This window comes from Streptomyces sp. 71268 (assembly GCF_029392895.1).
Classification (GTDB): Bacteria; Actinomycetota; Actinomycetes; order Streptomycetales; family Streptomycetaceae; genus Streptomyces.
The window spans coordinates 1,334,120-1,564,805 of the sequence record NZ_CP114200.1 but is presented as its reverse complement, the minus strand read 5'-3'; the positions used below and the strand labels follow the sequence as shown (position 1 = coordinate 1,564,805).

The following is a 230,686-nucleotide window of genomic DNA, read 5'->3' as shown; positions in this document are numbered from 1 at the left end:
ACCGCCAAGGGCGCCAAGGCCAAGCTGGTCTCGCACACGCTCGCCGAACTGGACGCCGCCAAGGCCAGGCTCGACCGCGCCGCGGTCAAGAACAGCTCGGTCGACGCCCCCTACTGGTCGGTGGACGTGCGTACCAACGCCGTCGTGGTGAACGCGGTCAAGCCGGCCGCCGCCCAGAAGCTGATCTCCGCCAGCGGTGTCGCCCGCGACCTGGTGCGCGTCGAGCGCATCTCCGAGAGCCCGCGCCCGCTGTACGACATCCGTGGCGGCGACGCGTACTACATGGGCAGCGGCGGCCGCTGCTCGGTCGGCTTCGCGGTCACCCGTGGCACCACGCAGGGCTTCGCGACCGCGGGCCACTGCGGCCGGGCCGGCACCACCACCACCGGCTTCAACCAGGTCAGCCAGGGCTCCTTCCAGGCGTCCACCTTCCCCGGCCGGGACACGGCCTGGGTCGCGACCAACAGCAACTGGACGGCGACGCCGTACGTGGCGAGCCAGGGCCAGAACGTGAAGGTCGCCGGCTCGACGCAGTCGGCCGTCGGCGCCTCGATCTGCCGCTCGGGTTCCACCACCGGCTGGCACTGCGGCACGATCACGCGGCACAACACCAGCGTCACCTACCCCGAGGGCACCATCAGCGGCGTGACCGAGACGACGGTCTGCGCCGAGCCCGGTGACTCCGGCGGCTCGTACATCTCCGGCAGCCAGGCCCAGGGCGTCACCTCCGGTGGCTCCGGCAACTGCCGCAGCGGTGGCACCACCTTCCACCAGCCCATCAACCCGCTGATCCAGGGCTACGGGCTCACCCTGAAGACCGACGACGGCGGTGGCCCCGGCCCCGGCCCCGGCCCGGGTGAGGGCACCTGGGCGGCCGGCACCACGTACAACACCGGCGACCAGGTCACCTACAACGGTTCCACCTACCGCTGCCTCCAGCCGCACCAGGCCCAGCCCGGCTGGGACCCGGTGAACGCCCCGGCGCTGTGGCAGCTCGTCTGAACCACGCACGACGGCGACCGGCTTGACGCGGTCCGGGTGACCGGACCCGCGAGCTGACCGGCCGAACGGCGCCCGCACGGGCGCCCCGGCCCCAGACCATCGCCGAGGGAGAAACGGGCGGTGCGGGACAGAGGGGTCCCGCACCGCCCGGTCCCTTTCCCACCGTTCACCTCCCGGTGGCGCACTTCCCGGCGGCCGGCCCTGTCACCACGACGGGGCCGGCCGCCGTTCGGCTCCCTCGTCAACGCACCCGCTCACCCCTCGCCCCGACGCCGGTGACGCTGGTAGCGGTCGCCTCCGGGGTGAAGGCGTGGCGGAAGGTGAAGGCGTGCGGCGCGGGGCCGTGTTCGTGCAGGTGCTCCAGCCGGGAGACCCCGTCCCGCCAGGTGGGTGTCGCGCCGTCGGGGACCCACCAGAACACGTAACCCGGGTGCGTTGACCGCTCGAACCAGTCGTGACGCCTGTTCAGTGCCGCCCGGTGCGGGCCGGTGTAGATGGCGTCGAACGCGAGGCGCAGGCCGGTCCAGAGCGAGAGGGAGGCGGCCAGGGCGAGGGTCTCCGCCGTCCGGCCCCTGTCGTACCAGGCCGGTACGGCGAACTCGCCCCACGCGCCCCAGTCCAGGTCGAAGTGCCCACCCCGCTCACCGTCGGCCGCTTCGGCGTGAGCGAGGTATCCGGGGTGCTGGCTGATCGTCCGGTAGACGGCTTCGCCGCTGTCGAGGAACTCGCCGGTGAGGGGCGCGGGGTCGGTGAGCGGCGACCTCAGGACGCCGAACGTGTACAGAGCGAGCTGGGGCATGCGTCTCCCTGGTTCGGGGCGGCTGGTGGGGACCCGCTCGGTGGCTCGCGCACGGAGCGAGGGTGTGCGGGGCATGCCCACGCACCCCGTCACAAGGGGCGCGTGGCCCGCGGGAACTCCCCGCGCGGCCGTGGCCGACCGCCGGGGACCAGGTGAAGGTAGCCGCCCTCGCGGCCCCTGTCGAAGTTGCGTTTTCCCCGCCCAGATGGCCTCCGGAACCGGCCACGAGGGGGGTCGGGTGCGGTGCCGGAAGTGGCCAACTGGCGTGCTCAGTCGAGTAGTTCGTACGCCGGCAGGGTGAGGAAGTCAGCGTAGTCCGCGTCCAGCGCCACCTGGAGCAGCAGGTCGTGCGCCCGCTGCCAGGCGCCGGCCGCGAAGGCCGACTCGCCCACCTCGGCGCGGACGGCCGCCAGCTCGTCGGCGGCGACCGAGCGCACCAACTCGGCGGTGACCAGAGCGCCGTCCTCCAGCACCACCCCCGCGTTGACCCACTGCCAGAGCTGTGAGCGGGAGATCTCGGCGGTGGCCGCGTCCTCCATCAAGTTGAAGATGGCCACGGCGCCCAGACCGCGCAGCCACGCCTCGATGTACCTGAGTCCCACCCGCACCGCGTTGACCAGCCCCGCGCGCGTCGGGCGCGCCTCCAGCGAGTCGACGGCCAGCAGGTCGGCCGCGCTCACCGCGACATCCTCGCGCAACCGGTGCTTCTGGTGCGGGCGCGTTCCCAGCACCCGGTCGAAGGCGGCCCTGGCGATCGGCACCAGGTCCGGGTGGGCCACCCAGGAGCCGTCGTAACCGTCGCGGGCCTCCCGGTCCTTGTCGGCCCGCACCTTCTCGAAGGCGACCGCGTTGGCCTCGGCGTCGCGGCGCGAGGGGATGAAGGCCGCCATGCCGCCGATCGCGTGCGCGCCGCGCTTGTGGCAGGTGCGGACCAGGAGTTCGGTGTACGCGCGCATGAAGGGCGCCGTCATCGTGATCGCGTTCCGGTCGGGCAGCACGAACCTCGGCCCGCCGTCCCGGAAGTTCTTCACGATCGAGAACAGGTAGTCCCAGCGGCCCGCGTTCAACCCCGAGGCGTGCTCGCGCAGCTCGTAGAGGATCTCCTCCATCTCGTACGCCGCCGTGATGGTCTCGATCAGCACGGTGGCCCGCACGGTGCCGCGCGCCAGGCCCAACTGCTCCTGAGCGAAGACGAACACCTCGTTCCACAGCCGCGCCTCGTGGTGCGACTCGGTCTTGGGGAGGTAGAAGTACGGGCCCCGGCCCCGCTCGGCGAGGTGGCGCGCGTTGTGGAAGAAGTACAGGCCGAAGTCGACCAGGGCGCCGGGGACGGCGCGCCCGCCCACCCGCAGGTGTCGCTCGTCCAGGTGCCAGCCGCGCGGGCGTACGACGACGGTCGCCAACTCCGCGTCCGGGCGCAGGGCGTACGACTTGCCCTCGGGGCTGGTGAAGTCGATGCGCCGGGTGAAGGCGTCGCGCAGGTTGAGCTGGCCGCCGATCACGTTCTCCCAGGTGGGCGCCGAGGCGTCCTCGAAGTCGGCGAGCCAGACGCGGGCGCCGGAGTTGAGCGCGTTGACGGTCATCTTCCGGTCGGTCGGACCGGTGATCTCCACGCGCCGGTCCTGGAGCGCGGCGGGCGCCGGGGCGACCTGCCAGTCGCCCGCGCGGATGGCCTCGGTCTCCGGCAGGAAGTCGAGCGTGCCGGTACGGGAGATCTGCGCGCGGCGTGCGGCGCGTCGCGCCAGCAGTCCGTCGCGGCGCGGCGTGAACCGCTCGTGCAGCGCGCCGATGAAGGCGAGCGCCGCGTCGGTGAGGATCTCGTCGTGACGGTCGGGGCGTCGCGCGGGGTCGTCGGCGACCGTGACGGTGACGGCCGGCGGGGGCTGGCCTGGTACGGACATGAGGGCTCACTCTCCTTCGACGGGGCGCCCACGGCCGGGCCGCTCTCGGGCCCGGGCGGGGCCAACGGGGCGGCCGGCGGGGCACGGTGGGCGGACGAGGGCGCGGCGGGCGGTGGCGGGGTGCCGCCGTGGAGCGACGGTGGCCCGGTGGGTGGTGGTGCCTCGGCGGTGGTCTTGGAGCGGCGGCACGACGGCGATGTTACTTCTGGTTGATGGAGAATAGTTTTCTCATGGCGGAAGTTCAATGGGGTCTGGTGTGGGGGCTGGTGTGCGGTCCGGTGTTCAGCGGATGCCGCTCCGTCACCCGCGTCCGTCCGGCGCCGCCCACGCGCCCGACGGGCCGACCGCCCCGCGCCGGTGCCCGGGCGAATGGCACGGGTTGTGACGAGTGCGTGGCGTGCTGGGGGATCGCCGTCGATGATGGCTCATATGACGGGACGACAGCGGGCGTTGGCCTGGGGTGGTGTGACGGCCGGGGCGTTGCTGGCCATCGGGTTGGTCGCGCTCGTGGCGATCGCCGACCTGGACACGGCGGGCCAGGCGGCGGGCATCGTGGGCACGATCGTCGGCCTGGCCGGGCTGGGCGTCTCGGTGTACGCGCTGCGGCGGCCCGCCGCACCGGCTCCGCCCGGCCCGTCCGGTCCCACCGCGCCCGTGGGCCCCGCTGTCACGGCGAGCGCGCACCGGTCCGTCGCGGTCGGCAGGAGCGTCTCCGGCACCGTGTCCACCGGCGACGGCCCCGCCCCGACACCGGCCCACCCCCGGAACGCAGCCGCGCCCACCGCCCCGCCCACCGTGCCGCCCGTGCCGCCCGCCACCGTGCACGCCCCGGGGGATCGTTCGGTGGCCATCGGCGGGGACGTCTCCGGGATCGTGTCCACCGGCGACGCCACCACCATCGGCCCGGCCACCGGCACCACCGCAGACCCGAGCGCCGGCCCGCACACCAGCCCCGGCGCCGGCGTCCACCCCGGCGACAGCGACCGCTGATGCGCCGATGGTCCAGCCGGCCGAGCGAGCCGGCACCCCCGACGAGCCCGCCCCCGACCGCCACCCCGGCCCCGCCCGCGCCGACGGACCCGCCCCAGCTCCCCACGGCAGCCCAGGGACCGGGCCGTTGAGCTGCACGAGCACAACCTCGCCGCCCGCTCGCGCGTGCTGGGCGAGGCCGACCCCGCGACGCTGACCTCCCGCGCCAACCTCGCCGAGGCGTACCGCGCGGCGGGCGACACCGCGCGCGCCCTGCCCCTGTTCGAGCGGACCCTCACCGACGCCCAGCGCGTGCTCGCCCCGGACCACGCCCTGGTCGCCTCGGTACGCCACGCCCTGACCGCACTGCGCGGCCAGCCCCCGGCCCGCGACGCCCACTGACGCCCCGTGGCCCACCCCGCGCGGCGTCGGTCGGCCACCGCGCGGAGTGGGCGCCGATGCCGGCGAGCCGCCGACACGGCCTGTTCGGAAGAAGGTCGGCCCTCCGTCGGCCGTCAGCCGTCGGGGTCGAGCAGCCGCAGGTCGGCCGGGGTGTCGATGTCCGCGCAGGAGGCGATGTCGGCGCACTCCACGAGCGTCAGCTCGGCCGCGTGCGCCCGCAGGAAGTCCCGCGCCCCACGGTCGCCGTGGGCGAGCGCGGCCACCCGGGCCCAGTGTTCCCGGGCGAACAACACGGGGTGCCCGCGCCGCCCCCCGTACGCCGCGGCCACCAGACCCGCGCCCGCCCGGTGCGCGCGCACCACCCGCGCCACCGCCTCCGCGCCCACGCCCGGCTGGTCGACGAGGAGCAAGAGGACCGCCGAGGCGCCCGAGCCTGACGGCCCGTCCGGTCCATCCGGTCGGTCCGGTCCATCCGGCTCGTCCGGCCCGTCCGGTCCGAGCGCGCCACGCGTGGCGTCGCGCACCGACGCCAGCCCGGCGCGCAGCGAGGAGCCCATACCCGTGGCCCAGTCGGGGTTGTCGATCACGACGCAGCCCGCGAGGTCGGCCAGCTCGCGCACCCGCTCCGCCGCCGCACCGAGCACCACGTGCACCGCGGGCGCGCAGCCACCCGCCCGCGCCGCGCGCACCGCGCGCTCCACCAGCGGCCGACCCCCGTGGTCGAGCAGCGCCTTGGGCCGACCGCCGAGCCGCCGGCCGCCGCCCGCGGCGAGCACCAGCCCGACGACGGCCGGCCCCTCCCCGACGCTCGTCGCCTGACCCGCTGCCTTCGCCAGTGGTGGTGCCGGTGTGATCGGTGAGGTCGCTGCCATGGCCCCTGTCCTACCGCACCACGCGCCCGGGGCGCGCTGGCGCACCGGCCAACCGGAACGCGCCCCCCCGCCCGCGCCCCGGCCCCCACCGGGCGGGCCCACCGCACCGCGTACCGGGCCCGAAGGCTCGGTTAAGGTCGGGGCGTGCGGTGCTGAAACGGGGAGGACGAAGGTGGCGGAGGTCTTCAAGGCGCTGGGGGAGAAGGACCCGCGCCAGATCGCGGGCTACCGGCTCGCCGCCAAGCTCGGCTCGGGCGGCATGGGCAAGGTCTACCTTTCGTACACGCCGGCCGGCCGCCCGGTCGCGATCAAGGTGGTGCGGCCCGACCTGAGCGAGGACCCGGAGTTCCGGGACAGGTTCCGCCGCGAGGTGGCGGCGGCCAGGCGGGTGCACGGCCTGTACACGGCGCCGGTCATCGACGCGGAGACCGAGGGCGACACACCCTGGCTGGCCACCGCGTACGTGCCGGGCCCCTCGCTGCAGTCGGTGATCACCGACCACGGCCCGTTGCCCGTGCCCACCGTGTTGCTGCTGATCGCCGGGATGGCCGAGGCGCTCGCCGCCGTCCACGAGGCGGGCATCGTGCACCGCGACTTCAAGCCGTCGAACGTGCTGCTCGCGGCCGACGGCCCGCGCGTCATCGACTTCGGCATCTCGCGCGCCGCGGACGCCAGCTCGCTCACCGGCAGCGGCATGACCATCGGCACCCCGGCCTTCATGGCGCCCGAACAGGCCGAGGCCACCGAGATCACGCCGGCCACCGACATCTTCGCGCTCGGCCAGGTGGCTTGCTTCGCGGCATCCGGTGCCCCGGCCTTCGGCGACGGCACCCCGCACGGCGTCCTCTACCGGGTCGTCCACAAGGAGCCCGATCTCAGCGGCGTGCCCGAGGAGTTGCGCGAGCTGATCGGCCGCTGTCTGGCCAAGGAGGCGGCCGACCGGCCGACCCCGGCGGAGGTCATCGCCATGTGCCGGGCCGCGTCCCCCGGCGCCGAGCTGCGCCGCCCGGAGGACTGGCTGCCCACCGTGGTCGCCGCCGACCTCGGCCAGCGGAGCGCGAGCCCCGCGCCGGCCGGTGTCTCCCCGCACGACGAGACGCTGGCCCGGGCCCGCGACGCCGACGCGAGCGGGCACCAGGGCGCGGCGGACGGCGCGGCGGCGCCCGCCCGTGGCGCGTTCGACCCGGCACGGCGCGGGCCGACCACCGGCCATCCGAACACCCCCGACCCCAGCGCCCTCGACCCCAGCACCCCGGAGCCCAACGCGGCCGACCCCGGCACCTCCGGAGCCGCCGCGTCCCCCGGGCGGGCCGGCCAGCGCGTGGCCGCGCTGGTGGCCGCCGCCGTGCTGGTCGTGGGAGCGGGCGCCGGCGCCGCGTACTACCTCGGCAAGGACGACGACGGGGACAGCTCAGCGCGGCGCGCAGGCGAGTCGAGCGCCCCCCGCACGCCCGACGGCGAGCCGAAGGGCGAGCCGTCGCGCGACGCGTCGGACCCGGCGGGCCGGGGCCCGGGGGACGGGCCGTCCGGCAGCGGGGACCGCGAGGGCGCGGAGCCGACCGGCGTGCCCAGCGGCCCGGGCAGCCAGTTGCCCGGCGGGATCAGCCCCAAGGGCGTCGACTACGACGACGTGTCGCTGCCCGACGGCTACCACCTCACCCTGGCCACCGACCCGCTGCGGCCCGACGACTCCCCGGCCACCGCCGCCGACTTCGGCTACCGCAACCCCGCCGCACCCGGCAGCGGCGGCGGCAGCGTGCGCGCCGGTGACGGCGGAAAACTGGTGCTGCTGCGGGCCGACGAGTACGGCTCCGCCACCTCCTGCCGGGACACCACCCGCTTCACCGCCGAGATCGGCCTCGGCCAGCTCGCCCCGGGCTCCCGGGTCTGCGTGCTGGCCGCCTCCGGCGACCTGGCCCTCGTCACGTACCAGGGAGCGGCGCCACAGGGCGATCCGAGCGACTACATCAGCCTCGACGTGACGGTGTGGCGGGCCGGTTCGCCGCGTACGTGAAGGAGTCAAGGTGACTGCGTCAGCGGCGGTGGCGCGGGTGGCGACTTCCGATAGGGTCACCGCTGTCACATGCAAGCCTGAGGGGCAGCCCTGATGGGGCCGGGGGACGAGACGTCATGAACAGTGTGGATTCCGCGGGGGTTTTCAAGCCACTTGAGGGCGATGACCCAACGACGGTCGCGGGTTACCGACTGAGCGCGAAGCTGGGTTCCGGGGGGATGGGCAAGGTCTACCTCTCGTACACCCTCGGCGGTCGGGCCGTGGCCATCAAGGTGATCCGGCCCGAGTTCAGCGAGGACGCCGAGTTCCGCCGCCGCTTCCGGCAAGAGGTGAAGGCGGCCCAGCGGGTGCAGGGCCTGTACACCGCGCCGGTCATCGACAGCGACCCCGACGGCCCCACCCCCTGGCTGGCGACCGCGTACGTGCCGGGCCCCTCGCTCGCCGAGTCGGTGGCCCAGCACGGCAAGCTCCCGGTCTCCACGGTGCTCTTCCTCGTCGCGGGCATAGCCGAGGCGCTCCAGGTCATCCACGGCGCGGGCATCGTGCACCGCGACCTGAAGCCGTCCAACGTGCTGCTCGCCGACGACGGCCCGCGCGTCATCGACTTCGGCATCGCGCGCGCCGCCGACGCCACCTCGCTCACCAGCAGCGGTGTCACGGTCGGCACCCCGACCTTCATGGCGCCCGAACAGGCCGCCGGCCGCGAGGTCACCCCGGCCACCGACATCTTCGCGCTCGGCCAGGTCGCGGCGTACGCGGCGATCGGCACCCCGGCCTTCGGTGAGGGCACCTCGCACGGCGTGCTGTACCGCATCGTGCACGAGGAGCCGGACCTGACCGGGCTGCCCGCGGAGCTTTCCGACCTGGTCGGCCGCTGCCTGCGCAAGGACCCGGCCGCCAGGCCCGCGCTCGCCGAGATCCTCCAGTTGTGCCAACAGGCGTCGCCGCACACCCAGTTGCGCCGGTCCGAGGACTGGTTGCCGGGCGCCGTAGCGGCGGACATCACCGGCCGGGTGCCGGCGCCGGCACCCCGCCAGGTCCCGGCGCCGCCCCAGGTCGCGCCGGCGGCGGCCGCCCCCGCGCCCGCCGCGCCGCCCGTACCGCCCGCCCCGCAGCAGGCCCCGAGCCCCGCCTATCCGGCGCACGCGCCCCAGACCCCCGCCGCGCCCCCGGCCGCGCCACCCGCCCAACCGCCCACGCCCGCCCAGCCGCCGGCCGCCGCCCCGGCCGCCGCTACGGCCCAGCCCACCGCCGCACCCGCACCCGCTCCGCAGGCCACCCCGACGCCGACACCCGCGCACACCCCGCCCCCGGTCCAGGCGGCGAACCCGGCCTACACGCCGAACCCGGCCCAGCCGGCGAACCCGGTCCAGACGCCACCGCCGGTCGCGGCGCAGCACCAGTACGGCTACCCGCAGGGCCAGGGGGCCGCCGTGCCGCCGCAGCAGTACGGCTATCCGCAGCAGCAGGCCGGCGCGCACCAGGCGTACGGCTACCCGCAGTCGGGCGACGCGGCGGGCCAGGGCGGGTACGGGCCGCCCGCGTTCTCCACCACCGCCCTGCACACCCCGGCGACCGGGTCGGACGGCGCGGGCCCGGGCTCGACCGGCACCACCGTGCTCGGCTCGCCCGAGGGCGGCGGCGCGGGGCCGCGCAAGCGCGGCCGGGGCAAGCTCGTGGCTCTGGGCGTGACGGTCCTGCTGGTCTTCGCCGCTGCGGGCGGGGTGACCACGTACGTTCTCCTCAAGGACGACGACAAGAAGTCCCACCAGGCCGAGAAGAAGGAGCCTTCCAAGGCCGCGGAGACGCGCACGCAGGCGCCCACCACCGACGAGCCGTCCACCGAGCCGAGCGACGAGCCCTCGGAAACCCCCTCCGAGACGGTACCCACCGTCGTCCCCGACCCCGAGCCGGTGACGAAGAACGGCATCAACCTGCCGGAGGGCTACCACCTGTTCTTCGCCTCCGACCCCATCGAGCCCGAGAACGGCAGCACCGACAGCGACATCGCCTACCGGAACACCTTCGGCGACCGGGAGCTCAGCACGTCGTCGCCGGACACCAAGCTGGTGCTGCTGAACAACGCGCAGGAGGGCACGCTCGAAACCTGCCGCGCCGAAACCCGGTTCGCCACCTCGATCGGCTTCGACCGACTCTCCAAGGGCTCCCGCATCTGCGTGCGCACCGGCTCCGGCCACATCGGCCTGGTGACCTTCAACGGCCTCGCGCCCGAGTCCGACCCGAGCGACTACGTCAAGCTCGACGTCACGGTGTGGCGCAACGCGCTCGACGTGGCGGTCGAGAACGACTCCTGACCGCCCGCCGCCGACCGCCCCCCACCGCCCGCCCCCCGACCGCCCGCCCCGACCGCCTGCCCCCGGCCGTTTTGGCCGGCTTTGCCGACCGGTTTTCGCCCTGTGTGTAGCGCAGCGTGCGGAGAGTGGCGTTAACTGTGCCGCGTCCTTCGCGTGTACGGGGGCGCGGAGGGTCGCGGGCGGACGCATGAGATGGGGAGGCGGTCAGTGTTGCCAGGCGACGAGGCAAGGAACGGTCGGCCATCCGACGTCTTGGCCATGGAGGGCCCCGTGGCCGTCAAGCACCGACGGCCCGCCGACACCGGAAGAGACGACCCCAAGGCGACGGAGCTGGGGCGCGCGGTCTCCCGGTTGCGGTGTGAACTGGCCGCCTACCCGGTCGAGTTGTCGGACCGTACGGTGGCCGACGAGGAGCTGACCGCCCTGGACGCGATGGTGCGCGAGGGGCGGGCCGAGGTGCCGGAGCTGCGGCGCTCGCTGCTGCTGATAGCGAGTTCGCTGGGCTCGGTGAGCCGGCTCGGGCCATCGGTGACGGCGGTGCGCGCGGCGATCGACCAGTTCGGCGACGCGCCGCACAGGTGACCGTGCCCCGGTAGGCCCCGGCCCCCCGGCGGGCGACGACGGTTCGGCGGGTGGGCTCAGGCGGGCCCGGTGGCGGCGAGGGTCCGCGACAGGTCCCGCGCGACCTCCTTGAGGAGCGGGACGATCCGCTCCTTCGCCGCGTCCGTGACCCGGCCGGCCGGGCCCGAGATGGAGATGGCCGCGGCGGTGGGGGAGTCGGGCACGGTGACGGCCAGGCAGCGCACGCCGATCTCCTGCTCGTTGTCGTCCACCGCGTACCCCGTGCTGCGCACCGTCTCCAGGGCGGACACGAACGCGTCCGGCGTCGTGATGGTCTTCTCGGTTGCCGCGGGCATGCCCGTGCGCGCGAGCAGGGCCCGCACCTCGTCGTCCGGCACGGGGGCGAGCAGCGCCTTGCCCACGCCCGTGGAGTGCGGCAACACCCGGCGGCCGACCTCGGTGAACATCCGCATCGAGTGCCGGGAGGGCACCTGCGCGACGTAGACCACCTCGTCCCCGTCCAGCAGCGCCATGTTGGCCGTCTCGCCGGTCTCCTCCACGAGCCGCGCCAGGTGCGGCCGGGCCCAGGTGCCGAGCAGCCGGGACGCGCTCTCGCCCAGCCGGATCAGCCGCGGGCCCAGCGAGTAGCGGCGGTTGGGCTGCTGGCGTACGTAACCGGTGGCGACCAGGGTGCGCATCAGCCGGTGGATGGTGGGCAGCGGCAGCCCGCTGCTGGTGGCCAACTCGCTCAGCCCGACCTCGCCGCCGGCGTCGGCCATGCGCTCCAACAGGTCGAAGGCGCGCTCAAGCGACTGGACGCCACCCGAGCTGGCGGTGGAGGCGGTGTGGGACCGGGCGGACGTCGACACGTCGGCTTCCTTTCGGGGCGGAGGTGATCGGCCGGAGCGCCAGGTGGCCCGCTGGCCGACCGGCCATCGGCAGCCTACCCGGCACCGAAGTTCCGCACCGAGCCGTCCACATGCTGCGATCGCCGGTAGCGACGGGTTTGTCCGCATCACCGGCGGGCGTGCCGGGGCATCGCGCGGTGCTACGCGGGCTTCTGACGTACGGAATCCCGGTTCCGTCCTGCGAAGGGGCGTGGTTCGTCTACGGGGTCAGGGGCGGTGCCGTACGAGCCCTTGACGCCGGCGCGGGGTCGCGTGAACACTCCTTCAACAGAACGTTGAAGATCGGTGCGACGCGCGGTGTGACAGCGAGCGGCGAGGGGGCAACGTGTCCGAAGCGTCCGGTGCGGCGGTGTCGTCCGGTGGGGCGGTGTCGTCCGGGGAGGCAGCGGCGACGGGGAGTGGCCGAACGGGGAGCGGACGAACGGGGGGCGTCGTCGCCACCCCGAGCGGTACCCCGTACGAGAGCGGCGCGGAGCCGCCCGCCCGGGCCCGGGTCGACCTCGTGCTGCGCTCGACGCGCGTCGTGACCCCGACCGGCGTCCGACCCGCTACCGTGCACGTGGCCGACGGGCGGATAGCCGAGGTGCTCCCGCACACCACGCCGGCCCCGGCCGGCGCGCGGCAGGTGGAGTTGGGGAACGACGCGCTGCTGCCGGGCCTGGTGGACACCCACGTACACGTCAACGACCCGGGGCGTACCCACTGGGAGGGCTTCGCGTCCGCCACCAGGGCGGCGGCGGCCGGCGGCGTCACCACCCTCGTCGACATGCCGCTCAACAGCGTCCCGCCCACCACCACCGTGCCCCACCTGGCCCGCAAGCGGGCCGTCGCCGGCCCCAAGGTCCTGGTGGACGTGGGCTTCTGGGGCGGCGCCGTGCCCGACAACCTGGCCGAACTGCGCGCCCTGCACGAGGCCGGCGTCTTCGGCTTCAAGAGCTTCCTCTCGCCGTCGGGCGTGGACGAGTTCGCGCACCTGACCCGGGCCCAGCTCACCGCCGTACTGGACGAGTTGGCCGCCCTCGACGGGTTGCTGCTCGTGCACGCGGAGGACCCGCACCACCTCGCGAGCGCCCCGCCCGCCAGCGGCCCGCGCTACGCCGACTTCCTCGCCTCGCGGCCACGGTCCGTCGAGGGCGAGGCCATCGCCGCGCTGATCGAGGCGGCCCGGGGCAGCGGCGGCCGGGTGCACCTGTTGCACCTCTCGTCCGGCGAGGCGCTGCCGATGATCGCGGCGGCGCGCGCCGCCGGCGTCCGGATCAGCGTCGAGACCTGCCCGCACTTCCTGACCCTGACGGCGGAGGAAGTGCCCGACGGCGCGACGGAGTTCAAGTGCTGCCCGCCCATCAGGGAGGCCGCCAACCAGCACCTGTTGTGGCAGGGTCTGCGCGAGGGCGTCATCGACTGCGTGGTCTCCGACCACTCGCCGAGCACCCCGGAGCTGAAGACGGGCGACTTCGGCACCGCCTGGGGCGGCATCTCCTCACTCCAACTGGGCCTGCCCGCCGTCTGGAGCGCCGCCCGGGCGCGCGGCCACGACCTGGCGGACGTCGCCCGCTGGATGTCGACGGCCCCGGCCGCGCTCGCCGGGCTCACCGCCAAGGGCGCCATCGCGCCGGGCCGGGACGCGGACTTCGCGGTCCTCGCGCCGGAGGAGACGTTCACCGTGGACGCTGCCCGACTGCACCACCGCAACCGGGTCACGGCGTACGCGGGCCGGACGCTGCACGGCGTCGTACGGTCCACCTGGCTGCGCGGCACGCGGATCGCCCGGGACGGTCAGCCGTCCGCACCCGCTGGCGGCCGGCTGCTCACCCGCCACTGACCGCTCCCCGCGCCGCCGACCGGCGCGGGGAGCGGGCGGCCGCCACACGGCCGGCGGCGGCTACTTCGCGCCCAGGTGGAACAGGAGGAAGAGGAAGGCCGCGAAGATGTGCACGCCCACCAGGTAGAAGGTGACGCGGATGGTGAGCCCCCAGGGCGCGCGGTCCTCCTCGTTCATGGCCGCTCGGTCCGCCTTCTTGGCCGCCGCCTGGCCGGACTCGACGGGCTCGGGCCGCACGGGGGGTTCGGGCGCGCTGGCCGCCGCGTCGCCGGGCCCACTCACGGCGCCGGTCTCGGGCGCGGCGGGTCCGGCCCCGGCCGGGCGGTCCGTGGGCGGCTGCGCTGACCTCGGGTTCTCGGCGTGCGGCGTACGGTCGCTCATGCTCGACCAGTCCTTCCGATGGCGCGGTGGTCGCGGTCGCCCAGGCACAGCTCGGCGGCGCCGCTCTGTAGCAGGGTGTGCACGAACAGCAGCTCCGCACCGCCGGGCGACTCGGCGGCGATGCGGTGCGGGGTGATCGAGTCGAAGTGGGCCGCGTCTCCCGCGTCGAGCCGGTGCACGGCGTCGCCCAGCGCGAGCCGCAGCGGGCCCCGCAGCACGTAGAGCCACTCCTCGCCGGGGTGCACCCGCACCAGCTCGTCCTGCGCCCCGCCGTACGGGACGTGCACGCGCAGCGCCTGCATCGCCCGGCCCGAGCCGCCCGCGCGCCAGTACGTCCAGCCGCCCGCGGGCGACGCCTCCATCCGGTCGGCCCGCACGATCGGGTCCTGCTCCGCCGGGACCTCGCCGAGCAGGTCGGATACCGTGATGCCATACGTACGGGCCAGCGCGAGCAGCATCGGCAGCGAGGGCTGGCGGCGTCCGGTCTCCAGCCGCGACAGGTGGGCGGGGGACAGGCCGGCGCGCTGGGCGGCCGACTCCAACGTCAGCCCGGAGCGCCGTCGCAGGTCGCGCAGTCGGGGCGCGACCGACGGCAGCTCCGCGACGGACTCGTCGGGGGGCGTGGTCATACGTCCGGTATAGCCGGGTCGTGCCTCAGGGGCAAAAGTTTTGCCTCACAGGCAAAAACGTGCACCGCGATGGGAGGCCCCGCGCGGGTCCCGTGAACTCCTGGGAAACATCGCCCAGTTGTCGTTGACATGTCACGGTCTACGCGCGTCATGCTAACTCCATGAGGATTCCCCCACGCATCGCGCGCATCGGCGCCCTCGGCGCCCTCGCCACGACCCTTCTCATCGGTGGCCCGGCCGTCGCGGCCACCCCGGCAGTCGACACCGCGAGCCCCGCCGCGTCGGCGACCTTCTCCCGCCTCGCCGTCGGCGACATCTGCTACTCGGACCTGCCCTCTCAGGCCCACGACACCCTGCGGCTGATCGACAAGGGCGGCCCGTACCCCTACCCGCAGGACGGCACCGTCTTCCAGAACCGCGAGGGGCTGCTGCCCCAGCACCCGCGGGGCTACTACCACGAGTACACCGTGAAGACCCCCGGCTCCTCCGACCGTGGCGCCCGCCGCATCGTGACGGGTGACAGCCACCAGGAGGACTACTACACCGCCGACCACTACCGGTCCTTCGACCTGGTCGACTACGGCTGCTGACGCGGCCAGCGGCCCGCCAGCCCGCGGGCCCGTGACCGGAGCGGCGGTCGGCGCCCCCACCCCCGACCGCCGCTTCTCCCGTTCACCCCGGCTCCCCGCCGGCGCGCCGAGGTCGGGCCGGACGGACGGCCGGCGGAAGGTGGCCGCCGCGCCGGCGGGGATCCGGTGGGGCCACCCCCCATGCGTGGTCATCCCGTATGGCGTCGAGCGAGGCCAATGACTCGTCGGTGGCCGACCGGTCGCGGTCGTAGCCGAACCGACGGGTGTTCAGACCGGCCGCCGTCACCCCGTGGTCCAGCGCCCACGGGCCGGCCGCCCGCTGCCGGGCGCCAATGACCGTCGGGCGCCGATGACCGTCGGGGCGGTCGGCCCCGTACGGCGGCTCCTCCCGCGCCGTCAGACCGCTCAGCGGCTCCCGACCGTCGTGTCGGCGCGCACCGCGGGCGCCCGCCGGGCGTACGAGGTACGCGGCGTAGCGCGCGCGTTCCGGGCGCGCGACCTCCCGCGCGCGGGGCGCCCGTTGTGCTTCCTCCGGCCCGGCGCCGACCCCGTCCCGCCCCACCCTCACCGCCGAACAGTTCGGTCAGCGGGCGCTGGCTACCCGGCCGCCGGCAGCCTCGTCCGTCGGTCGCGCCGGCTGTGTCACCCGGCCGTCGCCGCCTAAGGGCCGGGCCACGGCGGGCGATCGGGCCCACGACCATGGCGGCAGTGGGGCGCGCGGGGTGAGTGGGGCGGACGATGGGGGTACGGGGCGCAGATGAATGCTCCCAATCGAGCTGAGTGCGCCCCCGCGGACTCGGATGCCAGTGCCAACCGATAGCGTTTCGGTAGAAACGCGTTCGAGGGGGCGGAAGGACGTAAGGAGGAGGCATCGGTGACATATGGCCCGGGGACGTCCGGCCCCGAGGTGGTCACGTGCGGTGAGGCCATGCTGCTGATGCTGGCCGAGCCTGGCGTACCGCTGGACCGGGCGACCCACTTCCGTCGCTCCATCGCGGGGGCCGAGTCCAACGTGGCGGTCGGCCTCGCCCGACTCGGGCACCACGTGCGCTGGCTGGGCCGCCTCGGGGCGGACGCGCCCGGCGCCGCCGTCCTCGGCGAGCTGCGGGCGGACGGCGTGGACGTCAGTCAGGTGGGCGTGGACGAACACGCCCCCACCGGCCTGCTGCTGCGGGACTGTCACCCCTCCCGCGCCATCGACGTGCAGTACTTCCGCGCGGGTTCGGCCGCCGCGCACCTGGAGCCGGCGCACATACCGCCCGCCGCGCTCGACGGGGTGCGGCTGCTGCACCTGTCGGGCATCACGCCGATGCTCTCGCCGACCGCGGCCGACGCCACGCGTCGCCTGATCGAACTGGCCCGGGCCGCGGGCGCGCTGGTCTCCTTCGACCCCAACGTGCGCCGCAAGCTCGGCGGCGCCGCCCAGTGGGCGCAGATCGTGGGGCCCCTGCTGGCCGAAGCCGACCTGCTCCTCGCGGGCACGGACGAACTGGAGCTGCTGACCGCGCGGCCGGCCGACGAGGCCGCCGCCGACCTGGTCAAGGAGGGTGCGCGCGCGGTCGTGATCAAGCGCGCGGACCACTCGGCGACCGCGTACACCGGCGCCGGCCGCTGGGACCAGAGCCCGTTCGCGGTCCCGGTGGTGGACCCGGTCGGCGCGGGCGACGCCTTCGCCGCCGGATACCTCTCCGGCTGGCTGCGCGGCCTGCCCGAGCAGGCGGCGCTCGCCGAGGCGGCCTGCGTCGCGGCGCTGGCCATCCAGTCCCCGACGGACACGGCCGGGTTGCCGAGCCCGGCCGTGCGGGACCGGGCGCTGGCGGCCTACACGGAGGGGATCGACGCCGTGCACCGTTGACCACCCAGCGCGCGGGCCTGCGCGAGGTCGCGACGGGCGCGGCGGGCGAAGAACGCGCCGTGAAGAACGCGCCGCGCCACTTGCGAACGATCACCGTTCCTCGCACGTTGGGTTCGTTGGTGCCTCGTGTCGGGCCCACGGGCGAGCGAGTGGGCGCGTACCGGGCCCCGTCGCACCATGGTCCCGCCAGCGGGACACAAGACCGGCGCAGGACGATGCGAGATCTCCGCGAGCGGCGCACGTGCCGCCGACGGCGACGCGCTCCCCGGCCCGGCCCTGTGGCCCGTCCGAAGCTCCCGCACCCCGCCCCACCACGGCGCCCCGCGCCAACCCGCCCCGCCCGCCATCCCTACCCGTCGCTGCCACCCCCCCCGCATCCTGTCCTCTGTCCCCTGTCTCTGTCCTCACCCGACCGCACGTGAAGAAGGGCGGCGAACTGCCGTGTACCGCTGGGAGATCACCCGGGCCGCGCTCGAACAGCGGGTCTTCGCCATCATCCGTACCGAGAGCTACGACCAGGCCGCGGCGACGGCCGACACGCTCCTCTCGGCCGGCATCACCAGCATGGAGATCTCGCTGACCACGCCCTTCGCGCTGGAGGCCATCACCACCCTCACCCGCGAGGTGGGCGCCGACGCGGTGATCGGCGCGGGCACCGTGCTGGACGCCCAGGCGGCGCGGATGGCCGTGGAGGCGGGGGCCACCTACCTGGTCTCGCCGAGCCTGGACGCCGAGGTCATCCGTACCGGCCACCGGTACGGGCTGCCCGTCTTCCCCGGCGTCGCCACGCCCACCGAGATGGTGCGCGCGCTGGAGCTGGGCGCGGACGCGCTCAAGCTCTTCCCCGCCTCGGCGTACGGGCCGCGCTGGCTGAAGGACGTGTGCGCCGCGCTGCCGCAGGCGCCGGTGCTGCCCACCGGCGGGGTGACCCTGGAGGACGCCCCGGAGTGGATCGCCGCCGGCGCGGTGGCCGTCGGCATGGGCACGGCGCTGGCCCAGGGCGACCGGGACGTGGTGGCCAAGCGGGCCGCGGACCTGCTGGCGCGGCTGGCGGACGCGCGGGAGTGATCTCGCCGGGTCGCGCACGGGCCGGCTGGGTCCGGTCCGCGTGCGGTGAAGCCCGGCCCGCGCGCGGCGACGGTCCGGGCGCGCGGCCGGCCCCGTCTCCCCGTGGCCGCACGGCGGGCCACGCCTCGTCCACCCGGGGTGGCGTACGCCCGTCGCCCGGGCCGCGCCTGACGCGCGCACGCCGGCTCTCCCCCTGGCACTCGCCCGTCGCCGGAACCGCGTGGGGCGGCCCCGACCCCGCCTTACCTCGCCGGATCGCGCTTTGTCCGGACAATCAGACTTCACGACTTTCCGTCAACTGTCGCTGCGGATACCCTCGGCCCGTGGCGAAGCAAGGAGACGCGACGGGCGGGCTGCGTTCGGCGGCGGCCGTCCAGTTCAGCGTGGACCGTGGCAGTCCGGTCCCGCTGTACTTCCAGTTGGCCCAGCAGCTCGAGGCCGCCATCGAGCAGGGCGAACTCGCGCCGGGCAGCCTGCTGGGCAACGAGATCGACCTCGCCGGCCGGCTCGGCCTCTCCCGCCCCACGGTGCGCCAGGCCATCCAGTCGCTGGTCGACAAGGGACTCCTGGTGCGCCGCCGTGGCGTGGGCACCCAGGTCGTGCACAGCCAGGTCAAGCGCCCGCTGGAGCTGAGCAGTCTCTACGACGACCTGGAGGCCGCGGGCCAGCGGCCCGCCACCCGGGTCCTGCGACACGCCGTCCAGCCCGCCACCGCCCAGGTCGCCGCGGCCCTCGGCCTCCCCGAGGGGGCGGACGTGGTGCTGGTGGAACGGCTGCGCCTCGCGCACGGCGAACCCATGGCCCACCTGCGCAACCACCTGCCGACCGGGCTGCTGGCGCTGGAGAGCGCGGCGCTGGAGGAGACCGGGCTCTACCGGCTGCTGCGCGGGGCCGGCATCACGCTGCACAGCGCCCGGCAGACGGTCGGCGCCCGCGCGGCCACCGCCGACGAGGCGGAGCGGCTCGCCGAGTCCGTGGGCGCGCCGCTGCTCACCATGGAGCGGACCACCTTCGACGACACCGGGCGCGCGATCGAGTTCGGCTCGCACACCTACCGGGCCTCGCGCTACGCCTTCGAGTTCCAGCTCCTGGTCCGCCCCTGAGTCGGTCGGCCCGCGACCCCGGGCCGGATTCGTCCCGGGTGTCGTCCGGCCGGCCGTACCGCGTACGCTGACCCGCCGCGCCCGGGCGCGGGCCGGTCCGGTGAAGATCCCTTCGTCAGAATGTTCTGACAAAGCATTGACGGTGGGTGGCGCGCGCCGCTACAACTCCTCCAACCGCTCGCACGCGGCCGGAAGGAGCCGGGGGAAGTCGGGAGCGAGGCGGCCGTCTCGCGGCACGCCCCAGGCGGCGCGGGGCGGCGCGTACGCCGCGCGCGGGACCCGCTGGAGCCGCGCCCAGCAGCGGTGACGGATACTTGGGCGGCCGGGGCGGGTGAACGGTACCCGGCCGCACCGTGACATTCAGTGGAGAAGGGCAAGTCCTCGTGGCAAGGGTTCGGACAGGGGTACGCGCCGTGAGCGCCGTGCTGGCAGCGGTGGTCGGCGCGACCCTTGCGGGATGCAGCAGTACGGGCGGCAAGCGCGCGGAGGAGCGGGCGGCCAAGTCCGCACACGGGCGCGCGGCGGTCGACACGCCGCGCTGGACCGTCGCGATGGTCACGCACTCGGGCGACGGGGACTCCTTCTGGGACATCGTCCGCAGCGGCGCCAAGCAGGCGGCGGTCAAGGACAACATCAAGCTCCTCTACGCGCACAGCGACGAGGGCCAGCAGCAGAGCGAGCAGGTGCAGAGCTACATCGACCAGAAGGTCGACGGGCTCATCGTCACGCTCGCCAAGCCCGACGCCATGAAGGCCGTCGTCGCCAAGGCCCGCAAGGCCGGCATCCCGGTGATCACGGTGAACTCCGGATCGGCCGAGTCCAAGGCGTTCGGCGCCCTCAGCCACATCGGCCAGGACGAGACCATCGCCGGCGAGGCGGTCGGCGACGAGCTGACCAAGCGCGGCCGGAAGAAGGCCCTGTGCGTCCTGCACGAGCAGGGCAACGTCGGCCACGAGCAGCGCTGCGACGGCGCCCGCAAGACCTTCAAGGGCAAGCTGGAGAACCTCTACGTCGAGGGCACCAACATGCCCGACGTCCTCTCCGCCATCGAGGCCAAGCTCCAGTCCGGTGACTACGACGCGGTCGTGACGCTCGGCGCGCCCTTCGCCGACACCGCCGTCAAGGCCAAGAAACAGGCCGGCAGCGACGCGGAGATCAACACCTTCGACCTCAGCAAGCAGGTCGCCCAGGGGCTCGCCAACGGTGACCTCGGCTTCGCCGTGGACCAGCAGCCCTACCTCCAGGGCTACCAGGCCGTCGACCTGCTGTGGCTGTACAAGTACAACGCCGACGTGCTCGGCGGCGGCCAGCCGGTGCTGACCGGCCCGCAGATCGTCACCAAGGACGAGGCGGACGAGCTGGCCGAGTACGCGGATCGGGGCACCCGGTGAGTAGCTCCCTGGCCCGCCCCACGACCCCGGCCGACCCGCCAGAACCGGACGAACGGCTGCTGCACCGCTCCACGCTCCGCCGCCTGCTCGGTCGCCCCGAGCTGGGCGCGGTGGTCGGCGCGGTGGCCGTCTTCGTCTTCTTCTCGGTCGTCGCCAACAGCTTCCTCCAGCTCTCCAGCCTCTCCACGGTGCTGTACGCGTCCTCGACCATCGGCATCATGGCGGTGCCGGTGGCGCTGCTGATGATCGGCGGCGAGTTCGACCTCTCCACCGGCGTCGCGGTCACCACCTCCGCGCTGGTCTCGTCCATGTTCAGCTACCAAATGACGGCCAACGTGTGGGTCGGCGTCGGGGTGTCCCTGCTGACGAGCCTGGCGATCGGCTTCTTCAACGGCATCGTCCTGGTCCGTACGGGACTGCCGAGCTTCATCATCACGCTGGCCACGTTCCTCATGCTGACCGGCATGAACCTCGGCTTCACCAAGCTGATCAGCGGCAAGGTCTCGACCAAGACCATCGGGGACATGGAGGGCTTCGAGTCCGCCCGTAAGGTATTCGCCTCGCAGCACACCATCGGCGACGTGAACATCAAAATCACCATCGTGTGGTGGCTGGCCCTGGTCGCCCTGGCCACCTGGATCCTGCTGCGCACCCGGGCGGGCAACTGGATCTTCGCCGCCGGCGGCAACGCGCACGCGGCCCGCGCGGTCGGCGTGCCGGTCGCCCGCACCAAGATCGCCCTGTACATGGGCACCGGCTTCGGTGCCTGGGTGCTCGGGCAGCACCTGCTGTTCTCGTTCGACACCGTGCAGTCCGGCGAGGGTGTGGGCAACGAACTGCTCTACATCATCGCGGCCGTCATCGGCGGCTGCCTGATGACCGGCGGTTACGGCTCGGCGATCGGCGCCGCCGTGGGCGCGCTGATCTTCGGCATGACGAACAAGGGCATCGTGTACGCGCAGTGGGACGCCGACTGGTTCAAGTTCTTCCTCGGCGCGATGCTCCTCCTGGCCACCCTGCTGAACGCGTGGGTGCGCAAGCGGGCGGAGGCGAGCAAGTGAGCGAGCGCGAGCAGCAGCCGCAGGGCCCGGGCGAGGGCGTGCCGGCCAACCCGGCGCCGCGACCGGCGAGCACCGGCGCGAGCGCGGCCACCGGGGCGAGCGCGGCCACCGGCGCCGCCGCCGAGGGCGCCGACGCCGCCGAGGCGCCGCTGGTCGAGCTGAGCGACGTCAGCAAGTACTACGGCAACGTCAAGGCGCTTGAGGGCGTCTCGCTTGAGGTGCGGGCCGGCGAGATCAGTTGCGTGCTGGGCGACAACGGCGCGGGCAAGTCCACCCTCATCAAGATCATCTCCGGGCTGCACCAGCACGACGCCGGCACCTTCCGCATCGACGGCCAGACGGCGCGGCTCGGCTCCCCGCGCGAGGCGCTCGACCGGGGCATCGCCACCGTCTACCAGGACCTGGCCGTGGTGCCGCTGATGCCGGTGTGGCGCAACTTCTTCCTCGGCTCCGAGCCGACGAAGGGCCGTGGCCCGCTGCGTCGCCTGGACACCGCGACCATGCGCGAGACGACCCGCACCGAGCTGCGGCGGATGGGCATCGACCTGCGCGACGTGGACCAGCCGATCGGCACCCTCTCCGGCGGCGAGCGGCAGTGCGTGGCGATCGCGCGGGCCGTCTACTTCGGCGCCAAGGTCCTCGTCCTGGACGAGCCGACCGCGGCGCTCGGCGTCAAGCAGTCCGGCGTCGTCCTCAAGTACGTCGCCGCGGCCCGCGACGCCGGCCTCGGCGTGGTCCTCATCACGCACAACCCGCACCACGCGTACCTGGTCGGCGACCGCTTCGTCCTCCTCAAGCGGGGCACGATGGCGGGCAGCCACGCCAAGTCGGAGATCACCCTGGACGAGCTGACCCGGCAGATGGCCGGCGGCAGCGAGCTGGAGGAGCTGAGCCACGAACTGGCCCGCGCCAGCACGCCCACCCTGCGCCCGGGCCGACCCACGGCCGAGTGACCCGCCGCCGAGTCATCGACCGCCGAGCGATCACCGCCGAGTGACCCACCGGCACGGCCGGGCCGACCGGGCCCGGCCGCGCCGACGGCGTCGACGACACCGCCGGCCCCGGTGCCGGCGACGGCCCCCGTCAGCCGGCGTGCGCCAGCGGGTGCGCCGGTTTCGCGGCCCGGGTCAGGTAACCTCGCCGCTCGCCGCGTCCTTCGTGGTGCGCCACCGCGGAAGTGGTCGAGCGACGTTCGACGGTCAACAGGGGCATCCAGCGCGTACCGCCCCGCCCGGCCGAGGACCGCCGCTCCGCCATGCGCCGCGTAGCGCGAGTGAGGCACAATCGCCACGGCGGGTCACGCCCGTCACGCCCGACCGCACGCCCGAGGCCGTTGGCCTCCCACGACACCCGCAGGGACGACGACTCTTGCGCGCACGAACCCGCAGCGACCGAACCCGCGGCGATCGAAGCCACGCACCACGCGGAGCTGCCGCCGCCCCCCACACCGGCGAGAGGGACGGCCGATGAGCCTGTACCGCGAGCGAGTGCACCGAGGCTCCGCCCGGGCCACCGTGCTGCGCACCGTAGGCACCCGCGAGCGCCGCTCACACCTGACCGCGCCCCGGGTGCCCACCGTGGGCATCGACATTGGGGGGACCAAGGTCGCGGCGGGCGTCGTGGACGCCGACGGCAACATACTGGAGCGGCTCCGTACCGAGACCCCGGACAAGTCCAAGAGCCCCAAGGTCGTCGAGGACACCATCGTCGAGCTGGTGCTCGACCTGTCCGACCGGCACGACGTGCACGCGGTGGGCATCGGCGCGGCCGGCTGGGTGGACGCCGACCGCTCCCGGGTGCTGTTCGCGCCCCACCTGGCCTGGCGCGACGAGCCGCTGCGGGACCGACTCGCCGGGCGGCTCGCGGTGCCGGTCATGGTCGACAACGACGCCAACACCGCCGCCTGGGCGGAGTGGCGGTTCGGCGCCGGGCGCGGCGAGGACCACCTGGTGATGATCACGCTCGGCACCGGCATCGGCGGCGCGATCCTGGAGGACGGCCAGGTCAAGCGCGGCAAGTACGGCGTCGCCGGCGAGTTCGGCCACATGCAGGTGGTGCCCGCGGGCCACCGCTGCCCGTGCGGCAACCGTGGCTGCTGGGAGCAGTACAGCTCGGGCAACGCGCTGGTCCGCGAGGCCAGGGAGCTGGCGGCGGCGGACTCGCCGGTGGCGTACGGGATCATCGACCGGGTCGGCGGCAACGTCCAGGAGATCACCGGTCCGATCATCACCGAGCTGGCCCGCGACGGCGACGCCATGTGTGTGGAACTCCTGCAGGACATCGGCCAGTGGCTCGGCGTGGGCATCGCCAACCTCGCCGCCGCGCTCGACCCGTCCTGCTTCGTCATCGGGGGCGGCGTAAGCGCCGCCGACGATCTCCTCATCGGGCCGGCCAGGGACGCGTTCCGGCGTACGCTCACCGGTCGTGGGTACCGGCCCGAGGCCCGCATCATCAAGGCCCAGCTCGGCAACGAGGCGGGGTTGGTCGGCGCGGCCGACCTGGCCCGCCTCGTCGCCCGCAGGTTCCGGCGCGCCAACCGGCGCCGGGTCGAGCGGTACGAGCGCTACGCACAGGCAGGACGGCGATGAGTCAGCAGTCCCAGACGAGCGAGACCAGGCAGGGCAGGCGTTCCTGGCGGCGCAAGGTGACCCTGTTCCTGTTGATCGCCATCCCGGCCGGGTACATGGCCATCTCGGCGCAGAAGAGCCGGGGCAGCGGCGAGGACAAGCAGGAGAACGCGGCGGCCACCGGGCTGACCCACAGTTGGCCGAGCAAGGTACAGCGGCGGATCTACGACACGCCCATCCCCTCGTACTCCGTTGACGTCGCCTTCTACGAGACCAACTCGTGGAAGCGGAGCCAGATGTACGTCCAGTTCGTCACCAACCCCAAGGGGCTGGACAAGTTCCTCGGCCGGCTCGGCGCCGACCGCGACGTGCTCAACGACGGCCGGATCACCATCGACGCCAAGACGGCGGGCGTCGTCGGCTGGAAACTGGACGCCGACGGGAAGTGGGCCGGCGGCGTCATCGACCAGAAGGACCCCGAGCCGACGCTCGACATCACGGTCGACCTCGACAACCCGGACCACCCGAAGGTGTACGTGGTCTCCACCGTCACGCCCTGACGGCTCGGACGCCGCGCGCCCGCCGGGGCCGGCCCCGACGGGCGCGCGGGCCCCGACGGGCGCGGGGGCGGCCCCGGCACCCGCGCGCGGTGCTACGCCACGATGACCGGCTCCGCCGAACCGGACCGCATGACGTGGTCGATGTGGATCTGGCCGGCGATGAACCGCCCGTTGTCGACGCAGGCCGAGATGGCCACCGAGGCCAGCGAGTCGCCGTTCGGGAGGCCGGCGTAGTACAGCCCGGGGACCGCTCCGACGAGGCCCTTCTCCTGGCGGGGCGCCCCGTGTTCGTCGAGCACCTCGGCCGGCAGGATGCGGTAGTCGGGCCCGAACCCGGTGCACCAGACGATGGCCGTGATGCCGTGCTCCGCCAGGTCGAGGCGGGGCCCGAAGTCGGCGATGTGGTCCCGCCGGACCTCCGGCGCGGGCCGTTGCTCCGGCACCACGAACCCCCGCCGGCTGATGCCCGCGTCGATGGCGTCGATGACCTGCCGGTACGCGCGGGCCGACTCTTCCACCGTGGCCAGCACGTTGTCGGCCAACAGCAGCGTGTGACGCTCGGCCCCGTGCGTTGACCCGACGAGGACGACGCCCTTGGCCGCCAGCGTGCCGAGGTTCAGGTCGCCCTCGCCACTGGTCACGGCGGTCACCGGCAACCCGGGCAGCACCGCCGACCCACCCGTGTTCCGGGTGACGAAGTCCTCGTAGAGGCCGAAGGCGAACATCCACTCGTGGATGCCACGACCGCGATAACGGTGCGGCCACGCGCGGTGCCGGCCGACAGAGAGGAAGACGCGGCGTCCGGCGTCCGCGAGTTCGTCGGCGATCTGCTGGCCGCTGATGCCCGCGCCCACCACCAGGACGGCACCGTCCGGCAGCGAGGCGGGGTTGCGGTAGTGGCGCGAATGCGTCTGGTGCACGCACGGATCGATGGCGGCGGCAACGTCCGGGACGCGCGGGGCCGCGTAACCGCCCACGGCCGCCACGAGGTTGCGGGACTCGATGACGCCGCCGGTGTCGAGGTGGGTCCGGAAGCGCACGTCGTCACCGGCGGCGACCCCCGGCGGGCATTCGACCTTGTGGACCGGCGTGTGCTGGCGTACGCACAGCTTTCGCTCGGCTGCGTAGCGACGCAGGTGTCCGGCCAGTTCCGGGCCGGACAGCGAGGCGTGCGGGTCGTCGCTCACGAACTCCCAACCGGGGAACCGTATCGAGCGAACACCGCTCCCCACGAGCAGGCTGTCCCACCGTTCGTGCGCCCACGCCTGGCCGATCTCGCCCCGTTCCAGGACGACCGCCTCGCGACCGACGTCCTGTAAGGACGCGGCCACCGCGCACCCTTGCTGGCCGGCGCCGATGATGACGGTCTCCGCGTACTCGACTGCTTCCATGGCTGAACCTCTCTGTCGCGGAATGCGCGGCGACGCGCCCGCACGCCCTGGCGTGCTTCGGCCGTGCCGGTGGTGTGGGCGCGTGACCGTGCGCACGACCGCGTGACGGGTGTGTGGTGATGTGTGGTGAGGGCTGTGTCGAGTGCCGCGTGCGGGACGCGCCGGGCGCGGCGGGCCCGCTCGACAACGACCACTAAGGCTTGCCTTACTTAGATCTTGTCTGGTGAAGCCGACTTGATGTCAACTGGACCGGTGACGAAGAGTGCGGTCTCCATCGGGGACGCGGCGGCCCTGTACGAACTCGCGCCCTCCACCGTGCGCTGGTGGGAGCGGCAGGGGGTGCTGTCCCCACCCGCCCGCGACGGCGGCCGACGGCGCTACCGCGAACGCGACCTGCGTCGCCTGGGCGTCGCCTATCTGTGCCGCGTGGTGGGGCGGCTGCCGCTGGACCGGACCGCCGTCGTCACCTCGGGAAAGGCCACGCTCAGCGGCTGGCAGCGCGTCGTCAGCGAGCAGATCGACCTGCTGGACCAGGAGGTCGAGCGGTTGCGGGCCGCCCGCGACTACCTGCGCCACCTGCTGAGCTGCGAGAGCGACGACATGGCCCAGTGCCCCGTACTGGACGGCGAGTTGAGCCGGAACACCCCCGTCGGGCGCGGCCTCGGTGGCGACCTCGTCGCCGCCGCCCGCGCGGCCGGTAGCGGTGAGCGGCCAGCGCGCTCCCGTCGCCCGGCGCGTGACGAAAGCCCGTCGGACCAGCCCGCGTGTGACGAAAAGGCGGCCCGCTGCGCCGGCTGCCGGGCACCCGTCGCCCAGTCCCCGCGCGGCCGGCCCCGCGCCTACTGCTCCCGGGCCTGCCAGCAACGCGCGTACCGCGCCCGCCGCGACGCGCGGAGCTGACGCGCCCGCGCACCACAGGGGCCGGGCCCACCGGGGGCTCGGCCGGGCACGCGAAACGCCCGCCGCGCGGTGCGATGGCAACCGCGGGGCGGGCGTTCCGGTGGTCGAAGCCGCGGGACACGGGCCGGGGCTACCCCCCCGGGCCCGCACCCCGCCCGGTCTCAGCTCTGTTCGAAGGGGTGGGCGAGGGTCCGCTCGGCGCCGCCGCGCGTGAAGAACCCGGCTGCCGCGCACTCCGGCTTGCGGTCGGCCTGGTCCCGGAAGAGGCGGACGAAGGACGCGCCGAACCCCAGCCGCGGGTACGCCGCCACGAGCGCCCGCGTGAACTCGGGGTCGTACTCCTCCAGGCCCGTCCCGGTCACGTCCGCGCTGGTCCCCTCCTGCAACAGCCGGCTCTCCACGTCCACTTCCGGCGCCACCTCGTCGCGCATGTGGAGCACGATCACCTCGGCCGCCCGGTCGCGACGCTCGGTCGGCCAGCCGAGACCGGCCGTGAAGACCCGGGCCACATGGCCACCAGCCTCCTCGAACGCGATCGTGTGGCTGTCGAAGGGCGCCGTGAGCCCCAGGTCGTGCAGCAGTGCCGAGACGTAGAGCAGCTCGCTGTCGAAGTCGAGCCCGCGCGCCTGCGCCCAGGCCGCACCGAAGAAGTACGACCGCACGGAGTGGTGGTACAGCGCATCATCCGCGTACTCCGTACAGACCAGCCGCGCCGCCTCCGCCGCCTGACCCGTTGGTACGCGCAACCCCGCAACCTCGTTCAGCACCCGCCGACCCCTCACTCGCGCCGCGCGCACGCGCCGCGCGTCGTCTCCGTACGTCGTTCCGTGCGGCCCAGCCTAACCAGGACCGAACTCCCGTCCCAGGGAGCCTTCTCGGCCACACCCGCACCGGGCGCGAGCGGTGGAGGCGCGGCCGGGCCGTCATCCCCGGCGGTTGAGTACGCCGATGAGCGTGGCCAGGTCGGCGGCGCCTACCGGGTCGTCCGCGTAGCGGGTGGTCTGGAGGGGCCCGACTTCGGGAAGGACGACGCCCTCCCGGGCCAGCACGTGGACCAGGGTCAGCAGGGCCGCGCGGGCGTTGCCGTCGGTGAAGGGGTGGAAGAACGCCACGTCGAGATAGGCCCGGGCCGCGCGGGCCGCCAACGGGAGCCGCGGGTCGCCGGCCCCGCGCAGGCAGGCGGCGAAGGCCGCCTCGGTGCGCGGGCCAAGGGCGTAGCGCTCACGGCCGGCCTTCGCGTGGGCGTCGGCCGTACGGAACGGCGCCCGCGCCTGGCCCAGGACCTCGCACTGCCAGGCGGCCAGGCGGGCGAACTCCAGTGGGGCGCGGCGCGCGGCGTCGGCACTGGCCAGCGCGTGGGCGGCGAGCAGCCGCTCGGCACGGACGGGGTCGCGCCGGCGCACCGGCCCCCGGCACCAGGCCCGGAACCCGTCACGCGCGGGGAGCGCCGGTCGCAGGGCCGGTGCCAGGTGCCAGGCGGCGGCCCGGCGTACGCGCAGCCAGACCGCGAGGCTGTCAGGGGCGGTCATGAAGCTCCTCCAAGGCCGCCCGCTCCCGGTGGTCCTGGTAGGGGGCGTGGCCGGTGAGGTCGACCGCCAGGTCCTCACCCACGGACTCGACCAGCGCCCGCCCGGGGTCGACCCAGCTCTGGAACCGCCCGCCGATCGCCGCCTTCACCGCCTGTTCGGCCTCGGCCTGGCTCATGCCCGTGCTGCTGAGGAACCACTGGAGCACCCGCGTGGCCTGGCCGTGCCAGCCGCCCTCCGCGCCCGAGTCCAGCGCGAGCGTCACGAGCCGGACGCAGGCCCGCTCCAGGTGCCAGCTCCGGTCCTCGGGGGCCGCGTCCGGCGGCGGATCCAACTCCGCGAACAGCCGAGCCAACCGCTCCAGCCACTCCCGCCACTCCAACAGCGCGGCCACGGCGCGGGCGGCGGTCTCGTCGGGGGTGGTCACCGAACTCGCCCCGGTGACCCAGGCGCCGATGGGCCCGCCGTACCGGTAGCACCAGTTCCACCCCTGGGCCCAGTTCCCGTAGCGCTCCCGGATGAGCGCGTCCAACTGGCTCTCGCACCAGTGCTCGCCCTGCCACCAGCCAGCCATGCCGGAGAGCACGGGCGGCACCCACTCGCGCAGCAGCGCGCACAGCCGGGCCTCCTCCTCGGCGTCCCAGTCGAACGGGTGGCGGGCCGGATCGAGGCCGTCCCAGTTCCCCAGGCTGCCGAGCGGGGCGGGCGGCACGCGGTTCTCCGGCAGGGGGAGGGTGTCTCGGTTGTACGTCAGCGCTGGCCCACTCTCTGCGATGCGATCGGCCCACAGTCTCGGCCTCTCGGACGCGGCCCGGCGAACGGTTTTCCGAACCGGCGCCGCGCCGCGCCGGGCACCTGGCCCGGAGGCCTTGGGCAGAGCCGGTCCGTCGTAGCGGGAGGGAATGAGAGCGGCGAGGCGAGGGGCCGGCCGTGTGAGGCGCGTTAGGGACGAGCGGGCCCGACGGGTGAGCAAGACACCCCCGCACCCCCGCACACCCGCACCCCCCGCACACCCGCACCCCCGCACACCCGCACCCCCGCACACCCGCACCCCCGCACACCCGCACCCCCGCACACCCGCGCTCCCGCACGCCTCGCGGCCGGTGCGGTGAGTGCGCTCGCGCGCGGAGGTCAACAGTTCCTGCCTTTTGTCTAAGGGATTCCACAGAATGCGCCCGCCGGAGGGTTTCTGATGGGCTGTCGGGTGGACGGCGAAGCTAGCATCGAGATCGAGCCAGCCGGTGTAGCCGCCGACGACCTCGATGCATGGCTCGTGAATCGATGGAGGAGTCTTGGTCGACGTCCTGCGCCCCCCTGTTTCGCTGCCCACCAAGCGGAGCTGCCCCTTCGATCCTCCGGATGGCTACACCCCCCTGCGCGAGCAGGAGCGGATAACGCGCATGAGTTATCCGGACGGCACGCCAGGGTGGCTCATCACCCGGCATGCCGAAGCCAAGGAACTGCTCACCCACAAAAGCTTCAGCGCCCGCCAGGAAGGAATAATCTCCCCCGTCCCCACGGAGCTGGCGTACGAAGGCCCTGCCGATCCGGGCGCTTTCGCGAAGACGGACGACCCGGTCCACAGCAGGTATCGGAAGCTGGTCACCGGCTTTTTCACGGTCCGGCGCACGCGTCAACTCACCCCCATGATCGAGCGCATCGTGCACGAGCAGCTCGACGATCTGGAAGAGGCAGGACCGGGCGCCGACCTGGTGGAGGTCTTCACCGATTCCGTTCCCTCCCGGGTGATGTGCGAGATGATCGGCGTCCCCGAATCGGAGCGGAAGAGCCTCCAGCGTCATGTGGAGACACTCGGCCGGCTCTCCACCACCGTTCCCGAGGCGCTCGCCGCCGTGTCCGGGATGAGCGGGTTCCTGGCCCGCTTCGTTCCCAGCCGGATCAACGACCCCAGGGACGACATCCTCGGGGACCTCATCCGTGGTGGGCAGCTCACCGAGCGCGAACTCATGGGCATGACCGCCACGTTGATCACCGGGGCCTTCGACACCACGGGCAATATGCTCGCCATGGGCGTCTACACCCTGCTTGAGCACCCCGACCAACTGGCCAGGCTCCAGGAGGACCCGGAGCTGATGGGGGCCGCCGTCGAAGAGCTCCTCCGCTTCCTCACCATCTCCCACCTCGGGGCCAGCCGGTGGGCGCTCGAAGACGTCGAGTTCGCCGGTCAGACCATCAAGAAGGGCGAGGTGGTCACGGTCGCCCTCCCCGCCGTCAACCGTGACCCCGAGCGCTACGAGAACCCCGACCAACTGGACATCGGCCGCACGGACCACGGGCACCTGGGGCTCGGCCACGGCGTCCACCAGTGTCTCGGCCAGCATCTCGCCCGCACGATCCTGCGCGTCGGCTACGAGGCCCTGTTCGACAGGTTCCCCACGCTGCGACTGGCCGTACCGGCCGACGAGGTCCCGATGCGGGACGACTGCGTGCACTACGGACCCAGGTCGCTCCGCGTCACCTGGGACGACTGATCGAGACGTACGAGCGGTGAACGCGACGGACGGCGGGACGTTCTCCCGCCGTCCGCCACCGTCATGCAAGAGGGCCACAAGACGTGGACATGTCGGCCCACCTCGGACACACAAGGTAGGACTGAGACCCGATGAGGATCACCGCCGACCGTGAGGCGTGCTGTTCGGCGGGCCAGTGCGCGCTGATCGCGCCTGACCTGTTCGACCAGAGCGACGAGGACGGCTCCGTCGTCCTGCTCGACGCGCGACCCGACGCCGAACAGCTCGACGTTCTGCGCGAGGTCGTATCCCGTTGCCCCACCGGTGCGATCAGCCTCGAAGAAGACCCCGGCGCGTGAGAACAGGGCCCGAGATTTCGAGGGCACGAATGCCGGCGGAGAACGCGACCGTGGTACGGGTCACACGGCTGGTGAAGCGCCGCTGAAACCAAAACCCCGGTAGTCACGTCCGGGGCGTCAATCATGCCTGAGTGGGTTTCTAGGGTTTCCCTTACGAAACCAGAGCTAGTGTGGCCGATGTCCGTCTGGCAATGCGTGTTCTCACAACTTTCAGGGCCGTTGCGCTCTTCCGGCGAACGACGCGTCAAGTGTGGAGTTTCTGATGCCTGCTGCATCCAACCAGAACAAAGCCGTTGAAGCGCTGCGCAAGTCGTTCAAGGAAATCGAGCGGCTCCGGCGTCAGAATCGCCAGCTGATCAGTTCGGCCACTGAGCCCATTGCCATTATCGGTATGGCCTGCCGGTTTCCGGGTGGGGTGAATTCCCCCGAGGCGCTGTGGCGTCTGGTCGCCGACGGATCGGACGCCATCTCGCCCTTCCCGACAAACCGTGGCTGGGACGTCGAGGGAATCTACAACCCGGACCCGGAAAACCCGGGCACCAGTTACGTTCGCGAGGGCGGCTTCCTCCACGACGCGGACCAGTTCGACTCCGCTTTCTTCGGCATCTCGCCCCGCGAGGCGCTGGCCATGGACCCGCAGCAGCGGCTGCTCCTTGAGACGTCGTGGGAGGTCATGGAGCGGGCGGGCATCGACCCGGCGTCGTTGCGTGGCAGCCAGACAGGCGTCTTCACCGGCGCCATGCACACCACGTACGCCTCCGAGGCCGCACAGATCCCGGACGAGATCGAGCCGTACCTCCACAACGGCGCCACCACCAGCATCGCCTCGGGGCGCGTCTCCTACACCTTCGGTTTCGAGGGCCCCGCGCTGACGGTGGACACCGCCTGCTCGTCGGCGCTGGTCGCCCTGCATCTGGCCGCGCAGGCGCTGCGGCAGGGCGAGTGCTCCATGGCGCTGGTCGGCGGTGCGACGGTCATGGTGAGCCCCAAGGGCTTCGTCACCTTCAGCCGCCAGCGCGGACTGGCCGCCGACGGGCGGTGCAAGGCGTTCGCCGACGCCGCTGACGGCACCACGTGGTCCGAGGGCGTCGGCGTGCTGCTGGTGGAGCGGCTGTCCGACGCGCGGCGCAACGGGCACCAGGTCCTGGCGGTGGTGCGCGGCTCCGCCGTGAACCAGGATGGCGCGAGCAACGGCCTGACGGCCCCCAACGGCCCCTCCCAGCGCCGCGTGATCCGGCAGGCCCTGGAAAACTGCGAGCTGACCCCCGGCCAGATCGACGCGGTCGAGGCGCACGGTACGGGTACCACGCTGGGTGACCCGATCGAGGCGCAGGCGCTGTTGGCCACGTACGGCCAGGAGCGCCCGGAAGGCCGGCCGTTGTGGCTGGGTTCGCTGAAGTCGAACCTCGGTCACACGCAGGCCGCCGCCGGTGTGGCCGGCGTCATCAAGATGGTGATGGCGATGCGGCACGGCGTACTGCCGAAGACGCTGCATGTGGACGAGCCGTCGAGCCACGTGGACTGGTCCGAGGGCGAGATCGAGCTGCTGACCGAGTCCAGGCCGTGGCCCGAGACGGGCGAGCCCCGCAGGGTCGGTGTGTCCTCGTTCGGTGTGAGCGGGACGAACGCGCACGTAATCCTGGAGCAGGCGCCGGAGGCCGAGGCGGCCGAGGGCGAGGTTGTCGAGGAGCCTGCCGACGGCGGCATCGCGGGCCCGGTGGCCTGGGTGGTGTCGGGCAAGAACGACACCGCGTTGCGTGCGCAGGCCGGCCGGTTGCGGGAGTACGTGGCGGAGCGCTCCGAGCTGAGCGCCGCCGATGTCGCGCTCTCCCTGGCGACGACCAGGTTCGCTTTCGAGCAGCGCGTCGTGGTGACCGGCACCAGCCGTGAGCAGCTCATCGAGCGCCTGGAGGCGGTAGCCGAGGGGACGAAGCTCCCCGGTGTGGTCTGGGGGGACGGCGCCGAAACGCCTGGTCGTTCGGTGTTCGTGTTCCCGGGTCAGGGCGCCCAGTGGGTGGGTATGGCGGTGGGGTTGTTGGATGCCTCGCCGGTGTTCGCTGAGGCGGTGGGTGAGTGTGAGGCGGCGTTGTCGGCGTATGTGGACTGGTCGCTGACAGACGTGCTGCGTGGCGCTGAGGGCGCTCCCGGGTTTGACCGGGTGGATGTCGTTCAGCCGGTGTTGTTCGCGGTGATGGTGTCGTTGGCGAAGTTGTGGCGTTCGGTGGGTGTGGAGCCGGATGCGGTGATGGGTCACAGCCAGGGTGAGATCGCGGCAGCCTGTGTGGCGGGTGCGCTGTCGCTGGAGGACGCCGCCAAGGTGGTGGCGTTGCGGTCGCAGGCCATCGCGGGTGGTCTGGCGGGTCGTGGTGGCATGGTGTCGGTCGGGCTGCCGGTCGACCAGGCGCGGGAGCGTCTCGCTCGGTGGGACGGTGCGGTTTCGGTCGCTGCGGTCAACGGCCCGGGCTCGGTGGTGGTCTCGGGTGATCCGGGTGCGTTGGATGAACTGGTCGCCGAGCTTGAGGGTGAGGAGGTGCGGGTTCGTCGGGTGCCGGTGGACTACGCCTCGCACTCGGCGCACGTGGAGTCGATCCGTGAGGAGTTGCTGAAGGTTCTGGCGGATCTGGAGCCGCGCTCGTCGCAGGTGCCGTTCTACTCGACGGTGTCGGGTGAGTTGGTGGACACGGCGGGTCTGGACGCGGAGTACTGGTACCGCAACCTGCGCCAGACGGTCGAGTTGGAGGCCACGACTCGCCTTCTGCTCGATGAGGGCCACACCGTGTTCGTCGAGGTGAGTCCGCATCCGGTGTTGACCCTGCCGGTGCAGCAGACGGTGGAGGCCGCTGACGCCCAGGCCGTGGTTGTGGGGACCTTGCGCCGTGACGAGGGCGGGGCCGAGCGGTTCCTGACCTCCGCCGCTGAGCTGTATGTCAGCGGGGCCAGCGTTGATTGGCGGAAGGTGTTCGCCGGACACGGTGGCCGGCAGGTCGATCTGCCGACGTACGCCTTCCAGCGGGAGCGCTTCTGGCTTGATGCCCCCGCGGGTGTGGGTGATGTGGGTTCGGTGGGATTGGGTTCGCTGGGGCACCCGTTGCTGGGTGCGGTGGTGTCGTTGGCCAGTGGTGACGGCGTGCTGTTGAGCGGGCGGTTGTCGTTGGCCACGCATGAATGGCTGGCGGATCACGCCGTCCACGGGGTCGTGTTGCTGCCCGGAACGGCGTTCGTGGAGCTGGCGGTACTGGCGGGCGATCAGGTCGGCTGTGGTCGCGTTGAGGAACTGATCCTTGAGGCGCCGCTGATCCTGCCCGAGCACGGTGGGGTGCACCTTCAGGTTGAGGTGGGGGAGGCGGACGCCTCCGGCTTCCGTGAGGTGAGTGTGTTCTCGCGGGAGGAGGCGGAGAGCGAGGGCGCCGCCTGGACGCGGCATGCCCACGGCCTGCTGGGTTCGGCTGTGCCCGGTTCCGAGGCTCGGTTCGACTTTGGTGTGTGGCCCCCGGTGGGGGCTGAGTTGGTTGATGTGTCGGGTGAGTACGCGCGGGCTGCGGAGAACGGACTGGAGTACGGGTCGGTTTTCCAGGGGTTGAGGCGTGCGTGGCGGCGTGATGGTGAGGTGTTCGCGGAGGTCGAGCTCCCGGAGGGTGAGCGGGAGCGGGCGGGCCGGTTCGGTCTGCACCCGGCCTTGTTCGACGCGGCGTTGCACGCGATGGGTGTGAACGAGGGCTTCGCAGGCGGTTCGGGGAGCTCGCTGCCGTTTTCCTGGCGTGGGTTCGTTCTGGAGGCGGTGGGTGCGACGTCGTTGCGGGTGCGGTTGGCGTCGGCGGGTGAGGGTTCGGGTGCGGTGTCGGTGTGGGTGGGGGATGAGTCGGGGCATGCGGTGGCGTCGGTCGAGTCGCTGGTGCTGCGGCCGGTTGACGCTGACCAGTTGAGTGCGGTGGGCGGGGCGGCGCGCGACGCGCTGTTCCAGGTGGAGTGGGTGGACGCGCCCGGCGCTGTGGTGGCGGGTGGGGTGGTGTCGGGGGCTGAGGTTGTGCGGGTGGTTCCTGGTGATGCGGGGTCGGGGTCGGGTTCGGGTGTGGTGGGTGAGGTGTATGGGCGGGTTCTTGAGGTGTTGGAGCGGGTGCAGGCGTGGGTGGGGGATGAGGGTGTTGTGGGTGAGCGGTTGGTGGCGGTGACGCGGGGTGCTGTCGATGCGGGTGATGGTGTGGTGGATGTGGCGGGGGCTGCGGTGTGGGGTTTGGTGCGGTCTGCGCAGTCGGAGAATCCTGGGCGTTTGGTGTTGGTGGACACCGATGACCTGGAGGGTGTGGAGGGTGTTCTTCCTGGGGTGTTGGCCTTGGGGGAGGAGCAGGTGGTGGTGCGGTCGGGTGTGGTGCGGGTGCCGCGTTTGGGTCGGGTGGTGTCTTCGGGTGAGGTCCCGGAGTCGGGGTCGGGGGTGTTCGGTTCTGGTGCGGTGTTGGTGACGGGTGGCACGGGTGTGCTGGGCGGTTTGGTCGCTCGGCATCTGGTGGCCCGGCACGGGGTGGGCAGGTTGGTGTTGCTCTCTCGTCGTGGTGTGGAGGCTGAGGGTGCGGCGGGGTTGCGGGAGGAGTTGGAGGCCGCGGGCGCTGAGGTGGTGATCGCGGCGTGTGATGCTGCCGATCGCGAGGCATTGACTGGGACGCTGGCCGGGTTGCCGGCTGGTTTTGCGTTGAGTGGTGTGGTGCATGCGGCGGGTGTGTTGGATGACGGGTTGCTGACGTCACTGACGCGTGAGCGGGTTGAGTTGGTGTTGCGGGCGAAGGTGGATGCGGCGTGGAACCTGCATGAGCTGACGGCCGGGATGGACCTGTCGGCGTTCGTGTTGTTCTCGTCGGCGGCTGGCGTGCTGGGTAGTGCGGGGCAGAGCAACTACGCGGCGGCGAACGTGTTCCTGGATGGGCTCGCGTCGTGGCGGCGGGCTCGGGGGTTGCCGGGTGTGTCGATGGCGTGGGGCCTGTGGGCCGAGGCCAGCGGCATGACCGGACACCTCGGCGAGGACGACGTCCAGCGGATATCCCGCTCGGGCCTGGTGCCGCTGGCCACGGACGAGGGGCTTGAGCTGTTCGACGCGGCTCTGGTCTCGGATGCGGTCGTTCCCGTTCTCTTCCGGCTGGACATCCCGGCGCTGCGCGCCCAGGGCGCCGAACTCCCCGCCCTGTTCCGTAACGTCGTGCCGGGAATGACGGTCCGGCGCGTCGTGGGCGCCGGAGCATCGGACGTGGACGACATCGCCACCCGCCTGCGGCGTCGACTGGCCGGCATGCCCGAGGCCGATCAGGAGCAGTTCCTGCTCGACGAGCTGATCCGCGTCCAGGCGGCCGCCGCCCTGGGACACGCGAAGTCGGACACGGTCGGGGCGGGACGGCCCTTCAAGGAACTGGGCTTCGACTCGCTCACCGCCGTGGAACTGCGGAACCGTCTGAGCGCGGAGACGGGTCTGCGCCTGCCGGCCACGCTCGTCTTCGACTACCCGAACCCGACCGTACTGGCGGGCTACCTGCGCTCGGAGATCCTCGGGGCGCAGGAGACGGCCATCGCGGCGCCGGCCGCGGGCGGGTCCGCCAACACCCTGGCACACACGGACGACGACCCGATCGCGATCGTCGCCATGAGCTGCCGGTTCCCCGGTGGGGTGCGGACGCCCGAGGAGTTCTGGAACCTGGTGATGGCTGGTACCGACGCCATCGCCCCGCTCCCGTCCAACCGAGGCTGGGACCTGGAGACGACGTACGACCCGGACCCCGCACGCGAGGGCACGTACTACGCCCGCAACGGTGGCTTCCTCTACGACGCGGACCAGTTCGACCCGGCGTTCTTCGGGATCTCGCCGCGTGAGGCACTCTCGATGGACCCGCAGCAGCGGCTGCTCCTTGAGACCTCGTGGGAGGCGTTCGAGCGGGCCGGTATCGACCCCGAGTCGGCGAAGGGAAGCCGGACCGGAGTCTTCGTCGGCGTCGTGTACAACGACTACGGCACCCGGCTCCAAGGGAACGCCCCCGAAGGCTTCGAGGGTTACCTCGGCACCGGCAGCGCGGGCAGCGTGGCCTCGGGCCGCATCTCGTACACCCTGGGCCTGGAAGGGCCCGCGGTGACGGTGGACACCGCGTGCTCGTCGTCGCTGGTCGCGCTGCACCTCGCGGTCCAGGCGCTGCGTCAGGGCGAGTGCGACCTGGCGCTCGCCGGTGGCGCGACGGTGATGTCCACACAGGCCGGGCTGGTGGACTTCAGCCGTCAGCGCGCGCTGTCCGCCGACGGCAAGTGCAAGGCGTTCAGCAACAGCGCAGACGGATTCGGATTCGCCGAAGGCGTCGGGCTGCTGCTCGTCGAGCGGCTCTCGGACGCCCGGCGCAACGGCCACGAGGTGCTGGCCCTCGTCCGGGGCTCGGCGGTCAACCAGGATGGTGCCTCCAACGGCCTGACCGCCCCGAACGGACCGTCGCAGCAGCGGGTGATCCGCGCGGCACTCAAGACCGCCCGCCTGTCGGGCGCCGATGTGGACGCGGTCGAGGCGCACGGTACGGGTACGTCGCTGGGTGACCCGATCGAGGCACAGGCGCTGCTGGCCACCTACGGCCAGGACCGGCCCGTGGACCAGCCGCTCTGGCTCGGTTCGGTGAAGTCGAACATCGGCCATTCGCAGGCGGCGGCCGGTGTGGCTGGTGTCATCAAGATGGTGATGGCGATGCGGCACGGCGTGTTGCCGAAGTCGCTGCACGCCGATGAGCCTTCCCAACACGTGGACTGGTCAGCGGGCGACATCGCGCTGCTGGCCGAGGCCAGGCCGTGGCCCGAGTCGGGCCACCCGCGCCGCGCCGGCGTCTCGTCCTTCGGTGTGAGCGGGACGAACGCGCACGCGATCCTGGAGCAGGCGCCGGAGGTCGAGGGGGCCGAGGAGTCGGAGGCGCCTGGGGCCGGGGTCGTCGATGGTCCGGTGGCGTGGGTGGTGTCGGGCCGTAGCGCGGCCGGGTTGCGGGCGCAGGCTGGTCGGTTGCGGGAGTTCGTGGCTGAGCGTCCCGAGCTGGACGCGGCTGATGTGGCGTTGTCGTTGGTGAGGTCGCGTTCGGTGTTCGAGCACCGTGGTGTGGTGACGGGTGTTGGTCGTGAGGAGTTGTTGGCGCGGTTGGGTGCGTTGGCCGGGGATGAGGTGGTCTCGGGTGTGACGCGTGGTGTGGCTGATGTGCGTGGTCGTTCGGTGTTCGTGTTCCCGGGTCAGGGGGCGCAGTGGGTGGGTATGGCGGTGGGGTTGTTGGATGCCTCGCCGGTGTTCGCGGAGGCGGTGGCCGAGTGTGAGGCGGCGTTGTCGGCTCATGTGGACTGGTCGCTGACGGACGTACTGCGTGGCGCTGAGGGCGCTCCCGGTTTCGATCGGGTGGATGTGGTGCAGCCGGTGTTGTTCGCGGTGATGGTGTCGCTGGCCAAGCTGTGGCGTTCGGTGGGTGTGGAGCCGGACGCTGTGATGGGTCACAGTCAGGGTGAGATCGCGGCGGCGTGTGTGGCCGGTGCGTTGTCACTGGGGGACGCCGCGAAGGTGGTGGCGTTGCGGTCGCAGGCGATCGCCGCCGGTCTGGCGGGTCGTGGCGGGATGGTGTCGGTGGGGTTGCCGGTCGACCAGGTCAAGGAGCGTATCGCCGCCTGGGACGGTGCGATATCGGTCGCCGCGGTCAACGGTCCCGGCTCGGTCGTGGTCTCCGGTGATCCGGGTGCGCTGGACGAGATGGTCGCCCAGCTTGAGGGTGAGGAGGTGCGGGTCCGTCGGGTGCCGGTGGACTACGCCTCGCACTCGGCCCATGTGGAGTCCATCCGTGAGGAGTTGCTGAAGGTCCTGGCGGACCTGGAGCCGCGCTCGTCGCAGGTGCCGTTCTACTCGACGGTGTCGGGTGAGTTGGTGGACACGGCGGGTCTGGACGCGGAGTACTGGTACCGGAACCTGCGTCAGACGGTGGAGCTGGAGGCCACGACTCGCCTTCTGCTCGATGAGGGTCACACCGTGTTTGTCGAGGTGAGTCCGCATCCGGTGTTGACGCTTCCGGTGCAGCAGACGGTGGAGGCCGCTGACACCCAGGCCGTGGTCGTGGGCACGCTGCGCCGTGACGAGGGCGGCTTGGAGCGGTTCCTGACCTCGGTCGCCGAGCTGCATGTCAACGGTGCCGACGTCGACTGGCGGAAGGTGTTCGCCGGACACGGTGGCCGGCAGGTCGACCTGCCGACGTACGCCTTCCAGCGTCAGCGCTACTGGCTGGACGCCGTCTCGGCTGCTGAGGCGGTGGCCGCCGGTGACGGCTTGAGCGCGGATGCGGTGGACGCGCGTTTCTGGGAAGCGGTAGAGCGCGAGGACCTGGAGGCGCTGGCGCGGACGTTGGAGGTGGAGGACGAGGAGGGGCAGTCGTCGTTGACGGCGCTGCTTCCGGCGCTCTCGTCCTGGCGCCGTCAGCGGCGTGAGCAGAACACGGTGGACAGTTGGCGTTACAAGGTGGTCTGGAAGCCCCTGGCGTCCGCCACCGGTGCCACTCTCTCGGGCACCTGGCTCGTCGTCCTTCCCGCGTCGTACGCCGATGACGCCCTCGTGTCCGCCACGGTGAGGGGGCTGGAGGCGAACGGGGCCGCTGTCGTCCGCGTGATGCTGGACGCGTCGGGCAACGACCGCGAGGTGGTTGCGGAGCGACTGCGGGCAGCACTCGACGCGGCGGCGGTGGAGCCGTCGGGCGTGGCGGGTGTGCTTTCGCTGCTGGCGTTGGACGAGGCGGAGCACGCGTCTGTTGAGGGTGTTCCGGCTGGGCTCGCAGCGGTGGTGGGGCTGGTTCAGGGGTTGGGTGATGTGGGTGTGGTGGCGTCGTTGTGGTGTGGCACCCGGGGCGCGGTGTCGGTGGGTCGCTCTGACCGGTTGGTGAGTCCGGTGCAGGCGATGGTGTGGGGGCTGGGCCGGATCGTGGGGGTGGAGTACCCGCAGCGTTGGGGTGGGCTTGTCGATCTGCCCGAGACGCTCGACGAGCGTGCTGTGTCGCGTCTGGTCGGGGTGTTGGCGGGTGTGGAGGGTGAGGACCAGCTCGCGGTACGTGGTTCGGGTGTGTTCGCCAAGCGTTTGGTACGCGCTTCCGCGCCCCAGGCCGTGGACATTGAGGGGTGGCGGCCGAGTGGGTCGGTGTTGGTGACCGGTGGTACGGGTGCGCTCGGTGGTCATGTGGCTCGTTGGTTGGCGCGTACGGGTGCTGAGCACCTGGTGTTGACCAGTCGTCGCGGGTTGGGGGCTTCGGGTGCCGCTGAGTTGAAGGCGGAGCTGGAGGGCCTGGGGACTCGCGTGACCGTGGCCGCGTGTGATGTGGCCGACCGCGAGGCGTTGGCGGCGGTGTTGGACGGCATCCCCGAGGAGTTGCCGCTGACGGCTGTGGTGCATACGGCGGGTGTGTTGGATGACGGTGTGGTGGATGCCCTGTCGGTGGAGCGGGCGGCTGGGGTGTTGCGTCCGAAGGTGGTCGCGGCGCGGAACCTGCACGAGTTGACGGCCGGGTTGGATCTGTCGGCCTTCGTGTTGTTCTCCTCGGCGGCGGGCACGTTGGGTGGTCCGGGGCAGGGGAGTTACGCGGCGGGTAACGCGTATCTGGACGCGTTGGCGGCGCAGCGGCGCGCGGACGGTCTTCCGGCGACGTCCATCGCCTGGGGCGCCTGGGCCGGAAGCGGGTTGGCGGTCGACGGGGGGCACGAGGAGCAGATGAGCCGCTCGGGGATGCTGGCCATGCCCCCCGAGCTGGCGATCTCGGCACTGCACCAGGCGTTGGACCACGACGAGACGTTCCTCGCCGTCGCGGACATCGACTGGACGCGGTTCGAGGCGGACTCTTCCGCCACCCCCCTCTTCCGCGAGTTGCGCGGCGCGCGGACCACGGCCACGGGGCAGCAGTCCGCGCCGGGCAGTGCCGACCACGGGCGGGCGGAACTTCGCGACCGGCTGGCGGCTCTGCCCCGGGAGAAGCGCGAAGCCGCGCTGCGCGACCTGGTGCGTGCCCAGGCCGCCGATGTCCTCGCTCACGACAGCGCGGACGCGGTCGCCTCGGACCGTGCCTTCCGCGACCTCGGGTTCGACTCGCTGACCGCCGTCGAACTGCGCAACCGGATCGGCACGGCGACCGGGCTGCGGCTGCCGGTCAGTCTGGTCTTCGACTACCCCACGCCCACGGTGCTGGCCGGGTTCCTGAACGGCGAGATGTTCGGTACCGAGGATGACGGCGCCGCCGAGATCACGCCGACCCGGTCGGACTCGTACGACGAGCCCATCGCGATCGTGGCGATGAGCTGCCGCTTCCCGGGCGGCGTGCGGACCCCTGAGCAGTTGTGGGACCTGGTGAACGCCGGAGTCGACACGATCTCCGGATTCCCCGACGACCGTGGCTGGGACCTGGAGGGTCTCTACGACCCCGACCCCGACAAGCCGGGCAAGACCTACGCGCTCACCGGCGGCTTCCTGGACGACATCGCCGACTTCGACCCGGACTTCTTCGGTATCTCACCGCGTGAGGCCCTGGCCATGGATCCCCAGCAGCGGCTGTTGCTTGAGACGTCCTGGGAGGCGTTCGAGCGCGCCGGCATCGACCCGGCGGCGTTGCGCGGCAGCCAGGCGGGTGTCTTCGTCGGCTCGAACTACCAGGACTACAGCGGCCGGGCCATCAGCGCGCCGGACGGTGTGCAGGGCTATCTCGGCCTCGGCAGCGCGTCCAGCGTCTCCTCCGGCCGTATCTCCTACACCTTCGGCTTCGAGGGCCCGGCTGTCACGGTGGACACCGCGTGCTCGTCGTCGCTGGTGGCCCTGCACCTGGCCTGCCAGTCGCTGCGGCAGGGCGAGTGCGACATGGCGCTGGCCGGCGGTGTGACGATCATGGCCACGCCGGGCACGTTCGTCGAGTTCAGTGCCCAGCGCGTGCTGTCGCCGGACGGACGCTGCAAGGCGTTCTCCGCCGAGGCCGATGGCACCGGCTGGTCCGAGGGCGTGGGCATGCTGCTCGTGGAGCGGCTGTCGGACGCCCGGCGCCGTGGCCACCGGGTGCTGGCCGTCGTCCGGGGTTCGGCGATCAACCAGGACGGCGCCTCCAACGGCCTCACCGCGCCCAACGGCCCGTCGCAGCAGCGTGTGATCGGCAAGGCCCTGGAGAACGCGGGGCTTTCGGCCGCCGATGTGGACGCGGTCGAGGCGCACGGTACGGGTACGTCGCTGGGCGACCCGATCGAGGCGCAGGCGCTGCTGGCCACGTACGGCCGGGGACGGCCCGCGGACCAGCCGCTGTGGTTGGGTTCCATCAAGTCGAACATCGGTCACACGCAGGCCGCGGCCGGTGTCGCGGGCGTCATCAAGATGGTGATGGCCATGCGCGAGGGCGTCCTGCCCAAGACCCTCCACGCGGACGAGCCGTCGCCGCACGTCGACTGGGCCAGCGGCGCCGTGTCGCTGCTGAACGAGGCGACCGCGTGGCCGGAGACGGGCCGCCCGCGCCGGGCGGCCGTGTCGTCCTTCGGGATCAGCGGCACCAACGCGCACACGATCATCGAGGCGGCCGACCCCGTCGAGCCACCGTCGCCGGAGACGGGCGGCGACGCCGCCGGCTCGCCGGCCGGCACCACGGTGGTTCCCTGGCTGCTGTCCGGCAACAGCCCCGACGCGCTGAGCGCTCAGGCCGGGCGACTGCGCGAGTTCGACGGTGTGCGCACCGCGGACGCCGCTGACGTCGTCGACATCGGCTATTCGCTGGCGACCACCCGTTCCGCCCTGCCCTACCGCGCCGCCGTGGTCGCGGAGGACCCGGCGCAGTTCCGCTCCGGGCTCGAAGCGCTGGCCGAGGGCGGGAACGCGGCCACGTTGATCCAGGGCTTGGCACGGGCCGAGCACAAGACGGCGTTCCTGTTCTCGGGCCAGGGCGCACAACGGCTGGGCATGGGCCGGGAGCTGTACGACGCGTTCCCGGTGTTCGCCCAGGCGCTGGACGAGGTGTGCTCGTACCTCGACACGCTGCTGGATCGCCCGCTGGCCGAGGTGGTGTTCGCGGCCGAGGGCAGTGTCGATGCCGAACTGTTGAACCAGACGGCGTTCACGCAGCCCGCGCTCTTCGCCGTCGAAGTGGCGCTCTACCGGCTCCTGGAGCACTGGGGCGTCACCCCGGACGTGCTGATCGGCCACTCCATCGGTGAGATCGCCGCCGCCCACGTGGCCGGGGTGTTCTCCCTGGAGGACGCGTGCGCCCTGGTGGCCGCCCGTGGTCGGCTGATGCAGGCGCTGCCCGAGGGCGGCGCGATGGTGGCCGTCCAGGCGCCCGAGGAGGAGGTCACCGCGTCGCTGGCCGGTCGTGAGGCCGAGGTGAGCATCGCGGCCGTCAACGGCCCCACGGCCGTGGTCATCGCGGGCGACGAGCCCGCCGTACTGGAGATCGCCGGGAAGTGGGAGAAGGAGGGGCGTAAGACCCGCCGGCTGCGGGTCAGCCACGCCTTCCACTCACCCCGTATGGACGGTGTGCTCGGTGACTTCCGGAAGGTCGTCGAGGGGCTGTCGTTCGCCCCGCCGACCATCGCCCTGGTCTCCAACGTCACCGGTGCCCCGGCCGAGGTGGACGAGGTGTGCTCGCCGGAGTACTGGGTGCGCCACGTGCGCGAGGCCGTACGGTTCGCGGACGGGGTACGGACCCTGGAGAACCTGGGCGTGACCTCGTTCGTCGAGGTGGGCCCGGACGGTGTGCTCACCGCGATGGCGCAGGACTGCCTGACGGCCGCGGAACCCGACGGCGCGGTCGCTCCCGCCCTCGTAGCCGTGCTGCGCAAGGACCGCCCCGAGCTTCAGTCGCTGACCAGGGCGCTGGCCGAACTCCACGTCCACGGCACCACGGTGAAGTGGGACGCGGTGTTCGCCGGGCACGCCGCCCGGCGGGTGGAGCTGCCCACCTACGCGTTCCAGCGGCAGCGCTACTGGCTCGACGCCGCGCCGACCGCCAGTGGCGATGTGACATCGGCCGGCCTGGACTCGCCCGACCATCCGCTCCTCGGCGCCGCCGTCGCCCTGGCCGAGACCGACACCTACCTGTTCACCGGCCGCCTGTCGGTCGCCACCCAGCCGTGGCTGGCCGACCACGCCTTCGCGGACACCGTCCTCTTCCCCGGCACGGCCTTCGTGGAACTGGCCCTGCGCGCGGCCGAGCAGGTGGGCTACGAGCGGGTCGAGGAACTGACCATCGAGACGCCGTTGGTCCTGCCCGCGCGCGGCGCGGTCCAGATCCAGCTCGCCGTGGGTGCGCCCGACGAGTCCGGAGCCCGCTCGCTCAACCTGTATTCCAGGGCCGAGGGCGCCCAGCCGGACGACCCCTGGACACGTCATACGACCGGCCTGCTCAGCAGGGACCCGTCCAGTACGGCACCGGGGCCCGTGGCCGCCGACTTCGCCGTGTGGCCGCCCGCGGGGGCGCAGGCCATCGACGTGACGGACCTCTACGACCGGTTCGTCGACGTCGGCTTCGCCTACGGCCCGGCCTTCCAGGGGCTGCGCGCCGCCTGGCGCCGTGGCGACGAGATCTTCGCCGAGGTCGACCTGCCCGAAGCGCAGGAGGGCGAGGCCGCGCGCTACGGCCTCCACCCGGCGCTCCTCGACGCGTCCTTGCACACCGTGGCGTTCAAGCCGTCCGGCAGCGACGGCAGCACCCTCCCGTTCTCGTGGAACGGCGTGACCCTCCACGCGAGCGGCGCGACCGCGCTGCGCGTACGGCTGGCGAGCGTCGGCGAGGACACGGTCTCCCTGCACGTCACCGACGTCTCGGGCGCGCTCGTCGCCTCGGTCGACTCCCTCGTACTGCGACCCGTGGCCCCGGAGCAGGTCAACTCCGCCCAGCCGCACGAGTCGCTGTACCGGGTCGACTGGGTGCCGACCGCCCCGGAGACGAGCGATGTGACCACCGGGCGCTGGGCGCTCGTCGGACCCGACCAGGCCGGGTTGACCGGCGTACTCGGATCGGCCGACGTCACCCTCGACACCTACCCGGACCTCGCCGCCCTGGCCGAGGCCATCGACGCGGGCGCGACCACGCCCGACGTCGTACTCGCGGCCAACCTCTCCCGCACCGGCCGGACGCGGGAACTGGCACCGGCGGTACGGGAAGCCGGCCACCACGCCCTCGACCTGCTCAAGAGCTGGCTGGCCGACAACCGCCTGGGCGCCTCCCGGCTGGTCTTCCTCACCCAGGGGGCCATCGCCGCGGGTGACGACACCGATGTGGCCGACCCCGCCAGTGCGGCCGTCTGGGGCCTGGTGCGCTCGGCCCAGTCCGAGAACCCCGGCCGGTTCGTCCTGGCCGACCTCGACGACCAGGAAGGCTCGCGCCTGGCCCTCCCCGCGGCGCTCACCACCGACGAACCGCAGTTCGTGGTCCGCGGCGGCACGGTCCTGGTCGGCAGGCTGGCCCGGGTGGCGGTGCGCGACAACGCGTCCGAGCAGGACGGCGCGCGGTCGGACACGACCGGCCCCACCTGGGACCCGCGGGGCACCGTCCTGGTCACCGGGGCCGCGTCCGGCCTCGGCGGCCTCGTCGCCCAGCACCTCGTCAGCGAGCACGGCGTCCGCCACCTCGTACTGGTCAGCCGCCGCGGCCTCGCCGCGGACGGCGCGGCCGAACTGCGGACGCGGCTCACGGACCTCGGTGCCCACGCCGTGGTCGCCGCCTGCGACACCGCCGAGCGCGACTCCCTCGCCGCGCTCCTGGCCTCCCTGTCGGACGAACACCCGCTCACCGCCGTGGTGCACACCGCCGGAGTGCTGGACGACGGCGTCGTCGAGGCGCTCACCCCCGAGCGGGTCGACCGCGTGCTGCGGCCCAAGGTGGACGCGGTGCTCAACCTGCACGAGCTGACCGCCGGCCTCGACCTGTCCGCGTTCGTGCTCTTCTCCTCGCTCTCCGGGACCCTCGGCGGCACCGGCCAGGCCAACTACGCGGCCGCCAACGCCTTCCTGGACGCCTTCGCCCACCGGCGCCGGGCCGAGGGCCTGCCCGCCCAGTCGCTCGCCTGGGGCCTGTGGGAGGAGCGCAGCGGCATGACCGGCAAGCTCGACGAGGCCCACATGCGGCGCCTGGCCCGCGAAGGCGTGACCCCGATGTCCTCCGCGGAGGCCCTGGCCCTGTTCGACACCGCTTGCGGCATCGACGCGGCCACCCTGGTCCCGGCACGGCTCAACGCCGCGGCGTGGCGAGCCCAGGACGGGCCGATCCCCGCGCTGCTGCGGGGCATCATCCGGACCACGGCTCGGCGCGGGCCCGCGAGGACACCCGCGGGCGGTTCCGGAACCGGCTCCGCCGACCTGCGTCGCCGTATCAGCTCGCTGAAGCCCGCCGCCCGGCAGCAGGAACTCCTGGAACTGGTGACCGGGCACGCGGCCATGGCGCTGGGCCACGACAGCCCGCGCATGATCGCCCCCGACCGTGGCTTCCTCGAACTCGGCTTCGACTCGCTGACCGCGGTCGGACTGCGCAACCAGCTCGGTACGGTGACCGGCCTCCGGCTCCCCGCCACCCTGCTGTTCGACTACACGACGTCCAGGGCACTGGCCGGATACCTGGCACAGGAACTCGTGACGGAAGAGCCGGACGCGTCGCTGGTGCTGCCGGTCCTGTCGGAGCTGGAGAAGCTGGAGACCTCGATCGCCGAAGTGGTGGCGGACGAAGCCGCCACGGCACGCCTCACCTCCCGCCTGCAACAGGTCCTCGCGAAGCTGACCGCGAAGCAGCGGGTGGAGACGGCGAACGGTGAGGTCGCCGCCGACGCGTTCGAGTCGGCGACCGACGACGAGATCTTCGACTTCCTCGACGAGGAACTCGCGTGACGCGGACGCCCCCGCCCCCGGAAGTGACCGGCCGAAGGCTTTCCACCCCTGTCCGGGGTGCTCAGAGGAGTGACCAGAAACGGTGAGCGAGACCAAGCTGCGCGACTACCTCAAGCGCGCGACGGCCAGCCTGCACGAAACTCGTCAAGAGCTGAAGGAACTCAAGGACAGGGACCGGGAACCCATCGCCATCGTCGGCATGGGATGCAGGTATCCCGGAGGGGTGGAGTCGCCCGAAGACCTGTGGGAGCTGGTCGCCTCGGGCACCGACGCGATCTCCACCTTCCCCGTGGACCGGGGGTGGGACGAGGACCTGTACGACCCCGACCCGGAGAAGCCAGGCAAGAGCTACACGCGTGAGGGCGGGTTCCTGCACGACGCGAACGGCTTCGACGCCTCCTTCTTCGGCATGAGCCCGCGTGAGGCGCTGGCGACCGACCCGCAGCAGCGGCTGCTCCTCGAGACCTCGTGGGAGGCGCTTGAGCGGGCGGGCATCGACCCGGCCTCCGTGCGTGGCAGCCGAACCGGCGTGTTCGTCGGCGTGATGTACAACGACTACGGCTCCCGCGTCCAGGCCATACCGGAGGGCCTCGAAGGCCATCTCGGCAACGGCAGCGCCGGCAGCGTCGCCTCCGGCCGCATCTCGTACACCTTCGGCTTCGAAGGCCCCGCCGTGACCGTGGACACCGCGTGCTCCTCGTCGCTCGTGGCGCTCCAACTGGCCGTCCAGGCGCTCCGCAAGGGCGACTGCTCGCTCGCGCTCGCCGGTGGCGTGGCCATGATGGCCACCCCGGGGGTGTTCGTCGAGTTCAGCCGGTTGCGCGGACTCGCCGTGGACGGGCGCTGCAAGTCGTTCTCCAACGACGCCGACGGCACCGGATGGTCCGAGGGCGCCGGTGTGCTGCTGCTGGAGCGGCTGTCCGACGCGCGGCGCAACGGGCACCAGGTGCTGGCCGTGGTACGGGGCGCCGCCGTGAACCAGGACGGGGCGAGCAGCCGGCTCACCGCGCCCAACGGCCCCTCGCAGCAGCGGGTGATCCGCGACGCGCTGCGCGACGCCGGCCTGTCCGCGGCCGACGTGGACGCGGTGGAGGCCCACGGCACCGGAACACCGCTGGGTGACCCGATCGAGGCGCAGGCGCTGCTGGCCACCTACGGCAAGGAGCGCTCCGGAGCCGACCGGCCGTTGTGGCTGGGTTCGTTCAAGTCGAACGTGGGACACACCCAGGCGGCCGCGGGTGTGGGTGGCGTCATCAAGATGGTGATGGCCATGCGCCACGGCGTGCTGCCCAGGACCCTGCACGTGGACGAGCCGTCGGAGCATGTGGACTGGTCGGCGGGGGCGGTGTCGCTGCTGACCGAGCCGACCCCGTGGCCGGAGACGGGCGAGCCCCGCAGGGTCGGTGTGTCCTCGTTCGGTGTGAGCGGGACGAACGCGCACGTGATCCTGGAGCAGGCGCCGGAGGCCGAGGCGGCCGAGGGCGAGGTTGTCGAGGAGCCTGCCGACGGCGGCATCGCGGGCCCGGTGGCCTGGGTGGTGTCGGGCAAGAACGACACCGCGTTGCGTGCGCAGGCCGGCCGGTTGCGGGAGTACGTGGCGGAGCGCTCCGAGCTGAGCGCCGCCGACGTGGCGCGATCGCTGGTCATGACTCGTTCGGTGCTGGAGCACCGCGCGGTGCTGGTGGGCCGGGACCGCGACGAGTTGCTGGCCGGCCTGGACGCCGTCACCGAGAAGTCCGCTCGTCCGGGCGTGGTCGTGGGCGAGAGCGCGCCTCTCGGTCGTTCGGTGTTTGTGTTCCCGGGTCAGGGGGCGCAGTGGGTGGGTATGGCGGTGGGGTTGTTGGATGCCTCGCCGGTGTTCGCTGAGGCGGTGGGTGAGTGTGAGGCGGCGTTGTCTGCTCATGTGGACTGGTCGTTGACGGGTGTGTTGCGTGGTGTTGAGGGTGCGCCTGGTTTTGACCGGGTGGATGTGGTGCAGCCGGTGTTGTTCGCGGTGATGGTGTCGTTGGCGAAGTTGTGGCGTTCGGTGGGTGTGGTGCCGGATGCGGTGATGGGTCACAGTCAGGGTGAGATCGCGGCGGCGTGTGTGGCGGGTGCGTTGTCGTTGGAGGATGCCGCGAAGGTGGTGGCGTTGCGGTCGCAGGCGATCGCGGGTGGTCTGGCGGGTCGTGGCGGCATGGTGTCGGTGGGGCTTTCGGTCGACCAGGCGCGGGAGCGTCTCGCTCGGTGGGATGGTGCGATATCGGTCGCTGCGGTCAACGGCCCGGGCTCGGTGGTGGTCTCGGGTGATCCGGGTGCGTTGGATGAACTGGTCGCCGAGCTTGAGGGTGAGGAGGTGCGGGTTCGTCGGGTGCCGGTGGACTACGCCTCGCACTCGGCGCACGTGGAGTCCATCCGTGAGGAGTTGCTGAAGGTTCTGGCGGACCTGAAGCCCCGTACCTCGCAGGTGCCGTTCTACTCGACGGTCTCCGGTGAATTGGTGGACACGGCGGGTCTGGACGCGGAGTACTGGTACCGGAACCTGCGTCAGACGGTCGAGCTGGAGGTAACGACTCGCCTTCTGCTCGATGAGGGCCACACCGTGTTTGTCGAGGTGAGTCCGCATCCGGTGTTGACGCTTCCGGTTCAGCAGACGGTGGAGGCCGCTGACGCCCAGGCCGTGGTCGTGGGCACCCTGCGCCGCGATGAGGGTGGCCCGGAGCGGTTCCTGACCTCCGCCGCCGAGGTGTTCGTGAACGGTGCCGAGGTGGACTGGGCCACCGTGTTGGAGGGTCGGGGTGGTCGACAGGTCGACCTGCCGACGTACGCCTTCCAGCGGGAGCGGTACTGGCTCGACGTACCCGCGGGTGTGGGTGATGTGGGTTCGGTGGGGTTGGGTTCGTTGGGGCATCCGTTGCTGGGTGCGGTGGTGTCGTTGGCCAGCGGCGGCGGGGTACTGCTGAGCGGGCGGTTGTCGTTGGCCACGCATGAGTGGCTGGCGGATCACGCCGTCCACGGGGTCGTGTTGCTGCCCGGGACGGCGTTTGTCGAGCTTGTGGGGCAGGCCGGGGACCAGGTCGGCTGTGGCCGGATCGATGAACTCGTCCTTGAGGCGCCGCTGATCCTGCCCGAGCACGGTGGGGTGCGGCTCCAGGTCGAGGCGGGGGAGGCGGACGCCTCCGGCTTCCGCGAGGTGAGTGTGTTCTCGCGGGAGGAGGCAGCGGGCGAGGACGCGCCGTGGACGTGCCATGCCCGTGGCGTGCTCGCGCCGACGGCAGCTACCGACGCGGCTTCCTACGACTTTGGTGTGTGGCCCCCGGTGGGGGCTGAGTTGGTTGACGTGTCGGGTGAGTACGCGCGGGCTGCGGAGAACGGACTGGAGTACGGGCCGGTTTTCCAGGGGTTGAGGCGTGCGTGGCGGCGTGATGGTGAGGTGTTCGCGGAGGTTGGGCTTGTCGAGGGTGAGTGGGAGCGGGCCGGTCGGTTCGGCTTGCACCCGGCGTTGTTCGACGCGGCGTTGCATGCGATGGGTGTGAGTGAGGGTTTGGCGGGTGCTGAGGGGAGTTTGTTGCCGTTCTCGTGGCGTGGGTTTGCTTTGGAGGCGGTGGGTGCGACGTCGTTGCGGGTGCGGTTGGCGTCGGCGGGTGAGGGTTCGGGTGCGGTGTCGGTGTGGGTGGGGGATGAGTCGGGGCATGCGGTGGCGTCGGTCGAGTCGCTGGTGTTGCGGCCGGTTGTCGCTGACCAGTTGAGTGCGGTGGGTGGGGCGGTGCGGGATGCGTTGTTCCGGGTGGAGTGGGTGGACGCGCCCGGGGTTGTGGTGGCGGGTGAGGTGGCGTCGGGGACTGAGGTTGTGCGGGTGGTTTCTGGTGATGCGGGGTCGGGGTCGGGTTCGGGTGTGGTGGGTGAGGTGTATGGGCGGGTTCTTGGGGTGTTGGAGCGGGTGCAGGCGTGGGTGGGGGATGAGGGCGCGGGTGTTGCGGGTGAGCGGTTGGTGGTGGTGACGCGGGGCGCTGTCGACGCGGGTGGTGGTGTGGTGGATGTGGCGGGGGCTGCGGTGTGGGGTTTGGTGCGGTCTGCGCAGTCGGAGAATCCTGGGCGTTTGGTGTTGGTGGACACCGATGATGTGGAGGGTGTGGAGGGTCTGCTTCCTGGGGTGTTGGCCTTGGGGGAGGAGCAGGTGGTGGTGCGGTCGGGTGTGGTGCGGGTGCCGCGTTTGGGTCGGGTGGTGTCTTCGGGTGAGGTGTCGGAGTCGGGGTCGGGGGTGTTCGGTTCTGGTGCGGTGTTGGTGACGGGTGGCACGGGTGTGCTGGGCGGTTTGGTGGCCCGGCATCTGGTGGCCCGGCACGGGGTGGGCAGGTTGGTGTTGCTCTCTCGTCGTGGTGTGGAGGCTGAGGGTGCGGCGGGGTTGCGGGAGGAGTTGGAGGCCGCGGGCGCTGAGGTGGTGATCGCGGCGTGTGATGCTGCCGATCGTGAGGCGCTGGCTGGGGTGTTGGTCGGGTTGCCGGCTGGTTTTGCGTTGAGTGGTGTGGTGCACGCGGCGGGTGTGCTGGATGACGGGTTGTTGACGTCACTGACGCGTGAGCGGGTTGAGTTGGTGTTGCGGGCGAAGGTGGATGCGGCGTGGAACCTGCATGAGCTGACGGCCGGGATGGACCTGTCGGCGTTCGTGTTGTTCTCGTCGGCGGCTGGCGTGCTGGGCAGTCCGGGCCAGGGAAGTTACGCGGCGGCGAACGTGTTCCTGGATGGGCTCGCGTCATGGCGGCGGGCTCGGGGGTTGCCGAGCGTGTCGATGGCGTGGGGCCTGTGGGCCGAGGCCAGCGGGATGACCGGACACCTCGGCGACAGGGACCTGCGCCGCGTGTCGCGCTCCGGCCTGGTGCCGCTCTCCTCGCAGGAGGGGCTTGAGCTGTTCGACGCGGCTCTGGTCTCGGATGAGATCGTGCCGGTTCCGGTGCGGCTGGACGTCCCGGCGCTGCGCGCCCAGGGCGCCGAACTCTCCGCCATCTTCCGCAACGTCGTACCGGCCGCGACAGCGCGCCGTGTCGTGCGATCGGAGCAGGACGAGAGCCTGCCCAACGAACTGCGCCGGCGCCTTGAAGGCCTGCCGCGGACATCGCAGGACCAGATGTTGCTGGAGCTGGTCCGCGTGCAGACCGCGGCCGCTCTCGGACACGCCACCGCCGAGACGGTCAACACACGACGGCCGTTCAAGGAACTCGGCTTCGACTCGCTGATGGGGGTCGATCTCAGGAATCGACTCACCGCTGAGACCGGTCTGCGGCTGCCCGCCACGCTGGTCTTCGACTACCCGACGCCGATGGCACTCGTCGGCCACATCCGTGACGAGATCCTGGGCGCAGACAGCGCTGCCTCCTCGGCGGGCGCGGCGGCGGTGGCCGTGCCGGGGACGCCGGTGGACAGCGATCCCATCGTGATCGTGAGCATGAGCTGCCGGTTCCCGGGCGGGGTGCGGACCCCCGAAGAACTGTGGCAGTTGGTCATGGCGGGCACGGATGCGATGTCCGAGTTCCCGTCCGACCGTGGGTGGGACCTTGAGCGCCTGTACGACCCGGACCCCGACCGGGAGGGCACGTACTACGCCCAGAACGGTGGGTTCCTCTACGACGCGCACCAGTTCGACCCCGCCTTCTTCGACATGAGTCCGCGCGAGGCGCTGGCGACCGACCCGCAGCAGCGGCTGCTCCTCGAGACCGCGTGGGAGGCGTTCGAGCGGGCCGGTATCGACCCCACGACCAAGCGGGGCAGCCGGTCCGGTGTGTTCGTGGGCGTGATGTACAACGACTACGGCACTCGGCTGCGGCAGGTTCCCGAGGGCTTCGAGGGGTCTCTCGGCAGCGGAAGCGCCGGAAGCGTGGCGTCCGGTCGTATCTCGTACACGCTTGGCCTTGAGGGGCCGGCGGTGACGGTTGACACGGCGTGTTCGTCGTCGCTGGTCGCCCTGCACCTGGCCGCGCAGGCACTGCGCCAGGGTGAATGCGATCTCGCGCTCGCCGGTGGCGTCTCGGTGATGTCGTCGCCCGGCGCGTTCGTGGAGTTCAGCCGGCAGCGTGGGCTGGCCCCCGACGGTCGCTGCAAGCCCTTCGCGGACGCGGCGGACGGCACGGGCTGGTCCGAGGGCGTGGGCATGCTGCTCTTGGAACGGCTGTCGGATGCCAGGCGCAACGGCCACCAGGTGCTGGGTGTCGTGCGGGGTTCGGCGGTCAACCAGGACGGTGCCAGCAACGGCCTTACGGCGCCGAACGGGCCGTCGCAGCAGAGGGTAATCCGCCAGGCGCTGGCCAGCGCGGGGCTGTCGGCGGCCGAGGTGGACGCGGTCGAGGCGCACGGTACGGGTACCACGCTGGGTGACCCGATCGAGGCGCAGGCGCTGCTGGCCACCTACGGCCAGGACCGGCCCGAGGATCGTCCACTGTTGCTGGGCGCGCTGAAGTCGAACATCGGGCACACCCAGGCGGCCGCGGGTGTGGCCGGGGTCATCAAGATGGTGATGGCGATGCGGCATGGTGTGCTGCCGCGGTCGTTGCATGTGGATGAGCCGTCGCGGCAGGTGGACTGGTCGGCGGGTGAGGTGCGGCTGCTGACGGAGGCAACGGAGTGGCCTGAGACCGGGCGTCCGCGTCGGGCCGGTGTCTCGGCCTTCGGTGTGAGCGGGACCAACGCTCACACCATCATCGAGCAGGCTCCGGCGGTCGATGAGGTTGAGGACGAGGCCGGGGAGGGTCCGGCTTCCGAGGTCGACAGTGGTGTGGTCACGTGGTTGCTGTCGGCTCGTGGTGCGGACGCGTTGCGGGGGCAGGCGGCGCGGCTCAGGGCGTTCCTGTTGGAGCGGGCCGAGTGGAGTGCGCTGGATGTCGGTCACTCGTTGGTGGCGACGCGGTCGATGTTCGAGCACCGTGCGGTGGTGTCGGGCGCGAGTCGTACGGAGCTCCTCGCCGGTCTCGATGCGGTCGCATCCGGCGAAGCCGCCCCGGGGCTGGTTCAGGGCGTCGCGAACACGTCCGGTCTGCGGGCGTTCCTGTTCTCGGGTCAGGGCGCGCAGCGGCTCGGCATGGGCCGGGAGTTGTATGAGGCGTACCCGGTGTTCGCACAGGCGCTGGACGAGGTGTGTGCGCACCTCGATGTGCTGCTGGATCGTCCGCTGAAGGATGTGGTGTTCGCGGCGGAGGGCAGTGCGGATGCCGAGCTGCTGGATCAGACGGCGTTCACGCAGCCCGCGCTGTTCGCGGTCGAGGTGGCGTTGTTCCGGCTCCTGGAGCACTGGGGTGTCACCCCGGACGTGCTCATCGGCCACTCGGTGGGCGAGGTCACCGCCGCGCACGTGGCCGGCGTCTTCTCGCTTAAGGACGCGTGCACGCTGGTCGCGGCCCGTGGCCGGCTGATGCAGGCGCTGCCCGAAGGTGGCGCCATGGTGGCCGTCCAGGCGTCCGAGGAGGAGATCGTCGGATCGCTGGCCGGTCGTGAGGCCGAGGTGAGCGTCGCGGCCGTCAACGGTCCTACGGCCGTGGTCATCGCGGGTGACGAGGCCGGCGTACTGGAGATCGCCGGCCAGTGGTCGGAGCAGGGCCGCAAGACCCGCCGCCTGCGCGTCAGCCATGCCTTCCACTCGCCGCGCATGGACGCGATGCTCGGCGACTTCCGCAAGATCGTCGAGGGGGTGTCGTTCGCTCCACCGTCCATCGCGTTGGTCTCCAACGTGACCGGTGAGCCAGCGGGCGCGGACGATGTGTGCTCGGCGGAGTACTGGGTGCGCCACGTGCGGCAGGCCGTACGGTTCGCCGACGGGGTGCGGGCCCTGGAGAAGCTCGGGGTGACCTCGTTCCTGGAGGTGGGCCCCGACGGTGTGCTCACCGCGATGACGCAGGACTGCCTGACGACGGACGCCGGTTCGACCTCGGTCGTGGCACCTGTGCTGCGCAGGGACCGCCCGGAGGTTCAGGCGCTGACGGCGGCGCTGGCCGAACTCCACGTACACGGTGTCGAGGTGGGTTGGGAGCAGGTCTTCGCCGGGCGCGGTGCGCGGACGGTGGAGCTGCCGACGTACGCCTTCCAGCGGCAGCGCTACTGGCTGGAGGACCCGACGGAGGCTTCGGCCGGCTCCGTGCCGGGTGGTTCCGCCGGGGTGGACAGCGTCGACGCGCGGTTCTGGGACGCGGTGGAGCGCGAGGACCTGGAGGCGCTGGCGGAGGCGCTGGACGTCGACGGGAGCGGATCGCTGGGCGAGTTGCTGCCCGCGCTGTCCTCCTACCGCCGTCAGCGGCGCGACCAGGCCACCGTCGACGGCTGGTGCTACCGGGTCTCCTGGAAGCCGGTCCCGGAGGCCGCGGTGGGGACGCTGTCGGGCACCTGGCTGCTGGTGGTGCCCGCCGGGCTCGCGGACAGCGAGCTGACCGTCACGGTCACACAGGGGTTGGAGAAGTCCGGCGCCCGTGTCGTACCGGTGGCGGTGGACGCGAGCGCGGACCGCGACGATCTCGCCCGGGCACTGCTGGCCGCGGTTGACGGCGAGTCCGATGTCCGGGTGCTGTCGCTGCTCGCGTTGGACGAGGAGCCGATGGCCGGGCAACCGGTGGCCGCAGGACTCGCGTTGACTCTGTGGCTGGTGCAGACCGTGGCGGGGTTGGGCGTGCGCGCTCGGCTGTGGTGTGCCACGCGGGGTGCGGTGTCGGTGGGCCGTTCCGACCGGCTCGCCAGCGCCACACAGGCGCAGGTGTGGGGCCTCGGCGGAGTCGCGGCGCTTGAACAACCGCAGCGTTGGGGCGGGCTTGTCGATCTGCCCGGGACGCTCGACGAGCGCGCCGTGTCGCGTCTGGTCGGGGTGTTGGCGGGTGTGGAGGGTGAGGATCAGGTCGCGGTACGTGGTTCGGGTGTGTTCGCCAAGCGTTTGGTACGCGCTTCCGCGCCCCAGGCGGTGGGTGGTGGGGAGTGGCGGCCGAGTGGGTCGGTGTTGGTGACCGGTGGTACGGGTGCGCTGGGTGGTCATGTGGCTCGTTGGTTGGCGCGTACGAGTGCTGAGCATCTGGTGTTGACCAGTCGTCGCGGGTTGGGGGCTTCGGGTGCCGTCGAGCTGAAGGCGGAGCTGGAGGGCCTGGGTGCCCGGGTGACGGTGGCGGCGTGTGACGCGGCCGACCGTGAGGCCTTGGCGGCGGTGCTGGACGCGATTCCGAACGAGTTCCCACTGACGGCCGTGGTGCACACGGCGGGTGTGCTGGATGACGGTGTGGTGGACGCCCTGACGGTGGAGCGGACGGCCGGGGTGTTGCGTCCGAAGGTGGACGCCACCCGGAACCTGCACGAACTGACCGCCGGGATGGCCCTGTCGGCCTTCGTGTTGTTCTCCTCGGCGGCGGGCACGTTGGGTGGTCCGGGTCAGGGGAGTTACGCGGCGGGCAACGCGTATCTGGACGCGTTGGCGTTGCAGCGCCGGGCGGACGGTCTTCCGGCGACCTCCATCGCCTGGGGCGCCTGGGCCGGAAGCGGTATGGCGGTCGACGGGGAGCTCGAAGAGCAGATGCGGCGGGGCGGCATGGCCCCGATGAACCCGGACCTGGCCATCTCCGCCCTTCAGCGTGCTCTGGACCTGGACGAAGCCTTCCTCCTCGTGGCCGATGCCGCCTGGGAGCGGCTCGCGGGCGAACTGGGAGCGGACCGGACGACAGCGTTGCTGAGCGAGCTGACACAGCCGCAGCGGCCGACGGCGTCGCTGACGCCTTCCGACCCGGCGGCGACCGAGTCCGCGGCGAACGAGCTGCGCACCAGCCTGGAGGCGCTGCCCTCGGGGAAGCGCCAGCGCCAGCTACGCAAGTTGGTGCGCCAGCACGTCGCCGCGGTCCTGGCGCACACGGCCCCGGACGCCATCGAGAACGACCGCTCCTTCACCGAGCTGGGCTTTGACTCGCTGACGGCCGTACAGCTACGCAACCGGCTGGGCGCGATCACCGGCCTGGAGCTGCCGACCACCCTGGCATTCGACTACCCGAACCTCATCGCCCTGGCCGAGCACCTGGAAGCGGGCATGTTCCCGCAAGGTGTTGGGGCCGAGGGCAACGACTCGGAAGAGGACCGGATACGCGAGGCGTTGGTTTCCATTCCGCTCGCGCGTTTCCGTGAAGCCGGACTCATGGACACCCTGCTCGAACTCGCTCGGATACCGGAGAGCGGTTCTGAGTCGGCGCCGCAGGAAGAACCGAGTAGCGCGGTCGACACGATGGATGTCGATGACCTCGTCCAGAGGGCTCTGGGCGGCGCTGACCTTTGATGTTGTTGGAAGTGTGGAGCTACTGATGGCTACGTCCTCCGAAAAAGTTGTCGAAGCGCTGCGCGCCTCCCTCCGGGAAAACGACCGCCTCAAGCTACAGAACCAGCGTCTGGTCGCGGCCTCGAAAGAGCCCATCGCCATCGTCGGTATGAGCTGTCGCTTCCCCGGGGGCGTGCGCACCCCCGAGCAGCTCTGGCAACTCGTCGTGGATGGCGTGGATGCCATCTCCGAGTTCCCGACCGATCGCGGTTGGGAGAACGAGACGCTGTACCACCCCGACCCAGACAACCCGGGGACGAGTTACACCCGTGAGGGTGGCTTCCTCTACGACGCCGACGAGTTCGACCCGCAGTTCTTCGGGATGTCTCCGCGCGAGGCGCTGGCGACCGATCCGCAGCAGCGGCTGCTGCTGGAAGCCTCGTGGGAGGCGTTCGAGCGGACCGGTATCGACCCCGTCTCCCTGCGCAACAGGCCGGTCGGGGTGTTCGTCGGCACGAGTGGCCTGGACTACGCGACCCATCTCTACGAGGTGGGAGGCGAACTTGAGGGCTATCTGACGGGCAGCGCGGCCAGCGTGGTGTCGGGCCGTATCTCCTACACCTTCGGTCTCGAAGGGCCCGCGGTGACCGTGGACACGGCGTGTTCGTCGTCGCTGGTCGCCCTCCACATGGCCATACAGGCGCTGCGCCAGGGCGAGTGTGAACTTGCCTTGGCCGGTGGCGTGTCGGTCATGTCGTCGCCCGGTTCGTTCATCGAGTTCAGCCGGCAGCGCGGCCTGGCGGTCGACGGCCGCTGCAAGCCGTTCGCGGAGGCGGCGGACGGTACGGGTTGGTCCGAGGGCGTGGGCCTGCTGCTCGTGGAGCGGCTGTCCGATGCGCGGAAGAACGGCCACCCGGTGCTGGCCGTCGTGCGCGGCTCAGCCGTCAACCAGGACGGCGCTTCCAACGGCCTCACGGCTCCCAACGGTCCGTCCCAGCAGCGGGTAATCCGCCAGGCGTTGGCCAGCGCGGGACTGTCGGCGGCTGATGTGGATGCGGTGGAGGCGCACGGTACGGGTACGACGTTGGGTGACCCGATCGAGGCGCAGGCGTTGTTGGCCACCTACGGTCAGGGGCGGCCTGGGGAGCGGCCGCTGTGGTTGGGGGCCATCAAGTCGAACATCGGGCACACGCAGGCCGCCGCTGGTGTCGCGGGCGTCATCAAGATGGTGATGGCGATGCGTGAGGGTGTGTTGCCGAAGGTTCTGCATGTGGATGAGCCGTCGCGGCAGGTGGATTGGTCGGCGGGTGAGGTGCGGTTGCTGACGGAGGCCACCGCGTGGCCGGAGACCGGCCGTCCGCGTCGGGCGGGCATCTCCTCGTTCGGGCTCAGCGGAACCAACGCTCACACCATCATCGAGCAGGCACCGGAGGCCGACCTCGATGAGCGACAGGAGGCGACCGCGCCCCAGGTCGACGTGGCGAAGCCGCCCGCCGTCTTGCCGTGGCTGGTGTCCGGTAGGAGCGCCGAGGGGCTCAGCGCCCAGGCGAGTCAACTCCATGCCCACATGAGTGCGCATCCGGAGTTGTCGCCGACCGACGTGGCCTTCTCCCTGGCCACGACCCGTTCGACTTTCGAGCACCGCGCGGCCGTGGTCGCCGAGGATCGTGACGGCCTCCTCCGCGCTCTGGAGACCCTGGCCAACGGCGAGAACGCGGCCCAGGTCGTCCAGGGTGTGGCACGGACCGATGACACCCTCGCGTTCCTGTTCTCGGGCCAGGGCGCGCAACGCCTGGGTATGGGCCGGGAGTTGTACGAGTCGTCCCCGGTGTTCGCCCGTGCCTTGGATGAGGTGTGCGCGTATCTGGACGTCGTCCTTGACCGTCCTCTGAAGGATGTGGTGTTCGCGGCGGAGGGCAGCGCGGATGCCGAGCTGCTGGATCAGACGGCGTTCACACAGCCCGCGCTGTTCGCGGTCGAGGTGGCGTTGTTCCGGCTGCTTGAGCACTGGGGTGTGACACCGGATGTGGTGATGGGCCACTCGGTGGGTGAGATCGCTGCCGCGCATGTGGCGGGGGTGTTCTCCCTGGAGGACGCGTGCACGCTGATCGCGGCGCGTGGTCGGTTGATGCAGGCGCTGCCGGAGGGCGGCGCGATGGCCGCCATCGAGGCGTCCGAGGAGGAGGTCGCGGGGTCGCTGGGCGGTCGTGAGGCCGAGGTGAGCGTCGCGGCGGTCAACGGTCCGACAGCCGTCGTGATCGCGGGCGACGAGGCCGCGGTGTTGGAGATCGCCGGCCAGTGGTCGGAGCAGGGCCGCAAGACCAGCCGCCTGCGGGTCAGCCACGCCTTCCACTCGCCGCGCATGGACGCGATGCTGGACGACTTCCGCCGCGTCGTGGGAGCCCTGTCGTTCGCCTCGCCCTCCATCGATCTCGTCTCCAACGTCACCGGCAAGCCGGCGGACGCGGAAGTGTGCTCGCCGGAGTACTGGGTGCGCCACGTCCGGGAGGCGGTGCGGTTCGCGGACGGCGTCCGGACGCTCGACGCGCAGGGCGTGACCACCTTCCTTGAGGTGGGCCCCGACGGTGTGCTCTCGGCGATGGCACAGGACTGCCTGGCGGAGCGGGCCGAGTCCGGTTCGGCGCCCGTGGTCGTGCCGGTGCTGCGCAAGGACCGCTCGGAGGCCGTCGCCCTGACCACGGCGCTGGCTCGGCTGCACGTCCACGGCTCCGTTGTCGACTGGCGGCCGGCGTTCGACGGTCTCCAGGCTCGCAGGGTCGACCTGCCGACATACCCGTTCCAGCGTCAGCGCTACTGGATCGAGAAGTCCGCCGACGGATCATCCGGCGTTGACGCCGGCATCCGGGACGAGGTGGACGCGTGGTTCTGGCAGGCCGTGGAGCGCGAGGATCTCGAAGCGCTCGCCAAGACGCTCGACTTTGATGACGAAGCGACGCTGGGCGCGGTTCTGCCCGCGCTCTCGGCGTACCGACGCAGCAGCCGTGACCAGTCGACCATCGATGGTTGGCGTTATCGGGTGTCGTGGAAGCCGGTTGGGGATGTGGTCGGTGGGTCGTTGTCGGGGACGTGGCTGGTGGTGGTCCCGGGGGCGCGTGTTGAGGATGAGTTGGTGGCGGGGGTTGTTTCGGGGCTTGAGCGGCATGGTGCGGGTGTGGTGTCGCTGGTGGTGGATGAGGGGGACCTTGAGCCCGGTGTGTTGAGCGGACGGTTGCGTGAGGTTCTGGGGGTTGTGCCGGAGTTGGGTGGTGTGGTGTCGCTGCTCGCTCTGGATGAGGGGTCGTGCCCGGGGTATCCGGGGCTGTCTGTTGGTTTTGCTTCGACGTTGACGTTGGTGCAGGCGTTGGTGGAGGTGGGTGCTGGGGGTTTGTTGTGGTGTGTGTCGCGGGGTGCGGTGTCGGTGGGGCGTTCGGATCGGTTGGCGAGTGTTGTGCAGTCGCAGGTGTGGGGTCTGGGGCGGGTGGTGGGGTTGGAGCACTCGGGGCTGTGGGGTGGTCTGGTGGATCTGCCAGAGGTGTTGGATGAGCGTGCGGTCGCGCGGTTGGTGGGTGTGCTGTCCGGTGAGGGCGGTGAGGACCAGGTCGCGGTGCGTGGTTCTGGTGTGTTCGTGCGTCGTCTGGCTCGGTCGGCGGCGCCTGTTGCTGAGGTATCGCCGTGGCGGGTGGGTGGCACGGTGTTGGTGACCGGTGGTACGGGTGCGTTGGGTGGTCGGGTGGCCCGCTGGCTGGTGGATAGCGGTGCCGAGCATCTGGTGTTGACCAGTCGTCGTGGTCTTGAGGCGCCGGGTGCGTCCGAGCTGAAGGCTGAGCTTGAGGGTCTGGGTGCCCGGGTGACCGTGGCGGCGTGTGATGTGTCTGATCGGGACGCGTTGGCTGGGGTGTTGGCGGCGGTTCCGGAGGAGTTCCCGTTGCGGGCCGTCTTCCACGCGGCTGGTGTGGAACAGGTGACGGAGCTTGTGGATGTGGGGTTGGCGGACGCGGCGTCGGTGGTGGCGGGCAAGGTGGCCGGTGCTGTCAACCTGGACGCGTTGTTGGGTGATCGTGAGTTGGACGCGTTCGTGGTGTTCTCCTCGATCGCGGGTGTGTGGGGTAGTGGTGGTCAGGCTGCTTACGGTGCTGCCAACGCTTATCTGGATGCGTTGGTGGAGGACCGTCGGGGTCGGGGTCTTGCTGGTACGGCTGTGGCGTGGGGGCCGTGGGCGGAAGGTGGCATGGCGGCCGGTGACAGTGGCGACCAGTTGGCTCGTCGTGGTCTGTCCGCGATGGCGCCCGACTTGGCTCTTGTGGCGTTGCGTGGGGCGGTCGCGGGTGATGAGGGTGTGGTGACGGTCGCTGATGTGGACTGGGGGCGGTTCGCGCCGTTGTTCACGTTGGAGCGGCCGAGCCCGTTGCTCGGCGACCTGCCCGAGGTCCGGCGGGCACTCGACGCCGCGAGCGCGTCCGGCCAGGCCGGCGACGCGTCGACCGGACTGCGGGAGCGTCTGGCGGGTCTGACCGAGGCGGAGATTGATCGGGCTCTGTTGGACCTGGTGCGTGGTCAGGCTGCCGCGGTGCTTGGTTTCGCGGGTGCGGAGGTGGTTGAGCCGGGGCGGGCGTTCAAGGAGCTGGGTTTTGACTCGCTGACCGCGGTGGAGTTCCGTAACCGGTTGAACGCGGAGACGGGGTTGGTGTTGCCGGCCACGTTGGTCTTCGACTTCCCGAGTTCTGCGGTGTTGGCCGCTCATCTGCGTGCCGAGGTGTTGGGTACGCGGGATGCGGTGGCGCTGCCTTCGGCGGTGGCGGCATCGGTTGACGATGACCCGATCGCGATCGTCGGGATGAGCTGCCGTTTCCCGGGCGGTGTGGGGAGCCCCGAGGACTTGTGGCGGCTGGTGGCCGGTGGTGGTGACGCCATCTCCGACTTCCCGTCCAACCGTGGGTGGGACGTAGAGGGGATGTACGACCCGGACCCCGAGCGTCTGGGCACGTTCTACGCCCGTGAAGGTGGCTTCCTGCACGACGGGGGCGAGTTCGACGCGGGCTTCTTCGGGATCTCGCCACGTGAGGCCCTCGCCATGGACCCGCAGCAGCGGCTGCTGCTTGAGACGTCCTGGGAGGCGTTCGAGCGCGCCGGTATCGCTCCCACCTCCGTGCGCGGCCACCAGATCGGCGTGTTCGTCGGCGCCGCGACCTCGGGCTACGGAGTCGGCCACGACGGCACGGCCGGGGAGTTGGAAGGGCAGATCCTGACCGGCAACGCGACCTCGGTCGTCTCCGGTCGTATCTCGTACACGCTGGGGCTTGAGGGGCCGGCGTTGACGGTGGACACGGCGTGTTCGTCGTCGCTGGTGGCCCTGCACCAGGCCGCGCAGGCGCTGCGCCAGGGCGAGTGCGAGATGGCGCTCGCCGGTGGCGTGACGGTGATGGCCACACCCGGAGCGTTCGTGGAGTTCAGCCGCCAGCGTGGGCTGGCCCCCGACGGTCGCTGCAAGCCGTTCGCGGACGCGGCGGATGGTACGGGTTGGTCCGAGGGTGTGGGCATGCTGCTGGTGGAGCGGCTGTCCGACGCCCGGCGCAACGGGCACCAGGTGCTGGCGATCGTGCGCGGCTCGGCGGTCAACCAGGACGGTGCCAGTAACGGTCTGACCGCGCCGAACGGCCCGTCGCAGCAGCGGGTGATCCGTCAGGCTCTGGCCAACGCCGGGGTGTCGGCGGCCGAGGTGGACGCGGTCGAGGCGCACGGTACGGGTACGACGTTGGGTGACCCGATCGAGGCGCAGGCACTGCTGGCCACCTACGGCCAGGAGCGGCCGGAGGGCCGTCCGCTGTGGCTGGGTTCGCTCAAGTCGAACCTCGGCCACACGCAGGCCGCGGCCGGGGTGGGCGGCATCATCAAGATGGTGATGGCGATGCGGCATGGCGTGCTGCCGCAGACCCTTCACGTGGATGAGCCGTCGAGCCAGGTGGACTGGTCGGCGGGTGAGGTGCGACTGCTGACCGAGGCCACCGAGTGGCCCGAGACCGGGCGTCCGCGTCGGGCCGGTGTGTCCGCCTTCGGCGTGAGTGGCACCAACGCCCACACCATCATCGAGCAGGCCCCGCCGGTCGAGGAGGACGCACAGCCCGCCCCGGCGGCCCCGGTCGAGGATCACGGTGTCGTGCCCTGGGCGCTGTCCGCCAAGAGCGCGGAGGCTCTGCGCGCCCAGGCCGAGCGGCTCCGGTCGTATCTGGTCGAGCGTGCGGAGCTGGGCGCGCTGGATGTGGGTTACTCGCTCGTGGCGACCCGCGCGGTGCATGAACACCGCGCGGTGATCCTGGGTGCCAACCGCGCGGAGTTGTTGCGCGGCGTCGAGGCTGTCGCGGCCGGCGAAGTGACCCCCGGAGCGGTTGAGGGTGTCGCGAACGCGTCGGGTGTGACGGCGTTCCTGTTCTCGGGTCAGGGTGCGCAGCGGCTCGGCATGGGCCGAGAGTTGTACGAGACGTACCCGGTGTTCGCCCAGGCGCTGGACGAGGTGTGCGCGCATCTCGATGTGCTGCTGGATCGTCCGCTGAAGGATGTGGTGTTCGCGGCGGAGGGCAGTGCGGATGCCGAGCTGCTGGATCAGACGGCGTTCACGCAGCCCGCGCTCTTCGCGGTCGAGGTGGCGTTGTTCCGGCTCCTTGAGCACTGGGGCGTCACCCCAGACGTGCTGATCGGCCATTCCATCGGCGAGATCGCCGCCGCGCATGTGGCCGGGGTGTTCTCGCTTGAGGACGCGTGCACGCTGGTCGCCGCACGTGGCCGGCTGATGCAGGCGCTGCCCGCAGGCGGCGCCATGGTCGCCATCGAGGCGTCCGAGGAGGAGGTCGTCGGGTCGCTTGCCGGTCGTGAGGCCGAGGTGAGCGTCGCGGCCGTCAATGGCCCGACGGCCGTGGTGATCGCCGGTGATGAGGCCGCCGTACTGGAGATCGTCGGCCAGTGGTCGGAGCAGGGCCGCAAGACCAGCCGTCTGCGGGTCAGCCACGCCTTCCACTCGCCCCGCATGGACGCGATGCTCGGCGACTTCCGCAAGGTCGTCGAGGGGCTGTCCTTCCAGGCGCCGTCGATCGCGCTGGTGTCGAACGTGACGGGTGAGGCGGCGGGCGCCGACGATGTGTGCTCGGCGGAGTACTGGGTGCGTCACGTGCGCGAGGCCGTACGGTTCGCGGACGGGGTGCGGGCGCTGGAGAAGCTGGGCGTGACCCGCTTCGTCGAGGTCGGCCCCGACGGTGTGCTGTCCGCCATGGCACGCGACTGTCTGCGGGCGGACGCGGGTTCGGCGCCGATCGTGGCACCTGTGCTGCGCAAGGACCGCCCGGAGGTTCAGGCGCTGACGGCGGCGCTGGCCGAACTCCACGTACACGGTGTCGAGGTGGGCTGGGAGCAGGTCTTCGCCGGGCGCGGTGCGCGGACGGTGGAGCTGCCGACGTACGCCTTCCAGCGTCAGCGCTACTGGCTGGAGGACCGTGCGCAGGCTTCGAGCGGTTCCGCCGTGGACTCGGTCGACGCGCGGTTCTGGGATGCGGTGGAGCGTGAGGACCTGGAGGCGCTGGCGGAGGCGCTGGACGTCGAGGGGAGCGGTTCGCTGGGCGAGTTGCTGCCCGCGCTGTCCTCGTACCGCCGTCAGCGGCGCGACCAGGCCACGGTCGACGGCTGGCGCTACCGGGTCACCTGGAAGCCGGTGCCGGATGCGGTGGCGGCGACGCTGTCGGGCACCTGGCTGCTGGCGGTGCCCGCCGGGCTCGCGGACAGCGAGCCGACCGTCGCGATCACGCAAGGGCTGGCGAAGCACGGCGCGCGCGTCGTACCGGTACCGGTCGAGGGCGACGCGGACCGCGACGGGCTCGCCGAGTTGCTGCTCGGTGCGCTCGGCGGCGAGCCCGACGCGAACGTGCTGTCGTTGCTCGCGTTGGACGAGGAGCCGATGACCGGGCAGCCGGTGGTCGCCACCGGACTCGCGCTGACGTTGCGGCTGGTGCAGGCCGCGGCCGGGTTGGACGTGGGCCTTCGGCTGTGGTGTGCCTCGCGGGGCGCGGTGTCGGTGGGGCGTTCCGACCGGCTCGCGAGCGCCGCGCAGGCGCAGGTGTGGGGCCTGGGCCGGGTGGCTGCGCTGGAGCATCCGCAGGTCTGGGGCGGGCTCGTCGATCTGCCCGAGACGCTGGACGAGCGCGCCGTGGCGCGGCTGGCCGGTGTGCTGTCCGGGCGGGACGGCGAGGACGAGACGGCGATCCGGGGCTCTGGTGTGTTCGGCCGGCGGCTGGTGCGTACGGCGTCGACGGGTGGCCAGGCATGGCGGCCGAGTGGCTCGGTGCTGATCACCGGTGGTACGGGTGCGCTGGGCGCGCATGTGGCGCGCTGGGCGGTGCGTGAGGGTGCCGAGCACGTGGTGCTCACCAGCCGTCGCGGCCTCGCGGCGGAGGGCGCCGCTGAGCTGAGGGCGGAGCTGGAAGGGCTCGGCGCCGCCGTGTCGGTGGTGGCCTGCGACGCCTCCGACAGGGATGCGCTGGTCGAGGTGCTGGCGGGGATTCCCGAGCGCTTCCCGCTGCGCGGTGTGGTGCACGCGGCCGGCGTGCTGGATGACGGGGTCCTGGACGGGCTGACCGTCGAGCAGCTCGCCGGGGTGCTGGGGGCGAAGGTCGAGGGCGCGCGGCTGCTGCACGAGCTGACGGCCGACCTGGAACTGGACGCGTTCGTGCTGTTCTCGTCGTTCGCCGGTGTGGTGGGCGGCACCGGACAGGGTGCCTACGCGGCGGCGAACGCGTATCTGGACGCGCTGGCCGTGGCGCGCCGTGGTGCCGGGCTGGCCGGTACGGCGGTGGCCTGGGGGCCGTGGGCCGAATCCGGTATGGCCGCGAGCGGCCGCGCGGGGGAGCGGGTGCGCGGTGGCGCGGTGTCCGCGATGGCCCCGGCGCTGGCGGTCTCCGCGCTGAGCTGGGCCGTCGGCCAAGACGAGGCGTCGCTCGTCGTCGCGGACGTCGACTGGGAGCGGCTCGCCCCGGCGCTGGCAGCCGCGCACGGCGGCACCCTCGTCAGCGACATACCCGAGGCGCACGAGCACCTGGCCACGGACGACGACGGCGCCGGCACGTCAGCGGCAACCTTCGGCGGGAAGCTCGCCGGGCTGTCGGCGGCCGAACGCAACGAAGCCGTGCTGGAGCTGGTCCGTGGCCACGCGGCCTCGGTGCTCGGCCACACCTCGGCGGACTCGATCGAACCCGGCCGCGCCTTCCGTGACCTCGGGTTCGACTCCCTCACGGCGGTCGAGCTGCGCAACCGGCTGGACCTCGCGACCGGCCTGCGCCTGCCGGCGACGCTCGTCTTCGACTACCCGACGGCCGCCGAACTGGCCGACTACCTGGACGCCGAGGCGTTCGGCACGGCCCGGCCGGCCCTCGACACGACCCAGCCGAACGCGGCGGCCGTGGACGACGACCCGATCGCGATCGTCGCGATGAGCTGCCACTTCCCCGGAGACGTCCACACGCCGGAGGACCTGTGGCGACTGGTGGCCGAGGGCACCGACGCCATCTCCGCATTCCCCACCGACCGCGGTTGGGACCTCGACGCGCTGTACGACCCCGACCCCGAGCGGCTCGGCACGTCCTACGCCCGCGAGGGCGGCTTCCTCTACGACGCCCCGCGATTCGACGCCAGGTTCTTCGGGATCTCGCCGCGTGAGGCCCTTGCCATGGACCCGCAGCAGCGGCTGCTCCTTGAGACCTCGTGGGAGGCGTTCGAGCGCGCCGGTATCGCCCCCGAGTCGCTGAGAGGCGCCCGGGCGGGTGTGTTCGTCGGGACGAACGGCCAGGACTACGCCGGACTGTGGGTGGACTCCCAGGGTGACCTCGAAGGCCACCTGGGCACGGGCAGTGCGGCCAGCGTGGTGTCGGGCCGTATCTCCTACACCTTCGGTCTCGAAGGGCCCGCGGTGACGGTGGACACGGCGTGTTCGTCGTCGCTGGTCGCCCTCCACATGGCCATACAGGCGCTGCGCCAGGGCGAGTGCGACCTGGCCCTTGCCGGTGGTGTGTCGGTGATGTCGACACCGGGTGCCTTCGTGGAGTTCAGCCGGCAGCGTGGGCTGGCGGTCGATGGCCGGTGCAAGCCGTTCGCGGAGGCGGCGGACGGTACGGGTTGGTCCGAGGGTGTGGGTCTGCTGCTCGTGGAGCGGCTGTCCGATGCGCGGAAGAACGGCCATCCGGTGCTGGCGGTCGTGCGTGGTTCGGCGGTCAACCAGGACGGTGCCAGCAATGGTCTGACGGCGCCGAACGGTCCGTCGCAGCAGCGGGTGATCCGGCAGGCGCTGGCGAGTGCCCGTCTGTCGGCGGCCGAGGTGGATGCGGTGGAGGCGCACGGTACGGGTACGACGTTGGGTGACCCGATTGAGGCGCAGGCGTTGTTGGCCACCTACGGTCAGGGGCGTCCCGAGGAGCGGCCGCTGTGGTTGGGGGCCATCAAGTCGAACATCGGTCACACACAGGCCGCGGCCGGTGTCGCGGGCATCATCAAGATGGTCATGGCGATGCGCGAGGGTGTGTTGCCGAAGGTCCTGCATGTGGATGAGCCGTCGAGCCAGGTGGATTGGTCGGCGGGTGAGGTGCGGTTGCTGACGGAGGCCACCGCGTGGCCGGAGACCGGCCGTCCGCGCCGGGCGGGCATCTCCTCGTTCGGGCTCAGCGGGACCAACGCCCACACCATCATCGAGCAGGCACCGGAGGCCGGGCAGTCCCCGGCTTCGGACACAGTGGCTCCTGCTTCCACCCCGGCCTCCGCTTCCGCGACCGATGACTCGTCGGCGGTGGTGCCGTGGCTGCTCTCGGCCAAGAGCCGGGAGGCGTTGCGGGCACAGGCCGGGCGGCTCGCCGCGCATGTGGCGGCCCGGGGCGACCTCGGTGTGCTGGACGTGGGGCATTCGCTGGCGGCCAGGTCGGTGTTCGAGCACCGCGCCGTGCTGCTCGGCGAGGACCGGGCAACCCTGCTGCGTGGTCTCGAGGCCGTGGCCGGGGGCGGAATCGCTTCCGGTGTGGTCCAGGGGCAGGCGGTGTCGGGCGGTAAGACGGCGTTCCTGTTCTCCGGTCAGGGTGCGCAGCGTCTGGGCATGGGGCGGGAGCTGTACGACGCCTTCCCGGTGTTCGCCCGTGCCTTGGACGAGGTGTGCGCGTATCTGGACGTACTCCTTGACCGTCCGCTGAAGGACGTGGTGTTCGCGGCGGAAGGCAGCGCGGATGCCGAGCTGCTGGACCGTACGGCGTTCACGCAGCCCGCGCTCTTCGCCATCGAGGTGGCGCTGTTCCGGCTGCTTGAGCACTGGGACGTGACCCCGGACGTGGTGATGGGCCACTCCATCGGCGAGATCGCCGCCGCGCATGTGGCCGGGGTCTTCTCGCTCCAGGACGCGTGCACGCTGGTCGCCGCGCGTGGCCGGTTGATGCAGGCCCTGCCGGAGGGCGGCGCGATGGTCGCCATCCAGGCGTCCGAGGAGGAGATCGCCGGATCACTCGCCGGCCGCGAGCACGAGGTGAGCATCGCGGCGGTCAACGGACCGACGGCCGTGGTGATCGCCGGACGTACGCAAGCGGTCCAGGAGGTGGCGGACAGCTGGACGGCGATGGGGAAAAAGACTAGGGGATTGCGGGTCTCACATGCGTTTCACTCTTACCTCATGGACAGTATGTTGGACGAGTTCGGCCAAGTAGTCCGTGAGATCCCTTTTGCGTCACCGACCGTGGCGCTGGTCTCCAACGTGACTGGCAGGCTGGCCTCGGAGGGGGAGGCGTGTTCTCCGGACTATTGGGTCCGGCATGTGCGTGAGGCGGTTCGGTTCGCGGATGGGGTTCGTTCGCTTGAGGCGTTGGGCGTGACAAGGTTCTTGGAAGTCGGTCCGGACGGTGTGCTCACCGCCATGGCCCAGGAATGCCTCGCGGCGAAAGCCGAGGAGTCCTCGGTGGCGGTTCTGGTCCCGGTGTTGCGTAAGGAGCGACCCGAAGCAGGGTCTTTGATGGCGGCGCTTGCCGAACTGCACACGCACGGTGCCACGGTGGGCTGGGAGTCGGTATTCGCCGGACACGGTGCCGGCAAGGTGGAACTGCCCACGTACGCGTTTCAGCGTGAACGGTTCTGGCCTGAGGTGTCCGCGTCCGGCGTCGGCCGCGATTCCGGTTCGACGGCCGCGGATTCGGTGGACGCGCGGTTCTGGGAAGCGGTCGAGCGCGAGGATCTCGAAGCGCTCGCCGAGGCTCTCGACGTCGATCGCGACGCGCCGCTGAGCACGGTCATGCCCGCGCTGTCCGCGTATCACCGGAGCAACCGCGAGCAATCCACGATCGATGGTTGGCGTTATCGGGTGTCGTGGAAGCCGGTTGGGGATGCGGTGGGTGGTTCGTTGTCGGGCACGTGGCTGGTGGTGGTCCCGGGGTCGCGTGTTGAGGACGATGCGGTAGCGGGGATTGTTTCGGGGCTTGAGCGGCATGGCGCGGGTGTGGTCTCGCTGGTGGTGGACGAGGGGGACCTCGAGCCCGGCGTGTTGAGCGGGCGGTTGCGTGAAGCCCTGCTTTCCGCTCCGGATCTGAGCGGTGTGGTCTCGCTGCTCGCTCTGGATGAGGGGTCGTGCCCGGGGTATCCGGGGTTGTCTGCTGGTTTTGCCTCCACGTTGGTGTTGGTTCAGGCGTTGGTGGAGGTGGGTGCTGGGGGTTTGTTGTGGTGTGTGTCGCGGGGTGCGGTGTCGGTGGGGCGTTCGGATCGGTTGGCGAGTGCTGTGCAGTCGCAGGTGTGGGGTCTGGGTCGGGTGGTGGGGTTGGAGCACTCGGGGCTGTGGGGTGGTCTGGTCGATCTGCCCGAGGTGTTGGACGAGCGTGCGGTCGCGCGGCTGGTGGGCGTGCTGTCGGGTGAGGGCGGCGAGGACCAGGTCGCGGTGCGTGGTTCTGGTGTGTTCGTACGTCGTCTGGCTCGGTCGGCGGCGCCTGTTGCCGAGGTATCGCCGTGGCGGGTGCGTGGCACGGTGTTGGTGACTGGTGGTACGGGTGCGTTGGGTGGCCGGGTGGCTCGTTGGCTGGTGGGCAACGGTGCTGAGCATCTGGTGTTGACCAGTCGTCGTGGTCTTGAGGCGCCGGGTGCGCGCGAGCTGCGTGAGGAGCTTGAGGCCCTGGGTGCCCGGGTGACCGTGGCGGCGTGTGATGTGTCTGATCGGGATGCGTTGGCTGGGGTGTTGGCGGTGGTTCCGGAGGAGTTCCCGTTGCGGGCCGTCTTCCACGCGGCAGGTGTGGAACAGGCAGCCGAACTTGCGGGCATGGGGTTGGCGGATGCTGCCGCTGTGATCTCCGGCAAGGCGGCCGGTGCCGAACATCTGGACGCGTTGTTGGGTGATCGTGAGGTGGACGCGTTCGTGGTGTTCTCCTCGATCGCGGGTGTGTGGGGCAGCGGTGGTCAGGCTGCTTACGGTGCGGCCAACGCCTACCTGGACGCGTTGGTGGAGGACCGTCGGGGTCGGGGTCTTGCTGGTACGGCTGTGGCCTGGGGGCCGTGGGCGGAAGGCGGCATGGCGGCCGGTGACAGTGGCGACCAGCTGGCCCGCCGTGGTCTGTCCGCGATGGCGCCCGAGCTGGCTCTCGCGGCGTTGCGTGGGGCGGTCGCGGGTGATGAGGGTGTGCTGACGGTCGCTGATGTGGACTGGGGGCGGTTCGCGCCGTTGTTCACGTTGGAGCGGCCCAGCCCGTTGCTCGGTGACCTGCCCGAGGTCGTGTCGGCCCTGGAGCAGGCCCGTGCCGCCGAGGAGAGCCACGCCGAGGGCGGATCGGCACTGCGGGAAAGGCTCCTCGCACTGGCTCCGGGCGAGCGGCAACGCGCCGTGCTCGACCTGGTACGCGGTCACGCGGCGGCGGTTCTCGGATTCGCCGGTATGGAAGGCGTGGAATCCGACCGAGCCTTCAAGGAACTGGGATTCGACTCGCTCACCGCGGTGGAGTTCCGTAACCGGCTGAACGCGGACACCGGATTGCGACTGCCCACCACGCTGGTATTCGACTACCCCAACGCAAAGGCTCTGGCAGAGCACGTACGAGAAGGCGTACTGCCCGACGAAGGGGCATCCGTCTCTCCGCTGATCGCGGATCTGGAAAAACTAGAGGCATCACTTTCCACGGCGGAACCGGACGATGCCGGGCGAACGGCCATCGCGGCTCGACTCCAAGTACTCCTCGCCAGGCTGAATGGCGACGAGGGCGGAGCGAAGAACGCCGAGAGTATTACGCAGCGGCTTGACGAGGCGTCCGACGACGATCTCTTCGATTTCATCGAGAACGAGCTCAGCTAAAACGCGAGCGCCGAGGTGCAGTTCTCTGGCCTCCTTTCATTCTTCAGTCTTCTTTGACTCGTAACAGGCAAGGGTTTCATGGTGAACGAAGATAGGCTTCGGGACTACCTCAAGCGGGTAACGGCTGATCTGCACCAAGCGCGCCAACGCCTGCGCGAGCTGGAGGCAGGAGAGCAGGAACCCATCGCGATCGTGGCGATGAGCTGCCGTTTCCCGGGCGGTGTGGGGAGCCCCGAGGATTTGTGGCAACTGGTGGCCGGTGGTGGTGACGCCATCTCCGACTTCCCGTCCAATCGTGGGTGGGACGTGGAGGGGATGTACGACCCGGACCCCGAGAGTTCGGGGACGTTCTACTCCCGTGAGGGTGGCTTCCTCCACGACGCGGACGAGTTCGACGCGGGCTTCTTCGGGATCTCGCCGCGTGAGGCCCTCGCCATGGACCCGCAGCAGCGGCTGCTGCTGGAAACTTCGTGGGAGGTCTTCGAGCGGGCGGGCATCGCTCCCGGGTCGGTGAAGGGCCGGCGTGGCGGTGTGTTCGTGGGAGCCGCCACCTCGGGCTACGGGGCGGACGTCGTCGGTTTCCCCGAGGAGATCGAGGGCCACCTGCTGACCGGTACGGCGACTTCGGTCGTGTCGGGCCGTATCTCGTACACGCTCGGTCTTGAGGGGCCGGCGGTGACGGTGGACACGGCGTGTTCGTCGTCGCTGGTCGCCCTGCACCTGGCCGTGCAGGCGCTGCGCCAGGGCGAGTGTGACCTCGCCCTTGCCGGTGGTGCCACGGTGATGTCCACACCGGGCGCCTTCGTGGAGTTCAGCCGGCAGCGTGGCCTGGCCCCCGACGGCCGCTGCAAGCCGTACGCGGACGCGGCGGACGGCACGGGTTGGTCCGAGGGTGTCGGCATGCTGCTGGTGGAGCGGCTGTCGGACGCGCGCAAGAACGGCCACCCGGTGCTCGCGGTCGTGCGCGGCTCGGCCGTCAACCAGGACGGCGCGTCCAACGGCCTGACGGCTCCCAACGGCCCGTCCCAGCAGCGGGTCATCCGGGACGCGCTGGCCAGCGCCCGCCTGACGGCCGCCGACGTGGACGCGGTGGAGGGCCACGGCACGGGTACGTCCCTGGGTGACCCGATCGAGGCGCAGGCGCTGTTGGCCACCTACGGTCAGGAGCGCCCGGAGGGTCGTCCGCTGTTGCTGGGTTCGCTGAAGTCGAACCTGGGTCACACGCAGGCGGCCGCGGGTGTGGCGGGTGTCATCAAGATGGTGATGGCGATGCGGCATGGTGTGCTGCCGCAGTCGCTGCATGTGGATGAGCCGTCGCGGCAGGTGGACTGGTCGGCTGGCGAGGTGCGGCTGCTGACCGAGGCCACGGAGTGGCCTGAGACCGGCCGTCCGCGTCGGGCCGGTGTGTCCGCCTTCGGTGTGAGTGGCACCAACGCCCACACCATCATCGAGCAGGCTCCGGCGGTCGATGAGGTTGAGGACGAGGCCGGGGAGGGTCCGGCTTCCGAGGTCGACAGTGGTGTGGTCACGTGGTTGCTGTCGGCTCGTGGTGCGGACGCGTTGCGGGGGCAGGCGGCGCGGCTCAGGGCGTTCCTGTTGGAGCGGGCCGAGTGGAATGCGGCGGATGTCGGTCATTCGTTGGTGGCGACGCGGTCGATGTTCGAGCACCGTGCGGTGGTGTCGGGCGCGAGTCGTACGGAACTCCTCGCCGGTCTCGATGCGGTCGCGTCCGGCGAATCCGCCCCGGGGCTGGTTCAGGGCGTGGCCGGGGCGGCCGTCAAGACGGCGTTCCTGTTCTCGGGTCAGGGTGCGCAACGCCTGGGTATGGGCCGGGAGTTGTACGAGACGTACCCGGTGTTCGCCCGTGCCTTGGAGGAGGTGTGTGCGCATCTGGACGTCGTCCTTGACCGTCCGCTGAAGGATGTGGTGTTCGCGGCGGAGGGCAGCGCGGACGCCGAACTCCTGGATCAGACGGCGTTCACGCAACCCGCGCTGTTCGCGGTCGAGGTGGCGCTCTACCGGCTCCTTGAGCACTGGGGCGTCACCCCGGACGTGGTGATGGGCCACTCCGTCGGCGAGATCGCTGCCGCGTACGTGGCCGGGGTGTTCTCCGTTGAGGACGCGTGCACGCTGGTCGCGGCCCGTGGACGACTCATGCAGGCGCTGCCCGCAGGCGGCGCCATGGTCGCCATCGAGGCGTCCGAGGAAGAGGTCGTCGGGTCGCTGGCCGGTCGTGAGGCCGAGGTGAGCGTCGCGGCGGTCAACGGTCCGACGGCCGTGGTGATCGCGGGTGACGAGGCCGCCGTCCTGGAGATCGCCGGGCAGTGGTCGGAGCAGGGCCGCAAGACCAACCGCCTGCGGGTCAGCCATGCCTTCCACTCGCCGCGCATGGACGCGATGCTGGACGACTTCCGCCGCGTCGCGCGGGGCCTGACCTTCCAGGCTCCCACCCTGGCCCTGGTCTCCAACGTCACCGGAGAGCCGGTCGGGGCCGACGATGTCCGTTCCCCCGACTACTGGGTGCGGCACGTGCGCGCGGCCGTGCGTTTCGCCGACGGCGTTCGCTCGCTCCAGGCCCAGGGCGTCACCGCGTACATCGAGGTGGGCCCCGACGGCGTGCTCTCGGCGATGGCGCGGGACTGCCTGGCGGGCGAGGCGGCCCCGGCCGTGGTGCCGGCCCTGCGCAAGGGCCGCCCGGAGGTCCAGGCGCTGACGGCGGCGCTGACCGAGGCCCATGTCCACGGCGTGACGGTCGGCTGGGAGCAGGTCTTCGCCGGGCGCGGTGCGCGGACGGTGGAGCTGCCGACGTACGCCTTCCAGCGGCAGCGCTACTGGCTGGAGGGCACGGGCGGAGCCTCGGGTGCCTCCGCCGCCGTGGACTCGGTGGACGCGCGGTTCTGGGACGCGGTGGAGCGTGAGGACCTGGAGGCGCTGGCGGAGGCGCTGGACATCGAGGGGAGCGGATCGCTGGGCGAGTTGCTGCCCGCGCTGTCCTCGTACCGCCGCCAGCGGCGCGACCGGGCCACGGTCGACGGCTGGCGCTACCGGATCTCGTGGAAGCCGGTCTCGGAGACCACGGCCACACTGTCGGGTACCTGGGTCGTGGTCGTTCCCGCGTCCGGTGTCGCCGACGCGTTCGCGGACTCGGTGTCCGCCGCACTCCAGCGGCACGGCGCCGATGTCGTTCGCCTGGTGGCGGACGAGGCTGATCTCGCCCCCGGCGCGCTGGCCGGTCGACTGCGTGACATCGCCACCGAGCCGTCCGGGCTCGGCGGTGTGCTGTCCCTGCTGGGGGTGGACGAGCGGCCCTGCACCGAGCACCCGGTGGTCTCGCGCGGCCTCGCGCTGACCTTGGCGCTGGTGCGCGCCCTGGCCGAGGCGGACATCCGCGCCCGGCTGTGGTGCGCCACCCGGGGCGCCGTGTCGGTGGGCCGTTCCGACCAGCTCACCAGCGCCGTTCAGGCGGAGATCTGGGGTCTGGGCCGGGTGGCCGCCCTGGAACACCCCCGGCTCTGGGGCGGTCTGGTCGACCTGCCCGAGACCGTGGACGAGCGCGCCGCCGCGCGACTGGCCTGGGTACTGTCCGCCGGAGACGGCGAGGACCAGGTGGCGGTGCGCGGCTCCGGAGCGTACGCCCGGCGCCTGACCCGCGTCACGGTCGGCAACGGGTCGGCGGAGCGCGTGTGGCGCCCCCGGGGCTCGGTGCTGATCACCGGTGGTACCGGCGCCCTGGGCGCCCAGGTGGCGCGCTGGGCCGCCCGCGAGGGCGCGGAGCACCTGGTGCTGACGAGCCGTCGAGGCCCGTCGGCCGACGGCGTTTCCGAGCTCACCGCCGAACTTGAGGCGCTCGGCGCCGAGGTGACCGTGGTGGCCTGTGACGCCGCCGACCGGGACGCCCTGGCCGAGGTGCTGGCCGCCGTACCGGAGCGGCATCCGCTGACCGCCGTCGTGCACGCGGCGGGCATCCTGGACGACGGTGTGCTCGACGGCCTGACCGTCGGCCAACTCGCCGGGACCCTGGCCGCGAAGGCCGAGGGCGCGCGCCACCTGCACGAGCTGACCGCAAAGCTGCCGCTCGACGCGTTCGTGCTGTTCTCCTCGTTCGCCGGCGTCGTCGGCGGCGCCGGCCAGGCCGCCTACGCGGCGGCCAACGCCTACCTCGACGCGCTGGCACAGCACCGCCGGGCCCAGGGCCTGGCCGCCACCTCGGTCGCCTGGGGCCCGTGGGCCGAGAGCGGGATGGCCGCGAGCGGCCGGGCCGGGGAGCGGGCACGCGGCGGGCCGCTGCCGCCCATGACCCCCTCGCTGGCCCTGGACGCGCTGGGCTGGGCCGCCGGCCACGACGAGGCCGCGCTGGTCGTGGCCGACATCGACTGGACCGGCATGGCCTCCATGCTGAGCGCCGGCCCCAGCGCCCTCGTCAGCGACATCCCCGAGGCGCGCGAGCTGCTGACCGCCACGGCCGGGACCGTCGGCCGGGCCGGACCGGGCCACGACCTGCGCGGACAACTGGCCGGACAGTCGGACGAGGAACAGCGCCTCCTCCTGCTGGACCTCATCCGCACCCACGCGGCCTCGGCACTCGGCCACTTCTCGGCGGACTCCGTCGAGCCGGGCCGCGCCTTCCGGGACCTCGGGTTCGACTCCCTCACGGCCATCGAGCTGCGTAACCGACTCGACCTGGCCACCGGCCTGAGCCTGCCCGCCACCCTGATCTTCGACTACCCGACCGCCGAAGTGCTCGCCGACCACCTACGGCGGGAACTGGGCGGAGCCCATGTCGAGGCTGCCACCTCGGCGGTCTCGCACCGCGTGCGGCCCGATGACGACGACCCCATCGCGATCGTGGCGATGAGCTGCCGCTTCCCCGGAGGCGTGGAGAACCCGCGGGACCTGTGGCGACTCCTGGCCGACGGCGGCGACGGCATCTCCGCGTTCCCCGGCGACCGGGGCTGGGACGTCGAGGGCATGTACCACCCGGACCCCGAGCACCCGGGCACGTTCTACGCCCGCGAGGGCGGCTTCCTCTACGGCGCGCCCCAGTTCGACCCCACCTTCTTTGGGATCTCGCCGCGCGAGGCGCTGGCCATGGACCCGCAGCAGCGGCTGCTCCTTGAGACGTCCTGGGAGGCGTTCGAGTACGGGGGCGTCAAACCGGCCGCGCTCCGTGGCAGCCGTACCGGTGTGTTCGTCGGCACCAACGGCCAGGACTACTCCACGATCATGCTCGACGCCGTCGAGGACTTCGGTGGCCACGTGGGTACGGGCAGCGCGGCCAGCGTGGTGTCCGGGCGCATCTCCTACACCTTCGGCCTTGAGGGGCCCGCGGTGACGGTGGACACGGCGTGTTCGTCGTCGCTGGTCGCGCTCCACCTCGCGGTGCAGGCGCTGCGCCAGGGCGAGTGCGACCTCGCCCTCGCCGGTGGCGTGTCGGTCATGTCGACCCCCGGCGCCTTCGTGGAGTTCAGCCGCCAGCGCGGCCTGGCCCCCGACGGCCGCTGCAAGCCGTTCGCGGAGGGCGCGGACGGTACGGGCTGGTCCGAGGGTGTCGGCATGCTGCTCGTGGAGCGGCTGTCGGACGCGCGCAGGAACGGCCACCCCGTGCTGGCTGTGGTCCGTGGCAGCGCCATCAACCAGGACGGCGCGAGCAACGGCCTCACGGCGCCCAACGGCCCGTCGCAGCAGCGGGTGATCCGCCAGGCGCTGGCCAGTGCCGGACTGTCGCCCGCCGAGGTGGACGCGGTCGAGGCGCACGGCACGGGTACCACGCTGGGTGACCCGATCGAGGCGCAGGCGCTGCTGGCCACCTACGGCCAGGAACGCCCGGACGGCCGCCCGCTGATGCTGGGTGCCATCAAGTCCAACATCGGGCACACCCAGGCCGCCGCGGGCGTGGCCGGTGTCATCAAGATGGTGCTGGCGATGCGGCACGGCGTACTGCCGAAGACGCTGCACGTGGACGAGCCGTCGAGCCAGGTGGACTGGTCGGCGGGTGAGGTGCGGCTGCTGACGGAGGCCGCCGCGTGGCCCGAGACCGGCCGCCCGCGTCGGGCGGGCATCTCCTCGTTCGGGCTCAGCGGGACCAACGCCCACACCATCATCGAGCAGGCCCCCGAGCTGGAAGAGGCCGTGCCCTCGGAAGCGGCCGGACCCGAGACCCGGGTGTCGACGGACGTGGTGCCGTGGCTGGTCTCCGGGAAGAGCCGGGAGGCGCTGCGGGCGCAGGCTGAGCGGCTGTACGAGGACGTGGCGGCCCACGAGGACGTCAGCGCGCTGGACGTCGGCCACACGCTGGCGGGCAGGTCGGTCTTCGAGCACCGTGCCGTGCTGGTCGGCGGGGACCGGGAGACCCTGCTGCGCGGCCTGCGGGCCGTCGCGGAGGGCGGCATCGCCTCCGGAGTCGTCCAGGGGCAGGCCGCGACGGGTGGCAGGACGGCGTTCCTGTTCTCGGGCCAAGGCGCGCAACGCCTGGGCATGGGACGGGAGTTGTACGACGCCTTCCCGGTGTTCGCCCGTGCCTTGGACGAGGTGTGCGCGCACCTGGACGTCGTGCTTGACCGTCCTCTGAAGGACGTGGTGTTCGCGGCGGAGGGCAGCGCCGATGCCGGGTTGCTGGACCGTACGGAATTCACGCAGCCCGCACTGTTCGCGGTCGAGGTGGCGTTGTTCCGGCTCCTTGAGCACTGGGGGATCACCCCGGATGTGGTGATCGGCCACTCGGTGGGTGAGATCGCTGCCGCGCATGTGGCGGGGGTGTTCTCGCTTGAGGACGCGTGCACGCTGATCGCGGCGCGTGGTCGGTTGATGCAGGCGCTGCCGGAGGGCGGCGCGATGGTGGCCGTCCAGGCGTCCGAGGAGGAGATCGCGGCGTCGCTGGCCGGTCGTGAGGCCGAGGTGAGCGTCGCGGCGGTCAACGGCCCGACGGCCGTGGTGATCGCGGGCGACGAGGCCGCCGTACTGGAGATCGCCGGCCAGTGGTCGGAGCGGGGCCGCAAGACCAGCCGTCTGCGGGTCAGCCACGCCTTCCACTCGCCGCGTATGGACGCGATGCTGGACGACTTCCGTGACGTGGTCACCGGTCTGTCCTTCCAGGCGCCGGCCATCGCCCTGGTCTCGAACCTGACGGGCGAGACGGCGGGCGCCGACGAGGTGGGCTCGCCGGAGTACTGGGTGCGCCATGTCCGGGAGGCGGTGCGGTTCGCGGACGGCGTGCGGGCGCTCAGCACCCAGGGCGTCACCAGGTTCCTGGAGGTCGGCCCCGACGGGGTGCTGTCCGCGATGGCGCGGGACTGCCTGACGCCGGACGAGGCAGCGGCCTCGGCCGTGGTGCCGGTCCTGCGCAAGGACCGCCCCGAGGCCCAGGCGCTGACGACGGCGCTGGCCGAACTCCACGTCCACGGCGACTCGGTGGACTGGGAGTCCGTCTTCGCCGGGCGCGGTGCGCGCATGGTCGAGCTGCCGACGTACGCCTTCCAGCGTGAGCGGTACTGGCCCGAGGTGTCCCTCTCCCTGAACGGCCTGGGCGCACAGGGCGCCGCCGACTCGGTGGACGCGCGGTTCTGGGAAGCGGTCGAGCGCGAGGATCTCGAAGCGCTCGCCGGGGCGCTCGACGTCGACGGCGAGACGCCGCTGAGCGCGGTGCTGCCCGCGCTGTCCACGTACCACCGCAACCGGCGTGACCGGTCCACGATCGACAACTGGCGCTACCGCGTGGCCTGGAAGCCCGTATCGGACGTGGCAGGTGGGTCGCTCGCCGGGACGTGGCTGGTGGTGGTTCCGGCGTCGCGTGCCGAGGACGAGTTGGTGACGGAGGCCGTCGCCGGGCTCCGGCGCCACGGCGCCGACGTGGTGCCGCTGGTGGCGGACGAGCGCGATCTCGACGCCGGGGCGCTGGGGGAGCGGCTGCGCGCGGCGGTCGCCGACGCGCCCGCTGTGGGTGGCGTGTTGTCGCTGCTCGCCCTGGACGAGGAGCCGTGCTCCGGGCACCCCGAGCTGCCCAGCGGTCTCGCCCTGACGCTGACCCTGGTGCGGGCCATGGCGGACACGGGCATCGAGGTCTCGCTGTGGTGCGGTACGCGGGGCGCGGTCTCGGTGGGCCGATCCGAGCGGCTCAGCCGTCCGACGCAGGCGATGGTGTGGGCGCTGGGCCGGGCGGCCGCGCTGGAGCTGCCGGAGCTGTGGGGCGGTCTGGTCGACCTGCCCGAGGTACTGGACGAGCGTGCGGTCGCGCGGCTGGTGGGTGTGCTGTCCGGTGAGGGCGGCGAGGACCAGGTCGCGGTGCGTGGTTCTGGTGTGTTCGTGCGTCGTCTGGCTCGGTCGGCGGCGCCTGTTGCTGAGGCGGCGCCGTGGCGGGCGCGTGGCACGGTACTGGTGACCGGTGGTACGGGTGCGCTGGGTGGCCGGGTGGCCCACTGGCTGGTGAATAGCGGCGCCGAGCACCTGGTGTTGACCAGTCGTCGTGGTCTTGAGGCGCCGGGTGCGCCCGAGCTGCGTGAGGAGCTTGAGGCCCTGGGCGCCCGGGTGACCGTGGCGGCCTGTGACGTGGCCGACCGCGAGCAGTTGGCCGCGGTGCTGGATGCCGTGCCCGAGGAGTACCCGCTGACGGCGGTGGTGCATGCCGCGGGTGCCAACGCGGCGGGGCCGCTGGCCGAGACGACGGTGGCCGACGCCGCCGCCGTGATCTCCGGCAAGGTGGCCGGCGCCGTCAATCTGGACGCGCTGCTGGGCGATCGTGAGTTGGACGCGTTCGTGGTGTTCTCCTCGATCGCGGGTGTGTGGGGTAGTGGTGGTCAGGCTGCTTATGGTGCGGCCAATGCCTACCTGGACGCGTTGGTGGAGGACCGTCGGGGTCGGGGTCTTGCTGGTACGGCTGTGGCGTGGGGGCCGTGGGCGGAAGGTGGCATGGCGGCCGGTGACAGTGGCGACCAGTTGGCCCGCCGTGGCTTGTTCGCGATGGCGCCCGATCTGGCTCTCGCGGCGTTGCGTGGGGCGGTCGCGGGTGATGAGGGTGTGCTGACGGTCGTCGATGTGGACTGGGAGCGGTTCGCGCCCGCGTTCACGATGGGGCGGACCAGTCCTCTCCTCGGTGACCTGCCCGAGGTCGTGTCGGCCCTGGAGCAGGCCCGTGCCGCAGAGGAGAGCCACGCCGAGGGCGGCTCGGCACTGCGGGCGCGTCTGGCGGGTCTGACCGAGGCGGAGGTCGATCGGGCTCTGTTGGATCTGGTGCGTGGTCAGGCCGCCGCGGTTCTTGGTTTCGCGGGTGCGGAGGTGGTTGAGCCGGGTCGGGCGTTCAAGGAGCTGGGTTTTGACTCGCTGACCGCGGTGGAGTTCCGTAACCGGTTGAACGCGGAGACGGGGTTGGTGTTGCCGGCCACGTTGGTCTTCGACTTCCCGAGTTCTGTGGTGTTGGCCGCCCATCTGCGTGCCGAGGTGTTGGGTACGCGGGACGCGGTGGCGCTGCCTTCGGCGGTGACGGCCCCGGTTGACGATGACCCGATCGCGATCGTCGGGATGAGCTGCCGTTTCCCGGGTGGCGTCGGAAGCCCCGAGGATCTGTGGAACCTCGTCGCGGCCGGTACGGACGCCATCACGGACTTCCCCTCCGACCGGGGCTGGGATGTCGACGGGATGTACGACCCCGACCCTGAGCGCCTGGGCACGTTCTACGCCCGCGAGGGCGGGTTCCTCGACGGGGCGGGCGAGTTCGATGCGGCCTTCTTCGGGATATCGCCGCGTGAGGCCCTTGCCATGGACCCGCAGCAGCGGCTGCTGCTTGAGACGTCCTGGGAGGCGTTCGAGCGCGCCGGCATCGACCCGGCGTCCGTGCGCGGCCACCAGATCGGCGTCTACGTCGGCGCCGCGACCTCCGGCTACGGCACGGGACTGCACGAGATCCCCGAGGGGCTCGAAGGGCAGTTGCTGACCGGCAGCGCCACCTCGGTCGTCTCCGGTCGTATCTCCTACACGCTTGGTCTTGAGGGGCCGGCGTTGACGGTGGACACGGCGTGCTCGTCGTCGCTGGTGGCTCTGCACCAGGCCGCGCAGGCGCTGCGCCAGGGTGAGTGCGACATGGCGCTCGCCGGTGGTGTCACCGTGATGACCAACCCGGCCGCCTTCGTCGAGTTCAGCCGCCAGCGCGGCTTGGCCCCCGACGGTCGCTGCAAGCCGTTCGCGGACGTGGCGGACGGCACGGGTTGGTCCGAGGGTGTGGGCATGCTGCTCGTGGAGCGGCTGTCCGACGCCCGACGCAACGGGCACCAGGTGCTGGCGATCGTGCGCGGCTCGGCCGTCAACCAGGACGGCGCCAGCAACGGTCTGACCGCGCCGAACGGCCCGTCACAGCAACGGGTGATCCGCCAGGCCCTCGCCAACGCCGGGGTCTCGGCCGCCGACGTCCAGGTGGTGGAGGCGCACGGCACCGGTACGACGCTGGGCGACCCGATCGAGGCGCAGGCGCTGTTGGCCACGTACGGCCAGGAGCGCCCGGAGAACCTGCCGCTGTGGCTGGGTTCGCTCAAGTCGAACCTCGGCCACACGCAGGCGGCCGCCGGTGTCGCCGGGGTCATCAAGATGGTGATGGCGATGCGGCATGGCGTGCTGCCGCAGACCCTTCACGTGGATGAGCCGTCGAGCCAGGTGGACTGGTCGGCGGGTGAGGTGCGACTGCTGACCGAGGCCACCCAGTGGCCCGAGACCGGGAATCCGCGCCGGGCCGGTGTCTCCGCCTTCGGCGTGAGCGGCACCAACGCCCACACCATCATCGAGCAGGCCCCGCCGGTCGAGGACGAGGCACAGGCCGTCCCGGCCCCCGCCGACGACCACGGCCTGGCCCCCTGGGCGCTCTCCGCCCGGAGCCCGGAAGCCCTGCGCGCCCAGGCCGAGCGGCTGCGGACCCACCTGATCGACGGGGCCGAGCACAGCGTTCTGGACATCGCCGAATCGCTGGTCGCCACGCGATCGGTGTTCGAGCACCGGGCGGTGCTGCTGGGCACCGAACGCGAGACGTTGCTGCGTGGTCTGGAGACCCTCGCCGCGGGCGACGACGCCCCCGGCCTCGTTCAGGGGCAGGCCGCAGGGGGCGGCAAGACCGCGTTCCTGTTCACGGGCCAGGGTGCACAACGCCTCGGTATGGGCCGGGAGTTGTACGAGACGTATCCGGTGTTCGCTCGCGCCTTGGATGAGGTGTGTGCGCACCTGGACGTCGTGCTTGACCGTCCGCTGAAGGACGTGGTGTTCGCGGCGGAGGACAGCGTCGACGCAGAACTGCTGGATCGGACCGCGTTCACGCAGCCCGCGCTGTTCGCGGTCGAGGTGGCGTTGTTCCGGCTCCTTGAGCACTGGGGCGTCACCCCGGACGTGCTCATCGGCCACTCCGTCGGCGAGATTGCCGCCGCGCATGTGGCGGGGGTGTTCTCCCTGGAGGACGCGTGCACGCTGGTCGCCGCGCGTGGCCGGCTGATGCAGGCCCTGCCGGACGGTGGGGCGATGGTCGCCATCGAGGCGTCCGAGAAGGAGATCGTCGGGTCGCTCGCTGGCCGTGAGGCCGAGGTGAGCGTCGCGGCGGTCAACGGTCCGACGGCCGTGGTCATCGCGGGCGACGAGGCCGCCGTACTGGAGATCGCGGGCCAGTGGTCGGAGCGAGGTCGTAAGACCCGCCGGCTGCGCGTCAGCCACGCCTTCCACTCGCCCCGCATGGACGCGATGCTGGACGACTTCCGCGCGGTCGCGCGGACGCTCGCCTACAACAGCCCGTCCGTCGCGTTCATCTCGAACGTCACGGGTGAGCAGGCCGGCGCCGACGAGGTGTGCTCGCCGGAGTACTGGGTGCGCCACGTGCGGGAGACCGTCCGCTTCCGCGACGGGGTGCGGGCCCTCGAAGCACAGGGCGTCACCGCGTACGTCGAGGTCGGCCCCGACGGCGTGCTGTCGGCCATGGCCCAGGACTGCCTGACCCAACCGGCCGACGACATCGCGGCCGAGGACACACCGGCGCCCCTGCTGGTGCCGGTGCTGCGCAAGGACCGTTCCGAGACACAGGCGCTCGTCGCGGCCCTCGCCGAGATCCACGTGCACGGCGAGACCGTCGACTGGCGTGCCTTCTTCGCGGGACGCGGCGCCCGCCGCGTGGACCTTCCCACCTACGCGTTCCAGCACCAGCGTTACTGGCTGGAGGCCGGAACCTCGGCGGGTGACGCCTCGGCCTTCGGCCTCGACCCCGCCGACCACCCGCTGCTCGGCGGAGCCGTCCCCCTCGCGGGCGCCGACGGCCTGTTGTTCACCGGAACTCTCTCGCTGCACACCCAGCCCTGGCTGGCGGACCACGTCCTGCGCGGCGAGGCGGTCCTGGCGACCACGGCCCTCGTCGAACTGGCCGTTCGCGCCGGTGACGAGGTCGGCCTCGGCCACGTGGAGGAACTCGTCGTCCAGGCGCCGCTGGCCGTCCCCCGAGGGGGCGGCGTCCAGATCCAGCTCGTACTCGGTGAGGAGGACGAGACCGGCACCCGTTCGCTGGAGGTGTACTCCCGGGTCGGTGAGGACGCGGACCAGGACGCGGGCGAGTGGATCTGCCACGCCAGTGGTGTGCTCGCGCCGGAGCAGGATGACGCCACGGCCGCCGGGGCGGCGGCGGGCTTCGCCGCATGGCCCCCGCCCGGCGCCGAGCGCGTCGAGGTGGACGGCCTGTACGAGTCGCTCGCCGGCGACGGCCTCGTCTACGGCCCCACCTTCCGCGGCCTGCGCGCGGTGTGGCAGCGCGGCGACGAGGTGTTCGCCGAGGTCAGCCTCGCTGAGGAGTCCGTCGCGGACGCCGAGCGGTTCGGGTTGCACCCGGCCCTTCTGGACGCGGCGCTGCAACCGCTCGGCCTCGGCGTGCTGGACGGTGTGGGGCGCGGACGCGTCCTGTTCAGCCTCGCCGGGATATCGCTGTACGCGGCCGGCGCCTCCGCGCTGCGCGTCAGGCTCGCCCGTACGGGTCCGGAGACCCTCTCCCTGACCGCGGTCGATGGAGCCGGTGACATCGTGCTCGCCGCCGACGCGCTGACCCTGCGTCAGGTCGCGGCGGAGGAGCCGGAGACCACCCAGGCGGTCGACGCGGCCGGGACCCTGCCCGAGCCGGCCACCTCGCCCGAGCCGGCCACCTCGCCCGAGCCGGTCACCTCGATCGAGCCCGTCGCCTCGCCCGAGCCGGTCGCCGAGATCCTGGCGGAGGAGACCTCCTCCGCCAGGCCGTCGCGCCGCCGCAGGACCGCACGGCGCTCCGCCAAGCGGGCCGGAACGGAATCGGGTCCGCTCGCCGCGCTGCGGGAGCGGTTGGCCGGGCTCTCCGAGCCCGAGCAGGACCGGATGCTGCTCGAAGTGATCCGTACGCACGTCGCGGCGGTACTCGGACACGCCTCGGCCGGCGCCGTCCAGGGCTCGCAGGCGTTCAAGGACCTCGGCTTCAGCTCGCTGACCGCCGTCGAGTTCCGCAACCGGGTGAGCAAGGCCATCGGTCTGCGGCTACCGGCGACGGCCGTGTTCGACTACCCGACCCCCGCCGAACTCGCCAAGTTCGCCCGTGCCGAGGTTCTGGGCGCGGAGACCGGCGCGGTGCGACCGGTGCCGGTCGCGGTGGCGGGCAGCGACGATCCGATCGTGATCGTGGGAATGAGCTGCCGCTACCCCGGAGAGGTGGCCACCCCGGAGGACCTGTGGAACCTGGTCGCCGAAGGCCGGGACGGCATCTCCCCCTTCCCGACCGATCGTGGCTGGGACGTGGAGAACCTCTACGACCCGGACCCGGACGAGCCGGGCAAGTGCTACACGCGGGAAGGCGGCTTCCTGCACGGCGCCAGCCAGTTCGACCCGGCGTTCTTCGGGATCTCGCCGCGTGAGGCGCTCTCGATGGACCCGCAGCACCGGCTGCTCCTCGAGACCTCGTGGGAGGCGCTGGAGCGGGCCGGCATCGACCCGGTCTCCGCGAAGGGCAGCCAGACCGGTGTCTACGCGGGCGTGACCTACCAGGACTACGGCGGCGTCCTCGCCGGGTCCCAGGACAACGTCGAGGGTTACATCGGCACCGGCGTCTCGCCCAGCGTGCTCTCCGGCCGCATCTCCTACACCCTGGGCCTGGAAGGGCCCGCGGTGACGGTGGACACGGCGTGTTCGTCGTCGCTGGTCGCCCTGCACCTCGCGTGGCAGGCGCTGCGCCAGGGCGAGTGCGACCTGGCACTCGCCGGTGGTGTCACGGTGATGTCCACACCGATGTCGCTGATCGAGTTCAGCCGCCAGCGCGCGCTCGCCTCCGACGGCCGCAGCAAGCCGTTCTCGGCCGCCGCGGACGGCGCGAGCTGGGCCGAGGGCGTCGGCATGCTGGTCCTCGAACGACTCTCGGACGCCCGCCGCAACGGACACCCCGTCCTCGCCGTGGTGCGGGGCAGCGCGGTGAACCAGGACGGCGCGAGCAACGGCCTCACGGCACCCAACGGCCCCTCGCAGCAGCGGGTCATCCGGCAGGCGCTGGCCAACGCCCGCCTGTCGGCCGCCGAGATCGACGCCGTCGAGGCGCACGGTACGGGTACGTCGCTGGGTGACCCGATCGAGGCGCAGGCGCTGCTGGCCACCTACGGCCAGGAGCGCCCCGAGGGCCAGCCGCTGTGGCTGGGCGCCATCAAGTCCAACATCGGACACTCGCAGGCCGCCGCCGGCGTCGGTGGCGTCATCAAGATGGTGATGGCGATGCGGCACGGCGTACTGCCGAAGTCGCTGCACATCGACGAGCCGTCGCCGATGGTGGACTGGACGGCAGGCGACGTCGAGCTGCTGGCCGAGGCCAGGCCGTGGCCGGAGACGGGGCATCCGCGTCGCGCGGGTGTGTCGGCGTTCGGCATGAGCGGCACGAACGTGCACACCATCCTGGAGCAGGCCCCCGAGGCCGAGACGGTCGAGGAGACCGAGCCCGTCGGGACCGGCACCGTCGACGGCCCGGTGGCGTGGGTCGTCTCCGGCAAGAGCGGTGACGCGCTGCGGGACCAGGCCGACAGGCTGCGGGAGTTCGTGACCGAGCGCCCCGAGCTGAGCGCCGCCGACGTGGCACTCTCCCTGGCGACGACCAGGTCCGCGTTCCAGTACCGGGGCGCGGTGACCGGGACCGGCCGCGAGCAGCTCATCGAGCGCCTGGAGGCGATGGCCGAGGGCGCGAGGACGCCGGGTGTGGTCCGCGCGAACGCCATCGAGGCACCTGGCCGTTCGGTGTTCGTGTTCCCGGGTCAGGGGGCGCAGTGGGTGGGTATGGCGGTGGGGTTGTTGGACTCCTCGCCGGTGTTCGCGGAGGCGGTGGCCGAGTGTGAGGCGGCGTTGTCGGCTCATGTGGACTGGTCGTTGACGGGTGTGCTGCGTGGTGTTGAGGGTGCTCCTGGTTTCGACCGGGTGGATGTGGTGCAGCCGGTGTTGTTCGCGGTGATGGTGTCGCTGGCCAAGCTGTGGCGTTCGGTGGGTGTGGAGCCGGATGCGGTGATGGGTCACAGCCAGGGTGAGATCGCGGCGGCCTGTGTGGCGGGTGCGTTGTCACTGGAGGACGCGGCCAAGGTCGTGACGTTGCGGTCGCAGGCGATCGCCGCCGGTCTGGCGGGTCGTGGCGGCATGGTGTCGGTCGGGTTGCCGGTCGACCAGGTCAAGGAGCGCATCACCGCCTGGGACGGTGCGATATCGGTCGCCGCGGTCAACGGTCCCGGCTCGGTCGTCGTCTCGGGTGATCCCGGTGCGCTGGACGAGATGGTCGCCCAGCTTGAGGGCGAGGAGGTGCGGGTCCGTCGGGTTCCGGTGGACTACGCCTCGCACTCGGCCCATGTGGAGTCGATCCGTGAGGAGTTGCTGAAGGTTCTGGCGGACCTGAAGCCCCGTACCTCGCAGGTGCCGTTCTACTCGACGGTCTCCGGTGAGTTGGTGGACACCGCCGCTCTGGACGCGGAGTACTGGTACCGGAACCTGCGCCAGACCGTCGAGCTGGAGGCCACGACTCGTACTCTGCTGGGCGCCGGGCATGGTGTGTTCGTCGAGGTGAGTCCGCATCCGGTGTTGACGCTTCCCGTTCAGCAGACGGTGGAGGCCGCTGACGCCCAGGCCGTGGTCGTCGGCACACTGCGCCGCGACGAGGGCGGCCCGGAGCGGTTCCTGACCTCGGTCGCCGAGCTGCATGTCAACGGTGCCGACGTCGACTGGCGGAAGGTGTTCGCCGGACACGGTGGCCGGCAGGTCGACCTGCCGACGTACGCCTTCCAGCGCCAGCGGTACTGGCCGCAGCCGGGCGAGGACGGCGGGTTCGGCAGCGGCCCCGTCTCCGAGGCCGACTCGGTGGACGCCCGGTTCTGGGAGGCCGTCGAGCGCGAGGACCTCGAAGGGCTCGCGCAGACGTTGGAGCTGGACGGGGAGGCCCCGCTGAGCGCGGTGCTGCCCGCCCTGTCCTCGTACCGGCGAGGCAGGCGTGACCGCTCCACGGTCGACAACTGGCGCTACCGGATCAACTGGAAGCCCCTCATCGACCAGCCGTTGTCCGGTTCCGGGCAGGGGCAGGGCGCCCCGATCACCGGCACCTGGATGATCGTCGTCCCGCCGGTCGACGCCGCCCGCGAACTGGCGGAGCGCGTCGCGCGGGAGGTGGAGCGCCACGGTGCCCGCGTGGTGCGGGTCGACCTGGACGCGACGGAGCCGGAGCGGTCCTCGCTGACCGGACTCCTGCGGGCCGCGGCCCCCGGCACGTCCGCCACGGACGGCTCCGAGCAGGAGGGGACGCTCGCGATTGACGGAGTGCTCTCCCTGCTCGCGCTCGACGAGGAGGCGCTCGCCGGACACCCGGGCGTTCCGCGCGGTTTCGCCGGCACGGTGGCCCTGGTCCAGGCGCTCGCCGACATCGACATCGACGTGCCGTTGTGGCTCGCCACCACCGGTGCCGTGTCCGTGGGCCGCTCCGACCGGGTCGGCAGCGTCAAGCAGTCCCTGGTGTGGGGTCTGGGCCGGGTGGTCGGCCTGGAGTACGCACAGCGCTGGGGCGGTCTCGTCGACCTGCCCGAGTCGCCGGACGCGCTCGACGAGCGGGCCCTTGACCGTCTGGTCGGCCTGATCGGACAGTCCGGTGACGAGGACCAGGTGGCGGTGCGCGCCTCCGGGGTCTTCGCGCGGAGGCTGGTCCGGGCGCCCTTGGGTGACGCCCGGCCGGCCCGCGCCTGGCAGCCGCGCGGCAGTGTTCTGATCACCGGTGGTACGGGTGCTCTCGGTGGCCGGCTGGCCCGCTGGCTGGCCCGTGGCGGCGCCGAGCACCTGGTGCTCACCAGCCGCCGTGGCCCGGACGCCCCCGGCGCGGCCGAGCTGCGGGACGAGCTGACCGCCCTGGGCGCGCGGGTCACCGTCGCCGCCTGTGACGCCGCCGACCGTGACGCGCTGCGGGAGCTCCTGGACGGGCTGCCCGCGGAGTACCCGCTGACCGGGGTGGTGCACGCGGCCGGTGTGCTGGACGACGGCCTCGTCGACACCCTCACCGTCCCCAGGACGCAGGGGGTCTTCCGGCCCAAGGTGGACGCCGCGGTGAACCTCCACGAGCTGACCCGGGACCTGGACCTGTCCGCGTTCATCCTCTTCTCCTCCTACGCCGGCACCGTCGGTGGTGCCGGTCAGGGCAGCTACGCCGCCGCGAACGCCTTCCTCGACGCCCTGGCGCAGCAGCGCCGGGCCCAGGGGCTGGCCGCGACCTCGGTGGCGTGGGGTGCCTGGGGCGGCGGCGGTCTGGTCGACGACGCCACCGCGGCCCAGCTCAAGCGGCGCGGTATGCCGCCGCTGGTGCCCGAACTGGCCGTCGAGGCCCTTCAGCAGGCGCTCGACCACGACGAGGTGGACATCACCGTCGCCGACGTGGACTGGGAGCGTTACGCCCCCGGGTTCGCCTCGGCCCGGCCGCGTCCGCTGCTCAACGAGCTGCCGGAGGTGCGGCGGGCCCTCGAGGAGGCGGAGGCCGAGCTGGGCGCGGCCCTCACCGGGCTGGCCGTACGCCTCGAAGGGTTGTCGGCCGCCGAGCGCGAGGCGGAGGTCCTCGACCTCGTCCGGAGCCACGCCGCCGAGGTGATCGGTTACCCGAACGCCGACGCGGTGGAGCCGGAGCGTGCCTTCAGGGACATCGGGTTCGACTCGCTGACCGCCGTGGAGCTGCGCAACGGGCTCAGCGCGGCGGCCGGTGTGAACCTTCCGATCACCATGGCCTTCGACTACCCGACGCCCACGGCGCTGGCCCGGTTCATCCTCGGCGAGGTGCTGGGCACCGTGCCCGCGCCGGTCGACGAGTCGCCGGTGGTGACGGGCACGGTCGTGGCCGACGACCCGATCGCGATCGTGTCGATGAGCTGCCGCTTCCCCGGCGGGGTGCGCACCCCGGAGGACCTGTGGCGACTGGTCTCCGAGGGCAGCGACGTGATCAGCGCGTACCCGACCAACCGCGGCTGGGACCTGGACGACCTGTACGACCCGGACCCGGAGAACACGGGCACCAGCTACGCCAGCGGCGGCGGTTTCGTGTACGACGCCGACGAGTTCGACCCGGCGTTCTTCGGGATCGCCCCCCGCGAGGCGCTGACCATCGACCCGCAGCAGCGGCTGCTGCTCGAGACGTCCTGGGAGGCGTTCGAGCGGGCGGGCATCGACCCGACGTCGCTCAAGGGGAGCCGGACCGGCGTCTTCGCGGGAAGCAACGGCCAGGACTACATCGGCCTGCTGCTGACCGCCCCGGGCGGCCCCGACGGCTACCTCGGAACCGGCAACGCGGGCAGCGTCGTGTCGGGCCGCGTCTCCTACACCTTCGGCCTCGAAGGGCCGGCCGTCACGGTGGACACGGCGTGCTCCTCGTCCCTGGTGGCGCTGCACATGGCCGTGCAGTCGCTGCGCCAGGGGGAGTGCTCCATGGCGCTGGCCGGCGGTGTCACGATCATGTCCACCCCGGGCTCGTTCGTGGACTTCAGCCGCCAGAAGGGGCTGTCGTCGGACGGGCGCTGCAAGGCGTTCGCGGCCTCGGCCGACGGCACGGGCTGGGGCGAGGGTGTCGGCGTGCTGCTGCTTGAGCGGCTGTCGGACGCACGGCGCAACGGCCACCCGGTCATGGCGATCGTGCGCGGCTCCGCCGTCAACCAGGACGGCGCCAGCAACGGTCTGACGGCGCCCAACGGGCCGTCGCAGCAGCGGGTGATCCGGCAGGCGCTGGCCAGCGCCGACCTCGCCGCCCACCAGGTGCACGCGGTCGAGGCACACGGCACCGGCACCCGGCTGGGTGACCCGATCGAGGCGCAGGCGCTGTTGGCCACCTACGGCCAGGGACGGCCCGAGGACCAGCCGCTGTGGCTGGGCTCGATCAAGTCCAACATCGGTCACACGCAGGCCGCGGCCGGTGTCGCGGGGGTCATCAAGATGGTGATGGCCATGCGCGAGGGCGTGCTGCCCAGGACCCTGCACGTGGACGAGCCCACACCACACGTGGACTGGACGGCCGGTGAGGTCCGGCTGCTGACCGCGCCGACCACGTGGCCGGAGGACGGCGAGCCGCGGCGGGCGGGCATCTCCTCGTTCGGCATCAGCGGTACCAACGCCCACACCATCATCGAGCAGGCCCCGGAACCCGAGGAGCCGGAGGCGGTGTCGCGGGCCGGCACGGACGGCCTCCCGGCCGGTTCGCGCACGCTCCCCTGGACGATCAGCGGCAAGGGTGCCGCGGCGCTGCGCGCGCAGGCGCGCGGCCTGCGCGACCACCTGGCGGACCACCCCGAACTCGACCTGGCAGACGTGGGCTACTCGCTCGCGGTCTCCCGGTCCGTCTTCGACCACCGCGCCGTCCTGCTGAACGGCGACCGGGACGCGCTGCTGAGCGGTCTCGACGCCATCGCCTCGGGCGCCACGGCCCCCGGGGTCGTCCAGGGATCGGTGGGCACGGCCGGGAAGACGGCGTTCCTGTTCTCGGGCCAGGGTGCGCAACGCCTCGGCATGGGTCGGGAGTTGTACGACGCGTACCCGGTGTTCGCCCGCGCGTTGGATGAGGTGTGCGCGCATCTGGACGTCGTCCTCGACCGTCCGCTACGAGAGGTGGTGTTCGCGGCGGAGGACAGCGCCGATGCGGGGTTGCTGGACCGTACGGAGTACACGCAGCCCGCGCTGTTCGCCGTCGAGGTGGCGCTCTACCGGCTCCTGGAGCACTGGGGGATCACCCCGGACGTGCTCATCGGCCACTCGGTGGGCGAGGTCACCGCCGCGCATGTGGCGGGGGTGTTCTCGCTGGAGGACGCGTGCGCGCTGATCGCGGCGCGCGGTCGCTTGATGCAGGCGCTGCCGGAAGGCGGCGCGATGGTGGCCGTCCAGGCGTCCGAGGAGGAGATCTCCGGATCGCTTGCCGGTCGTGAGGCCGAGGTGAGCGTCGCGGCCGTCAACGGTCCGACGGCCGTGGTGATCGCGGGCGACGAGGCCGCCGTCCTGGAGATCGCCGAGGACTGGGCCGAACAGGGCCGCAAGACCCGCCGGCTGCGCGTCAGCCACGCCTTCCACTCGCCGCGTATGGACGCGATGCTGGACGACTTCCGCGAGGTCGTCGAGGGGCTGACCTTCCAGGCACCGTCGATCTCCCTGGTCTCCAACCTCACGGGAGCGTCGGCGGGCGCGGAACAGGTGTGCCAGCCGGAGTACTGGGTGCGCCACGTGCGCGAGGCCGTACGGTTCGCCGACGGGGTACGGGCCCTGGAGAAGCTCGGGGTGACCTCGTTCCTGGAGGTGGGCCCCGACGGTGTGCTCACCGCGATGGCGCAGGACTGCCTGCCGGCCGACGAGGCCGGGGGCGCGCGCGTCCTCGTCCCCGTACTGCGCAAGAACCGCCCCGAGACCCAGTCGCTGACCACGGCGCTGGCTGAACTCCACGTCCACGGCACCACCGTGAACTGGTCCACGGCGTTCGCCGGACACGACGTCCGGCGGGTGGAGCTGCCCACCTACGCGTTCCAGCGGCAGCGCTACTGGCCGAAGGCCGGCGGCCCCATGACCGGGGACGTCGCCTCCGTCGGACTCAGCTCCCCCAACCACCCGCTGCTGGGCGCCGGGGTCGAGCTCGCGGGCAGCGACGGGTTCCTGTTCACCAGCAGGCTGTCGGTGCAGAGCCAGCCCTGGCTGGCCGACCACGCGATCGCGGGCGCGGCCCTGTTCCCGGGGACCGGATTCCTCGAACTGGCCATCCGCGCGGCCGACCAGGTCGGCTGCGGCCGGGTCGAGGAGGTCACCCTGGCCACCCCGATGGTCCTGCCCGAGAACGAACAGGTCCAGGTGCAGCTGTGGGTGGATGACGCGGACGAGACGGGCCACCGCTCGATCGGCCTCTACTCCCGTCCGGCCGATGCCTCCCCGGGCGAGCCGTGGACGCGGCACGCGGCCGGCGCGCTGGCCCCTGCCGGCCCCGAGCCGACGTTCGACCTGGGCGTATGGCCCCCGGCGAACGCGGAAGCGCTGGACATCAGCGACTTCTACGAGCGCTTTGCCGCCTCCGGCTTCGCCTACGGCCCGGTGTTCCAGGGCCTGCGGGCCGCCTGGCGCGCCGGCGACGACGTCTACGTCGAGGTCAGCCTCGGCGAGGAGCACGCGTCACTGGCGGCCGACTTCGGCCTCCACCCGGCGCTGCTGGACGCCGCCGTGCAGGCGGTGACCTTCGTCGCCCTGGAGGACGTCGGGCTCTCCCGGCTCCCGTTCTCCTGGAGCGGGGTGTCGCTCCACGCCGGTGGCGCGTCCACGCTGCGGGTGCGCCTCACCCAACTGGGGCCGGACTCCATCTCCCTCGCGGTGGCCGACGGAACAGGCCGCCCCGTGGCGTCGATCGAGTCCCTGGTGCTGCGCCCGGTGTCCGTGGACCACATCGACACGGCCAGGACGTCGGCGTTCCGCGACTCGCTGTTCACGCTGGACTGGACCCCCGTGCCGGCCGTCTCCCCGGCGGACGCGGCCACGGTCACCTGGGCCGTGGTGGGCACCGACCACTACGGGCTGGCCGCCGGCGCGATCGCCGGAGCCCAGGTGACCGCCTACGCCGACCTCGACGCCCTGGGCGCCGCGATCGACGAGGGTGCCGCCACCCCGGAGGCCGTTCTGGTCTCCTACGCGCCGGGCCTCGACGACGAGGCGGCGCAGGGCAGGGCCAAGAGCAAGGCGAAGGGCAGGGGCAAGGCCAAGCGGGGCCTGGAGCCCGTGGACGCCATCCACGCGGTGACGCACCACACGCTCGGCATGATCCAGGGCTGGCTCGGCGACCGCCGGTTCGACTCCTCCCGGCTGGTCTTCGTGACCTCGGGCGCCATGGCACCCGAGGACCGCGACGAGACCCCGGACCTGATCCACGCCCCGCTGTGGGGCATGGTGCGGTCCGCGCAGTCGGAGAACCCGAACTGCTTCGTCCTGGTCGACCTCGACGAGGACGAGGCGTCCAGGGCGGCACTGCCCGCCGTGCTCGCCACCGACGAGCCGCAGGCCGTGGTCCGCGAGGGCACGGTGCTCGGCCAGCGCATGGCCCGGATCTCCTCGGGTACCGCGCTGCTGCCGCCCGCCGGGGTGCGGGACTGGCGGCTGGACATGCACGCCAAGGGGACCCTGGAGAACCTTGCGCTACTGCCCAGCCCGGACGCCGCGGAGGAACTCGGCGCGACCGAGATCAGGGTGGCGGTGCGCGCCGCGGGCCTGAACTTCCGCGACGTGCTCAACGCCCTGGGCATGTACCCCGGGGAGGCCGGGCCGCTCGGCGGCGAGGGTGCCGGCGTGGTGACCGAGGTCGGCTCCGCGGTGCACGACCTCGTCCCCGGTGACAAGGTGATGGGCATCTTCAGCGGGTCGTTCGGCCCGTTCGCCATCACCGACCGGCGCGTCGTCGCCCGGGTCCCGGAGAGCTGGACGTTCGAGCAGGCGGCCTCCACCCCGATCGTGTTCCTGACGGCCTACTACGCCATGGTGGACCTGGCCGGCCTGAAGGCGGGCGAGACGGTGCTCGTGCACTCCGCCGCGGGCGGCGTGGGCATGGCCACGCTCCAGCTGGCACGCCACCTCGGCGCCGAGGTCTTCGGTACCGCGAGCGAGGGCAAGTGGGACACCCTGCGGTCGCTGGGTCTGGACGACGAGCACATCGCCTCGTCCCGGACGCTGGACTTCGAGAAGCGCTTCCTCGAAGCCACCGACGGGCGCGGCGTGGACGTGGTGCTCGACTCGCTGGCGCGGGAGTTCGTGGACGCGGGCCTGCGGCTGCTGCCGAGCGGCGGCCGGTTCCTGGAGATGGGCAAGACCGACATCCGGATCCCGGAAGAGGTGGCCGCCGAGTACCCCGGCGTCTCCTACCAGGCGTTCGACCTGATCGAGGCGGGCCCCGACCGCATCAACGAGATGTGGAACGACCTGATCTCGCTCTTCGAGCAAGGGGTACTGCGACCGCTGCCGGTGCGCACCTGGGACGTCCGCAGGGCACCCGACGCGTTCCGCTTCCTCAGCCAGGCACGCCACACCGGCAAGGTGGCGCTGACGATGCCGAGGGCGCTGGACGGCCGGGGGACGGTGTTGATCACCGGTGGTACGGGTGGTCTGGGTGCGTTGTTGGCTCGTCATCTGGTGGTGGAGCACGGTGTGCGTTCTTTGGTGTTGACGAGTCGTCGTGGTGTGGACGCGCCGGGTGCGGCGGAGTTGGTGGCGGAGTTGGCTGGGCTTGGTGCCCAGGCGCGGGTGGTGGCGTGTGATGTGGCTGATCGTGCCGCGGTGGAGGGTGTGTTGGCTGGGATCGGGTCTGAGTACCCGTTGTCGGCTGTGGTGCACGCGGCGGGTGTGCTGGATGACGGTGTGGTGGAGTCGTTGACGCCGGAGCGGGTGGACAAGGTGTTGCGTCCGAAGGTGGACGCGGCGCTGCTCCTGCACGAGCTGACGCGCGACCTCGACCTCTCCGCGTTCATCCTGTTCTCCTCCGTCTCCGGAACCTTCGGCGGCGCGGGCCAGGCCAACTACGCGGCGGGCAACGCCTTCATGGACGCCCTCGCCCAGCACCGCAGGGCCGCGGGCCTCGCGGCGGCCTCCCTCGTATGGGGGCCGTGGACGCAGGACGGCGGCATGACCACCGAACTGGCCGACGCCGACGTCACCCGGATGACCAGGACCGGCATGGTCGCCCTCACCCCCGAGGCCGGCCTCGCGCTGTTCGACGCGACCCGCGATCTCGACGGTGCCGTCCTGGTGCCCATGACGATGGACATGTCGTCGGTGGGCGAGCCGGTACCCGCGCTCCTGCGCGGACTGGTGCGCGCACCCGCGCGCCGGACCGCGGAGTCGGCGGCCACGAGCAGCACGGTCGATCCGGCCGCCGCGCTCAAGCAGCACCTGGCCGGGAAGTCCGAGACGGAACGCGAGCGCGTCCTGGTGGACCTGGTGTGCGACCAGGTGGCCGTCGTCCTCGGTTACGCGTCGGGGCAGGCGATCGAACCCGGACACGCCTTCAAGGACCTGGGCTTCGACTCCCTGTCGGCCGTCGAGCTGCGCAACCGGCTCAACGCGATCACCGGAACGCGGCTGCCGGCGACCCTGGTGTTCGACTACCCGACCCCGGCGTCGCTCGCACGGTTCCTGCGCGAGGAGGTCGTCCCCGCCGACGAGCCCGCGACCGAGCACGTCTTCGGAGAACTCGACCAACTGGAATCCACCCTGTCGGCGCTCGCGTCCGACAGCAAGACGCACGCCCAGGTCATGGCGCGGCTCCAGGGGATGGTGGCGAAGTGGTCCACCGGCGGTACCGGCCAGGTACCCGGCGCCGTGACAGCGGTGGACGACGACGACCTGGACGACAGCAGCGAGATCGAATCGGCCACCGCCGACGACATCTTCAAACTCATCGATGACGAATTCGGAATGTCCTGACGTGGCGAGCTGGAACTCACAGAGTGTTTCAAGGGGCTGGGGATAGTGGCGGACGACGAAAAACTCCTTGACTACCTCAAGAAGGTGACGGCTGACCTGCGTCAGGCTCGTCGGCGACTTCGAAAGGTGGAGGAGCGTGACCGGGAGCCCATCGCCATCGTGGCGATGAGCTGCCGGTACCCCGGGGGCGTGCGGACTCCGGAGGAGCTGTGGCGGCTCGTCGCCGAGGGCGGCGACGGCATCACCGAGTTCCCGCCCGACCGGGGCTGGGACGTCGACGGCTTCTTCGACCCCGACGCGGAGCGGTCCGGGACCTTCTCCGTCCGCGAGGGCGGGTTCCTGGACGCCCCCGGCGACTTCGACCCCGGCTTCTTCTCCATGAGCCCGCGCGAGGCCCTGGCCACCGACCCGCAGCAGCGGCTGCTCCTCGAGACCGCGTGGGAGGCGTTCGAGCGCGCCGGGATCGACCCGACGTCGGTGCGGGGCAGCCAGGGCGGTGTCTTCGTCGGCGCCTCGTCCTCCGGCTACGGCGCCGGGGTCAGCGAGATGCCCGAAGGCGTCGAGGGGCTGCTGCTCGCGGGCAACGCCACCTCCGTGGTGTCCGGCCGGGTGGCCTACACCCTGGGCCTGGAAGGGCCCGCGGTGACGGTGGACACCGCTTGCTCGTCGTCGCTGGTCGCCCTGCACCTCGCTTGCCAGGCGCTCCGCCAGGAGGAGTGCTCACTGGCCCTGGCGGGCGGCGTCGCGGTCATGTTCACCCCCAGCATGTTCGTGGAGTTCAGCCGACAGGGCGGGCTCGCTCCCGACGGCCGGTGCAAGGCGTTCGGCGCGGGCGCCGACGGCACCGGCTGGGCCGAGGGCGTGGGCCTGCTCCTCCTGGAGCGGCTCTCGGACGCCCGGCGCAACGGACACCCCGTGCTGGCCGTGGTGCGGGGCAGCGCGGTGAACCAGGACGGCGCCAGCAACGGCCTCACGGCGCCCAACGGCCCCTCGCAGCGGCGGGTGATCCGCCAGGCACTGCGGAACGCGGGCTTGACGCCGGCCGACGTGGACGCGGTCGAGGCGCACGGTACGGGCACCGCGCTGGGTGACCCGATCGAGGCACAGGCGCTGCTGGCCACCTACGGTCAGGAGCGGGCCGAGGGGCGGCCGCTGTGGCTGGGCTCGCTGAAGTCCAACATCGGCCACTCCCAGGCCGCCGCCGGCGTCGGTGGGGTCATCAAGATGGTGATGGCCATGCGCGAGGGCCTGCTGCCCAAGACCCTCCACGCGGACGAGCCGTCCCCCCAGGTGGACTGGTCCGAGGGCGACATCCGGCTGCTCACCGAGGCCACTGCCTGGCCCGAGACCGAGCAGCCCCGGCGGGCAGGCGTGTCCTCGTTCGGCATCAGCGGGACGAACGCGCACGCGATCCTGGAGCAGGCGCCGGAGGTCGAGGGGGCCGAGGCGGCGGAGCAGCCCGCGGCCGGGGTCGTCGATGGTCCGGTGGCGTGGGTGGTGTCGGGCCGTAGCGCGGCCGGGTTGCGGGCGCAGGCTGGTCGGTTGCGGGAGTTCGTGGCCGAGCGTCCCGAACTGGACGCGGCTGATGTGGCGTTGTCGTTGGTGAGGTCGCGTTCGGTGTTCGAGCACCGTGGGGTGGTGACGGGTGCTGGTCGCGAGGAGTTGTTGGCGCGGTTGGGTGCGTTGGCCGGGGACGAGGTGGTCTCGGGTGTGACGCGTGGTGTGGCCGATGTGCGTGGTCGTTCGGTGTTCGTGTTCCCGGGTCAGGGGGCGCAGTGGGTGGGTATGGCGGTGGGGTTGTTGGATGCCTCGCCGGTGTTCGCTGAGGCGGTGGCCGAGTGTGAGGCGGCGTTGTCTGCTCATGTGGACTGGTCGTTGACGGATGTGCTGCGTGGTGTTGAGGGTGCGCCTGGTTTTGACCGGGTGGATGTGGTGCAGCCGGTGTTGTTCGCGGTGATGGTGTCGCTGGCCAAGTTGTGGCGTTCGGTGGGTGTGGAGCCGGACGCTGTGATGGGTCACAGTCAGGGTGAGATCGCGGCGGCGTGTGTGGCCGGTGCGTTGTCACTGGGGGACGCCGCGAAGGTGGTGGCGTTGCGGTCGCAGGCGATAGCCGCCGGTCTGGCGGGTCGTGGCGGGATGGTGTCGGTGGGGTTGCCGGTCGACCAGGTCAAGGAGCGCATCGCCGCCTGGGACGGTGCGATATCGGTCGCTGCGGTCAACGGTCCCGGCTCGGTCGTGGTCTCCGGTGATCCGGGTGCGCTGGACGAGATGGTCGCCCAGCTTGAGGGCGAGGAGGTGCGGGTCCGTCGGGTGCCGGTGGACTACGCCTCGCACTCCGCCCACGTGGAGTCCATCCGCGAGGAGTTGCTCAAGGTCCTGGCGGACCTGAAGCCCCGTACCTCGCAGGTGCCGTTCTACTCGACGGTCTCCGGTGAGCTGGTGGACACGGCGGGTCTGGACGCCGAGTACTGGTACCGGAACCTGCGCCAGACGGTCGAGTTGGAGGCCACGACTCGTACGCTGCTGGGCGCCGGGCATGGTGTGTTCGTTGAGGTGAGTCCGCATCCGGTGTTGACGCTTCCCGTTCAGCAGACGGTGGAGGCCGCTGACGCCCAGGCCGTGGTCGTGGGCACCCTGCGCCGCGACGAGGGCGGCCTGGAGCGGTTCCTGACCTCCGCCGCCGAGGTGTTCGCGCGTGGCACCAAGGTCGACTGGGCCCGCACCCTGGAGGGCCGCCGCGCCCGCCGGGTCGAGCTGCCGACGTACGCCTTCCAGCGCGAGCGTTACTGGCTCGACGGGTTCGGCCTGCCGCCCGGCGGAGGCGTGGCCGATGGTGCCGGCTCCGTCGACGAGCGGTTCTGGGACGTGGTGCGGCGCCAGGACCTGGAGTCGCTGGCCGGGACGCTGGCGGTCGACAGCGAGGCGCCGCTGAGCGCCGTGCTGCCCGCCCTGTCCGCGTACCACCGCGACAACCGCGACCGGTCCACGGTCGACGGCTGGCGCTACCGGGTCACGTGGAAGCCGCTCTCCGACGCCGCCGACGGCTCGCTGTCGGGGACGTGGCTCGTGGTGGTTCCGGCCTCCCTCGCCGAGGACGAACTGGTCTCGGGCGTTGTCGCCGGACTCGAACGGCATGGCGCGAGCGCCGTCCCGGTCGTCGTGGACGAGCGGGACCTCGACGCGGACGTGCTGGCGGAGCGGCTGCGCGCGGTGGCCGCCGATGCGCCCGAGCTGGGCGGCGTGCTGTCGCTGCTCGCCCTGGACGAGCGGCCCTGCCCCGACCATCCGGCGCTGACCGGCGGCTACGCGCTGACCCTGGTGCTGCTGCGGGCCCTGGTCGAGGCCGAGCTTCCGGCCCGGCTGTGGTGCGGTACGCGCGGCGCCGTCTCGGTGGGCCGTTCCGACCGGCTCACCAGCCCGGCGCAGGCGATGGTCTGGGCGCTGGGCCGGGTGGCCGGCCTGGAACTGCCGCCCCTGTGGGGCGGTCTGGTCGACCTGCCCGAGTCTCTGGACCCGCGCGGTGCGGAACGGCTGGCCGGTGTGCTGGCCGCCGAGGGCGGCGAGGACCAGGTCGCGGTGCGCGGCTCCGGCGTCTTCGTACGCCGCCTGGCGCGCTCTGCCGCGTCCGCCGGCGAGGGGACCTCGTGGCGGGCGCGCGGCACCGTGCTGGTGACCGGTGGCACGGGCGGGCTCGGCGGGCAGGTGGCTCGCTGGCTGGTCCGTAGTGGCGCCGAGCACCTGGTGCTGACCAGCCGGCGCGGTCTGGACGCCGAGGGCGCCGCCGAGTTGAAGGCGGAGCTGGAGGGCATGGGCGCCGGGGTGACGGTGGCCGCGTGCGACGCGGCCGACCGCGACGCGCTCGCCGCCGTCCTGGACGCCGTACCGGAGCACCGACCGCTCACCGCGGTGGTGCACGCGGCGGGTGTCACGCTCGCGGCCCCCCTGTTGGAGACGGACCTCGCCGACGCCGCGACGGTCGTGTCCGGCAAGGTGGCGGGCGCCGTCAACCTGGACGAGCTGCTCGGCGACCGTGAGCTCGACGCGTTCGTGGTCTTCTCCTCCATCTCCGGCGTGTGGGGCGGCGGCAGCCAGGGCGTCTACGGCTCCGGGAACGCCTTCCTGGACGCACTGGTCGAGCGCCGCCGCGCGCGGGGTCTCGCGGGCACCGCCGTCTCCTGGGGCCCGTGGGCCGAAGACGGCATGGCCACCCGGGACGGCGCGGGGGAGCAGTTGGCGCGGCGCGGACTGCCCGCGATGGCGCCCCAGTTGGCGATCTCCGCTCTGGAACGCGCGGTGGCGGATGACGACGGTGTGATCACGGTCGTCGACGTGGACTGGGAGCGGTTCGCGCCCTCCTTCACCGCGGTCCGGCCCAGCCCGTTCCTGAGCGACCTCGACGAGGTCCGGGCACTGGAGACGAAGGGGGGCGACGGCGAGAGCGCCGACGCCGCCGGGGCCCAGTTGCGCGAACGGCTGAAGCCGCTCACCGAGGGCGAGCGGGACCGGGTGCTGCTCGACCTGGTACGCGGGCACGCCGCCTCCGTACTCGGCTACTCCTCCGCCGAGACGGTCGAGCCGAACCGGGCCTTCCGCGACCTGGGATTCGACTCGCTGACCGCGGTCGACCTGCGCAACCGGCTGGCCGCCGAGACCGGTCTCGTCCTGCCCGCCACGCTGGTCTTCGACTACCCCAGCGCCGGCGTGCTCGCGGCGCACCTGCGCACCGAGGTACTGGGCGCCACGTCCCCGGCGCCGGCCACCGGCCCCATGGGCCCCGCGGGCGCCGGTGCGGACGACGAGCCCATCGCGATCGTCTCCATGAGCTGCCGCCTGCCCGGTGGGGTGCGGAGCCCGGAGGACCTGTGGCAGTTGATCGACGGCGGCGGTGACGCCATCTCGTCGTTCCCGACGGACCGAGGCTGGGACCTGTCGGGCATGTACGACCCCGACCCGGACCGGCCGGGCACGTTCTACGCCCGCGAGGGCGGGTTCCTCTACGACGCGGGCGAGTTCGACCCCGGCTTCTTCGGGATCTCGCCCCGCGAGGCCCTGGCGACCGACCCGCAGCAGCGCCTTCTCCTGGAGACCTCCTGGGAGGCGTTCGAGCGGGCGGGCATCAACCCCGCTTCGGTGCGGGGCAGCCGGACCGGTGTGTTCGTCGGCTTCTCGGGCTCCGGGTACGGCACCAACCTGGAGACGGTGCCCGAGGACGTCGAGGGCCACCTGCTGACCGGCAACGCCGGCAGCGTCGTCTCCGGCCGCCTCGCCTACACCTACGGCCTGGAAGGCCCCGCCATCACGGTGGACACCGCCTGCTCCTCGTCGCTGGTGGCCCTGCACCTGGCCTGCCAGTCGCTGCGGCAGGGCGAGTGCGACATGGCGTTGGTCGGCGGTGTGGCGGTGATGGCCACCCCGATGGCGTTCGTCGAGTTCAGCCGGCAGGGCGGGCTCGCGCCCGACGGCCGCTGCAAGCCCTTCGCGGACGCGGCGGACGGCACGGGCTGGTCCGAGGGCGCCGACGTGCTGCTCGTGGAGCGGCTGTCGGACGCGCGGCGCAACGGCCACCAGGTGCTGGGCGTCGTGCGGGGTTCGGCGGTCAACCAGGACGGCGCCAGCAACGGTCTGACGGCGCCGAACGGCCCGTCGCAGCAGCGGGTCATCCGTCAGGCGCTGGCCAGCGCGGGACTGTCGCCCGCCGAGGTGGACGCGGTCGAGGCGCACGGCACCGGCACGTCGTTGGGTGACCCGATCGAGGCTCAGGCGCTGCTGGCCACCTACGGCCAGGAGCGCCCCGAGGGTCGTCCGCTGCTGCTGGGCGCGCTGAAGTCGAACATCGGTCACACTCAGGCCGCCTCCGGCCTCGCCGGGGTCATCAAGATGGTGTTGGCGATGCGGCACGGCGTACTGCCGAAGACGCTGCACGTGGACGAGCCGTCGAGCCAGGTGGACTGGTCGGCGGGTGAGGTACGGCTGCTGACCGAGGCCACCGAGTGGCCCGAGAGCGGGAATCCGCGCCGGGCCGGCGTGTCCGCCTTCGGTGTGAGCGGGACCAACGCCCACACCATCATCGAGCAGGCCCCCTCGGACACCGAGGACACCCGGCCGGCCGAGGTGGCGTCCCCCGACGACCGTGGCGCGGCGCCCTGGACGCTTTCCGCCCGGAGCGCGGACGGGCTGCGGGCCCAGGCGCGGCGGCTGCGGGCACAGCTGATCGCACAACCGGAGCTGAGCCTGAGGGACGTTGGCTACTCCCTGGTCGCCACCCGTGCGGTGTTCGAGCACCGTGCCGTACTGACCGGCGCGGACCGCGCGGAGCTGCTGCGCGGCCTTGAGGCCGTCGCCACCGCCGAGGACGCCCCCGGCGTCGTACGCTCGGTCGCGACCCCGACGGGGGCCACGGCGTTCCTCTTCTCGGGTCAGGGTGCGCAACGCCTGGGCATGGGCCGGGAGTTGTACGAGGCGTACCCGGTGTTCGCCCGCGCCTTGGACGAGGTGTGCGCGCACCTGGACGTCGTGCTTGACCGTCCGCTGAAGGACGTGGTGTTCGCGGCGGAGGGCAGTGCGGACGCCGAACTGCTGGATCAGACGGCGTTCACGCAGCCCGCGCTGTTCGCGGTCGAGGTGGCGTTGTTCCGGCTCCTTGAGCACTGGGGCGTCAGGCCGGACGTGCTCATCGGCCACTCCGTCGGCGAGATTGCCGCCGCGCATGTGGCCGGGGTGTTCTCTCTTGAGGACGCGTGCACGTTGGTCGCGGCGCGTGGCCGGCTGATGCAGGCCCTGCCGGACGGTGGGGCGATGGTCGCCATCGAGGCGTCCGAGGAGGAGGTCGCGGAGTCGCTCGCCGGTCGTGAGGCCGAGGTGAGCATGGCCGCGGTCAACGGCCCGAACGCCGTGGTCGTCGCCGGTGACGAGGGCGCGGCGCTGGAGATCGCCGAACAGTGGGCCGAGCGGGGTCGCAAGACCCGTCGGCTGCGGGTCAGCCACGCGTTCCACTCTCCGCGCATGGACGCCATGTTGGAGGACTTCCGCAAGGTGGTCGAGGAGCTGTCGTTCGCCCCGCCGACCATCGCCCTGGTGTCCAACGTGACGGGCAAGTCGGCGGGCGCCGACGAGGTGTGCTCGCCGGAGTACTGGGTGCGCCACGCGCGGGAGGCCGTGCGCTTCCTGGACGGGCTGCGCTCCCTGGAGAACGCGGGCGTGACCAGGTTCCTTGAGGTCGGCCCCGACGGAGTGCTCGCGGCGATGGCCCGGGAGTGCCTGACGGCGGAGGAGGCCGCGGCCCCCGTCGTGGTGCCCGCGCTGCGCAAGGACCGCGCCGAGGTCCAGGCGCTGACGACGGCGCTGGCCGAACTCCACGTCAACGGCGCCACCGTCGACTGGGAGGCCCTGTTCGCCGGCCAGGACGTCCGGCGGGTCGAGCTGCCGACGTACGCGTTCCAGCGGCAGCGGTACTGGCTGGACGCCCCCGAGGGCGGCGCCCTCGACACCTCCGCCTCCGCGGACTCGGTCGACGCCCGGTTCTGGGACGCGGTCGAGCGCGAGGACCTGGAGGCGCTGACCGCCGCGCTGCACGTGGACGGAGACGCCTCGCTGACCGAGGTGCTCCCCGCCCTGTCGTCGTACCGCAAGGGCCACCGCGAGCGGTCCACGGTGGACGGCTGGCGCTACCAGATCGCGTGGAACGCGGTGTCCGAGCTGGCGGAGCGGGCGCCGACCGGCACCTGGTTGGTCATGGTCCCCCAGCCGTACGCCGACGACGCGCTGGTCACCTCCGCGGTGTCCACGCTCGAGCGGCAGGGCGCGGGCGTGGCCCGGATCGTGCTCGACGGCGCGGCGGACATCGACCGCGCGGCGGTCGCCGAGCGGCTGCGCACCGCGATCGAGGGCGCGTCCGACGGGGTCGTCGGCGGGGTGCTCTCCCTGCTGGCCCTGGACGAGGACCCCTGCGTCGGCCACACGGTGGTGCCGCGAGGGCTCGCGCTGAACCTCGTCGCTCTCCAGGCACTCGTGGACGCCGGTGTCGAAGCCCCGCTGTGGGTGGCGACCCGGGGCGCCGTGTCGGTGACCGAGTCCGACACGCTGCGCAGCGCCGCCCAGGCGCAGGTCTGGGGCCTTGGCCGGGTCGCCGGACTGGAGCACCCCAAGCTCTGGGGCGGCCTGGTGGACCTCCCGGAGACGCTGGACGAGCGCGCCGCGAACCGGCTGTCCGGTGTGCTGGGCGGCGGAGCCGGCGAGTTCGAGGACCAGGTGGCGGTGCGCACGTCCGGCGTGTTCACCCGGCGCCTGGTACGGGCCGCCGCGCCGCGGACCACGGCCCGGCCGTGGAACGCGCGCGGCTCGGTGCTGGTGACCGGCGGCACCGGGGGAGTGGGAGGCCAGGTGGCCCGGTGGCTGGCGAGCGCCGGCGCCGAACACCTGGTGCTGACCAGCCGGCGTGGCCTGGACGCCCCCGGCGCGGCCGAACTGCGCGACGAACTCACCGCCCTGGGCACCGAGGTGACCGTCGCGGCCTGTGACATCGCCGACCGCGACGCCCTGGCCGCCGTACTGGCCGCCATCCCCGAGCGGTACCCGCTGCACGCCGTCGTGCACGCGGCGGGCGTCCTGGACGACGGCGTCCTGGACTCGATGTCGGTGGAGCGGGTGGCCGGCGTGCTGCGTCCCAAGGTGGAGGGGGCCCGCCACCTGCACGAACTCACCCAGGGTCTCGACCTGTCCGCGTTCGTGCTGTTCTCCTCGCTCGCCGGGGCGATCGGCGGGGCCGGCCAGGGAAGTTACGCGGCGGCCAACGCCTACCTCGACGCCCTGGCGCAGCAGCGCCGGGCCCAGGGTCTCGCCGCCACATCGGTGGCCTGGGGCCCGTGGGCCGAGGCCGGCATGGCGGTCGACGGGGCGCTGGAGGACCGGCTGCGGCGCGGCGGCATGGCCGCGATGACGCCGGAGCTGGCGGTCAAGGCACTCCAACAGGCCCTCGACCTCCAGGAGACGCACCTGGCCGTCGCCGACCTGGACTGGGAGCGGTTCGTCCCGTCCTACACCGCCGTACGGGCCAGCAGGCTGCTGGACGAGATGCCCGAGGCGCGGCGGGTCCTGGAGGCCGCGACCGCGGGCGGTACCGGCGCGCGGTTCGAGACCGGCGGTTCGGAACTGCGTGAGCGGCTCGCCGGACTGCCGGAGGTGGAACAGGAACGCGTGCTGCTCGACCTGGTCACCACCCAGGTGGCCGTCGTGCTCGGCTTCCCCTCGGTGGAGTCGGTCGAGTCCCAGCGGGCCTTCCGGGAACTCGGCTTCGACTCGCTGACCGCCGTCGAGCTGCGGAACCGGCTCGACGCGGCGACGGGCCTGCGCCTGCCCGCGACGATCGTCTTCGACCACCCGACGCCCGTGGCGCTCGCCCGGCGACTGCGCACCGACGTCGTCGAGGACGGGGTCTCGGCGGCCACACCGATCCTCGACGAGCTGGACCGGATCGAAGCGGCGATGGCCACGATCTCCGCCGACGACGTGGACCGGCCACGGATCACCACGCGCCTGCAGACGCTCCTCCTGAAGTGGGGCGAGGCGGAGCAGGAGTCGCCCACCTCGGGCAAGAAGGCGGTGCCGGACAAGATCCAGTCGGCGACGTCGGACGAGATCTTCGACTTCATCGACAAGGAGCTCGGGCTCTCCTGAGCGGGCGCGGTCGGTTCCAGAGGGTCGTTCCTTACTACTTCCATGGGTGACATAACAATGAACGAAGAGAAGCTTCTCGACTACCTCAAGCGGGTGACGGCGGATCTCCAGCAGACCCGCCAGCGCCTGCTGGAGGCCGAGTCGGCGGACCAGGAACCGATCGCGATCGTCGCCATGAGCTGCCGGTTCCCCGGCGGGGTGAGCTCTCCCGAAGACCTGTGGCGCGTGGTGGCGGACGGTACCGACACGATCGCGGAATTCCCCATGGACCGGGGCTGGGACATCGACGCCCTCTACGACGAGGACCCGGACCGTCCCGGCACCAGCTACACGACCGAGGGCGGCTTCCTGGAGAACGCCGACCGGTTCGACCCGGCGTTCTTCGGGATATCCCCGCGTGAGGCGCTGTCGATGGACCCCCAGCAGCGGCTGCTGCTTGAGACGTCCTGGGAGGCGTTCGAGCGCGCGGGCATCGACCCGATGTCCCTGCGGGGCAGCCGTACCGGTGTGTTCGTCGGCACCAACGGCCAGGACTACTCCATGCTCACGCTCGGCGCGGCCGAGACCCTGGAGGACGTCGAGGGCCACTCGGGCACCGGCAACGCGGCGAGCATCGTCTCCGGCCGGATCTCCTACACCATGGGCCTTGAGGGCCCCGCGCTCTCCGTGGACACGGCCTGTTCGTCCTCCCTCGTGGCCCTGCACCTCGCCGTTCAGGCGCTGCGCCAGCGCGAGTGCGCACTCGCGCTGGCCGGTGGTGTCACGGTGATGTCCACCCCGTCGGCGTTCGTCCAGTTCAGCCGGCAGCGAGGCCTCGCCGCTGACGGCCGGTGCAAGCCGTTCGGCGCCGCGGCCGACGGCACGGGCTGGGGCGAGGGCGTCGGCATGCTGCTCGTGGAGCGGCTGTCCGACGCCCAGCGCAACGGCCATCAGGTGCTGGCCGTCGTCCGGGGCTCGGCCATCAACCAGGACGGCGCGTCCAACGGACTCACCGCGCCCAACGGCATCTCGCAGCAGCGGGTCATCCGGCAGGCGCTGACCAGCGCCCGCCTGTCGGCCGCCGACGTGGACGCGGTCGAGGCGCACGGTACGGGTACCTCGCTGGGTGACCCGATCGAGGCCCAAGCGCTGATGGCCACGTACGGCCAGGACCGGCCCGCGGACCAGCCGCTGTGGCTGGGAAGCATCAAGTCCAACATCGGGCACACGCAGGCCGCCGCCGGTGTCGCGGGTGTCATCAAGATGGTGATGGCCATGCGCGAGGGCGTCCTGCCCAAGACCCTCCACGCGGACGAGCCATCCCCGCACATCGACTGGACCGGCGGCGCCGTCTCCCTGCTGAACGACTCGACCCCGTGGCCGGACCGGGAGCACCCGCGCCGCGCCGCGGTGTCCTCGTTCGGCATGAGCGGCACCAACGTGCACACCATCCTGGAGCAGGCCCCCGAGGCCGATCCGGCGGAGACCGACGAGACCGGCACCGAGGCCGCCGGCGGTCCGGTGGCGTGGCCGGTGTCGGGCCGTAGCGCGGAGGCGCTGCGGGAGCAGGCCGGCCGACTGCGTGAATTCCTCGCGGAACGCCCGGAGTTGAACGTGGCGGACGTGGCCCACTCGCTGGCCACGACCCGGTCCGCCTTCGAGCACCGGGCCGTGGTGGTGACCGGAGCCGGCCGTGAGGCGCTCCTGGAAGGCCTTGAGGCGATCGCCGAGGACGCCGCCACGCCGAACGGAGTGGTACGCGGGAGGACCGGCGACGCCGGTCGTTCGGTGTTCGTGTTCCCGGGTCAGGGGGCGCAGTGGGTGGGTATGGCGGTGGGGTTGTTGGATTCCTCGCCGGTGTTCGCGGAGGCGGTGGGTGAGTGTGAGGCGGCGTTGTCGGCTCATGTGGACTGGTCGCTGACGGACGTGCTGCGTGGTGCTGAGGGCGCTCCTGGGTTTGACCGGGTGGATGTGGTGCAGCCGGTGTTGTTCGCGGTGATGGTGTCGCTGGCCAAGCTGTGGCGTTCGATGGGTGTGGTGCCGGACGCGGTCATGGGCCACAGCCAGGGTGAGATCGCGGCTGCCTGTGTGGCCGGTGCGTTGTCGTTGGAGGACGCCGCGAAGGTGGTGGCGTTGCGGTCGCAGGCGATCGCGGGTGGTCTGGCGGGTCGTGGCGGGATGGTGTCGGTCGGGTTGCCGGTCGACCAGGCGCGGGAGCGTATCGCTCGGTGGGGTGGCGCTGTCTCGGTCGCTGCGGTCAACGGTCCCGGCTCGGTGGTGGTCTCCGGTGATCCGGGTGCGTTGGATGAACTGGTCGCCGAGCTTGAGGGCGAGGAGGTGCGGGTTCGTCGGGTGCCGGTGGACTACGCCTCGCACTCGGCCCATGTGGAGTCCATCCGCGAGGAGTTGCTGAAGGTCCTGGCGGACCTGAAGCCCCGTACGTCTGAGGTGCCGTTCTACTCGACGGTGTCGGGTGAATTGGTGGACACGGCGGGTCTGGATGCCGAGTACTGGTTCCGGAACCTGCGCCAGACGGTCGAGCTGGAGGCCACGACCCGCCTTCTGCTCGATGACGGTCACACCGTGTTCGTCGAGGTGAGCCCGCATCCGGTGTTGACGCTTCCGGTTCAGCAGACGGTGGAGGCCGCTGACGCCCAGGCCGTGGTCGTGGGCACACTGCGCCGCGACGAGGGCGGGGCCGAGCGGTTCCTGACCTCCGCCGCCGAGGTGTTCGTGCGCGGAGTCACGGTCGACTGGACCGCCCTGCTCGGGGGCCGGAGCACCCGCCGGGTGGAACTGCCGACCTACGCCTTCCAGCGTCAGCGGTACTGGCTGGATGTGTCGGCCTGGGACATGTCGGCCACCGCCGGCGCCCTGGGCGCGGACGCCGTGGACGCCCGTTTCTGGGAAGCCGTCGAGCGCGAGGACCTGGAGGCGCTGGTCCGCACGCTGGAGGTGGAGGGTGAGGAGGCGCAGTCGTCGCTGACGGCGCTGCTTCCCGCCCTGTCGTCCTGGCGTCGTCAGCGGCGTGAGCAGAACACGGTGGACAGTTGGCGCTACAAGGTGGTCTGGAAGCCCCTGGCGTCCGCCACCGGCGCCACCCTCTCGGGCACCTGGCTCGTCGTCCTTCCCGCGTCGCACGCCGATGACGCCCTCGTGTCCGCCACGGTGAACGGGCTGGAGGCCAACGGGGCCGCTGTCGTCCGCGTGGTACTGGACGCGTCGGGCAACGACCGCGAGGCGGTCGCGGAGCGGCTGCGGGCGGCACTCGACGCGGCGGCGGTGGAGCCGTCGGGCGTGGCGGGTGTGTTCTCGCTGCTGGCGTTGGACGAGTCGGGGCACGGGGCGTTCGCGGGTGTTCCCGCTGGGTTCGCCGCGTCGGTGGGGCTGGTCCAGGGGCTCGGCGACGCGGGGGTCACGGCCCCGCTGTGGTGCGGTACCCGGGGCGCGGTGTCGGTGGGCCGTTCCGACCGGCTGGTGAGCCCGTTGCAGTCGCTGGCGTGGGGCCTGGGCCGGATCGTGGGGGTGGAGTACCCCCAGCGCTGGGGTGGCGCGGTCGATCTGCCCGAGACCGTGGACAGCCGTGCGGCGGCCCGTCTGGTCGGGGTGCTGGCGGGTGCGGAGGGCGAGGACCAGGTCGCGGTGCGCGGCTCCGGTGTGTACGCCAAGCGCATGGTGCGGGCCACGGCCGCCGAGGACGTGGAGGGCCGAGGGTCCTGGCAGAGCCGGGGTTCGGTGTTGGTGACCGGTGGTACGGGTGCGCTCGGTGGTCATGTGGCTCGTTGGTTGGCGCGTACGGGTGCTGAGCACCTGGTGTTGACCAGTCGTCGTGGGTTGGAGGCCGAGGGTGCCGTCGAGCTGAAGGCGGAGCTTGAGGGTCTGGGTGCCCGGGTGACGGTGGCGGCGTGTGACGCGGCCGACCGTGAGGCCTTGGCGGCGGTGCTGGACGCGATCCCGAGCGAGTTCCCGCTGACTGCCGTGGTGCACACGGCCGGTGTGCTGGACGACGGTGTGGTGGACGCCCTGACGGTGGAGCGGGCGGCCGGGGTGTTGCGTCCGAAGGTGGACGCCACCCGGAACCTGCACGAACTGACCGCCGGGATGGACCTGTCGGCCTTCGTGCTCTTCTCCTCCGGCGCCGCCACCCTGGGCGGCCCGGGGCAGGGCAGCTATGCGGCGGGCAACTCCTACCTCGACGCGCTGGCGTTGCAGCGCCGGGCGGACGGCCTTCCGGCCACGTCCATCGCCTGGGGCGCCTGGGCCGGTGGTGGCCTCGGCTCCGGCGAGGTCGGCGAGCGGATGGACCGTTCCGGCGTGGTCGGGATGGCGCCCGAGCTGGCGATCTCCGGAATGCAGCAGGCGCTTGAACTGGACGAGACGTTCCTGGTCATCGCCGAGATCGACTGGGACCGCTTCCAGCCGGAGTTCGCCGGCTCACGTCCCAACGCGCTGTTCCGCGAGGTGCCCGAGCTGAACCGCCCCGCTGCCACCGCCGGCGCGGACGCGGGCGGCGGCGACGACGAGATCTCCGCGCTGCGCCGGGAGATGGCGGAGCTGTCCCCCGCCGAGCAGCCCAAGTTCCTCCAGGAGCTGGTGCGCAACCAGGCCGCCGACGTCCTCGGCTACGACAGCGCCGACGCGGTGGATGCCGACCGCGCCTTCCGCGACCTCGGCTTCGACTCGCTGACCGCCGTCGAGCTGCGCAACCGCCTCGGCGTGGTCACCGGTCTCCGGCTGCCGGTCACCTGCGTCTTCGACTACCCGACCGCCACCGTCCTGGCCCGGTACCTGCACACCGAGATGTTCGGTGAGCAGCCTGCCGCCGGGGCCGCCGCCGCGCCCAAGCGGCCGGAGGCGCTCGACAAGGCCGTCGCCACCGACGAGCCGATCGCCATCATTGGCATGAGCTGCCGGTTCCCCGGCGGGGTGCGTACCCCCGAGGCGCTGTGGGACCTGCTGATGTCCGAGGGCGACGTGATCTCCGGGTTCCCCGAGGACCGCGACTGGGACATCGACAGCCTCTACGACCCGGACCCCGAGAAGGCCGGCACCAGCTACGTCCGGGCGGGCGGCTTCCTCGACGAGGTCGGCCACTTCGACCCGGCGTTCTTCGGGATCTCGCCGCGCGAGGCGATGGCGATCGACCCGCAGCAGCGGCTGCTGCTTGAGACGTCCTGGGAGGCGTTCGAGCGCGCCGGCATCGACCCCGTGGCGCTGCGCGGCAGCCAGACCGGAGTCTTCGTCGGCTCCAACTACCACGACTACGGTTCACGCATCCTGCGGGACGCCGAAGGCGTGGAGGGATACCTCGGCCTCGGCAGCGCCCCCAGCGTCTCCTCCGGCCGCATCTCCTACACCTTCGGCTTCGAGGGCCCGGCCGTCACGGTGGACACCGCGTGTTCGTCGTCGCTGGTGGCCCTGCACCTGGCCTGCCAGTCGCTGCGCCAGGGGGAGTCCTCCGTGGCGCTGGCCGGGGGTGTGACGATCATGGCCACGCCGGGCACGTTCGTCGAGTTCAGCGCCCAGCGCGTGCTGTCGTTTGACGGCCGCTGCAAGGCGTTCGCGGCATCGGCCGACGGCACCGGCTGGTCCGAGGGCGTGGGCATGCTGCTCGTGGAGCGGCTGTCCGACGCTCAGCGCAACGGCCACCGGGTGCTGGCCGTCGTCCGGGGTTCGGCCATCAACCAGGACGGCGCGTCCAACGGCCTCACCGCGCCCAACGGCCCGTCGCAGCAGCGGCTGATCGAGCAGACGCTGGCCGGCGCCCGGCTGGCCTCGGCCGATGTGGACGTGGTCGAGGCCCATGGCACCGGCACGCCCCTCGGCGACCCGATCGAGGCGCAGGCACTGCTGGCCACCTACGGCCAGGGCCGCCCCGAGGGCCGGCCGTTGCTGCTGGGCGCCATCAAGTCGAACATCGGTCACACGCAGGCTGCGGCCGGTGTCGCGGGCGTCATCAAGATGGTGATGGCCATGCGGGAGGGCGTGCTGCCCAAGACCCTGCACGTGGACGAGGCGACACCGCACGTGGACTGGTCGGCGGGCGACGTCGAGCTGCTGACCGAGACGGTGCCCTGGCCGGAGACGGACCACCCGCGCCGGGCGGCGGTGTCCGCCTTCGGTGTGAGCGGCACCAACGCACACGCGATCATCGAGCAGGCGCCGGCCGCCGACGAGCCGGAGGCGCCGCGGGCCACGGCCGCCCCGGGCGCCACCGGGCTCCCGGTGCCGTGGGTCCTCTCCGGCAGGACCGACGCCGCCCTGCGGGGCCAGGCCGAGCGGCTGCGGGACCACCTCGCGACCCTCACCGAAGAGCTCGCGCCCACGGTGGACGTCGGCTACTCCCTGGCCACGACCCGCTCGCTCTTCGACCAGCGAGCCGTCCTGCTGGGCGAGGACCGCGCGGACCTGCTGCGCGCCCTCGCCGCCCTCGCGAAGGGCGAGACCACGCCCGGCGTCGTGCGGGGCACGGCGGGAGCGGCCGGCAAGACGGCGTTCCTGTTCTCGGGCCAGGGTGCGCAACGACTCGGCATGGGACGGGAGTTGTACGAGGCGTTCCCGGTGTTCGCCGACGCGTGGGACGAGGTGTGCGCGCACCTGGACGTGCTGCTCGACCGCCCGCTGCGGGAGGTGGTGTTCGCGGCGGAGGGCAGCGCGGAGGCCGAACTGCTGGACTGTACGGCGTTCACGCAGCCCGCGCTGTTCGCCGTCGAGGTGGCGTTGTTCCGGCTCCTTGAGCACTGGGGCGTCAGGCCGCACGTGGTGATCGGGCATTCCGTCGGTGAGATCGCCGCCGCGCATGTGGCGGGCGTGTTCTCGCTTGAGGACGCGTGCGCCCTGGTGGCCGCGCGTGGCCGACTGATGCAGGCGCTGCCGGAGGGCGGCGCGATGGTGGCCATCGAGGCGTCCGAGGAGGAGGTCGTCGGATCGCTGGCCGGTCGTGAGGCCGAGGTGAGCGTCGCGGCGGTCAACGGTCCGACGGCCGTGGTCATCGCTGGTGACGAGGCCGCGGCGCTGGAGATCGCCGGCCAGTGGGCCGAGCGGGGTCGCAAGACCCGTCGGCTGCGGGTCAGCCACGCGTTCCACTCCCCGCGCATGGATGCCATGCTGGGCGACTTCCGCGAGGTCGTCGAAGGGCTGGCCTTCGCCCCACCGACCCTCGCGCTGGTCTCCAACGTGACGGGTCGGCCGGCCGGCGCGGACGAGGTGTGCTCGCCGGAGTACTGGGTGCGCCATGTGCGCGAGGCCGTACGGTTCGCGGACGGGGTGCGGGCGCTGGAAGAGCTGGGCGTGACCCGGTTCGTCGAGGTCGGCCCCGACGGCGTGCTCACCGCGATGGCGCGGGACTGCGTGGCGGATCGCCCCGAGGGCACCGCCGAGCCGGTCCTGGTGCCGGTGCTGCGCAAGGAGCGCCCAGAGGCACGGGCGCTGACGACGGCGCTGGCCGAACTCCACGTGGGCGGCGTCGCGGTGGACTGGGAGCGGATCTTCGCCAGGCGCGACGCCCGCAGGGTGGAGCTGCCCACCTACGCCTTCCAGCGGGAGCGCTACTGGCTGGAGGCCCTGACCTCGTTCGCCAGCGACGTGACCGCCGTGGGGCTCGTCCCGCCGACGCACCCGCTGCTGGGCGCCGCCGTCGAACTGCCCGACGCGGACGGCTTCCTGTTCACCAGCCGCCTCTCGCCGCAGACCGACCAGTGGCTCGTCGACCACATGGTGCAGGACACGATCCTGCTGCCCGGCACCGCCTTCCTCGAACTGGCCCTGCACGTCGCCGACCAGGTGGGCTGCGACCGGGTCGAGGAGCTGACCCTCACGGCGCCGCTGGCACTGCCCGAGCGGGGCGCGGTCCACCTGCAACTGGCGGTGGGCGGACCGGACGAGAACGGCACGCGCTCGCTGAACGTGTACTCCCGGCCCGAGGACTCCACCATGGAGCAGCCGTGGACACAGCACGCCTCGGGTCTGCTCGCGCGGAGCGGCGCACAGGACGACACCGGCGCGGCCGACCTCGCCGTATGGCCCCCGGAGGGCGCCGAACGGATCGACATCGAGGACGTCTACGCCCGGATGGCCGCGGGCGGCTTCGCCTACGGCCCGGTCTTCCAGGGACTGCGATCGGTGTGGGTCCGTGGGGACGAGGTCTTCGCCGAGGTGCGGCTGCCCGAGGAGAACGTGTCGGACGCGGAGCGGTTCGGACTGCACCCGGCCCTGCTCGACGCGGCGGTCCAGGCCGTCATGTTCGTGCCGCAGGAGGAGGCGGGGCTGGCCAGGCTTCCGTTCTCCTGGACCGGCGTGTCGCTGCGGGCCACCGGTGCCTCGGAACTGAGGGTGCGCCTCAGCTCGCTCGGGCCCGACTCGATCGCCCTCGCGGTGGCCGACACCAGCGGCCGGGCCGTGGCTACCGTCGACTCCCTGGTGCTGCGGCTGGTGGCGGAGGGGCAGATCCAGTCGGCCGGCTCAGCGCCGGCCGGGCACGACTCGCTCTTCCGGCTGGACTGGACCCCCGTACCCGTCGGCGCGCCGGCTCCGGCCTCCGAGGGGACGTGGGCCGTGCTGGGCACGGACGACCTGGGGGTGCGCTCCGGTCTGGAGGGCGCGGGCGCCGACGTGGTGTCGTACGCGGACCTGACCGCGCTGCGCGAGGCGGTCGACTCCGGGGCCACGCCGCCGGACGTCGTCATGGTGGCGGGCGCCGCGGAGGCGGCCGGCATCGACGACGGGGCGGATCTGGCGGGACGGGTACGGGGTGCCACCTACCGCGCGCTGGAACTGGTGCGGACGTGGGTCACCGACGAGCGGTTCGGCGACTCCTACCTGGTGTTCGTGACCCGTGGCGCGATGGGCGCCCGGTCCTCCGACGAGGTGCGCACCCCGGCCGAGGCCGCCGTGTGGGGCCTGCTGCGCTCCGCGCAGACCGAGCACCCGGGGAAGTTCCTGCTGGTGGACCTGGACCCGGAGGACCACGGCGACGTGTCCCCGGCGCTACGGGCGGCGCTGACCGCCGAGGAGCCGCAGGTGGCCGTGCGGGACGGACGGGTGCTCGCGGCGCGTCTCGCCCGGGTGGTCCCGGCCGAGGAGCTGCCCGAACCGGGTACCCCGCCGTTCGACGGCCGGGGGACGGTGTTGATCACCGGTGGTACGGGTGGTCTGGGTGCGTTGTTGGCTCGTCATCTGGTGGTGGAGCACGGTGTGCGTTCTTTGGTGTTGACGAGTCGTCGTGGTGTGGACGCGCCGGGTGCGGTGGAGTTGGTGGCGGAGTTGGCTGGGCTTGGTGCCCAGGCGCGGGTGGTGGCGTGTGATGTGGCTGACCGTGTCGCGGTGGAGGGTGTGTTGGCTGGGATCGGGTCTGAGTACCCGTTGTCGGCTGTGGTGCACGCGGCGGGTGTGCTGGATGACGGTGTGGTGGAGTCGTTGACGCCGGAGCGGGTGGATCGGGTGTTGCGTCCGAAGGTGGACGCGGCGTTGCACCTGCACGAGCTGACCCGCGACCTCGACCTCTCCGCGTTCGTGGTGTTCTCCTCGGCCTCCTCCAACTTCGGTGGCGGCGGCCAGGCCAACTACGCCGCGGCCAACGCCTTCCTGGACGCCCTGGCGCACCAGCGGCGCGGGCTCGGCCTCCCCGCGGTCTCCCTGGCCTGGGGCATGTGGGAGCAGCGCAGCGAGATGACCGGGGACCTCGGCGAGGCCGACCTCCAGCGCATCGCGCGAGCCGGACTGAACGCGCTCAGCTCGCGAGAGGGCCTCGCGCTGTTCGACGACGCGCTTCGGACCGACGAGACGGTGCTCGTACCGACCCACGTGGACCTCGCCGCCCTGCGCGCCCAGGCCCACACCGGCGACATCCCCGCGCTCCTGCGCGGCCTGGTGCGCGTTCCCCGGCGCCGGGCCGTTGCGGCGGAGACCACGCACGCCGGCACCGGGTCGCTGCGGGACCGCCTGGCTGGTCTCGCCCCGGCCGACCAACACCGGGCGCTGCTGGACCTGGTACGGGTCCAGGTGGCCACCGTCCTCGGCCACGGCTCGCCGGAGGCGGTGGAGCCCGACATGGCCTTCAAGGACATGGGCTTCGACTCGCTGACCACGGTGGAACTGCGCAACCGGCTCAACACGGAGACCGGGCTGCGGCTGTCGGCGGTGCTGGTCTTCGACCACCCGACCCCCACGGCGCTGGTGGACCACCTGCGGGAGGAGCTCCTGCCGGACGGCGACACGGGCGAGCCCCTGGTCTTCGCCGAGCTGGACAGGCTGGAGCCCCTGCTCTCGCACGTGTTGGACGACGGCGAGGCGCGCACGAAGGTGGCCGGGCGGCTGCGGGAGCTCCTGGAGAAGCTGGTCGAGGCCTCCGACGACTCCGGCTCCGCCGAGGTGGTCGAACGGATCGGATCGTCGTCCAACGACGAGCTGTTCGCCTTCATCGACAACGAACTCGGGCTGTCCTGAACCCGCGTCCAGCGCCCTGACCCCCCTGACTTTAAGTTCAAAGAAAGTGACGGCACACAGTGAGCGAGACCAAGCTCCGCGACTACCTCAACAGGGTGACGACCGACCTGCACCGCACCCGGCAGCGCCTCCAGGAGGTGGAGGCGAAGCAGCGTGAGCCCATCGCGATCGTCGCGATGAGCTGCCGCTTCCCCGGTGGGATCAGCTCTCCCGAGGAGCTGTGGAACATGGTCGCGGAGGGCGCCGACGGGCTCTCACCGTTCCCGAAGGACCGCGGCTGGCACGAGGAGGTCTACAACCCGGACCCCGACAGCCAGGGCACGAGCTATGTGAACGAGGGCGGTTTCCTGCACGACGCCGCGCAGTTCGACCCCGTGTTCTTCGGCATATCCCCACGCGAGGCGCTGGCCATGGACCCCCAGCAGCGGCTGCTGCTTGAGGCGTCGTGGGAGGTCCTGGAGCGGGCGGGCATCGACCCGCTGTCCGTCAAGGGCACCACCGGCGGCGTGTTCATGGGCGCCGCCTTCCAGGGGTACGGAGCGGCCGGCCCGATCGAGGCCGAAGAGGTCGAGGGCCATCTGATGACGGGCCAGACGCCCGCCGTCACCTCCGGCCGGGTCTCCTACGTCCTCGGCCTCGAAGGCCCCGCGGTGACGGTGGACACGGCGTGTTCGTCGTCCCTGGTGACGCTGCACCTGGCCGCGCAGGCGCTGCGCCAGGGCGAGTGCGACTTCGCCCTGGCCGGCGGCATCACCGTGATGGCCGGCCCCGGGACGTTCACCGAGTTCAGCCGTCAGCGGGGGCTCGCCTCCGACGGCCGCTGCAAGCCCTTCGCGGCCGCCGCGGACGGCACCAACTGGGCCGAGGGCGTCGGCGTGCTGCTCGTGGAGCGGCTGTCCGACGCCCGCCGACTTGGCCACCCCGTGCTGGCGGTGGTGCGCGGCTCCGCGGTGAACCAGGACGGCGCCAGCAACGGCCTGACGGCCCCCAACGGCCCGTCGCAGCGCAGGGTGATCCGGCAGGCGCTCGACAGCGCGGGACTCACCCCGAACGACGTCGACGTGGTGGAGGCGCACGGTACGGGCACCACGCTGGGTGACCCGATCGAGGCACAGGCGCTGCTGGCCACCTACGGCCAGGGACGGCCCGAGGGCCAGCCGCTGTGGCTGGGGTCCATCAAGTCGAACATCGGTCACGCGCAGGCGGCGGCGGGTGTCGCGGGCGTCATCAAGATGGTCATGGCGATGCGGCACGGCGTCCTGCCGAAGACGCTGCACGTGGACGAGCCGACTCCGCACGTGGACTGGTCGGCGGGGGCCGTGGAACTGCTGACCGAGGCACGGCCCTGGCCGGAGACGGGCCGGCCTCGCCGGGCGGCGATCTCCTCCTTCGCGATCAGCGGCACCAACGCGCACACCGTCATCGAGCAGGCCCCCGAAGCCGAGGAGCCGGGGCCGGCCACTCCAGGGGAGGGCTCGGAAGCCGAGGCACCCGCGACGCTCGCCACCCCCGTCGTGCCGTGGCTCGTCTCCGGCAAGGGCGAGGCCGCGCTGCGGGCACAGGCCGAGCGGCTGCACGCCCGTCTGACGGCCCAGGGCTCCGCCCAGGACGACGGACTCGCGGCCGCGTCGGTGGCGGACATCGGCTACTCCCTGGCCGTGTCCCGGTCGGCGTTCGAGCACCGCGCGGCGGTGATCGGCGACGACCGCGAGAGCCTGCTGCGGGGCCTGTTGGCCGTGGCCCAGGGCGAGGCGACCCCGGGTGTGGTCAGGGGGCAGGCGGCGAAGGGCCGCAGGACCGCCTTCGTGTTCCCGGGTCAGGGGGCGCAGTGGGTGGGCATGGCGGTGGGGTTGTTGGACTCCTCACCGGTGTTCGCGGAGGCGGTGGCCGAGTGTGAGGCGGCGTTGTCGGCTCATGTGGACTGGTCGCTGACAGACGTGCTGCGTGGTGTTGAGGGCGCTCCCGGTTTCGACCGGGTGGACGTGGTGCAGCCGGTGTTGTTCGCGGTGATGGTGTCGTTGGCGAAGTTGTGGCGTTCGGTGGGTGTGGAGCCGGATGCGGTGATGGGTCACAGCCAGGGTGAGATCGCGGCAGCCTGTGTGGCCGGTGCGTTGTCACTGGAGGACGCCGCCAAGGTGGTGGCGTTGCGGTCGCGGGCCATCGCGGGTGGCCTGGCGGGTCGTGGTGGCATGGTGTCGGTGGGGCTGCCGGTCGACCAGGTCAAGGAGCGCATCACCGCCTGGGACGGTGCGATATCGGTCGCCGCGGTCAACGGTCCCGGCTCGGTCGTCGTCTCCGGCGATCCGGGTGCGCTGGACGAGATGGTGGCCCAGCTTGAGGGTGAGGAGGTCCGGGTTCGCCGGGTGCCGGTGGACTACGCCTCGCACTCCGTCCACGTGGAGTCCATCCGCGAGGAGTTGCTGAAGGTCCTGGCGGACCTGGAGCCCCGTACCTCGCAGGTCCCGTTCTACTCGACGGTCTCCGGCGAAGTGGTGGACACCGCCGGCCTGGACGCCGAGTACTGGTACCGGAACCTGCGCCAGACCGTGGAGCTGGAGGCCACCACCCGCACCCTGCTCAAGGACGGCCTCACGGTGCTCGTCGAGGTGAGCCCGCACCCGGTGCTCACCCTCCCCGTACAGCAGACGGTGGAGGCCGCCGAGGCGCGGGCGGTGGTCGTGGGCACGCTGCGGCGCGACGAGGGCGGGGCCGAGCGGTTCCTGACCTCGGCCGCCGAGCTTCACACCAGCGGGGTCGTCGTCGACTGGGAGAAGGTGTTCCAGGGGCGTGACGCCCGCCGGGTGGAGCTGCCGACCTACGCCTTCCAACGCCAGCGCTACTGGCTCGACGCGACGGCGGCCGTCGGCGACGCGGGCTCGGTGGGCCTCGGACCGGTGTGGCACCCCCTGCTGGGTGCCGTGGTCTCGCTGGCCGGTGGCGGCGGGGTGCTGCTCAGCGGGCGGCTGTCGTTGGCCACGCACGCCTGGCTCGCCGACCACTCGGTGGAAGGCGTGGCGCTGGTGCCCGGTACGGCCTTCATGGAGATGGCCGTACAGGCGGGGGACCAGGTGGGGTGCGCCCGGGTCGAGGAGCTGGTGATCGAGGCGCCCCTGGTGATGCCCGAGCGCGGCGGGGTGCAGATCCAGGTCGAGGTGGGGGACGTCGACGCCGCGGGCCACCGCGAGGTGAGCGTCTACTCGCGGATCGAGTCCGACGAGGACCGGGCCGACCTCGGGAACCCGTGGGTGCGGCACGCACGCGGTGTGCTCACCCCGCCCGGCCCGGCGGCCTCCTTCGACTTCAAGAAGTGGCCGCCCTCCGGGGCCAAGCCCGTCGACATCTCCGGCGGGTACGAGCACGCCGCCGAGCACGGGCTGCGCTATGGCCCCGCGTTCCAGGGGCTGCGGCGCGCCTGGCGGCGCGGCGACGCGGTCTTCGCCGACGTGGAACTGCCCGAGGAGCAGCTCGGCGTCGCGAAGTACTTCGGCCTGCACCCGGCCCTGTTCGACGCGGCTCTCCACGCGATCGGCGTGAGCAAGGCGATGCGTGGAGGCGATGACGCGCCGAGCGCGGGCACTCTGCTGCCGTTCTCCTGGCGGGGCTTCTCCCTCGAAGCCGTCGGCGCGGGAACCCTCAGGGTCCGGATGGTCCCCGACGGGCGGCAGGCGGTGTCCCTGGCGATAGCCGACACGTCGGGCCGCCCGGTGGCCTCGGTGGACTCCCTCGTCCTGCGGCCGATCCAGGCCCAGGCGTTGCGGAACGCGGGCCGGAGGGACGGTGACGCGCTGTTCCGCGTGGAGTGGACGGCGGACGCGGTCAAGCCCACCGAGAGCGTGGTGCCGGGCTGGTCGGCGGTGCTGGGCGACGACCTCCTCGGCGTGGGCGCCGCGCTGGAGATGTCGGGCGTCACCGTCGACGTGTACACGGACCCGGTGGCGCTCGGCGACGCCGTGTCGTCGGGCACGCTCATGCCCGGCATGGTGGTGCTGCCGGTGGCCCCGGGCGGCGCGACCGTGGTGGACGAGGTGCACACGCGGGTCGCCGAGGCGCTGGAGACCGTCCAGTCGTGGCTGGCGGACGAGCGGTTCGCGGCGACCCGGCTGGTGCTGGTGACGCGCGGCGCCGTGGACACCGGTGACGGTGTGACGGATCTGGCGGGCGCGGCCGTGTGGGGACTGGTGCGCTCGGCGCAGTCGGAGAACCCCGGCCGGGTGGTGCTGGTCGACACCGACGACGTCGAGAAGTCGGCGGGGCTTCTCGCGGGTGTGATGGCCTCCGGTGAGGCGCAGGTGGTGGTGCGCTCCGGTGAGGTCCGCGTGCCGCGCCTGGCCCGGTCGCTGCCCTCGGGCGACGCCAACGAGTCGACGACGTTCGGCTCCGGCGCGGTGCTGGTGACCGGCGGCACGGGTGTGCTGGGCGGTCTGGTGGCCCGGCACCTGGTGACCCGGCACGGCGTCGGGAGGCTGGTGCTGCTGTCCCGCCGTGGGGCGGAGGCGGACGGCGCGGCCGAGTTGCGGGCCGAGCTGGAGGCCGCGGGCGCCGAGGTGGCGGTCGTGGCGTGTGACGCCTCGGACCGTGAGGCGCTCGCCGCGGTGTTGTCGGGCCTGCCCGAGGAGTTCGCGCTGAGCGCCGTGGTGCACGCGACCGGGGTGCTGGACGACGGGCTGTTCGCGTCCATGACGCGCGAGCGGGTCGAGCCGGTGCTGCGGGCGAAGGTGGACGCCGCGTGGAACCTGCACGAGCTGACCTCGGGCATGGACCTGTCGGCCTTCGTGCTCTTCTCGTCGGCCGCCGGTGTGTTCGGCTCGGCGGGACAGAGCAACTACGCCGCGGCCAACGTGTTCCTGGACGGCCTCGCGTCCTGGCGGCGGGCTCAGGGGCTGCCGGGTGTCTCGCTGGCGTGGGGCCTGTGGGAACAGGCCAGCGGCATGACCGGCCACCTCGGCCAGGAGGACCTGCGCCGGGTGTCGCGTTCGGGTCTGGTGCCGCTCTCCTCCAAGGAGGGCCTGGAGCTGTTCGACGAGGGCGTCACCTCCGGCCAGGCCGTGGTGGTCCCCACCCGGCTGGACCTGGGCGCGCTGCGCGCCCAGGGCGCCGCGATGCCCGCCGTGTTCCGCGCCATCGTCCCGCAGCCCGCCCTCCGGCGTACGGCACGGGCGGCCGAGTCCGAGACCGGCGACCAGTCCACCGAGTTGCGCCAGCGACTGGCCGGACTGTCGGAGAGCGAGACCGAGGAGGCGCTGCTCGAACTGGTGCGTACGCTCGCCGCCGCGGTGCTCGGGTACTCCTCGCCCGAGGAGGTCGACACCAGCCACGAGTTCATGGAGATGGGCTTCAACTCCCTCACGGCGGTGGAGTTCCGGAACCAGCTCGCCTCCGTCACCGGCCTGCGGCTGGAGACCACGGTGGTCTTCGACCATCCGCGCCCCCTGGAGCTGGTGTCCTACCTGCGCCCCCGGCTCGCGGCCGGGATCGCCGCCGCTCCCGCCGACCGCCAGACCCAGCCGCCAGCGGCCCAGGCCGCCACGCCGACGCCCGCGACCGCGCCCCCGGCGTCGCAGGCGGACGCGCCCGACACCCTCGGCTCCCTGTTCCGGGAGGCGGCGGCGCAGGGCAAGACCAAGGTCGGCATGGATCTGCTGGTGAACGCCGCGCGGCTGCGTCCCACCTTCGAGGACCCGGCCGACTTCGAGGGGACCATCAGGCCCGTACGGCTCTCCCGGGGTGCCGAACGCCCCCGGCTGATGTGCTGCTCCTCCTACATGGCGCTGGGCGGCGTCCACCAGTACGCGCAGCTCGCCGCCCCGTTCCGGGGCAACCGGGACGTCGCGGCCCTGCCCGCCGTGGGGTTCGTCCAGGGCGAGAGCCTCCCGGCCACCCCGGAGGCGCTGTTCCGCCTCCAGGCGCGGATCGTCGCGGAGTACGCCGACGGCGCCCCGGTCGTCCTGGTCGGTTCGTCGGCCGGCGGCATAGTCGCCCACTCGGTGGCCGCCGCCCTGGAGAGCCAGGGCACGCCGCCCGCGGGAGTCGTCCTGCTGGACACCTACCTGCCGGACAGCGCGAGCATCGGCCAGTTCGAGAACGCCATGCTCGACGAGATGTACGAGCGGGACGCCCTCGTCTCCATGGAGGGTGTCCGGATGTCCGCCATGGGCTGGTACCTGCACCTGTTCGAGGGGTGGAAGCCGCCGGAGAGCGCGGTTCCCAGCCTCCTGGTCCGCGCGGCGGAACCGATGGGCGAGGTGGACGCGGACGCGGCGGGCTGGCAGTCGGACTGGCCGGCCGACTCCGTGATCGACGTGCCCGGAACCCACTTCACGATGATGGAAAAGCAGGCGGGTACCACCGCACAGGCCATCGAGGACTGGGTGGCCAACCTCTAGCACCCCACGCGCCCGCCCGCACCGACGAGTCGCGGGCGGGCGCCCCACGCCGAGGCCGAGGCCGGCCCGGCCCCACAGCTTTGACGCAGGGTTTTACCCAAGGCAGGAGTTAGGTGAGCACCATGTTGAACGGGTCCAGTGACTCGGGAGATTCCATCGCGCAGGCTGGACCGCACCGCGACGAGAGCCCTGAAGCGCCCTCACTCGGTCCGGACTTCCACGAACTGCCGGACCTCGAACAGCGCAGGGTCCTGTTCGACCTGGTACGCGCACACGTCGCCGCGGCGCTGCGGTCCGACTCCCCGCGCACGCTCGACGCGGACAGCTCGTTCCTCGACCTGGGGCTGGACTCGCTCGCGGCGGTCAACCTGCACCGGGGGCTGGTCGCCGCCACCGGGCTCCCCCTTGAGGTGTCGCTCGCCTTCGAGTACCCGACGCCCAGCCAGCTCGTGGACCACCTCCACCGGAAGATGTCCCCCGTGGCCACGGACGACACCGCTCCCGCGCGTGCCGTCGTGGGCTCGGACGACCCCATCGCCATCGTCGGGATGAGCTGCCGTTTCCCCGGCGGCATCAACAGCCCCGAGGACCTGTGGAAGGTCGTCTCCGAGGGCGTGGACGCCATCACGCCCTTCCCCACCGACCGTGGCTGGGACCTGGAGGCGCTCTACAGCCCGGACCCGGACCGCCCCGGCACCAGCTACGCGACCGAGGGCGGGTTCATCCACGACGCGGCCGAGTTCGACGCGGAGTTCTTCGGCATATCGCCGCGCGAGGCCCTTGCCATGGACCCGCAGCAGCGGCTGCTCCTCGAGACGAGCTGGGAGGTCTTCGAGCGGGCCGGAATCGACGTGACCAAGCTGCGGGGGAGCCGCACCGCCGTCTTCACCGGCGCTGAGCACCACGACTACGGGCCCCACCTGCAGAGCACCAAGAGCGGCCTCGAGGGCTACGCGCTGACCGGCATCGCGGGCAGCGTCGCCTCCGGGCGCATCTCCTACACCTTCGGCTTCGAGGGCCCGGCGTGGACCGTGGACACCGCGTGCTCCTCGTCGCTGGTCTCCCTGCACCAGGCGGCGCAGTCGCTGCGCCAGGGCGAGTGCGATCTGGCGCTCGCCACCGGCGTCGCCACCATGCCGACCCCCGGTGACTTCATCCTCTTCAGCCGCCAGCGCGGACTCTCCTCCAACGGGCGCTGCAAGGCGTTCGGCGCCGAGGCCGACGGCACGTCCTGGGCCGAGGGCGTCGGCGTCCTCCTGGTGGAGCGGCTCTCGGACGCCCGGCGCAACGGCCACGAGGTGCTGGCGATCGTGCGGGGTTCCGCCGTCAACCAGGACGGCGCCAGCAACGGCCTGACGGCCCCCAACGGGCGCTCCCAGCAGCGCGTCATCCGGCAGGCGCTGGCCAACGCCGAGCTGACCGCGGACCAGATCGACGTGATCGAGGCGCACGGCACCGGAACCTCGCTCGGTGACCCCATCGAGGCGCAGGCGCTGATCGCCACCTACGGCGCGAGCCGCCCGGAGGGGCAGCCGGTGTGGCTGGGCTCCCTCAAGTCGAACATCGGCCACACCCAGGCGGCGGCCGGTGTGGGCGCCGTCATCAAGATGGTGATGGCCATGCGCCACGGCATCCTGCCGAAGACGCTGCACGTGGAGGTGCCGACCCCGCACGTGGACTGGGCGTCGGGCGGCGTGGCGCTGCTCGCCGAGCAGCGCGCCTGGCCGGAGACCGGGCGGCCGTTCCGGGCCGGTATCTCCTCGTTCGGCATGAGCGGTACCAACGCGCACGCCATCATCGAGCAGGCCCCGCCGCACGAGCCGGCCCCCGCCACGGACGCCGACGCCGACGCGGAGACGGCCTCCCAGCCCGTGTCCTGGCTGGTGTCCGCCAGGAGCGAGGAGGCGCTGCGGGCACAGGCCGCGCGGCTGCGCGAGCACGTGGTGCGCCACCCCGACGCGCGGCCGGTCGACGTCGGATGGTCGTCCGCCGTGACACGGGCCGCGCTCGAACACCGTGGCGTGGTGGTGGCGTCCGACCGGGATGGGCTGCTGCGCGGCCTCGCGGCGCTCGCCGAGCAGACCGACGCGCCGGGCCTGGTGCGGGGCAGGTCCACGGCGCAGCGGGTGGCGTTCCTGTTCACCGGCCAGGGCGCCCAGCGGCTGGGCATGGGCCGTGAACTCTACGAGACCTACCCGCTCTTCGCCGACGTGTTCGACGAGGCGTGCGACTACCTGGAGGTGCGCCTCGGGGCCTCCGTGCTCGACGTGGTCTTCGGCCCCGAGGACGACGCCGCCGCGACCGCTGACGAGCTCAACCAGACGATGTTCACCCAGGCCGGGCTGTTCGCCTTCGAGGTGGCCCTGTTCCGCCTGCTGGAGTCCTGGGGCGTGCGCCCCGACTTCCTGATGGGGCACTCGGTGGGCGAGATCGCCGCGGCCCACGTCGCCGGGGTGCTGTCCCTGGAGGACGCGTGCGCCCTGGTGGCGGCCCGTGGACGGCTGATGCAGGAACTGCCCGAGGGCGGCGCCATGGTGGCCGTCCAGGCGTCGGAGCGTGAGGTTGCCGAGAGCCTGGAGGGCCGCGAGGACCAGGTGTCGCTGGCGGCGCTCAACGGCCCCACCTCGGTGGTGCTCTCCGGTGACGAGGACGCGGTACTCGAAGTCGCCGGCCACTGGGAGGCCCAGGGCCGCAAGACCAAGCGGCTGCGGGTCAGCCACGCGTTCCACTCCCCCCGGATGGACGCCATGCTGGCGGAGTTCGGCCAGATCGCCGCCTGCCTGCCGTACTCGGCCCCGGCCATCCCGGTCATCTCCAACGTCACCGGCGATGTCGCGGGCGCCGAACTGGCCACCCCCGAGTACTGGGTCCGCCACGTGCGGGAAGCGGTCCGCTTCGACGACGGCATGCGCCGCCTCGCCGACCTGGGCGTGACGACGTGCGTGGAGCTGGGCCCCGACGCCGTGCTGACCGCGATGGGCCAGGACTGCCTGGACGCCGTCGACGCCGACGTGGCCCTCGTGCCCCTGGCCCGCTCCGGGCGCGCCGAGGCCCAGACGCTGGCTGAGGCGGTCGCCACCCTGTACGCGAACGGCGTCGGCGTGGACTGGGAGGCGGTGTACTCCGGGCGCGGCGCGCGCCGCGTCGCCCTGCCGACCTACGCCTTCCAGCACAAGCGGTACTGGCTCGAGGCGGGCGGCGCCGTGACCGGCGACGCCCGCAGCGTCGGCCTCGGCAGGGTGGACCACCCGCTGCTCGGCGGCCTCACCGAACTGGCCGAGGGCGACCGTACGGTGCTCACCGGACGCCTGTCGCTGCAGACCCACCCGTGGCTCGCCGACCACGCCGTGGCCGGCGGAGTGCTCTTCCCCGGCACCGGATTCGTGGAACTCGGCCTGCTCGCGGGCGTCGAGACCGGGGCGGGACGGCTCGGCGAACTCACCCTGGAGACCCCGCTCCTCCTGCCGGAGCAGGGCGGCGTCCGCGTCCAGCTCGTGGTCGGCCCCGCCGACGAGTCCGGCTCGCGACCGCTGGGCGTGTACTCGCGCTCCGACAGCGACGAGCCGGGGGAGGAGTGGGTACGCCACGCCCAGGGCGTCCTGGAGACGGACAGCGGCGCCGAGGTCACCGACAGCCTGCCGCAGTGGCCCCTCCCGGGCGCCGAAGAGGTGCCGATGGAGGGCTTCTACGAGGGCCTGGCCCAGGCCGGTTACGGATACGGGCCGGTCTTCCAGGGCCTGGAGGCGGTCTGGCGGTTGGACGGTGACGTCTACGCCGAGGTGGCGCTGCCGGACTCGGCCGCCCAGGACGCCGGACGGTTCGGCCTGCACCCCGCCCTGCTCGACGCCGCGTTGCACGCCATGGAGATGGGCGACTTCGGCGGCGAGAGCGGACGCGTGACCCTGCCGTTCTCCTTCACCGGGGTGAGCCTGCACGCGGTGGGCGCCGGACGGGTGCGGGTGCGGCTGCGCCCGCGGGGCAAGGACACGGTCGAGCTGCTGGTGACCGACGCCACGGGCGCGCCCGTCGCCTTCGTGGAGACGCTGGTGGTGCGGGAGGTGGCGGCCGAGCGGTTCGCTTCCGGGCCGCGCTCCGCCGGCGGCGACGGAACGCTCTTCCGGGCCAACTGGGACGTGCTCGCCGCCCGCGGCGACGGGGCCGAGGCCGGTGTGTCCACGGCCGTGGTCGGCGCCGACCGGGCGCGGGTGGCCGAACTGCTCGCCGCCTCCGGTGTCGAGCACGCCGAGTACACCGGAGTGGACGCGCTCGTCACCGCCCTCGACGAGGGTGCCCAGGTGCCCGACGTGGTCTGGGCCTGGTGCGGCGCGGACGCGGAGGTCGACGACCTCGCCGACGCCGCCCGCAAGGCCACCCACCGGGCGCTGGCCCTGGTGCAGTCCTGGCTGGCCGAGGACCGGTTCGACGGCACCAGGCTGGTCGTGGTGACCCGCGACGCGGTCGCCGCGGGACCCGGCGACGGTGTCGCCGGACTGTCCAACGCCGCCGTGTGGGGCCTGGTGCGCTCGGCGGCCACCGAGAACCCGGGCCGGTTCCTGCTGGTGGACCTCGACCGCCACGCCGAGTCGGCCGACGCGGCCGCCGGTGTGGTGACCACCGCGCTGGCGGCGGGCGAACACGAGGTGGCGGTCCGCACCGGCCAGGGGCTGGTCCCCCGACTGGCCAGGAACGCCTCCGGACGGGTGCTCGAAGCCCCCGCCGGCACCTCGGCGTGGAAGCTCGGCACCACGGGCGGCGGCACCCTGGACAACCTCTCGCTGCTGCCCGACCCCGTGGCCGAGGCGCCGCTGGCCCCCGGGTACGTCCGGGTCGCGGTGCGTGCCGCCGGTCTGAACTTCCGTGACGCGCTGATCGCCATCGGCATGTACCCCGAGGACGACGCCACCATGGGCGGCGAGGGCGCCGGCGTGGTCCTGGAGGTCGGCCCGGGCGTGACCGACCTGGCCCCCGGAGACCGGGTCATGGGCATGATCAACGCCTCGTTCGGGCCCGTCGCGGTCGCCGACCGGCGGCAGCTCGTCCGCATGCCGCGCGGCTGGACGTTCGCGCAGGGCGCCTCCGTACCGGTGATCTTCCTGACGGCCTACATCGGCCTGGTGGAACTCGGCAAGCTGCGGGCGGGCGAGTCCATCCTGGTGCACACCGCCACCGGCGGCGTGGGCATGGCGGCCGTACAGCTCGCACGCCACCTCGGCGCCGAGGTGTACGCCACGGCCAGCCCCGGCAAGTGGGACACCCTGCGGGCGATGGGGTTCGACGAGAAGCACATCGCCTCCTCCCGTGACCTGGACTTCGAGCCGCGCTTCATGGAGGCGACCGGCGGCCGGGGCGTGGACATGGTGCTGGACTCGCTCGCCCGCGAGTTCGTCGACGCCTCCCTGCGGCTGATGCCCAGGGGCGGGCGGTTCCTGGAGATGGGCAAGATCGACGTACGCGACCCCGAGGTCGTCGCCCAGGACCACCCCGGGGTGGAGTACACGGCGTACGACCTGGTCGCGGCCGACTACGACTGGGTCCAGCGGATGCTGGTCGAGCTGGTCGAGCTCTTCGACAGCGGCGCGCTGCACCCGATCCCGGTGACGGCGTGGGACGTGCGGCGGGCCCCGGACGCGGTGCGGTACATCAGCCAGGCCCGGCACATCGGCAAGAACGTGTTCACCATGCCCCAGGCCCTCGACCCCGAGGGCACGGTCCTGGTCACCGGCGGCACCGGCGGCCTGGGCCGCGAGGTGGCACGCCACCTGGTGGCCGAACGCGGGGTGCGCAACCTGGTGCTGGTCTCCCGGCGCGGGCCGGACGCGGAGGGCGCCGTCGACCTCGCGGCCGAACTCACCGAGGCGGGCGCCTCGGTGACGCTGGCGGCCTGTGACGTGGCCGACCGCGCCTCGCTGGAGCGGGTGCTGTCCGGCATCCCCGCCGACCACCCGCTGACCGCGGTCGTGCACGCGGCGGGCGTACTCGACGACGGTGTCATCGACACGCTGTCGCCGAAGCGGATCGACGCGGTCTTCGAGCCGAAGGTCGACGCGGCGTGGAACCTGCACGAGCTGACCCGGGAGACGGACCTGGCGGAGTTCGTCATGTTCTCCTCCGTCGCCGGTGTGTTCGGCAGCCCGGGACAGGGCAACTACGCCGCCGCCAACTCGTTCCTGGACGCGCTCGCCACCCACCGGCGCGCCCTCGGCCTCCCGGCGGTCTCGCTGGCCTGGGGCCCGTGGGAGCAGGCCGGCGGCATGACCGGCACCCTCAGCCAGGCGGACATGGTGCGCATGGCGCGCGAGGGCATGGCGCCCCTGTCCATGGCGGGCGGTCTGCGGCTGCTGGACGCCGGGGCCACGAGCGAGGACGCCCTGCTCGTGCCGATGCGGCTGGAGACCTCCGCGCTCAGCGGCGGCCAGAGCGACATCCCCGCCCTGCTGCGCGGCGTGGTCCGGGTGCGGAGCAAGGCGGCGGCCGGCGGGAAGGCGACCGCCCCCGAATCGGCCAAGGTACGACTGGCCGGCCTGACCGGAGCCGAGCTGGAGCGGGCGCTGCTCGACCTGGTGCGCGGCAGCGCGGCCATGGTGCTCGGGCACAGCGGCGCCCAGTCCATCGAGCCCGACCGCTCCTTCCAGAACCTCGGCTTCGACTCGCTGGCGGGCGTGGAGTTCCGTAACCGACTGAACTCGGCCACCGGGCTCCGCCTCCCCTCCACGCTGATCTTCGACAACCCCACGCCCGCGGCGCTCGCCGAGTACCTGCGCGGCCGGGTGGTGACGGACGGCCCGGCCGAGCCGGACGTCGATCCGGAAGAGGCCAGGATCCGCGCCCTGCTGACGTCGATCCCGCTGGAGCGGCTGCGCCGCGCGGGCCTGCTCGACACGCTCACCGAGCTGGCGAGCGGCAAGGACCAGACCGAGAAGGACACCGGGGAGAAGGAGACGGACTCCATCGACGCGATGGACGACGACGACCTGATCGACATGATGCTCGGCGACCTCGACAGCTGACGACCCGCGAGTCCCCCCGGAGACCTCCGGGGGGACTCGCGGTCCCGGCCCACGGCTCGCGGAGGGTCGCCGTCGTGGGGCCCACCCCAAGAGACCGCAAGAAGAAGAAAGGCTCAGTGAAACCCGATGACCGCAAAGGTCTTTGCGACGGAAGCGGTGCATTCGCTTCCCGAGTTCGAGCAGAGGGCCCTGACCATCGCCGAAGCGCTCCGCGACCGCGGGGTCGGTGACGGCAGCCGGGTCATGCTCAAGGCCGGCAACTCCGCCGGCTTCGTCGGGGTCCTCCTCGCTCTGATGCACACCGGCGCGTCGATCGTCATGGTCGACCACCAGGAACGGCCGGACGCCACCCAGCGCATCTGCGACCTGGCCGGGGTCAAGGTCTGCGTGGTCGACGACGACACGCCGATGCCCGCGAACAGCCCGGCCCAGGTCACCGTCTACGAACTGCTCGCGGCGTCCATGGAGTACACCCCCGCCGAGCCGCGGCTCTCCCTCGACGCCTGGTGCGAGCTGCCCGACGGCCTGATCATGTGGTCCTCCGGCTCCACCGGGGAGCCCAAGGGCGTCGTCAAGACCGGGGCGAAGTTCCTGAAGAACCTGGAGCGCAACGCCCAGCAGGTGGGCCACCGCCCCGACGACGTCCTGCTGCCGCTGCTGCCCTTCTCCCACCAGTACGGGCTGTCCATGGTGCTCATCGCCTGGCTGGTCAAGTGCTCGCTGGTCATCGCGCCCTACCGGCGGCTGGACCGGGCGATGATCATGGCGGGCACCTGCGGGGCCACCGTGGTCGACGCCACCCCGGCCAGCTACCGCAGCATGCTCAACATGATCGGCCGCAAGCCCGCGCTGGCGGACGCGCTGTCCGGTGTCCGGATGTTCTGCAGCGGGGCGGCCCCGCTGGACCCGGGCCTGGTCGCCGACTACGTCAGCCGGTTCGGCCTGCCCCTGCTGGACAGCTACGGCAGCACCGAGGCCGGGAACGTGGCCTTCGCCACCGAGGACAACGCGGTCGCCTGCGGACGGGCCGTCGAGGGCCTGAAGCTGCGGATCGTCGACGACGAGGGCGCCGTCCTGGCCTCCGGCGAGGTCGGGGAGATCCAGGTCCACTCGCCCGACCTGATGGAGGGCTACCTGGCGGAGGACGGCACGGTCACCCCCGTCGACCCCACCAGGACCGACTGGTACCCCACCGGCGACTTCGGCTACCTGGACGGCGGGGACAACCTCTTCGTCCTCGGCCGGAAGTCCGCGGCGCACCGCAACGGCCACACGCTCTACCCCGACATCATCGAGCACAAGCTGGCCGCGGCCGGCTGCCTGGTCAAGGTCGTCCCGATCCCCGACGAACAGCGCGGCTGTCAGCTCGTCTTCTTCGTGGAGGACGAGCAGCAGCGCGAGCCACGGCACTGGCGGGAGCCGATCACCTCCGTGCTGCCCGACGTTGAGCACCCCAACCGCGTACACGTCCTGGAGCGATTCCCCCTGAACCGCAACGGCAAGCCCGACAAACGACAGCTCGAGCAGCTCGCTCTCGACCTGGCACCGCGAGCGAAGGCATGACCGAGCAGCGGGCCACAGAGGCGCAGACCACGAAGGCGCGAGCCGCCGAGCAGCAGGCCGCCGAGCCGCAGGCCACCGAGGCGCGGACGTCCGATCCGGAGACCAGCCGTACGGCCATGGTCTTCCCCGGGATGGGACCCTTCCGCTTCACCGACGTGGGCGAGTTCCTGCTGACCAACCCCCACGCCCGGCGCCGGCTCGCGATCGCCGACGAGGTGGTGGGGTACTCCGTGTTCGACCGGTACCGCCAGTCGGACGCCGACGAGGAGGAGCAGTACAGCGCGCACACCCAGATCGCCTTCCTGACGGTCTGCCTCGCCCTCGCCGACTGGGCGGAGGAGACGCTGGGGGAGCGGCCCGAGCTGTGCGCCGGACCGAGCTTCGGCCAGCGGGCCGCGGTGACCTACGCGGGGTCCCTGCCGTTCGAGGAGACCGTGCGACTCACCGCCGAGCTGGCGCGCTGCGAGGAGGAGTACTTCCGGCAGGAGCACCGTGACGCGGTCACGCACTGTGTGATCCACACCCCCGAGGAGCGGCTCCAGGAGGCGCTGGCCGAACTGGACGCCGAGGGGGAGTGGCACGACGTCTCCGGCTACATCGACCAGGGTTTCTACCTCGTGTCCCTGCGCGAGCCGGTGCTCGACCGGTTCAAGAAGCGGATCGGCGAGCTGGGCGGTTACAACATGTACACCATGTGGCCGCCCGTGCACGCCCCGGCGTTCGGCGCGCTGCGTCGCAAGGCGGAGGAGGAGGTCCTCGCCACCTTCGAGGTGGCCGACCCCAAGCTGCCGATCGTCGCCGACCAGAACGGCGAGCTGCTGACCGGCGCGGACGGGGTACGCACCATGCTGCTCGACACCTTCGACCACCCGATCCGCTGGCCGGACATGGTGGAGACGATGCGGGAGCAAGGCATCACCAGGGTCTGCGTCGCGGGCCCGGACAACCTCTTCGGCCGGGTGAACCGCACCGTGGACAACTTCGAGGTCGTGGCCATCGACGCCCGCAAGGCGATGCGCCCGCGGGTCCGGCAGCGGAGCGCCCGCCGGGCGAGGCGGTGATCGTGGGCGCTGCCCCCGGGCAGCGCCCACCGTGCCGCCGAGCGTCGCGGACGTCGCGCCTGGGCGATCGTCCCCCGGGTACCCGATTCCCCCCTGGCGCCACTCACGTGCGCGCGTACGGGGGCGGGCGGGTGGGCCGTGCGCCGGCCCTGGCTGGTCGGTGCCGGGCGGCCGTGACCAGCAATTCCCTAGAGTCCTCCGTCCTCGCTGGTCTGTGCCCCGCGCGCCGTGCTGGGCTATGGATCGCACACCCACCACAGGGAGAAGCCATGTGTGATGCGCGAGGTTCGGGTCTGCTACCACGGGGGAGGGCCGGTCGGCCCGGCGCGGGCCCCGGCGTGGCGAGGGGATAGGCCCGACATGCTCCTCACCACCCCCTACGAGAACGGCCCGTCGAGCCCTCCCATCACCATGCTCGGCCCCGACTTCCCCTTCGCGTACGACGACTGGCTGAGCCACCCGGCGGGCCTGGGCGCCGTCCCGGCCGACGCCGTGGGAACCGAGGTCGCGATCGTCGGCGGCGGGATGGCCGGGCTGGTCGCCGCGTACGAACTGATGCGGATGGGACTGCGGCCGGTCCTCCACGAGGCGGAACGCCTGGGCGGCCGGATGCGCTCCGCCAGCTTCGACGGGTTCCCGGACGAGGTGGCCGAGTTGGGGGCCATGCGGTTCCCGCTCTCGGCCACCGCGCTGTTCCACTACGTCCGCGCGCTGGGCCTGCGCACCACGCCGTTCCCCAACCCGCTCAGCCCCTGCACCCCCATGACGGTGCTGGACATCGGCGGCGCCAGCCACTGGGCCCGGACCGAGGCGGACCTGCCGCCCGTCTACCGGGAGGTCGCTGACGCCTGGGACAAGACGTTGCGCGAGCGGGCCGACATCTGGGTCATGCAGGAGGCGATCCGCACCCGGGACACGGCCACGATCAAGGCGCTGTGGAACCGCCTCGTGCCGCTCCTGGACGACCAGTCCTTCTACGGCTTCCTCAGCACCACGCCCGCCTTCGCCTCCTTCCGGCTCCGTGAGCTCTTCGGACAGGTCGGCTTCGGCACCGGCGGCTGGGACACCGACTTCCCCAACTCGATGCTGGAGATCCTGCGCGTCATATACACCGAGGCCGACGTCGACCAGCAGATCATCGAGGGCGGCTGCGAACAGGTGCCGCTGGGCCTGTGGCGGCACGCCCCCGAGGGCCTCGCGCACTGGCCGGCTGGTACGTCGCTCGCCACGCTCCACGAGGACCGGCCCCGGCCCGCCGTCACCGCGCTGCGCCGCGCGGGGGACCGTATCGCGGTCACCGACGCCGACGGGCAGACGCGCGACTACCGGGCGGTGGTCTTCACCGGGCAGCACCGGCTGCTGAACAGCCGGGTCGCCTGCGACGACGCGCTGCTGCCCGGGCCGGTCCGGTCGGCGATCGAGCGCACCCACTACATGGGTTCCTCCAAACTGTTCGCGCTCACCGACCGGCCGTTCTGGCTGGACGTCGACGCCGCCACCGGGCGGGACGTGATGGGCATGACGCTCACCGACAGGCTGCCGCGTTCGGTGTACCTCTTCGGCCGGGGACCCGACCGCCCCGGAGTGATGTGCCTGTCCTACACCTGGAACGACGACTCGCAGCGGGTCGCCGCGCTGTCCGCCGAGGAGCGGTTGGAGATCGTCCTGCGCTCGCTCGGCGAGATCTATCCGGACGTGGACATCCGGTCGCACATCATCGCGCCGCCGGTGGCCGTCAGTTGGGAGAACGCACCCTGGTTCACCGGAGCCTTCAAGGCCAACCTGCCGGGCCACTACCGCTACCAGCGCCGCCTGTTCACCCACTTCATGCAGGGTGAGCTGCCCGAGCACCAGCGGGGCTTCTTCCTGGCCGGCGACGACGTCTCCTGGACCGGCGGCTTCGCGGAGGGAGCGGTCACCACGGCGCTGAACGCCGTGTGGGGGGTCGTACGCCATCTCGGCGGCGGCTGCCACCCGGCCAACCCCGGCCCGGGGGACGCGTTCGCCGAACTCGCGCCCCTGGAACTGGACGAGCCCTGACCCGAGGGCACCACGGAGAACGCGAGGAAGACCCGAGGGACACGAACAACACGAACAACACCTGGAAGCGGTCCCGTGCGCCGGTGCGCACGGGACCGCTTCCAGGTGGCAGATCCCTCAGCCGAGCCGTGGCGTGCGCGGGAAGGTCAGTGTGCTCCGTCGGCCGCGAACAGGGCCTTGTGCAGCGGCGACCGGCGGAACGCCGATCCGCCGTAGAGCGACTCGGCCGTGACCGGGACGCGCCGTCCGTCGGCGTGCCGTACGGTTCCGGCGAACCGGTACTCCGGGTGGACCCCGTCGGCACTCAGCTCGCACGAGACCTCCAGCTCGATGACGTCGCCCGGGACGAGGGAGATCTGCTCGCCGGCCAGCAGCGGTACGTACACCGGCAGCCAGTTGGTCTGGGTCGCGAGCGTGTCGAGGTGCTCGCCACCGCGCCGGCCCTGCAGGTCCAGCCAGAGCAGCAGCCCGTCCACCCTGCCCGGCCGGGTCGCGGTCAGCCGCAGCTCGCCGCTCTGCCGGAACTCGCCGTCGTTGAACCGCAGATCCTCGACATCCCCGGTGGTCGAGCGGATCGCCTCGTACCCGATCCCGCCGACGCACATCCGCAGGTCGAAGAAGCTGTCGGCCGCGCGGAAGACCGACTGCACGTACGGCACCACGCTCTCCGACACGCCGGGGCCCTCGGGCATCAGGTCGGCGAGGCAGACCGTCGCGGCCAGCGTACGGACCCGGTGCGGCACCACCTGGGCGCCCGGCGACAGGAGCCGCTCCCGGGCGTCCTCGATCACCCGGGCCATGCCTTCGGAGCCGCCGATACAGCCCACCACCTCGGCGACGCACAGGTCCGCCCGCTCCGCGAGCGTCACCTCGGTCGATAACCCCGGCACGACGCTGATCCGGCCCGGCGCCCGGTCCCGGGCCAGTTTCTCCGCACGGCGGGCGCTGTCGGCCAGGCTCTCGATGGCGACGACGCGGTCCGCGCCGGCGTCCGCGGCACACAGCGACCAGAACAGATCGGGCCCGCAACCGATCTCCAGCACCCTGGCGCCAGGCGCCTGCCGGGCGATGGCTTCCCGGAACACCTCGTTCCGGGGTTCGTCGGCGAGCATGGCCTGATAGACGAACGCGTCGTATATCGGGTATTCGCCAATTGACGGAAACAGGTGGGGTCGATCCGGGTCCAGCTCAGGCCCGGTGACTCTCACCCGCGCCTCGCGATCACCGACCACCAGAGTTGCCCATTCGCTGCCCATTCGAAGCCTTTCCTTGGCCGTATTCCGCCCGGTCGCGTCGCGGGTGGAGGTCATATCCATGATGGGCTTCCGAAAATGGCCGGCCAAGGGCGTGGAATGGCTCCTGAGTAAAGCCCTAGACTTCGCGGTTTCGCTGGCGGGCGCGTGCGTCGTCGGTATCCGGTCGCTCGCCGAGGCGGGCCAGCCGCTCCGTGGGTGCGCAGCGCGCCGGCACGCCCCAATTCGGGATCGAATAAAAGGCGATAATCGGCCAGCCAAGCAGCCGTTCCACGCCAGCGCGTCCCTGCCCCAACCGGGCCAGGGACGCTCGAGTACCGACGTAGCCCTCCCGCCCCACGAGCGGGAACGGTCGCCTGGCGGCGTGTCAGCGCTACGCGTATCCGCTCGGGGTTACGGCCAGGGGGCGGCTGCGGGCAATCAGGGCCGAGTCGCCATATCGGTCGTACGCGCGGGCGGAGTGGCGTCCATGAAAGTCAGCGGGAACACCTCGTCGGAATCCGCGTAACGGTGGAACCGGTGGACCCAGGACGGCTCCTGGAGGGCGCGGACCTGGGCGCGGGGCAGTGCCATGTGGACGTCGCGGGCGCTGCCCTCGGCGGCCGGGGTCGGCGCGATGTGCACGGTCCAGGGGACCACCATGGAGGTGAAGTCGTACCAGAAGGGGGTGCCCTGCCCGAAGTCGATGTCGTAGAAGGGCAGCTTCGACCAGTTGTTGATCGCGATCGTGCTGTCGAACGAGTCCAGGGCCATCGTGGTCATGACCCGCTTGATGCGCCCCGCCTCGCGTTCGGCGCGGAGGAACGCCACTTCCTCGCGGATTCTGTGCTCCGTGTTCTCGGCGTGGGACGCGCGGACCGTCGCGGCGACCTCGCCGAGGGGGCGGGAGCGCAGTTCGGCCGCGGTCATCCCGGGCCGGGTGTTGGTGACGGCGTTGCCCCAGTAGTCGTCCGGTACGTCCCCACCGGCGAACGAACGGAAGTCGGCGATGAGGCCGAGCCTTTCCTCGCTCGTGTCGGGGCGGTCGCGCAGCGCGCCGAGGACCTTCCAGAGATGGGCGGTCAGCGCGTCGTTGGTCGACACCCACCGCTCCGTGCCGGCGAGGTCGGCCGTCGCGGTGGCCTTGATGGTGGCCAGTTCGTCCGCTGTGAAGCGGGTGGTCACCGTCGTCACGCCGCCGAGGCTGCCGCGCAGGATGCGGCCCATGAAGGCGGCCTTCCGGCCTCGCTCCATGACCGTGAGATGGGCGCCGCCCGTGCGGGCGTCACCCGTGGCCGACGCGGCGAGCGCGTCGATGACTCCACGGTCGTGACTGGGCCCGCGGTACCCGAGGCCCCGGTGCTCCCGCGCCCAGCACTCCAGGAAGCTCATGAAGCTGGACCCGTCGGCCACCGCGTGGTTCATCGTGAGGCCCAGAATGCTGCCCCCGCCTCTCATATGGGTGAGCTTCACCGTGAAAAGCGGCGTACCGCGGTCAACCACCCAGAACGGCATGGCGTGACTGAGATGGCGCTCCAGCCCCTTCTTCGCCGTGTGGCGGGGCCCGTGGTCCGGCATGGGCGCGGACGCGTGTGCCTCGACGAAGCGCACACCGGCGTCGTCGCAGAGCACGCTGAGACCGCCGTCGGAATCCCTCTTCATGCGGCCGGCAAGGATCGGGAAGTCGCGCAATGTCCTGCCGAGGGAGGCGCGGAGCGCCTCGCCGTCGAGAGTCTCCCGGTAGAAAAAGACACGGGGCGTATAGATCGTGCCTATGAGCATGTCGTAAACGCTCAGCCGTATGCGTTCACCGCTCGCCTCTCCAGCACGTACGGTGAACGTTCGCTTGGCGCGGCTCGCGGTGGGGGGTGTCGTCATATTCGCACGCTCTTTCGTCTAGGCCGAACGCGCTGTCACGTCAACGCGTCGACGCGTTGACCCTAACGTTCGATCGTGAGCGATCCCGTGGAATGGAAGCAGGTTTAGGGAACCCCCCACTTCCCTGGAATTCGATACTCCCCGGAGGGCGTGGGCGTGTTACGGGGCCTCCGGCGGACCACGCGGTGGAGCCACGCGGCAGACCACGCGGACCGCCCGCCGAGCCGACAGGACAGATCCTGTGCACCGTGTGGTGTTCGCGTCGCTGTTGGGCGGATCTTGGAAGGTTTCGAGGTGGTTCACGCCGAGTCCCGTACGTGCCACCACACTCGATGCTGCGACCCGAACCACCCCGAGGGCGGTGACCACCGTGGAGCCAGGTGCCGGCCTGCCTGGTGGTGGGGGCGAGTCCGGCGAGTGGGGGTGCCCCTGCTCGAAGAGTCCGGGGGAGCGCGCCGGGCGTCGCGCGCCGTGGGGACCCGTCAGCGGCCCTCCAGGCCCACCCCGGCGATATGACATCTCGTGACAGATGAGAGGGTCGGGCAGGTGAGTGAGACACCGAAGAACACCCTGCAATACCGGTTTGACGGGCCAGAAGAGGCCCCGGTCCTGATCCTCGGTCCCTCACTGGGTACCACATGGCACATGTGGGACCGCCAGGTCCCCGAGCTGAGCCGCCGCTGGCGAGTGCTGCGGTACGACCTGCCGGGGCACGGCGGGGCCCCCGCGCACCCGGCCTCGGCCATCGGCGACCTCGCGGACCGGCTCGTCGCCACACTCGACCAGTTGGGCATCGACCAGTTCAGCTACGCGGGCTGTGCCATCGGCGGCGCCATCGGGGCCGACCTGGCGCTCAGACATCCGCACCGCGTCGCCTCGCTCGCGCTGGTCTCCTCGTCACCGCGGTTCGGCACCGCCGACGCCTGGCGCCAGCGCGGCGTCGTCATCCGTACCAACGGGCTCGACCCCATCGCCCGTACGGCGCCCGAGCGCTGGTTCACCGCCGGCTTCGCCACCGCGCAGCCCGCCATCGTCGAGTGGTCCGTGCAGATGGTGCGCACCACCGATCCCGGCTGCTACATCGCCGCCTGCGAGGCGCTGGCCACGTTCGACATCCGCTCCCAGCTCGGCCACATCGGCGTGCCCACCCTGGTCCTCGTCGGCGCCGACGACCAGGTGGCGCCGCCCGCCGACGCCCGGGTGCTGGTCGCCGGCATCCCCGACGCGCGGCTCGCCCTGGTCCCCGGAACCGCCCACCTGGCCCCCGTCGAGCAGCCGTCCGCCGTCACCGACCTGCTCGTACGACACTTCGCCAGCATCGGCCACCCCACCCACACCACGGGCATGACCGCGATCACCGCGGCGGCGCCCAAGCCGGTGCTCGCGCCCCCGCCCGCTCCCGCCGCCGCCCCCGTGGCGCCGATCGCCGAGATAGCCCCCGCGGGGCAGCCCGCCCAGGTGCCCACGGGGGAGCCGGACCACCGGGCACGGGGCACGAAGGTGCGCCGCGAGGTGCTCGGCGACGCCTACGTGGACGCGGCCGAGGCCGTCGCGGACGAGTTCAGCGCGGACTTCCAGGACTTCGTCACCCGCTACGCCTGGGGCGAGGTGTGGACCCGCCCGGCGCTCGACCGGCACGCGCGCAGCGTCGTCACCCTCACCGCGCTCACCGCGGGCGGCCACCTCGACGACCTCGCCCTGCACACCCGGGCCGCGCTCCGCAACGGCCTGACCCCCGCCGAGATCAGGGAAGTGCTGATGCACACCGCGGTCTACTGCGGGGTGCCCGCGGCGAACGCCGCGTTCGTCGTGGCGCAGCGGGTCATCCAGGAGGAGACCCGCCCCGAGGGGTAGCGGGACAGCGAGATATCGGGGTAGCGGGGTGGCGGAGTAGTGGCCGGCGGCCGTTCCGGCGCCGTTCCGCCCGCCGGCCAGCCGCTGGCATCGGCTGGTGCGGGCGGCGCGGCCGGAGCGCGGGGCGCCGTGCCGTGGACGCGCCGGGCGCGCGCGTAACCTGGCGCGCGAACCACGACGTGCGGCGCTCGGCGGCGACACCAGGGCGGCGCGCGGGACGCGGACAGCGGCGGCACGGCGCGACACGCGCGAAGCAGCGCGAGGAGGAGCGGTAGGTCATGCGGCTCACCAAGCAGGGGCACTCCTGCGTCCGGCTGGAGAAGGACGACCGGACGCTGGTCATCGACCCCGGGGCGTTCAGTGAGCGGGACGCGGCGCTCGGCGCCGAGGCGATCCTGGTCACCCACGAACACCCGGACCACTTCGACGAGGAGCGGCTGCGGGTCGCGCTGGAGGCGAACCCCGCCGCCGAGGTGTGGACCCTGCGCAGCGTCGCGGAGCGGATCTCGGCCGCCTTCCCGGGCCGGGTGCACACCGTCGGCGAGGGCGACACCTTCCGCGCGGCCGGCTTCGACGTCGAGGTGCACGGCCAACTGCACGCCGTGATCCACCCGGACATCCCGCGCATCACCAACGTCGGGTACGTCCTGGACGGCGCGGTCTTCCACCCGGGCGACGCGCTGACCGTGCCGGGCCGGCCGGTGGAGACCCTGCTGCTGCCCGTGCAGGCGCCGTGGAACAAGGTCGGCGAGATCATCGACTACGTGCGCGCGGTGCGCCCAACCCGCGCCATCGACGTCCACGACGGGCTCCTCACCGACCTGGCCCGCCCCGTCTACGACCGGATGCTGGGCCCGGACGGGCCGGGCGTCGCCGACGCCGACCACGGCCGACTCGCCCCGGGGCAGAGCCTGGACCTGTGAGCCCGGGCCCGGACCTGAACCTGGACCTGTGAGCCGGGCCCGCGCGGCGCGGGCCGGCGCGCGGCCACCGGCGCGGGGCTCGGGGCGCGGGGCCCCGGGCGCCGCCGGCTCGCGGCCGGTTGTCAGTGCCGGGCGGTAGGTTTACGTACATGCGCATCGCGACCTGGAACGTCAACTCGATCACCGCCCGCCTCCCGCGGCTGCTGGCCTGGCTGGAGAGCACCGGCACGGATGTGCTGTGCATACAGGAGACCAAGTGCTCCGCCGAGCAGTTCCCCTACAACGAGCTGCGGGAGCTGGGGTACGAGGTGGCGGTCAACGCCACGGGCCGGTGGAACGGGGTGGCGCTGGCCTCCCGCGTCGGCATGAGCGACGTGGTCGTCGGCCTGCCCGGCGGCCCGGACTACGAGGGGGCGCAGGAGCCCCGCGCGGTCTCGGCGACCTGTGGTCCGGTGCGCGTCTGGTCGGTGTACGTGCCCAACGGGCGCGAGATCGACCACGACCACTACGCGTACAAGCTCCGCTGGTTCGAGGCGCTGGGCGCGGCGGTCACCGAGGACGCGGCCGGCCCGCGACCGTTCGCCGTGCTCGGGGACTTCAACGTGGCCCCCACCGACGAGGACGTCTGGGACACCGCGCCCTTCGAGGGCGCCACGCACGTCACCCCGGCCGAGCGCGCGGCGCTGGCCGCGCTGCGCGAGGTGGGCCTGTCCGACGTGGTGCCCCGGCCGCTGAAGTACGACCGCCCGTACACGTACTGGGACTACCGCCAGCTCAGCTTCCCGAAGAACAAGGGCATGCGGATCGACCTGGTCTACGGCAACGCGCCGTTCGCGAAGGCGGTCACCGACGCGTACGTGGACCGTGAGGAGCGCAAGGGCAAGGGCGCCTCCGACCACGCCCCCGTAGTGGTGGACCTGGACGTCTGAGCCGGGCGGTGGCGTCGGAGACCGGGCGAAGCCGCGCGCGGGGGCGCTGACCGGGCCCCATCAGGGGCTCAGTAGCCGCAGGTCGACGGAGTCGCCGAGGGCGCGCAGGCCCGCGTCGCCCGGGTGCAGGTGGTCGCCGCTGTCGTAGGCGGGCAGCAGGCGCTCCGGTCGGTCCGGGTCGCGCAGTACGGCGTCGAAGTCCAACACGGCGTCGAAGGTCCCGTCGTGCTCGCGGACGAAGGCGTTGACGGCGGCTCGCCGCGCGTCCACCTCGGGCGTGCAACCGGGGAAGCCCGCGCAGGGGGCGATGGTCGCGGCGAGCACGCGCAGCCCCCGGCCGTGAGCCCGGTCGGCGATCGCGCGCAGCCCGGCGATCACCGCGTCGGCGGGCGTGCCCGAGCGCACGTCGTTGACGCCCTCGAAGACGATCACGGTGCGGACGCCGGTCTGCGCGAGCACGTCGCGCTCCAGGCGGTGCTGGGCGCTGACCCCGCCCACGTCGCGGCTCACGCCGTCGCCGGGGTAGCGGTCGGTGACGACGCGGTTGGCCGCGATGCCCTGGTTCAGCACGCCGTAGCGCGGGCCGTGTGGCCGGTTCAGCAGGCGGCGGGCCAGCACGTCGGGCCAGCGCCGGTTGGTGCCCGGCGTGGACCGCTCCCCGTCGGTGATCGAGTCGCCGAGCGCCACCACCGCGCCCGGCCCGCCCGCGACGTCCACGCCGGTCAGATAGGGCCAGGTGGTGAGCGTGCCGGTGAACGCGCGGCCGTCCCGGTCGCCCGTGTGGTCGCCGCTGCCGGCAGGGCTGAGGTAGGAGCGTTGAGCGGCGTGCGCGTGCACCGGCGCGGCGTCGACGGGGCCCGGCAGGTGCAGGCTCACCAGCAGGTCGGCGCCGCTCGGCACGGTCAGCCCGACCGGGTCGCTGACCGTCTGCGCGCCGGCCGGTATCCGCGTCCCGGGCCGGCCGTCGAACGTCAGCGGCACCGGGTCGGCCGCCGCCGCGCCGTCCGCGCCGCGCACCGCGACGCTGGCACGTGCGATGTCCGCCGGGGTCGCGGCGAAGGTGTTCGCCAGCCTGATCCTGGCCCGCGCCCCGCCGACGCTGGTGCGCACGACCAGGCGCAGCGTCTGGTCCCGCCACCCCCCGTCCGCCCCGCCGCCCCCGGCGACCGGCGGCAGGCCGGAGGTGCTCGCGGCCCACGTGCCGCTCCAGCCGGTCGCCGCCGGGCGCACCGCCAGGGCGAACACGTGCAGGTCGGCGTCCGGTCCCGGATCGGCGGGCAGCGTGAGGGAGGCGACGGCCTCGCCGCGCGCGAGCGGCACGCTCACCGCGTACAACAGGGCCCGCTCCCGCCGTTGTCCCGTCGGCGTGTTGTGGTGCGGCAGGGCGACGGCCTTGGTGGCGAGCGGGCCGCCGCGCCAGTCGGGCGCGGTGAGCGTGTACGTGCTCCGCGAGCCGTCCCGGTAGTGGACCGTTCCGGTGCCGCCGGCGCCGGGGCCGACGCGGCCCGGGCTGCTGCCGGTGACCAGGAAGGTGAGCGCGTCACCGGCGCCGGACAGCGCGACGCGCTGGCCGTCGGCCCGCACGTTGTCGGGGCGGCCCGGTGCCGAGCGCGGCCACTCCAGCCGGGTCGCGTCGAGGGTCAGGGCGCGCCCGGGTGCCCAGCCGGCCGCCGCCAGGTCCCGAGCCGACAGGGAGTTCCCCGCGCCGTCCAGGTCGGCGGCGGCGGGGTCGGCGTCGTCGCTGGTGCCCACGTTGTCGAAGAGTCGCTCCAGGGGGACCGGCCGGCCCGCCCGGCCCGCGCCTCGGGCGGCCTCGCCAACGGCGAGGTCGGCGGGCCCCGCGCGGCCGGCCGGCACGGCGGTGGGGCCAGCGGGGCCGGCCTGGCCGGCGCTCGGCAGGGCGGAGTGGGCGGCGGTGGGGGAGTGGGCGAACCGTGGGGCGGTGGGTCGCGGGGCGGCCTCGCGGGCGGGGGCGGGCGCGGCGGTCAGGGACAGGGCCAGCGCGATGCCACCCGCGAGGGCCGCGGCCGGTGGGGTGCCGCGCCGCAGGCCGCCGGCCGGGCCGCGCGCCGCTCCGGGCGGGAGGTGGCCACGACGGGGTCTGGTGCCGAACACGCGCGTCCCCTCTCGTCATCGCCGGCGGGCCGACGGTGGTCGTGCCGGCGGTCGCGCTGGCGGGGCGACCGTACGAGCCACGCCCGCCCCGTGGAAACCAGGAACTCCGGGCGGCCCGGGGGCCGGCGCGTCAGGGCGGCCAAGCGTCATCCACTGCCGCGCGCCTGTGGTGCGCACCCCCCGGTCGGTGCGACGCTGAACGGTATGAACATCTCCTTCCTGGGCCCCTGGCGCAAGCGGCACGGCGCGACGGGCCAAGCGGAACCGCCGCCCACCGGGTCGGCGCGGGAAGGGCTGGCCGAACTGCTCTCGGAGTGTGAACTGCTGCGGGCCCGCGCCGAGTCGGAGAACGTCGAGTTGGACGACACCCCGGCCTCCCTCGAAGCCCTCGACCAGTTGCAGCCCCGCTGGCGGGACGACCCCGAGGAGTCGCCGTGGCTGGGCAACGACGCCGGCCTGTATCTGGGCACGGTGATCGTACGGACCGTGCCGGGCGCCCAGTGGCGGCTGGACCCGGACGGCACCCCGCTGGTGGTGCTGGACAACGGCCGGGAGATCGACGTGGCGGCGGTCGGACTGGCCTGGGCGGAGGACGGCGCCCCCGAGCTGTCGCAGCTCTACGCCGAGGTGGACGAGGGCTGAGACGCACGGCCCGGTCCGCCGCCCGGACAGACGGAGAGACAGACGGGCGAGCGGTCACGAACTCGCCGACCAGGGGCGCGGCCCGTCCTCCGGGCGTGGCCACCGCCGACCCCCGTCGTCGGTGACGCCCGCCCGCCGTAGCCGTCAAATGGCATCAATTGCCCACACCATGCGTGTCATCCGCCATGTCCCTTATGGGGATGTATAGGTTGCGTTGACTGCGACACGCCTGAAAGTGGGTAGGGCTGCATATGGCCGTCGATCCCCTGATCGAACTGCGCGACGTCAACAAGTACTACGGGAAGCTGCACGTACTGCGGGACATCGACCTCACCGTGGGCCGCGGGGAGGTCGTGGTCGTGATCGGCCCCTCCGGTTCCGGCAAGTCGACGCTGTGCCGGACGATCAACCGCCTGGAGAGCATCGAGTCCGGCACGATCACGCTGAGCGGTACGCCGCTGCCGGCCGAGGGCAGGGCACTCGCCCAGCTCCGGGCCGAGGTCGGCATGGTCTTCCAGTCGTTCAACCTCTTCGCGCACAAGACCGTGCTGGCCAACGTGTCGCTGGCGCAGATCAAGGTCAGGAAGCGGAAGAAGGAGCAGGCCGACAGGCGCTCGCGGGAACTGCTGGAGCGGGTGGGGCTGGCCGCGCACGCCGACAAGTACCCGGCCCAGCTCTCCGGCGGACAGCAGCAGCGCGTCGCCATCGCCAGGGCGCTGGCGATGGACCCCAAGGTGATGCTCTTCGACGAGCCGACCTCCGCCCTCGACCCGGAGATGATCAACGAGGTCCTTGAGGTGATGCGGCAGCTCGCCCAGGAGGGCATGACGATGGTGGTCGTCACCCACGAGATGGGCTTCGCGCGATCGGCCGCGAACCGGGTGGTGTTCATGGCCGACGGCGCGATCGTGGAGGACCGCCCGCCCGAGGAGTTCTTCAGCGCGCCGCGCAGCGAGCGTGCCAAGGACTTCCTCTCCAAGATCCTCAAGCACTGAGCGGGTGGGCACCGACATGCGCGAGCTTCCCCCGAACCAGCCCCCGCCCGCGAACCAGTCCCCACGCGCGACCCGACGCCCGACCTCGCGCCCTCCCCGGCGTCGGCGCGCGCTCGCCGTCGCCGTGCTCGCGGCCCTGGCCCTGGCCACGGCCGGCTGCGGCAAGGAGGGCAGCCCGCCGGCCAAGGGGCCGCGCCCGGAGGCGCTGCCGCACTACCGCGTGGCCGAGGGCTTCGACCTCCCGAAGTCCCCGACCTGGCGCAAGGCCAAGCGCCGCGGGCGCCTGGTGGTCGGCGCCAAGGAGGACCAGCCGTACGTGGGCGAGAAGGACCCGGCGACCGGCCGCTACAGCGGGTTCGACATCGAGATCGCCAAGATGATGGCCGCCTCGCTCGGCTTCGACCCGCGACGCGTCACCTTCCGCACCGTCGCCTCCGCCAACCGCGAGACGGCCCTGCAGAACGGCCAGATCGACTACTACGTCGGCACCTACACCATCAACGACCTGCGCAAGCGCCAGGTCGGCTTCGCCGGCCCGTACTACGAAGCCGGGCAGTCGCTGCTGGTGCGCCACGACGAGGACGACATCCACGGGCCGGACGACCTGGCGGGCAAGAAGGTGTGCTCGGCGGCCGGCTCGACGCCGCTCCAGCGCATCGAGGCCGACTACCCCAAGGCCGACCCGGTCTCCTACGACGCGTACTCGATCTGCGTCGACAACCTCCTCACCTACCAGGTGGACGCGGTGACCACCGACGACACGATCCTGATGGGCTACGCCGCCAAGGTGCCCGACGAACTCAAGCTGGCGGGGCGGCCGTTCTCCAAGGAGCCGTACGGCATCGGCGTACCCCGGAGCGACAACGCGCTGCGCCTCGCGCTCGACGACGCCATCGAGGCGCACCAGAAGAACGGCGACTGGAAGAAGGCGTACGACGCGACGCTGGGCCTGTCCGGCGTGCCCGCCCCGAAGCCGCCCGCCGTCGACCGCTACGCGGCGGGTTGAGGAAGGCAGCGCCATGGACGTGTTGACCGAGAACTTCTCGCTCTACGGCAAGGGCCTGCTCGGCACGGTCGAGCTGACCGGCTACGCCTCGCTGCTCGCCCTGGGCCTGGGCATCGTGATGGCCGCCTTCCGAGTCGCGCCGGTCGGCTCGCTGCGGGTCTTCGGCACCGTGTGGGTGACGGTGCTCCGCAACACCCCGCTCACCCTGCTGTTCTTCGCCGTACTGCTCGGCCTGCCGCGCTTCGGCCTGGTGCTGCCGTTCACCACCTTCGCCGTGCTCGCGCTCGGCTGCTACACCTCGGCCTTCATCTGCGAGGCGGTGCGCTCGGGCATCAACACCGTGCCGGTCGGCCAGGGCGAGGCGGCGCGCAGCCTGGGCCTGACCTTCGACCAGACGCTGGGCTCGGTGGTGATGCCGCAGGCGTTCCGCTCGGTGATCCCGCCGATCGGCTCCACGCTGATCGCGCTGGCCAAGAACTCGGCCATCGCCGGCTCGTTCAGCGTCACCGAACTGCTCGGCACCTACAAGACCCTGAACGAACTCGGCTACAGCATCGTCTGGTCCTTCGTCTGGATCGCCGTCGGCTACCTGATCGTGACCCTGACCATCAGCGCGATCTTCAACGTGCTGGAAGCGCGCTGGGGAGTGCCGCGATGACCCACACCGCCCTCTACGACATCCCCGGCCCACGGACCCGCCGCCGACACCGGCTGTACGGGGTCGTCTCCACCCTGGTGATCCTGGCGCTGCTGGCCTGGTTCGGCTACCTCCTCTGGGACACCGGCCAGTTCGAGGCCCAGAAGTGGCGCCCGTTCCAGTACGAGGGCATCCAGGAACTGCTCCTGCGCGGGCTCGGCAACACCCTCAAGGCGTTCGCGTACGCCGCCGTCCTCGCGCTCGCGCTCGGCGCGCTGCTCGCCGCCGGGCGACTGTCCGACCACCGCCCGGTGCGCTGGCTGGCCACGCTGCTCGTGGAGTTCTTCCGGGCCATGCCCGTGCTGGTGATGATCTTCTTCGTCTTCGTGGCGCTCAAGGTGCAGCCGCTGCCCGCGCTGGTCACCGGGCTGACGCTGTACAACGGCTCGGTGCTCGCCGAGGTCTTCCGCACCGGCGTGAACTCGGTGGACCGGGGCCAGCGCGAGGCCGCGTACTCGCTGGGCATGCGCAAGACGCACGTCATGAGCCACGTCCTGGTGCCGCAGGGCGTGCGGGCCATGCTGCCGGCGATCATCAGTCAGCTCGTGGTGGCGCTCAAGGACACCTCGCTCGGCTTCCTCATCACCTACGAGGAGTTCCTGCACGCGGGCAAGCTCATCGCCGGCAACCTCGACTACGACCTGCCGTTCATCCCGGTGGTGTTGATCATCTCGCCGATCTACATCGGTATGTGCATGCTGCTGTCCTGGTTCGCCAACTGGGTCGCCAAGCGACAGCGCCGCAACCCGAAGGTCGGCGCCGCGGAGGTCGCCGACGCGAAGCCCGGCACGCTGCTGCCGGGCGTGGGCGGCGGCCCGGCCCCGGGCGGCCCCGGCGGCCCCCGGCCCGACGGCTCCCGATCCGGTGACCTCCGACCCGGCGATCCCCGGCCCGGCGACCCACGGCCCGGAGGCGGCAGCCCGGGCGACGGCCGGCCCTGAGCGCCGGGGGCGGGGAGACGGGGGCCGGGGGAGGCGGGTGGCCGGGGCGGCCGGTGACGCCTACTCGGTGCCCTTGGCCGCGCGGTGTCCCCTCACCTCGCCGGGCGCCAGCGCCGCCTTCGTCACGTCGGCCACCAGCTCCACCACGTCGGGCCCGTACGCCTGCGAGTTGACCACCTTGAGCAGCACGCAGAACGAGCCGTCCCGCCCGCGCCCGCGCGCGAGCCGGACGCGGTTGCGTACGAGGTGCCGCACGGCGGCCCGGTGCGTCACCGGGCGTTGGCCGGCCGCGAGGAAGACCGGCCGGTCGCCGTCGCCCGCCGTGAGCCGGGCGAGCAGCACGTACTCCACCGCCCCCGGCTCCATCCGGTAGGCCGTGCCGCCGATGACGAACGTCCCCCGGTCCACGCCGTTCTCGTCGCCGGCGCGCACCGTGACGCCGGGGAGCAGGTTGGCCAGGTGGGCGGCCAGCCGGTGGTGCGCGACCGGGTCGCCCACGCAGAACTCGGTGCGCGCGCCGAACCCCTGGAGTCCGGTGTCGTGCGGCGCGATCTCCGCGTGCGCCCCGCAGCTCTCCAGCACGGACGACAGGCCGAGCAGCGCGAGCGCGTCGTGCCGGGGGATGCTCCACTGGCTGGCGGCCGTGGTGTCCCGATGGGTGACGAGTACGCACTCCGCCCCCTCCGGCAGCCCGTAGAAGGCGCGCTCGCGACCGAGCCGGCGCCGACCGACCGCCGTGTGCGCCAGCCAACCCAGCGTCAGGCCCACGACCAGGGCGGCGCCCGAGGCGATGAGGCCCGCCTCCGCGCCACCGGGGTCGAGGGCCAGGCCGACGGACTGCCATGCCAGCGGGGTGTCAGTCATGGCCGCGCATCGTAGCCGCCGTTCGGGTGCTTGTTCGAGCCCTGCGGTGGGTGCGGACGAACGGAGCGGGGTGGCTTGTGCCGATGGGGTGCCTGTGCCCGGACCGCGTCCGGCGGGCGGTTCGCGTCCGGTGGCGGGCCAGCACTGATGAGGCGTCAGATAGCCGTCTGAGGGCCGCGCTACGCCGGTTCGTGGGTGCTCAAACGCCCTCGTACGGGTGGCGTACGCCGGTGCTCATAGGGACACGCGTACCCCGCACGTACTGTCGTCCGCTCCCACGCGCGAGTAGGCTCCGGCCGCTGCCGCCCGCTTTCTGCTTGGAGGTCAGGATGGTCCGCCCTGCTGTGTCGCTTCGCTCGACCGCTACCGCGCCGGGACTTCCACCGCCCGCCGCCGGCCGGTCCCGGAGCGGCGGCACCCGCGCCCGCCGCTGGGCCGCGGTGGCCGCGACCGCGGCGTTGCTGACCACGCTCGGCTCCGTGCCGGCCATCGCCGAGGGCCCGGCGACGCCGGACCGGGCGGCGGACGGCGCGCGGCCGGCGAGCCACGCCCACACCCCGCCGGGCACGCCCGACAAGACGCCGGTGGCCGTCGGCTACGGCGGCGCGGTCTCCAGCGTCGACCAGGACGCCTCAGCCGCCGGCATCGAGGTGCTGCGGCGCGGCGGCAACGCCGTGGACGCCGCGGTGGCCACCGCGGCGGCCCTGGGCGTCACCGAGCCGTACTCGGCGGGCGTCGGCGGCGGCGGGTACTTCGTGTACTACGACGCCAAGCGCAAGCGGGTCTCCACCATCGACGGCCGCGAGACCGCGCCGCGCAGCGCCGGCAGCGACCTGTTCCTGGAGAACGGCAAGCCGATCCCGTTCGACCAGGCCGTCACCAGCGGGCTCGGCGTCGGCACCCCCGGCACCCCGGCCACCTGGGACTCCGCGCTCGACCGCTGGGGCACCAGGTCCCTTGGCCAGGTGCTGCGCCCCGCGCAGCGGCTGGCCCGCGACGGCTTCACGGTGGACGAGACGTTCCGCTCCCAGACCGCCGACAACCAGGAGCGCTTCGCCGACTTCCCGGCGAGCGCGAAGCTGTTCCTGCCCGGCGGCAAGCTGCCCGAGGTCGGCAGCACGCTGACCAACCCCGACCTGGCCGACACCTACGACCTGCTGGCCCGGAAGGGCGTGGACGCCATCTACCGCGGCGAGATCGGCCGCGACATCGTCCGTACGGTGCGCACGCCCCCGGTCGCGAAGGACGCCGACCGCACGGTGCGGCCCGGCGACCTGACGCGGGCCGACCTGCGCGCGTACGCCCCGCGCTCGCAGGCCCCGAGCCGCTCCCACTACAAGGGCCTGGACCTGTACGGCATGGCCCCGTCCTCCTCGGGCGGCACCACGGTCGGCGAGGCGCTGAACATCCTGGAGAGCGCCGAACTCGGCCGGGCGGGCAAGGGCGCGCACGCCGACAAGGGCGCGGCCACCGACGGGGACCACGGGACCGCGCGGAGCGGCGGCGACGCGCGGCTGAGCGAGAAGCGGTTCCTGCACCGCTACATCGAGGCCAGCCGGGTCGCCTTCGCCGACCGGGGCCGCTGGGTGGGCGACCCGGCGTTCGAGGACGTGCCGACCCGGCAGTTGCTCGGGCAGCGGTTCGCCGACGCGCGGGCCTGCCTGATCAGCGACGACAAGGCGCTGACCAGCCCGCTTCCGGCCGGCGACCCGCGCCACCCGAAGCGCTGCGACGCCTCCGGCACCGTGAGCCCCACCCCGTACGAGGGCCGGGACACCACGCACCTGACGGTCGCCGACAAGTGGGGCAACGTCGTCGCCTACACCCTGACGATCGAGCAGACCGGCGGCAGTGGCATCACGGTGCCCGGGCGCGGCTTCCTGCTCAACAACGAGCTGACGGACTTCTCCTTCGCGCCCATCACGCCGGGCGTGCACGACCCGAACCTGCCCGGGCCCGGCAAGCGGCCCCGCTCGTCGATGTCGCCGACGATCGTGTTCGAGGACGGGCGTCCGGTGGTCGCGCTCGGCTCGCCCGGCGGGGCCACCATCATCACCACGGTGTTGCAGACTCTGCTGAACCACTTCGACCGTGGCCTGCCGCTGGTGGACGCGATCGCCGCGCCGCGCGCCAGCCAGCGCAACACCGCCACGACGGAGCTGGAACCCGGCCTGTGGAACAGCCCGCTGCGGGCCGAACTCGAAGCGCTCGGACACCGGTTCACCCAGAACCGGGAGATCGGCGCGGCCACCGGCGTACAACGCCTGCCCGACGGGCGCTGGTTGGCCGCGGCCGAGACGAACCGGCGCGGCGGCGGCTCGGCCCAGGTGGTCCACCCGCACGGGACGACGCCCACCGGGCACTGATTCCTCCAGTGGCGACGCCGGCCGACGACCCCCGGCCGGCGCCGCCGCCGGGGACGGCCGACCGGACCGGACCCGCGCGCGTGCTCCCGTACGCGCCGGGCGCCGGCCGGCCGCCCCGGCGCCGCCCCGCGACCGCCGTACGACGCAGTCGCCGTAGCCGCCCCGCGCCGGGGCCGGGAGTCGCCCCGCGCCAGGGGTCACGGCGTGGCGGGCCGCGCCCGACGGGGGAGTTGGGGGACCCCGACCGGCGCGACCCGGCGCGCACTCGCTGTTCATGCCACCGTCGCCCCCGCGGCCCCGCCGCGGTCCGTGCCCCCACGGCGCGCCGGTGGCACGACGGAGGGGGAGGGATGAGACGCCCTGACGACCCCGAACCGAGCGCCGCGGCCGAGTCAGCCGGGCCCTTCGACCCGGCGGAGTTGGTGGAAGTGGCCGCCCTGGCACGGTTCCTGCGCGCGCTGACCCGGGTGCTCGACGCGCGCGCCGGCTGGTACGAGGTCTTCGCCGAGCGCGACCCGCGGGGGCTGGCCGACTGTCTCGACGGCCGGGAGATCCCGCCCTGGGACGTGATCGAGGCGCTCCTGCACGACCTGGCCGCCCTGCGCGGTCCGGAGGCCGCGCACAGCGCCACCGAGCGGGCCCGGTGGCTGTACCGGGCCGCGACCGCCGCCTTCGACGCCAGGCCCGGCAGCCGGGCCGTGCTCCGCGAGCGGCTCGCCGCCATGACGGCCGAGGGCGACCGCGCGCGTCGCCGCCAGCGCCGTCTGGTCGCCGCCGCGCACGCCGCACGCGGCCAGCGAGGCGACGAGGCGGCCGAGGAGTACGCCGCGGACATCGCCTGGGCCTGGGACGACTGGCACCGCGCGAGCGCCCGCTGCGCCGAACTCCGCGCCCGCCTCGCCCCCAGCCCGCGCGCACGCGAGGAGGGCCCGGCGCCGGACGCCGCACAGGCTCCGATCCCCGTCCAGAGCCCGCCCCCGGCCTCCAACCCGGCTCCCGGGCCCGCGTTCGGCCCCACCCCGGGCCCGGCCGAGGCTCCCGCGAGCGGCCAGCCCAGCGCGCCGCCACCGGACGCGGGGCGCGCCCCCGGGGTCCCTGAGCCCGCACCCGCGGGGGACGCCCCCGCTCCGGCCGGCGGTGCCCGCGCCCCCGGCCCGTCCGCCGTAGCACCGCCCGCCGGCCAGCCGTCCGCCGCCGGTCCGGCCGAGGTCGGTCCGCTCGGCGAGCGGCACGTGGCGGCCGGGGTCGCGGCGCGCGTGGCGCGGCTTCGGAGCGCCGGGAGCAGCGGCGAGGCGCACGCGGTGCTGTGCGAGAGCGCCGGGTGGCCCGCGCCGCGACTCCCGCTGCTGGCGGGGGCGTTGGCGGCGGAGGGGCTCGACGCCGACGTGGCGACGCTGCTGTGGGAGGTCGCCTCCCTGCCACCGCCCCGCCTCGCCGCCGCCCTCGCCGCGCTCGACGCGGCCGGCCGCGAGCGGGACTGCCGGCTGTTGCTGCGCCAGGGCGCCGCGCGGCCCGTCGCCGAGGTGGCAGAGGTGGCCGGCGCGCTCGGCGCGTCCGGGTGCCGGCCACTGGTGGTCGCGCTGCTCGCCGCGCTGGTCCGGGCGCGCGGCGGCGCGGAGGCGGCCCGGGTGGTGGCCGACGGGCACGCCGCACTGCTGGCCCCGCTGCTCGAAGCCGCCCGCGCGGTCTCGGCGCACCACCACCGCGACACGGTGCACGCGCTGCGCGTGACGGGCGTGCGGGGCCTCCCCGACATCACCTGACAGGCCCCGGAACGTGATCGACTTCGTCGCTCACCGCCGATGGTCTTGCCACCGTCCGTGACGGGCCTTACGGTCGCATCCTCACGTGATCTACGCGTGTGGAGCACTGGTCCACCTCTGGCTGACGGCCCGACGAAGGAGCAGCTCATGGCCACTGTTGTGCGTGCCGCGCTGGTACAGGCGAGCTGGACAGGCGACACGGAATCGATGGTCGCGGGGCACGAGGAGCACGCCCGCCGGGCCGCCGCGCAGGGCGCCCGGGTGATCGGCTTCCAGGAGGTCTTCAACGCCCCGTACTTCTGCCAGGTGCAGGAGCCCGAGCACTACCGCTGGGCGGAGCCCGTACCGGACGGGCCGACCGTCACCCGAATGCGGGAACTGGCTCGCGAGACCGGCATGGTGATCGTCGCCCCCGTCTTCGAGGTCGAGCAGCCCGGCGTGTACTACAACACCGCCGCCGTCATCGACGCCGACGGCAGCTACCTCGGCAAGTACCGCAAGCATCACATCCCCCAGCTCAAGGGGTTCTGGGAGAAGTACTACTTCCGGCCGGGGAACCTGGGCTGGCCCGTCTTCGACACCGCCGTCGGCAAGGTCGGCGTCACCATCTGCTACGACCGGCACTTCCCCGAGGGCTGGCGGGAGCTCGGGCTCGGCGGCGCGCAGCTCGTCTACAACCCCTCCGCCACCGCCCGTGGCCTCTCCGCGCACCTGTGGCCCCTGGAACAGCCCGCCGCCGCCGTCGCCAACGCGTACTTCGTCGCCGCCATCAACCGCGTCGGCGTCGAGAGGTACGGCGACAACGACTTCTACGGCACCTCCTACTTCGCTGACCCGCGCGGCCAGTTGGTCGGCGCGCCCGCCAGCGACACGGCCGAGGAACTGCTCGTACGCGACCTGGACTTCGACCTCATCGACGAGGTGCGCCAGCAGTGGGCGTTCTACCGCGACCGCCGCCCGGACGCGTACGGTGGGCTGGTGCGGCCGTGACCGCGCGCCCGGGTGACGCCCGGGAGGGCGTCCAGCCCCGTCCACCCGGCGCCCACGCGGACCTGCTGCGCCGGCACCGGGCCGTGCTGCCGGCGTGGCTCGCGCTCAACTATGACCAGCCCATCGAGCTGACGCACGGCCGGGGCCGGCACGTCTGGGACGCCGAGGGGCGGCGCTACCTGGACTTCTTCGGCGGCATCCTCACCACCATGACCGCGCACGCGCTGCCCGAGGTCACCCGGGCCGTCAGCGAGCAGGTCGGGCGCATCGCGCACACCTCGACGCTCTACCTGAACCGGCCCATGGTGGAGCTGGCCGAGCGGATCGCCCACCTCTCCGGCATCCCCGACGCCCGGGTCTTCTTCACCACATCGGGCACCGAGGCCAACGACACCGCCCTGCTGCTCGCCACCGTGGCCCGCGGCTCCCAGCAGGTGCTGGCCATGCGCAACAGCTACCACGGCCGGTCGTTCTCCACCGTCGGCGTCACCGGCAACCGCGACTGGTCGCCCACCGGCGCCTCCCCGCTGCACACGCTGTTCGCGCACGGCGGGGTGCGCTCCCGGGGCCCGTTCGCCCACCTCACCGACGAGCGGTTCGTCGAGGCGTGCGTGGCCGACCTCACGGACCTGCTCGGGCAGGCGCACGGCCGGGTCGCGGCGCTGATCGCCGAGCCGATCCAGGGCGTGGGCGGCTTCACCTCGCCGCCGGACGGGCTGTACGCGGCCTTCCGCGAGGTGCTCGACCGGCACGGCATCCTGTGGATCAGCGACGAGGTGCAGACCGGCTGGGGCCGTACCGGGGACCACTTCTGGGGCTGGCAGGCGCACGCCGGCAGCGGCCCGCCCGACCTGTTGACCTTCGCCAAGGGCATCGGCAACGGTATGTCCGTCGGCGGCGTGGTGGGCCGCGCCGAGATCATGAACTGCCTGGACGCGAACTCCATCTCCACCTTCGGCGGCAGCCCGGTCACCATGGCCGCGGCGCTCGCCAACCTCGGCTACCTCATCGACCACGACCTCCAGCGCAACGCCCGCCGGGTCGGTGGGCTGCTCATCGAGCGGCTGCGGGCGGCCACGGCCGGGCTCGACCTGGTGCGCGAGGTGCGCGGGCGCGGCCTGATGATCGGCGTCGAACTGGTGCGGCCCGGCAGCCAGGAGCCGCACCCGAGGGCCGCGTCGGCGGTCCTCGAGGCGGCGCGCGAGGGCGGGCTGCTGATCGGCAAGGGCGGCGGCCACCACGGCAGCGTGCTGCGTGTCGCGCCGCCGCTGACCCTCACCGTCGCCGAGGCCGACGAGGGCGCGACCCTCCTGGAGGCCGCGCTGCGGGCCACGGCCGCCGATCCGTCCATCCGGGCCGACGTGGAAGGGAACCACGCCTCATGAGCGAAGCCAGCCGTACCGTCGTCCGCGGCGGGCTCGTCGTCACGGCGGCCGACGAGGTCCACGCCGACGTGCTGATCGAGGACGGCCGGGTGGTGGCCCTGGCCGCACCGGAGACCGAGTTCGCGGCCGGGTGGAGCGCGGCGCGGCAGATCGACGCGCGCGGCAGGTACGTCATCCCGGGCGGCGTGGACGCCCACACCCACCTGGAGTTCCCGTTCGGCGGCACGTTCTCCAGCGACACCTTCGCCTCGGGCACCACCGCCGCCGCCTGGGGCGGCACCACCACGCTCGTCGACTTCGCCGTGCAGTCCAGGGGTTACACGCTGCGCGACGGCCTGGACGCCTGGCACGCCAAGGCACAGGGCAACTGCGCCATCGACTACGCCTTCCACATGATCGTCTCCGACGTCAACGAGCGCTCCCTGCGCGAGATGGACCTGCTCGTCGCCGAGGGCGTCACCTCGTTCAAGCTGTTCATGGCCTATCCCGGTGTGTTCTACAGCGACGACGGCCAGATACTGCGCGCCATGCAGCACGGCGCCCGCAACGGCGGGCTGGTCATGATGCACGCCGAGAACGGCCCGGCCATCGACGTGCTGGTCGAGCAGGCCGTCGCCGAGGGCCGCACCGACCCGCGCCACCACGGCGAGGTCCGCAGGACCCTGCTGGAGGCGGAGGCCACGCACCGGGCCATCGCGCTGGCCCGGGTCGCCGACTGCCCGCTGTACGTGGTGCACGTCTCGGCCGCCGAGGCGCTCGCGGAGCTGGCGCGGGCCAGGGACGCGGGGCTGCCGGTGTTCGGCGAGACCTGCCCGCAGTACCTGTTCCTGTCCGTCGACAACCTGGCCGAGCCGGACTTCGAGGGCGCCAAGTACGTGTGCAGCACGCCGCTGCGGCCCCGCGAGCACCAGGCCGCGCTCTGGCGCGGCCTGCGCACCGACGACCTCCAGGTGGTCTCGACCGACCACTGCCCGTTCTGCTTCGCTGGCCAGAAGGAACTGGGCCGGGGCGACTTCTCGAAGATCCCCAACGGGCTGCCCGGCGTGGAGCACCGGATGGACCTGCTGCACCAGGGCGTGGTCGACGGCCACATCTCGCGGCGCCGCTGGATCGACATCGCCTGCGCGGCCCCGGCCCGGATGTTCGGCCTCTACCCGCGCAAGGGCACCATCGCCCCCGGCTCCGACGCCGACCTGGTCGTCTACGACCCCGAGGCCAGTCAGGTGATCTCCGCGCGCACCCACCACATGAGCGTGGACTACTCGGCGTACGAGGGCCGCGAGGTCACCGGCCGGTGCGAGACGGTGCTCTCACGCGGCGAGGTCGTCATCGACCGGCGCACCTTCACCGGCCGCGCGGGCCACGGCCGGTACGTGCCGCGCGGCACCTGCGCGTACCTGCGCTGACCGGCCACCCTCGCGCACCCCACCCCCGTCACTCTGGAGGGCCACCGTGGACTTCGGCCTCGTCCTGCAACTCGACCCGCCCGCCGCGCGGACCGTCGGCCTGATGCGGCGCGCCGAACGCAACGGCTTCCGCTACGGCTGGACGTTCGACTCCGCCGTGCTGTGGCAGGAGCCGTTCGTCATCTACAGCCGGGTGCTCGAACACACCGAGCGCCTCATCGTCGGCCCCATGGTCACCAACCCGGGCACCCGCGCCTGGGAGGTGACGGCCTCCACCTTCGCCACGCTCAACGAGATGTACGGCAACCGCACCGTGTGCGGCATCGGCCGTGGCGACTCGGCGCTGCGCGTCGCCGGCCGCCGCCCGTGCGGCCTGGCCACCCTCGGCACCTGCATCGACGCGCTGCGGGACCTCGCCGAGGGCCGGGAGGCGGTGGTGGACGGTGCCACGGTGCGGCTGCCGTGGGTGCGCGATGGCCGGCTGCCGGTGTGGATGGCGGCGTACGGGCCCAAGGCGCTGGCGCTGGCCGGGCAGAAGGCCGACGGGTTCATCCTGCAACTGGCCGACCCGCTGCTGACGGAGTGGATGGTCACGGCGGTGCGCGAGGCGGCGGCCGACGCCGGCCGCGACCCGCGCGAGGTGAGCATCTGCGTGGCCGCGCCCGCCTACCTGTGCGACGACACGCCCGAGGCGCTGGCGCACGCCAGGCAGCAGTGCCGGTGGTTCGGCGGCATGGTCGGCAACCACGTCGCCGACCTCGTCAGCCGCTACGGCCAGGACTCCGACCTGGTCCCGGCCGAACTCACCGGCTACATCGAGCGGCGCGCGGGCTACGACTACGCCCACCACGGCCGCGCCGACAACCCCGACACCGAGTTCGTCCCCGACGAGATCGTCGACCGCTTCTGCCTCATCGGCCCGCCGCGCGCCCACATCGCCCGCCTGGCCGCCCTGCGCGACCTGGGCGTCGACCAGTTCGCCGTGTACGCGATGCACGACGCGCGCGAGCAACTCATCGACGGTTACGGCCAGGAGGTCATCCCGGGCTTCGAGGCCCTGTAGCCCGGCGCGGGGGTCGGCGCCACCACCCGGCCGACCCCGCAGTCCGTTCCCCGTGCCCGCCGCCCGCTGCCATCGTCGCTCCGTCGCTCCGTCGCCCCGTCGCCCCGTCGCCCCGTCGCCCCGTCGCCCCGTCGCCCCGGGCCGCCGTGCGCCGCGTCGGGCACGCCCCGCCCCGTACCGCCGGGTGGCCGGCCGCCGTTGGGGCGGTGTGCCGCAACCGTCGTACGCGAGGCGCTGACCTGGCCCGGGCGCGCGTCTAAGATGCCCGCATGGCTGTCACCGCGCGCTCTGTGCCGCGCCCCTGTCGTTGTTGTCGCTGACGCCTGCCTCGCCCCCGCGCGCCCCGCGCGCCCGCTCCCTCGCCCCTCCCGCGCTCCCGGGCGTCCGCGCCCGCCAGCGCTCTCCTTTCGAGGTGTCCCGCGATGACTTCTGCCCGACGTACCGTCCTCAAGCTGCTCGCCACCGTCCCCGTCGCCGCCCAGGCCGCCCGCGCGGCGGCGCCCGCCGCGGCGGCCGAGGGGCCCGGCGGCATCCTCAAGCCGCTACCGGCCGACGTGTTCACCCGCCACGGCACCAACGCCGAGACCCGCCCGTCGGCCCTGCGCGGCACCGGCTTCCACACCCCGAACGACCGCTTCTTCGTCCGCAACCACACCGCGACCCCCGTCCTCGACGCGGACACCTGGCGGCTGACCGTGTGGGGCAGCGGGCTGCGCGGCGGGCCCGTCCGGTTCACCCTGGCCGACCTGCGGGCGCTGCCCGCCGTCAGCCGCGACGTGGCCATCGAGTGTGCCGGCAACGCGCGCGGCTACTTCACCTCCCAGCAGCACGACACCGTCACCGGCACGCCCTGGACGCTCGGCGCCGTCGGCGTGGCCCGTTGGCGCGGGGTGCGCCTGGCCGACGTGCTGCACCGGGCGGGGATCGGCAGCCACGCCGTGGCCGTCATGCCGCGCGGGCTCGACGCGGAGTACGTCACGGCCGGCGTGAACCTGGGGCGGGTGCGCCGCCCGCTGCCGGTCGCCAAGGCGCTGGCCGACGTGCTCCTCGCGTACGAGATGAACGGCGCGCCGCTGCCGCCCGACCATGGCTACCCGCTGCGCGTGGTGGTGCCGTCGTGGGTCGGCATCGCGTCCATCAAGTGGCTCGGCGACATCGAGGTCGGCGCCGAGGACCTGCACTCGCCCTGGGACACCGACTACTACCGGCTGTTCGGGCCCGGCCACCCGCCGCAGGGCAGCGCGCCGCTGACCCGACAGACCGTCAAGTCCACCTTCGAGCTGGACCACGGCGCCACCCTCGACGCCCGCCGCTCCCACCGCCTGACCGGCCGCTCCTGGTCCGGACGCGCACCCGTGGTGGACGTGCGGGTGAGCACCGACGGCGGGGCCCACTGGCGCCCGGCCCACCTCCAGGACCCGCCGCGCCGGCACGGCTGGGTCCGCTGGTCCGTGCCCTGGCACCCGCACGCCACCGGCCCGACCACGCTGCTGGCCCGGGCCACCGACGCGGCGGGCAACACCCAGCCCGACCACACCACGCCCAACGCGCAGGGCTACCTCTTCGACGCGGTGGTCCGCCTCCCGGTCACGGTCGTCTGAGCCGGCCACCCACCAACCGGCCCCGGGGCCGGGGGCGGGCGCCCTGCCGCGACCGCGCGCGTGCTGCGTACGCTCGCGCCAGCGCACCCGTCCCCGGCCCGAGGAGACCGCTCTCGTGTTCACCACCCGGCCCACCCTGCACGGCACCTTCGGCATGGCCTCGTCCACGCACTGGCTCGCCTCCCAGTCGGCGATGGCGGTCCTCGAGGACGGCGGGAACGCCTACGACGCGGCCGTGGCCGCCGCGTTCGTGCTGCACGTGGTCGAGCCGCACCTGAACGGCCCGGCCGGCGAGGTGCCGATCATCATCGCCCCGGCCGGCGGCGCGGTGCGCGTGCTGTGCGGGCAGGGCCCCGCGCCGGCCGGCGCCAGCGCCGCCGCCTACCGCGACCTCGGCCTGGAACTGGTCCCCGGCACCGGACCGCTGGCCGCCGCCGTCCCCGGCGCCTTCGACGCCTGGCTGCTCCTGCTGCGTGACCACGGCACCAGGTCGCTGGAGTCCGTGCTCCGGTACGCCATCGGCTACGCGGAGGGCGGACACCCGCCCGTGGAGCGGCTGACGGAGACCGTGGAGCGGGTGCGGGCCCTGTTCGAGAGCGAGTGGACCACCTCGGCCGAGATCTACCTGCCCGGCGGGAAGGCGCCCGCCCCCGGCACCCTGTTCACCAACCGGCCGCTGGCCGCCACCTGGCGGCGCCTGCTGGCCGAGGCGGACGCGGCCGGCGGCGACCGCGAGGCGCGCATCGACGCCGCGCGCCGGGTGTGGCGGTCCGGCTTCATAGCCGAGGCGCTGGTCGCCTCCGCCGCCCGCCCGGCGCTCGACACCTCGGGACAGCGGCACGCCGGCCCGCTCAGCGGCGACGACCTGGCCGGCTTCGAGGCCACGTACGAGGAGCCGGCCCGCTACGACTGGCACGGCTGGACCGTGTGCAAGCCGGGCCCCTGGTCACAGGGCCCGGTGTTGCTCCAACAACTCGCCCTGCTGCCGGACGGCCTGACCGCCGCCGACCACGGCACGGCCGAGTACACGCACACCCTGATCGAGGGCAGCAAGCTCGCCTTCGCCGACCGGGAGGCGTGGTACGGCGACGCGCGCGGGTCGGACACCGTGCCGCTGCCCGACCTCCTCGACGCGGACTACAGCGCCGCGCGCCGCGCGCTGATCGGCCCGGGTGCCTCGTACGAGCTGCGCCCGGGGCACCCGGGGGGCCGGGTGCCGCGCCTGGCCGCGCACACCCAGGCCGTCGCCCGTGGCGAGCGGGCCGCGACCGGCCCGCTGACCAGCGCGGCGGCCGGTGTCGGCGAGCCGACCGTGACGGCCGACGGCGGCACCCGGGGCGACACCTGCCACCTGGACGTCGTGGACCGCTGGGGCAACATGGTCTCGGCGACGCCCAGCGGCGGCTGGCTCCAGTCCAGCCCCGTCGTCCCCGAGCTGGGCTTCCCGCTCGGCACCCGGCTCCAGATGGCCTGGCTCGACCCGGACCTGCCGAACACGCTCACCCCGGGCCGCCGCCCGCGCACCACGCTCTCGCCCTCCCTCGCGCTGCGCGACGGCGAGCCCGTCCTCGCCTTCGGCACCCCCGGCGGCGACCAGCAGGACCAGTGGCAGACGCACTTCTTCCTCGCGGTGGCGCTGCGCCCGCCCGTGCGCGGCGGGCTCGACCTCCAGGGCGCCATCGACGCACCGGGCTGGCACCAGGAGGGGTTCCCCGAGTCGTTCTACCCGCGCGGCATGCGCCCCGGCGGCGTCACCGTCGAGGAGCGGTTCGACCCGGAGGTGATCGCGGAGCTGCGCCGCAGGGGCCACGACGTGACCGTCGGCGGGCCCTGGTCGGAGGGCAGGCTCAGCGCCGTGGGTCGGGACCCGGAGACCGGCGTGCTGTCGGCGGCGGCGAACCCGCGCGGGGCCCAGGGGTACGCGGTCGGCCGCTGAGCCCCGGCCACCGTGTCGGTTTTCCCGGAGTTCACCCTGTGGCCAGCCACGCGATGTCAATCCTGCTGGTGGGGCGTGGTTCGATGGACACATGATCGAAGCAATGGACCCGGGGGAATGGGCACGCCTTGAGGCGGCGGTGGACGAGGCCGTCCGCAAGGCGGCGGCCACGGAGATCATGCCGCGGTTCCGGCAACTGGCCCAGCACGAGATCGTGCAGAAGAACGGCCCGCACGACCTCGTCACGGTCGCCGACCGGCTCGCCGAGGAACAGCTCACCGTCGCGCTGACCGCGCTGCTGCCCGGCTCCGTGGTGGTCGGCGAGGAGGCCGTGCACGCCGACGCCGGCGTCCTGGCCGCCCTTGAGGGCGAGGTGCCGGTGTGGATCGTGGACCCGGTGGACGGCACCCGCCAGTTCGTCCACGGCGACCCGGGCTTCGCCACCCTGGTCGCGCTGGCGCACCGGGGCGAGCTGCTCGCCTCCTGGACGTACGCGCCCGCCCTCGACCTGATGGCCGTGGCCCGCAGGGGCGGCGGCGCCGAGCTGGGCGGCCGGCCGCTGCGCTGCGGCCCGCGCCCGGCCGGCAAGGTCATCGACGTGGCCATCTCGCACTACGACTTCACCACCGACGTGGAGAAGGCGGCCCTGTCCGGGCTCGTGACCGAGGGCGTCGCCCCGCGGCCCTGTGGCTCGGCCGGCCTGGAGTACCTGGACGTGGCCCGCGGCCTGTTGGACGCCGTGGCCTTCTCCTGGGAGAACCCCTGGGACCACGCCGCCGGGCTGCTCCTGGTGGCCGAGGCGGGCGGCACCTCCGGCACCGTCGCCGGCGAGCCCTTCCAGCTCGCGGGCGGCAACGCGCTGCCCTTCACCGCGGCGCGGGACGCGGAGACGGCGGCGCATATCCTGGGCCTGCTGACCGCCGTTGGCTAGGTCGGCGCGCGAGCCGCGCACGCCGTAGCCACGACCGCGGGCGACCCTCACAGGCGAGGAGGCCGATGTGCCGTCGATGCTCGACGCGGTGGTGGTGGGGGCCGGGCCGAACGGCCTGACCGCCGCCGTTGAGCTGGCCCGCCGCGGCCACGCGGTGGAGGTGTTCGAGGCCCGCGAGGCGCCGGGCGGCGGGGCCCGCACCGAGGAGCTGACCCTGCCCGGCTTCCGGCACGACCCCTGCTCGGCGGCGCACCCCCTCGGCGCCGGCTCGCCCGCCTTCAACGCCATGCCGCTGGAGCGGCACGGCCTGACCTGGCTGCACGCCGAGCTGCCGATGGCCCACCCGTTCCCGGACGGCACCGCCGCGGTCCTGGCCCGCTCCGTGGGGGAGACCGCTATGTCGCTGGGCCCCCGGGACGCGGGCGCCTACCGCCGGCTGGTCGCGCCCTTCGTCGGCCGCTGGGAGGCGCTGGCCGCCGACTTCCTGCGTACCCCGTGGCTCGGGCGGCCGCGCGACCCGGCCACCTGGGTCCGCTTCGGCTCGCTCGCCCTCCAACCCGCCGCGCTGCTCGCCCGCCGCTTCCACCAGGACAGGGCCCGTGGCCTGCTCGCCGGGCTCGCCGGGCACGCGGTGGCCCCGCTGCGCGGCGTCGGCACCGGCGGCCTGGCCCTGATGTTCGCGATCGCCGCGCACGCGGTCGGCTGGCCCGTCGCCCGTGGCGGCTCGCAGGCCATCACGGACGCCCTCGTCTCGTACCTGCGCGAACTCGGCGGCGCCGTGCACACCCACTACGAGGTCAAGCGCCTGGACGACCTGCCGCCCGCCCGCGCGTACGTCTTCGACACCTCGCCCACCGCGCTCGCCCGCATCGCCGGTCTCGGCGACGCCTACCGCGGCTTCCGCTACGGGCCCGCCGCCTTCAAGATCGACTACGCCCTGGACGGCCCGGTGCCCTGGACGGCGGCCGACGCGCGCCGCGCGGGCACCGTGCACCTCGGCCCCACCCTCGGCGAGATCGACGGCGCGCTGCACGCCGCCGTCTCCGGCCGCGACCCCAGCGTGCCCTTCCTCATCACCACCCAGCCCAGCCTCATCGACCCCACCCGGGCTCCCGCTGGCAAGCACACCTTCTGGGCGTACGGGCACGTGCCGAGCGGTTGGCGCGGGGACGCCACCGAGGTCATCGAGCGGCAGTTGGAGCGCTTCGCGCCGGGCTTCCGGGACCGGGTGCTCGCGCGCGCCGTCGCCGGCCCGCCCGAACTGGCCGCCCGCAACGCCAACTACGTCGGCGGCGACATCGCCTGCGGCGCCTTCACGGGCCTGCAGACCGTGCTGCGCCCCAAGCTCGCCCGCGTGCCCTACGCCACCGCGCACCCCGCGATCTTCCTGTGCTCGTCGGCCACCCCGCCCGGCCCCGGCGTGCACGGCATGTCAGGGCACCACGCGGCGCGCGCGGTGTGGGGCGCGCTGCGCGGCCGGTAGGGCCGGCGCGCGGGCCGCGCCCGCTGTTGTTAGGGTGACCTAACTTCTCGGGAGAGGGTGGGACATGGCCACGGAGTCATCGGAGTCACCGGAGTTCGACCACCTGCTGCACGGCGTCCCCGACGTGCCGTCAGCCGTCGCCGCGTACACGGCCGCCGGCCTCCCCGCCCACGTCAACCCGCCCTACCTGGGCTTCCAGAACGGCGCGTGGCGCCTGGACGTGCGCTACGTCGAGATCCTCACCGTCGTGGACCACGCGGAGTTCGCCGACTCCCCGTACGGCAGGGCGATGGCGCCGATGATGCCGTTCGTGAGGGACCAGATCGCGGCCGGCGGCGGTGGGCTCAACTTCGCGGTCAACGTCACCGACGCCGAGGCGACCACCGAACGGCTGCGCCGCGCGGGCCACGAGGTCGAGTTGGTGACCTTCGCCAAGGAGGGCTCGCCCGTCTCCTTCCGCGAGGCGTTCCTCGCGGACGCGCCGCGCTGGGCGCCGTTCTTCATCAGCTACGAGCCCGACCGGCAGGTCATCCTCGACACCTATCGGGGCGGGGGAGGCCGCCGGGGCGAACACGACCTGGCCGGGTTCGTGATCGAGACGCCCGAACCGGCCGTGGCCGCCGACTGGTTGAGCCGCCTCCTGTGCCTGCCGACCACCGCCGACGGCACCGTCGTACCGCTGCCCGGCGGCCATGTGCACTTCACCGCCGGCCCGGCCGACCGGATCACCACCCTGCTGCTGACCGACGGCACCCCACCCACCACCCGCGTCGCCGGCCTCGACGTGCGCCCGGCCTGACCGCCACCCCGCGACCTCGCCCCGCCCCGACGGGCCCGCGCCGGGGCGGGGCGGGCCGAGGCCCGCCGGGGGCGAGACGGCGGACCGATGGATCAAGATCAGCCAGATGGGCGCGGCTCCAGGGCCATGTCGGATTTCCGCGAGCCCCAGCCGTGCGCACCCGCGATGCTGAGCGCATGCACTCTGACTTCGACCGGTGCGTGAGAGCCGTCCAGTCCAAGGACGCCCGCTTCGACGGCTGGTTCTTCACCGCCGTGCTCACCACCCGCATCTACTGCCGCCCGAGCTGCCCGGTGGTGCCGCCCAAGGTCGAGAACATGACGTTCTACCCAAGCGCCGCCGCCGCCCAGCAGGCCGGGTTCCGCGCCTGCAAGCGCTGCCGCCCGGACGCCAGCCCCGGCTCCCCGCAGTGGAACGAGCGCGCCGACCTCGTCGCCCGGGCCATGCGACTGATCGCCGACGGCGTGGTGGACCGCGAGGGCGTCCCCGGCCTGGCCGCCAGGCTCGGCTACAGCACCCGACAGATCGAGCGCCAGCTCCTGGCCGAACTCGGCGCCGGCCCGCTCGCACTGGCCCGCGCGCAGCGCGCGCAGACCGCCCGGCTGCTGATCGAGACCAGCGAGCTGCCGATGGCCGAGGTCGCCTTCGCCGCCGGCTTCGCCAGCATCCGCACGTTCAACGAGACCGTACGGGAGGTCTTCGCCCTCTCCCCGACGGAGCTGCGCGGGCGCACCCGCCGCGGCGACCGGCCCACCGCGCCCGGCGTGCTCAGCCTCCGGCTGCCCTTCCGCGCCCCGCTGTGCCCGGACAACCTCTTCGGCCACCTCGCCGCCACCGCCGTGCCCGGCGTGGAGGAGTGGCGCGACGGCGCGTACCGGCGCACGCTGCGCCTGCCGTACGGGCACGGCATCGTCAGCCTCCGGCCGGCGCCCGACCACATCGGCTGCCAGCTCTCGCTGACCGACCAGCGCGACCTGGCGGGCGCCATCAGCCGCTGCCGCCGCATGCTCGACCTGGACGCCGACCCCGTCGCCACCGACGACCTGCTGCGCACGGACGCGGAGCTGGCGCCCCTGGTGGACAAGGCGCCCGGGCGCCGGGTGCCGCGCACAGTGGACGCCGACGAGTTCGCCGTACGGGCCGTGCTCGGCCAGCAGGTCTCCACGGCCGCCGCCCGCACCCACGCCGGCCGGCTGGTGACCGCGCACGGCGAGCCGGTGGACGACCCGGCCGGCGGCCTGACCCACCTGTTCCCCAGCACCGAGGCGCTGGCCGGCCACGACCCGCAGGCCCTGGCCATGCCGCGCACCCGGCGGGCCACCCTCGGCACGCTGATCGACGCGCTCGCCTCCGGCGACATCACGCTCGGCGTCGGCAGCGACTGGGACCGCGCCCGCGCCCAGTTGGCGGACCTGCCCGGCATCGGCCCGTGGACCGTGGAGGTGATCGCGATGCGCGCCCTCGGCGACCCGGACGCCTTCCTCCCCACCGACCTCGGTATCCGCCGCGCCGCCGAGGGCCTCGGCCTGCCGAGCACCCCCGGGGCGCTCATCCGGCACAGCGCCAGGTGGCGGCCCTGGCGCGCGTACGCCGTGCAGTACCTGTGGGCCACCGAGGACCATCCGATCAACCTGCTGCCCGCCTGACGCGCCCCGCCCGCGGCGTGCGCCTCTCGCGCCGCCCCCGATACCCTCACTCAGTCCGAGCCCAAGGAGAGCTACCTGCCGTGCCCGTAAGCGTCCACACCCTCATCGACAGCCCCTGCGGTCCGCTCACCCTGGTGGCCACCGACGGGGTGCTCTCCGGTCTCTACATGACCGACCACCGGCACCGGCCGCCGCTGGAGACCTTCGGCGAACGGGACGAGGTGCCCTTCGCCGCGGCCATCGACCAGCTCACGGAGTACTTCGACGGCCACCGCACCGACTTCTCCGAGCTGCCGATCCACCTGTCGGGCACGCCGTTCCAGCGCCGGGTCTGGGAGGAGCTGCGGTCCATCCCGCACGGCGTGACCATCTCCTACGGGCAACTCGCCGAGGCCATCGGGCAGCCGAGCGCGGCCCGCGCGGTGGGCCTGGCCAACGGTAAGAACCCCATCAGCATCATCGTCCCCTGCCACCGGGTCATCGGCTCCACCGGCAGCCTCACCGGCTACGGCGGCGGACTCCAGCGCAAGCGCCAACTGCTGGACTTCGAGCGGGGCCGCGTCCAGTGCCTGGACGGCGCGTTCGTGGCCGACGCCACGGAGCAGGCGGCCCAGGAACAACTCTTCTGAACCGTCGCGCATCGCGGCCGGGGCCCGAGTCGGCGCCGCTGGTCGGCGTGCCACGGCCTGCCCGCGCGGAGGCCGTCCCCGCCCAGGAGTGCGGGGACGGCCTCGCGTGGGGGAGTGGTTACCAGCCGGTGCCGAGGGTGTAGCGGGTGGCGAAGGTGTTCTGTCCGGTGCCGGGGTAGAGGTACATGTTCCCGGTCGTTCCTTGCGGGGCCTGGACACCGGTGATGTCGGTGTTCCCGTCACCGTTCAGATCGGCACTGAAGATGTCCCGCATGATGTTCCATCCCGACCCTGCGGAGACGGGCGAGTTGAAAGTACTCGCCCCGTTCCCGGGATAGATGAACAAGGTGCCATCGGATTTCGCGCGGGCGGCGATATCGGACTTCCCGTCGCTGTTGAAGTCCCCTCCGGTCAGTTCCTCGACATGGTTCCATCCGGTGCCGGCCATGATCGGGGAGTTGAAGGTACCCGCGCCGTTTCCGGGATAGATGAACAAGGTGCCATCGGATTTCGCGCGGGCGGCGATATCGGACTTCCCGTCGCTGTTGAAGTCTCCACCGGTCAGTTCCTCGACATGGTTCCATCCGGTGCCGGCCATGATCGGGGAGTTGAAGGTACCCGCGCCGTTTCCGGGATAGATGAACAACGTCCCATCGGACTTCGCGCGGGCGGCGATATCCGTGTTCCCGTCACCGTTGAAGTCACCACCGGTCAACTCATCCAGACTGTCCCAGCCCGTCCCCATCGACCGCCTGGCCTCCAAAGCCCCGGCCCCGTTCCCCGGGTAGACGAACAACGTCCCGTTCACCTTCGCCCGCGCCACCACATCCGACCGGCCATCACCAGTGAAGTCACCCCCCACAAAATCCGTCATCCCCGCATCCCCAGGCGGCGGCGTGTCGTCATCGACGATGTTGACATTGCGTATGGGCTTGTAATTGGACGTGCCGCTACCGGCGAAGTAGGGATACGGGATCTTGCGGTGGTGAACGCCGGAGCTGCTGAACTCGTAACCCCAATAGGAGTTCTTGCCGGCATCGGCCCAGCCCTCGAAGAGCACGATGTGGCCGTCATCGCCGGCGCGGTCGTTGTTCAGCGCGTCACCCGGCCGCAGCTCGGCCTTGCTGATGCTCCTGGCCGCGCCGCTGGGCACGAAATTGGGGGTCGCGAGACCCGGCTTACCGAGCTTCCACGCCATCGAGACGAAACCGGAGCAGTCGCGTCGGTACCCCTGGTAGGTGCCGTTCTGGTTGTACGTGAGACCGAGGCCGACCCAGGAACTCGCTCTGGTGAGGGCCTCGCTCCGGGTCACCCTCTCCGCCGCGAGCCGCACGGAGCGCTGTTGCTCCTGGATCGAGGGCGCTCCCTGCCCGTGGCTCCCCCTGTCCTGTGCGCCGTCTGCCGAAGCAGCCGCCGCAGTGTGGGCGGGGGACGCTGACGCGGTGCCCTCCAGCACCGTGACGCCGAGCGCCAGGACGCCGGCCAGGGTGAGAGCGAGGGAACGACGGTGGTGAACAGATGGGGACATGACGCGACTCCAGTCGGGTAAATGCGGCAGGAAAGTCGTGGAATTCCCGGTGTCGAGCGACGCACGTTCCCGTTCTCCGGGTGTGCTGTCGAAAACACCGGAATACGAGCGTCGACGGGGGCGGCGCCAGTGAAACGCACCGGCGCTGCGCACTCCCTCGGTGCTGCCTCAGTTTCCGCTCGACGGCGCGGTGACCGGAAGCCCTACGGGGTGGACGGAATGTGTCGTGTCACAGACCGTCCACAGGTTTTTGGCGGTCGCTTGGGTGGACTCGCGCGGCGGCCACGGGACAGCGGAGCCTGGCCGCCTTGTGTCACGGCAGAATCAGGCCAGCGGAAAGTCCTTCCGCTCCCCGCCCCGGGTGAGGAAAAGTCGAGACACCTCACACCGTGCTTGATTCCGCACGGTCAATCCATGTGCTCAGGGGGAACAACCCATGCCCGTCCACGAGCGTTCGTGGCTGCGCGGTGTCCGCGCGATCCTGACGACCGGCACCGCCGCGGCCATCGCCCTTTCCGTTTCACCCGCCTCGGCCGCCAGCGTGGCGACCTGGGACAAGGTCGCCCAGTGCGAGAGCGGCGGCAACTGGTCCATCAACACCGGCAACGGCTACTACGGTGGTCTGCAGTTCTCCAGAAGTACCTGGGATTCTTTCGGAGGAAAGGGGTACGCGCCCTACGCCCACCAGGCGACGAAGCAGCAGCAGATTCTCATCGCGGAACGGGTGCTCGGTGTGCAGGGGGAGCGCGCGTGGCCTACCTGCGGCCCCAAGGCGGGTCTCGGGCGCGACCACGCGAACCCCTACCCGCCAACGCCGACCGACCCGCCTGGGGATGCGGGGATGACGGATTTTGTGGGGGGTGACTTCACTGGTGATGGCCGGTCGGATGTGGTGGCGCGGGCGAAGGTGAACGGGACGTTGTTCGTCTACCCGGGGAACGGGGCCGGGGCTTTGGAGGCCAGGCGGTCGATGGGGACGGGCTGGGACAGTCTGGATGAGTTGACCGGTGGTGACTTCAACGGTGACGGGAACACGGATATCGCCGCCCGCGCGAAGTCCGATGGGACGTTGTTCATCTATCCCGGAAACGGCGCGGGTACCTTCAACTCCCCGATCATGGCCGGCACCGGATGGAACCATGTCGAGGAACTGACCGGTGGAGACTTCAACAGCGACGGGAAGTCCGATATCGCCGCCCGCGCGAAATCCGATGGCACCTTGTTCATCTATCCCGGAAACGGCGCGGGTACCTTCAACTCCCCGATCATGGCCGGCACCGGATGGAACCATGTCGAGGAACTGACCGGAGGGGACTTCAACAGCGACGGGAAGTCCGATATCGCCGCCCGCGCGAAATCCGATGGCACCTTGTTCATCTATCCCGGGAACGGGGCGAGTACTTTCAACTCGCCCATCTCCGCAGGATCGGGATGGAACATCATGCGGGACATCTTCAGTGCCGATCTGAACGGTGACGGGAACACCGACATCACCGGTGTCCAGGCCCCGCAAGGAACGACCGGGAACATGTACCTCTACCCCGGCACCGGACAGAACACCTTCGCCACCCGCTACACCCTCGGCACCGGCTGGTAACCCCCGCCCCGGCGACAGTTGCCCACAGGACACCGTTGGCACCCCGCGCCCCGCAGCGGGAGGGGGCCGCCGTTGCGGGGCATGGGACGAGCCCGGCGCGCTCACGCGGGCCGGGCCCGTCCCGCTGGCGGGAGCCTTGTTGGGGCAGCGCGTTCGCTGGTCAGCGGGTGGCGGGGAGCCAGCCGTCCTGGACCGCGTGGACCCCCGCCTCGAAGCGACTGCGGGCGTCCAGCCGTTCCATGAGGTCGGCGGCGATGCGGCGGGCGGTACGGGGGGAGACCCCGAGGCGCTTGGCGATGGCCTCGTCCGTGAACCCCATGGCCAGCAGGCGCAGGGTCTCCGACTCCTGAGTGGGCAAGGCGGTGCCGCGCGGAGGCGCGGGGTCCCCGAGGGGCAGCGCGGCGGCCCAGAGGCTCTCGAAGAGGGCGCACAAGGCGGTGAGGGTGGACTGCCCGTCCAGGATGACGGCCCCGGCGCGCGCGTCGGCCGGGTCCAGCGGCAAGACCGCCTTCCGGCCGTCCAGGATGATCATGCGAAGGGGCAGGGTCGGCGTGGTGCGAACCTTGCCTCCTCGGCTGTGTAGCCAACCGACGTGGTCGAGCGTCGGTTGGTGGTTGCGGACGCTGGACAGGTAGATGGTCCGCATGCGCACTCCACGGTCCAACAGGGTGGCGTTGGGCCCGCGGCTGGCTTCGAGGTCCTCGGGGGTGTGGGCGCCCCCGGGAGCCAGGGTCGTCACCTCGTTCTCCGCCTCGGCGCCGAGCTGCGCGAGACGGGCCCGAATGGCGTCGGCACCGTGTACGACTTCTGACCCTCTGCTGTCACCACGGGGGCGGAGCGCGGAGCACTCGGCGATCAACTGGGCAGCGGCGGCGCGGGATGCCTCGACCCTGTGCTGCTGCGCGGCGAGTTCGGCGTGCTGCCGGGCGAGCAACAACTCCATGGCGGCCTCGGGAGGCACGGCGTGGAAACCGCTGTGCTCGTTCGGGGAGGGCTGCACCACGGCCAGGGCGCTCAGTTCGGACAAGCTGTCGCGGACCTCCTGCTCCGAGCACCGCAGCCGCAGAGCGAGTTGCGTGACGCCTTCGTCGGAGTAGGCGAGCATGGCCCGATACAAGCGCTCAGCGGGCAGGGACAAGCCGATGGAATCAAGCACGGAGACCCCCCAATAGCAGCAGTTTAAGAATACACGTCCGATTATTGGGCGGCGGGCGGGCAGTTGTGGGCCGTTTCCTGCAATGGCATAAAGAGTCCTGCTTGCTGGTGTGTGCAAGTAAATGCCCTAGATGGACGATGAGGCCATGTATCTGGTTCACGCGCACCTGACGGCGGCTCCCGGTGCGGCCGTGCCCGATGACGCGGCCGCCCTGATCGCGGGGTGCGTGGGCGACGGCGAGGCCGTCGAGCACGTGGTGGTCCACCGGGTGGCCGACGGCAACGCGGTCGTCGGGGTGTTCCTGCTCGCACCGTCGCTACGGGCCGCCGAAGGCGTGGCGGAGGCGGTCTGCCGGCGCGCGCTCGTCACGTACGAGCGGCTTGGCGGCCTCACCCTCGACGGGTGCCAGGTGCCGTTCGTGGCCGCTTATTACGAGCAGGCGGCGGACCTCGCGGCAACTGGCCAGCTTATGCCACGGCACGATCCGTCCACCGACGATCCCTTCCATCCATTCTGCTGATTCGCGACAGTCTTTTATCGGCAGGGAATTAGCTTCCTCGCTGCCGAGTCCGGCCAGGTGAGGTCGGGCCTTTCCCGGCGGAAAATCCGCGCGCAGCGAATGTGAACTCTTACTCGACGGGGGATATTGTCATGTCGTTTTCCAGGGTCGCCGTAGCCGTCTCGTGCGCCAGTTCCGTCCGAGGGGTCAGACGCACCGCCCCCGGTGTGGCGGTGTCCGCTTCCGGCGCAGCGGATGGCAGCGCCACGGCGCGCCCGGCAGCACTGTGGCGGGTCGGCTCCGACGAGGACCTGACCTGGGGCGGCTGACCTCACCGACGAGTTCCCTATGCCATGGCCGCATGCCCCCGCCGTGTGCCACCGCAGGGCGGCTCCGCCAGGGGCTCGTGAACGCTAGCCGTGCCGCGTCATGGCCCAGGTCAGCGGCCCGCCGTCGGGCAGCTCGACCTCCGCGCTGACGGAGAAGCCCAGGCGCTGGTAGAAGGCCACGTTCCGGGCCTCGGAGGTCTCCAGGTAGGCCGGCACCCCCGCGCGCTCGGCCGCCTCGATGCCGGGCGCGAGCACCGCGCGGCCGAGCCCGCGGCCCTGGTGCGCGGGATCGACGCCCACCGACCCCAGGAACCACGCCGGGCCCTGCGGGCGGTGCGGCGACAGCGCCTCCTCGGCCTGCTCGAACGCCTTGGCCCGGTCGCCCGCCAGCTCCGCGAAGCGCGGCGCCAGCTCGGTGATGACGGCACCGGCGGCGACGGTCTCCGGCGTGGTCCACACGGCCACCGCCGCCCCCTCCTCGCCGACCCAGACCCGGCCGTGCGCGAGCCCGATCCGGTCGATGAACAACTCCTGGAACTCCGCGATGCGGCGCAGGTGGTCGTCGGCGGAGACCGTGTGCCGGGTGAAGGGGTAGTCGGCGAAGGCCCGGGTCAGCGTCGCGGTCGCGCGCGGCACGTCGGCGCGGGTGGCGAGGCGTACGGCGGTCGCGGGGGAGGTCATGGCGGGCGCCCTGCGCTTTCCGCTCCGAGGGAGCACGCGCGTCCGACGGAGCACTTGAAGATCGTTTGTCCTACGAGCGCACTGTACGTCCACCGCTCGGGCCCGGGCCCGCGATTTACGGGCGGCCAAGGCCACGGCCTTCGCGCACTGCCCCGCACCGCACCGCGCCGCGTCACTCCGCACCGCACCGCGTCACCCCGCACCGCGCCGCCCCACCCCGGCCGGCCGCCCCGCCCCGGCCGGCCGACGCGGTGTGGGAAGGCCGGGTGCGGGGGCCGTGCCTCAGCCGGAGCCGCCGGAGCCGGAGCCGCTGGAGGAGTCCGAGTCCTCGCGGTCCGCGGCCCGCTCGGCGGCCCGGCGCAGCCGGTGGTGCCGGGTGGGGGTCTGCTCGGTGAGCGCCTCGCCGATCATCGCGCGCATCGCGTCCCGCAGCCCGTGCATCGCGTGGTGCCGCTTCGGCCCGGCCCCCGGGTCCGTCCGCAGCTCCCGCAGCAGCGACCAGCACAGCGCCAGCATCACCAGCACGAACGGCAGCGCCACCAGGATCGTGGCCGTCTTCAGCGCGTCCAGGCCGCCGGCGACCAGCAGCACCGCGGCCACCGACGCCATCAGGATGCCCCAGGCGACGACCAGCCAGGTGCGCGGGTGCAGCGACCCACGGCTGGTGAGCGAGCCCATGACCAGCGAGGCGGAGTCGGCGCTGGTGATGAAGTACGTCATGACCAGGGCCATGGCCAGCCAGGCGGTCGCGGCGCCCAGCGGCAGCGCGTCCAACATGCCGAACAGCGAGGCCTCCGCCCCGTCCTTGACCTTCTCGGTCAGGTCGGCGGTGCCGCTGGAGTCCAGCCGGATGGCGCTCCCGCCCATCACGCAGAACCAGATCATCGTCGCGCCACTGGGCACCAGCAGCACCCCGATCAGGAACTCGCGGATGGTGCGGCCCTGTGAGATGCGGGCGATGAAGGTGCCCACGAACGGTGCCCAGGACAGCCACCAGGCCCAGTAGAAGATCGTCCAGGTGCCGAGCCAGCTCCGGTCGGTGAAGGCGCCGGTGTGCGAGGCCATCGGCAGCAGGTCGTTGAGGTAGCCACCGATGCTCGCCGGGACGCTGTCGAGCACGTACACCGTCGGGCCGACGAGGAAGACGAACACCATCAGCAGCGCGGCGAGCACGATGTTGAGCGTGCTCAGCCACTTGACGCCCTTGTGCAGGCCGGAGAAGGCGGAGAGCACGAAGGCCGCCGACAGGGCGCAGATGATCACGAGCTGCACCGTCTTGGTGTTGTCCACGCCGGCGGTGAGGTCGAGCCCCTCGGCGACCTGCAGGGCGCCGAGGCCCAGGCTGGTCGCGGTGCCGAAGACGGTCGCGAAGACGGCGAGCAGGTCGATCATCCGGCCCGGCCAGCCGTCGGCCCGCCGCTCGCCGATGAGCGGGACGAACACGGAGCTGAGCCGGTTGCCCCGGCCCTTGCGGAAGACGACGTAGGCGAGGGCGAGTCCGGCCATGCCGTAGATCGCCCAGGGCATGAAGGTCCAGTGGAAGAACGAGTACTCCATCGCCGTGCGCGCCGCCTCGCCCGTGCCCGGCTTCACGCCGCTGGACGGCGGCGGGTCGGTGTAGTGCAGCAGGGGCTCGCCGACCCCGTAGAACATCAGGCCGATGCCCATGCCCGCGCTGAACATCATGGCGATCCAGGCGAGGTTGCCGAACTCCGGCTCGTCCTCGTCCCGGCCCAGCTTGATCCGGCCGTACCGGCTGACCGCGATGTACAGACACAGCACCAGGAACACGTCGGCGGCCACCACGAAGAGCCAGCCGAAGTTGGTGAGCACCCAGCTCAGGGCGGAGTCCGAGGTGTCGGCGAAGTTGTCCTTGGCGAGCGCGGCCCAGCCGACGGCCGCCAGCACGGCCACCACCCCGATGGTGACGATCGCCCGGTCGGGCGGCGGGTCGTGCACTTCGGCCGGGGTCTCGTCCGGGTCGGGCGGTAGATCGGTGGACTGGGTAGACGGGGTACTCATGGCGCACCACTATGGTGCGATAAAGCAGGAGATGCGGCCGTGGCGCGCCGTTTGGCCACGACTACGACCGTGGGCAGCGCGGACCCCCGCGGGTAGGGTCACCGCGGCGCTACCGCCCGTGCGCGGGCACGGCCGGGACCAGGGGGGACACCAGGTGACGTACGCCGCGACGACCGACACCCGACCGACACCGCACGGCCCCCGACCCCCGGTGTCACCACCGACGGTCCCAGCGGTGCCCACCCCACCACACTCCGCGCCCCCGGCGCCCGGCCCGCTACGCGATCGGGTACGACCGGCTCCGCTCGGCTCCGCCGGACCGGCCCTGGCCCCCCACGCCGAGACCACCGGCCAACCGGGCTCGGACGACCCGGGCGCGGGCGGCGTGCCGGTCCGGCCCGCCGACGGCGACCGGCCCGCCGACGAGCGCGAGGCCGCGCCCCGCGCGCGACGCGTGGGCGGGAACGGGGAGGGGAGCGACGAAGGCGACGGAGACCGGGACGGGGGTGGCCCGGCGCGGGTGCTGATCGCCGCGGACAAGTTTAAGGGCTCGCTGACGGCCGTACGGGTCGCCGAGCACCTCACGGCCGGCCTGCGCGCGGCGGCGCCGGGCGTGCGCGTCGCGGCCGTACCGGTCGCCGACGGCGGCGACGGCACGGTGGAGGCCGCCGTCGCGGCCGGCTTCGAGCGGCGCGCGGTCCGGGTCACCGGGCCGCTGGGCACCCCGGTGGACGCCTCGTACGCGCTGCGCGGCACGAGCGCCGTCGTCGAGATGGCCGAGGCGTCCGGGCTGCGGCACCTGCCCCCTGGCACCTTCGCGCCGCTGACCGCCACCACGTACGGCACGGGGGAGCTGCTGCGCGCCGCGCTGGACGCGGGCGCCCGCGACATCGTCCTCGGCGTCGGCGGCAGCGCCACCACCGACGGCGGCGCCGGCATGCTCACGGCGCTCGGGGCGCGCCTGAGCGACGCGCGGGGTCGCCCGGTCGGCCCCGGCGGCGGGGCGCTGCGCGACCTCGCCACGGCCGACCTGTCGGGGCTCGACGCCCGCCTGGCGGCCACGGCCGTCACCCTCGCCAGCGACGTCGACAACCCGCTCACCGGCCCGCAGGGCGCCGCCGCGGTCTACGGGCCGCAGAAGGGCGCCAGCGCGGCGGACGTGGCGGCCCTGGAGGCGGCCCTGACGCACTACGCACAGGTACTGGAGGGCGCGGTGGGTCCGCGCGCCGCCGCGCGCGTCCACGCGCCGGGAGCCGGCGCGGCGGGCGGTGTCGGCTACGGGGCGCTGGTCGGGCTCGACGCGGACTTCCGGCCCGGCATCGAGGTGCTGCTCGACGTGCTCGGCTTCGCCGCTGAGCTGGCCCGCGCCGACCTGGTGATCACCGGCGAGGGCTCGCTCGACGCCCAGACCCTGCGCGGCAAGGCCCCGGCCGGGGTGGCCGCGGCGGCCCGGGAGCGCGGCGTGCCGGTGGTCGCGGTGTGCGGGCGGCTCGCGCTGGACACCGCCGCCCTGCGGGAGGCGGGCCTGAGCCGCGCGTACGCCCTGACCGCGCTCGAACCGGACCCGGCGCGCTGCATGGCCGAGGCGGGCCCGCTCCTGGAGCGCCTCGCCGCCCGCGTCGCGGCCGACTTCCTGACCTGACCGCCGACACCCGCCCCTCCCGGTAGCCCCGTGCCCGGGCACGGCGACCCGGGTATGACGACCCGGGCACGGCGAAGGGCCCGAGCGAGACGCTCGGGCCCTTCGTTTCGTACGCGTCGGGGGCGTGCCCGTTACGGCAACTGCGTGGCCCGCGCCTCGCGCCGGTTGTCCCGGAAGGTGTTGACCCGGCGGGCCGTCGCGAACAGCGGGATCACCGCGCCCAGCACCACCTGGAGCGCGCAGCCGGTCTGGAGTAGCAGCTCGCCACCGGGGGCCTCGAAGGCCCAGGCGGCCAGCAGGCCCATGCTCAGCACGATCCACCCCAGCATGGCCAGCGCGAGCAGCCCGCGCGGCTTGGGGTACTCCACGCGGCTCACCATCAGCCAGGCGACGCCCACGATGGCCAGCAGGGTCGGGAAGAACGGCAGCTCGAGCAGGACCACGGAGATCACGGTCAGCGCCCCGAAGGGGCTTGGCATGCCCTGGAAGACGCCGTCGCGCAGGGTCACACAGGAGAATCTGGCGAGCCTGAGCACGACGGCGAGCAGGACCACGATGGCGGCCACCGCCGATACCCGCTGATAGGCGTCGTCGGCGACCATGCCCCACACCACGACGAAGTACGCCGGGGCGAGGCCGAAGCTGATCAGGTCGGAGAGGTTGTCCAGCTCCGCCCCCATCGCCGAGCTGCGCAGCTTGCGCGCCACGAGCCCGTCGAAGAGATCGAAGACCGAGGCGAGCAGCATCAGCATCACCGCGGTGGCGGCACTGTGCCGGGCCATCCCGCCGTCCTCGTTGCCCGTCAGGTGCGGGATGAGGACGCCGGTGGTGGTGAAGTACACGGCCATGAAGCCGCAGGTGGCGTTGCCGAGCGTGAGGGTGTCCGCTATCGACAGCCGCGTTGACAGCGGCATGTCGTCCGTGTCGTCACCGCACTCGTCGGCCTCGGGAACCCAGGCGGACTGGGTCTCCGGATCAACTACGGTCAAGGCGAGTCACCCCCGCTGTGGTGGTCTCGCCGACCTCGACCGCGATCTCGACACCTTCCGGCAGGTAGATGTCGACCCGCGAGCCGAAGCGGATCAGGCCGATCCGCTCGCCCTGCTCGACCTTGGTGCCCTGCGGCACGTACGGCACGATGCGGCGGGCGACGGCGCCGGCGATCTGGACCATCTCGATGTCCCCGAGTTCGGTGTCGAAGTGCCAGACAACGCGCTCGTTGTTCTCGCTCTCCTTGTTGAACGCCGGGACGAACCCGCCGGGGATGTGCTCGACCGAGGTCACCGTGCCCGCCAGCGGGGCGCGGTTCACGTGGACGTTCAGCGGGCTCATGAAGATCGCGACTCGGGTCCGTCCGTCCTTCCACGGCATGATGCTCTGCACCACGCCGTCGGCGGGAGAGATGACCCGACCCTGCGCGATCTCGCGCTCTGGGTCACGGAAGAACCACAGCATGCCCGCCGCGAGCGCGGTGGCGGGCACGGCGGCGGCAGCCCAGCGCCCCGAGCGACGGGAGCGAGCCAGGCTCACCGCCGCCGTGGCGACGGTCGGAAGGAGCCACGGCGACGCTCCGCGCGCGAGGCGTACGCGTGCGCGAGGTGCGGTGGAAGAGCTGTGGGGCATGAATGACCTTCGTAGCGGAGGGTGCCGCTTAGCGAAAAAGGGGACGGCGGCTTTTCGGGGATGGTATCGGTTGCGAGCGGCAACTGGGCAAGCGCCAGGGCTAGTCGGTGGCTGAAGACCAGTGACGGGCTGTGATGTAGTTCTCGAAAAAACCACCCCCAACCGGACAATTACCCCTGGAAGTGGTACTCCTCCAAGAGGCGTCGCCCGATGATCATTTTCTGGATCTCGGCGGTGCCCTCGCCGATGAGGAGCATGGGCGCCTCCCGGTAGAGGCGTTCGATCTCGTATTCCTTGGAGAAGCCGTAGCCGCCGTGGATGCGGAAGGCGTCCTCCACGACCTCCTTGCAGTACTCGGAGGCCAGGTACTTGGCCATCCCCGCTTCGAGGTCGTTCCGCTGTCCGGAGTCCTTCTTCCGGGCCGCGTTGACCATCATCGCATGGGCGGCCTCGACCTTGGTCCCCATTTCCGCCAGTTTGAACTGGATGGCCTGGTGCTGGGCGATCGGCTTGCCGAACGTGTGTCGCTGCTGGGCATAGGAAACGCCCAGCTCAAAGGCGCGCTGCGCGACCCCGCAGCCGCGCGCCGCGACGTTCACGCGGCCGACCTCGACCCCGTCCATCATCTGGTAGAAGCCGCGTCCCGTGGCCCCGCCGAGCACGCGACCGGCCGGGACGCGCAGCCCGTCCATGATCAGCTCGGTGGTGTCGACGCCCTTGTACCCCATCTTGTCGATCTTGCCGGGAATGGTCAGTCCCGGGCGCACCTCGCCGAAGCCGGGCTCCTTCTCGACCAGGAACGTGGTCATCGAGCGGTGCGGCTTGGCGGCGGCCTCCTCCGGGGAGAGCCCCTCGTCGGTCCGGCACAGCACCGCGACCAACGAGGAGGTGCCGCCGTTGGTGAGCCACATCTTCTGTCCGGTGAGCAGGAAGTCGTCACCATCCCGCACGCCCCTGGATGTGATGGACGACACATCCGAACCGAGCGCGGGCTCCGACATCGAGAACGCGCCACGGATCTCGCCCGCGGCCATCTTCGGCAGAAAGTAGTCTTTCTGCTCCTGGGTGCCGTGCTGCTTGAGCATGTACGCCACGATGAAGTGCGTGTTGATGATCCCCGAGACGCTCATCCAGCCGCGGGCGATCTCCTCCACGCACAGCGCGTAGGTCAACAGCGACTCGCCGAGCCCCCCGTACTCCTCGGGGATCATCAGTCCGAAGACGCCGAGTTCCTTCAACCCCTCGACGATCTGGCTCGGATACTCGTCGCGGTGCTCCAACTCGGTGGCGACCGGCAGGATCTCCTTGTCGACAAAGTCCCTTACGGTCGAAAGTATCTCGCGCTGGATCTCGTTGAGGCCCTCGGTCTGGGCGAGACGGCTCATGTCACTGCTCCTGGTTCGCGGGGGTCGGCGCGGGCGCGGCGGGCCGGGCGGGCTCGCGGGGTTCGGGTCGGCCGGGCTGCTCGCCGCCGCGCTCCTTCACGTACGTCGCGTTCGGCACCATCACCTTGCGCCGGAAGACGCAGACGAGCGTGCCGTCCTGCTTGTAGCCCCTGGTCTCCACGTGGACGATGCCGCGGTCGGTCTTCGACCGGGACGGCGTCTTGTCCAGCACCGTCGTCTCGCCGTAGACCGTGTCGCCGTGGAAGGTCGGCGCCACGTGCCGCAGCGACTCGATCTCCAGGTTGGCGATCGCCTTACCCGAGACGTCGGGGACGGACATGCCGAGCAGCAGCGAGTAGACGTAGTTGCCGACGACGACGTTCCGGCCGAAGTCGGTCGTCCGCTCGGCGTAGTTCGCGTCCAGGTGCAGCGGGTGGTGGTTCATGGTGAGCAGACAGAAGAGGTGGTCGTCGTACTCGGTGACCGTCTTGCCGGGCCAGTGCTTGTACACGTCGCCGACCGTGAACTCCTCGTAGGTGCGGCCGAACTGCATGGTGCTCATCCCTCCGGGGTGGCGCCCCCGGGCCGGTGCGGGCCCGGGGGCGGGGCGTGGTGTGCCGCGGCGCGGCCCGGCCCCGCGCGGGGCGGCCGGGCGCGGGCGGGGCCGTGCGTCAGGCGGCGGGCGGCTCGAACTTGCTGGTGCGGGTCATCCCCGCGGCCCGGCCCTTGCCCGCGATCACCAGCGCCATCTTGCGGCTGGCCTCGTCGATCATCTCGTCGCCGAGCATCGCCGAACCCTTCTTGCCGCCCGCCTCCGAGGTGCACCACTCGTACGCGTCGAGGATCAGCTCGGCGTGGTCGTAGTCCTCCTGCGAGGGCGAGAAGACCTCGTTGGCGGCCTCGACCTGCCCCGGGTGCAGCACCCACTTGCCGTCGAACCCGAGCGCGGCGGCGCGCCCGGCCACCTCGCGGTACCCGTCCACGTTCCTGATCTGGAGGTACGGGCCGTCGATGGCCTGCAGGTCGTTCGCGCGGGCGGCCATCAGGATGCGCATGAGGATGTAGTGGTACGCGTCGGCCGGGTAGCCCGGCGGCTGCTCGCCGACCACCAGGGACTTCATGTTGATGGAGGCCATGAAGTCGGCCGGCCCGAAGATGATGGTCTCAAGGCGCGGCGAGGCGGCGGCGATCTCGTCCACGTTGACCAGGCCCCTGGCGTTCTCGATCTGCGCCTCGATGCCGATCCGGCCCACCTCGAAGCCCATCGTCTTCTCGATCTGGGTGAGCAGCAGGTCCAGGGCGATCACCTGCTGGGCGTCCTGCACCTTGGGCAGCATGACGCAGTCCAGGTTCGGTCCCGCGCCCTCGACGACGGTGATGACGTCCCGGTAGGTCCAGTGCGTGGTCCAGTCGTTGACCCGCACCACCCTGGTCTTGCCGGTCCAGTCGCCGTTGTTGAGCGCGTCCACGATGGTGTGCCGCGCGCCCTCCTTGGCCAGCGGCGCGCACGCGTCCTCCAGGTCCAGGAACACCTGGTCGGCGGCGAGCCCCTGGGCCTTCTCCAGGAACCGCGGGTTGCTGCCGGGGACGGCGAGGCAGGAGCGGCGCGGGCGCAGCCGGTCCACGGGCGAGGCGGCGGCGGACGGGTGGGCACTCATGCGGTGGCCTCCAGGGGGTCGAGCTGGTTCGCTGTACGGATCTCATCGACGATACGGCCGATGATCTCGGTGATTCCGAAGTCCTTCGGGGTGAAGACGGCCGCGACGCCGGCGGCGCGCAGCGCGGTGGCGTCCGCGGACGGGATGATCCCGCCGACGATCACCGGAACGGGGGCCTCGGCCGGGCCGTCGGCCCCGGCGGCGTTCGCGACGCCGGCCTCGCGCAGCCTGGTGAGCACGTCCGGGACCAGTTCGGCGTGCGAGCCGGAGAGGATCGACAGGCCGACGCAGTGCACGTCCTCGGCGACGGCCGCCGCCACGATCTGCTCGGGCGTGAGCCGGATGCCCTGGTAGATCACCTCGAACCCGGCGTCCCTGGCCCGCACCGCGATCTGCTCCGCGCCGTTGCTGTGCCCGTCCAGTCCGGGCTTGCCGACCAGCAGCCGCAGCTTGCCCACGCCGAGGTCGGCCGCCGTCTTGGCGACCTTGTCCCGTACGGCGCCCAGCGCGCTGCCCGGTTCGGCCGCCACCGCCAGCGGGGCGCCGCTGACCCCGGTCGGGGCGCGGTACTCGCCGAACACGTCCCGCAGCGCCCACGCCCACTCGCCGGTGGTCACCCCCGCCCGGACGCACTCCAGCGTCGCCGGCATCAGGTTGGCGGTGCCGGCCGCCGCCGCCTTGAGCGCGGACAGCGCCTCCTGGGCGCGCGGCTCGTCGCGCTCGTCGCGCCAGCGGTGCAGCGCGGCCACCACCCTGGCCTCGTTGGCCGGGTCCACCGTCATGATCGCGGTGTCCAGGTCGGCGGTGAGCGGGTTCGGCTCGGTGCCCTGGTAGCAGTTGACGCCGACGATCAGCTCCTCGCCCGCCTCGATCCGGGCCCGCCGCTCCGCGTGCGAGGCCACGAGCTGCGACTTGAGGTAGCCCGACTCGACGGCGGCCATCGCGCCGCCCATCTCCTGGATGCGGTCGATCTCGGCCAGCGCGGCGGCGGTCAGCTCCGCCACCTTGGCCTCGACGACGTGCGACCCCTCGAAGATGTCCGGGTACTCCAGCAGGTCGCTCTCGTGCGCGAGCACCTGCTGGACGCGCAGCGACCACTGCTGGTCCCACGGCCTGGGCAGGCCGAGCGCCTCGTTCCAGGCCGGGAGCTGTACGGCGCGGGCGCGGGCGTCCTTGGAGAGGGTGACGGCCAGCATCTCCAGGACGATCCGCTGGACGTTGTTCTCCGGCTGCGCCTCGGTCAGGCCCAGCGAGTTGACCTGCACGCCGTACCGGAAGCGGCGCTGCTTGGGGTTGCCCACGCCGTACCGCTCGCGCGTGATCTGGTCCCAGATGCGGCCGAAGGCGCGCATCTTGCACATCTCCTCGACGAAGCGCACGCCCGCGTTCACGAAGAACGAGATGCGCGCCACCACGTCTCCGAACCGCTCCGCCGGCACCTGCCCGGAGTCGCGTACGGCGTCGAGCACGGCGACGGCCGTACTCATGGCGTACGCGATCTCCTGCACCGGCGTGGCGCCGGCCTCCTGGAGGTGGTAGCTGCAGATGTTGATCGGGTTCCACTTGGGGATGTGGTTCACCGAGTAGGTGATCAGGTCGGTGGTCAGACGCAGGCTCGGGCCCGGCGGGAAGACGTGCGTGCCGCGGGAGAGGTACTCCTTGACGATGTCGTTCTGCGTGGTGCCGGAGAGCCCGCCGACCGCCTCCGGGCCGAGCCCCTGCTCCTCGGCCACCACCTGGTACATGGCCAGCAGCCACATCGCGGTGGCGTTGATGGTCATGGAGGTGTTCATCTGCTCCAGCGGGATGTCCTGGAACAGCCGCCGCATGTCCCCCAGGTGGGAGACGGGCACCCCGACCCGGCCGACCTCGCCGCGGGCCAGGACGTGGTCGGGGTCGTAGCCGGTCTGCGTCGGCAGGTCGAACGCGACCGAGAGGCCGGTCTGGCCCTTGGCGAGATTGCGCCGGTAGAGGGCGTTGGACGCCTCGGCGGTGGAGTGTCCGGCGTACGTCCGCATCAACCACGGACGGTCCTTGTGACGCTCAGTCATATGCGTGAGTACCTCGGTGTCCGTCCGCGCCGCGCGCTCACGCGTCGCGGCTGTGCCTGTCCGTCCGCTCCGCTACGCGTCACGACTGTGCCCGTCCGTCCGCTCCGCTCACGCGTCACGGAACCGGTTGATCGCGTCGATGTGCTGGGCGCGCAGTTCCTCGTCGCGGACGCCGAGGCCCTCCTCGGGGGCGAGGGCGAGGACGCCGACCTTGCCCTGGTGGAGGTTGCGATGCACGTCGTAGGCGGCCTGGCCGGTCTCGTCCAGGCGGTAGGTCTTGGACAGCGTGGGGTGGATCTTGCCCTTGGCGATCAGCCGGTTGGCCTCCCACGCCTCGCGGTAGTTGGCGAAGTGCGAGCCGACGATCTTCTTCAGCGACATCCACAGGTAGCGGTTGTCGTACTCGTGCGTGTAGCCGGACGTCGAGGCGCAGGTGACGATGGTGCCGCCCTTGCGGGTGACGTAGACGGAGGCGCCGAACGTCTCGCGCCCCGGGTGCTCGAAGACGATGTCCACGTCCTCGCCGCCGGTCAGCTCGCGGATGCGCTTGCCGAACCGCTTCCACTCGCGCGGGTCCTGGGCGTTCTCGTCCTTCCAGAACCGGTAGCCCTCCGCGTTCCGGTCGATGATCGCCTCGGCGCCCATCGCGCGGCAGATGTCGGCCTTCTGGTCGCTGGAGACCACACAGATCGGGGTGGCGCCGCCGGCGAGCGCGAACTGCGTGGCGTACGAGCCGAGGCCGCCGCTGGCGCCCCAGATCAGCACGTTGTCGCCCTGCTTCATGCCGGCCCCGTTGCGGGAGACCAACTGCCGGTAGGCGGTGGAGTTCACCAGGCCGGGGGACGCGGCCTCCTCCCAACTGAGGTGGCCCGGCTTCGGCATGAGCTGGTTGGACTTGACCAGGGCGATCTCGGCCAGGCCGCCGAAGTTGGTCTCGAAGCCCCAGATCCGCTGCTCGGGGTCGAGCATCGTGTCGTCGTGACCGTCGGCCGACTCCAACTCGACCGACAGGCAGTGCGCGACCACCTCGTCACCCGGCCGCCAGGCGTTGACGCCGGGGCCGGTGCGCAGCACGACGCCCGCCAGGTCGGAGCCGATGACGTGGTACGGCAGGTCGTGCCGCTTGGCCAGCGGCGAGAGCTTGCCGTAGCGCTCCAGGAAGTGGAAGGTCGAGACGGGCTCGAAGATCGAGGTCCAGACGGAGTTGTAGTTCACCGAGCTGGCCATGACCGCGACCAGCGCCTCACCCGGGCCGAGTTCGGGCACCGGCACCTCGTCCACGTGCAGGGACTTGCGCGGGTCCTTCTCCCGGGTGGTGAGGCCGTCGAACATCTCGGCCTCGTCCTTGTGCACGGTCACCGCGCGGTACGAGGGGGGCAGCGGCAGGGCCGCGAAGTCCGCGGACGTGCTGTCCGGAGCGAGGATCGCGTCCAGGATTTCGTTCATCGTGGGGCCTCCGGCGAAGCGTTTGGGGACGCTTGAGGGAACGCTGGGGTTCGGTGGGGATGCGTGCCGTCGGTTCGGCGGTGCTGACGCGTGGCGGTGCGGGCGTCGCTTCGCTCCGGCCCCGCTTGTGGCGGGGGCCGCGCGGCGATGCGGCGCGAGAGTGCCTGTGACGCAGGCGTCCGGGCGCGCGACGAAGGTGCGGGGACAGCCGACGCGCGACGAATGTCTACGCGCCGGCCGCCCGGACACTCACAACGTATGGCACCGCGTGCCACTCGACAAGACACTGGGTGCCAACAATTTCTCTCACTTGTCATCCACGGTGCACGCATGAGCAACAACGGCCGCCCCGGGTGGGGCGGCCGTCGCGCTGTGCCAGCGGGCGTGTTCGGCGCGTGTTCCTGGCGGGGTCCGCAAGAGGGGCCGCGAGAGGGTTCGCGAGAAGACCCGTGGTGTGCGGGTGTGTTCAGTCCTGCTGGATGGCCTTCTCGATGGCGTGCAGCACATCGGCCAGCGGCGCGTCCGTACGCGTCACGGCCACCAGCACCTGACCGTCCGTCGAGGCCAGCGCGGTGGGCCGCTCGGTGCTGGGCCGGTAGGCGCCGAAGCCGGTGCCGAACGTCTTGCGCACGATCGCGAACGCGTGGTCGAGCTGCGCCTCCACGTCGCCCTTGCCCTCGGCGCGCAGCCAGCGCCTGAGCACGTGGTTGTGGGCGGTGACCACGGCGGAGGCGGCCACCTCGGCCAGCAGCGGATCGTCGTTGCCGTCGCGGTGCGCCGTCTCGTCGAAGTGGCCGAGCAGATAACGGGTGAACAGCCGCTCGTAGCGGGCGACCGAGGCGATCTCCGCCTCCCGCAGCGTCGGCACCTCGCGGGTCAGCCGGTAACGGGCCACGGACACCTCGGGGTCGGCCGCGTACATCCGCATGACCTCCTTGATGCCCCGGCAGACCGTGTCGAGCGGGTGCTCGTGCGCGGGGGCGGCCTCCAACACGGCCTCGGCGCGCACCAGGGTGTCGTCGTGGTCCGGGAAGATGGCCTCTTCCTTGGAGCGGAAGTGCCGGAAGAAGGTCCTGCGGGCGACGCCCGCCCGGGCGGCGATCTCGTCGACCGTCGTCGCCTCGTAGCCCTTGGCCGCGAAGAGGTCCATGGCGGCGGCCGCGAGCTTGCGACGCATGGTGAGTCGCTGGGCGGCGGCGCGCCGGCTGCTGGCGCTCTCGGCACCGTCGGACGTCTTGCCTGCGGTGGATTGCTGGTGACGGGCGGACTTTACGGGCTGGGCCATGGGGGGAACGTACTGCATTTTTTCCGGGGGCAGGACTGCGCCCCAGGCTCTGGGACCGCCGTGGGGCGGGTCGCCGGTCGGTTCCAGCAGCCCGCCCCACCCCCGTTCCGGCCCCGGTGGGGGAGGCCGCTCCCGCTCCGACCGTGGCGGCGGGTGCCGCCCCGACCCGGCGGGCGGGGCGGCGTCCCCCGTGCCTCCCGTGCCTCCTGCGTCCCCCGTGTCTCCCGTGTTCCCCCTGACCTCGGCTCGCTCGGCGCCCCCTGGTTCAGGCCCTCGCATGCTCGCGGAAGCCGCGGCCCGTCTTCCGGCCGAGGCAGCCCGCCGCCACCAGGTGTTCGAGCAGCGGGGCGGGCGCGAGGCCGGGGTCGCGGAACTCGCGGTGCAGCACCTTCTCGATGGCCAGCGACACGTCGAGGCCGACGACGTCGAGGAGTTCGAAGGGGCCCATCGGATAGCCGCCGCCCCACTTCATCGCGGCGTCGATGTCGTCCGGCGTCGCGTAGTGCTCCTGCACCATCTTCACGGCGTTGTTCAGGTACGGGAACAGCAGCGCGTTCACGATGAAGCCGGCCCGGTCCCCGCAGTCCACCGGGTGCTTGCGGATCGCGGCGCACACCGCGCGGACGCTGGCGTGCGTCGCGTCGGAGGTCAGCACGGTGCGCACCACCTCCACCAACTTCATGGCCGGCGCCGGGTTGAAGAAGTGCATCCCGATCACGTCGCCCGGCCGGGATGTTGCGCGGGCGCAGGAGATGACCGGCAACGAGGAGGTCGTGGTGGCCAGCACCGCGCCCGGCTTGCAGACCTCGTCCAGCGTCTGGAAGAGCCGCCGCTTGACCGCCAGGTCCTCGGCCACCGCCTCCACGGCCAGGTCCACGTCGGCGAACGCGTCCAGCGAGTCGGCCACGGTGATGCGGGCCAACGCCGCCTCCCGCGCCTCCTCGCTCAGCCGCCCCTTGGACACCGACCGGGCCAGCGACCCGGATATCCGCGCCACCGCCCGCTCGGCCTTGGCCAGGCTCCGGGCGGCGAGCACCACCTGGAACCCGGAGGCGGCGAACACCTCGGCGATGCCGCTGGCCATGGTGCCCGAACCGGCCACGCCCACCGCGTTGACCGGACGCCCGGCGCCCGGCTCGGCGGCGGCTTCCGGGGGCCGGGGTGTCTGCGCGTCCGCCACCACCACGTCGCTGCCCGGCTCCTGGTACGTGTAGAAGCCGCGGCCCGCCTTGCGCCCGGTCAGTCCGGCCTCGCTGAGCTGGCCCAGGATGGGCGCGGGCGCGTGCAGGCGGTCGCGCGAGGCCGCGTACATCGCTTCGAGCACGGTGCGCGCGGTGTCCACGCCGATCAGGTCGAGCAGCGCCAGCGGGCCCATCGGCAGCCCGCAGCCCAGCCGCATCGCCGCGTCGATGTCCTCGCGGGTCGCGTACTTCGACTCGTACATCGCCGCGGCCTGGTTGAGGTAGCCGAACAGCAGCCCGTCGGCGACGAATCCGGGCCGGTCGCCGACCGAGACGGGCTCCTTGCCGAGTTCGCGGGCCAGCGCGGTGACCGAGGCGACGGCCACCGGCGAGGTGAGCACCGACGAGACCACCTCGACCAGCTTCATGGCCGGTGCGGGGTTGAAGAAGTGCAGGCCGAGGACGCGTTCGGGGTGGGCCGAGTCGGCCGCGAGCCGGGTCACCGACAGCGCGTTGGTGCCGGTGGCCAGGACCGTGTCGGGGCGCACGACGGCGTCCAGCGCGGTGAACACCTCGTGCTTGGTGGCGTAGTCCTCGGGCACGACCTCGATCACCAGGTCCGCGTCGGCCGCGGCGGACAGATCGGCGAAGACCCGGAACCTGGCGAGCACCTCCCGCCGCTCTTGTTCGGTGATCCGCCCGCGCCGCACGGCCCGCTCGGTGGACGCCGCGAGGGCGGCCACGGCCTGCCGCGCCGCGGTGTCCGCGACGTCGATGCCGATGACCTCGTGGCCCGCGCGGGCCAACACCTCGGCGATGCCGGTGCCCATGGTGCCCAGGCCGACGACGGCGACGGTGCGCAACGGCATGGGATCAGGAGTGGACAAATGGTCCATCACAGACTCCAGGGGGTGTTCCCCGCCTTGTGTCGCGGGGAGAAGTGACGACTGAGGAGTTGGGCGGCCCCTGGTGGGCAACTCTGCCCGTAGGGACTCACCCGGGGGGTGCGCGGCGAAGGCCCTGTCCCGGGGCCGCGCCGAACACCCAAAGCGCCGAACCGACTTCACTCTTCGGCGGCTGCGTCACCAGGCCGCCAGAGCAGGGGTACTGCTCGTGCCGGGGAGCTTAACTCGCCAGTAACCAAGAACACCAGGACTCATTCTCGCCAGATCCGGGTGGCGCACGTCACAGTGGGCTAGGAGACGGTCACGGACGCGTGACGCGGGGGTGGGTCGGGGTGGCGGAGACGCGCGGCGCCCCGTGGCGGTGGCGCGGTGGCCGTGGCCGGCGTCGGCGGGCCGGCGGGCGCTGTGGTCCGGCGCCGGCGCGGCCGGGACATGACGGAGGCGGAGGCGGGACGGCGTGGGCGGTGTGAGGGCGCGGGCGGTGCGGGGGTGCGGGGCGTCCCGGGTGGCGCACGCGTCCGGCGGGTGCGCGAGCGGGCATAAAGCGGGTGGCGGGTACGTGCGGGCGAGGCGCGGAATGCGGATACGGAAAACGATGCCGACCGGGGCGAGGTGGCCGCGGTGGGCACGGACAAGGTCAAGAGCAAGGGCAAGGGGAGGCGGGAGATGGAAGAAGAACTCCGCGAACTGGCGGCCCGAGCGCGGGCGGCACTGACGACAGCGGCCGATCACGCGGCGTACGAGCATCTCCTCGCTCTCGTACGCCAGAACACGCCCGCCGCGCGCGAGGAACTGGCCCGGGTGCTGGTGGCCAACGGCCAGCCGCTGTGCGCCCGGGAGACCGCGGCCTTCGCGCTGGGCTGCGCGGGCGACCGGCGGGCCTTCGAGCCACTGGTGATGCTCCTCAACTACCGCGACCCGGCGCACTGCGCGACCGCGGCCCGCGCGCTGGCCCGACTCGGCGACCCGCGTACCGCCCGCGCGGCGGCGGTGCTGGCCACCAACCCGCTGCGGACGGCCTACGCGCTGCACCCCATCCGGCTCCTGGTGGAACTGCGCGCCCCCGAGTCGGTGCCCGCGCTGGTCACCACGTTGCGGCGGCTGCTGGCCGAGCGCGACCACTACTGGCCGATCGCCCGCGCCTGTGTGGTCGGGCTCGGCACGCTGGGGGACCGGCGCGCGGCGCCCATCCTGGCGGCGGCGCGCGAGCACGAGCGGTTACGTTCGGAGGCGGAGGCGGCCCTGGCCCAACTGGCCGGCAAGGCGCCGGGGGCGGCCGGCGGGCCACCTCGCGGCGACGGGCGGCGCGACGGGGCGCGCGGCGCGCGGGGCGACGGCCTCCGAGGCGGCGTCCCGGGACGCCGGGACCCCCGCCCCGCCGCCCGCCCGCCCGGCCAACGCCCGAGGCCGAAGCCCTGAACCGCGGCGGGCGGGAGGCTCGTTCACGGGTGCGGGTGCGGGTGCGGGTGCGGGTGCGGGTGCGGGTGCGGGAGCGGGTGCGGGAGCGGGTGTGGGTGCGGGTGTGGCGGGCGGGCTCTCGCCGAGGGGCGGGCGTGGGAGTGCGTGGACGTCTGGGCGCGTGAGCGGTGGAGGGAACGGCGGCGGGGGTGGCGCCGGGGCCGGGGCCCCTGGGTGCGGTGTGGTGCGGGTTACGCGACGGGGTGGGCGGCGGGCAGGTCGCGGGCGTAGCGCACCTCGGGCACCTGGGCTCCGGCCACCTCGTAGGACTCCTCGCCGCCGTCGGGGGCGAACCCGGCCCGGGCGTAGAAGCGCTCCGCCCGCTGGTTGCCCCGTACGACCCACAGCCGTACCCGGGGGAACTCGCGCTCCGTCAGCCGTCGCAGCGCCTCGGCCAGCAGCGCACGCCCGATGCCCGCGCCCAGCCGCTCCGGCCTGACGTAGATCGCGTACAGCTCGGCGTCCCCGCTCGGCAGGTCCTCGTCCCGGTACGGACCGCAGCAGGCCCACCCCACGACCTCGGTCCCGCCGCCCGCGCCGCCGCCCGGCGCGGGCTCCTCCGCGACCAGGTTGATCACGTCCCCGAGCCCCCGCGCGAAGAACTCCCGCCGCCGCTCGGCGTCTTCGCGCACGCTCATGGCGTCCAGATACGACTGCGGCATGAGCCCCGCGTAGGCGGTCTGCCACCCCCGGACCCGCACGGCGGCCACGGCGTCGATGTCGTCCTCGGTCATCTCGCGCACCAGAACATCCATGGCGAGGAGCGTAGTTGGCCCGGGCGGGGGTGATCGACCTGGTTTCCGTCCGGTGCGGGGCGTGGTGGCGGGGCGTGGTGCGCGGTGCCGGAAGGTGAGGTGGAGGCCCGTTGGGAGTCGCAGGGGGCATCGAGTGCGGCGTAGTCGATCCACTACGGTTAGTCGCGTTCGAGGCCGGTCGAACGATGTGTACAGCACTGAGTGGCGGAGGAGTTCATGGCGTTCGGGAGACGTAAACAGAAGGAGCAGGTTCCGCCGGTGCCGGCGGTGGATTGGAGGGGGGTGCGGAGGTTCACGGTCGGCATGGACGAGCGGGAAATTGTGGTGAGGTCGCGCAAGCAGTTCACTCAGGGGCCACGCGCTATCCGGGTGCCGGGACGCGATGGGGCGGCACGTATTTACGCGCCGTGCGCCTATCTCGGTCCCAAGAACTTCGGAGACCTGGATCCAACGGTCTACGAGGATGCGGAGTTCCACCGCCTGCTGTGTGTTCTTGATCAGCCCGTCGAGCGAGATGGGGAGGACGTCTACCACGTCCGTGACGCCCAGTCCGAGATCATCGGCACCATTCGACGTATTCCGCCGACCAATCGACTGGTCAGGCATACATGGCGGATGGATCAACCGGGGCGGTCCACGATCGTGGCGCGGAACAAGTGGGTCAGGAAGGATGCAAAAGGCGTAGCGGTGGCCGCTTTGGATTCGACGCTCGACCTCATACTCCGGTCAAACGGCGACGGAGGCGCGGTTTCGCGCGGCCGTGAGCTGGAATGGGAAACCGAAGATGGCGAGTTCGTCATGTACTCAAGCGGTTTTGGCGGTTACAACATGAATCTGGAGATCGAGATCGAAGCGCGCTGGCTGGATCGGCGCCTGGCGTTCGCGTACGCCACGCTTCGGGATACGCCCGTGTGAGGGCTTTCCTCTGAAGTCTCATCGTGGTGAATTCAGGGACTGGAGGTGAAGCGGTCGGCTTCCTCGGACGTGTGCGTGATGAAATTTATACTGAAGATGCTGGAGGGGTGTTGCGAAACGTAAATCCGCAGGATCTGGAGCAGCTCGCGAAACTCATTGATGGTAAGGGCGGGACTGCGGATGGCTTGCGGGAGGCGTTTACTCGGGCCGCAACGCTCGGTGTGAGTGACGTGCTGGCTCCGCTCAAACCGATGAACTCCTGGGTGGCGGACACCGGCCCCGACCTACGCTCCCGTGCGGCCATCGCTCGCCTTGAGGATGGCGACCCCATGGCGGGATTGCGTTGGGCCGGTTTCACGGACGCGGATCTCAAGAAATACGCGGGTCGGCCTCTCGGACCGGATGCACTGCTGTTGGCCAACTCGGTTGCTGCGAGTGATGACCGGGCAGCGGCATCGTTTCGCCGCCAGGAGAACGAATCGCTCGACCATTGGATACATCGGCTAGAGTCCAAAGCGCTGGCGAAAATTACTGGGTTGGAGCCTCACGAAGAAACAGTCATGAGCTTCGTCGAGGCTTACAGTGAAATTGCGGGGATCGCCCGTGCAGCGACGAAGACTTCACTCGTCAGCGCTTCCATGGTCAAGATCCTGGGAGGGAACGCTGTACTCAGACACTTTTCTGGTAGCCCGACGGTTCAGCAATGGCAAGATCGCATATATCGAAAGCTGAGGGCGACCGGGAACCGGACGCTCATCCGTAGGGGAAGGGCGATCCGTAGTTGGACCCCTGCCCTCCGCTCGCTGTCGGCCCCGGGTGCCTGGCTCCCCGGGAGAATTGCGGCGATGGTGTTTGGCGGGAGCCAAAGATATCAGCAGCTTTCCCGCGTTCCCTTGGTGGCTGGCACGGTGGACGATCGTATCGGTAACGCTTGGGACGGGGTGCGTAGGCTCGCTCCCATGAATGCCACGTGGCGCAACTGGAGTGTCAACAGGGCGATTGACTTCACTCTGGGCTCAGACTCTCTGGCAAAGGAATTCGGAGGGAAGACCCACTCTCAGCAAGAGGTCGTCCGAGCCGGTCAGGCGAAGCTCACCCAAGTCTGGCGCAACTCCTACACGGCGGCGCGGAGTGGGCCGTCGAGCGTGGGGCGGACCGCAGCCGTCATCAAGGGGGCTCGCACTACGGGCAAGGTCTCGGGAATGCTGCGAGGGGCTTCCATCGTTGGTGGGACTTTTGCCACTTATCGGAGTGCTGACAAGCTGTACCACCGGGGGCTGCCCTGGGAAAATGGAAATTTCAGCAGTCGTGAGAAAGGCGCCAGTTATGTGGCGGACGTCGCGGAGCTGGGGTTCAATGCCTCGCTGACGTACGCGAACGTCAACCCCAGTCCGTACAGCTACGGTGCCACCGCTGTTTTCGGCACCGTCTATCTGGGTGCCAAGACCGTTGAGCACTGGGACGACGTGAAGGAAGCCCCGGGGAAGGCGGCCGACTGGATGGGGGAGAAGGCCGAGGACTTCGGGGCGGGTGTCGTCAACAAAGCCAAGGATGTGGGCACGGTGCTCAACCCGAAGAGCTGGGGGTTCTGACGTCGGGGCGTCCGGGCGGAGGCCGCCGGTCCGCAAGGGGGCGGCGACCTCCGTATGGGCGAGCGGGGCGTGAACGGCGCGGGCCCGAACTCACTCAGTTGATGGCGAAGTCGAGGTCGATGTCGTGCTGGCGGAAGCTGCGGCGTCCCGCTTCGTGGGGTCCTTCCGCCGCATGGCCAGGACCAGCGTGATCACCGTGCCCGCCACCGCCCAGGCGGCCAGCACCAGCAGGGGGCCCGTGATCGCGTTGCCCTGGAAGTAGGCGATCGAGCGGGCCGTCCAGGTGCCCGCGCCCGGGGGGAGGGCGGGGCCGATGGCCTGCCAGAAGTCGGGGAGCAGGGGGTAGGGGTAGGCGCCGCCCGCGCTGGGGTTGCCCAGGACGACGATGATCAGGATGGCGAGGCCGATGCCGACGATGCCCGCCAGGCCCTGGCAGGCGAGGGTGGTCGCGCCGACGGCGAAGACCACCAGGGCACCGAGCCCCCACAGTCCGAACACGCTGCCGGGCAGCGCGCCGAGCGCCGGGCCCACGATGATGGTGCCGCCCAGGCCGGCCGCGATCGAGTAGAGGGCGAGGGCGCCGAGCCTGATGGCGGCCCGGCTGCCGTTCGCGGGGCGGGCGCCCGCGCTGATGGCGAGCACCGCGGCGCACAGGTAGCCGCCCACGCACCAGCCGATGACCAGGTAGAACGAGGACAGACCACGGCTGTCGTCGGCGGCCGCGGGCACGATGTCCTCGGTGCGTACCGAGCGCTGGTCGGCCTTCTCGGCCTGGGTGACCACCTGCTGGACGGCCTGGGCGAGGGAGGAGCCGGCGCCGCCGGCCACCAGCAGTCGGTCGGTGCTGCCGCGCGGGTCGACGATCAACGCGGCGTCGACGTCCCGGTGCTTGATCTTGCGCACCGCCTCCGCCTCGCTGCTCACCGCGCGCGGGTCGAGCGGGTCGCCAGGCAGCTTGCCGAGCTTGCTCACCACCTGCTCGCTGGCCTGTTTCGGCGCCACGACGGCAATCGACACATGGTCAGGTTTCGGCCGGTGGAAGGAGCCGACGTACGAGAGGATGAAGGCCAGTTGGAGCAGCAGTACGCCGATGACGAGTAGGGCGGCGCGCGTGGTCACCGCGGCCTTGAGTTCCTCGACGAAGGTGCGGTCAGTCTTCTCGCGCGTCGCCGTCATGGACCGCTCCTCACCCGCTTCACCTGGACATTCGTCTTCCACATGGTGGCAAGGAGCACGCCGGTGCGCAGCCCGTGGCGCGCCGATCGGGTGAGGGGTCGGGGGTGCGGGCGCGGGGGTGGGACGCGTGGGGCGGGGGCGGAACGTGTTCGTACGGATGTTCGATGAGGGGGGTATGGTGGAAGAGAAAGGTGGCGAGAAATAGTCGGTGAGGTGGGTGCTCTCTCGGGTCGATGTGGACGGCCGCCCGGTGGCGGCGTGGGCGTGAGGCGTGAGGCGCCAGTGCGGGCGGGGAGCCCGGGCGGTGGGGCGGTTCGGCGGCGGCGCGCGGGACGGGGCGTGAGGCCGGTCGTGGGGCCGGCCGTGCGGGGGCGGGGTGATGCCCGGCCCCGGCGGCGTGGTGGTGGTCGGTGGGGCGCGGCGGTGGGTCGTGGTCAGGTTGGCGAGTGAGGAGGTGCGTGCGGATGCCGGGGTTCACGCATCTGCACGTCGCGTCCGGGTTCTCGATGCGGTACGGCGCCTCGCACCCGGAGCGGTTGGCCGAGCGGGCCGCCGAGCGCGGCATGGACGCGGTGGCGCTGACCGATCGGGACAGCCTCGCCGGGGCGGTCCGGTTCGCCAAGGCGGCGTCGGCCGCGGGGGTGCGCCCCCTGTTCGGCGTCGACCTGGCCGTGCGGCCAGCGGCCCCGAGGCCGGGGCGCACCGTCAGGCGGCGGGCCCCGGTACGGGGCGGCGCGTTCGTCGACGAGTCGGCGCCCCGGGTGGTCTTCCTGGCCAGGGACGGCGCGGCCGGTTGGGCCGCGCTGTGCGGCCTGGTCTCCGCCGCGCACGCCGGGGGCGAGGCGCGCCCGCTGCTGCACTGGGAGGACCTGGTGGCCGTGGCCGCCGGCCTGCCCGCCGCGCTCGCGCCGCTGACCGTACTGCTCGGCCCCGAGTCCGACGTCGGCCGCGCGCTGTCCGCCGGCCGCCCCGACCGCGCCGCGCGACTCCTGACCCCCTGGCGCGAACTGTTCGGCGACGCGCTGCGCCTGGAGGCCGTCTGGCACGGCGGACCCGACACGGGGCCGGTACCCGCGCCCGGCTCGGCCGCGGAGCGCGCCGCGTCCACCGCCTCGGTCGTGGCCGCCGCGCAGTGGGGCCGCGCCGGCTCCAAGCCCACCGTCGGCGCCACCACCGGGCCGGCCACGCTCTCCGCCGCCGGCTCGCCGTCCGGCTCCGGGCCCGGGTCGCTGCGGCTCGCCGCCCGTACCGTCGGCTTCGCCGCCGAGCAGGGCGTACGGCCCGTGCTGAGCAACGCCGTGCGGTACGCCGACCCGGGGCAGGGCCCGGTCGCTGACGTGCTGGACGCCGCCCGCAGGCTGGTGCCCGTCCCGCGCGCGGCCGGGGAGCGGGACAGCGGGGAGCGCTGGCTCAAGGACGCGCGGGACATGGCGCGGGTCGCGGAGCGGATCGTGGCAGCGGCCGGGTTCCGGCGGGACACCGCGTACCGGCTGCTCGACCAGACCCAGGCCACGGCCGCCGCCTGCCGGGTGGACCCGGAGGACGACCTGGGGATCGGCAGCGTCCACTTCCCCGAACCGCGCCTGGTCGGCGCCGTCGGGCGCACCGCGGAGCGGACGCTGCGCTCGCGCTGCGCCGCCGCCATGGTGCTGCGCGGCTACGACCGCGACCGGACGCGCTGGGAGCGGCTTGAGGCCGAGTTGGACACCATCGAACGGCTCGGCTTCGCCTCGTACTTCCTGACCGTCGCGCAGGTGGTGGACGACGCCCGTGGGCTGGGCGTGCGGGTCGCGGCGCGGGGTTCGGGCGCCGGCTCGTTCGTCGTCCACCTGCTGGGCGTCGCGCAGGCCGACCCGGTCGCGCACGGGCTCCTGATGGAGCGCTTCCTGTCCGTGCGACGGGGCGCGCTGCCCGACATCGACATCGACGTGGAGTCGGCCCGCCGGCTCGACGTCTACCGCGCGATCTTCGACCGCTTCGGCGCCGACCGGGTCGCGACGGTCGCCATGCCCGAGACCTATCGGGTGCGCCACGCCGTACGGGACGTGGGCGCGGCGCTCGGCATGGACCCGGAGGAGGTGGACCGGCTCGCCAAGTCCTTCCCGCACATCCGGGCCAAGGACGCCCGCGCGGCCCTGGCCGAACTGCCGGAGCTGCGCGGCGTGGCCGCCCGGATGGGCGACCGGGACCGGCTGTGGGACCTGGTCGAGGCGTTGGACGGGCTGCCGCGCGGGATCGCCATGCACCCGTGCGGGGTGCTGCTCTCGGACGCCACGCTGCGCGCTCGCACCCCGGTGGTGACCAGCGCGGGCACCGGCGCGGGCAGCGGCGGGATGCGGGGGGCGATGGGCGCGTCTCCCGACGACGGCGACGGCGGCGTCCCCGGAGGGCCGGGCGGTCTCGGGGGTCGGGCGGAGGGCCGCAGGGCGCGGGCTTCGCCATGTCCCAGTTCGACAAGGACGACGTGGAGGAACTCGGGCTGCTCAAGCTCGACGTGCTCGGGGTGCGGTTGCAGTCGGCGATGGCGCACGCGGCGCGGGAGGTCGTCAAGATCACCGGGCGGCCGCTGGACCTGGACGACCCGGCGCAGGTGCCGCCGGCCGACCCGGCCACCTACGAGCTGATCAGGTCGACCGAGACGCTGGGCTGCTTCCAGATCGAGTCGCCCGGCCAGCGCGACCTGATCGGACGGCTCCAGCCCGCCACGTTCCACGACCTCGTAGTCGACATATCGCTCTTTCGGCCCGGCCCCGTCGCCGCCGACATGGTGCGCCCCTTCATCGAGGCGCGGCACGGCCGCATCCCGCCCCGCTACCCCCATCCGGACCTGGCGGAGGCGCTGCGCGAGACGTACGGCGTGGTCGTCTTCCATGAGCAGGTGATCGAGATTCTTCGGATCATGACCGGTTGCGACCGTGGGCTGGCCGACGAGGCGCGCCGCGCGCTCTCGGACGCCGACCGGCGTGGCCGGGTGCGCGCGTGGTTCGCGCAGGAGGCCGCGGCGCGCGGCTACGCGCCTGAGGTGGTGGCGCGCACCTGGGAGATCGTCGAGGCGTTCGGCTCGTACGGGTTCTGCAAGGCGCACGCCGTGGCCTTCGCCGTGCCCACGTACCAGTCGGCCTGGCTCAAGGCGCACCACCCGGCGGCCTTCTACGCCGGGCTGCTCACCCACGACCCCGGCATGTACCCCAAGCGGCTGCTGCTCGCGGACGCGCGGCGGCGCGGGGTGCCGATCCTGCCGTTGGACGTGAACCGGTCGGCGACCGCCTATCGCATCGAACTGGTGTCCGATGGTGGGGGTGGTCAGGGGGATCAGGGTGGTCGAGGTAACGGAGGCGGCCGAGGCGGCGAAGGCGGTCAGGGTGGCCGAGGTGGCACGTGGGGCGTGCGGCTCGCGCTCGGTGAGGTGCACGGCATGAGCGAGGCCGAGGCGGCGCGCATCGTGGCGGGCCAGCCCTACACCTCGGTGCGGGACCTGTGGTGGCGCGCCCGGCCGGGGCGGCCGGTCGCGGAACGGCTCGCCGAGGTGGGGGCGTTGGACGCGTTCGGCGTCAACCGCCGCGACCTGCTGCTGCACATCGCCGAACTGCACCGGCAGCAACGCGGTGCCCGTGGCGGCGCCCGCGCGGGGCAGCAGCAGCTCTCCCTGGACGCGGCCGCTCCCACGGCGGCGTCGGCCGGCGCCGTGGCGTCGTTCGAGCCCGCCGGGCTGCCCGACCTCGACCCGGCGGAGCGGCTCGGCGCCGAGCTGGGCGTCCTCAACATGGACGTCTCCCGGAACCTCATGGACGACCACCGCGACTTCCTGGAGGAGTTGGGCGTGACGCTCGCGCGGCGACTGGGCTCGGCGCGGCACGGCGAGACCGTGCTGGTCGCCGGGGCCAAGGCCGCGACCCAGACGCCACCGATCCGCTCCGGACGCCGCGTCATCTTCACCACCCTCGACGACGGTACGGGGCTGGTCGACTGCGCCTTCTTCGACGACCCGCCGGCGGAGGAGCGCCGCGCCGGCACCACCCGGGAGCGGGGCACCCAGGACACCTGGAGCGGCCGGGGTGAGCGGCCCGGACGCGGCGACCGGGGGGCCGGGTCGGGCCACGCGGCGTGCGCGTACACCGTCTTCCACTCCTGGCTGCTGCTGATCAGGGGAGTGGTGCAGCGGCGCGGCCCGCGCAGTCTCAGCGTCGTCGGCGCCGCCGCCTGGGACCTGGCCGAACTGGCCGAGCTGCGCCGCACCGGCGGGCTCGAAGCGGTCGCCGGACGCCTCGCCGAAGGGGGCGGGGCGGCGGCCCGGGGCGCCGAGGGGGACGGGGCGCGGGGCGCCGACGCCTCCGGCGCGGAGCCCGCTCAGGCGGCGGGCGGCTCGACCGATGCGCCGGCCGGGGACGCCGGGCGCCGCATCCAGTTGCCCAACGGCTACACCATGCACCCCTGGGCCGACCTCCAGCCCGCCGGCGAACGCGCCGCCACGGGGCGGAAGTTGTGGCACTCCAGCCCGGGGAGCGCGGGATGACGCACGAGGGACGAGAAACAGCCGGAGCCGCTGGAGTTGGCGCCGACGCCGCGGTGGCGACCGGCGCGCGGGAACACCCGCGCCCCGTGGGGCGCCCGGCGCCCGGGCCGGTGCTGTGCGTACGGTTCCACGCGCCCGACGGCGGCCCCCTCGGAGAGGACGTCTACGTGGGGCTGCTCGCGCTGCTCGCCGAGCTGACGCCCGTCGTACAGGCGCTGCCACCCGACGGGGCGCTGGCGGACGTACGGGGCGCGCTGCGGTACTTCGACCGGGACGCCGCCGAGTTGGCGGGCATCGTACGGGTGCGCGCGCTGGCCCGGCACGGCGTGGACTGCACCGTCGGCGTGGCCGCGAACCCGCTGCTCGCCCGGATGGCCGCGGCGCAGCCGCCGGCCGGCCGGCGCGCCGACGGGCGCCCGGACCCCGGGTGCGCCGGCGCGGGGCCGGCCGGCCCCGGGTGCGCCGCGCGGGGCGGGGCAGGCGGTGGCCGACGGAGCGGCGCGCGCGGCGGGCGGCAGGCGGGGGCCTCGGGCGGCGCGTGCTGCGGGCGCCGGGGCGCGGTGCACACGGTGCCGGACGACCCCCGGGCCGTGGCCGCCTTCCTCGCCCGCAAACCCGCCACCGCCCTGGACGGGGTCGGCCCGGTGACGGCCCGCACCCTGGACGCGTACGGGCTCGGCGAGGTCGGCCAGATCGCGGCGGCGCCGCCGGGCACCCTGCAACGCATCCTGGGCGCCACGGCGGGGCGGGCGGTCTACGAGCGGGCCCACGGCATCGACCGGGCCCCGGTCACGCCCAACTCCCTGGCCCGCTCCATCGGGGCCGAACACCGCTTCCCCGGCGACGAGCTGGACCCGGTGCGGCGTCGGCGCGCGCTGCTCGCCCTCGCCGACGAACTCGGCTCGCGGCTGCGCGCGGACGGGCAGGTGGCCCGCGCGCTCACGCTCACCGTCCGCTACGCCGACCGCTCCGTCACCACCCGTGGCAGGACCCTGCCCGAGCCGACCGCGCACACCCCGGCGCTGACCTCGCTCGCGTACGCGCTGCACGAGTCGCTGGCCCTGGAGCGGGCCCGGGTGCGGGCGGTGGCGCTGCGCGCCGAGGACCTGACCGCCGCCGAACGCGCCGCCCGGCAGCTCACGTTCGACCCGGGCGACGACAAGGCCCGGCGGATCGAGGCCGTGACGGACCGGGCCCGCGCCAGGTTCGGGGCCCGCGCGGCCCGGCCGGCGGGCACGGCGGCGGTCGGCTGAGCCGCCGCCGTCGGGGCGCCACCCGCCAGGCGCCGGCGTACGAGTTCCAGCCGGCCCGCGGTCGAGCCCTGCCCGTGGTCGAGCCTGCCCGCGGTCGAGCGAGTCGGCGGTCGCGCCCGCCCGCGGCCGGGCCGGTCAGTCGTCGAGCGGCGCGCCGTCGCCCGGGCCCGTCAGCCAGGCGCGGATGCCGGTGAGCGCGGTCGGGCCGTAGTCCTCGTCCACGCCCCGGGCGAGGTCGGCGATCGACACGTCGCGCAGGGCCGCCCGCCAGGCCGCGTCGGCGCTGGCCATGGCGCGGGAGATGGCGCACGGCCGGGTGCAGCTCTCCGGGGGCGCCGCCAGCGGGCCGCGCTGGCGGATCTCCGTACACACGAACGCGGGCCGCGAGCCGTCCACGGCCTCCACCACGTCGAGGACGGAGATCCGCTCGGGGGCCCGGGTGAGTTCGTACCCGCCCGCCTTGCCCTGGACGGAGTTGACCAGGCCCGCGCGGGAGAGCGCCTGCAACTGCTTGGCCAGGTAGCTGCCCGACACGTCGTGCAGCTGTGCCAGCCGCACCGCGGGCACCGGCTCCGTCGCGGTCGTCAGCACCACGCAGCAGTGCAGCGCCCACTCGACCCCGCCCGACAACTTCATGCTGCACACCTGCCTCGGTGGTGACGGTCCCGTTCCCTTGACTCGGACAAAGAATATCCGACTATTATCTCGGACAAGAATTATCCGAGTTGGAGGCGCGGCCTCCGACCAACACCGGCGTGCCCTCGGGCACTTGCGTGAAAGGCGAGAGCATGAAGCTCACAGTCATCGGCGGGACCGGGCTGATCGGCTCGCAGGTGGTCCGCAAGCTGGCCGAGGCGGGGCACGAGGCCGTGCCCGCGGCGCTGTCCACCGGCGTCGACCTGCTCACCGGCGAGGGGCTTGACCAGGCCCTGACGGGGGCCGAGACCGTGGTCAACGTGGCGAACTCGCCCACGTTCGACGCGGCGTCCCTCGACTTCTTCCGCACCTCGACGGACAACCTGCTCGCGGCCGGCGAGCGGGCCGGCGTCCGGCACCAGGTGATCCTGTCCATCGTCGGCGTGGACCAGGTGCCCCAACTCGACTACTACCGGGCCAAGACCCTCCAGGAGGAGTTGCTGCGACAGGGCCCGACGCCCTACTCCATCGTGCGCGCCACCCAGTTCTTCGAGTTCGTCGACGCGATCCTGTCCTGGTCGTCGGACGAGAGCGCGGTCCGCCTGCCCGCCACCCGCGTCCAGCCGATGGCCGCGGCGGACGTCGTGGCCGCGGTCGTCGACGTCGCCACCGGTCACCCGCTGAACGGCGTGCGCGACGTCGCGGGCCCCGAGGTCTTCCCGCTGGACGAACTCGGCAGGATCACCCTGGCGGCCCGGCACGACGGCCGGCCCGTACGCACCGACGAATCGGCCGGCATGTTCGCCGCCGTCACCGGCGACGTGCTCACCGCGGGGCCCGGCGCTCACCTGGCCCCCACGTACTACCGGGACTGGCTGCGCGACACGCGCTGACCACGGCGGACCGGTCGCCCCGGGGCCGGGCCGCCCCCTTCGTCGCGGCCCGGCCCGGGACGCCCACGTCTCACCCGACCGGCTGCCCCAACAGCTCGAGGAGCGTGTCCACCGACGGCGCGCCCAGCGGTGCGGCCTGCCCGCCGACCACGAACGTCGGCGAGCCCCGCAGGCCGCGCTCCCGCGCCAGGTCGCGGTCGGCCAGCACGCTTCCCGCGTACGCGTCGCTGTCCAGGACCGACCACATCTCCGCGTGGTCGAGCCCCACCTCGCGGCCCAGCGACACCAGCGCGGCGTGGTCGGCCACGTTCACGTTCTCGGTCAGACAGCCGCGCAGCAGCCGCTCGATCATGGCGTCGCCCTGCCCGCGCTCGGCGGCGAGGTGCAGCAGCCGGTGCGCGTCGAAGGAGTTCGCCGGCACCGTACTGGCGGGGCGCAGCTCCAGCCCCTCCTGCTGCCCCAGATACGTGATCATCTCGAACTGCCGGAGCGCCGTTCGCCGGCTCTCGTACACGCCGTACTCCACGAGCAGGTCCGCGATGGGCCCGCTCGTGGTCCGCGGGCTGCCGGGATCGAGCTCCAGGCTCCGCCACACGATCTCCACCTCGGCCCGTCCGTCGAACCGGGCCAGTGCCCGCTCCAGTCGCCGCTTGCCGATGTAACCCCAGGGGCAGAGCACGTCCACCCAGACTTCCACCCTCACCGGAAACCCCCTCCGCTCGGCCGACGGCGCCGTTCCACGGGTGCGATCAGCACCATCAGAAAAACGATGCAACTTCAACCGAACCTGAAGTCAAGTTCGCCTTCCGGACTTTCTCCGAACGGGCCCGGCCCCGCACACCCGTCGGTCGGGCCGGGTGGGGGCCGGAACCGGGCCGCTGAGCTGGGGCGCGGCAAGCGGCAGCGCGGCGGAACCCGGACGTGGCATGGTGAGCCCATGACCGGAACGCACTCCCGTCCGACCGCTCGTGAACTGATCGAGACCGTTATCGCCCCCGGGAGCTGGCGCTGCTGGGACGAGCCGGTCACGGTCTCCCCAGCCGACCCGGAGTACCGCGCCGACCTGGCGCGCGCCCGCGAGCGCACGGGGCTCGACGAGTCCGTCATCACCGGAAGCGGCCTGCTCGCCGGGGCGCGGGTGGCCGTCGTGGCCTGCGAGTTCGGCTTCCTGGCCGGTTCGATCGGGGTCGCCGCGGGGGAGCGGCTGGTACGGGCCGTGCGGCGGGCCACCGCGGAGCGGCTGCCGCTGCTGGCCGCGCCCGCGTCCGGCGGGACCCGGATGCAGGAGGGCACCGTCGCCTTCGTGCAGATGGTGAAGGTCACCGCGGCCATCGCGGCCCACAAGGCGGCCGGTCTGCCCTACCTCGTCCACCTGCGCCACCCCACCACCGGCGGCGTCTTCGCGTCCTGGGGTTCGCTCGGCCACGTCACCACCGCCGAACCGGGCGCGCTCATCGGCTTCCTGGGCCCCCGGGTGCACGAGGCGCTCTACGGGGAGCGGTTCCCCGAGGGCGTCCAGGTCGCCGAGCACCTGTACGCCCACGGCCTGGTGGACGCGGTGCTGCCGACGGCCGAACTGCCCGACGCCACGGCGCGCGCCCTGCGCGTCCTGCGTGGCGGCGGCCCGACGGCCGGCCGGACCGGCGACCACGCGGAAGGGCCGGCCACCGCGACATCACCCGCCGCCGACGTCCCGGCCACCGCGCCGCGCCGCGACGAGGCATTCGGCGGCGGGTCGGCGCCCGAGGCCGCTGAGTCGATCCGGCGCTCGCGCCGCCCGGAACGCCCCGGCGTGCGGGCGCTGTTGCGGGTCGCGGCCGAGGACGTCACGCCGCTGAGCGGCACCGGCGCCGGGGAGCACGACCCGGGCATGCTCCTCGCGCTGGCCCGGGTGGGCGGCACGCCGTGCGTCGTCCTCGGCCACGACCGGGGCCACCCCGATCCCGACCGCGACCCCGACACCGCCCGCCCCGAGGCCGGTGTCGGGCAGCCGCTCGGCCCGGCCGGGCTGCGTACGGCGCGGCGCGGCATGCGGGTCGCCGCCGAGTTGGGCCTGCCGCTGCTGACCGTCGTGGACACGGCGGGGGCCGCACTGAGCCAGGCCGCCGAGGAGGGTGGCCTGGCGGGGGAGATCGCCCGGTGCCTGGCCGACCTGGTGACGCTGCCCGCGCCGACCCTGTGCCTGCTGCTCGGCCAGGGCGCCGGCGGTGGCGCGTTGGCCCTGCTGCCCGCCGACCGGGTGCTGGCGGCCCGGCACGCGTGGCTGTCGCCGCTGCCGCCGGAGGGCGCGTCGGCCATCCTGTACCGGACCACGGAGCGGGCCGACGAGGTGGCCGCGCGCCAGGGCGTACGCTCGGCCGACCTGCTCGCGGCGGGCATCGTGGACCGGATCGTGGAGGAGACCCCGCGAACGCGGGCGCGGGAAGGGGAAGAGACCCAGCGGCGGCCGTCGGACGGCGCCGGCCCGGCAGTGGCGCGGGGGCCCGGCCCGGAGGCGGACGCGGCCGACGCGCCGCACGCGTTCCTGGTGCGCCTCGGCGCGATCCTCGGCGCCGAACTCGCCGCCCTCCGCGCCCAGGACCCCGCAGCGCGCCTCGCCGCCCGCCGCGCGGCGGGCCGCGGCTAGCAAACCCGCCCGGGCCCCTCGCCGGACCCGGCCATCGGGCAGCGCCAGCCCGGGCCCTGGCCCAACCCCACGCCCGGCGACCCGGGTTGTCCCTCCGCGACTCGACACCCGCCACCCGCGACCCACGCTCTCGAACTCCACGGCCCGTGTCCCGCCCACGCCACGCCGCCGCCTCTCCCGTGCCGGGTGGCCGAACGTCGTCGCCGTGCGTGACCCGTCAGGGGGAACGCTCCCACGGGCGGGGGTGCCACTCGATCGGGGCGACTACCGTCAGTGGTGCCGGCCCGGCCGGGCGCCCCCGGCGGGAGCCGACGCCCCGGGTGGGGCCGGGCGCCCGGGTGGCGCGGGGCGCCGGGGGTGGGGGGCGCGGCGAAGGGGGAGCTGATGATGAGGGGGCTGAGGTGGGGCGAGGGGTGACCGGCGGCGTGGGTGGCGCGCGGGGCGTGGGACGGCCGGCGCGCACGCTGCCGGCGGAGGGTGGCCGATGAGGCACCTGACGGCGGAAGGTGCCGAATTGACAGACTTAGGTAAACCTAACCTACTGTCTGGTCGAGCGAAATGATCTCCTCGCTGTCCCGCCCGAAGGGTTCGCCCCTGCGCTGAAAGGCTCCCCCCGCCCGTGCGGCTCCACCTCCTCGCCGTCAACCCCACCGACTCCGTCACGGAGGGGTTCCTCCCCGCCGCCGCCCGGCTCGGCTGCGCCGTCACCGTCCTCACCGACCAGCCGGCCGCCCACGAGCGCGCCTACGACCGGTACGCCGCCGCCGGCGGCACGCTGCCCGAGTTGACGTACCTGCCCTGCGACGTCACGGACTTCCGCGCGGTCATCGCCGCCATCGCGGCCACCGGCAAGCCCGACGCGGTGTTCAGCAACAGCGACCACCTCCAGACGCAGACCGCGCTGGCCGCCGACTTCTTCGGACTGCCGGGAAAGGACTGGCGCGCGGCGCTGCGTACCAAGAACAAGGCCCAACTGCGGCGCGCGCTCGCCGAGGCCGGGCAGGACGTCGTCTTCTCCGCCGAGCTCCACCCGGAGCCGCCCCCGGCCGACCCCGAGCGCCTGGCCCGCGCGGTGCGGCGGGCCGACCCGCCCTACCCCTGCGTGATCAAGCCGCGCGAGGGCGTCGCGAGCGAGGACGTCGCCCTCGCGGCGGACGAGGCCGAACTCCTGGCCCACTGCCGTGAGATAGCGGCCCGGCGTCCCGGCGCCGCCCTGGTGGTCGAGGAGTTCCTGGCCGGGCCGCTGCACACGCTGGAGACCCTGGGCGACGGCGACCTGCTGCACCCCGTGGCCGCCTTCGCCACCGAGCTGTCACCACCACCGCACTTCGTCGAGGAACGACTGCACCTGCTGCCCGGGCCCGCCCCACACGCCGAACAGGTGCTGGCCCAACTGCGCGCGCTGGGCGTCGGTTTCGGCGCCTGCCACACCGAGTACGTGGTGCAGGGCGAGCGCGCCAGGATCGTCGAGGTCAACTACCGGGCCATCGGCGACCGGTGCGACCTGGCCCTGGCCGACGTGCTCGGCATCCCGCTCTTCGAACACGTCCTGCGCACCCACGCCGGCCAGCCCCTGCCCGCGTCGCTGGCCGCCGCCCGCGCCGGCCGGCTGCGTATGGAGTACGTGATCGCCGACCGCGCCGGCACCCTGACCACCGCGCCGGGCCCGAGCCGGGCCACCCACGACGGCGTACGCCTCGACTACCGCCCGCTGCGCGAGATCGGCACCCACCGGCCGCTGCACCACACCAACCGCGACTTCCTCGGCGTCCTGTGCGCCACCGGCGCCGACCAGCGGGCCGTCGACGAGGCCGTGGCGCGCTTCCTGGCCGCCCACACCTGGGAGATCCGGCCGTGAACCGCGCCGCGCCGCGCGGACCGGGCGGCCCCGACAGTCCGTGCGAGCCGGCGAGCGCGACGACCCCCACGGAGCCGGACGGGGCACGGAGCCGGGCCGCCGCCGACCCGGACGACGGGGCAGGGAAGGCGGCCGGCGGGCCGCACGACGCGGTCGCGGGCGACCTGTTGCTGCGGGTGCTCAGCACGCTGCTCCGGGAGGACGCCTACGGGCTGCGCTCCGGGGCCCGCCCGGTGCGCCGCGCCGACGGCGACTGGCTGCGTCTGGACCTGCCGGACGGCCCGGTGCTGCTGCCCGTGGAGGCCGACGGCTTCCAGTGCGAGGTGCGCGCCCGCCGCCCCGTCCTGGAGGCCGAGCACGGCACGTTGGCCGGGCTGCGCCCCGTCCTAGGCCGGCTGCGGGCCGCCGTCGAGCCCGTGGACCGGCCCGGGTTCGACGCCTTCGTCGCCGAGTGCGAGCAGGAGGTGGCCACCCTCCGCCTGCACGCCGAGGCCCGCCCCGACGTGCTGCGCCAGGTGGCCGCGCGGTACGGGGCGCGGCCGGCCAGCCACTGGCGGGGCCTGGCCGGCTCCCTCGCGTACGACACCCTCGCCGCCCACCGCGACCACCCGGTCTACCCCACCGGGCGCGCCAGGCCCGGCCTGGAGGTGGCCGGACTGCGGGCGCACGCGCCGGAGTTCCACCCCGCGTTCGCGCTGCGCTGGCTGGTCGTGCCGCGCGCGGCGGTGCGCGCGGGCAGCGGCCCGTTGCCCACCTGGTGGCCCGCGCCCGGCGCGCTCGGCCACGCCGGCGCCGACGGCGACCACATCGCCCTGCCGGTCCACCCGCTCACCGTGGGCCCACCGCTCGCCGAGGCGCTGCGCGCGGCCGGCCTCGCCGATCGGGCGCGCCTCGCGCCCCGGACCTGGCTGACGGTGCGGCCGACGCTGTCCATGCGGACCGTCGCCGTCGTCGACGACCCCACCGTCCACCTCAAGCTGCCGCTGACCACGGCGACCCTCGGGCGCCGCAACCGGCGCACCATCAAGCCCGGCACGCTCACCGACGGGGCCGCGGGCCAGCGGCTGACGGCGACGCTGCTCGCCCGCGAGCCCCGGTTCGCCGACAGCGTCCTGCTCGCCGACGAACACACCTACCTGCACGCCGGGCACGAACTGCTCGCCGCCCTGGTGCGCCGCTACCCGGCCGGCCTGGACGGGGCGCGGGTGGTGCCGTTGGCCGCGCTGGTCGCCCGTGGCCCGGACGGCTCACTCGTGATCGACGCGCTGGCCGACCGCTTCTACGGGGGCGACCTGCTGGCCCTGCTCGACGCGTACTTCCGGCTGCTCTTCGACTGGCACGTCACGTGCTTCGGCTACGGCGTGGGGCTCGAAGCCCATCAGCAGAACACCTCGCTCGTGCTGGACGAGCACGGGGGGCGCACCCGGCTGCGGCTGCTCGTCAAGGACCATGACGGGCCCCGGGTGTACCGGGCCCGCCTCGCGGCCCGCCTCGCCCCCGACGCCCCCGCCACCGACGCCCCCGGTGCCCCGAGTGGTGCCGCCGTGCCGAGGCCGTTCGGCTTCGACGACCCGCGCATCCTGGTCGACGGAGACGGCCCCGTCGCCGACGTGTTCACCACCATCGCGGTGCACCTGTGCGCCGGGGCCCTCGTCTTCGAGCTGGCCCGCGCCGGCCGCGCCCCGCTGGGCACCCTCATCGACCTGCTGGTCGGCCGCCTCACGGAGGCGATCGACCAACTGGGCCCGGCCGCCGCCCCCGTGCCCGGCCCGGCCGCGCTCGCGGCGCCCGGCACCGTGCTGCGCGCCCGGGTGCTGGACGCCGACCGACTGCCGGTCAAGGCGATGGTCACCGCGGGCACGCTGCTCGCCAAGGAGCGTTCGGGGGCCGCCGACGTGAACAAGCACTACGTCAGCGGCCCCAACTACCTGCTGCCTCCCTCACGCTGGAGCCGCTGAATGTCATCCACCCTGCCCCGCGTCGCCGCCCCGGCCCTCGTCTCGGCCGACGAGGTGGTGGCCCACACCCTGCTCAACTGCCTGCTACGCGAGATGTCGGGCCCCGAGCGCCACACCGCGGTCAGCGAAGGGCACTTACAGCTCCGCATGCCGCGCAGCGGCGTCCTGTTGCGCGTCCGGTTGCGCCGCACCTCGCTGATCGGCGCGCACCGGTTCACCGGGCCCGTGACCGAACGCCGCGGCGACGCCTGGGCCGAACTGTCCTGGCGCGGCCTCGCCGCCCGCGTGGACCGGGAGCTGCGGCTGCGCACCGGGGTGGCCAACGACGAGTTCATCGAGCAGGTCGGCCTCAGCCACGCCGGCGTCACCGCCGCGCTACGCCACACGACCACCGACCCGGACCACGCCGCGCTCCCCTCCCCAGCCACCGGCGCCGACCACCCGGGCGCCCCGCCCGCCCGGACCGCCGGCACGCCGGGCCGCGTCCCCGCCCAGGACCCGGCCGCCGCGGCCGGGCGGCCCGGCCCCCGCACGCCGTCCGGGCACCCGCCCGAGCCCGTACGGCGCCAGAGCGCGCCGCACCCGCCGGCCGGGACGGGGCGGGTCGCCGGGCCGCTCCCGTACGGGCACGGCGCGCGCCGCGACCGGAACCTGACCTACCTCGCGTCCGAGCAGTCGCTGCTGTTCGGCCACCGGTTCCACCCCACGCCCAAGGCGCGCTCCGGCAGCGCGGACGGCTGGCGCCGGTACGCGCCCGAGACCGGCGCCCGCTTCCCGCTGCACCACCTCGCCGTGCGGGCCGACCGAGTGCGGCAGGAGGCGGTGTCCGAGGACGCGTTGGCCGCCCTCGACCGACAGCGCCCGGTCCCCGACGGTTACCTGCCCCTGCCGGCGCACCCCTGGCAGTACGCCATGCTGCGCGACCACCCCGCGCTGCGGGCCGCCATCGCCCGTGGCGACGTCCGGGACCTGGGCCCCGGCGGGCCGTGGTTCACGCCGACCGCGTCGGTGCGCACCGTCTACGACGGGCGCGTCTTCCTGAAGTTCAGCCTCAACGTGCGGATCACCAACTGCCTGCGGAAGAACGCCGAGTACGAACTGGCGGGCGCGGTGGCCCTCACCAGGTTGCTGGAGCCGGTCGCCCGCGACCTCAGCGCCCGATTCCCCGGCTGCGAGCTGCTGCGCGAGCCCGCCTACCGCACGCTCGCGCTGCGCACCGGCGACCCGGGCGCCGACCGTGAACTGGCCGAGGGGTTCGGCGTCATCGTCCGCGAGGGCCTGACCGACCGGCTGGCGCCCGGCGTGACCGGGCTGCTCGCGGCCGCCGTCGCCGACGAGTACCCCACCGGTGGCGCCCAGATCGGCCGCCTGCTCGCCACGCACCCCGAGGGCGCCGGACCCGAGACGGCGCTCGCCTGGTGGGAGGCGTACCTGCGACTCCTCGTGCCACCCGTACTCGCGGCGTACTTCGACCACGGTGTGGTACTCGAACCGCACCTACAGAACGTGGTCGTCGGCGTGGACGGCGACAACTGGCCGCGCCAGGTGCTCTTCCGCGACCTGGAGGGCACCAAGCTGCTGGCCGCGCGGCACGCGGGAACCCTCGCGGCGCTGCCGGCCGACGTCGCCGGTCCCATGACCTACGACGCCCCCCGCGGCTGGGACCGGGTGGTCTACTGCCTGCTGGTCAACCACGTCGCGGAGCTGCTCGCCGCGCTCGCCGACCTCCACCCCACACTGGAACCCGCGTTGTGGCGGGCCGTGCGACAGGTCCTCCTGGAGCGCTCCGCCGCGCACGGTGAGCCGGCACCCCTGCGTGCCCTGGCCGCCGGGGCCCCGCTGCCCGCCAAGGCCAACCTGCTCACCCGGTGGGGCCGCAAGGCCGACCGGGAGGCCGGGTACGTTCGCATCGGTTCACCGCTCGGCTCCGCGCTGTTGTCCGAGGCCGCCCGCGAGGCCGCCGCCACCCTCCCCTGGAGTCCCGCATGACCTACCCGTACCGCCCCAGCTCGACCAGCCCCGACAACCCCGGCCCCAACCCGGGTTGCCGCCCCGACGCGCCCGCCGCACCGCTCCTGAACCCGGCCGACGCCGCCCACGAACTGGTCAGCCCGCGCGCCCTGACCCACGTGCGCGGCCTGCCGCCGGACGACCTGCCCGCGTACGTGTACGACCTGGACGGCCTTGAGGCGCACGTCGCGGCCGTCCGCAGCGCGTTGCCGCCCGCCGTGGAGCTGTACTACGCGGCCAAGGCCAACCCCGCCGCCGAGATCCTGCGGGCCATCGCCGCCCACGTCACCGGCTACGAGGTGGCCTCCGGCGGGGAGCTGGCCCACGTCGGGTCCGCCGTGCCCGGCGCGCCGCTGGCCTTCGGCGGCCCGGGCAAGACCGAGGCGGAGCTGCGCCGCGCCCTCGACCTCGGGGTGCAGCGCTTCCACGTGGAGAGCGAGCACGAACTGCGGCTGCTGATCGGCCTGGTGGCGGCCCGCCCCGACGCGGACGCGCGCCCGGTCGGCGTGCTGCTGCGGGTCAACCTGCCGGCCGAACCGGACGCCGGGCCGCCCGTGGGGGGCCACGGGAGCCCGCAGCGCGAGAGCGACAGCGAACACGTCCCGACGCAGCGGGTGGCCCCCGAGTCCGGCCCGGGCGCCAGCCCCCGGCCGGCGCTGGCCATGGGCGGCCTGCCCAGTCCCTTCGGTCTCGACCCGGACCAGCTCAGGCGCCTGCTGCCGGCCTTCGCCGAGGAGGGCGCGGCCACCCGGGCGGGCCTGCGGCTGCGCGGCATCCACGCCCACCTGGCCAGCGGGCTCGACGCGCGGGCGCAGCTCGCCGTGGCCGGCCGGATCGCGGGCTTCGCCCGCACCCTGGCCACCGAGGCCGGCCCGTGGTTCGCCGCGCAGCTCACCGAGGTCAACGTCGGCGGCGGCATGGCCGTCGACTACGGGCGCCCGGGCGAGCGCTTCGACTGGGCCGCGTACGGCACCGGTCTCGGCGAACTCGCCGCCCGCTACCCGGAGTTCACCCTGCGCATCGAGCCGGGCCGGGCGCTGGCCGCGTACTGCGGCTGGTACGTGACCGAGGTGCTCGACGTCAAGCACAGCCAGGGGGAGGCGTTCGCGGTGCTCCGCGGCGGCACGCACCACCTGCGCACCCCGGCGACCAAGGGCCACGACCAGCCGTTCGCCGTGCTGCCCGTGGACGAGTGGCCCCGCCCCTGGCCCAGGCCGGCCGTGACGGGCGAGCCGGTCACCCTCACCGGCCAGTTGTGCACCCCGAAGGACGTGCTGGCCACCCGGGTCCCGACGGAGCGGCTGCGCGCCGCCGACCGCGTCGTGTTCGCGCTCGCCGGCGCGTACGCGTGGAACATCTCCCACCACGACTTCCTGATGCACCCCCGGCCCGTCTTCCACTACCTGGGCAGCGCCCCGTACTGACCGGTGGGCCGGGCGATAGCCGGGCCGGGAAAACGGGTGGTCCGCGCGCCCGGCGATGGGGCAGGGTCGAGCGCCGGCCGCCGTACGGCCCGGCCGGGCGTCGGCCCGCCCCGCCGGGCGCGGGCCAGGTCTCGGCGTACCTGGGCGCGAGCGCCGGCGCACGGTTCGTACGCGAGAGAGGTTGCACATGGCACACACCCTGCTTCCGGGTGGCGCGGTGACGGTCAGGCTGGTCAAGGGGGAGCGGCCGAAGGTCAGTTACCCGGCCGAGGTGCTGGGCGACGACGGCGGGCACGTCGTCGTGCGCGCGCCCTGGGCCGGCGCGGGCGTCCGGGACTTCGGCTTCGTCCGCTTCGAGCGCGGCGACGTGTTCACCGAGCACTACTGGCGCGACCGCTGGTTCGCCGTCAAGGAGGTGCGTGCCGCCAGTGGCCAGCTCAAGGGCTGGTACTGCGACGTCACGCGGCCGACCCTGGTCGAGGGCGACACGCTCGTGGTCGACGACCTCGACCTGGACCTGTGGCGCTCGGCCGACGGCGGCACGGTGCTCCGCCTGGACGAGGACGAGTTCGCCGAGAGCGGCCTGACCGAGCGCGACCCGCACGCGGCGGGCCGGGCCCGGGCGGCCCTGGACGAGTTGGAGGAGCTGGCCCGCACGGGCGGCTTCGACGCGCTGCTGGCCTTCTAGCGGCCCGCCACGCCTCGGCCGGCCCCTGGGGGTCCCAACGGGCCACGGCGGCGCCCAGCGGGCCGTGACGGGCGTCCCGCGCCCCGTGCCGCGGCGGTGGGGCCCGGGGCGCGGCGGAGGGGGGAGCGGCGCGGGCCGTGCCGGGGCCCCGACCGCCCCCGCGTGCCGCCGGGTTGGACGCTCAGGCCACCCACCGGTAGCGCCGCTCGGGCCGCCCCGTCCCCCCGTAGCGCAACGTGACGTCGGCCCGCCCCGTCTCGGCGAAGTACTCCAGGTAGCGGCGCGCGCTCACCCGGGACAGCGTCCCGGCCGCCGCGCACTCCGAGGCGGACAACCCCTGCGGGTGCTCGCGCAACACCCGTTCCACCAACTCCGCCGTGTGCTGCGCGAGCCCCTTCGGCAACTCCCGCGAACCCGGCGGCCGGGTGCCGAAGATCTGGTCCACGTCCTCCTGGCTCGCCTCGTCCAGGCCGGCCAGCCGGCTGCGCAGCGCGCCGATGTGCCGCAACTGCTCCTGTAGGGCGCTCTGGTGGAACGGCTTGATCAGGTAGTAGAGCGCCCCGGAGCGCAACGCGGTGCGGATGGTGTGCGCGTCCCGCGCCGCCGTGATGAACAACGCGTCCACCTGGTGCCCCGGGTCGCGCGCCCGCAACTCGCGCAGCACGCTCAGCCCGTCCATGTCCGGCAGGTAGACGTCGAGTAGGACGAGGTCGGGCCGCAGTAACTCCGCGGCGCGCAACGCCTCCGATCCGCTGTGGGCCACTCCGGCCACGGTGAACCCCTCCGTGGCCGCGACGCAGCGACTGTGCAGCCTGGCGACCATGAAGTCGTCGTCCACGACCAGGACTCTGGTCATCGACGTCCCCCCTTGCTTGTGCGGCCCGCCCTGGAGCGGACGGTGGCTGTGCTCTTCCCCCACGGCGGACGTGAACTCAACGACCACAACGTCTTTTAATACCGGAAGCGAGACAATGAGGTAACCCACGGGCAGCATGTGGGCCACGTCACGGCCTCCCCGACCGTGCGAGGCGGTCGGTGTTCCCCCCGGCACCGACCGCCTCGTCCCTTCTTTCGGAACCGCTCCACCCTCCTCGTTTCCCCCGTCCGTGCGGCGCCCATCGCGACCGCACCACAGACCACAACCCCCGGCCGAGCCCCGCTCCCCCCTCACGGGGCACGGCAGTTCCGCCCTGGCGCGTTTCGAACCCCCCCTCCGCGCGCCAGGGCGGATTTTTTCGTGCGCGGGTGCCTCCGGGCCGGACTCCGGCGGTCACCCGCGCGATGCCGTCGGCGCCGCCGGGCCGAGTTGACCCCGCCGCGTACCGATCGGTACAGTCGCCTGCGTACCGATCGGTACGCGTGGTGGACGCACCCGACGGGCGCGCCGTCGCCACGCGTTCGCGCGGGGCGCGACAGCGGGCCCGCGCAGCGAGGAAGGGGCGCACGGATGGTCGACGGCAGCGGTACCCGCTCACCGGCGGGCGAGCGGGTCTGGCACGCCGCCTGCGAGCTGTTCTCCCGCGACGGCATCCGCTCGGTCGGCGTGGCGGAGATCGCGGCGACCTCCGGCGTCGGCAAGCCGAGCCTGTACCGCAACTTCGGGTCCAAGGACGACCTCGCCGTCGCCTACCTGCGGGCCCAGGCAGTCGCCGGGCTCGCGTCGTTCGAGGCGGCGGAGCGAGTCTGTCCCGGCGACGACCTGGCGCAGCTCCGGCACGTCATCGCCCGGGTCGCGGGGGAGATGGGCACGCCCGGCTACCGTGGCTGCGTCGTCGCCAACGCCGCGATCGAGTTCCCCGACCGGGACCACCCGGTGCGGCAGGCCGTCGACGAGCTGAAGGCGGAGTACCTGCGCCGGCTGACCGCGCTGGTCGCGCGGCTCCCGGTGGACGACCCGGACGGCCTGGCGTACACGCTCCAGATCCTGATGGAGGGGGCCAGCGCCACCGCCCAGTTCCACTCGGTCGAGCGCTCCCGGGCGACGCTGATCGAGGCTACGGACCGCGTCATCGCCTCCCACCTGCGCAAGTAACCACAGCTCCGCCGCGGCGGGTCTGAACCGTCACCACCACCACCACCGCCCGTCGGCTCTCACCTCGATCCGCCCCGACCGCGCCCGAAGCCGCCGGGCGCCGTCCCGCGCTGCCGTACGCCCACCCGCCGTGCGCCCGTCACCCGCGCCCCCCGCATCCACGCGTACGCCCCCGAGCACGCCCAATCCATGGCGTTATATGCGCGTTTATCCACCCACTCACCCGCACTCACCCACCCACTCACACCCACCATCCGCCCGCCCACTCACTTACTAGGAGTGCCCCCATGACCATCACCGACCTCCGGCCGGAGCACGCCGAGCGCCTCATCCGCTCCCGGCGCGCCGTGCGCGCCTACCGGCCCGACCCCGTGCCCGACGCGACGTTGCGGAGCATCTTCGCGCTGGCCGGCGCGGCGCCCTCCAGCTCCAACACCCAGCCCTGGCAGGTCGAGGTCGTCAGCGGGGCGGCGCGGGAGCGGCTCAGCCGCGACCTGCTGGCCGCCGCCGACGAGGGGCGGCTGTCCCTCGACTTCGCGTACGACGACGCCATGTACACCGGCGTCCACCAGGAGCGGCGCAGCCAGGCCGGTGCCGTGATGTACCAGGCCATGGGCGTCGCCCGGGACGATCTGGCCGGGCGGGCGGCGGTGAACCGGGAGAGCCTGCGGTTCTACGGCGCCCCGCACGTCGCCCTGCTCTTCATGCCGCCGGACGCCGAGGAACGCATGGCCAACGACGTCGGCATGTACGCCCAGACGCTGCTGCTGGCCATGACCGCGTACGGCGTGGCCAGTTGCCCGCAGGGACTGCTCGGCTTCTACGCGGACACCATCCGCGCCTCCCTGGGCATCGACGAGGGCAAGCTCATGTACGGCATCTCCTTCGGCTACGCCGACACCTCGTCCCCGTGGAGCAACATCGCGGTTCCGCGCGCTGAACTGAGCGAGACCACCCGCTTCCACCGCTAACCCGCCGCCGACCCGAGTCCGGATGCGGGGCCGGAAGCGACGTAGGCCAAAGCTTGGTGGGGCTCGGCGGGTTCAGCCTGTGGCGCCCGGGCCGCGCCGCCACACTCGCACCGTGTTGTCCCGCCGACTGGCCGCCTGTCCGTCGGGTCCGGTGAGTTGGCGGTCGTACGTCCTGGCCACCCGCACCTCCCAGTCCTTCGGCGGCAGCGCGAGGTCGGCCAGGACGTCGTCGGGGGTGGGGAAGACGACGTGCGGGTCCGGGTCGGTCTCTCAGGACGGCCAGCCCGCGTGGCCGACGATCAGCAGGGTGCCGCCCGGTGCCACGGCCGCGGCGGCGGTGCGCAGGATCTGGCCGCGAGGCAGCTCGACCGGTGAGTGCAGGAAGTGCGCGGAGACCAGGTCGAAGGTGCCGGTGGGGAAGGAGCGGGCCAGGTCGTGCCGGTGCCAGTCGACGAGGTCGCCGACGCCGGCCGCTCTCGCGTTCCGTGCGCCGCGCAGCAGCGCGGTGGGGGAGACGTCGACGGCGGTGACCCGCCACCCGCGCTGAGCCAGCCAGATGGCGTCACCCCCCTCGCCGCAGCCGAGGTCGAGGGCGCGGCCGGGCGGCAGGTCGGCCACCTCGGTGCGCAGGGCGTCGTTGGGCTCGCCGCTGAACAGCCGCTCGCCAGCCCGGTAGCGGGCCTCCCAGAACTCCTCCGCCGCGCCCTCCTCGGACGCGGCGGGCCCGGGGCCGCCGGATGGTTCGGCGGCCCTCTCGGCGACCTGTTCCGCGGTCTGCTCGGCGGTTTCCTCGGTCATGGCGTGCTGCCCTTCGTCGCAAGGGGGGCGCGGGCCCGGCGCGGGCGTGCGCCGGCTGGGTGGCAGCCGGGTGGCGCGCCACGCGCGCCCGGTGTCGCGGTGGTGGGGCCACCCTGCGCCGGACCGCGTCAGGTTGACAAAGAGCTTTGCCAAGGCAGCAAATGGAGCCATGGGTGACGAGAGCCTGGCGGACGTACTGACCGCCGTGGGGCCGCGGCTGCGCGCGCTGCGCACCGCTCGCGGCCTGACGTTGGCCCAGTTGGGCAAGGAGACCGGAATCTCGCTCAGCACGCTCTCCCGGCTGGAGTCCGGGCAGCGCGAGCCCACGCTCAAGCTGCTGCTCCCGCTGGCCAAGGCGCACGGCGTGCCGCTGGACGAGCTGGTCGGCGCGCCCGCCACCGGCGACCCGCGCGTCCACCCGCGCCCCTTCACCCGCCACGGGCAGACCTGGATTCCGCTCACCCGCTTCCTGGGCGGGCTGCACGCGTACAAGCAGATCCTGCCGGTGCGCCCGCCCGACCAGCGGGGCCGGCCGGAGCAGGGCAGCCACGAGGGGTACGAGTGGCTGTACGTCCTCTCCGGCAAGCTGCTGCTCGCGCTCGGCGACCACGACCTGGTCATGGGCGCCGGCGAGGCGGCGGAGTTCGACACGCGCACCCCGCACGGCGTCGCCAACGCGGGGGACCACCCGGTGGAGTGGCTGGCGTTGTACGGGGCGCAGGGCGAGCGGATGCACGTACGGGCCCGGCCCGCCAGCTCGTAGGGCGGGCGGCCCGCTTCTCCCTCCGAGAGCGCCCGCCACCGGGTGGCGGCCGCCGGGTGGCGGCCGCCGGGCGGGCCGGACCGGGTCAGACCAGTGACCGGAAGACCCGGCGTTCCCCCTGGGCCGGCTCGTAGCCGAAACGGCGGTTGATGGCCAGCATGGGCTGGTTGTCGGCGTCGTTGCTGGTGAAGGCGGTGGTGAAGCCGGCGGCCCGGGCGCGGTGCAGTGAGGCGGTCTTGACCAGCGTGGCCAGGCCCCGGCCCCGGTAGCCGCGGCGGGTGCCGGTCATGCCGGACTGGTAGCGGTCGCGGCGGTCGGTGTGGGCGACCGTGTACGCGGCTATCGCGCCGTCGACCAGGGCCGCCATGGACAGGTCGCGGTCCAGCGCCGGGTGGTCCCAGTACATGGCGCGCCACCGGGCCAGGTCCGGGGCGACCCCGGCGAGGTCGCCCGGCTCGTCGGCGGTGGCCTCCACGTCCGCCTCGTGGAACTCGGCGACGCGGTCCACCAGCTCCGCGACCGTGCGCAGCTCCACGCCGGCCGGCAGGGCCCCGGCTTCCGGCAGGGGCGGAAGCTTGGTGGTGGTGAGGTCGAGCCGTTGGAAGACGGAGCCACGGCTGAGCTGGTAGCCCCGGCGTTCGGCGAACCCCAGGCAGTGCGGCTCGTCCAGCGCCCACACGTAGAGCGACGTCGCACCCTCGGCCGCCAGATAGCGTTCGGCCTCGGCCAGCATCGCGGTGCCCACGCCGCGCCCGCGCGCGTCCGGGTGCACCGAGGGGTTGCTGAACGACCGGCCGGGCTCGTCGGCGTCGGGGGCCAGGCCGGTGTGGGCGGTGGCGACGATCCGGCCGTCCCACTCGCCGACCAGCAGCCGGTACCGCTGCGCGGCCGGGGCGTGAGCCACCTGCCACGCCACCGTTTCGGGCGTGTTCACCATGAAGGGGATGGCGGCGCGGCGTACTTCGGCCACGGCCTCGGCGTCTTCGGGCCGAAAGTCTCGAACGATCACAGTCATGGGGCAGCACGGTACGGGTCCGCGCGGCCCGTCGCCCCCGCATTTCCGCGGGGTCGCGCTGTGGTCGCCGCTTGGTGGCCGTGCGGCCCCCGGGGCGCCGGTGGCCCGGGTGGGTGGCGGTAGGCCCAGGTCGCGGTGGGCGCGAGGGGCGAGCGGGGCGCTACTGGCCAATTTCCATGCTCTCTGCAACCTTATGTGTGGTGGATGCACCTATCTGGGCGTACGGTGACGCCGCGACCTCCGCCGCCCGCCGCCCGCCGGCCGGGCACCGTGCCGGAGCGCCGCACCGACGGGGGCAGCGCCGCGCCCGGGCCCACCCGGGGCGCGGCCGACCGAAGGAGGCACCGCGCCCGTGTGCGGAATCACCGGATGGATCTCCTACGACCGTGACCTGAGCCGTGAACGCACCACCCTCGACGCCATGACGCGGACCATGGCCTGCCGCGGCCCCGACGCCGCCGGCACCTGGCTCGACGCGCACGCCGCGCTCGGCCACCGCCGGCTCGCCGTCATCGACCCGCCCGGCGGCGCCCAGCCCATGACCGTCGCCGCGGACGGCGCCACCCGCCTGGTCCTCACCTACAGCGGCGAGGTCTACAACTACCGTGAGCTGCGCGCCGAGTTGCGCTCGCGCGGCCACGCCTTCCGTACCGACAGCGACACCGAGGTCGTGCTGCGCGCCTACCTGGAGTGGGGCGCCGGCTTCGCCGAGCGGCTGAACGGGATGTACGCCTTCGCCCTGTGGGACCCGCGCGAGCGGGAACTGCTCCTGGTCCGCGACCGGATGGGCGTCAAGCCGCTCTACTACCAGCCGACCGCCGACGGCGTGCTCTTCGGTTCCGAGCCCAAGGCCATCCTCGCCCACCCGGGCGTGCGCGCCGCCGTGGACGCCGAGGGCCTGGCCGAACTGGTCTCCTTCACCAAGACCCCGGCCCACGCCGTCTACCGCGGCATGTGCGAGGTGCGGCCGGGCCACACGGTGCGGGTGCGCCGATCCGGGCTCACCACGCACCGCTACTGGACGCTCGCCGCCGACGACCACACCGACGACCTGGCCACCACGGTGGAACGGGTGCGCGAACTGCTCGATGACATCGTTGCCCGGCAGCTCGTCGCCGACGTCCCGCTGTGCACCCTGCTCTCCGGCGGACTCGACTCCTCGGCCATCACGGCCCTGGCCGCCCGTGGCCTGGCCGCCTCCGGCCAGGGCCCGGTGCGGTCCTTCGCGGTCGACTTCACCGGGCACACCGAGCACTTCCGGGCCGGTGACCTGCGCCCCACGCCGGACGGCCCGTACGCGCACGCGCTGGCCGCGCACGTCGGCGCCGACCACCGCGACATCGTCCTGGACACCGCCGCCCTGACGGACCCGGGCCACCGCGCCGCCGTGCTGCGCGCCCGGGACCTCCCCGACGGCTTCGGCGACGCCGACACCTCGCTGTACCTGCTGTTCAAGGCCGTACGCGAACAGTCGACGGTCGCCCTCTCCGGCGAGTCGGCCGACGAGGTCTTCGGCGGCTACCGCTGGTTCCACGACCCGCGCACCGTGCACGCCGACACCTTCCCCTGGATGGTCGACGACCTCGCCTCGCACTTCTCCAGCGGATCGGCCGCACCGCGCACCGCCCTCCTCGACCACGGCCTGCTCGGCAAGCTCGACCTGCCCGGATACTGCCGCGCCCGGTACCGCGAGGCACTGGCCGAAGTGCCCCGGCACGACGGCGACAACGACACTGAACGACGCCTGCGCGAGGTCTCCTACCTGCACCTGACCCGCTTCGTGCAACTCCTCCTCGACCGCAAGGACCGCACCAGCATGGCCGTCGGCCTTGAGGTGCGCGTGCCGTTCTGCGACCACCGCCTGGTCTCCTACGTCTTCAACACCCCCTGGGCGATGAAGACCTTCGACGGCCGGGAGAAGTCGCTGCTGCGCGCCGCCACCCGGGACGTCCTGCCGCGGGCCGTCATCGACCGCGTCAAGAGCCCCTACCCCGCCACCCAGGACCCGCGCTACGCCACCGCGCTCCGCGAGGAACTACGCCGCCTGGCGGCCGACCGCGACGCGCCCGTCCGCCCCCTCCTGGACGAGGCCGCCCTGGTCGAGGCCGTGGCCGACCCCACCGGGGACCGGCTGCGGGCCAGCACCGAACTCGCGCTCGGCCTCGACGCGTGGCTGCGGCGTTACGACGTCGCGCTGGAACTGTGACCCGGGCACGGTGGCCCGTGCACGGGCCACCGACGGGCCCTGGCGACAATGGGGCGTTGGCCCCCATCCCGTCAGGAGCACACCTCGTGACCTTGTTCATCATCGTCGAGCCCGCCAGCAGCACCGCGCCCTTCGAGCAGGTGCGGGCCCAAGTGGCCGAGCAGGCCAGGAGTGGCGCGCTGCCCGTCGGCTACAAGCTGCCGACGGTCCGCGGCCTCGCGTACGAACTCGGCCTTGCGGCGAACACGGTGGCCAAGGCGTACCGCGCCCTGGAAGCGGACGGCGTGATCGAGACCCGGGGCCGGCACGGCTCGTTCATCGCCGCGGCCGGGGAGGCCGCCGAACGCGAACTGGCCAGCGCCGCCGAGACGTACGCCCGCCGCGCCCGCCACCTGGGCCTGGACCAGAAGACGGCGCGGGTGGCGGTGACCGACGCGCTGCGCGCCGCCTACTGCGACGACTGAGCGCCACCCGCCGGGTCCACCGGGCCAGGCCCCGTCCCTACCAGCCCCTCACAGGTACAGGCCCGCGTCGGAACCGGGCGCGGGGGCCGGCACGGAGGCCGGGGCGGTGCCGCGACGCAGGGCGAACAGCTCGGCCAGCGTCGAACCGTCCCGGCCCACCCCCTCCTCGGTGCCCAGCCAGTTCACCGCCTCCGGGCGGGTCAGCGCGCCCACCTCGATCCGGGCCAGACAGCGCCCGGGGCGCACCACGGCCGGGTGCAGCCGCTCCAGGTCCTCGTTGGTCGTGACGCCCACGAGCACGTTGCGGCCCTGGCCGAGCAGCCCGTCGGTCAGGTTCAGCAGCCGGGACAGCGCCTGCCCCGCGGTGTGCCGGGCCTCGCCGCGGATCAACTCGTCGCAGTCCTCGAGCAGCAGCAGTCGCCAGCGCCCGCCGGCCGTTCCGTCGTCCTCGCCGATGGCGATGTCCATCAGATAGCCGACGTCGTTGAACAGCCGCTCCGGGTCGAGCACGCAGTCCACCTGGCACCAGTCCCGCCACGCCCGGGCCAGGGTGCGCAGCGCGGAGGTCTTGCCGGTGCCCGGCGGGCCGTGCAGCAACAGCAGCCGCCCGGCGATGTCGTCCGGGGTGACCTTCATCAACTGGTCCATGGCCGTGGCCACCGGGGCCGTGTAGTTGGCGCGGATCTCCGGCCAGGTGCCCGCCGAGATCTGCCGCGTGGTGCGGTACGGGCCGCGTCGCGGAGAGACGTACCAGAACCCCATCGTGACGTTCTCCGGCTGCGGCTCCGGCTCGTCCTCGGCGTCCTCGACCGACTGCCGCAGCACCTTCTCGGCCAACTCCTCGGCCACCGCCGTCACGGTCACGTCGGCGCCCCGGTTCCACCGCGAGACCAGCAGCGTCCAGCCGTCACCCTCCGCGAGGGTGGCGCTGCGGTCGTCGTCGCGGGCCGAGCGCAGCACCCGGGCGCCCGGCGGCAGCAGGGTCAGCCCCGACTTGACCCGGTCCACGGAGTGGCTGCGCGCGAAGGGCTGCTCGCCGGTCGCGAACCGGCCCAGGAACAGGGCGTCCACCACGTCCGACGGCGAGTCGCTGTCGTCGACGTTCAGTCGGATCGGCAGCGCCAGCTCGGTCGGCGTCATGCCCGGCTCGCGCGGGCCGGCCCCCTTCGCGGGGCCACCGGTCGAGCCGGGCGCCGCGGCCCCGCCCGCGGCGAGCCGGTCGGCCTTCTTCTGCTTCGGTGGCCTGGGCGCACCGTGGGGAGGGTTCGGGCTGGTGGGGCTGGTCGGCAGGGTCTGCCTCCGGGAATCGTGCTGGTGGTCGGCGCACATGCGGCCATGATCCGTCACCCGCGCCGCGCGCGCACGCGATTACGCAACTCCCGCGCGCTGCCGGCACCGGTGGGGCCAGGCCGAGCCCGGGTCAGGCTCCACGCCGCCAGCCGGCCACGCGGCACCGGAGGCGCCGGGCGCGGGCCAGCAGGAAGAGGAGGAGGCTCAGCAGGCCGACGACGACCACCCCACCGCGCGCGGACCAGGTCTGGAGCGCGAGCATGACGTGGGCCACCACGAGGTCGAGCCCCACCGCGCCGATCACGGCCAGCACCGGTCGGCTCAGCGGGTCGACACCGCGCAGCGCCGCCGCGATGGCGGACGCGGGCGCCACGACGAGGAAGAAGAGCGTGAAGGGCGCGCGCAGCGACGACGCGATGTCCGCGAAGGCGAGCACCGCGCCCACGCCGCCGATGCCGAGGACCGCTCCGGCGACCAGCGGGAGGGACGCCGGCGCCGGCCACCCCTCCCGCTCGTGCTCGTGCCCGTGCTCGGCGACGCCGTCCCGCGCGCTCTCTGGCGCGGCGCTGTCCTCCGCGTCCCGCGACGCCTGCCGCGGCACCTTGCGCGGTGCGTGCCCTGGCGCGGGTAGCGGTGCGCGCCGCGCCGCGCGCGGTGGTTCGGTCACCGCCGCGTGCGCGTCGCGGTCGTGCGCGACGTGCTCGGGCCCGCTGTCCGTGGCGTTCTGTGCTGTCAGTCTCTGCATTGGCGACTTAGCCCCCCGAAGCGCCGGATGCCGGCCTCAATGTCGCGCAGTGTACGGATGCCCGTCAAGGCGGGCTAAGCCTCCCGAACGCGCCACGCCCGTGCGTCCGTTCACCCGCCCCGGCGAGGTCACCACGCGCACGCGCCCCGCGCGCCCCGTCCGTCACCCGGGCGGGGTATCGGGGCTCCCGCGCCCCGGCCGGCGCGGGCCCGGCACGGGAGGGTCGCGCCGGCGTGCGCGGGGTGGCCCGGCGTGCGCGGGGTGGTTACGACACGACCCGCAGCAGCTTGTTGGGCGTTCCCGGGCCGGGGTTGAGCACCACGCCGTTGGTCGCCCCGTCCAGCACCGCCCTGGTGACCTGGGCCGGGCTCGCGGTCGGGTGCAGGGCACCGTAGACGGCGGCGGCGCCCGCGACGTGCGGGGTGGCCATCGAGGAGCCGGACAGCGTGTTGGTGGCGTCGTCGCCGGTGTGCCAGGCGCCGGTGATGCCCACGCCCGGCGCGAACAGGTCGACCGCCGAGCCGTGGTTGGAGGACCTGGCCGCGTTGTCCGTCCTGTCGACGGAGCCCACCGTGAGCGCCTCGGTGACGCGGGCCGGGGAGAAGTTCTGCGCGGGCGAGGCGGAGTTGCCGGCTGCCACGGCGTAGGTGACCCCGCTCTTGATCGAGTTGCGTACAGCGGTGTCCAGGGCGGTGTTGGGGCTGCCGCCCAGCGACAGGTTGGCCACCGAGGGGCCGCTGTGGTTCCGGGTGACCCAGTCGATGCCCGCGATCACGCCCGAGACCGAGCCGGAGCCCTGGTCGTCGAGCACGCGGACGGCCACCACCCTGGCCTTCTTGGCGACCCCGTGCGCGGTGCCCGCGACGGTGGAGGCCACGTGGGTGCCGTGCCCGTTGCCGTCCTGGGCGACGTCGTCCTTCTCGACGGCGTCGTAGCCGTTGACCGCCCGGCCACCGAAGTCGCGGTGGCTGATCCGGACGCCGGTGTCCACGACGTACACCGTGGCCCCGCCGCCCGCACTGTCCGGATACGTGTACTTCTGGTCGAGCGGGAGCGCGGGTTGGTCGATCCGGTCCAGCCCCCAGGAGGGTGGATTGTGCTGAGTGGCCGTCGCCCGAACGACGGAATCCCGCACGACGGACGCCACCGCGGGATCGGCCGCCAGCCGCCGTGCGGCCGCCTCCGGCAGCCGTACGGCGTACCCGTTCAGGACCGCCGTGTAGACGTGGCGCACCGTGCCGCCGTAGCGGGCGACCAGCGCCGCGCCGTCGGCGGATGTGGCGGCGACGCCGGGGCGCAGCGTGACGACGTAACTGCCGCGCAGGGCGTCGGGGTTGTCGGCGCCCAGCACGGTGCCGCCGCCGCTGCCCGGCGCGTTGGGCGCGGTGACCTGGGGCGCGGCGTGGGCGGGCAGGGCGACGGCGAGGGTGGCGACGGCGGCCAGGGCCGTGGTGCGCGCCGCTGCCAGGGGTGTGCGAGGTCTGCGGGGCGTGCGGGATTGTGCCATCGCGAGGGTCCTCCTCATCGGTGGCGCGTCGGTGGGGCACGCGCGTTGTGGGAGCGCGCACACGGGGCGTGCGCGCGTGCCGGGCGGGACTGCGCGTCCGGCCAGAGTGAATATCTCCCTCCCCTTCGGTGCCGAACAAGACCCCTGACGACATGACATATTCATGCCATGCGGCCGTAATTCGGCGGCGGAACGGGGTAGAAACCTTGCGCAGCACACGTCCCCCCTGCGCGAATCAGGTGGGCCCCAACGGCGTACCGGTTTCCTGGCCACTCCGCGGGCGCCTGTCTACGCGCGTCCATGGCAGCAACCCTGTCCAAGGAGGCCCCCCATGAGACTCACCCGGCTCGTGTCCGCCGCGTCCGCCGCGGTCCTCACCGCGACCCTCGCCCTCACCGGCGCCCAGGTGGCGCAGGCGGCCGACACCTCGGTCGGCGCCCAGGCCGCCGGCGACTACGTGGCCCTCGGCGACTCCTACTCCTCCGGTGTCGGCGCCGGCGACTACGACAGCGGCAGCGGTGACTGCAAGCGCAGCAACCGCGCCTACCCCAAGCTGTGGGCCGCCAAGAACGCGCCCGCCAGCTTCCACTTCACCGCCTGTTCCGGGGCCGTCACCGGTGACGTCCTGAACAAGCAGCTCGGCCCGGTCAACTCCGGCACCGACCTGGTCAGCATCACCATCGGCGGCAACGACGCCGGCTTCGTCGACGTCATGACCACCTGCGTGCTCCAGTCCGAGAGCAACTGCGTGAACCGCGTCAACACCGCCCGCGCGTACGTCGAGAAGACGCTGCCCGGCAAGCTCGACGCGGTGTACTCGGCCATCAAGAGCAAGGCCCCCAGGGCCCGCGTCGTCGTGCTCGGCTACCCGCGCTTCTACAAGCTCAACGGCACCTGCGTCGTCGGCCTCACGGAGAAGGAGCGGTCCGCCATCAACGGCGCGGCCGACCTGCTCAACTCGATCACCGCCAAGCGCGCGGCCGACCACGGCTTCGGGTACGGCGACATCGCGGCCCGCTTCACCGGCCACGAGATCTGCTCGGGCGACGCGTGGCTGCACAGCGTGACCTTCCCGATCGGCGACTCCTACCACCCGAAGGCCGCCGGTCAGTCGGGTGGCTACCTGCCCGCCCTCAGCTCGGCCATCTGACCCGGCGACCCAGCCGGTCCCGGTCAGGCACGCCTTCTCCCCACTGACCCGCACCGGCGGGGAGAAGGCGCCGACGGGCGGGCGTACGGCGGATTGGTGTGCGGGCGCGTGGGTGGCCCAGAGCGCGCCAATCAGCCGTACGAACGCGCCACGCTGGGAAAACGTCTGTCAACCTCCTTGACGCCACCGTGAATCCGAGGTGTGGGATGCATGGGTGACGGCAGGGGGAGGTAGGGTTACTCTGCCCGGGGCGGGTGCCTACGACGGGTGGGGAGTGTCATGGAGCAGATAGCAATGCGAAGCAGGCCACGAGTGCCTGCGATCAACTGTGGGAGCGGCGCGTCCAGTGCGCGTCTCGACCGCCACCTCGCGGTGCTCGGCGGCCCAGCGGTGCCGCAGCGCGAGGCGGAGGGCGCCACGGTGCTGATGCAGGAGTTGACCGCGCGCGACCACGCACGCACGAAGAAGAGCCGGGGTGCCCGGGTGTCGCTGTTCGCGCCACTGCGGCGACTGCGGCGTTCGCTGTTCGGCAGCAGAGGCTGACCGACCGGACGCTGTGCCCGTTCGACAGACGAGACTCCTTCACCCCCGCTCGTTCCCGATCGAATCGGTCCGGCCTGGACACACGACCAGGCCGGACAGGCGCCCCGTAGCCGCCACGGTGTGAGCGGCCCGGCCAGTCCCGCCGTCGCCCCGCCCGGTGACCCGCTCAGGCCATCCGCGTCGCCTCCCTCGCCCGCGCCCCGCCGCGCGGGTCGGCCGATCCGCCGGCCCCGCGCTGTGGCAGCCGTGCCGCGAGGCGTGTGCCTCCGCCAGGCGGCCCTGTGCGCGCCAGACGGCCCGTTGTACCCGGCGGCCCGCCCCCGGCGTACCGGGTGCCGGCGCCGCCGGCTCGAAGCGGCCTCACAACAGCGCGAACTGTCCCTCCGGGCCTTCCTCGTGGTGGTCCAGGACCGACGCGGGCCGTCGGGCGGCCTCCGGAACCGGCAGCACGCCCGCCTCGGTCAGCTCGCCCACCGCGATCAGCGGACCGTCGGCCAGCTCCTTACGCAGTTGCCCGGTCGGCTCGCGCAGCTCGGCCAGCAAGGTGAGGACCGTGATCAGCTCCAGCAGGTCCGACGTCCACTCCTGGGGCCAGTCGCGCGGCCCGATGGCGTCCAGGGTGCCGGCCGGGCCGGGCGTGGCGCGCCGCTCGAACCAGCTCTCCAACACCCGCACCCCGCCGCTGTGGTACTCCCACGCGGCATAGGCCACCGGCGAGATCCGGCCGTTCCCCAGGCGGAGCGCGCGCTCCTCGGGGTCGTAGCCCAGCGCGTCAGGGGCGAGTCGGCCCGTGAGCGCGGCCCGCACGTACGGACGCTGACCGCCCGGCAGCCGGGGCCGGCCCCCGGCCCCGGCGGCTGCTCCCGGCGCCCCGGCCGCCGGGCCGCCGCGGGCGCCTCGGGTGTGGAGCCAGACCCGGCGTCGGCCGAGCGCGACACCCGCCTCCCAGAGTTCGGGCGAGGCGGTCAGCGGCACGACCGTCGCGCCCCCCGGCCCGCGCCGCGCGACGGCGGCGATCCAGGCGAACAGGTCGTCGGCCGCGACCTCGCGCCCGAGCCGGCGGGCCAGGTGGGCGAGGAGTCCCGGGGCGACGTTGGGTTCGCGGGCGCCGGGGCGGCGGTAGAGCGGGCGGATGCGGCCAGGTCGGCCGGCGGGGGAGTGCCCGTCGGGGAGGAGCGCGGCGAAGGAGAGCTCGGCCTCCGTCGGGGGCGGGCCCGGCGGCGTCGCGCGCGTGCCGCGCTGGCCGGCGCGGGGCGGCGCCTCGCGGGCCGGTTCGAGCAGGTGGATCTGGTGCTCGTCGGCCACCCGCCACAGCTCGGGCCTGGCCGCGTCGATCAGCCGGTGATCGGGGATCAGCCACTGCTGGTCGTAAGGGCCGTGGGCGATCCGCACCGGCTGTGGGCAGCGGCCCCGCTCGCGGGCGAACCTGGTGGTGGCGCCGGGCTGGCCGGGGAGCTGGGCGACGGCGGTGTGCGGCGTACGGGCCCGGGTGGGGTGGAACAGGGCCGTGCGGTCGGCCTCGTCGTCGGTGCGCAGCAGCCGGTCCCAGCGGGCCGTGAGCGAGGCGGCGTCGGGGGCCAGTACCCAGGACCGGCCGAGTCGCAGCGGCGCCACGGACCACGGCATCACGTCCGCCAGCTCCGGCGCCCCGCCCCCACCGGCGTCCGTTACCGCCACGGCAGCCCTCCCCGACGTCTGTGCCTCCAGCATGGTAGCCATGCCCGGCGCGGGCCCGGGTCTGCGCCGGCGCGCGGCCGAGCCGCCGCGCCGGCGGTGGGCGCGCTCGCGCGCGGAGGCGCGGCGCGGGGCCTCACGCGGGGTGGCGGTGGCTCAGTGGGCGTCCAGGGTGACCGTGAAGGAGAAACGGTCACCCCGGTAGCGGATGCGGGCCACGTCCACGATCTCGCCGTCCTCGTCGTAGGTCAGCCCCGTGTAGTGCAGGATCGGGCTCAGCAGCGGCACGTTCAGGAGCCCCGCCGTCTCCGGGTCGGCGAGGCGGGCTTCGACCGTGTCCGTGATGCGGCTGATGCGCACCCCGACCGCGTCCCGCAACACCTTGGTCATGGGCCAGCGGGTCAGGTCGTCGAGGTCGATCTTCTCGGCGATGTCGGGCCGGATCAGGTTGTGCGCCCAGTTGGTCGGTTCACCGCTCTCCTCCTCGCAGCGCAGCCTGCGGTAGGCCACCGCCTCGGTGCGGCCCGGGAAGTGCTCGGCGAGGTCGGCCGGGATCGGTTCGGTGCCGTGGCCCAGCAGCGTGGTGCGCTCACCCGACTGCTGGGCCACTATCGCGTCCACCGAACCGAGCAGCCGCACCGGGGCACCGCGCCGCGCGCTAGGCTCGATGAACGTGCCGCGCCGCCGGTGCCGGCTGATCAGCCCCTCCGCCTCCAACTCCTTGAGCGCCTGCCGCATGGTGAGGACGCTGACCCCGTAGTGCTCGGCCAACCGGTCCTCGGTGGGCAGGCGCAGCGGCTCCTCCGGGCGGCGGCCCAGTATGGAGGCGCGCAACGACTGCGACACCTGGTACCAGAGCGGCAGCTTGCGGTTCAGGGCGAGCGAGTCGGGAGCGAAGGTGGTCACGTTGGCTCCGTACTACGACGACCGGAAATGGCGCTCCAGACCCTGCCACACATCGTCATAACCGCTCTGCAGGTGGTCGGCTTCGATCGCCTGCGGGGTGGTGATGACCGGCCAGCGGGTCTCGAACATGAAGGCCAGGCCGTTGTCGATCTTCTGCGGCAGGAGTTCGGCCGCGCTCGCCCGGTCGAAGGTCGTCCGGTCGGGCCCGTGCGCCGACATCATGTTGTGCAGCGAGCCGCCGCCGGGCACGAAGCCGCCCTTGCCCGCCTTCTTCGCGTCGTAGGCGCCCTCGATCAGGCCCATGTACTCGCTCATCACGTTGCGGTGGAAGTACGGCGGCCGGAAGGTGTCCTCGCCCACCAGCCAGCGCGGCGCGAAGACCACGAAGTCCACGCCCGCCAGGCCGGGGGTGTCCGAGGGCGAGGTGAGCACCGTGAAGATGGACGGGTCGGGGTGGTCGTAGCTGATCGAGCCGATGACGTTGAAGCGGTGCAGGTCGTAGACGTACGGCACGTGGTTGCCGTGCCAGGCGACGACGTCGAGCGGGGAGTGGTCGTACGTCGCGGCCCACAGGTTGCCGCAGAACTTGTTGACCACCTCGGTGGGCGCCTCGCGCTCCTCGTACGCGGCCACCGGGGCCCGGAAGTCGCGCGGGTTGGCCAGGCCGTTGGCGCCGATCGGGCCGAGGTCGGGCAGGACGAAGGGCTGGCCGTAGTTCTCGCAGACGTAGCCGCGCGCGCTCGCGTCGAGGAGTTCGACGCGGAACCGCACGCCGCGCGGGATGAGCGCCACCTCGCCCGGCTCGGCGCGCAGCAGTCCGAACTCCGTGCGCAGCAGCAGCCCGCCGCTCTCGGGCACGATCAGCAACTCGCCGTCGGAGTCGCTGAAGACCCGGTCGGTCATCGAGGCGTTGGCGGCGTAGAGGTGGATGGCCATGCCGGTGCGCTGGGCGGCGTCGCCGTTGCCACCGAGCGTCCACAGGCCGGCGATGAAGTCGGTGCCGGCGGCCGGCTCCGGCATCGGGTCCCAGCGCAGCCGGTTGGGGTCGGGCACCTGCTCGGGGCCGGCGAACGGGGCGCCGCGCAGCGCGCCGTTGTCGATCCGGGTGAACGGCGGGTGCGCCGCCGACGGGCTGATGCGGTAGAGCCAGGAGCGGCGGTTGTTGCGCCGGGGCTCGGTGAAGGCGCTGCCGCTGAGTTGCTCCGCGTACAGGCCGAGCGGGGCGCGCTGGGGCGAGTTGCGGCCGTGCGGCAGCGCCCCGGGCACCGCCTCGCTGCTGTGTTCGTTACCGAAGCCGGAGCTGTACGCCAGCCCCTCGGCGACCTTCCTCGCTTGCTCGTTGTCCGTGCCGCTCATCGCGTGCTCCCACCATCGAGATCCACCATCGAAGAATTCCTATGCTTGACCATAGGAATGACGGGGTGCGGCGTCAATGCACCGGCCCCGCCCGGCACGTCGCCCCGCGTGCGACCCGATGCCTAACCGCTCCCGCGCTCCCTCGACCAGTGCCGCGCCGCCGCCCTCCCCATGCCGCGCCCCGCGCCGAGTGCGGGTGAGCGGTGGGGGCGGTGGTGCCCGGCGTGTCCGACGTGTCGTCTGGGGTGTGGTGACTCCGCCACACGCGGCTGACCTGGTGTTTTGCGCGTATTGCTCGCACGTCAAGGCCTTGTTAACGCAAAGTTGCCGCGCCTAACGTCGCCTCACCGCCCTTCCGGCGGCGCTGCCCGCCCCTCGGCGGCGTTCGAAGGCGAACGTGAGGTACCCATGCTGACCATCCTCGGATTTGTCATGATCGCCACCTTCCTGGTGCTGATCATGATGAAGAAGATGTCCCCGCTGGCGGCGCTGGTGCTCGTTCCGGCGCTGTTCTGCGTCCTGGTAGGGAAGGGCGCGCACCTGGGCGAGTACGTGCTCGACGGGATAGGCGACCTGGCGCCCACGGCGGCCATGCTCATGTTCGCCATCATCTACTTCGGGGTCATGATCGACGTCGGGCTCTTCGACCCGATCGTCCGGCTCATCCTGCGGTTCTGCAAGGCCGATCCGGTGCGGATCGTGGTCGGCACCGCCGTGCTGGCCGCCGTGGTCTCGCTCGACGGCGACGGGTCCACCACCTTCATGATCACCGTGTCGGCGATGCTGCCGCTCTACCGGCGGCTGAAGATGAGCGTGCTCGTCATGACCTGCGTCGCGGCCACCGCCAACGGCGTGATGAACACCGTGCCCTGGGGCGGCCCCACCGCCCGCGCCGCCACCGCCCTCGAACTGGACGCGGGCGAGATCTTCGTACCGATGATCCCGGCGCTCGCGGTCGGCCTGCTCTTCGTCTTCTTCCTCGCGTACGTGCTCGGCCGGCGCGAGCGCGGGCGGCTCGGCCTGCTCACCCTCGACGAGGATGACGCGCCGGCGCGGGAGGTGGCCCCGGGCGCGCGGGCGGACGAACCGGTGTTCGCCGCGGTCGGCGGCGCCGACGCACCCACCGTCGCGGTGGCCGCCGCGGGCGGGCCCGGGCGCGTACCGCTGACGAAGGGCCGCTTCCCGACGGGCGGCGGGACAGGGCAGGGCCCGGCCGACCAGCCCGGCGCGGGCGACGCGGAGGCCCGACCCGACGGCCCGGCCACCGCGTGCACCGCGCCCCCCGCGTCCACCACGGCGAGCGACGCCGGCGCCGACACCGGCGCCGCCGACGACCCGCAGACCCTGGACCCGAACCGGCCGACGCTGCGCCCGAAGCTGTACTGGTTCAACGCCGCCCTCACCGCGACCCTGCTCACCCTGCTGATCCTGCAGACCCTGCCGATACCGGTGCTCTTCCTGCTGGGCGCGGCGGTCGCGCTCACCGTCAACTTCCCGCACATGCCCGACCAGAAGGCGCGCATCGCCGCGCACTCGGAGAACGTGCTCAACGTCTCCGGCATGGT

Annotated in this window: 112 protein-coding genes and 2 pseudogenes (2 of these 114 cut by a window edge); 74 read left to right on the top strand and 40 right to left on the bottom strand. The window is 72.8% G+C overall.

What is annotated here, in order from left to right; all coding sequences use genetic code 11:
• A protein-coding gene (locus OYE22_RS05625; protein WP_277319378.1) for a carbohydrate-binding protein crosses the window boundary here: on the top strand, positions 1-1,002 show its 3' portion. Its footprint begins 360 nt before the window's first position; 1,002 of the gene's 1,362 nt are visible here — the last part of the coding sequence; the start codon falls outside the window, past its left edge; it ends in the stop codon at positions 1,000-1,002.
• Between the two features lie 241 nt (positions 1,003-1,243).
• Here the strand turns inward: OYE22_RS05625 and OYE22_RS05620 are convergent, their stop codons facing one another.
• Positions 1,244-1,801, bottom strand: a complete 558-nt coding sequence (locus tag OYE22_RS05620; RefSeq protein WP_277319377.1) for a DUF3291 domain-containing protein — start codon at positions 1,799-1,801, stop codon at positions 1,244-1,246.
• A 269-nt stretch (positions 1,802-2,070) separates the two neighbouring features.
• Positions 2,071-3,702: a malate synthase A gene (gene aceB, locus OYE22_RS05615; protein ID WP_277319376.1), complete on the bottom strand. Its 1,632-nt coding sequence runs from the start codon at positions 3,700-3,702 to the stop codon at positions 2,071-2,073.
• Positions 3,703-4,131: 429 nt separating this feature from the next.
• On the opposite strand from aceB, the gene OYE22_RS05610 reads away from it, so the two are divergent.
• Positions 4,132-4,692 carry a hypothetical protein gene (locus OYE22_RS05610; protein ID WP_277319375.1) on the top strand — a complete coding sequence of 187 codons (561 nt, stop codon included), beginning with the start codon at positions 4,132-4,134 and terminating at the stop codon, positions 4,690-4,692.
• 129 nt (positions 4,693-4,821) lie between these two features.
• Positions 4,822-5,073 (top strand): annotated as a pseudogene (locus OYE22_RS05605) (tetratricopeptide repeat protein); the annotation flags it as partial.
• 113 nt (positions 5,074-5,186) lie between these two features.
• Here the strand turns inward: OYE22_RS05605 and OYE22_RS05600 are convergent.
• Complete coding sequence (locus OYE22_RS05600; RefSeq protein ID WP_277319374.1) at positions 5,187-5,945, bottom strand: nucleotidyltransferase family protein; 759 nt, start codon at positions 5,943-5,945, stop codon at positions 5,187-5,189.
• Between the two features lie 172 nt (positions 5,946-6,117).
• On the opposite strand from OYE22_RS05600, the gene OYE22_RS05595 reads away from it, so the two are divergent.
• The 3 genes from OYE22_RS05595 (at position 6,118) to OYE22_RS05585 (ending at position 10,856) form a co-directional block, all read left to right on the top strand.
• Positions 6,118-7,959, top strand: coding sequence for a serine/threonine-protein kinase (locus OYE22_RS05595; protein ID WP_277319373.1), 1,842 nt, complete (start codon positions 6,118-6,120; stop codon positions 7,957-7,959).
• A 116-nt stretch (positions 7,960-8,075) separates the two neighbouring features.
• Entirely contained in the window at positions 8,076-10,274 is a 2,199-nt protein-coding gene (locus OYE22_RS05590) for a serine/threonine-protein kinase (RefSeq protein WP_277319372.1), read from the top strand.
• A gap of 270 nt (positions 10,275-10,544) precedes the next feature.
• Complete coding sequence (locus OYE22_RS05585; protein WP_277319371.1) at positions 10,545-10,856, top strand: DUF5955 family protein; 312 nt, start codon at positions 10,545-10,547, stop codon at positions 10,854-10,856.
• A 56-nt stretch (positions 10,857-10,912) separates the two neighbouring features.
• On the opposite strand, the gene OYE22_RS05580 is transcribed toward OYE22_RS05585, so the two are convergent.
• On the bottom strand, positions 10,913-11,704 hold the full coding sequence (locus OYE22_RS05580; protein WP_277319370.1) for an IclR family transcriptional regulator: 792 nt from the start codon (positions 11,702-11,704) through the stop codon (positions 10,913-10,915).
• Positions 11,705-12,245: 541 nt separating this feature from the next.
• Between OYE22_RS05580 and allB the strand changes: the two genes are divergently transcribed.
• Positions 12,246-13,565 carry an allantoinase AllB gene (gene allB / locus OYE22_RS05575; RefSeq protein ID WP_277323995.1) on the top strand — a complete coding sequence of 440 codons (1,320 nt, stop codon included), beginning with the start codon at positions 12,246-12,248 and terminating at the stop codon, positions 13,563-13,565.
• A 60-nt stretch (positions 13,566-13,625) separates the two neighbouring features.
• On the opposite strand, the gene OYE22_RS05570 is transcribed toward allB, so the two are convergent.
• Together OYE22_RS05570 and OYE22_RS05565 are read right to left on the bottom strand one after the other, a co-directional pair.
• Complete coding sequence (locus tag OYE22_RS05570) at positions 13,626-13,946, bottom strand: DUF6126 family protein (RefSeq protein WP_277319369.1); 321 nt, start codon at positions 13,944-13,946, stop codon at positions 13,626-13,628.
• Entirely contained in the window at positions 13,943-14,575 is a 633-nt protein-coding gene (locus OYE22_RS05565; RefSeq protein ID WP_277319368.1) for an XRE family transcriptional regulator, read from the bottom strand. Before OYE22_RS05565 ends, OYE22_RS05570 begins: the two co-directional genes overlap by 4 nt.
• A 161-nt stretch (positions 14,576-14,736) precedes the next feature.
• Here OYE22_RS05565 and OYE22_RS05560 point away from each other — a divergent pair, with 161 nt between their 5' ends.
• The 9 genes from OYE22_RS05560 to OYE22_RS05520 all read left to right on the top strand — a co-directional run bounded on the left by OYE22_RS05560 (position 14,737) and on the right by OYE22_RS05520 (position 24,770).
• Positions 14,737-15,165, top strand: coding sequence for a ribonuclease (locus OYE22_RS05560; RefSeq protein WP_277319367.1), 429 nt, complete (start codon positions 14,737-14,739; stop codon positions 15,163-15,165).
• Positions 15,166-16,039: 874 nt separating this feature from the next.
• Positions 16,040-17,020 (top strand): sugar kinase, encoded by a 981-nt coding sequence (locus tag OYE22_RS05555; protein ID WP_277319366.1) that lies wholly within the window; start codon positions 16,040-16,042, stop codon positions 17,018-17,020.
• 441 nt (positions 17,021-17,461) lie between these two features.
• A complete protein-coding gene (gene eda / locus OYE22_RS05550) occupies positions 17,462-18,088 on the top strand; it encodes a bifunctional 4-hydroxy-2-oxoglutarate aldolase/2-dehydro-3-deoxy-phosphogluconate aldolase (RefSeq protein WP_277319365.1) in 627 nt (208 codons plus the stop codon).
• A gap of 383 nt (positions 18,089-18,471) precedes the next feature.
• Positions 18,472-19,191: a GntR family transcriptional regulator gene (locus tag OYE22_RS05545; protein WP_348652264.1), complete on the top strand. Its 720-nt coding sequence runs from the start codon at positions 18,472-18,474 to the stop codon at positions 19,189-19,191.
• Positions 19,192-19,604: 413 nt separating this feature from the next.
• Complete coding sequence (locus tag OYE22_RS05540) at positions 19,605-20,582, top strand: sugar ABC transporter substrate-binding protein (protein WP_277319363.1); 978 nt, start codon at positions 19,605-19,607, stop codon at positions 20,580-20,582.
• On the top strand, positions 20,579-21,643 hold the full coding sequence (locus OYE22_RS05535) for an ABC transporter permease (RefSeq protein WP_277319362.1): 1,065 nt from the start codon (positions 20,579-20,581) through the stop codon (positions 21,641-21,643). Before OYE22_RS05540 ends, OYE22_RS05535 begins: the two co-directional genes overlap by 4 nt.
• A gap of 149 nt (positions 21,644-21,792) precedes the next feature.
• Positions 21,793-22,596: an ATP-binding cassette domain-containing protein gene (locus tag OYE22_RS05530; RefSeq protein ID WP_277323994.1), complete on the top strand. Its 804-nt coding sequence runs from the start codon at positions 21,793-21,795 to the stop codon at positions 22,594-22,596.
• Between the two features lie 513 nt (positions 22,597-23,109).
• Positions 23,110-24,231, top strand: a complete 1,122-nt coding sequence (locus OYE22_RS05525; RefSeq protein WP_176164725.1) for an ROK family glucokinase — start codon at positions 23,110-23,112, stop codon at positions 24,229-24,231.
• A complete protein-coding gene (locus tag OYE22_RS05520; RefSeq protein ID WP_277319361.1) occupies positions 24,228-24,770 on the top strand; it encodes a hypothetical protein in 543 nt (180 codons plus the stop codon). Before OYE22_RS05525 ends, OYE22_RS05520 begins: the two co-directional genes overlap by 4 nt.
• Before the next feature lie 92 nt (positions 24,771-24,862).
• Here the strand turns inward: OYE22_RS05520 and OYE22_RS05515 are convergent, their stop codons facing one another.
• Positions 24,863-26,161, bottom strand: a complete 1,299-nt coding sequence (locus OYE22_RS05515; protein WP_277319360.1) for an NAD(P)/FAD-dependent oxidoreductase — start codon at positions 26,159-26,161, stop codon at positions 24,863-24,865.
• A gap of 252 nt (positions 26,162-26,413) precedes the next feature.
• Here OYE22_RS05515 and OYE22_RS05510 point away from each other — a divergent pair, with 252 nt between their 5' ends.
• Entirely contained in the window at positions 26,414-27,061 is a 648-nt protein-coding gene (locus OYE22_RS05510; protein WP_277319359.1) for a MerR family transcriptional regulator, read from the top strand.
• Between the two features lie 161 nt (positions 27,062-27,222).
• Here the strand turns inward: OYE22_RS05510 and OYE22_RS05505 are convergent, their stop codons facing one another.
• The 3 genes from OYE22_RS05505 to OYE22_RS05495 all read right to left on the bottom strand — a co-directional run bounded on the left by OYE22_RS05505 (position 27,223) and on the right by OYE22_RS05495 (position 29,299).
• Positions 27,223-27,828 carry an HD domain-containing protein gene (locus OYE22_RS05505; RefSeq protein ID WP_277319358.1) on the bottom strand — a complete coding sequence of 202 codons (606 nt, stop codon included), beginning with the start codon at positions 27,826-27,828 and terminating at the stop codon, positions 27,223-27,225.
• 156 nt (positions 27,829-27,984) lie between these two features.
• Positions 27,985-28,590, bottom strand: coding sequence for a Fic family protein (locus tag OYE22_RS05500; protein WP_277319357.1), 606 nt, complete (start codon positions 28,588-28,590; stop codon positions 27,985-27,987).
• Entirely contained in the window at positions 28,577-29,299 is a 723-nt protein-coding gene (locus OYE22_RS05495) for a hypothetical protein (protein ID WP_277319356.1), read from the bottom strand. Before OYE22_RS05495 ends, OYE22_RS05500 begins: the two co-directional genes overlap by 14 nt.
• Before the next feature lie 580 nt (positions 29,300-29,879).
• On the opposite strand from OYE22_RS05495, the gene OYE22_RS05490 reads away from it, so the two are divergent.
• From OYE22_RS05490 to OYE22_RS05430, 13 genes are all read left to right on the top strand, one after another.
• Positions 29,880-31,079, top strand: a complete 1,200-nt coding sequence (locus tag OYE22_RS05490; protein ID WP_277319355.1) for a cytochrome P450 — start codon at positions 29,880-29,882, stop codon at positions 31,077-31,079.
• A gap of 131 nt (positions 31,080-31,210) precedes the next feature.
• A complete protein-coding gene (locus tag OYE22_RS05485; protein ID WP_277319354.1) occupies positions 31,211-31,417 on the top strand; it encodes a ferredoxin in 207 nt (68 codons plus the stop codon).
• Positions 31,418-31,679: 262 nt separating this feature from the next.
• Positions 31,680-47,267 carry a type I polyketide synthase gene (locus OYE22_RS05480; RefSeq protein ID WP_277319353.1) on the top strand — a complete coding sequence of 5,196 codons (15,588 nt, stop codon included), beginning with the start codon at positions 31,680-31,682 and terminating at the stop codon, positions 47,265-47,267.
• An 82-nt stretch (positions 47,268-47,349) separates the two neighbouring features.
• Positions 47,350-57,522: a type I polyketide synthase gene (locus tag OYE22_RS05475; protein ID WP_277319352.1), complete on the top strand. Its 10,173-nt coding sequence runs from the start codon at positions 47,350-47,352 to the stop codon at positions 57,520-57,522.
• A gap of 25 nt (positions 57,523-57,547) precedes the next feature.
• Complete coding sequence (locus OYE22_RS05470; protein WP_277319351.1) at positions 57,548-71,824, top strand: type I polyketide synthase; 14,277 nt, start codon at positions 57,548-57,550, stop codon at positions 71,822-71,824.
• Between the two features lie 78 nt (positions 71,825-71,902).
• Positions 71,903-96,736 carry a type I polyketide synthase gene (locus OYE22_RS05465; protein WP_277319350.1) on the top strand — a complete coding sequence of 8,278 codons (24,834 nt, stop codon included), beginning with the start codon at positions 71,903-71,905 and terminating at the stop codon, positions 96,734-96,736.
• A 45-nt stretch (positions 96,737-96,781) separates the two neighbouring features.
• Entirely contained in the window at positions 96,782-106,408 is a 9,627-nt protein-coding gene (locus OYE22_RS05460) for a type I polyketide synthase (protein ID WP_277319349.1), read from the top strand.
• A 57-nt stretch (positions 106,409-106,465) separates the two neighbouring features.
• Positions 106,466-116,830: a type I polyketide synthase gene (locus OYE22_RS05455; RefSeq protein WP_277319348.1), complete on the top strand. Its 10,365-nt coding sequence runs from the start codon at positions 106,466-106,468 to the stop codon at positions 116,828-116,830.
• A 59-nt stretch (positions 116,831-116,889) separates the two neighbouring features.
• The gene (locus OYE22_RS05450) at positions 116,890-123,213 is read left to right on the top strand and encodes a type I polyketide synthase (protein WP_277319347.1); all 6,324 of its coding nucleotides are present in this window, start codon (positions 116,890-116,892) and stop codon (positions 123,211-123,213) included.
• 122 nt (positions 123,214-123,335) lie between these two features.
• Positions 123,336-130,220 carry a type I polyketide synthase gene (locus tag OYE22_RS05445; RefSeq protein ID WP_277323993.1) on the top strand — a complete coding sequence of 2,295 codons (6,885 nt, stop codon included), beginning with the start codon at positions 123,336-123,338 and terminating at the stop codon, positions 130,218-130,220.
• 126 nt (positions 130,221-130,346) lie between these two features.
• Complete coding sequence (locus tag OYE22_RS05440; protein ID WP_277319346.1) at positions 130,347-131,783, top strand: class I adenylate-forming enzyme family protein; 1,437 nt, start codon at positions 130,347-130,349, stop codon at positions 131,781-131,783.
• Positions 131,780-132,844 carry an ACP S-malonyltransferase gene (locus OYE22_RS05435; RefSeq protein WP_277319345.1) on the top strand — a complete coding sequence of 355 codons (1,065 nt, stop codon included), beginning with the start codon at positions 131,780-131,782 and terminating at the stop codon, positions 132,842-132,844. The genes OYE22_RS05440 and OYE22_RS05435 overlap by 4 nt, the downstream gene beginning before the upstream one ends.
• A 360-nt stretch (positions 132,845-133,204) precedes the next feature.
• Positions 133,205-134,884: an FAD-dependent oxidoreductase gene (locus OYE22_RS05430; RefSeq protein WP_277319344.1), complete on the top strand. Its 1,680-nt coding sequence runs from the start codon at positions 133,205-133,207 to the stop codon at positions 134,882-134,884.
• Between the two features lie 146 nt (positions 134,885-135,030).
• Here the strand turns inward: OYE22_RS05430 and OYE22_RS05425 are convergent, their stop codons facing one another.
• Positions 135,031-135,996 carry a class I SAM-dependent methyltransferase gene (locus OYE22_RS05425; RefSeq protein ID WP_277319343.1) on the bottom strand — a complete coding sequence of 322 codons (966 nt, stop codon included), beginning with the start codon at positions 135,994-135,996 and terminating at the stop codon, positions 135,031-135,033.
• Between the two features lie 561 nt (positions 135,997-136,557).
• Positions 136,558-137,994 carry an acyltransferase gene (locus tag OYE22_RS05420; RefSeq protein ID WP_277319342.1) on the bottom strand — a complete coding sequence of 479 codons (1,437 nt, stop codon included), beginning with the start codon at positions 137,992-137,994 and terminating at the stop codon, positions 136,558-136,560.
• A gap of 546 nt (positions 137,995-138,540) precedes the next feature.
• Here OYE22_RS05420 and OYE22_RS05415 point away from each other — a divergent pair.
• The 3 genes from OYE22_RS05415 to OYE22_RS05405 all read left to right on the top strand — a co-directional run bounded on the left by OYE22_RS05415 (position 138,541) and on the right by OYE22_RS05405 (position 141,700).
• A complete protein-coding gene (locus tag OYE22_RS05415) occupies positions 138,541-139,848 on the top strand; it encodes an alpha/beta fold hydrolase (RefSeq protein ID WP_277319341.1) in 1,308 nt (435 codons plus the stop codon).
• Between the two features lie 278 nt (positions 139,849-140,126).
• Positions 140,127-140,771: an MBL fold metallo-hydrolase gene (locus OYE22_RS05410; protein ID WP_277319340.1), complete on the top strand. Its 645-nt coding sequence runs from the start codon at positions 140,127-140,129 to the stop codon at positions 140,769-140,771.
• Between the two features lie 149 nt (positions 140,772-140,920).
• Entirely contained in the window at positions 140,921-141,700 is a 780-nt protein-coding gene (locus tag OYE22_RS05405; protein WP_277319339.1) for an exodeoxyribonuclease III, read from the top strand.
• A 60-nt stretch (positions 141,701-141,760) separates the two neighbouring features.
• Here the strand turns inward: OYE22_RS05405 and OYE22_RS05400 are convergent, their stop codons facing one another.
• The gene (locus tag OYE22_RS05400) at positions 141,761-143,473 is read right to left on the bottom strand and encodes an SGNH/GDSL hydrolase family protein (protein WP_277323992.1); all 1,713 of its coding nucleotides are present in this window, start codon (positions 143,471-143,473) and stop codon (positions 141,761-141,763) included.
• A gap of 546 nt (positions 143,474-144,019) precedes the next feature.
• Here OYE22_RS05400 and OYE22_RS05395 point away from each other — a divergent pair.
• The 5 genes from OYE22_RS05395 to OYE22_RS05375 all read left to right on the top strand — a co-directional run bounded on the left by OYE22_RS05395 (position 144,020) and on the right by OYE22_RS05375 (position 148,096).
• On the top strand, positions 144,020-144,457 hold the full coding sequence (locus OYE22_RS05395) for a DUF6278 family protein (protein ID WP_277319338.1): 438 nt from the start codon (positions 144,020-144,022) through the stop codon (positions 144,455-144,457).
• A 251-nt stretch (positions 144,458-144,708) separates the two neighbouring features.
• Positions 144,709-145,452 (top strand): amino acid ABC transporter ATP-binding protein, encoded by a 744-nt coding sequence (locus tag OYE22_RS05390; protein ID WP_277319337.1) that lies wholly within the window; start codon positions 144,709-144,711, stop codon positions 145,450-145,452.
• Positions 145,453-145,468: 16 nt separating this feature from the next.
• Positions 145,469-146,458: a glutamate ABC transporter substrate-binding protein gene (locus tag OYE22_RS05385; protein WP_277319336.1), complete on the top strand. Its 990-nt coding sequence runs from the start codon at positions 145,469-145,471 to the stop codon at positions 146,456-146,458.
• A 13-nt stretch (positions 146,459-146,471) separates the two neighbouring features.
• Positions 146,472-147,116, top strand: a complete 645-nt coding sequence (locus OYE22_RS05380) for an amino acid ABC transporter permease (RefSeq protein WP_277319335.1) — start codon at positions 146,472-146,474, stop codon at positions 147,114-147,116.
• Positions 147,113-148,096 (top strand): amino acid ABC transporter permease, encoded by a 984-nt coding sequence (locus OYE22_RS05375; protein ID WP_277319334.1) that lies wholly within the window; start codon positions 147,113-147,115, stop codon positions 148,094-148,096. Before OYE22_RS05380 ends, OYE22_RS05375 begins: the two co-directional genes overlap by 4 nt.
• A gap of 60 nt (positions 148,097-148,156) precedes the next feature.
• On the opposite strand, the gene OYE22_RS05370 is transcribed toward OYE22_RS05375, so the two are convergent.
• Entirely contained in the window at positions 148,157-148,960 is an 804-nt protein-coding gene (locus OYE22_RS05370) for a hypothetical protein (RefSeq protein WP_277319333.1), read from the bottom strand.
• A gap of 329 nt (positions 148,961-149,289) precedes the next feature.
• Here OYE22_RS05370 and OYE22_RS05365 point away from each other — a divergent pair, with 329 nt between their 5' ends.
• From OYE22_RS05365 to OYE22_RS05305, 13 genes are all read left to right on the top strand, one after another.
• On the top strand, positions 149,290-151,326 hold the full coding sequence (locus OYE22_RS05365; RefSeq protein WP_277319332.1) for a gamma-glutamyltransferase family protein: 2,037 nt from the start codon (positions 149,290-149,292) through the stop codon (positions 151,324-151,326).
• Between the two features lie 350 nt (positions 151,327-151,676).
• Entirely contained in the window at positions 151,677-153,089 is a 1,413-nt protein-coding gene (locus OYE22_RS05360) for a hypothetical protein (RefSeq protein WP_277319331.1), read from the top strand.
• A 147-nt stretch (positions 153,090-153,236) separates the two neighbouring features.
• Positions 153,237-154,079 (top strand): nitrilase-related carbon-nitrogen hydrolase, encoded by an 843-nt coding sequence (locus OYE22_RS05355; protein ID WP_277319330.1) that lies wholly within the window; start codon positions 153,237-153,239, stop codon positions 154,077-154,079.
• A gap of 62 nt (positions 154,080-154,141) precedes the next feature.
• On the top strand, positions 154,142-155,464 hold the full coding sequence (locus OYE22_RS05350) for an aspartate aminotransferase family protein (RefSeq protein WP_277323991.1): 1,323 nt from the start codon (positions 154,142-154,144) through the stop codon (positions 155,462-155,464).
• Positions 155,461-156,870 carry a dihydropyrimidinase gene (hydA, locus tag OYE22_RS05345; RefSeq protein WP_277319329.1) on the top strand — a complete coding sequence of 470 codons (1,410 nt, stop codon included), beginning with the start codon at positions 155,461-155,463 and terminating at the stop codon, positions 156,868-156,870. The genes OYE22_RS05350 and hydA overlap by 4 nt, the downstream gene beginning before the upstream one ends.
• Before the next feature lie 46 nt (positions 156,871-156,916).
• Positions 156,917-157,933: a TIGR03842 family LLM class F420-dependent oxidoreductase gene (locus tag OYE22_RS05340; protein ID WP_277319328.1), complete on the top strand. Its 1,017-nt coding sequence runs from the start codon at positions 156,917-156,919 to the stop codon at positions 157,931-157,933.
• A gap of 422 nt (positions 157,934-158,355) precedes the next feature.
• A complete protein-coding gene (locus OYE22_RS05335; RefSeq protein ID WP_277319327.1) occupies positions 158,356-159,534 on the top strand; it encodes a sulfite oxidase in 1,179 nt (392 codons plus the stop codon).
• A 115-nt stretch (positions 159,535-159,649) separates the two neighbouring features.
• Positions 159,650-161,470: a gamma-glutamyltransferase gene (locus OYE22_RS05330; RefSeq protein WP_277319326.1), complete on the top strand. Its 1,821-nt coding sequence runs from the start codon at positions 159,650-159,652 to the stop codon at positions 161,468-161,470.
• Positions 161,471-161,561: 91 nt separating this feature from the next.
• Entirely contained in the window at positions 161,562-162,401 is an 840-nt protein-coding gene (locus OYE22_RS05325; protein ID WP_277319325.1) for an inositol monophosphatase family protein, read from the top strand.
• Positions 162,402-162,477: 76 nt separating this feature from the next.
• Entirely contained in the window at positions 162,478-163,884 is a 1,407-nt protein-coding gene (locus tag OYE22_RS05320) for an NAD(P)/FAD-dependent oxidoreductase (RefSeq protein WP_277323990.1), read from the top strand.
• A 64-nt stretch (positions 163,885-163,948) separates the two neighbouring features.
• On the top strand, positions 163,949-164,683 hold the full coding sequence (locus tag OYE22_RS05315) for a VOC family protein (protein ID WP_277319324.1): 735 nt from the start codon (positions 163,949-163,951) through the stop codon (positions 164,681-164,683).
• 176 nt (positions 164,684-164,859) lie between these two features.
• Positions 164,860-166,329 (top strand): DNA-3-methyladenine glycosylase 2, encoded by a 1,470-nt coding sequence (locus OYE22_RS05310; RefSeq protein ID WP_277319323.1) that lies wholly within the window; start codon positions 164,860-164,862, stop codon positions 166,327-166,329.
• 80 nt (positions 166,330-166,409) lie between these two features.
• A complete protein-coding gene (locus tag OYE22_RS05305) occupies positions 166,410-166,958 on the top strand; it encodes a methylated-DNA--[protein]-cysteine S-methyltransferase (RefSeq protein ID WP_277319322.1) in 549 nt (182 codons plus the stop codon).
• Positions 166,959-167,076: 118 nt separating this feature from the next.
• Here the strand turns inward: OYE22_RS05305 and OYE22_RS05300 are convergent, their stop codons facing one another.
• Entirely contained in the window at positions 167,077-168,486 is a 1,410-nt protein-coding gene (locus tag OYE22_RS05300; RefSeq protein WP_277319321.1) for a VCBS repeat-containing protein, read from the bottom strand.
• A 436-nt stretch (positions 168,487-168,922) separates the two neighbouring features.
• On the opposite strand from OYE22_RS05300, the gene OYE22_RS05295 reads away from it, so the two are divergent.
• Positions 168,923-170,083 carry a transglycosylase family protein gene (locus OYE22_RS05295; protein WP_277319320.1) on the top strand — a complete coding sequence of 387 codons (1,161 nt, stop codon included), beginning with the start codon at positions 168,923-168,925 and terminating at the stop codon, positions 170,081-170,083.
• A 160-nt stretch (positions 170,084-170,243) separates the two neighbouring features.
• Here OYE22_RS05295 and OYE22_RS05290 read toward each other — a convergent pair whose 3' ends face one another.
• A complete protein-coding gene (locus tag OYE22_RS05290) occupies positions 170,244-171,188 on the bottom strand; it encodes a LuxR C-terminal-related transcriptional regulator (RefSeq protein ID WP_277319319.1) in 945 nt (314 codons plus the stop codon).
• 181 nt (positions 171,189-171,369) lie between these two features.
• Between OYE22_RS05290 and OYE22_RS05285 the strand changes: the two genes are divergently transcribed.
• On the top strand, positions 171,370-171,759 hold the full coding sequence (locus tag OYE22_RS05285) for a hypothetical protein (protein ID WP_277319318.1): 390 nt from the start codon (positions 171,370-171,372) through the stop codon (positions 171,757-171,759).
• A 392-nt stretch (positions 171,760-172,151) separates the two neighbouring features.
• On the opposite strand, the gene OYE22_RS05280 is transcribed toward OYE22_RS05285, so the two are convergent.
• Positions 172,152-172,748: a GNAT family N-acetyltransferase gene (locus OYE22_RS05280; RefSeq protein WP_277319317.1), complete on the bottom strand. Its 597-nt coding sequence runs from the start codon at positions 172,746-172,748 to the stop codon at positions 172,152-172,154.
• 282 nt (positions 172,749-173,030) lie between these two features.
• The gene (locus tag OYE22_RS05275; protein WP_277319316.1) at positions 173,031-174,770 is read right to left on the bottom strand and encodes a BCCT family transporter; all 1,740 of its coding nucleotides are present in this window, start codon (positions 174,768-174,770) and stop codon (positions 173,031-173,033) included.
• Positions 174,771-175,290: 520 nt separating this feature from the next.
• Between OYE22_RS05275 and OYE22_RS05270 the strand changes: the two genes are divergently transcribed.
• Entirely contained in the window at positions 175,291-176,412 is a 1,122-nt protein-coding gene (locus tag OYE22_RS05270; protein WP_277323989.1) for a glycerate kinase, read from the top strand.
• A gap of 131 nt (positions 176,413-176,543) precedes the next feature.
• Here OYE22_RS05270 and pssA read toward each other — a convergent pair whose 3' ends face one another.
• The 9 genes from pssA to OYE22_RS05225 form a co-directional block, all read right to left on the bottom strand.
• Positions 176,544-177,401, bottom strand: a complete 858-nt coding sequence (gene pssA / locus OYE22_RS05265; protein ID WP_176164769.1) for a CDP-diacylglycerol--serine O-phosphatidyltransferase — start codon at positions 177,399-177,401, stop codon at positions 176,544-176,546.
• Entirely contained in the window at positions 177,388-178,035 is a 648-nt protein-coding gene (locus OYE22_RS05260; protein ID WP_277319315.1) for a phosphatidylserine decarboxylase, read from the bottom strand. Before OYE22_RS05260 ends, pssA begins: the two co-directional genes overlap by 14 nt.
• Before the next feature lie 170 nt (positions 178,036-178,205).
• Positions 178,206-179,420, bottom strand: coding sequence for an acyl-CoA dehydrogenase family protein (locus tag OYE22_RS05255; RefSeq protein WP_277319314.1), 1,215 nt, complete (start codon positions 179,418-179,420; stop codon positions 178,206-178,208).
• A gap of 1 nt (position 179,421) precedes the next feature.
• The gene (locus OYE22_RS05250) at positions 179,422-179,973 is read right to left on the bottom strand and encodes a MaoC family dehydratase (protein ID WP_277323988.1); all 552 of its coding nucleotides are present in this window, start codon (positions 179,971-179,973) and stop codon (positions 179,422-179,424) included.
• Positions 179,974-180,091: 118 nt separating this feature from the next.
• Entirely contained in the window at positions 180,092-181,078 is a 987-nt protein-coding gene (locus OYE22_RS05245) for a CoA ester lyase (RefSeq protein ID WP_277319313.1), read from the bottom strand.
• Positions 181,075-183,129, bottom strand: a complete 2,055-nt coding sequence (locus OYE22_RS05240; protein ID WP_277319312.1) for a protein meaA — start codon at positions 183,127-183,129, stop codon at positions 181,075-181,077. Before OYE22_RS05240 ends, OYE22_RS05245 begins: the two co-directional genes overlap by 4 nt.
• Positions 183,130-183,237: 108 nt before the next feature.
• Complete coding sequence (gene ccrA / locus OYE22_RS05235; RefSeq protein ID WP_277319311.1) at positions 183,238-184,575, bottom strand: crotonyl-CoA carboxylase/reductase; 1,338 nt, start codon at positions 184,573-184,575, stop codon at positions 183,238-183,240.
• A gap of 466 nt (positions 184,576-185,041) precedes the next feature.
• On the bottom strand, positions 185,042-185,878 hold the full coding sequence (locus OYE22_RS05230; RefSeq protein WP_277319310.1) for a TetR family transcriptional regulator: 837 nt from the start codon (positions 185,876-185,878) through the stop codon (positions 185,042-185,044).
• A 247-nt stretch (positions 185,879-186,125) separates the two neighbouring features.
• Entirely contained in the window at positions 186,126-187,910 is a 1,785-nt protein-coding gene (locus OYE22_RS05225; protein WP_277319309.1) for a 3-hydroxybutyryl-CoA dehydrogenase, read from the bottom strand.
• A gap of 702 nt (positions 187,911-188,612) precedes the next feature.
• Between OYE22_RS05225 and OYE22_RS05220 the strand changes: the two genes are divergently transcribed.
• Entirely contained in the window at positions 188,613-189,365 is a 753-nt protein-coding gene (locus OYE22_RS05220) for a HEAT repeat domain-containing protein (RefSeq protein ID WP_277323987.1), read from the top strand.
• Positions 189,366-189,595: 230 nt separating this feature from the next.
• Here the strand turns inward: OYE22_RS05220 and OYE22_RS05215 are convergent, their stop codons facing one another.
• On the bottom strand, positions 189,596-190,159 hold the full coding sequence (locus OYE22_RS05215; RefSeq protein ID WP_277319308.1) for a GNAT family N-acetyltransferase: 564 nt from the start codon (positions 190,157-190,159) through the stop codon (positions 189,596-189,598).
• 201 nt (positions 190,160-190,360) lie between these two features.
• Between OYE22_RS05215 and OYE22_RS05210 the strand changes: the two genes are divergently transcribed.
• Together OYE22_RS05210 and OYE22_RS05205 are read left to right on the top strand one after the other, a co-directional pair.
• The gene (locus OYE22_RS05210; protein ID WP_277319307.1) at positions 190,361-191,074 is read left to right on the top strand and encodes a hypothetical protein; all 714 of its coding nucleotides are present in this window, start codon (positions 190,361-190,363) and stop codon (positions 191,072-191,074) included.
• Between the two features lie 23 nt (positions 191,075-191,097).
• Positions 191,098-192,666 (top strand): PE-PGRS family protein, encoded by a 1,569-nt coding sequence (locus OYE22_RS05205; RefSeq protein ID WP_277319306.1) that lies wholly within the window; start codon positions 191,098-191,100, stop codon positions 192,664-192,666.
• A gap of 90 nt (positions 192,667-192,756) precedes the next feature.
• Here the strand turns inward: OYE22_RS05205 and OYE22_RS05200 are convergent, their stop codons facing one another.
• Positions 192,757-193,842 carry a DUF3533 domain-containing protein gene (locus tag OYE22_RS05200; RefSeq protein WP_277319305.1) on the bottom strand — a complete coding sequence of 362 codons (1,086 nt, stop codon included), beginning with the start codon at positions 193,840-193,842 and terminating at the stop codon, positions 192,757-192,759.
• A 464-nt stretch (positions 193,843-194,306) separates the two neighbouring features.
• Between OYE22_RS05200 and OYE22_RS05195 the strand changes: the two are divergent.
• Both OYE22_RS05195 and OYE22_RS05190 read left to right on the top strand, forming a co-directional pair.
• Positions 194,307-198,355: pseudogene (locus OYE22_RS05195) on the top strand (PHP domain-containing protein).
• Positions 198,352-199,608: a hypothetical protein gene (locus OYE22_RS05190; RefSeq protein ID WP_277319304.1), complete on the top strand. Its 1,257-nt coding sequence runs from the start codon at positions 198,352-198,354 to the stop codon at positions 199,606-199,608. Before OYE22_RS05195 ends, OYE22_RS05190 begins: the two are co-directional and overlap by 4 nt.
• A gap of 135 nt (positions 199,609-199,743) precedes the next feature.
• Here OYE22_RS05190 and OYE22_RS05185 read toward each other — a convergent pair whose 3' ends face one another.
• A complete protein-coding gene (locus OYE22_RS05185; protein WP_277319303.1) occupies positions 199,744-200,244 on the bottom strand; it encodes an Rrf2 family transcriptional regulator in 501 nt (166 codons plus the stop codon).
• Positions 200,245-200,396: 152 nt separating this feature from the next.
• Here OYE22_RS05185 and OYE22_RS05180 point away from each other — a divergent pair, with 152 nt between their 5' ends.
• A complete protein-coding gene (locus OYE22_RS05180; protein ID WP_277319302.1) occupies positions 200,397-201,137 on the top strand; it encodes an NAD(P)H-binding protein in 741 nt (246 codons plus the stop codon).
• A gap of 70 nt (positions 201,138-201,207) precedes the next feature.
• Here the strand turns inward: OYE22_RS05180 and OYE22_RS05175 are convergent, their stop codons facing one another.
• Complete coding sequence (locus tag OYE22_RS05175) at positions 201,208-201,840, bottom strand: DsbA family oxidoreductase (RefSeq protein WP_277319301.1); 633 nt, start codon at positions 201,838-201,840, stop codon at positions 201,208-201,210.
• A 234-nt stretch (positions 201,841-202,074) separates the two neighbouring features.
• On the opposite strand from OYE22_RS05175, the gene OYE22_RS05170 reads away from it, so the two are divergent.
• The 6 genes from OYE22_RS05170 (at position 202,075) to OYE22_RS05145 (ending at position 211,701) form a co-directional block, all read left to right on the top strand.
• Positions 202,075-203,763, top strand: a complete 1,689-nt coding sequence (locus OYE22_RS05170) for a carboxyl transferase domain-containing protein (protein ID WP_277319300.1) — start codon at positions 202,075-202,077, stop codon at positions 203,761-203,763.
• A gap of 619 nt (positions 203,764-204,382) precedes the next feature.
• Positions 204,383-205,621 carry a siderophore biosynthesis protein gene (locus OYE22_RS05165; protein WP_277319299.1) on the top strand — a complete coding sequence of 413 codons (1,239 nt, stop codon included), beginning with the start codon at positions 204,383-204,385 and terminating at the stop codon, positions 205,619-205,621.
• 176 nt (positions 205,622-205,797) lie between these two features.
• A complete protein-coding gene (locus tag OYE22_RS05160; RefSeq protein ID WP_277323986.1) occupies positions 205,798-207,579 on the top strand; it encodes an IucA/IucC family protein in 1,782 nt (593 codons plus the stop codon).
• Complete coding sequence (locus tag OYE22_RS05155; protein ID WP_277319298.1) at positions 207,580-209,568, top strand: IucA/IucC family protein; 1,989 nt, start codon at positions 207,580-207,582, stop codon at positions 209,566-209,568. It abuts the gene before it with no gap.
• Positions 209,565-211,013: a type III PLP-dependent enzyme gene (locus OYE22_RS05150; protein WP_277319297.1), complete on the top strand. Its 1,449-nt coding sequence runs from the start codon at positions 209,565-209,567 to the stop codon at positions 211,011-211,013. Before OYE22_RS05155 ends, OYE22_RS05150 begins: the two co-directional genes overlap by 4 nt.
• Before the next feature lie 187 nt (positions 211,014-211,200).
• Complete coding sequence (locus OYE22_RS05145) at positions 211,201-211,701, top strand: DUF402 domain-containing protein (RefSeq protein ID WP_277319296.1); 501 nt, start codon at positions 211,201-211,203, stop codon at positions 211,699-211,701.
• A gap of 181 nt (positions 211,702-211,882) precedes the next feature.
• Here OYE22_RS05145 and OYE22_RS05140 read toward each other — a convergent pair whose 3' ends face one another.
• The gene (locus OYE22_RS05140) at positions 211,883-212,557 is read right to left on the bottom strand and encodes a response regulator (protein ID WP_277319295.1); all 675 of its coding nucleotides are present in this window, start codon (positions 212,555-212,557) and stop codon (positions 211,883-211,885) included.
• 591 nt (positions 212,558-213,148) lie between these two features.
• Here OYE22_RS05140 and OYE22_RS05135 point away from each other — a divergent pair.
• Together OYE22_RS05135 and OYE22_RS05130 are read left to right on the top strand one after the other, a co-directional pair.
• Entirely contained in the window at positions 213,149-213,733 is a 585-nt protein-coding gene (locus OYE22_RS05135; protein ID WP_277319294.1) for a TetR/AcrR family transcriptional regulator, read from the top strand.
• Positions 213,734-214,020: 287 nt separating this feature from the next.
• Complete coding sequence (locus OYE22_RS05130; protein ID WP_277319293.1) at positions 214,021-214,704, top strand: nitroreductase; 684 nt, start codon at positions 214,021-214,023, stop codon at positions 214,702-214,704.
• Between the two features lie 270 nt (positions 214,705-214,974).
• Here the strand turns inward: OYE22_RS05130 and OYE22_RS05125 are convergent, their stop codons facing one another.
• A complete protein-coding gene (locus OYE22_RS05125) occupies positions 214,975-215,502 on the bottom strand; it encodes a class I SAM-dependent methyltransferase (RefSeq protein WP_348652184.1) in 528 nt (175 codons plus the stop codon).
• 169 nt (positions 215,503-215,671) lie between these two features.
• On the opposite strand from OYE22_RS05125, the gene OYE22_RS05120 reads away from it, so the two are divergent.
• Positions 215,672-216,265, top strand: coding sequence for an XRE family transcriptional regulator (locus tag OYE22_RS05120; RefSeq protein ID WP_277319292.1), 594 nt, complete (start codon positions 215,672-215,674; stop codon positions 216,263-216,265).
• A gap of 85 nt (positions 216,266-216,350) precedes the next feature.
• On the opposite strand, the gene OYE22_RS05115 is transcribed toward OYE22_RS05120, so the two are convergent.
• Entirely contained in the window at positions 216,351-217,280 is a 930-nt protein-coding gene (locus tag OYE22_RS05115; RefSeq protein ID WP_277319291.1) for a GNAT family N-acetyltransferase, read from the bottom strand.
• A 352-nt stretch (positions 217,281-217,632) separates the two neighbouring features.
• On the opposite strand from OYE22_RS05115, the gene asnB reads away from it, so the two are divergent.
• Positions 217,633-219,486, top strand: coding sequence for an asparagine synthase (glutamine-hydrolyzing) (asnB, locus tag OYE22_RS05110; RefSeq protein ID WP_277319290.1), 1,854 nt, complete (start codon positions 217,633-217,635; stop codon positions 219,484-219,486).
• An 86-nt stretch (positions 219,487-219,572) separates the two neighbouring features.
• Complete coding sequence (locus OYE22_RS05105; RefSeq protein ID WP_277319289.1) at positions 219,573-219,950, top strand: GntR family transcriptional regulator; 378 nt, start codon at positions 219,573-219,575, stop codon at positions 219,948-219,950.
• A gap of 48 nt (positions 219,951-219,998) precedes the next feature.
• On the opposite strand, the gene OYE22_RS05100 is transcribed toward OYE22_RS05105, so the two are convergent.
• The 3 genes from OYE22_RS05100 to OYE22_RS05090 all read right to left on the bottom strand — a co-directional run bounded on the left by OYE22_RS05100 (position 219,999) and on the right by OYE22_RS05090 (position 223,492).
• Positions 219,999-221,090, bottom strand: a complete 1,092-nt coding sequence (locus OYE22_RS05100) for a DUF5925 domain-containing protein (RefSeq protein WP_277323985.1) — start codon at positions 221,088-221,090, stop codon at positions 219,999-220,001.
• A gap of 280 nt (positions 221,091-221,370) precedes the next feature.
• Complete coding sequence (locus OYE22_RS05095; protein WP_277319288.1) at positions 221,371-221,985, bottom strand: hypothetical protein; 615 nt, start codon at positions 221,983-221,985, stop codon at positions 221,371-221,373.
• Between the two features lie 265 nt (positions 221,986-222,250).
• Positions 222,251-223,492, bottom strand: coding sequence for a S8 family peptidase (locus OYE22_RS05090; RefSeq protein WP_277319287.1), 1,242 nt, complete (start codon positions 223,490-223,492; stop codon positions 222,251-222,253).
• A gap of 331 nt (positions 223,493-223,823) precedes the next feature.
• Here OYE22_RS05090 and OYE22_RS05085 point away from each other — a divergent pair, with 331 nt between their 5' ends.
• Positions 223,824-224,642, top strand: a complete 819-nt coding sequence (locus tag OYE22_RS05085) for an SGNH/GDSL hydrolase family protein (protein WP_277319286.1) — start codon at positions 223,824-223,826, stop codon at positions 224,640-224,642.
• Between the two features lie 279 nt (positions 224,643-224,921).
• Positions 224,922-225,185, top strand: coding sequence for a hypothetical protein (locus OYE22_RS05080; protein WP_176164798.1), 264 nt, complete (start codon positions 224,922-224,924; stop codon positions 225,183-225,185).
• Positions 225,186-225,545: 360 nt separating this feature from the next.
• On the opposite strand, the gene OYE22_RS05075 is transcribed toward OYE22_RS05080, so the two are convergent.
• The 3 genes from OYE22_RS05075 to hmgA all read right to left on the bottom strand — a co-directional run bounded on the left by OYE22_RS05075 (position 225,546) and on the right by hmgA (position 229,121).
• Positions 225,546-226,811 (bottom strand): type ISP restriction/modification enzyme, encoded by a 1,266-nt coding sequence (locus tag OYE22_RS05075; RefSeq protein WP_277323984.1) that lies wholly within the window; start codon positions 226,809-226,811, stop codon positions 225,546-225,548.
• A gap of 204 nt (positions 226,812-227,015) precedes the next feature.
• Positions 227,016-227,765 (bottom strand): GntR family transcriptional regulator, encoded by a 750-nt coding sequence (locus tag OYE22_RS05070; protein ID WP_277319285.1) that lies wholly within the window; start codon positions 227,763-227,765, stop codon positions 227,016-227,018.
• Positions 227,766-227,777: 12 nt separating this feature from the next.
• Positions 227,778-229,121: a homogentisate 1,2-dioxygenase gene (gene hmgA, locus OYE22_RS05065; protein WP_277319284.1), complete on the bottom strand. Its 1,344-nt coding sequence runs from the start codon at positions 229,119-229,121 to the stop codon at positions 227,778-227,780.
• 408 nt (positions 229,122-229,529) lie between these two features.
• On the opposite strand from hmgA, the gene OYE22_RS05060 reads away from it, so the two are divergent.
• On the top strand, positions 229,530-230,686 hold the 5' portion of the coding sequence (locus tag OYE22_RS05060) for a citrate:proton symporter (protein WP_277319283.1). It continues 412 nt past the right edge of the window; only the first 1,157 of its 1,569 coding nucleotides appear in the window; it begins with the start codon at positions 229,530-229,532; its stop codon lies off the right edge, out of view.

What these genes read in the sequence shown, in the direction of transcription:
- OYE22_RS05620 (WP_277319377.1), bottom strand. Translation starts at nt 1,801, where the DNA reads ATGCCCCAGCTCGCTCTGTACACGTTCGGCGTCCTGAGGTCGCCGCTC.
- aceB (WP_277319376.1), bottom strand. Translation starts at nt 3,702, where the DNA reads ATGTCCGTACCAGGCCAGCCCCCGCCGGCCGTCACCGTCACGGTCGCC.
- OYE22_RS05610 (WP_277319375.1), top strand. Translation starts at nt 4,132, where the DNA reads ATGACGGGACGACAGCGGGCGTTGGCCTGGGGTGGTGTGACGGCCGGG.
- OYE22_RS05600 (WP_277319374.1), bottom strand. Translation starts at nt 5,945, where the DNA reads ATGGCAGCGACCTCACCGATCACACCGGCACCACCACTGGCGAAGGCA.
- OYE22_RS05590 (WP_277319372.1), top strand. Translation starts at nt 8,076, where the DNA reads ATGAACAGTGTGGATTCCGCGGGGGTTTTCAAGCCACTTGAGGGCGAT.
- OYE22_RS05570 (WP_277319369.1), bottom strand. Translation starts at nt 13,946, where the DNA reads ATGAGCGACCGTACGCCGCACGCCGAGAACCCGAGGTCAGCGCAGCCG.
- OYE22_RS05565 (WP_277319368.1), bottom strand. Translation starts at nt 14,575, where the DNA reads ATGACCACGCCCCCCGACGAGTCCGTCGCGGAGCTGCCGTCGGTCGCG.
- OYE22_RS05560 (WP_277319367.1), top strand. Translation starts at nt 14,737, where the DNA reads ATGAGGATTCCCCCACGCATCGCGCGCATCGGCGCCCTCGGCGCCCTC.
- OYE22_RS05525 (WP_176164725.1), top strand. Translation starts at nt 23,110, where the DNA reads ATGAGCCTGTACCGCGAGCGAGTGCACCGAGGCTCCGCCCGGGCCACC.
- OYE22_RS05520 (WP_277319361.1), top strand. Translation starts at nt 24,228, where the DNA reads ATGAGTCAGCAGTCCCAGACGAGCGAGACCAGGCAGGGCAGGCGTTCC.
- OYE22_RS05515 (WP_277319360.1), bottom strand. Translation starts at nt 26,161, where the DNA reads ATGGAAGCAGTCGAGTACGCGGAGACCGTCATCATCGGCGCCGGCCAG.
- OYE22_RS05500 (WP_277319357.1), bottom strand. Translation starts at nt 28,590, where the DNA reads ATGACCGCCCCTGACAGCCTCGCGGTCTGGCTGCGCGTACGCCGGGCC.
- OYE22_RS05485 (WP_277319354.1), top strand. Translation starts at nt 31,211, where the DNA reads ATGAGGATCACCGCCGACCGTGAGGCGTGCTGTTCGGCGGGCCAGTGC.
- OYE22_RS05480 (WP_277319353.1), top strand. Translation starts at nt 31,680, where the DNA reads ATGCCTGCTGCATCCAACCAGAACAAAGCCGTTGAAGCGCTGCGCAAG.
- OYE22_RS05470 (WP_277319351.1), top strand. Translation starts at nt 57,548, where the DNA reads ATGGCTACGTCCTCCGAAAAAGTTGTCGAAGCGCTGCGCGCCTCCCTC.
- OYE22_RS05465 (WP_277319350.1), top strand. Translation starts at nt 71,903, where the DNA reads ATGGTGAACGAAGATAGGCTTCGGGACTACCTCAAGCGGGTAACGGCT.
- OYE22_RS05455 (WP_277319348.1), top strand. Translation starts at nt 106,466, where the DNA reads ATGAACGAAGAGAAGCTTCTCGACTACCTCAAGCGGGTGACGGCGGAT.
- OYE22_RS05445 (WP_277323993.1), top strand. Translation starts at nt 123,336, where the DNA reads ATGTTGAACGGGTCCAGTGACTCGGGAGATTCCATCGCGCAGGCTGGA.
- OYE22_RS05440 (WP_277319346.1), top strand. Translation starts at nt 130,347, where the DNA reads ATGACCGCAAAGGTCTTTGCGACGGAAGCGGTGCATTCGCTTCCCGAG.
- OYE22_RS05435 (WP_277319345.1), top strand. Translation starts at nt 131,780, where the DNA reads ATGACCGAGCAGCGGGCCACAGAGGCGCAGACCACGAAGGCGCGAGCC.
- OYE22_RS05430 (WP_277319344.1), top strand. Translation starts at nt 133,205, where the DNA reads ATGCTCCTCACCACCCCCTACGAGAACGGCCCGTCGAGCCCTCCCATC.
- OYE22_RS05425 (WP_277319343.1), bottom strand. Translation starts at nt 135,996, where the DNA reads ATGCTCGCCGACGAACCCCGGAACGAGGTGTTCCGGGAAGCCATCGCC.
- OYE22_RS05420 (WP_277319342.1), bottom strand. Translation starts at nt 137,994, where the DNA reads ATGACGACACCCCCCACCGCGAGCCGCGCCAAGCGAACGTTCACCGTA.
- OYE22_RS05410 (WP_277319340.1), top strand. Translation starts at nt 140,127, where the DNA reads ATGCGGCTCACCAAGCAGGGGCACTCCTGCGTCCGGCTGGAGAAGGAC.
- OYE22_RS05405 (WP_277319339.1), top strand. Translation starts at nt 140,921, where the DNA reads ATGCGCATCGCGACCTGGAACGTCAACTCGATCACCGCCCGCCTCCCG.
- OYE22_RS05395 (WP_277319338.1), top strand. Translation starts at nt 144,020, where the DNA reads ATGAACATCTCCTTCCTGGGCCCCTGGCGCAAGCGGCACGGCGCGACG.
- OYE22_RS05390 (WP_277319337.1), top strand. Translation starts at nt 144,709, where the DNA reads ATGGCCGTCGATCCCCTGATCGAACTGCGCGACGTCAACAAGTACTAC.
- OYE22_RS05385 (WP_277319336.1), top strand. Translation starts at nt 145,469, where the DNA reads ATGCGCGAGCTTCCCCCGAACCAGCCCCCGCCCGCGAACCAGTCCCCA.
- OYE22_RS05380 (WP_277319335.1), top strand. Translation starts at nt 146,472, where the DNA reads ATGGACGTGTTGACCGAGAACTTCTCGCTCTACGGCAAGGGCCTGCTC.
- OYE22_RS05375 (WP_277319334.1), top strand. Translation starts at nt 147,113, where the DNA reads ATGACCCACACCGCCCTCTACGACATCCCCGGCCCACGGACCCGCCGC.
- OYE22_RS05370 (WP_277319333.1), bottom strand. Translation starts at nt 148,960, where the DNA reads ATGACTGACACCCCGCTGGCATGGCAGTCCGTCGGCCTGGCCCTCGAC.
- OYE22_RS05365 (WP_277319332.1), top strand. Translation starts at nt 149,290, where the DNA reads ATGGTCCGCCCTGCTGTGTCGCTTCGCTCGACCGCTACCGCGCCGGGA.
- OYE22_RS05360 (WP_277319331.1), top strand. Translation starts at nt 151,677, where the DNA reads ATGAGACGCCCTGACGACCCCGAACCGAGCGCCGCGGCCGAGTCAGCC.
- OYE22_RS05355 (WP_277319330.1), top strand. Translation starts at nt 153,237, where the DNA reads ATGGCCACTGTTGTGCGTGCCGCGCTGGTACAGGCGAGCTGGACAGGC.
- hydA (WP_277319329.1), top strand. Translation starts at nt 155,461, where the DNA reads ATGAGCGAAGCCAGCCGTACCGTCGTCCGCGGCGGGCTCGTCGTCACG.
- OYE22_RS05335 (WP_277319327.1), top strand. Translation starts at nt 158,356, where the DNA reads ATGACTTCTGCCCGACGTACCGTCCTCAAGCTGCTCGCCACCGTCCCC.
- OYE22_RS05325 (WP_277319325.1), top strand. Translation starts at nt 161,562, where the DNA reads ATGATCGAAGCAATGGACCCGGGGGAATGGGCACGCCTTGAGGCGGCG.
- OYE22_RS05320 (WP_277323990.1), top strand. Translation starts at nt 162,478, where the DNA reads ATGCTCGACGCGGTGGTGGTGGGGGCCGGGCCGAACGGCCTGACCGCC.
- OYE22_RS05315 (WP_277319324.1), top strand. Translation starts at nt 163,949, where the DNA reads ATGGCCACGGAGTCATCGGAGTCACCGGAGTTCGACCACCTGCTGCAC.
- OYE22_RS05310 (WP_277319323.1), top strand. Translation starts at nt 164,860, where the DNA reads ATGCACTCTGACTTCGACCGGTGCGTGAGAGCCGTCCAGTCCAAGGAC.
- OYE22_RS05300 (WP_277319321.1), bottom strand. Translation starts at nt 168,486, where the DNA reads ATGTCCCCATCTGTTCACCACCGTCGTTCCCTCGCTCTCACCCTGGCC.
- OYE22_RS05295 (WP_277319320.1), top strand. Translation starts at nt 168,923, where the DNA reads ATGCCCGTCCACGAGCGTTCGTGGCTGCGCGGTGTCCGCGCGATCCTG.
- OYE22_RS05290 (WP_277319319.1), bottom strand. Translation starts at nt 171,188, where the DNA reads ATGCTCGCCTACTCCGACGAAGGCGTCACGCAACTCGCTCTGCGGCTG.
- OYE22_RS05285 (WP_277319318.1), top strand. Translation starts at nt 171,370, where the DNA reads ATGGACGATGAGGCCATGTATCTGGTTCACGCGCACCTGACGGCGGCT.
- OYE22_RS05280 (WP_277319317.1), bottom strand. Translation starts at nt 172,748, where the DNA reads ATGACCTCCCCCGCGACCGCCGTACGCCTCGCCACCCGCGCCGACGTG.
- OYE22_RS05275 (WP_277319316.1), bottom strand. Translation starts at nt 174,770, where the DNA reads ATGAGTACCCCGTCTACCCAGTCCACCGATCTACCGCCCGACCCGGAC.
- OYE22_RS05260 (WP_277319315.1), bottom strand. Translation starts at nt 178,035, where the DNA reads ATGCCCCACAGCTCTTCCACCGCACCTCGCGCACGCGTACGCCTCGCG.
- OYE22_RS05255 (WP_277319314.1), bottom strand. Translation starts at nt 179,420, where the DNA reads ATGAGCCGTCTCGCCCAGACCGAGGGCCTCAACGAGATCCAGCGCGAG.
- OYE22_RS05250 (WP_277323988.1), bottom strand. Translation starts at nt 179,973, where the DNA reads ATGCAGTTCGGCCGCACCTACGAGGAGTTCACGGTCGGCGACGTGTAC.
- OYE22_RS05245 (WP_277319313.1), bottom strand. Translation starts at nt 181,078, where the DNA reads ATGAGTGCCCACCCGTCCGCCGCCGCCTCGCCCGTGGACCGGCTGCGC.
- OYE22_RS05240 (WP_277319312.1), bottom strand. Translation starts at nt 183,129, where the DNA reads ATGACTGAGCGTCACAAGGACCGTCCGTGGTTGATGCGGACGTACGCC.
- ccrA (WP_277319311.1), bottom strand. Translation starts at nt 184,575, where the DNA reads ATGAACGAAATCCTGGACGCGATCCTCGCTCCGGACAGCACGTCCGCG.
- OYE22_RS05230 (WP_277319310.1), bottom strand. Translation starts at nt 185,878, where the DNA reads ATGCAGTACGTTCCCCCCATGGCCCAGCCCGTAAAGTCCGCCCGTCAC.
- OYE22_RS05225 (WP_277319309.1), bottom strand. Translation starts at nt 187,910, where the DNA reads ATGCCGTTGCGCACCGTCGCCGTCGTCGGCCTGGGCACCATGGGCACC.
- OYE22_RS05220 (WP_277323987.1), top strand. Translation starts at nt 188,613, where the DNA reads ATGGAAGAAGAACTCCGCGAACTGGCGGCCCGAGCGCGGGCGGCACTG.
- OYE22_RS05215 (WP_277319308.1), bottom strand. Translation starts at nt 190,159, where the DNA reads ATGGATGTTCTGGTGCGCGAGATGACCGAGGACGACATCGACGCCGTG.
- OYE22_RS05200 (WP_277319305.1), bottom strand. Translation starts at nt 193,842, where the DNA reads ATGACGGCGACGCGCGAGAAGACTGACCGCACCTTCGTCGAGGAACTC.
- OYE22_RS05190 (WP_277319304.1), top strand. Translation starts at nt 198,352, where the DNA reads ATGACGCACGAGGGACGAGAAACAGCCGGAGCCGCTGGAGTTGGCGCC.
- OYE22_RS05185 (WP_277319303.1), bottom strand. Translation starts at nt 200,244, where the DNA reads ATGAAGTTGTCGGGCGGGGTCGAGTGGGCGCTGCACTGCTGCGTGGTG.
- OYE22_RS05180 (WP_277319302.1), top strand. Translation starts at nt 200,397, where the DNA reads ATGAAGCTCACAGTCATCGGCGGGACCGGGCTGATCGGCTCGCAGGTG.
- OYE22_RS05170 (WP_277319300.1), top strand. Translation starts at nt 202,075, where the DNA reads ATGACCGGAACGCACTCCCGTCCGACCGCTCGTGAACTGATCGAGACC.
- OYE22_RS05155 (WP_277319298.1), top strand. Translation starts at nt 207,580, where the DNA reads ATGTCATCCACCCTGCCCCGCGTCGCCGCCCCGGCCCTCGTCTCGGCC.
- OYE22_RS05150 (WP_277319297.1), top strand. Translation starts at nt 209,565, where the DNA reads ATGACCTACCCGTACCGCCCCAGCTCGACCAGCCCCGACAACCCCGGC.
- OYE22_RS05145 (WP_277319296.1), top strand. Translation starts at nt 211,201, where the DNA reads ATGGCACACACCCTGCTTCCGGGTGGCGCGGTGACGGTCAGGCTGGTC.
- OYE22_RS05140 (WP_277319295.1), bottom strand. Translation starts at nt 212,557, where the DNA reads ATGACCAGAGTCCTGGTCGTGGACGACGACTTCATGGTCGCCAGGCTG.
- OYE22_RS05135 (WP_277319294.1), top strand. Translation starts at nt 213,149, where the DNA reads ATGGTCGACGGCAGCGGTACCCGCTCACCGGCGGGCGAGCGGGTCTGG.
- OYE22_RS05130 (WP_277319293.1), top strand. Translation starts at nt 214,021, where the DNA reads ATGACCATCACCGACCTCCGGCCGGAGCACGCCGAGCGCCTCATCCGC.
- OYE22_RS05125 (WP_348652184.1), bottom strand. Translation starts at nt 215,502, where the DNA reads ATGACCGAGGAAACCGCCGAGCAGACCGCGGAACAGGTCGCCGAGAGG.
- OYE22_RS05120 (WP_277319292.1), top strand. Translation starts at nt 215,672, where the DNA reads ATGGGTGACGAGAGCCTGGCGGACGTACTGACCGCCGTGGGGCCGCGG.
- OYE22_RS05115 (WP_277319291.1), bottom strand. Translation starts at nt 217,280, where the DNA reads ATGACTGTGATCGTTCGAGACTTTCGGCCCGAAGACGCCGAGGCCGTG.
- OYE22_RS05100 (WP_277323985.1), bottom strand. Translation starts at nt 221,090, where the DNA reads ATGACGCCGACCGAGCTGGCGCTGCCGATCCGACTGAACGTCGACGAC.
- OYE22_RS05095 (WP_277319288.1), bottom strand. Translation starts at nt 221,985, where the DNA reads ATGCAGAGACTGACAGCACAGAACGCCACGGACAGCGGGCCCGAGCAC.
- OYE22_RS05090 (WP_277319287.1), bottom strand. Translation starts at nt 223,492, where the DNA reads ATGGCACAATCCCGCACGCCCCGCAGACCTCGCACACCCCTGGCAGCG.
- OYE22_RS05085 (WP_277319286.1), top strand. Translation starts at nt 223,824, where the DNA reads ATGAGACTCACCCGGCTCGTGTCCGCCGCGTCCGCCGCGGTCCTCACC.
- OYE22_RS05080 (WP_176164798.1), top strand. Translation starts at nt 224,922, where the DNA reads ATGGAGCAGATAGCAATGCGAAGCAGGCCACGAGTGCCTGCGATCAAC.
- OYE22_RS05075 (WP_277323984.1), bottom strand. Translation starts at nt 226,811, where the DNA reads ATGCCGTGGTCCGTGGCGCCGCTGCGACTCGGCCGGTCCTGGGTACTG.
- hmgA (WP_277319284.1), bottom strand. Translation starts at nt 229,121, where the DNA reads ATGAGCGGCACGGACAACGAGCAAGCGAGGAAGGTCGCCGAGGGGCTG.